General features: G+C 66.3%; 181 protein-coding genes and 2 tRNA genes. 117 read left to right on the top strand and 66 right to left on the bottom strand.

Going from position 1 to position 196904, the window contains the following annotated elements; genetic code table 11:
* Nucleotides 1–126 precede the first annotated feature (126 nt).
* The 3 genes from MLE27_RS06835 to MLE27_RS06825 all read right to left on the bottom strand — a co-directional run bounded on the left by MLE27_RS06835 (nucleotide 127) and on the right by MLE27_RS06825 (nucleotide 3401).
* Nucleotides 127–1572, bottom strand: a complete 1446-nt coding sequence (locus MLE27_RS06835; RefSeq protein WP_243311312.1) for a cytochrome-c peroxidase — start codon at nucleotides 1570–1572, stop codon at nucleotides 127–129.
* Between the two features lie 121 nt (nucleotides 1573–1693).
* Entirely contained in the window at nucleotides 1694–2137 is a 444-nt protein-coding gene (locus tag MLE27_RS06830) for a hypothetical protein (RefSeq protein ID WP_243311311.1), read from the bottom strand.
* A gap of 322 nt (nucleotides 2138–2459) precedes the next feature.
* Entirely contained in the window at nucleotides 2460–3401 is a 942-nt protein-coding gene (locus tag MLE27_RS06825; RefSeq protein ID WP_243311310.1) for a LysR family transcriptional regulator, read from the bottom strand.
* 138 nt (nucleotides 3402–3539) lie between these two features.
* On the opposite strand from MLE27_RS06825, the gene MLE27_RS06820 reads away from it, so the two are divergent.
* The 5 genes from MLE27_RS06820 to MLE27_RS06800 all read left to right on the top strand — a co-directional run bounded on the left by MLE27_RS06820 (nucleotide 3540) and on the right by MLE27_RS06800 (nucleotide 7512).
* Nucleotides 3540–4094 carry an NADPH-dependent FMN reductase gene (locus MLE27_RS06820; protein WP_243311309.1) on the top strand — a complete coding sequence of 185 codons (555 nt, stop codon included), beginning with the start codon at nucleotides 3540–3542 and terminating at the stop codon, nucleotides 4092–4094.
* Between the two features lie 55 nt (nucleotides 4095–4149).
* A complete protein-coding gene (mbfA, locus tag MLE27_RS06815) occupies nucleotides 4150–5106 on the top strand; it encodes an iron exporter MbfA (protein ID WP_243311308.1) in 957 nt (318 codons plus the stop codon).
* A gap of 51 nt (nucleotides 5107–5157) precedes the next feature.
* Nucleotides 5158–5757: a YceI family protein gene (locus MLE27_RS06810; RefSeq protein WP_243311307.1), complete on the top strand. Its 600-nt coding sequence runs from the start codon at nucleotides 5158–5160 to the stop codon at nucleotides 5755–5757.
* A 109-nt stretch (nucleotides 5758–5866) separates the two neighbouring features.
* Entirely contained in the window at nucleotides 5867–6964 is a 1098-nt protein-coding gene (locus MLE27_RS06805) for an acetamidase/formamidase family protein (RefSeq protein WP_243311306.1), read from the top strand.
* A 122-nt stretch (nucleotides 6965–7086) separates the two neighbouring features.
* Nucleotides 7087–7512, top strand: a complete 426-nt coding sequence (locus MLE27_RS06800; protein WP_243311305.1) for a hypothetical protein — start codon at nucleotides 7087–7089, stop codon at nucleotides 7510–7512.
* Nucleotides 7513–7734: 222 nt separating this feature from the next.
* On the opposite strand, the gene MLE27_RS06795 is transcribed toward MLE27_RS06800, so the two are convergent.
* From MLE27_RS06795 to MLE27_RS06785, 3 genes are all read right to left on the bottom strand, one after another.
* Nucleotides 7735–8727 carry a hypothetical protein gene (locus MLE27_RS06795; RefSeq protein ID WP_243311304.1) on the bottom strand — a complete coding sequence of 331 codons (993 nt, stop codon included), beginning with the start codon at nucleotides 8725–8727 and terminating at the stop codon, nucleotides 7735–7737.
* Nucleotides 8728–8910: 183 nt separating this feature from the next.
* Complete coding sequence (locus MLE27_RS06790) at nucleotides 8911–9897, bottom strand: HAD family hydrolase (protein ID WP_243311303.1); 987 nt, start codon at nucleotides 9895–9897, stop codon at nucleotides 8911–8913.
* 175 nt (nucleotides 9898–10072) lie between these two features.
* The gene (locus MLE27_RS06785; RefSeq protein ID WP_243311302.1) at nucleotides 10073–11707 is read right to left on the bottom strand and encodes an arylsulfatase; all 1635 of its coding nucleotides are present in this window, start codon (nucleotides 11705–11707) and stop codon (nucleotides 10073–10075) included.
* A 353-nt stretch (nucleotides 11708–12060) separates the two neighbouring features.
* Here MLE27_RS06785 and MLE27_RS06780 point away from each other — a divergent pair, with 353 nt between their 5' ends.
* The 4 genes from MLE27_RS06780 (at nucleotide 12061) to MLE27_RS06765 (ending at nucleotide 18766) form a co-directional block, all read left to right on the top strand.
* Nucleotides 12061–12897 (top strand): DUF350 domain-containing protein, encoded by an 837-nt coding sequence (locus MLE27_RS06780; RefSeq protein ID WP_243311301.1) that lies wholly within the window; start codon nucleotides 12061–12063, stop codon nucleotides 12895–12897.
* Between the two features lie 10 nt (nucleotides 12898–12907).
* Nucleotides 12908–13237 (top strand): hypothetical protein, encoded by a 330-nt coding sequence (locus MLE27_RS06775; RefSeq protein WP_243311300.1) that lies wholly within the window; start codon nucleotides 12908–12910, stop codon nucleotides 13235–13237.
* A gap of 2 nt (nucleotides 13238–13239) precedes the next feature.
* Nucleotides 13240–14382, top strand: a complete 1143-nt coding sequence (locus tag MLE27_RS06770) for a glutathionylspermidine synthase family protein (RefSeq protein WP_243311299.1) — start codon at nucleotides 13240–13242, stop codon at nucleotides 14380–14382.
* A 235-nt stretch (nucleotides 14383–14617) separates the two neighbouring features.
* Nucleotides 14618–18766, top strand: coding sequence for a chemotaxis protein CheB (locus MLE27_RS06765; protein WP_243311298.1), 4149 nt, complete (start codon nucleotides 14618–14620; stop codon nucleotides 18764–18766).
* 106 nt (nucleotides 18767–18872) lie between these two features.
* Here the strand turns inward: MLE27_RS06765 and MLE27_RS06760 are convergent, their stop codons facing one another.
* Nucleotides 18873–21629 carry a fibronectin type III domain-containing protein gene (locus tag MLE27_RS06760; RefSeq protein WP_243311297.1) on the bottom strand — a complete coding sequence of 919 codons (2757 nt, stop codon included), beginning with the start codon at nucleotides 21627–21629 and terminating at the stop codon, nucleotides 18873–18875.
* 455 nt (nucleotides 21630–22084) lie between these two features.
* Here MLE27_RS06760 and MLE27_RS06755 point away from each other — a divergent pair, with 455 nt between their 5' ends.
* Nucleotides 22085–22585: a DinB family protein gene (locus MLE27_RS06755; RefSeq protein ID WP_243311296.1), complete on the top strand. Its 501-nt coding sequence runs from the start codon at nucleotides 22085–22087 to the stop codon at nucleotides 22583–22585.
* A gap of 27 nt (nucleotides 22586–22612) precedes the next feature.
* Nucleotides 22613–23026: a VOC family protein gene (locus MLE27_RS06750; RefSeq protein WP_243311295.1), complete on the top strand. Its 414-nt coding sequence runs from the start codon at nucleotides 22613–22615 to the stop codon at nucleotides 23024–23026.
* Nucleotides 23027–23224: 198 nt separating this feature from the next.
* On the opposite strand, the gene MLE27_RS06745 is transcribed toward MLE27_RS06750, so the two are convergent.
* Nucleotides 23225–23569 (bottom strand): hypothetical protein, encoded by a 345-nt coding sequence (locus MLE27_RS06745; protein WP_243311294.1) that lies wholly within the window; start codon nucleotides 23567–23569, stop codon nucleotides 23225–23227.
* A gap of 90 nt (nucleotides 23570–23659) precedes the next feature.
* On the opposite strand from MLE27_RS06745, the gene MLE27_RS06740 reads away from it, so the two are divergent.
* Entirely contained in the window at nucleotides 23660–24472 is an 813-nt protein-coding gene (locus tag MLE27_RS06740; protein ID WP_243311293.1) for a helix-turn-helix domain-containing protein, read from the top strand.
* A 191-nt stretch (nucleotides 24473–24663) separates the two neighbouring features.
* Here MLE27_RS06740 and MLE27_RS06735 read toward each other — a convergent pair whose 3' ends face one another.
* Nucleotides 24664–25479, bottom strand: coding sequence for a nitroreductase family protein (locus tag MLE27_RS06735; protein WP_243311292.1), 816 nt, complete (start codon nucleotides 25477–25479; stop codon nucleotides 24664–24666).
* 141 nt (nucleotides 25480–25620) lie between these two features.
* On the opposite strand from MLE27_RS06735, the gene MLE27_RS06730 reads away from it, so the two are divergent.
* A complete protein-coding gene (locus MLE27_RS06730) occupies nucleotides 25621–26292 on the top strand; it encodes a metallophosphoesterase (RefSeq protein WP_243311291.1) in 672 nt (223 codons plus the stop codon).
* Nucleotides 26293–26419: 127 nt separating this feature from the next.
* Here MLE27_RS06730 and MLE27_RS06725 read toward each other — a convergent pair whose 3' ends face one another.
* Genes MLE27_RS06725 through MLE27_RS06695 form a run of 7 tightly spaced genes read right to left on the bottom strand, consistent with a single transcriptional unit; the run spans nucleotide 26420 to nucleotide 36557 of the window.
* Nucleotides 26420–28990, bottom strand: a complete 2571-nt coding sequence (locus tag MLE27_RS06725; RefSeq protein ID WP_243311290.1) for a PEP/pyruvate-binding domain-containing protein — start codon at nucleotides 28988–28990, stop codon at nucleotides 26420–26422.
* On the bottom strand, nucleotides 28990–31383 hold the full coding sequence (locus MLE27_RS06720; RefSeq protein WP_243311289.1) for a PEP-utilizing enzyme: 2394 nt from the start codon (nucleotides 31381–31383) through the stop codon (nucleotides 28990–28992). The genes MLE27_RS06725 and MLE27_RS06720 overlap by 1 nt, the downstream gene beginning before the upstream one ends.
* Before the next feature lie 26 nt (nucleotides 31384–31409).
* Nucleotides 31410–31838 (bottom strand): response regulator, encoded by a 429-nt coding sequence (locus tag MLE27_RS06715; RefSeq protein WP_243311288.1) that lies wholly within the window; start codon nucleotides 31836–31838, stop codon nucleotides 31410–31412.
* Nucleotides 31835–34411: a PEP/pyruvate-binding domain-containing protein gene (locus tag MLE27_RS06710; RefSeq protein WP_243311287.1), complete on the bottom strand. Its 2577-nt coding sequence runs from the start codon at nucleotides 34409–34411 to the stop codon at nucleotides 31835–31837. Before MLE27_RS06710 ends, MLE27_RS06715 begins: the two co-directional genes overlap by 4 nt.
* Before the next feature lie 6 nt (nucleotides 34412–34417).
* Nucleotides 34418–35167: a TIGR02186 family protein gene (locus MLE27_RS06705; protein ID WP_243311286.1), complete on the bottom strand. Its 750-nt coding sequence runs from the start codon at nucleotides 35165–35167 to the stop codon at nucleotides 34418–34420.
* Between the two features lie 2 nt (nucleotides 35168–35169).
* Nucleotides 35170–36111, bottom strand: coding sequence for a sulfite exporter TauE/SafE family protein (locus MLE27_RS06700; protein ID WP_243311285.1), 942 nt, complete (start codon nucleotides 36109–36111; stop codon nucleotides 35170–35172).
* Nucleotides 36108–36557 (bottom strand): universal stress protein, encoded by a 450-nt coding sequence (locus MLE27_RS06695; protein WP_243311284.1) that lies wholly within the window; start codon nucleotides 36555–36557, stop codon nucleotides 36108–36110. Before MLE27_RS06695 ends, MLE27_RS06700 begins: the two co-directional genes overlap by 4 nt.
* Before the next feature lie 205 nt (nucleotides 36558–36762).
* Here MLE27_RS06695 and MLE27_RS06690 point away from each other — a divergent pair, with 205 nt between their 5' ends.
* From MLE27_RS06690 to MLE27_RS06680, 3 genes are all read left to right on the top strand, one after another.
* Complete coding sequence (locus MLE27_RS06690) at nucleotides 36763–38223, top strand: sensor histidine kinase (protein ID WP_243311283.1); 1461 nt, start codon at nucleotides 36763–36765, stop codon at nucleotides 38221–38223.
* On the top strand, nucleotides 38220–39563 hold the full coding sequence (locus tag MLE27_RS06685; RefSeq protein WP_243311282.1) for a sigma-54-dependent transcriptional regulator: 1344 nt from the start codon (nucleotides 38220–38222) through the stop codon (nucleotides 39561–39563). Before MLE27_RS06690 ends, MLE27_RS06685 begins: the two co-directional genes overlap by 4 nt.
* Before the next feature lie 162 nt (nucleotides 39564–39725).
* Nucleotides 39726–40604: a sigma 54-interacting transcriptional regulator gene (locus MLE27_RS06680; protein ID WP_243311281.1), complete on the top strand. Its 879-nt coding sequence runs from the start codon at nucleotides 39726–39728 to the stop codon at nucleotides 40602–40604.
* 91 nt (nucleotides 40605–40695) lie between these two features.
* On the opposite strand, the gene MLE27_RS06675 is transcribed toward MLE27_RS06680, so the two are convergent.
* Both MLE27_RS06675 and MLE27_RS06670 read right to left on the bottom strand, forming a co-directional pair.
* A complete protein-coding gene (locus MLE27_RS06675) occupies nucleotides 40696–41403 on the bottom strand; it encodes a DUF599 domain-containing protein (RefSeq protein ID WP_243311280.1) in 708 nt (235 codons plus the stop codon).
* 53 nt (nucleotides 41404–41456) lie between these two features.
* Nucleotides 41457–42908, bottom strand: coding sequence for a GSCFA domain-containing protein (locus MLE27_RS06670; RefSeq protein ID WP_243311279.1), 1452 nt, complete (start codon nucleotides 42906–42908; stop codon nucleotides 41457–41459).
* Between the two features lie 100 nt (nucleotides 42909–43008).
* Here MLE27_RS06670 and MLE27_RS06665 point away from each other — a divergent pair, with 100 nt between their 5' ends.
* Complete coding sequence (locus MLE27_RS06665) at nucleotides 43009–43470, top strand: Hsp20/alpha crystallin family protein (protein ID WP_243311278.1); 462 nt, start codon at nucleotides 43009–43011, stop codon at nucleotides 43468–43470.
* Nucleotides 43471–43574: 104 nt separating this feature from the next.
* On the opposite strand, the gene MLE27_RS06660 is transcribed toward MLE27_RS06665, so the two are convergent.
* Entirely contained in the window at nucleotides 43575–44756 is a 1182-nt protein-coding gene (locus MLE27_RS06660; RefSeq protein ID WP_243311277.1) for a GGDEF domain-containing protein, read from the bottom strand.
* Between the two features lie 214 nt (nucleotides 44757–44970).
* Here MLE27_RS06660 and MLE27_RS06655 point away from each other — a divergent pair, with 214 nt between their 5' ends.
* Nucleotides 44971–45225, top strand: a complete 255-nt coding sequence (locus tag MLE27_RS06655; protein ID WP_243311276.1) for a hypothetical protein — start codon at nucleotides 44971–44973, stop codon at nucleotides 45223–45225.
* 40 nt (nucleotides 45226–45265) lie between these two features.
* On the opposite strand, the gene MLE27_RS06650 is transcribed toward MLE27_RS06655, so the two are convergent.
* Nucleotides 45266–46162, bottom strand: coding sequence for a DMT family transporter (locus MLE27_RS06650; protein ID WP_243311275.1), 897 nt, complete (start codon nucleotides 46160–46162; stop codon nucleotides 45266–45268).
* A gap of 177 nt (nucleotides 46163–46339) precedes the next feature.
* On the opposite strand from MLE27_RS06650, the gene MLE27_RS06645 reads away from it, so the two are divergent.
* The 4 genes from MLE27_RS06645 to MLE27_RS06630 are packed head-to-tail and all read left to right on the top strand — an operon-like array spanning nucleotide 46340 to nucleotide 49942.
* Nucleotides 46340–47500: an ABC transporter permease gene (locus MLE27_RS06645; protein ID WP_243311274.1), complete on the top strand. Its 1161-nt coding sequence runs from the start codon at nucleotides 46340–46342 to the stop codon at nucleotides 47498–47500.
* 3 nt (nucleotides 47501–47503) lie between these two features.
* Nucleotides 47504–48271 carry an ABC transporter ATP-binding protein gene (locus tag MLE27_RS06640; RefSeq protein ID WP_243311273.1) on the top strand — a complete coding sequence of 256 codons (768 nt, stop codon included), beginning with the start codon at nucleotides 47504–47506 and terminating at the stop codon, nucleotides 48269–48271.
* A gap of 33 nt (nucleotides 48272–48304) precedes the next feature.
* The gene (locus MLE27_RS06635) at nucleotides 48305–49306 is read left to right on the top strand and encodes an MlaD family protein (protein ID WP_243311272.1); all 1002 of its coding nucleotides are present in this window, start codon (nucleotides 48305–48307) and stop codon (nucleotides 49304–49306) included.
* Between the two features lie 6 nt (nucleotides 49307–49312).
* Nucleotides 49313–49942 (top strand): PqiC family protein, encoded by a 630-nt coding sequence (locus MLE27_RS06630; protein ID WP_243311271.1) that lies wholly within the window; start codon nucleotides 49313–49315, stop codon nucleotides 49940–49942.
* A 441-nt stretch (nucleotides 49943–50383) separates the two neighbouring features.
* On the opposite strand, the gene MLE27_RS06625 is transcribed toward MLE27_RS06630, so the two are convergent.
* Nucleotides 50384–50860, bottom strand: a complete 477-nt coding sequence (locus tag MLE27_RS06625) for a chemotaxis protein CheW (protein ID WP_243311270.1) — start codon at nucleotides 50858–50860, stop codon at nucleotides 50384–50386.
* Between the two features lie 12 nt (nucleotides 50861–50872).
* Nucleotides 50873–52681, bottom strand: coding sequence for a methyl-accepting chemotaxis protein (locus MLE27_RS06620; RefSeq protein WP_243311269.1), 1809 nt, complete (start codon nucleotides 52679–52681; stop codon nucleotides 50873–50875).
* 246 nt (nucleotides 52682–52927) lie between these two features.
* On the opposite strand from MLE27_RS06620, the gene MLE27_RS06615 reads away from it, so the two are divergent.
* The 9 genes from MLE27_RS06615 to MLE27_RS06575 all read left to right on the top strand — a co-directional run bounded on the left by MLE27_RS06615 (nucleotide 52928) and on the right by MLE27_RS06575 (nucleotide 61923).
* Entirely contained in the window at nucleotides 52928–53797 is an 870-nt protein-coding gene (locus MLE27_RS06615) for a radical SAM protein (RefSeq protein WP_243311268.1), read from the top strand.
* 109 nt (nucleotides 53798–53906) lie between these two features.
* Entirely contained in the window at nucleotides 53907–54737 is an 831-nt protein-coding gene (locus MLE27_RS06610; RefSeq protein WP_243311267.1) for a DUF2092 domain-containing protein, read from the top strand.
* A 10-nt stretch (nucleotides 54738–54747) separates the two neighbouring features.
* On the top strand, nucleotides 54748–55323 hold the full coding sequence (locus MLE27_RS06605) for a hypothetical protein (RefSeq protein ID WP_243311266.1): 576 nt from the start codon (nucleotides 54748–54750) through the stop codon (nucleotides 55321–55323).
* 147 nt (nucleotides 55324–55470) lie between these two features.
* Nucleotides 55471–57483: a SpoIIE family protein phosphatase gene (locus MLE27_RS06600; protein WP_243311265.1), complete on the top strand. Its 2013-nt coding sequence runs from the start codon at nucleotides 55471–55473 to the stop codon at nucleotides 57481–57483.
* 50 nt (nucleotides 57484–57533) lie between these two features.
* Nucleotides 57534–58064, top strand: coding sequence for a SiaB family protein kinase (locus MLE27_RS06595; protein WP_243311264.1), 531 nt, complete (start codon nucleotides 57534–57536; stop codon nucleotides 58062–58064).
* 25 nt (nucleotides 58065–58089) lie between these two features.
* Nucleotides 58090–58464: a DUF1987 domain-containing protein gene (locus MLE27_RS06590; RefSeq protein WP_243311263.1), complete on the top strand. Its 375-nt coding sequence runs from the start codon at nucleotides 58090–58092 to the stop codon at nucleotides 58462–58464.
* Nucleotides 58465–58469: 5 nt separating this feature from the next.
* A complete protein-coding gene (locus tag MLE27_RS06585; RefSeq protein ID WP_243311262.1) occupies nucleotides 58470–59675 on the top strand; it encodes a diguanylate cyclase in 1206 nt (401 codons plus the stop codon).
* Nucleotides 59676–59863: 188 nt separating this feature from the next.
* Nucleotides 59864–61294 (top strand): PilZ domain-containing protein, encoded by a 1431-nt coding sequence (locus MLE27_RS06580; protein ID WP_243311261.1) that lies wholly within the window; start codon nucleotides 59864–59866, stop codon nucleotides 61292–61294.
* A 50-nt stretch (nucleotides 61295–61344) separates the two neighbouring features.
* Entirely contained in the window at nucleotides 61345–61923 is a 579-nt protein-coding gene (locus MLE27_RS06575; protein ID WP_243311260.1) for a lytic transglycosylase domain-containing protein, read from the top strand.
* 82 nt (nucleotides 61924–62005) lie between these two features.
* On the opposite strand, the gene MLE27_RS06570 is transcribed toward MLE27_RS06575, so the two are convergent.
* From MLE27_RS06570 to fba, 4 genes are all read right to left on the bottom strand, one after another.
* Nucleotides 62006–62947: a hypothetical protein gene (locus MLE27_RS06570; RefSeq protein ID WP_243311259.1), complete on the bottom strand. Its 942-nt coding sequence runs from the start codon at nucleotides 62945–62947 to the stop codon at nucleotides 62006–62008.
* Between the two features lie 20 nt (nucleotides 62948–62967).
* Nucleotides 62968–63351 carry a response regulator gene (locus MLE27_RS06565; RefSeq protein WP_243311258.1) on the bottom strand — a complete coding sequence of 128 codons (384 nt, stop codon included), beginning with the start codon at nucleotides 63349–63351 and terminating at the stop codon, nucleotides 62968–62970.
* Nucleotides 63352–63470: 119 nt separating this feature from the next.
* On the bottom strand, nucleotides 63471–64460 hold the full coding sequence (gene gap / locus MLE27_RS06560) for a type I glyceraldehyde-3-phosphate dehydrogenase (RefSeq protein WP_243311257.1): 990 nt from the start codon (nucleotides 64458–64460) through the stop codon (nucleotides 63471–63473).
* Between the two features lie 92 nt (nucleotides 64461–64552).
* Nucleotides 64553–65476, bottom strand: coding sequence for a class II fructose-1,6-bisphosphate aldolase (gene fba, locus MLE27_RS06555; RefSeq protein ID WP_243311256.1), 924 nt, complete (start codon nucleotides 65474–65476; stop codon nucleotides 64553–64555).
* Nucleotides 65477–65775: 299 nt separating this feature from the next.
* Here fba and MLE27_RS06550 point away from each other — a divergent pair, with 299 nt between their 5' ends.
* On the top strand, nucleotides 65776–66354 hold the full coding sequence (locus MLE27_RS06550; protein WP_243311255.1) for a rubrerythrin family protein: 579 nt from the start codon (nucleotides 65776–65778) through the stop codon (nucleotides 66352–66354).
* Between the two features lie 7 nt (nucleotides 66355–66361).
* Here the strand turns inward: MLE27_RS06550 and MLE27_RS06545 are convergent, their stop codons facing one another.
* The 3 genes from MLE27_RS06545 to MLE27_RS06535 are packed head-to-tail and all read right to left on the bottom strand — an operon-like array spanning nucleotide 66362 to nucleotide 70699.
* Nucleotides 66362–68683 (bottom strand): PAS domain-containing hybrid sensor histidine kinase/response regulator, encoded by a 2322-nt coding sequence (locus MLE27_RS06545; protein WP_243311254.1) that lies wholly within the window; start codon nucleotides 68681–68683, stop codon nucleotides 66362–66364.
* Nucleotides 68680–69708 carry a sensor domain-containing diguanylate cyclase gene (locus MLE27_RS06540; protein ID WP_243311253.1) on the bottom strand — a complete coding sequence of 343 codons (1029 nt, stop codon included), beginning with the start codon at nucleotides 69706–69708 and terminating at the stop codon, nucleotides 68680–68682. The genes MLE27_RS06545 and MLE27_RS06540 overlap by 4 nt, the downstream gene beginning before the upstream one ends.
* 37 nt (nucleotides 69709–69745) lie before the next feature.
* Nucleotides 69746–70699, bottom strand: a complete 954-nt coding sequence (locus MLE27_RS06535; protein ID WP_243311252.1) for a magnesium transporter CorA family protein — start codon at nucleotides 70697–70699, stop codon at nucleotides 69746–69748.
* Between the two features lie 191 nt (nucleotides 70700–70890).
* Here MLE27_RS06535 and MLE27_RS06530 point away from each other — a divergent pair, with 191 nt between their 5' ends.
* The 11 genes from MLE27_RS06530 to MLE27_RS06480 all read left to right on the top strand — a co-directional run bounded on the left by MLE27_RS06530 (nucleotide 70891) and on the right by MLE27_RS06480 (nucleotide 84101).
* A complete protein-coding gene (locus tag MLE27_RS06530; RefSeq protein ID WP_243311251.1) occupies nucleotides 70891–71211 on the top strand; it encodes a carboxymuconolactone decarboxylase family protein in 321 nt (106 codons plus the stop codon).
* 18 nt (nucleotides 71212–71229) lie between these two features.
* Nucleotides 71230–72084 (top strand): AraC family transcriptional regulator, encoded by an 855-nt coding sequence (locus MLE27_RS06525; RefSeq protein WP_243311250.1) that lies wholly within the window; start codon nucleotides 71230–71232, stop codon nucleotides 72082–72084.
* Nucleotides 72085–72353: 269 nt separating this feature from the next.
* Complete coding sequence (locus MLE27_RS06520) at nucleotides 72354–73250, top strand: DMT family transporter (protein ID WP_243311249.1); 897 nt, start codon at nucleotides 72354–72356, stop codon at nucleotides 73248–73250.
* Nucleotides 73251–73320: 70 nt separating this feature from the next.
* Nucleotides 73321–74760 (top strand): UTP--glucose-1-phosphate uridylyltransferase, encoded by a 1440-nt coding sequence (locus tag MLE27_RS06515; protein WP_243311248.1) that lies wholly within the window; start codon nucleotides 73321–73323, stop codon nucleotides 74758–74760.
* A 3-nt stretch (nucleotides 74761–74763) separates the two neighbouring features.
* Nucleotides 74764–75450 (top strand): response regulator transcription factor, encoded by a 687-nt coding sequence (locus MLE27_RS06510; protein WP_243311247.1) that lies wholly within the window; start codon nucleotides 74764–74766, stop codon nucleotides 75448–75450.
* Nucleotides 75428–76810, top strand: a complete 1383-nt coding sequence (locus MLE27_RS06505; protein WP_243311246.1) for a sensor histidine kinase — start codon at nucleotides 75428–75430, stop codon at nucleotides 76808–76810. Before MLE27_RS06510 ends, MLE27_RS06505 begins: the two co-directional genes overlap by 23 nt.
* A gap of 242 nt (nucleotides 76811–77052) precedes the next feature.
* Nucleotides 77053–78441 carry a DegQ family serine endoprotease gene (locus MLE27_RS06500; RefSeq protein WP_243311245.1) on the top strand — a complete coding sequence of 463 codons (1389 nt, stop codon included), beginning with the start codon at nucleotides 77053–77055 and terminating at the stop codon, nucleotides 78439–78441.
* Between the two features lie 232 nt (nucleotides 78442–78673).
* A complete protein-coding gene (locus MLE27_RS06495) occupies nucleotides 78674–79366 on the top strand; it encodes a 4Fe-4S dicluster domain-containing protein (protein WP_243311244.1) in 693 nt (230 codons plus the stop codon).
* Entirely contained in the window at nucleotides 79363–80427 is a 1065-nt protein-coding gene (gene nrfD, locus MLE27_RS06490; protein WP_243311243.1) for an NrfD/PsrC family molybdoenzyme membrane anchor subunit, read from the top strand. The genes MLE27_RS06495 and nrfD overlap by 4 nt, the downstream gene beginning before the upstream one ends.
* On the top strand, nucleotides 80424–83480 hold the full coding sequence (locus tag MLE27_RS06485) for a molybdopterin dinucleotide binding domain-containing protein (RefSeq protein WP_243311242.1): 3057 nt from the start codon (nucleotides 80424–80426) through the stop codon (nucleotides 83478–83480). Before nrfD ends, MLE27_RS06485 begins: the two co-directional genes overlap by 4 nt.
* A 15-nt stretch (nucleotides 83481–83495) precedes the next feature.
* Nucleotides 83496–84101: a molecular chaperone TorD family protein gene (locus MLE27_RS06480; protein WP_243311241.1), complete on the top strand. Its 606-nt coding sequence runs from the start codon at nucleotides 83496–83498 to the stop codon at nucleotides 84099–84101.
* Between the two features lie 125 nt (nucleotides 84102–84226).
* On the opposite strand, the gene MLE27_RS06475 is transcribed toward MLE27_RS06480, so the two are convergent.
* The gene (locus tag MLE27_RS06475; protein ID WP_243311240.1) at nucleotides 84227–85081 is read right to left on the bottom strand and encodes a fumarylacetoacetate hydrolase family protein; all 855 of its coding nucleotides are present in this window, start codon (nucleotides 85079–85081) and stop codon (nucleotides 84227–84229) included.
* Nucleotides 85082–85173: 92 nt separating this feature from the next.
* Here MLE27_RS06475 and MLE27_RS06470 point away from each other — a divergent pair, with 92 nt between their 5' ends.
* Both MLE27_RS06470 and chrA read left to right on the top strand, forming a co-directional pair.
* Nucleotides 85174–85533, top strand: coding sequence for a PadR family transcriptional regulator (locus MLE27_RS06470; protein WP_243311239.1), 360 nt, complete (start codon nucleotides 85174–85176; stop codon nucleotides 85531–85533).
* Nucleotides 85530–86735 carry a chromate efflux transporter gene (chrA, locus tag MLE27_RS06465; RefSeq protein WP_243311238.1) on the top strand — a complete coding sequence of 402 codons (1206 nt, stop codon included), beginning with the start codon at nucleotides 85530–85532 and terminating at the stop codon, nucleotides 86733–86735. Before MLE27_RS06470 ends, chrA begins: the two co-directional genes overlap by 4 nt.
* A 253-nt stretch (nucleotides 86736–86988) precedes the next feature.
* On the opposite strand, the gene MLE27_RS06460 is transcribed toward chrA, so the two are convergent.
* The 3 genes from MLE27_RS06460 to surE all read right to left on the bottom strand — a co-directional run bounded on the left by MLE27_RS06460 (nucleotide 86989) and on the right by surE (nucleotide 88755).
* Nucleotides 86989–87414: a hypothetical protein gene (locus MLE27_RS06460; protein WP_243311237.1), complete on the bottom strand. Its 426-nt coding sequence runs from the start codon at nucleotides 87412–87414 to the stop codon at nucleotides 86989–86991.
* Nucleotides 87415–87499: 85 nt separating this feature from the next.
* Entirely contained in the window at nucleotides 87500–87922 is a 423-nt protein-coding gene (locus MLE27_RS06455) for a response regulator (RefSeq protein WP_243311236.1), read from the bottom strand.
* Nucleotides 87923–88002: 80 nt separating this feature from the next.
* Nucleotides 88003–88755: a 5'/3'-nucleotidase SurE gene (gene surE / locus MLE27_RS06450; RefSeq protein WP_243311314.1), complete on the bottom strand. Its 753-nt coding sequence runs from the start codon at nucleotides 88753–88755 to the stop codon at nucleotides 88003–88005.
* 114 nt (nucleotides 88756–88869) lie between these two features.
* On the opposite strand from surE, the gene MLE27_RS06445 reads away from it, so the two are divergent.
* The 7 genes from MLE27_RS06445 (at nucleotide 88870) to MLE27_RS06415 (ending at nucleotide 93704) form a co-directional block, all read left to right on the top strand.
* Entirely contained in the window at nucleotides 88870–89901 is a 1032-nt protein-coding gene (locus MLE27_RS06445) for a 3'-5' exoribonuclease YhaM family protein (protein WP_243311235.1), read from the top strand.
* The gene (gene tmk, locus MLE27_RS06440; RefSeq protein WP_243311234.1) at nucleotides 89877–90509 is read left to right on the top strand and encodes a dTMP kinase; all 633 of its coding nucleotides are present in this window, start codon (nucleotides 89877–89879) and stop codon (nucleotides 90507–90509) included. Before MLE27_RS06445 ends, tmk begins: the two co-directional genes overlap by 25 nt.
* Before the next feature lie 77 nt (nucleotides 90510–90586).
* Entirely contained in the window at nucleotides 90587–91396 is an 810-nt protein-coding gene (locus MLE27_RS06435) for a transporter substrate-binding domain-containing protein (RefSeq protein ID WP_243311233.1), read from the top strand.
* Nucleotides 91397–91453: 57 nt separating this feature from the next.
* A complete protein-coding gene (locus MLE27_RS06430) occupies nucleotides 91454–92254 on the top strand; it encodes an amino acid ABC transporter permease (RefSeq protein ID WP_243311232.1) in 801 nt (266 codons plus the stop codon).
* Nucleotides 92251–92502 (top strand): glutaredoxin family protein, encoded by a 252-nt coding sequence (locus tag MLE27_RS06425; protein ID WP_243311231.1) that lies wholly within the window; start codon nucleotides 92251–92253, stop codon nucleotides 92500–92502. Before MLE27_RS06430 ends, MLE27_RS06425 begins: the two co-directional genes overlap by 4 nt.
* Nucleotides 92503–92850, top strand: a complete 348-nt coding sequence (locus MLE27_RS06420) for a ferredoxin-thioredoxin reductase catalytic domain-containing protein (protein WP_243311230.1) — start codon at nucleotides 92503–92505, stop codon at nucleotides 92848–92850.
* A gap of 203 nt (nucleotides 92851–93053) precedes the next feature.
* On the top strand, nucleotides 93054–93704 hold the full coding sequence (locus MLE27_RS06415) for a response regulator (RefSeq protein WP_243311229.1): 651 nt from the start codon (nucleotides 93054–93056) through the stop codon (nucleotides 93702–93704).
* Nucleotides 93705–93962: 258 nt separating this feature from the next.
* Here MLE27_RS06415 and MLE27_RS06410 read toward each other — a convergent pair whose 3' ends face one another.
* The 6 genes from MLE27_RS06410 to MLE27_RS17915 all read right to left on the bottom strand — a co-directional run bounded on the left by MLE27_RS06410 (nucleotide 93963) and on the right by MLE27_RS17915 (nucleotide 99883).
* The gene (locus MLE27_RS06410) at nucleotides 93963–94244 is read right to left on the bottom strand and encodes an Hpt domain-containing protein (protein ID WP_243311228.1); all 282 of its coding nucleotides are present in this window, start codon (nucleotides 94242–94244) and stop codon (nucleotides 93963–93965) included.
* A complete protein-coding gene (locus MLE27_RS06405; RefSeq protein WP_243311227.1) occupies nucleotides 94241–95683 on the bottom strand; it encodes a sigma-54-dependent transcriptional regulator in 1443 nt (480 codons plus the stop codon). The genes MLE27_RS06410 and MLE27_RS06405 overlap by 4 nt, the downstream gene beginning before the upstream one ends.
* 115 nt (nucleotides 95684–95798) lie before the next feature.
* Nucleotides 95799–97556: a two-component system sensor histidine kinase NtrB gene (locus tag MLE27_RS18125; RefSeq protein ID WP_243311226.1), complete on the bottom strand. Its 1758-nt coding sequence runs from the start codon at nucleotides 97554–97556 to the stop codon at nucleotides 95799–95801.
* Nucleotides 97557–97560: 4 nt separating this feature from the next.
* Nucleotides 97561–98757, bottom strand: a complete 1197-nt coding sequence (locus tag MLE27_RS06395) for a hypothetical protein (protein WP_243311225.1) — start codon at nucleotides 98755–98757, stop codon at nucleotides 97561–97563.
* Between the two features lie 164 nt (nucleotides 98758–98921).
* On the bottom strand, nucleotides 98922–99476 hold the full coding sequence (locus MLE27_RS06390; RefSeq protein ID WP_243311224.1) for a periplasmic heavy metal sensor: 555 nt from the start codon (nucleotides 99474–99476) through the stop codon (nucleotides 98922–98924).
* Nucleotides 99477–99574: 98 nt separating this feature from the next.
* Complete coding sequence (locus tag MLE27_RS17915; protein ID WP_279355708.1) at nucleotides 99575–99883, bottom strand: hypothetical protein; 309 nt, start codon at nucleotides 99881–99883, stop codon at nucleotides 99575–99577.
* A 242-nt stretch (nucleotides 99884–100125) separates the two neighbouring features.
* Between MLE27_RS17915 and MLE27_RS06380 the strand changes: the two genes are divergently transcribed.
* The 4 genes from MLE27_RS06380 to MLE27_RS06365 all read left to right on the top strand — a co-directional run bounded on the left by MLE27_RS06380 (nucleotide 100126) and on the right by MLE27_RS06365 (nucleotide 104446).
* On the top strand, nucleotides 100126–101103 hold the full coding sequence (locus MLE27_RS06380; RefSeq protein ID WP_243311223.1) for a GDP-mannose 4,6-dehydratase: 978 nt from the start codon (nucleotides 100126–100128) through the stop codon (nucleotides 101101–101103).
* Complete coding sequence (gene gmd, locus MLE27_RS06375) at nucleotides 101100–102191, top strand: GDP-mannose 4,6-dehydratase (RefSeq protein WP_243311222.1); 1092 nt, start codon at nucleotides 101100–101102, stop codon at nucleotides 102189–102191. The genes MLE27_RS06380 and gmd overlap by 4 nt, the downstream gene beginning before the upstream one ends.
* A gap of 194 nt (nucleotides 102192–102385) precedes the next feature.
* Complete coding sequence (locus MLE27_RS06370; protein WP_243311221.1) at nucleotides 102386–103432, top strand: Lcl C-terminal domain-containing protein; 1047 nt, start codon at nucleotides 102386–102388, stop codon at nucleotides 103430–103432.
* A 249-nt stretch (nucleotides 103433–103681) separates the two neighbouring features.
* Nucleotides 103682–104446: a glycerophosphodiester phosphodiesterase family protein gene (locus MLE27_RS06365; RefSeq protein WP_243311220.1), complete on the top strand. Its 765-nt coding sequence runs from the start codon at nucleotides 103682–103684 to the stop codon at nucleotides 104444–104446.
* Between the two features lie 99 nt (nucleotides 104447–104545).
* On the opposite strand, the gene MLE27_RS06360 is transcribed toward MLE27_RS06365, so the two are convergent.
* From MLE27_RS06360 to MLE27_RS06350, 3 genes are all read right to left on the bottom strand, one after another.
* A complete protein-coding gene (locus MLE27_RS06360; RefSeq protein ID WP_243311219.1) occupies nucleotides 104546–105091 on the bottom strand; it encodes a GIY-YIG nuclease family protein in 546 nt (181 codons plus the stop codon).
* 150 nt (nucleotides 105092–105241) lie between these two features.
* Nucleotides 105242–106624: a glutamate--tRNA ligase gene (gene gltX, locus MLE27_RS06355; RefSeq protein WP_243311218.1), complete on the bottom strand. Its 1383-nt coding sequence runs from the start codon at nucleotides 106622–106624 to the stop codon at nucleotides 105242–105244.
* 139 nt (nucleotides 106625–106763) lie between these two features.
* Complete coding sequence (locus MLE27_RS06350; protein ID WP_243311217.1) at nucleotides 106764–107246, bottom strand: hypothetical protein; 483 nt, start codon at nucleotides 107244–107246, stop codon at nucleotides 106764–106766.
* 391 nt (nucleotides 107247–107637) lie between these two features.
* On the opposite strand from MLE27_RS06350, the gene MLE27_RS06345 reads away from it, so the two are divergent.
* The 3 genes from MLE27_RS06345 to MLE27_RS06335 are packed head-to-tail and all read left to right on the top strand — an operon-like array spanning nucleotide 107638 to nucleotide 109945.
* Entirely contained in the window at nucleotides 107638–108042 is a 405-nt protein-coding gene (locus MLE27_RS06345) for a DUF2318 domain-containing protein (protein WP_243311216.1), read from the top strand.
* Nucleotides 108043–108055: 13 nt separating this feature from the next.
* Nucleotides 108056–109216, top strand: a complete 1161-nt coding sequence (locus tag MLE27_RS06340; protein ID WP_243311215.1) for an ABC transporter permease — start codon at nucleotides 108056–108058, stop codon at nucleotides 109214–109216.
* Between the two features lie 9 nt (nucleotides 109217–109225).
* Nucleotides 109226–109945, top strand: coding sequence for an ABC transporter ATP-binding protein (locus MLE27_RS06335; RefSeq protein WP_243311214.1), 720 nt, complete (start codon nucleotides 109226–109228; stop codon nucleotides 109943–109945).
* Nucleotides 109946–110034: 89 nt separating this feature from the next.
* Here MLE27_RS06335 and MLE27_RS06330 read toward each other — a convergent pair whose 3' ends face one another.
* Nucleotides 110035–111201 carry a glycosyltransferase gene (locus MLE27_RS06330; protein ID WP_243311213.1) on the bottom strand — a complete coding sequence of 389 codons (1167 nt, stop codon included), beginning with the start codon at nucleotides 111199–111201 and terminating at the stop codon, nucleotides 110035–110037.
* Nucleotides 111202–111415: 214 nt separating this feature from the next.
* Here MLE27_RS06330 and MLE27_RS06325 point away from each other — a divergent pair, with 214 nt between their 5' ends.
* Nucleotides 111416–111841 carry a phage regulatory CII family protein gene (locus MLE27_RS06325; RefSeq protein WP_243311212.1) on the top strand — a complete coding sequence of 142 codons (426 nt, stop codon included), beginning with the start codon at nucleotides 111416–111418 and terminating at the stop codon, nucleotides 111839–111841.
* Between the two features lie 189 nt (nucleotides 111842–112030).
* On the opposite strand, the gene rpmB is transcribed toward MLE27_RS06325, so the two are convergent.
* Nucleotides 112031–112243 (bottom strand): 50S ribosomal protein L28, encoded by a 213-nt coding sequence (rpmB, locus tag MLE27_RS06320; protein ID WP_243311211.1) that lies wholly within the window; start codon nucleotides 112241–112243, stop codon nucleotides 112031–112033.
* Nucleotides 112244–112388: 145 nt separating this feature from the next.
* On the opposite strand from rpmB, the gene MLE27_RS06315 reads away from it, so the two are divergent.
* From MLE27_RS06315 to MLE27_RS06240, 16 genes are all read left to right on the top strand, one after another.
* Nucleotides 112389–112919, top strand: a complete 531-nt coding sequence (locus tag MLE27_RS06315; protein ID WP_243311210.1) for a YceD family protein — start codon at nucleotides 112389–112391, stop codon at nucleotides 112917–112919.
* A gap of 30 nt (nucleotides 112920–112949) precedes the next feature.
* The gene (gene rpmF, locus MLE27_RS06310) at nucleotides 112950–113135 is read left to right on the top strand and encodes a 50S ribosomal protein L32 (RefSeq protein WP_243311209.1); all 186 of its coding nucleotides are present in this window, start codon (nucleotides 112950–112952) and stop codon (nucleotides 113133–113135) included.
* Complete coding sequence (gene plsX / locus MLE27_RS06305) at nucleotides 113119–114171, top strand: phosphate acyltransferase PlsX (RefSeq protein WP_243311207.1); 1053 nt, start codon at nucleotides 113119–113121, stop codon at nucleotides 114169–114171. The genes rpmF and plsX overlap by 17 nt, the downstream gene beginning before the upstream one ends.
* A gap of 18 nt (nucleotides 114172–114189) precedes the next feature.
* Nucleotides 114190–115185 carry a beta-ketoacyl-ACP synthase III gene (locus tag MLE27_RS06300; protein ID WP_243311205.1) on the top strand — a complete coding sequence of 332 codons (996 nt, stop codon included), beginning with the start codon at nucleotides 114190–114192 and terminating at the stop codon, nucleotides 115183–115185.
* Between the two features lie 81 nt (nucleotides 115186–115266).
* Nucleotides 115267–116013 (top strand): 3-oxoacyl-[acyl-carrier-protein] reductase, encoded by a 747-nt coding sequence (fabG, locus tag MLE27_RS06295; protein WP_243311203.1) that lies wholly within the window; start codon nucleotides 115267–115269, stop codon nucleotides 116011–116013.
* Nucleotides 116014–116051: 38 nt separating this feature from the next.
* Nucleotides 116052–116285: an acyl carrier protein gene (acpP, locus tag MLE27_RS06290; RefSeq protein WP_243311200.1), complete on the top strand. Its 234-nt coding sequence runs from the start codon at nucleotides 116052–116054 to the stop codon at nucleotides 116283–116285.
* 60 nt (nucleotides 116286–116345) lie between these two features.
* Nucleotides 116346–117590 (top strand): beta-ketoacyl-ACP synthase II, encoded by a 1245-nt coding sequence (gene fabF / locus MLE27_RS06285; protein ID WP_243311199.1) that lies wholly within the window; start codon nucleotides 116346–116348, stop codon nucleotides 117588–117590.
* Nucleotides 117591–117889: 299 nt separating this feature from the next.
* The gene (gene glyA / locus MLE27_RS06280) at nucleotides 117890–119128 is read left to right on the top strand and encodes a serine hydroxymethyltransferase (protein WP_243311198.1); all 1239 of its coding nucleotides are present in this window, start codon (nucleotides 117890–117892) and stop codon (nucleotides 119126–119128) included.
* Between the two features lie 97 nt (nucleotides 119129–119225).
* Nucleotides 119226–119705, top strand: a complete 480-nt coding sequence (locus MLE27_RS06275; RefSeq protein ID WP_279355707.1) for a deoxycytidylate deaminase — start codon at nucleotides 119226–119228, stop codon at nucleotides 119703–119705.
* 10 nt (nucleotides 119706–119715) lie between these two features.
* Nucleotides 119716–120816 carry a bifunctional diaminohydroxyphosphoribosylaminopyrimidine deaminase/5-amino-6-(5-phosphoribosylamino)uracil reductase RibD gene (ribD, locus tag MLE27_RS06270; protein WP_243311196.1) on the top strand — a complete coding sequence of 367 codons (1101 nt, stop codon included), beginning with the start codon at nucleotides 119716–119718 and terminating at the stop codon, nucleotides 120814–120816.
* A 73-nt stretch (nucleotides 120817–120889) separates the two neighbouring features.
* The gene (locus MLE27_RS06265) at nucleotides 120890–122218 is read left to right on the top strand and encodes a DUF945 family protein (RefSeq protein ID WP_243311195.1); all 1329 of its coding nucleotides are present in this window, start codon (nucleotides 120890–120892) and stop codon (nucleotides 122216–122218) included.
* A gap of 281 nt (nucleotides 122219–122499) precedes the next feature.
* Nucleotides 122500–122575, top strand: a tRNA-Thr gene (locus MLE27_RS06260).
* 1049 nt (nucleotides 122576–123624) lie between these two features.
* On the top strand, nucleotides 123625–124710 hold the full coding sequence (locus MLE27_RS06255; RefSeq protein ID WP_341482510.1) for a radical SAM protein: 1086 nt from the start codon (nucleotides 123625–123627) through the stop codon (nucleotides 124708–124710).
* Nucleotides 124707–125627, top strand: a complete 921-nt coding sequence (locus MLE27_RS06250) for an aspartate/ornithine carbamoyltransferase family protein (protein WP_243311186.1) — start codon at nucleotides 124707–124709, stop codon at nucleotides 125625–125627. Before MLE27_RS06255 ends, MLE27_RS06250 begins: the two co-directional genes overlap by 4 nt.
* A 15-nt stretch (nucleotides 125628–125642) precedes the next feature.
* Nucleotides 125643–127865, top strand: coding sequence for a TIR domain-containing protein (locus tag MLE27_RS06245; RefSeq protein WP_243311184.1), 2223 nt, complete (start codon nucleotides 125643–125645; stop codon nucleotides 127863–127865).
* Entirely contained in the window at nucleotides 127858–130014 is a 2157-nt protein-coding gene (locus MLE27_RS06240; protein WP_243311181.1) for an nSTAND1 domain-containing NTPase, read from the top strand. Before MLE27_RS06245 ends, MLE27_RS06240 begins: the two co-directional genes overlap by 8 nt.
* On the opposite strand, the gene MLE27_RS06235 is transcribed toward MLE27_RS06240, so the two are convergent.
* The 3 genes from MLE27_RS06235 to MLE27_RS06225 form a co-directional block, all read right to left on the bottom strand.
* Nucleotides 130011–131315 (bottom strand): ATP-grasp domain-containing protein, encoded by a 1305-nt coding sequence (locus MLE27_RS06235; RefSeq protein WP_243311180.1) that lies wholly within the window; start codon nucleotides 131313–131315, stop codon nucleotides 130011–130013. The genes MLE27_RS06240 and MLE27_RS06235 overlap by 4 nt on opposite strands.
* Nucleotides 131316–131350: 35 nt before the next feature.
* Entirely contained in the window at nucleotides 131351–132526 is a 1176-nt protein-coding gene (locus MLE27_RS06230) for a hypothetical protein (RefSeq protein ID WP_243311178.1), read from the bottom strand.
* Nucleotides 132527–132594: 68 nt separating this feature from the next.
* Nucleotides 132595–133167: a nitroreductase family protein gene (locus MLE27_RS06225; protein WP_243311177.1), complete on the bottom strand. Its 573-nt coding sequence runs from the start codon at nucleotides 133165–133167 to the stop codon at nucleotides 132595–132597.
* A gap of 660 nt (nucleotides 133168–133827) precedes the next feature.
* Here MLE27_RS06225 and MLE27_RS06220 point away from each other — a divergent pair.
* The 5 genes from MLE27_RS06220 to MLE27_RS06200 all read left to right on the top strand — a co-directional run bounded on the left by MLE27_RS06220 (nucleotide 133828) and on the right by MLE27_RS06200 (nucleotide 142199).
* Entirely contained in the window at nucleotides 133828–134268 is a 441-nt protein-coding gene (locus tag MLE27_RS06220; RefSeq protein WP_243311176.1) for a toll/interleukin-1 receptor domain-containing protein, read from the top strand.
* A gap of 64 nt (nucleotides 134269–134332) precedes the next feature.
* A complete protein-coding gene (locus MLE27_RS06215) occupies nucleotides 134333–135055 on the top strand; it encodes a hypothetical protein (RefSeq protein ID WP_243311175.1) in 723 nt (240 codons plus the stop codon).
* 64 nt (nucleotides 135056–135119) lie between these two features.
* The gene (locus MLE27_RS06210) at nucleotides 135120–136823 is read left to right on the top strand and encodes a hypothetical protein (RefSeq protein WP_243311171.1); all 1704 of its coding nucleotides are present in this window, start codon (nucleotides 135120–135122) and stop codon (nucleotides 136821–136823) included.
* Between the two features lie 41 nt (nucleotides 136824–136864).
* Nucleotides 136865–139459 carry an AAA family ATPase gene (locus MLE27_RS06205; RefSeq protein ID WP_243311170.1) on the top strand — a complete coding sequence of 865 codons (2595 nt, stop codon included), beginning with the start codon at nucleotides 136865–136867 and terminating at the stop codon, nucleotides 139457–139459.
* 190 nt (nucleotides 139460–139649) lie between these two features.
* Nucleotides 139650–142199, top strand: coding sequence for a RyR domain-containing protein (locus tag MLE27_RS06200; RefSeq protein WP_243311169.1), 2550 nt, complete (start codon nucleotides 139650–139652; stop codon nucleotides 142197–142199).
* A gap of 219 nt (nucleotides 142200–142418) precedes the next feature.
* Here MLE27_RS06200 and MLE27_RS06195 read toward each other — a convergent pair whose 3' ends face one another.
* The 4 genes from MLE27_RS06195 to MLE27_RS06180 form a co-directional block, all read right to left on the bottom strand.
* Nucleotides 142419–143870, bottom strand: a complete 1452-nt coding sequence (locus MLE27_RS06195; RefSeq protein WP_243311168.1) for an outer membrane homotrimeric porin — start codon at nucleotides 143868–143870, stop codon at nucleotides 142419–142421.
* Between the two features lie 675 nt (nucleotides 143871–144545).
* On the bottom strand, nucleotides 144546–144782 hold the full coding sequence (locus MLE27_RS06190) for a hypothetical protein (RefSeq protein ID WP_243311167.1): 237 nt from the start codon (nucleotides 144780–144782) through the stop codon (nucleotides 144546–144548).
* A gap of 142 nt (nucleotides 144783–144924) precedes the next feature.
* Nucleotides 144925–145329, bottom strand: coding sequence for a Ros/MucR family transcriptional regulator (locus tag MLE27_RS06185; RefSeq protein WP_243311166.1), 405 nt, complete (start codon nucleotides 145327–145329; stop codon nucleotides 144925–144927).
* A 129-nt stretch (nucleotides 145330–145458) separates the two neighbouring features.
* Nucleotides 145459–146154: an EAL domain-containing protein gene (locus MLE27_RS06180; protein ID WP_243311165.1), complete on the bottom strand. Its 696-nt coding sequence runs from the start codon at nucleotides 146152–146154 to the stop codon at nucleotides 145459–145461.
* A 193-nt stretch (nucleotides 146155–146347) separates the two neighbouring features.
* Between MLE27_RS06180 and MLE27_RS06175 the strand changes: the two genes are divergently transcribed.
* The 10 genes from MLE27_RS06175 (at nucleotide 146348) to MLE27_RS06130 (ending at nucleotide 156276) form a co-directional block, all read left to right on the top strand.
* Nucleotides 146348–147664, top strand: a complete 1317-nt coding sequence (locus MLE27_RS06175; protein WP_243311164.1) for a MiaB/RimO family radical SAM methylthiotransferase — start codon at nucleotides 146348–146350, stop codon at nucleotides 147662–147664.
* An 86-nt stretch (nucleotides 147665–147750) separates the two neighbouring features.
* Nucleotides 147751–148632: a YicC/YloC family endoribonuclease gene (locus MLE27_RS06170; protein WP_243311163.1), complete on the top strand. Its 882-nt coding sequence runs from the start codon at nucleotides 147751–147753 to the stop codon at nucleotides 148630–148632.
* 7 nt (nucleotides 148633–148639) lie between these two features.
* Complete coding sequence (locus MLE27_RS06165) at nucleotides 148640–148897, top strand: DUF370 domain-containing protein (RefSeq protein ID WP_243311162.1); 258 nt, start codon at nucleotides 148640–148642, stop codon at nucleotides 148895–148897.
* Complete coding sequence (gene gmk / locus MLE27_RS06160; RefSeq protein WP_243311160.1) at nucleotides 148890–149528, top strand: guanylate kinase; 639 nt, start codon at nucleotides 148890–148892, stop codon at nucleotides 149526–149528. The genes MLE27_RS06165 and gmk overlap by 8 nt, the downstream gene beginning before the upstream one ends.
* Nucleotides 149529–149619: 91 nt before the next feature.
* Complete coding sequence (locus MLE27_RS06155; protein WP_243311158.1) at nucleotides 149620–150459, top strand: tetratricopeptide repeat protein; 840 nt, start codon at nucleotides 149620–149622, stop codon at nucleotides 150457–150459.
* 13 nt (nucleotides 150460–150472) lie between these two features.
* Entirely contained in the window at nucleotides 150473–151336 is an 864-nt protein-coding gene (locus tag MLE27_RS06150) for an HDOD domain-containing protein (RefSeq protein ID WP_243311157.1), read from the top strand.
* Nucleotides 151337–151433: 97 nt separating this feature from the next.
* Complete coding sequence (recJ, locus tag MLE27_RS06145) at nucleotides 151434–153122, top strand: single-stranded-DNA-specific exonuclease RecJ (RefSeq protein WP_243311313.1); 1689 nt, start codon at nucleotides 151434–151436, stop codon at nucleotides 153120–153122.
* A 314-nt stretch (nucleotides 153123–153436) separates the two neighbouring features.
* Nucleotides 153437–154153 (top strand): DUF6125 family protein, encoded by a 717-nt coding sequence (locus MLE27_RS06140; protein WP_243311155.1) that lies wholly within the window; start codon nucleotides 153437–153439, stop codon nucleotides 154151–154153.
* A gap of 13 nt (nucleotides 154154–154166) precedes the next feature.
* The gene (locus MLE27_RS06135; RefSeq protein ID WP_243311153.1) at nucleotides 154167–155771 is read left to right on the top strand and encodes a sigma 54-interacting transcriptional regulator; all 1605 of its coding nucleotides are present in this window, start codon (nucleotides 154167–154169) and stop codon (nucleotides 155769–155771) included.
* A 169-nt stretch (nucleotides 155772–155940) separates the two neighbouring features.
* Nucleotides 155941–156276 carry a hypothetical protein gene (locus MLE27_RS06130; protein WP_243311152.1) on the top strand — a complete coding sequence of 112 codons (336 nt, stop codon included), beginning with the start codon at nucleotides 155941–155943 and terminating at the stop codon, nucleotides 156274–156276.
* A gap of 208 nt (nucleotides 156277–156484) precedes the next feature.
* Here MLE27_RS06130 and MLE27_RS06125 read toward each other — a convergent pair whose 3' ends face one another.
* Nucleotides 156485–158101, bottom strand: coding sequence for an FAD-dependent oxidoreductase (locus MLE27_RS06125; RefSeq protein ID WP_243311150.1), 1617 nt, complete (start codon nucleotides 158099–158101; stop codon nucleotides 156485–156487).
* A gap of 156 nt (nucleotides 158102–158257) precedes the next feature.
* On the opposite strand from MLE27_RS06125, the gene MLE27_RS06120 reads away from it, so the two are divergent.
* The 8 genes from MLE27_RS06120 to rpoD all read left to right on the top strand — a co-directional run bounded on the left by MLE27_RS06120 (nucleotide 158258) and on the right by rpoD (nucleotide 167967).
* The gene (locus MLE27_RS06120; RefSeq protein WP_243311148.1) at nucleotides 158258–159571 is read left to right on the top strand and encodes an O-acetylhomoserine aminocarboxypropyltransferase/cysteine synthase family protein; all 1314 of its coding nucleotides are present in this window, start codon (nucleotides 158258–158260) and stop codon (nucleotides 159569–159571) included.
* Nucleotides 159568–160368, top strand: a complete 801-nt coding sequence (gene rsmA / locus MLE27_RS06115; protein WP_243311146.1) for a 16S rRNA (adenine(1518)-N(6)/adenine(1519)-N(6))-dimethyltransferase RsmA — start codon at nucleotides 159568–159570, stop codon at nucleotides 160366–160368. The genes MLE27_RS06120 and rsmA overlap by 4 nt, the downstream gene beginning before the upstream one ends.
* Before the next feature lie 236 nt (nucleotides 160369–160604).
* Nucleotides 160605–160877, top strand: a complete 273-nt coding sequence (locus MLE27_RS06110; protein WP_243311144.1) for an HU family DNA-binding protein — start codon at nucleotides 160605–160607, stop codon at nucleotides 160875–160877.
* 323 nt (nucleotides 160878–161200) lie between these two features.
* The gene (rpsU, locus tag MLE27_RS06105) at nucleotides 161201–161401 is read left to right on the top strand and encodes a 30S ribosomal protein S21 (RefSeq protein ID WP_173081155.1); all 201 of its coding nucleotides are present in this window, start codon (nucleotides 161201–161203) and stop codon (nucleotides 161399–161401) included.
* 2 nt (nucleotides 161402–161403) lie between these two features.
* Nucleotides 161404–161850, top strand: a complete 447-nt coding sequence (locus MLE27_RS06100) for a GatB/YqeY domain-containing protein (RefSeq protein ID WP_243311140.1) — start codon at nucleotides 161404–161406, stop codon at nucleotides 161848–161850.
* Nucleotides 161851–162063: 213 nt separating this feature from the next.
* Nucleotides 162064–164412, top strand: a complete 2349-nt coding sequence (locus tag MLE27_RS06095) for an endonuclease MutS2 (protein WP_243311136.1) — start codon at nucleotides 162064–162066, stop codon at nucleotides 164410–164412.
* Between the two features lie 70 nt (nucleotides 164413–164482).
* Nucleotides 164483–166201, top strand: coding sequence for a DNA primase (gene dnaG / locus MLE27_RS06090; protein WP_243311135.1), 1719 nt, complete (start codon nucleotides 164483–164485; stop codon nucleotides 166199–166201).
* On the top strand, nucleotides 166198–167967 hold the full coding sequence (gene rpoD / locus MLE27_RS06085; protein WP_243311134.1) for an RNA polymerase sigma factor RpoD: 1770 nt from the start codon (nucleotides 166198–166200) through the stop codon (nucleotides 167965–167967). Before dnaG ends, rpoD begins: the two co-directional genes overlap by 4 nt.
* 566 nt (nucleotides 167968–168533) lie before the next feature.
* Here the strand turns inward: rpoD and MLE27_RS06080 are convergent.
* Both MLE27_RS06080 and MLE27_RS06075 read right to left on the bottom strand, forming a co-directional pair.
* Nucleotides 168534–168716 carry a hypothetical protein gene (locus MLE27_RS06080; protein ID WP_243311133.1) on the bottom strand — a complete coding sequence of 61 codons (183 nt, stop codon included), beginning with the start codon at nucleotides 168714–168716 and terminating at the stop codon, nucleotides 168534–168536.
* The gene (locus MLE27_RS06075) at nucleotides 168713–169207 is read right to left on the bottom strand and encodes a nucleotidyl transferase AbiEii/AbiGii toxin family protein (protein WP_243311132.1); all 495 of its coding nucleotides are present in this window, start codon (nucleotides 169205–169207) and stop codon (nucleotides 168713–168715) included. The genes MLE27_RS06080 and MLE27_RS06075 overlap by 4 nt, the downstream gene beginning before the upstream one ends.
* Before the next feature lie 170 nt (nucleotides 169208–169377).
* Between MLE27_RS06075 and MLE27_RS06070 the strand changes: the two genes are divergently transcribed.
* Both MLE27_RS06070 and MLE27_RS06065 read left to right on the top strand, forming a co-directional pair.
* Nucleotides 169378–169653, top strand: coding sequence for an EF-hand domain-containing protein (locus MLE27_RS06070; protein ID WP_243311131.1), 276 nt, complete (start codon nucleotides 169378–169380; stop codon nucleotides 169651–169653).
* A 159-nt stretch (nucleotides 169654–169812) separates the two neighbouring features.
* Nucleotides 169813–170166, top strand: coding sequence for an EF-hand domain-containing protein (locus MLE27_RS06065; protein WP_243311130.1), 354 nt, complete (start codon nucleotides 169813–169815; stop codon nucleotides 170164–170166).
* A gap of 239 nt (nucleotides 170167–170405) precedes the next feature.
* Here the strand turns inward: MLE27_RS06065 and MLE27_RS06060 are convergent, their stop codons facing one another.
* The gene (locus tag MLE27_RS06060) at nucleotides 170406–171386 is read right to left on the bottom strand and encodes a 4Fe-4S binding protein (RefSeq protein WP_243311129.1); all 981 of its coding nucleotides are present in this window, start codon (nucleotides 171384–171386) and stop codon (nucleotides 170406–170408) included.
* A 695-nt stretch (nucleotides 171387–172081) separates the two neighbouring features.
* Here MLE27_RS06060 and MLE27_RS06055 point away from each other — a divergent pair.
* The 7 genes from MLE27_RS06055 (at nucleotide 172082) to secD (ending at nucleotide 179567) form a co-directional block, all read left to right on the top strand.
* Nucleotides 172082–173605 carry a glutamate synthase-related protein gene (locus MLE27_RS06055; protein WP_243311127.1) on the top strand — a complete coding sequence of 508 codons (1524 nt, stop codon included), beginning with the start codon at nucleotides 172082–172084 and terminating at the stop codon, nucleotides 173603–173605.
* Nucleotides 173606–173608: 3 nt separating this feature from the next.
* Nucleotides 173609–174061: a 4Fe-4S dicluster domain-containing protein gene (locus MLE27_RS06050; RefSeq protein ID WP_243311126.1), complete on the top strand. Its 453-nt coding sequence runs from the start codon at nucleotides 173609–173611 to the stop codon at nucleotides 174059–174061.
* Between the two features lie 13 nt (nucleotides 174062–174074).
* A complete protein-coding gene (locus MLE27_RS06045; RefSeq protein WP_243311123.1) occupies nucleotides 174075–175364 on the top strand; it encodes an NAD(P)/FAD-dependent oxidoreductase in 1290 nt (429 codons plus the stop codon).
* Between the two features lie 15 nt (nucleotides 175365–175379).
* Nucleotides 175380–176477 carry a class II glutamine amidotransferase gene (locus MLE27_RS06040; RefSeq protein ID WP_243311122.1) on the top strand — a complete coding sequence of 366 codons (1098 nt, stop codon included), beginning with the start codon at nucleotides 175380–175382 and terminating at the stop codon, nucleotides 176475–176477.
* Nucleotides 176478–176696: 219 nt separating this feature from the next.
* Nucleotides 176697–177437 carry a GltB/FmdC/FwdC-like GXGXG domain-containing protein gene (locus MLE27_RS06035; RefSeq protein ID WP_243311120.1) on the top strand — a complete coding sequence of 247 codons (741 nt, stop codon included), beginning with the start codon at nucleotides 176697–176699 and terminating at the stop codon, nucleotides 177435–177437.
* 36 nt (nucleotides 177438–177473) lie between these two features.
* Entirely contained in the window at nucleotides 177474–177887 is a 414-nt protein-coding gene (yajC, locus tag MLE27_RS06030) for a preprotein translocase subunit YajC (protein ID WP_243311111.1), read from the top strand.
* 78 nt (nucleotides 177888–177965) lie between these two features.
* The gene (secD, locus tag MLE27_RS06025; protein ID WP_243311109.1) at nucleotides 177966–179567 is read left to right on the top strand and encodes a protein translocase subunit SecD; all 1602 of its coding nucleotides are present in this window, start codon (nucleotides 177966–177968) and stop codon (nucleotides 179565–179567) included.
* Nucleotides 179568–179665: 98 nt separating this feature from the next.
* On the opposite strand, the gene nadB is transcribed toward secD, so the two are convergent.
* The 9 genes from nadB to MLE27_RS05980 all read right to left on the bottom strand — a co-directional run bounded on the left by nadB (nucleotide 179666) and on the right by MLE27_RS05980 (nucleotide 189313).
* Nucleotides 179666–181246 carry an L-aspartate oxidase gene (gene nadB / locus MLE27_RS06020; protein ID WP_243311107.1) on the bottom strand — a complete coding sequence of 527 codons (1581 nt, stop codon included), beginning with the start codon at nucleotides 181244–181246 and terminating at the stop codon, nucleotides 179666–179668.
* 10 nt (nucleotides 181247–181256) lie between these two features.
* A complete protein-coding gene (locus MLE27_RS06015; protein ID WP_243311105.1) occupies nucleotides 181257–181736 on the bottom strand; it encodes an aminoacyl-tRNA deacylase in 480 nt (159 codons plus the stop codon).
* 10 nt (nucleotides 181737–181746) lie between these two features.
* Nucleotides 181747–182802, bottom strand: a complete 1056-nt coding sequence (nadA, locus tag MLE27_RS06010) for a quinolinate synthase NadA (RefSeq protein ID WP_243311103.1) — start codon at nucleotides 182800–182802, stop codon at nucleotides 181747–181749.
* Nucleotides 182799–183683, bottom strand: coding sequence for a carboxylating nicotinate-nucleotide diphosphorylase (nadC, locus tag MLE27_RS06005; RefSeq protein WP_243311102.1), 885 nt, complete (start codon nucleotides 183681–183683; stop codon nucleotides 182799–182801). Before nadC ends, nadA begins: the two co-directional genes overlap by 4 nt.
* A gap of 104 nt (nucleotides 183684–183787) precedes the next feature.
* Nucleotides 183788–184084, bottom strand: a complete 297-nt coding sequence (locus MLE27_RS06000) for a YciI family protein (RefSeq protein WP_243311100.1) — start codon at nucleotides 184082–184084, stop codon at nucleotides 183788–183790.
* An 89-nt stretch (nucleotides 184085–184173) separates the two neighbouring features.
* On the bottom strand, nucleotides 184174–185376 hold the full coding sequence (locus MLE27_RS05995) for a replication-associated recombination protein A (RefSeq protein ID WP_243311097.1): 1203 nt from the start codon (nucleotides 185374–185376) through the stop codon (nucleotides 184174–184176).
* A 9-nt stretch (nucleotides 185377–185385) separates the two neighbouring features.
* Complete coding sequence (locus MLE27_RS05990) at nucleotides 185386–186156, bottom strand: 16S rRNA (uracil(1498)-N(3))-methyltransferase (RefSeq protein WP_243311095.1); 771 nt, start codon at nucleotides 186154–186156, stop codon at nucleotides 185386–185388.
* Between the two features lie 316 nt (nucleotides 186157–186472).
* The gene (gene gcvT, locus MLE27_RS05985) at nucleotides 186473–187561 is read right to left on the bottom strand and encodes a glycine cleavage system aminomethyltransferase GcvT (RefSeq protein ID WP_243311093.1); all 1089 of its coding nucleotides are present in this window, start codon (nucleotides 187559–187561) and stop codon (nucleotides 186473–186475) included.
* Between the two features lie 15 nt (nucleotides 187562–187576).
* A complete protein-coding gene (locus tag MLE27_RS05980) occupies nucleotides 187577–189313 on the bottom strand; it encodes a hypothetical protein (RefSeq protein WP_243311091.1) in 1737 nt (578 codons plus the stop codon).
* A 220-nt stretch (nucleotides 189314–189533) separates the two neighbouring features.
* Between MLE27_RS05980 and MLE27_RS05975 the strand changes: the two genes are divergently transcribed.
* From MLE27_RS05975 to MLE27_RS05960, 4 genes are all read left to right on the top strand, one after another.
* Nucleotides 189534–189740 (top strand): DUF6485 family protein, encoded by a 207-nt coding sequence (locus MLE27_RS05975; protein ID WP_243311089.1) that lies wholly within the window; start codon nucleotides 189534–189536, stop codon nucleotides 189738–189740.
* 1 nt (nucleotide 189741) lies between these two features.
* Nucleotides 189742–190707, top strand: coding sequence for a GAF domain-containing protein (locus tag MLE27_RS05970; RefSeq protein WP_243311087.1), 966 nt, complete (start codon nucleotides 189742–189744; stop codon nucleotides 190705–190707).
* A 71-nt stretch (nucleotides 190708–190778) separates the two neighbouring features.
* Complete coding sequence (gene mreB / locus MLE27_RS05965) at nucleotides 190779–191804, top strand: rod shape-determining protein (RefSeq protein WP_243311086.1); 1026 nt, start codon at nucleotides 190779–190781, stop codon at nucleotides 191802–191804.
* Nucleotide 191805: 1 nt separating this feature from the next.
* The gene (locus MLE27_RS05960; RefSeq protein ID WP_243311084.1) at nucleotides 191806–192600 is read left to right on the top strand and encodes an inositol monophosphatase family protein; all 795 of its coding nucleotides are present in this window, start codon (nucleotides 191806–191808) and stop codon (nucleotides 192598–192600) included.
* 147 nt (nucleotides 192601–192747) lie between these two features.
* Here the strand turns inward: MLE27_RS05960 and MLE27_RS05955 are convergent, their stop codons facing one another.
* Nucleotides 192748–193293, bottom strand: a complete 546-nt coding sequence (locus MLE27_RS05955) for an NUDIX domain-containing protein (RefSeq protein ID WP_243311083.1) — start codon at nucleotides 193291–193293, stop codon at nucleotides 192748–192750.
* Between the two features lie 113 nt (nucleotides 193294–193406).
* Between MLE27_RS05955 and rimI the strand changes: the two genes are divergently transcribed.
* The 5 genes from rimI to MLE27_RS05930 all read left to right on the top strand — a co-directional run bounded on the left by rimI (nucleotide 193407) and on the right by MLE27_RS05930 (nucleotide 196437).
* On the top strand, nucleotides 193407–193916 hold the full coding sequence (gene rimI, locus MLE27_RS05950) for a ribosomal protein S18-alanine N-acetyltransferase (RefSeq protein ID WP_243311080.1): 510 nt from the start codon (nucleotides 193407–193409) through the stop codon (nucleotides 193914–193916).
* Nucleotides 193917–193978: 62 nt separating this feature from the next.
* Nucleotides 193979–195181: a phosphoglycerate kinase gene (locus tag MLE27_RS05945; protein WP_243311079.1), complete on the top strand. Its 1203-nt coding sequence runs from the start codon at nucleotides 193979–193981 to the stop codon at nucleotides 195179–195181.
* Nucleotides 195178–195933, top strand: a complete 756-nt coding sequence (gene tpiA / locus MLE27_RS05940; protein WP_243311078.1) for a triose-phosphate isomerase — start codon at nucleotides 195178–195180, stop codon at nucleotides 195931–195933. The genes MLE27_RS05945 and tpiA overlap by 4 nt, the downstream gene beginning before the upstream one ends.
* 49 nt (nucleotides 195934–195982) lie before the next feature.
* Nucleotides 195983–196339, top strand: coding sequence for a preprotein translocase subunit SecG (secG, locus tag MLE27_RS05935; RefSeq protein ID WP_243311077.1), 357 nt, complete (start codon nucleotides 195983–195985; stop codon nucleotides 196337–196339).
* Between the two features lie 11 nt (nucleotides 196340–196350).
* Nucleotides 196351–196437, top strand: a tRNA-Leu gene (locus MLE27_RS05930).
* Nucleotides 196438–196678: 241 nt separating this feature from the next.
* Here MLE27_RS05930 and MLE27_RS05925 read toward each other — a convergent pair.
* A partial coding sequence (locus tag MLE27_RS05925) for an integrase core domain-containing protein (RefSeq protein ID WP_243311076.1) occupies nucleotides 196679–196904 on the bottom strand: 226 nt, incomplete at its 5' end.

Below are 196904 nucleotides of genomic sequence, written 5' to 3'. Positions count from 1 at the left end.
TCGGCTTGCTTCAGGATGCTCAGGATCTGACTGTCGGAGTAGCGGGACGTCTTCATGTAAAATCTCCTCGCCTGGGTTTACGAGAAAATTCTACTTTTCAGAACAACCTTTTATTGGGGGGATTACCTAGGGCCCGGTCAGTTCGACGTTGCGCAAAGTCGGAGTCTTGAAGGATCCGGTGACAATCGCGTTGGCCTGGAGCACCCCAGATTGGTAGGTGAAAGACAGAGGCCCGCCGAAGGGAGTGGTGCCCGCGCGCCCGATATCACCGGGCGAGGGGCGCACTCCGATATAGTGGAAGCCCACGTCCCGGGTTCCCACACGGCCGCTGGCCGTCGTGTCCACCACTGTCGGCAGCACGGGGTTGAGCCCCTGGCCCGACACGAAGGAGACCGTATGGTCGGAGAATTCGGCGCCTGCATGGCAATTGCTGCAGCGCGAGCCGCCGGAGGTGAAGACGCCAAGCCCCTTCTCCTCCTGAGAGGTGAGGGTGGCCAAGCCGAGCTGGGCCAGGTCGTACTTGGACTGGTCCGAGATCAAGGTCCGCTCGTAGGCCTGAACAGCCAGCCCCCAGAACAGGGAGAAGTTGGCCTCCATCTGCGTGTGGCCGTCCACCAACTGAGTTGAATTCCAGTATTTGTCGACGAAGGCGTCCTTGATCATCTGCTTGTAGGACACGCTGTTTTTGACGCCGCGAGCTGGCGAAGCCGAAATGCTCCCGAGCACGGAGTCAGAAGGATGGACATGTTGTTTTGCCAATGGCCGCACTGCAAGCAATTTGCGCCCCAGATCGGGGAATGTGCGTCCGTTGAAAGACATTTCGACGCTGTTGTTGGGCGGCCCGACCGACTGGGATGCGAGGCTTGAATTCTGAAGTGCGACGGTTTCAGGCACCAGGGAACCGTTGTTGTTGACCATGACGTGCGCGTTGGTATCCGCAGCGCCAAAGGGATTCACGCCGTTGAAGGTGTTGGAGGCGCGGCCATCCCAAAAGTTGTAGAAGTAGTACACTGCGTTGATCGTAGAGGGGGCATTGCGCCCCGTCACCTGACGGACAAACTTTCCATTGACCTGGAATACCGGCTCTGATTGCAGAATGCCCCGATCCTTTGACCGGGTTCTATCGCCATTCGTGCTTTTGAACTCGTAGTTCACCAATCCCTGTGCGCCGGCGATATCGTCGCTGTCGCTGACCACTGTCGCTGCGTTATCCGGATTTGACACCTTGTGGAACGGAAAGTCGGAAGGGGAGAGGCTGCCGTTGGCGCCTTTGACAGTGAAATTGCCATCGCCGCCAGGGTTCAAGGTATTTCCTGAGCGAACGTCGGCACCGCCCTGGAAATGGCATGATGCGCAAGCCTGGACTCCATCGCTGCCGACCTGCATATCCCAGAAGAGGGCCTTTCCCAGCCGGATGGCGGCGTCCTGATCCTTAATGTAGTTGCCGATGCCAGGTATCGCAGGAACCGGTATGCTCGAAAGAGGGGGCGGGTCCGCCGCAAAGGCTGTTGCCACAAATACTGCCAGGGTCATGGCTGACACCACCACTCTTACACCGTGAACCATTTTCATCACGCACTCCTTGAAATATACACACTTCACCACTGTTTCGTTGAAGAGGCACCGTCGCGATACATCCCTATTGCGCAATTGTGGCAATCGCCTTGCCACATTGACACTGCACAAATAGAGATCAACTTGCCTCAGGAGGATCGCGGGATTTTGCGAATAAAATATACTGGGCGTGGACTATGGGGCTTGTAATCGGCTGGCGAGTTGCCCTTGTGTCATAAGCTGCAAGCGAGGTTATCCCGCACTGGATGGCTGCAAGATGCTGGGCTTCAATGCATAGCGGGCATTTTTTGGTTGCCTTTGAACCTCCTGCCGGAGCCCATATCGCATTGCATGCTTTCGGCGCGGTTTCCCCCCGCTCCTTTTTCACGCTGCATGCTGGTTTAGACGGCGCAGGTGCCTTCTTGGCGCAGCGAGCATCTTGAGAAAGCTGATGATTGCCAGCCTGGCGGCCTGCCAAGGCCTCAGCCCTGCGCTGCTCCAACTGACCAGCCACGTGGCGCTGATAGGCCACCGGGAAGGCCAGAACCACTAGGGCGGCGATCAGGCTGCAATACTTTTTCATCTTACCCCGTCGGCTAGCATTGGGCGATGAAAATAGTAAAGATTAGCAGAAAGTTTTCAGTACTTGACTATTAGCGTGCCGAAAAACATCTCGAAGCAACCGAAATTCCTAGACTCGCGCAGGGGGAGGCGATGGGATGGGTCTTGCCCTCTCCGTCTTCCAGGAGCGGATGCGGGCCTTTCGCAGCAGGCTGAGAGATGAACGCCCGGCTGCATCGGTTCGGGGGGCCTGTGTCCACACCTCGCCGCCCCGGCAACGCAATGGCAGCGGGCCCGGCTTTTGGCCGGGCCCGCATTGTTTCAAGGTAAAGGAGGCTCGGGCTTCAGGCCCGCCCGTCTTCCTGCGGTTCGCTCCTTCCGGGGACTTCGGACGCCATCCGGGCCTCCCTCATGCCTTGCAGCGCGGAGATCACGGCGCGCACCGCGTCGCTGGTGTCGAAGCGCCTCCAGACCACGCTGAAGCGCTCCGCATCCACCGCGTCCGCGAGTTGCCGGAAGACGACCCCGGGGTGCGGCAGGCTGTCCACCTCGCTTGGCACGATGCCGACTCCGACACCGGCGCCGACCATCCCGAGCAGGGACATCAGGCCGCCCGCTTGCGTGACGATCTTCGGGGCGAACCCCGCCCTCAGACAGGCCCTCTGCATCATTTGATTTCTTCCCGGGAAGTCGTCCTCGCTCAAGCCGATGAAATCGTCCTGCCGGAACTCGGCCAGCCTCACCCGTTCCTGGTCGGCCAGCCTGTGCCCGGACGGCAGGATGAGCCTTTGGGGGAGTTCCCGCAGCACCATGGTTTCGAACTCGTCCATCACGGTCCCGCAGGGGGTCCCCACCAGGGCGAGGTCGATGCGGCTTTTGCGCAGGCTCCTGATCTGCTCGCCGGGCGGCATTCCGTGGATCTGCACCTGCAGCCAGGGGCATTGCTCCTTCAAGCGTCGCAGCATGGGAGCCGTGAACGAGTCGAGCGAAGCCGGGATGAAGCCGATGTTCACCGTGGTTTCCGCATTGCTCTCGTGGGCGGTGGCCTGAAGGGCCTCGTCGTAAAGTATGAGAATCTTGCGGGCGTAGGGCAGCAGCAGCTCTCCCGAAGCGGTGAGGGCGAGGCCGCGCCGCTCCCTGTGGAAGAGCTTCGTCCCCAGCTGCGACTCCATATCCCGAATGAGGCGGCTGACGGCGGGCTGGGTCACGAAGAGCCTCCGGGCGGCCCGGCTGATGCTCTGCTCCTCCGCGGCAACCAGGAACGCGCGCATATGTCTGAATTCCATTGCAAACTGCTATAACCCAAAGTAATGGCACACAACAAAAAAATGATGCTCCCATAACCGCATCGTTGCAGTATGCGCCTAAGCTTCACCGTGAGACGGCCACACACACCCATACAACCAGGACCACAGGTTTTCCCCATGAGCACACTGCGTTTTCTCGGCATTTGCGGCAGCCTGCGCCGTCAATCCCGCAACAGCGGCTTGCTCCGCGCCGCCATGTCCATGGCCTCGGCGGATGTGCGCTTCTCCCGGGCCGACATATCCCAGGTGCCCTTCTACAACGCCGACGTGGCCGCGGTGGCGACGCCCCCCAGCGTCGCGGCCGTGTTCGGGCAGATGGCCGAGGCCGACGCCCTGGTGCTGGCCTGCCCCGAATACAACTACTCCCTGGCTCCGGCGCTGAAGAACATCCTGGACTGGGCCTCCAGGGAGCCCGGCAACCCCTTGCTTGCGGGCAAGCCGGTGGCCATCCTGGGCGCGGGCGGCGGCATGGGCTCGGCCAGATCCCAGTACCACCTGCGCCAGGTCTGCGTGTACCTGGACATGCACCCGCTCAACAAACCGGAGGTCTTCTCCAACGCCTTCAGCCCGAGTTTCAATGAGGACGGCGATCTCGTGGACGAACACATCGCTGGTCTAGTAAAGGAACTCATGACCGCGCTGGAGGCCTGGACCCGCCGGCTCAAGGCCTGAGGGCCCGACCGGACAGGCGCTGGGCGCAACCAGGTCCGGAATGAAGGTGAGCACCATGAAGGATTTTTCCAAGCTCGGAGCGAGGGAAATACTGGCCCTGGCCATTTCCCTGGAAGAAGAGGACGAGCGCGTCTACGCGGACTTCGCCGACGGCCTGCGGGAGGAGTATCCCGCCACCGCCGCCGTGCTGGAGGGCATGGGCCACGAGGAAACGACCCACCGCCAGCGCCTGACCGACCTGTACAACCGCAAGTTCGGTGCGCACATCCCGCTCATCCGCCGCCAGGACGTGCGGGGGTTCGTGGCCCGCAAGCCGCTGTGGCTGACCAGGCCGCTCGGCGTGGAGGCAGTGAGGCGCTACGCCGCGGCCATGGAGCTCGAAACCAAGGAATTCTACGAAAAGGCGGCGCGCCTGTCCGGGGACGCTGATGTGCGCCGCCTGCTCGACGACCTGGCCCAGGCCGAACGGGGGCACGAGTCCACGGCGCAGCGCCTGGCCGCCAAGGAGCTGACTCCGGGCGCGGTGGAGCAGGAATCCGCCACGCAGAAGCGCCTCTACGCCCTGCAGATCATCCAGCCGGGCCTGGCCGGGCTCATGGACGGCAGCGTCTCCACCCTGGCCCCGGTTTTCGCGGCCGCGGCCGCCACGCACGACAGCTGGCAGGCCTTTCTGGTGGGGCTGGCGGCCTCGCTGGGCGCGGGCATCAGCATGGGCTTCGCGGAGGCGCTCTCCGACGACGGCAGCCTGACCGGGCGCGGCCACCCCTGGATCCGGGGCGTGGTCTGCGGGCTCATGACCACCCTGGGCGGCATAGGCCACACCCTGCCCTTCCTGATCTCCAGCTATCAGGCCGCCCTGGCCGTGGCCCTGGCCGTGGTGGCGCTGGAGCTGGCGGCCATCACCTGGATACGGGCGCACTACATGGACACCCCCGTGCTCTCGGCGGCCATGCAGGTGGTGCTCGGGGGCGTCCTGGTGTTTCTGACCGGCATCCTCATCGGCAGTTCGTAACCCGGCACGTCCGGCCCCGATTCGTCATCAACCCGTTTTCCGGAGCATGTCATGAAAATTCGTTCCGCATTGTGTGCGATCTGCTTCCTGCTGTGCGCGCTTTCCCGGGCGGACGCCGCGCAACCCGCGCGGGAGTTCGCCTTCGACCCGGCCCATTGCGCCATCACCTTCAAGGTGCGCCACATCTTCGTGGAGATACCGGGCCGTTTCGCCGAATACGGCGGCACGGTGCGCTTCGACCCCAGGAATCTGGCCGGCAGCGTCTTCGACGTGACGGTCAAGGCCGCCAGCCTGGACACCTTCGTGGACAAGCGCAACGAACACCTGCGCGGCCCCGACTTCTTCGATGCGGCCAAGTTCCCCGACATCAGCTTCAAGAGTTCGAAGATCCGGCGCGTCTCGGAGCATGAGTTCAAGATGACGGGCACGCTGACCCTCAAGGGCGTCAGCAGGGAGATCACCCTGCCGCTCACCTACCACGGGATGAAGGCCAATCCCCTGGACCCCAAGCTGGAGGTTGCGGGCTTCTCGGCCAGGCTGAACATCTTCATGCCGGACTACTCCTTCTGCGACCCCAAATGGAGCGAAATGGGCGTGCTCGGCCAGAACGCACTGGTGGAGATCGGCTTCGAGCTGGCGAGCCCCAGGTAACGGGCCGCGTTTAGCACCACCGCGTCACCGGGGTCACCCGGGACGAAGACGTAGTCCTTGCGGCCCGTACCCGGCCCCAGGCGCACGCAGACCCGAAGCAGGAGAGGCCATGACGCATTCCACCCCGAAGAAACCCTACGGCCCGGGCGACACCGTCCACGTGCTCCCGTGCGACGAGCGCACCTCCACGGACGGCTACTGGGACAACTCCCGCCAGCCCGCGCTCACCGTCCGCTCCGGCGACATCGTGGAGGTGGAGACGGGCATCCACCTCTCCATGAAGCCCGGGGCCCCCCTGGCGGACTGGGCCGCAGCCTTCAGGCGGCTCATGGGCGACATCCCCGACGTCTACATCCTGGAGGACCCCGCCACCGGGGCCGAGCGCCTGCGCAAGGGCGCGGGCCATCACCACCTCACCGGCCCCATCCACGTGGAGGGCGCGCTGCCCGGCGACGTGCTGCAGGTGGAGATCCTGCATATCGAGCCCTACCCCTACGGGTTCAACCTGAACCCCCAGGCCTCCTTCCTGCCGCTGGGCCTGCTGCCCGACGATTTCCCCGAGGGCGGCATGCGCTGGTACGAACTGGACCCCGCCACCGGGACCTACGAGTTCCAGCCCGGCGTCACGGTGAAGGCCAGGCCCTTCCCCGGCTCCATCGGCGTGGAGATGGCCGCGCCCGGCAAGTGGAGCAACGTGCCGCCCGGCAGGCACGGCGGCAACATGGACAACAAGGAGCTGTGCGCCGGCACCGTGCTCTACCTGCCGGTGCAGGTGCCCGGCGCGGGACTGAAGACCGGCGACAGCCACCTGGCCCAGGGCAACGGCGAGGTGAACCTCAACGCGGTGGAGGGGGCCTTCAAGTGCATCTCCCTGCGGCTCACGGTCCGCAAGGACCTGGGCGCCATCGTGGACTGGCCCATGGCCTCCACCCCCGAGCATTGGGTGCTCATGGGCTTCCACACCAACCTGGAGGAGGCCGCGAAGATGGCGGTGCGCAGGAGCATCGGCTTCCTGAACGCCTACTACGGCATGGAAAAGGGCGAAGCCTACGCCTTCTGCAGCCAGGCGGTTGATTTCAACATCACCCAACTGGTGGACTACACCAAGGGCGTGCACGGCCTGATACCCAAGGCCTGCTTCACCGGCGGGCAGTTCGCGGGAAAGAACGGGCTCACTCTGGTTCCCGGCGGGCTCAAGGCAGGGTGACACCTTGCATCCGGGTCTTGCCTATGTGTAGAGTGATGGGAAATCACATTGTATCAGGAGGTTCCGAGGTCGCCACAGGCGGTGTATCGTCTTCCAATCCCTTTCTACCAGGAGAATGGTGTATGATGCTCAGAGCTGCTCTGGCGTGTATGCTCACCCTCGTTCTCACGACTTCCATTGCCTTTGCCGGCGCGAAAGCGCCTTCGCTCGTCGGCAAATGGGATGTCGAATCGACTGGCGGCATGATGCTCAACGGCGACAAGGAATCCAATGTAACCCACTGGACTCCCGGGCAGAAAGTTCTGAAGGGACAACTGGAGATCATCAGCCAGGATGGCCGGTTTATTCAAGGGGTGTACACTTCTGCGCGTGGTTCGGAAAAATTCATCGCGATGATCTCGCCCGACGGCAAGTACATGTACGCCTCCGACACGGATGGCTTCTTCGACTGCAAAATCGTCGGGAAAGACAGGCTTGAGATAGTCTACCGCCATGTAAAGCCTTCAGACAGCGTTGTCGCCACCAGCGTAGCCAAGCGGCAGAAATAATCGGCCTGCGACAGCCCGCCAGCATTTCGAAAACCGAAGGGGTTATCCGTTCTCCGGATAACCCCTTCATGTTGCGCCGCGACGCATGCCCCCCCCTTGGCTCAGGCCTCCTCACCGGGCGTTCGATGCATCCACCCTCCGGTTCAAATCCCCAGGTTGCCCCGGAGCGACAAGCCGCATGCACGGTTCATGCGCCCACGCGAACATCCCGGGCGGCCCCCCTTACGATTCCAGCGCGGCCCGCGGCACGTCCGCGATCAGGGCCACGCGGGTGCGGGTCTCCAGCGTGAACTCCGAGAACTCCACCACGTTGCCCACGGAGGCGTCGGCCAGGTCGTGGATGATGCCGTATTCGTCCAGCCGGAAAGCCGTGCTGCGGCCGGAGAGTATCTCCGCCGGGTTGCTCAGCGCCCCGGCCACCTCCCGCGAGTAGGCCTCGGGGTCCTGCAGGCGCTGGCGCAGCCCGGCCAGCTCGGCCTCGAACGAGGCCCGGAGCTCCCTGGCGGAGGCCAGCTTGGCGGCTTCGTCGCTCTTGTCCGAAAACATCCCGCCGATGGATTTCGTGTTGATCTCCAGAATCTTGATCTTGCAGCCCAGGGCCTTGGCCTGGTGCTCGCACTCGGCCCGGCGGGATTCCAGGTCCAGGAGCATCTCGCCGATCTTGGCGGCGTAGAGGTCCATGAGGGCGGCGACCACGGACTCCGAGAAGGCGTCATCGTCCTGGGCCACCAGCGGGCAGCGGTGGGACTCGAAGGTGAGGCCCCGTTGCAGCACGTCCCTCTGGATGACCTCCCCCTGTACCTCGCTGCCGAACTGCCCCCTGGTCACGGGCGTGGCCGTGAGCAGGATGCGGGCCGTCTCGCGGGAGGCCTCGCCGAAGAAGGAGCGCAGGCTGGCCTGATCCCTCACGAAGCCTTGCAGCTGCTCGGCCGAGGTGAACATGGCGTTGACCCGTGGCTCCTTGAAGAAGGCCTCGCGGGTCAGGAGCACCGGCTGGCCCAGGCTGCCCACCAGGCCGCGCATGTGCCCGATGGCGCGCAGGGCCGGGTCCATCAGCACGGCGGGCCGCGCCTCGGCGTGCTTGAGCTGCGGGACCGCCTCCGGCAGCAGCATGGTGGCGAGCCTGTGGGCCAGGGCCTCGTCGCCGACACCGGACGCGGCGCCAGGTGCGTAAGCAGGTGTGCGCCTGAACAATTTCAAGAGGGTCTGGAGCATGTATCCCCCGCCGGTTCCGTCAAGATGGTGGGGAAGATACCGCAACACGGGCGGCCGCGCCAACCATTTGCGCGACTTGGAAGGGTGCACGTTCCGGCTCGGCCGTCACGGATCCGGGGGAAAGGCGCGGAAGGCGGGGGCCCGGTCGCGATGCGGCGTCCGGCGCACAGGCCCCCTGCCGGATCATCTGGCCTTGGGGTAGATCACTTTCCAGTCCTGCTTCATGTCCACCACGGTCCAGCCTTTCTCCTTGGCCTCGGCCAGGGCGTTCTCGGTCCCCTTGTCGTAGGCGTATTCGCGCTTGGCGTCCGTGTGGTGCACCAGCAGGGCGAGGCGCGCGCCCGGCCCGGCCGTGGCCCATTCGAGCATCTGCTGGTCCCCGTCGGAGTTGCCGAACGCGGCCACGGGGCGGCGGCCGATGTGCAGGTTGATGCCCACGGGCTTGCCCGCCTTGTCGTCGATGAGGTCGATCTGCGGCAGCCTCACGAGCACCGGGCCGCCTGGGCGCATCTCGTATTTGGTCTTGATGCTGCTGCCCACCACCTGTTCCGGCGGCACGCCGTAGACCGCCTCGGTCCAGGGGCGCATGAACTCGATGCCGCCGCCCGAGACGATGAAGGTCTTGAAGCCGTTGGCGCGCATGTAGGCCAGCAGCTCGAGCATGGGCTGGTAGACCATCTGCGTGTAGAGCATTTTGGTCTGGGGGTGGCGGGCGGTGGCGATCCAGTCCTTCACGAGCGTCTCGAACTCGGCGGTGGTCATGCCCGCGTGGGTGGCCATGACGATGTCGACGAGGGCCTTGTCACCCTCTTTCATGGCGCCCTTCAGGTCGCCCTTGAGGATGGAGGCGAAGGGCTCCTGGGTTTTCCACTCCGGGTGCTCGGGGGCCAGCGCCTTCACGCGGTCAATGGCGAAGAACAACTGGAAATAGACCGGCTTTTCGGCCCAGAGGGTGCCGTCGTTGTCGAAAGCGGCGATGCGCTCCTCCACGGGGATGAACGACTTGGAGTTCTTGTCCGTCACGGCGGACACGAAGCCCATGATCGCGGACTTGGCCGGGCCGTCGTTCCAGGACGGCAGCGGGTCCGCCACCTGAGCGAACGCCAGCTGGGCCGAGGCCAGGGCGAACGCCAGCAGCATTGCGGGCAGGAGCGCGTGCTTGAATCTCATGGGGCCTCCGGGTGGATGGGGGTTGATGTGAACCGGACGCGGCGGGCCTCAGGGGCGCGGGGGCGGCGGGCCTGCCTCACCGGCCCAGTCTCGAAGCGGCCCCCGGCGAGTGCCGGGGGCCGCAACTGTTTCAGTGATCAGGCAGGTGCGGGCGGGCGGCCCGCCTGTTGCCCGCCTAGTTGCCGGAAGGCAACGGGAGTTTGATGCCGTTCTTCTTCAACTCCTCACGCGCCCACTCCAGGTTCTGGTACTTCGAGATGGTCAGCGGCCCGGTGTAGACCTCGCTCTGCAACTTGCGCGGCGGATACTGCACGTAGGTCTTCATCAGCTCGGTGACTTCCTGGTTGAAGGTCACCAGGGTCCAGGTCCTCTCCGTGTAGTTGTTCATGAAGATGTCGTAGCGTTCCTGCGGGTCCTGCCAGAGGTCGAAGATCTGGGGTGCGGTGGCCACGTATTTCTCGGGGCCCTTCCATCCGAGGTTGCTGTCCACGGCGAGGCCGCCGGTGGGCTGGCCGTCGTCTCCGCGCAGGTTGAACACGGCCTTGTAGTTGCCCGCGCGCACCGCGCCGGGGCTCAACTCGTTCTCGGTGAAGTAGAACCAGCTCTTGCGGGCGGACTTGCCGGTGCCGAAGAGCATGGGGGACATGTCGAAGCTGTCGAAGATGATGGGCTGGCCCTCGCGGTCCTTCTCGGGGAGCTTGAGCCCGGCCAGGGTGGCGAAGGTGGACATCAGGTCCAGGCCGCCCACGATGTCGTGGTTCCTGGTGTTGGCTTTGATCTTGCCGGGCATCCAGGCGATGGCCGGGACGCGGTTGCCGCCTTCGCGCACGGTGCCCTTGGTGCCCCTGAAGGGGGTGTAGCCCGCGTCTGGGTACACGTCCTGCCAGGCGCCGTTGTCGGTGGTGAAGAAGACGATGGTGTTCTTGTCCAGGCCGAGGGCGCGCAGCTTGTCCATGATGCGCCCGATCCTGGTGTCCAGTTCCACGACGGAGTCCGCGTACTTGCTCTTGGAGAGCGACTTGTGCTCGAACTCGGGGGCGGGAAGGTTGGGCTGGTGCACCTTCATGAAGTTCACGTTGATGAAGAAGGGCTTGCCGGACTTCTTGGCGTCGTCCAGGAACTCGATGGCGGCCTTCTCCACATAGGAGTCGAAGAAGGGGATGCCCACCACGCCTTTCTCAGGCGTGTTCACATACTGGCCGTTGATCTTGAAGTCTTCCTTGGGCTTTTCCCCGGCTTTGCCGGAGAGGGCGCCCTTGGTCACCTTCTGGAACATCGCCCGCATATCCGGCGCCATGTCCGGGAACCAGGTGGGGTCGGCGTACGTGTAGGCGTTCAGGTGGTACAGGCCCACGTAGCGCATTTCGTCGTAGCCCTGGGCGTTGGGCAGCGCGTAGTCGTCCTCGCCCAGGTGCCATTTGCCGGTGAAGTAGGTCTGATATCCGGCCTGCTTGAGCACGGAGGCCAGGGTCCATTCGGCTGCGGGCAGGCCGCCGCCCTGGCCCTGGAAGGCCACGGTGGTCATGCCGCTGCGGTTGGGGATGCGCCCGGTCTGCATGGCGGCGCGCCCCGGGGTGCAGCTCGGCTGGGCGTAGAACGAGAACATGGTCATGCCCTCGCTGGCCAGGCGGTCCAGGCTGGGGGTGGGCATGCCGCGCCCCTCGCCGCCGCCGAAGACGCCCAGGTCGCCGTAGCCCACGTCGTCGCCCACGATCAGCAGGATGTTGGGCTTGTCCGCAGCCAGGGCGGCCCCGGCCAGGAAAAGCAAGGCAGTCAGCGCAGCCGCCGCTCGTTTTATCAGGTTATTCATCCGCAAACGCCTCCTTGTCTCGTTGAGGTCCGCCCCCAGGGAGCGGGTACAGCCGCTGTTCGGCTCACGACCCGGGACAGCCCGGAACGCCACCTCGCCGCAAAGTCCAGGAAGGCTCAGCCTGGCCGGTCTTTTCGACCTAGCTCCAATGTTTATGCCCCACCCTGTTCCGATATACCATTAAAAAGTACATGCCCGACTCCCCCACCCCTGTTGAGGCGCAAGCTGGCAGGCTCCTCAGCGCACTTACGCTACGATGGGCGAAGCTGCCTTGCGGGCATTGCCGTGGCGGTTTCGATTGTTTAGCATGTCTCGCGATCCATCCCCGCAGCCGCAACCGGCAGGAGCGCCCCATGGTCCACGCCCTCGCCTCCCTCGTCTTCCTGGCCCTGGCCTTCGCCGTGCTCTGGCTGGCGCACCGGCTCTGCGCGGACCGCATCGCGCGCGCGGGGGACTCCTCCCTCGAGGAACAGGTCTGTTCCCGAAACAACGCCGCCGTGGCCCTGCGCTTCGCATCCTTCGCCCTGGCCTCGGCCCTGGGCCTGTGCGGCCCGCTCATGGCCCCCTCCACCGGGTTTTTCCGCGACGTGGCCGGGTTCGCCTTCACCGGGGCAGTGCTCCTGGCCCTGCTGGTGGCGGCCTTCGGCCTGCTGGACAAGCTCGCCCTGCCGAAGATCGACAACACCAGGGCCATTCTGGGCGGAAACCTGGCCGTGGGCCTAGTCGAGGCCGGGGGCGGGCTGGCCACGGGGCTCATCCTGCGGGCCGCCTTCACCGGGCAGGGGACGGTTTTCTCCGGCGTGGTGTTCTTCCTGCTCGGGCAGTTGACCCTGATCCTTTTCCTGAAGCTGCTGGAGCGCCTCTCCCCCTACGACGACCAGGCCGAGATAGCCCGGGGCAACGCCGCGCTGGGGCTGCACCTGGGCACCATGCTGGCGTGCCTCGGCATCATCCTGGCCTCGGCCGTGCTCGGCGACTTCACGCACTGGGGGGAGGATCTGGCGGCCTTCGCGCTGGCCGCCGTGCGCGGGGTGGCGCTGCTGCTGGCCTGCTCCTGGCTGGCGGACAAGGTCTTCCTGGCGGGCACGACCCTCGGCGAGGAGATCGTCCGCGACAGGAACCTGGCGGCGGTCATCGCCGAGGCGGGCGTGAAGCTGGGCATCGCCCTCATCATCGCGGCCACGGCGTAAGGCGCGCGCCATGAAACGCTCCCGCCATATCGCCATCGGCCTTGTGGTCTCGGTCAGCCTGACCCTCTCCGGGTGCTCTTTCGACGATGACGACGACGAAGGCGAGCAGGGCTACAGGTCCGGCAGCTACAGCAACGTCATCTACCACAGCTCCGGGCGGCCCTTCATCGTCGGGGAGGACCGCTCCATCAGGCCCATGCCCCCCGACCATCCCAACTACGGCGGCGCCGTGGCCGAAGGCCGGGCCATAGCCTCGGGCACCCAGGCCCACGCCGGGCGGGCCTACGTGACCAGGGGCGGGTTCGGCTCCACCGGCGGCCGGCTCTCCGCCTCGGCCTAGCCATGCGACGCATCCCCATCGAACCCAGGCCCGGCTGGCAGGCCACGGTGGAATGCCAGGGCTTCATCTTCCACACCCTGGACGACGTTCCCTACTGGGACGAGTCGGCCTACTACCTGTTCACCGCAGAGGAGGTGGACGCGGTGGAGCGCGCCGCCAACGACCTGCACGAGCGCTGCCTGGAGGCCGCGCAGCACATCATCGACACACGCCGCTGGGCCGACCTGGGCATCCCCGAATCCGCCGTGCCGCTCATCGAGGCCGCCTGGGAGGAGGAGCCCCCCTCCATCTACGGCCGCTTCGACTTCGCCTTCGACGGCACATCGCCCCCCAAACTGCTGGAGTACAACGCCGACACCCCCACCAGCCTGCTGGAGGCCTCGGTGATCCAGTGGTTCTGGCTCCAGGACGTTTTCCCCGGGCTGGACCAGTTCAACTCCATCCACGAGAAGCTCCTGGCCCGCTGGGCCGAACTCAAGCCCAAGCTGCGCGGCGAGATCCTGCACTTCGCCTCCACCAGGGACGTGGAGGACATCATCACCGCCAACTACCTGCGCGACACCGCCCAATCGGCGGGCCTCTCCACGGACTTCCTGCACGTGGACGAGATCGGCTGGAACTCCCTGGCCATGCGCTTCGTGGACATGGGCGGCAGGCACATCGAGAGCCTGTTCAAGCTCTACCCCTGGGAATGGCTCCTGCGGGAGGAGTTCGGGCAATACCTGGCCTACGCCTCCGAGCGGATGTGTTTTATCGAACCGGCCTGGAAGATGCTGCTCTCCAACAAGGCCATCCTGCCCATCCTCTGGGAGCTGTTCCCCGGCCACCCCAACCTGGTCCCGGCCTACCTCGACGGCCCGCGCGGGATGACCGGCTACGTAGTCAAGCCCAAGCTGGCCCGGGAAGGGGCCAACATGGCCCTGGTCAAGGGCGGAACGACCATCGAACGCACGGGCGGCGGCTACGACGAATCCGACGTGGTGTGGCAGGCCCTGTGCGAGCTGCCGGACTTCGGCGGGGCCAAGCCCGTGGTCGGGGCCTGGGTGGTGGGGGGCTGGGCCGCGGGCATGGGGATCAGGGAATCGGCGGGGCGCATCACCACCAACCTGAGCCGCTTCGTTCCCCACGCCTTCGAGCCCGCCTGAGCAGCGGCTTCTGCCCGCCCTGGCGCGAACCTGCTGCGCCCGCGCGCCAGGTTGTATCAATTCCACTATGCTTTTTATTATTATATCATTATACGGGGGCGAAGTTGAAGGGCGTGGGAATGGCGTACAACGCCCGCCCCTGGGTTGGCGGGTCTTTCCGCCTGGACGCGGCGGCGCTCGTTGCGGGGGTGCCGACGCAAGAATGAAACTTCATGCGTTCTATTGAGGCTTCAAGATGGAATCCGATCCCACCCGGCCGACCGAAATGACCGGCGCACCTGACGACACCCACCCCAACCCCGAAACGGCCGGCCCCCTGGGCGAGTGCTCCCAGGGCCCCGGCACCCACACCACACCCACCCACATCGTGGGCATAGGCGCATCCGCGGGCGGCCTGGAGGCCCTCGAATCCTTCTTCGACCACATGCCCCCCAACTGCGGGCTGGCCTTCGTGGTGGTGCAGCACCTCTCGCCCGACTTCATCAGCATGATGGACGAGATCCTGGCCAGGCACACCAAGCTCGACATCCGCATCGCCGAGAACGACATGCCGGTGGAACCGAACGTCATCTACCTGCTGCCCCCCAAGATGGTGATGGTCATCTCAGACGGCAGGCTGCTGCTCTCCGAGCGGGACCCCGGCCAGACCCTCAGCCTGCCCATCGACATCTTCTTCCGCTCCCTGGCCCACGACGCGGGGAACAAAGCCGTGGCCGTGGTGCTCTCCGGCTCAGGCAGCGACGGCTCCCACGGCATCCTGCACGTGCGCGAGGCGGGCGGCTACGTCATCGCCCAGGACGTGAAGACCGCCAAGTTCGACAGCATGCCCGGCAGCGCCATAGCCACCGGAGTGGTGCACCAGGTGCTCAACCCCGAGGCCATGCCCGGGGCGATCCTGGCCCACGCCAGGCAGACGCCCGCGAAGGAGATCCCCAAACCCCAGACCGTGGACGAGGGCGAATATTCCGAGGTCTTCCAACTGCTCAACAAGGGCTACGGCATCGACTTCGCCTATTACAAACCCGCCACGGTATCCCGGCGCATCCAGCGCCGGATGAGCATGGGCGGGTTCGAGCATGTGAAGCAATACGCCGAGCACCTGGAGAACGACCGGGAAGCCCTGAGCCTGATGTACAAGGATCTGCTCATCGGCGTGACCCAGTTCTTCCGCACGCCGGGCGCGTTCGATCATCTGGAGCAGGTGGTGATCCCCACCATCCTGGACAAAGCCGACCCCGACCTGGGCGTACGGGTCTGGGTGGCGGGCTGCGCCACCGGCGAGGAGGCCTACTCCGTGGCCATGCTCTTCCAGGAGCGGTCCGCGATGATGGAGAACCCGCCGAACGTGAAGATATTCGCCACCGACGTCCACAGGGAGTCGCTGGCCATCGCCTCCTCCGGCACCTACACGGAGGAGAGCATGAACAACGTCTCGCACTCGCGCCGCGAGAGGTTCTTCCGCACGGTCCACACGCACTACCAGGTCACCCAGGATCTGCGGCAGATGATCGTGTTCACCCAGCACGACGTGGTGAATTCCCCTCCGTTCACGAAGATCGACCTCATAGTCTGCCGCAACCTGCTCATCTACCTGCAGCCCGCCGTGCAGCGGAAAGTTCTCGCCATGTTCCATTTCGCCCTCAAGCCCAAGGGAACTCTCTTCCTGGGCCCCAGCGAAACCCTCGGCGACATGGAGGACGAATTCGACTCCGTGGACCGGCACTGGCGCATCTTCGCCAAACGCCGCGAGGCGCGCCTGACCAATTTCGCCCGCAGGCCGGACGGCCTGGCCCTCTCGGCACGCCAGATCGTCCTGCCGCAACTCCCCCGCCAGATGGGGGGCGATAAATGGCTCCTGGGCGTGTACGACCAACTGCTCGAGAAACGGATGCCCCCGGGGTTCCTGCTCAGCCAGCGCAACGAGATCATCCACACCTTCGGAAACGCCAGCCGCTTCCTGCAGCATCGCGGGCGCACCAGCCTGGACATACTCGACCTGGTGCAGGGCGACCTGCGCATCGCACTCTCCACCGCCATCCAGAAGGCCCTGCGGGACAAGGCGCCCGTGGCTTACGGCAGGGTGCAGGCCCTGGCGGGCGACGCGGAGGAGTCCGTCTCGCTGTTCGTGGAGCCCGTGACGGGCAAGCACGATGACGAGACGTATCTCCACGTGGTGCTTGAGCCCGTGAAGGCTGCCGAGAAGCTGCCCAAGGCGGCGGATTTCGACATCGACGAAGGCTCCAGGGAACATCTGGAGATGGTCGAAAACGAGCTCAGGTTCACCAAGGAGAACCTGCAGGCCACCATCGAGGAACTGGAGACGAGCAACGAGGAATTGCAGGCCTCCAACGAGGAGCTGGTGGCCTCCAACGAGGAGCTGCAGTCCACCAACGAGGAGCTGCACTCGGTCAACCAGGAGCTCTACACGGTCAACTCGGAGTACGAGAACAAGATCAACGAGCTCCTCCAGCTCAGCAGGGACATGGACAACCTGCTCAAGAGCACCGAGATCGGCACCATCTTCCTGGACAGGGAGCTCCAGATCCGCAAATTCACGCCCTCGGCCACGGTCTCCTTCAACCTCATGCCGCAGGACATCGGCCGCCCCATCCAGCACATCTCCTCCAACATCGTCGGCGACGACGAGATGCTGTTCAACGCCCGCAAGGTGCTCGAGAGCGGCGTGCCCTCCCAGAAGGAGGTCAGGACAGCCGACGGCGTCTGGCTGCTCAAGCGCATCCTGCCCTACCGCACCGAATCCGGCGGGGTGGACGGCGTGCTCATCACCTTCGTGGACATCACCAGGCTCAAGCACGTGGAGCAGGAGTACCGCAAGAGCGAGAGCAAATTCCGGGTCATCTTCGAGCAGTCCGTCATCGGCATGGCCTTTCTGGACAACGGCGGGCGCGTTCTCGACGCGAACAAGGCCCTGGGCGGGATGCTCGGCCAGGCCAGGAGCCTGGTTCTGGGCAAACGCCTGGATCAGCTCGCCTCCCCCGAGGACGCCGAGGAATGCCGGGAGTGCTTCATGCGCCTTGCCGCCGGGAAGGCCGACAGGGTCCATAAGGACATCCGGTTCGCCACGGCCAGAGGCGAGGCGATCTGGGGCAGGCTGACGATCTCCCTGCTCCACGACTCCGAGGACGCCAGCTTCTTCGCCGTCGGCATGATCGAAGACATATCCGACCGCAAACGCTTCGAAGCCGACATCGTCAACGCCAAGGACTGGGCCGAGGCCGCCAGCTCCGCCAAGACGGAATTCCTGGCCAACATGAGCCACGAGATCCGCACCCCCATCAGCGGCATCATGGGCATGACCGACCTGCTCCAGGCGTCCCTCACGCGCCCGGAAGAGGCCACCTACCTTTCCATGATCCGCGCCTCGGCCCAGTCACTGCTGGGCATCGTCAACGACGTCCTCGACCTCTCCAAGATCGAGGCCCAGAAGCTCGAGCTCAACGTCGCCGAGTTCGACCTCGACGAAATGCTGGAAACCGTGGTCAAGGGATTCTCCGTGCAGGCCAAGGAGAAAGGGATAGAACTCCGGCTGGACAAGGCGCCCGACATGCCCAAGTGCATTCTGGGCGATTCGCTGCGCATCGCCCAGATCATCAAGAACCTGCTCTCCAACGCGCTGAAGTTCACCGAAGAGGGGTCTGTCACCCTCAGGCTGGGCGTGGCCGACGCTTCAGGCGGGGCGGTGACGCTGGAAATCGCCGTCGAGGACACGGGCATCGGCATACATCCGAACCAGATGGAGAAGCTCTTCAAAAACTTCTCGCAAGCCGACAGCTCCTACTCCAAGCGCTTCGGCGGCACGGGCCTGGGCCTGGCCATATCGAAAAGGCTGGCCGAGATGATGCACGGGAGCATCACCGTGGCAAGCGAACCGGGCAAGGGCAGCGCGTTCACGTTCACGGCCTCGTTCCACACGGTGGAGGCGGCCAAGAAGAACGCTCCCGCCAACGGCTCGACGCTCCCGCAGGGCCTTATCGCACGCGGCCCCCTGGACGTCCTGGTGGCCGAGGACAACTCCGTGAACAGGATCTTCATCACCCGCGTGCTGGAGATGGCCGGGCACAGGCCCGCGGTCGCCTCCAACGGCGAGGAGGTGCTGGAGGCGCTGGGCAAGGCCCACTTCGACCTCGTGCTCATGGACATCCAGATGCCCGTGCTGGACGGCATCAAGACCACCGAACTCATCCGCAAACACCCCGACCCCGCGGTGCGGGACATCCCGATCATCGCGCTCACGGCCTATTCCATGGTCGGAGACAGGGAGCGCATCCTGGCCACGGGGGTGGACGACTACCTCGCCAAGCCCGTGGAGCTCGCCGACCTGGCCAAGGCCATCTCCCGGGTCATGTCCGCACGCAAGCAGTAGCCTTCCGGGTCGCCGCCCCACTCCGGCGGACACTGGCGGGGTCCGGCGTGATCCGGCGGAGCCCGGCCTGGTCCGGCGTGATCCGGCGTGGCCGGGGCGGCGCTCCCTATTGCAGCAACAGTTTGATCGCCCCCACCACCGTCGGCCCGGCTTTCACGGCGAACCCGCCGGGCACCGCCGGGCCAGCGGGACTCTCCCCGGCGGGGCTCACGGCGGTGATCTTCCAGACGTAGAGCCCCGGCCTCACCAGGGTCCTGGTCATGCTCGTATCCGTGACCGGGCTGCCCGTCAGCTTGGCGAACGCCCCCCCGTTGAAGGACTCGTACACATTGAAGCCCGTCACCCCGGGGATCGCGGGATCCCAGCGCAGAGCCCAGATTTTGCGCTTGGCGTCCTGCGGCAGGACCGAGAGGCCCAGGGGCGCGGGCGTGGTGAAGTTCTGCGCCGTCAGCACCGGGGACACCGCCGTTGACCCCGGAACCATGTCCGGCCCCAGCGGCGTCACCGTGCAGGAGTAGCCCCCGAGCACGCTCAGGGGTTCGTCGTGGAACGGCGGGGCGCGGAAGAAGGCCGGGGCCGCGCCGGAACGGTCAAGGCGGTAGGCCTGCGCCCCCTCCACAGGGGTGAAGTTCACCTGCACGCCCAGGCCGTCGGGGGTCACAGCCAGGTCCGTGATGTCGGGCGGGGGGGGGCCGGAGGCCGTGCCCAGCGAGCCGCGCACCGGTATGGACAGGGGGCTCTCCAGGCCGGAGGCCACCGTGGTCACCGCGAACCAGTCCTGCGCGGCCAGGCCCGGCTCGTTCTCCGCAAGCAGGTTCAGCACGGCGCTGCGCACCGGCGTGGAGGTTATCCTCTGGGTGATGGTCCCGGCGCTGGAGCCCTTGTAGACGTGATAGCCCTCCAGCCCGCGCTCGGAGCTGGGCAGCCAGGTGAGCATCATCCCGGTCTTGCCGGGGTAGGCCATGAGGGCCAGGGGCGCTTTGACGCTCCCCGAGGCCCAGAAGGTCGACGACTTGGACTCGGGGCCGCTCAAGCTGTCCCAGATGGAGGCCTCGATCGTGTTGTAGCCGTAGTTGAGCCTGGCCAGGTCCGGCACCTGATAGGTGGCCTGTGTGCTGCCCAGGGAGCTGAAGGACGGCACCATCACCCCATTGATGCGGCAGGTCAGGCTCTGGGAGTCGTAGGCGGACTGGTAGCCGCTGTAGGCGATGGTGATGAGCGGCGTGAGCGAGCCCACGTAGCCGTTGTTGGCCGGGTTGATGGTGAACTGGTGGTACTGCTCGTAGGGCGTCGGCGTGTAGTCCATCGGCAGCACTGGGCCGAAGGACGCGTTGTACGTCACCTGGGAGCGCGGGGGCAGCAGCCTGCTGACGTTGCCCGCGTCGGTGACGCGCAGCGTGCCCGTGACATTGGTGGCGGTCATGCCGCCATTGCTCAGGATGCTCACCACGGCGGCGTTGTTCCCGGTGAGGGCGTCCGGGGGGGTGAACCCGCTCGCGCCCGCCGCCTGGGCCGCCGAAGCCTGACCGGCAGTCTGGAGGGGCTGAGCGGCCCCCGGCTGCGGCGGGCTCTGGTAGCCCAGAACCTCCGCACCCTTCTCCAGGGTGTAGCCGATGGTCTTGCTGGCGCCTTTGCGCAGCAGCCAGCTGGAACCCGGAGCCACGGCGTTGACGCCCGCCTGGATGAGCTTGTCCCAGATGAACTCGCGGGCGTATTCCCTATGGTTGATGGCCAGATCCTGCGCGAAGTTGGTGAACTTGATGGTCCAGCACACCGATTTGGCCTGAAGCTCGTCCTCTCCCACGATGACGATTGTCTCGCCGGTCTTGTCCGGGTCGTAGCCGTCGGTCAGGGCAACCTCCCGCACCTGGCCGTCGGCGAACTCCACGCTCACGAAGGGCAGCACCACGCCCCAGGGGGCCACCACGGGCTGGAGCCTGAGCCAGTCGCCCTTGTCCACCCGCATGTTGGCCTGGACCGGGCTCCAGGCTCCGGAAAGCATGTCCTTGCGCTCCACCCCCATGTCCGACGCGCCCAGGATGTAGCCGAAGGCCAGCTCGATGGGGCCGCTCATCATGGGCTCGTCCCCGATGGCGAAGCCTATCCTGCCGGTGCGCTTGGGGCCCACGAACTCCGAGAGCGGGCAGGTTATCATGAAGTCGGCCTTGCCCCAGTCGTAGTAGGTGGAGGTGGTCGGCGAACTGGGGGTGACCTCGAACGGCTCCGTGACGACCAGGTCGAAGCTTTCGCCGCTCACAGGCAGACGCGTCAAGGCGTAGCCGCCCTGCCCGTTGGGCGTGAACTGCAGGTCGTAGGCCCCAAGGAAGCCCGGACCCGACCAGCCCCCCGAGACCCAGGTGTGGCGGAACTGGGCGACGTCCAGTTCCACGACCCCGCTGAAGTACACTGTGGGCAGCCCGCCGGGCGGCTGGAGCTCCGCGTAGATCGTCAATGGCCAATAGTTGCTGTAGCCCGAATCCTTTTGGTCCGCGGCGTAGAAGCTCTCGCTGGTGTATTTGGCGTTGACCGCGTCCGTGCCCACCTTGCTGAAGTTCAGGCCGATGCGCTGCGGATCGACGGTCAGGTTCACGGTGCCCGGGGCGGACCCTTTATAGATCGCCTTGACCGTGAGCCCCACAGTGCCCTGCGACTGGAACAGCGCGGTCTGCAGGGTCGTGCCCCCGTAGGTTTGAGTCCCGGTGCCCACGGCTGCCACCTTGGAATTGCCGCCCATGTCGGAGAGGGTGAACTCCAGGTCCCAGTCGGCGTCCAGGGTCAGGGTCAGGTTGGCGGCCGCCGCAGGGGCGGCGCACAGCAGCAGGGTCAGCAGGCATAGCGCGGCGAGGGTCGGGCGGGCGGGCATGGCGGTCTCCGTCGTCTGTCGGTTGCCGCAGGCGAAAGGACCATGCGGCCGGTAGGCAGGTGGCGGTGAAAGCCCGGAGAGCCGGGTACGGCGGAAGACGGCACGGACGGAACGGTTTGCTTCGCCTGCATCTCGCGGCCAGGGTGGGCCACGGAAAGATGGGCGCGAAGTACATCTTGCGTCATGCCACTATACAATACCCGCACAAGGCCCGCAACTGCGCAGTTTTCATCACTCAGAGACCATGTTTGCAGCCAACATATTTGCGAGCAACAGCAATCTCCAGTCGTTTTCACCGCTTGCGACCGTTTCTGCGGCGGCATCGTCATCGGCCGTCCGCCCTGCCCCGGTGTCCGGCGGCGGGCCTCACGCCATGCTTGTGCACCGGGCCGGAAAAGGCGTATGATGGAATGAAGTGCGCCTGGTGCGCCAACCGGCAAGGAGGATCGAAGTATATGGCCACGCCTGAAGAACTGGTCCGGGGCATGCGGGAGAACATGAACCAACTGGCCCAGGCCTGCGAAGGCCTGGACGAGGCCACGGCATCCAGGGCCCCGGCCGGGCGCTGGAGCCCCAAGCAGATACTCTCCCACCTGAGCGGGCCTGAGGGCATGGGCATGCTGCCCCTGCTCAAGGCCTTCCTTGAGGCGGACACCCCGAAAATCGACCTGGTGGTCGAGAACCCCTTCTACACCGACAAGCGGGACGCCATGTCCTTCACGGAGTTGCTTGAGGGCGTCCGGCGCGAATACGAGGCCGTGGCCGCCTTCACCCTGGCCCTCACGCCGGAGCAGCTGGCCCGCAAGGCGCACATCCCCGCCTTCAAGGATACGCCCCTGGGCGAGCGCCCCACCCTGGAGCAGATGATCTTCGGCCTGACGGACTTCCACGTCCGCTTCCACACCGACCACCTGCGCGAGGTGGTTGCGGCGCTGCGGGCTTCCGGCGACGCCTGAAACCCTCCAATCACGGGAGACCAACCCATGCGGATCGAACCCTATCTGTTCTTCGAGGGCCGCTGCGACGAGGCGCTGGCCTTCTACGCCGAGGCCGTCGGCGCCCAGGTGACCATGCTCATGCGCTACAGCGACAGCCCCGAACCGCCCGCCCCCGGCATGATCCCATCCGGCTCGGAGGACAAGGTGATGCACGCCAACGTGCGCGTGGGCGACACCGCCTTCATGGCCTCGGACGGCAACTGCCGGGGCGAGCCGGACTTCCGGGGCTTCTCGCTCTCGCTGACCGTCGCCGACGAGGCCGAGGCCAAGCGGGCTTTCGCCGCCCTTGGCGAAGGCGGCCAGGTGCTGATGCCCCTGGGCAAGACCTTCTTCTCGCCCTGCTTCGGCATGCTCACGGACCGCTTCGGCGTGGGCTGGATGGTCATCGTGCCTGCATAGAGCCCCTGCTCACAAAGCAAAGGCCCCGGCCCGCCTCGCGGCGCTCCGGGGCCTTGATTCCTGTACCGTTCGGCGGCCGCACCATGTTGCATGCAACGGCGTATGCCGCCCTATATGCATCCCTCCGCCCTGGGTCGCGGCTGCAGTTCTTTCGGGAAACGCCCCGCGACTACGCTGCCTGACGGTGATGGCGTCGAATCAACCTACCGGCCTGTTCACTCCCAGCAGCACCCTCGCCATGTCGCCCTGCTCCTTATACGAGGCAAAGACCAGGTATGGCGCGAGGAACAGCATCCCGCCGAAAAAGCCTGCCACTCCCAGCACGATCCCCCAACGGGAGAAACCATGCCGCCAGGCTGTCCATATACCAGATAGTGCGAGGAAACATGCGAAATCCAAGTTGAACTGCCCAGGCCAGGTCAATGCGGCCAACTCGCCGAAAAACACAGGAAACAGATTCCATCCGTGAGTCGACACAACCACACCAGTATAAATCAATATGCATACGGTGAAAAGAGCAAGTAACATCCTGAAGTTGTGCATTGACTATCCTTCCTGTTTACGCTTGTGCATGTGTCCGGAAGGAAGTACACGCGTAAGGTATATCAAGCAATTACCTCAGAGGTAATGATCATGAACAATCTTTATGCCATCGCAACCAACGATAAGGCTGCTGGCAGCATGATCCGTTTCTGGCGCTCGATACGAAAAGTGAGCCAGTTGGACCTGGCTTTGGATGTCGGGATTTCGGCAAGGCATTTGAGTTTCATTGAAACTGGAAAATCCAATCCGAGCCGAGCCATTATTCTCAAGATAGCGGGCGCCCTCAAGATGCCGCACAGACACTTGAATTCACTGTTGACAGCTTCAGGCCATGCTTCAGAATACGGGGATAAGCCTGTCGAGGAGAAGAATATGACCATGGTCCTCCATGCTTTGCGTCGCATGTTGGACAAGCATGATCCGTACCCTGCTTTCGTTGTCAACGCCACATACGACATTCTGATGACGAACCACGGGTACAATCGCCTAGTATCGCTTCTTGTTGGCGAATCTACAATGAGAAAGTACAAAAACATTTACAGACTCACGTTCTCAAGTGACGGCTTGTGCCGTCACATTAAAAACTGGAACGTGGCGCGAGACTTCATGCTTGATCGATTGCATGGCGAGGCGCTGTCCACCCACAACACGGCGTTGTTCTCGCTTTATGAGGAACTTGCAGAGGGTCAGAAAGAGATGAAGAACTGTTTGAGGGCAGTTGACAGTGATCTGCCCATTTTGAGCATAACATTTGAGCAGAACGACCTGAGAGCATCTTTCTTCACTATGCTGACAACCCTTGGAACCCCGCTCGACGCGACTACGCAGGAGTTGCGCATCGAGTCACTCTTTCCTGCCGACGAGCCGACGAAGGAATTATTCTCTGGGTACAGCGCATCATGACCGCGGCGGCAGGCACAGCACAGCCTCCCGCTGGGCTGGCAAGCCCGGCGACGTGAAATTCTCCGCGAACCGCTGCCGCCTCTCAGCAACCCCTTGTCGTGGCTGTTCGGCAGCAGCATCCGCGCCTCATGGCCGCCTTGTGCCGACAAAACCCGGAGGCATCAGGCTTTCGCCCTCCTTGGCCTCGGCACTCAATCCACGTAATTGATCCTGGCGGGGCCGCGCCTGGCCGGGCGGTGGTACTCCACGGCGGGTTTGCCGAAGAGCATGGCGTAGCCCAGCAGGTGATCCTCGGGCAGGCCCAGGTGCGCCACCAGGTGCGGGCACACGGAGAGGGCCATCATGAACAGGCCGTCCCAGAGGGTGCCCAGGCCGTGGGCGCTGGCCAGCAGCTCGAACTGGGCCAGGGCGATGTGCACGTCCTGCACGGGGCAGGGCGCGGCCTTGGGCGCGCTGGTGAGCAGCAGGTGCGGCGCGCCGCGCAGCACCACGTCGAGCCCCATGTCCCTCCAGGCGCGCACCACGAAGTTGAGGTATTTCCCGGCCAGCCCGCCGGGCAGCTCCCCGGCCTTCTCCAGCTTGTCCAGGCAGGCCATCATCTCCTTGCCCAGTACCCTCATGCGGCCCTTGTCGCGCACCACGGTGAAGAGCACATCCTGCGCGTTGACCCCGGTGGGGGCGTGGCAGGCGGTCTGCACCAGGCTGTCGATCAGCTCAGGCGGGAGGTTCTCGTCCTTGTAGCGCCGCACGGACCTGCGCCAGCGTATCAGGTTGTCCACCTCTTCCGGGGCGGGCAGGCTTTTGGCCTCGTCGGCCTCCTTGGGGTCGCAGCCCAGGATCGAAATGGCTCCCGTGGGGCAGACCATGTAGCAGTGGAGGCAGCGGTAGCAGCCCTCCTCATTGGTGATGGCGGGCAGGTCGTCCAGGGCGATGACGCCCGCGGGGCAGTCGGTCGCGCACTCCCCGCAGCGTATGCACAGGTCCCCGTCCACATGGAATTGCAGCATCGCGCCCTCCTGTTCTGGCGTTCCGGTTGGATGGCCGGGCATGCGGGCCGGGCCTGCCCGAACTGTAAACCCGGAGCGCGCCCGCGCACAAGGCCCGCCTTCATGGACAAGCCCGCCCCGGGGGGCTAGCATGGTCGGACAATGAACATGGAAACAGGCGGCGGAACGATCTTCGCGGTGGGCGACATCCACGGGCGGGCGGACAAGCTCGACGCCCTGCTGGGGCGTCTGCAGGGCTTGGCCCCCGAGGCCCGCTACGTCTTCCTGGGGGATTACATCGACCGCGGCGGGCAGACCCGCCGCGTGCTGGAGCGGCTGCTGGCCTTCAAGGCGAAGCGGCCGGACACGGTGTTCCTCATGGGCAACCACGAGGCCGCCCTGCTGCGCTACGCAACCAGCCAGGACCCGGAGGAGCTGCGCCTGCTGCGCGCCTCGGGCTTCCAGGCCACCCTGGACAGCTACGGGGCAGGCCCCGGATTCACGGGGCTCGATTTCATGCCCGGGAGCCACAGGGACTTCCTGCTCGGGCTGGAGCGCTGGCGAAGGGTCGGCGATTACGTCTTCTTCCATGCCCCCATGCCCCACGGCACGGACCCGGACCAGGCCGGCCCCGTGGCCCTGGAGGCCCTGCTGGGCAACCGCACCCCGGACCCCGAGGGCTGGGCCGCCTCCGGTGAAACCTTGGTCTTCGGGCACATGCCCCTGGAGACGCCCCTGGTGGCCCCGGGGCTCATCGGGCTGGACACCGGCGCTGGTTCAGGGCGCGTGCTCACCGCCCTGGAGCTTCCGGAGCTGCGCTTCCACCACGCCTGAAATACCGGGGCTCGCCGCCCGGCTCAACCGCCTCCGGGCGGGCGCTCGATGCGGCCCTGCTCTCGCTCCTCGCCGGGCTTCGCCACAGCGGTGAGCAGGCGAGCTCCACCCGTACCAAGCAGCGGGCTCACCGCTCCGCCGCTTCCGCCTCCAGCCCCTCCAGGGCGTAGTCCCCGCTCCGGAAGGCCCTGGCCACGCGCCCGGGCATCCCGTCGTCCACCATCACCGCGTCCAGGAGCCTGCTGAACCCCAGGAATCGGCCCAGCATCTCCATCTTGGCGCGCATGGTCTCCCGCGAGCCCTCGGTGAGCACCCCGGTGACCATGTCGCCCTGGCGGGTGGTGAAGAACTCCTCCGCCTGGAGCACCGTCTCCACGAACACGGCGCGCCTCTCGCGCTGCACCCGCGCCGTGCCCCCGCCCTTGAAGCGGAAGCGGATGGAGTTCTCGCGGGAGTTGGCCCCGCATACGGCGTCGATCATCACGAAGTGGTAGTCCACGCGGGCGTTGAGGTTCAAATAGTCCCGGGTGACCAGGGCGTAGTTGGGGTTGCCCACGGGGCGCTCGCCCCCGGGGTCCAGCAGCGCGCGGGACATGAGCCCCGTGACCCCCTGGATGGGCGGAGCCGCGCCCCAGCGCAGCCCCGGCGTGGCCATGCCCGCGCACAAGGCCTTGAGCGGCTCGCAGAGCACGCCCTCCAGCCCGATCTCGGTGGAGCGGCCCGGGGTCAGGCCGCCGCCCAGGTCGATCATCAGGAAGTCGAGCCCCTGGCCGTCGCGGATGCGCCGCACCAGGGCGAAAGCGCCCTCGGCGATGGCGTCGCCGGTCTCGAACAGGGCGATGACCGCCTTCTCGTGGATGAAGCGGACCATGTCGTGCAGGGACTTGCACTCCAGGATGGAGAAGGTGGGGCCGTAGGCGTCGGTGAGGTTGAGCCGCAGCACCAGCTCGCGCACGCCCGAGGAGGCCTGGGGGCTCCTGGCGGGCTCCCGGCGCGGCCTTGGGGGCGCATCGCGCCAGAGGCGTCCGTCCGTGGGCCAGACCGCGCCCGCGTCCGCGTCCGCCAGCACCCAGTCGCCGGGGGACAGGGCCGTGGTGGCGGAGCCGAGCCCGGTTATCATGGGCACGCCCAGCTCCCGCGAGAGGCAGGCTAGGTGGTCCAGGGGGTTGCCCATGTCCACCAGCAGGGCCGCCAGACCTGGCACCAGGGGCGCGGCGTCCACAAGGCTCTGGTGCAGGGCCAGCACCACCGGCCCTTCGAGCCGGGCCGCCTCGGCCAGCTCCCCCCTGGAGCGGGCCACGGCCACCCGTCCGGCCGCCTTGCCCGGCGATGCCCCGAGCCCGCCCTCAAGCAACGCGCCTGGCCGGGCCTCCTGCCGGGCGGAGACGCCCTGGCCGAGCCTGGCCGGGCGGGACTGAAGAATCCAGAGCGCGCCCTCGTGGTCCATGGCCCATTCGATGTCCCTGGGGCCGCCGCCCAGGGCCTCCATGCGCAGGGCCATGTCGCGCAGCAGGCCGATGCGCCCGAAATCGAGCACGGGCTCATGGCGCTGGCCTTCGGGAACCTCCTCCAGGACGAGGCCGCCCTCCTCGCGGGGCACCTCGCGCACGGTCTTGGCCGCGATCTCCGCGGGGGTGTTGGCCGCGTCCGGCGGCTCGGGGCCGCGCGAGGGGCGGTAGATGTCCGCCGGGGCGCGGCCCGAGACGGCCTGCGTGCCCAGGCCCGGCACGGCGGTGAGCAGCATGCGCCCGCCTTCGGCGTCCATGGGGTCCACGCTGAAGAGCACGCCCGAGGCCTTGGCGGGCACCATGCGCTGGCAGAGCACGGCCATGTCCACGGCCTGGAGCCCCACCCCGGCCCGGTGCCGGTAGGCCAAGGCCCTCGGCGAGTAGGCGCTGGCCAGCACGGCCTTGAAGGCATCCAGAAAGGCCGCCGGTGTCCGCACGTTGAGCACGCTGGCGTACTGCCCGGCGTAGGAGTGCTCGCCGCCGTCCTCGCCGGAGGCGCTGCTGCGCACGGAGATCGCCAGCGGCCCGCCCCCGGCCAGGTGCTCCCAGGCGGCCTCAAGCTGCGCTGCGAAATCGTCCGTGGGCTCGGAGGCGGCGATCATGCCCTGGGCCTGGGCAGCCAGGGCTTCCAGGTCCGCATCCGGCCGGGCGGCGTCCGCGGCCAGGGCGGCCAGCCGCTTGTCCAGCCGGGCCTGGCGCAGATACTCCCGGCAGGCCCGCCGGGTGATGACCAGGCCGCCCGGCACGGGCAGCCCGGCCCGAATGAGCGCCCCTAGTGGCTGGGCCTTGCCTCCGGCCTGCTCGCGCATGTCCGCGCCCACCTCGGCCAGGGGCAGCCAGACCGCGCCCCGCGCGCTGCGGCCGCGCTCCAGGGCCTCGTCCAGGCTGGCGCGCAAAGCTTCCAGGCGGGAATACAGCCCGGCGTAGGCGTTGCCCGTGAGGCGGTTGAGCCCGTCGGCCAGTTCCAGCACGATCTCGCACAGGTCCGCCGCCCTGGCCTCCATGACCGAGCGTTCGTTCTCCAGCAGGAGGCGGTCCACGTCGGCCATGGCCTCCAGGGCGCGCTCGTTGTCGGCCAGCAGGATGCGGAACATGTGGTAGCGGGCCTTGACCGAGCGCAGGGCCTCGCCCTTGCGCCGCTCCCTGCGCTTGCGCCAGCCTTCGGCCAGGCGGGAGAACAGCCCGGCCATCAGCCCGCCTCCGTGAGCCCGGAGGCTTCCAGGAACCGGCGGGTGAATTCGGCCACGTGGGCCTCGGAGGTCAGCTCCACGTCCAGTTGCCGGGTGTAGGCCGTGAGCGCGCCCAGGAAGCGCAGCGTGTCCAGGGCGTCGGCGGATTCCATGAGCTTCTTCTTGCCCACCACCAGGTCCCCCTTGCGCGTGGCCCTGAAGCCCAGGCGCTCCAGCACACCCAGGATCAGGTCCGCCCGCCTGGCCCGACGGTCGCCGTCGGCGAAGCCCCCGGCGAAGCGGAAATACACGAAGTTGTGCTCAGGCCGGGGCGACACCAGGGCGTCCACCACGCTGAAGTGGTAGCCCAGGCGCAGGGTGATGTTGGCGTAGTCCCTGGAGGCCACGGCCAGGTTGAGCCCCGCGCTGCCCGCCGGGGCCGACAAGGCCTGGGAGGTGCGCCCCATGCCCGAGATGATGTCCCCCAGGGAGAGGCTGGCCGGGGCCTGGCGGCGGGCGTCCTTGAGCAGCAGGCCCTCCAGGAAGGCGCGCAGGGGCAGGCTGGCCACGTCCGCCAGCCGGACGCCCCCCCTGCCCTCGTCCAGGCCGCCGCCCACGTCCACCACGCTCAGGGGGAAGGGTGATTCGTCCTCAAGGCGGCGGGCCGCGCCCATGCCCTCGCGCTGCCCGGCGTCGATGTGCAGCAGCAGGTCCACGGCCTTCTCGTGGGCGAAATGGATGATGTCGTGGCAGGTGCGGCAGTGCGCGGCGTCGAAGTCGGCGGCCTGGGGGTCCACCAGGTTCAGGGGCCGGATGTGGCGCAGGAGCCTTCGCAGCACCAGGTATTCCGGCTCGGCCCCGGAGGCCTGCCCCTGCAGGGCGCTCTGGCGCAGCAGGGCCTCGGCCACGCCGCGATAGACCGCGCCCTGGTCCGCGTCCACGGTGACCAGCGCACCGGGCTCCAGCTCCGTGGCCCCCTTGAGCCCGAACAGCGCCGGGACGCGGTTCTCACGCGCCACGGTGGCCAGGTGGCTGGCCGGGGTGCCCACCTCGGCCAGGAGCGCGCCCAGCCTGGGCACGATGCGCGACAGCGCCGGGGTGGCGCTGCGGGCCGCGCCCACCGCCCCCAGGGGCACCGAATCAGGAAGGGTCTCGTCGCCGATGAGCACCACCGGACCGGCGCCCACGCCGCCGCAGGCGATTTGCCCGCCGTCCAGGAGCACGTCGGCCTCCGTGGGAAATTCGAGTTCCTCGCCCGCCTCCCCTTCGGCCCCCTCACCCTCCGCCCAGTCCGGGAAGGCCGTGGAGGCGGGCTCAAGCCCGGTGAGGCGCAGCTCGCCGCCGGGAGTCAGGGCCCAGTCCAGCACGCAGGGGCCGCCCAGGGCGCGCTCGGCGGCCAGGCCCAGCTCCGCCAGCAGGGCTCCCTGCGCCGGGAGCAGCCAGGCCGAGCCGCGCAGCCGCCTGCCCACGGCCGGGGCCAGAGCTTTTCCGCCCGGCAGGGGGCGGTCAAGGGATTTGGGGGCGATGCGGGTGCGCAGGGGCTCGTGCGGGGCCGAGCGGGAGAGCCAGGCCCTGTCCCTTTCAGATGGTTCTCCGGGCGGATGGGCCACCAGGAGCATGGAGGGCGGGAGGTTGGGGTCGAAGGCCAGGGTCTGCAATGTTCCAAGCACTTCGGCCCTGGCTTCGGGGCGCAGGCACACGGCCAGGGACTGTCCGGGGGAGCCATCCTCGATGCGGGAGGCGAACTCCAGCACGGCGGCAGCGGCGGAGGCGGCGTTTTCCGCCCGGGCGGAGCCCACCACCTTGCCCGCCCGGTCCGGCCCGGCCTCCAGCAGGGTCAGCTCCAGGGGGGCGGGGCCGCCCAGGCGCGTGAACAACTCCGAGACGCCCGAGGCCACCTCGGCCAGCACGGCCTCGCGCTCCAGGGGGTCCGGCCCGGCCAGGGCGGCCATCCCGGCAGTGGTCACGGCCAGGCCGTCGGGCGCGGGCAGGCCCATGCGCCCGCCCAGCACGGCCAGGCCCACGTTGCCCAGGCCCACCAGGGGCTCCATCTCCCAGTCGATGGCGGGAAAGGGCAGCACGCGGCTGGCGGCCTGGGGCCCCATGCCGCCGGAGAGCACGTCCTCCAGAGTGTCCTTGATCTCGAGGTAGGCGTCGTAGAGCTCCACCTGGCCCTCATCCGCCATGCCGTTGAGGTGGTAGGCCACGCGGTGGGTCAGGGAGCAGACGTCGCGCACGGCGGTCTCCAGGAAGGCCTTGTCGAACACGTATTCGCCGCCTAGGGCGCGGTCCATCTGGGCCATGCGCTCGAGCACCGCCGTGTTGCACTCCAGGATGCGCTTGAAGGTGCGCAGCAGGAAGCGCGCGGAGCCTGGCTCCATCGCCGCGCCGTGACTGCCTTCCGTCTTGCCCATGCTCCTCCCCCGCCCCTCGGAAACCGCTACCTGCCTTCCCCCAGCCCCTTTTCCTTCTCGATGCGCTTCACGCCGTCGAGGATCTCGGCCAGCTTGAAGGGCTTGGCCACGAAGTCGAACACGCCCTTGCGGAAGGATTCGCGCGCGGTCTCCATGGTGGCGAACCCGGTGATGACGATGACGCCCGTCTCCGGGTGCAGGGCCTTGACCTTGCCCAGGAAGGCCAGGCCGTCCAGGCCCTCCATCTTGAGGTCGGTGATGACCACGTCGAAGTTGCGGCGGGTGACGCACTCCAGGGCCTCGGCCGGGTTGGTGAAGGCCTCCACCTCGTAGCCCGCCTTCTGGAAGAAGGGCTTGAGGCGCTTGCAGACGATGGGCTCGTCGTCGAGCACGAGGATGCTCGTCCTGCGCCTGGGGCTGGCTTCCGGCGCGTGCGTATCGGTGTCGTCGGTCATTCTTTGGCCTCCCTCAGTGCGGCGAGTCTTTGCAGGAATTCATCGGCCCGCATCCGGCAGGCCTCGTCCGAGTCCATCAGGGCGTCGAGCTGGCGCGTATAGCCTATCAGTGCGCCAAGCATGAACATCTTGTCCAGCATGGCCCGGGTGGGGTGCTTCTTGACCCGCCCGGTGACCATGTCGCCCTTGGTCTCCACCTTGAAGTCGAACTGCTCCAGGATGGCGCTCACCAGCCTGGCCCGGCGGGAGCGGCGGGTCAGGTCCGTGACGCCGCCCATGAAGCGGAAGAAGACGGCGTTGTCGTTGATGGAGCCGCCCAGGTAGGCGTCCACCACGGTGAAGTGGTAGCCCAGGCGCAGGTGCAGGTTCAGGTACTCCCTGGAGACCACGGCCAGGTTGCGGCCCATCTTGGCCGGGTGGGACTGGTCCGCCGAGAAGGTCCTGGTCACGCTGGACATGAAGGAGCCGATGTCCACGGGCACAGGCCTGGTCTCCCACATGCCCTGGGCGTTCATGCCCTCCATCAGGGCGCGCAGGGGACGGCAGCGCAGCTGCTCCTCGCCCACCTCGTCGCCCGCGCCGGGCTCCAGGCCGCCCTCCACGTCGATGACGGTCAGGCCCAGGGGCAGCTTTGTGGCCAGCCTGCGGGGCGCGCCCTCGGTGATCTCCTGGTGGGTCTCCGCCAGGGAGATGAGCTTGTCCACGGCGCGCTGGTGCACGTAGCGGGCGATGTCGTGGAAGGTCTTGGCGGCCTCGGGCCTGAAGGACTCGGCATTGGGGTCCAGCAGGGTCAGGGGGCTGATGTGGCGCAGCACGCGCTTCAAGGTCCGGTACTCCCAGGACTCCTCGAACACGTCCTCCTTGGAGAGCTCGTAGCGGCACAGGGCCTCCACCGCGCCCTCGTAGACCACCTTGTGGTCGGCATCCAGGGTGATCTCGCGGCCCTGCTCCAGAACGCGGGTGGCGTTGCCCGCGCCCACCAGGGTGGGCACGCGCAGCTCCCGGGCGATGGTGGCCATGTGCCCGGTGGCCGAGCCCACGTCCGTGATGATGCCCCGGCAGCGGGGCATGATCCGGGCGAAGCGCGGGGAGGAGTGGCGGGCCACCAGGATGGCCCCGTAGGGGAAGCCGTCCAGGTTTTCCTCCGGCCCCACCAGCTGCACCCTGCCCGAGGACACCCCGCCCATGGCGGTGATGCCCTTGCCGGAGAAGACCACCGGGGCGTCCTTGGCGGCCTCGGAAACGTCATCCTCCAGGGAGCAGGTGCGCGGGCGGATGGAGAGGGGCCTGGCCTGGAGCACCACCAGCCCGCCCTCGCGGGTGAAGGCCCACTCCACGTCCAGGGGACGGCGGAAGAAGCGCTCCAGGGTCATGGCCGCCTCGGCCAGCTGGAACAGGCGGGCGCCGTCAAGGCAGGCGGCGTTGCGCAGCTCCTCGGGCACGGGTTCGGTGCGGGTGCCCCCGGCCGGGTCCAGCACCAGGCGGGTGGTCTTGGCGCTCAACTCCACGGAGACGGGCTCGTGCGGGGGGTCGCGCCGCAGGAAATAGGTGTCGGTCTCGGCGGTGCCGTCCACGATGGGCTTGCCCAGGCCCCAGGCCGCGCTGACCACCATGGGCTGGCCGTGCTCCTCCAGGGGGGCGTAGGTGTAGAGGCCGCCGCTGGTCTCGGCGTCCACCATGCGCACCACGCCCACGGCCATGGCGGGCTCCTCGCAGTTCTGGCCCAAGCCCTGGCCGTGATGGAGGCGGTAGCGCAGGGCCTGCTCGCAGAACAGGCTGGCCAGCACCCGGCGGTAGGCCTCCAGGATGTTCTCCGGGGCCACGCCCAGCACCGTCTCGTACATGCCCGCGAAGCTCGATTCGCTGTCCTCGCCCCAGGCGCTGGAGCGCACCGCCAGCAGGGCGCGTCCGCCGCCGGAGAGCTTGCGCGCGGCCTGCTCCACCGCGCGGGAGAGGCCCTTGGGCAAGGGCATGGCCAGGATGGCCTGGCGCAGCTCTCGCGAGTCCTGCTCCAGCCTGCCGTCCTTGGCCTCGCAGAGGCGCTGGCTGGCTTCGGCGGCGCGCTTGCGCAGCCCCGCGTGCTCCATGGCCTCGAAGTAGGCCCCGGCGGTGATGACGAAGCCCTCGGGCACGGTGAAGCCCAGGATGTTGCCGATGTCCCCCAGGCTGGACATCTTGTTGCCGCCCTCGTCGGCCAGGTCGTGGGTGAGCTCCGAGAGGGGGAGGATGTGGTCCGTGCGAGAGAGAGCCCGGCGGCCGGCCAGCTCTTCGCGGATCTGGTGCTGTACGCGCTCGAAGGCCGTGAACAGGGCCACGTTCTTGCGCTGGCACAGCAGGCTCAGGTCCGAGACGAGCTTGAACACCTGGTCGCCGAGCTTCTCGCAGGAGTCGAGGATGTACTGCCGGTCGAAGACGTAGTCCCCCCCCAGCTTGTCGCCCATGTCTCCGATGAGCTCAAGTATGGCGTTGTTGCGCTCCAGGATGCTCTTGAACTTCTTGAAGAGCACCGTGAAGGGCACGGGCGGCTTTTTGCGCCACCCGGAGAGGAGTTCCTTGATGCCGGGCAGGTCCATGGGTTGCTAGTGCGCCCCCTTGCTCTGGAAGACCAGCCCGATGGCCAGGCCGCCCAGGATGGCGATGATCGAAGCCAGGATGCCGTACCACGCGCCGTGGTTGAAGGCCAGGTCGGCCAGCAGGGCGGGCGCTCCCACCAGGCGGGCGTCCACGGTCTTGGCGGCCTGGGCCTGGATGGTGCCGTCGCGCAGCGCGAAGACCTCCACGGAGTAGCTGCCCGGGGAGAGGCGGGAGGGCACTGCAAGGGTGGCGCTGAAGGCCTGCAGGCCGTCGCGCTTCTCGCCCAGCTTCACCCCGCCGCTGGACTGGCGGAAGAGGCCTTCCTTCTCCTTGAGGGTGACCAGCTCGGGCAGCAGGGAGGCCTTGTCCGCCGTGGCGGGCTCCACGGTGACGGCGTCGGCCAGGCCAGTGAGGCCCAGGCGCGCGCCGTCGAGGCCCAGATCCTTCAGGGGGGCGCTGGCGTCGATCAGGCAGACCTTGGGCACGTTGCCGAAGTGCAGGGTGTTCATGTTCATCCACAGAAGGCCCATGGCCTTGCCCTTCTCCTTCATGCGCAGGTCCTCGGGGGCGCCGGTGAAGCGCAGCACCACCTGCGTGCCCTCGGGCACGCGGCCCTCCACCTGGATGGACGTGCCCTTGTACAGGGTGCCGATCTCGATGCCGGCGGGTTCGGCGGTGAAGTCGATCCCCGCGGCGCGGGAGGCGGCGGGCAGGCACATAAGCAGCGTCAGGATGAGAAATACGGCGCGTTTCATGGCTAATGCCCTCCCACATAGGCCAGCAGAACGTCCGGCCTGGCGATGAGTTCGTAGAGGATCTTGAACATGACCACGAGCACCAGCGAGGCCAGCAGGATCTTGAGCTGGTCGCCGTGCAGCTTCTTGCCGATCTTGGCGCCCACCTGGGCCCCCAGGGAGGAGCCCACCAGCAGGATCAGGGCCAGCACGAAGTCCACCGTGTGGTTGGAGATGGACTGCATCACCGTGACGTTGATGCAGGTGAACAGGATCTGGAACAGGCTGGTGCCCACCACCACGTGCATGGGCATGCGCAGCAGGTAGACCATCACCGGCACCATGATGAAGCCGCCGCCCACGCCCATGATGGCCGAGAGCACGCCCACCAGGCCGCCCAGGAACAGGGGCAGCAGGGGGGACATGCGCACGCCCGAGCGCTTGAACTCCATCTGCCAGGGCAGGCTGGCCGCGAACCTGGCGAACGCGCTGGACTTGACGTGCTTTTCGGGCTCGTTCTTGGCCGGGGCCTTGGCCTTGCGCATGGACTGCAGGCTCTCAATGAACATGTAGCCGCCCACCAGGCCCAGCATGAGCACGTACGTGACGTTGATGAGGAAGTCCGCGTTGCCCATGGCGCGCAGCACCTTGATGATCTCCACGCCCACGGTGCCGCCGAGCACGCCGCCGATCAGCAGCAGGAGGCCCATCTTCACGTCCACGTTGCCCAGGCGCAGGTGCGCCAGCGTCCCGGAGGTGGAGGCCCCCACGATCTGGTTGGAGTCGGAGGCGGCGGCCACCGTGGGCGGAATGCCCATCATGATGAGCAGCGGCGTCATCAGGAAGCCGCCGCCCACGCCGAAGATGCCCGAGAGCAGGCCAACGGCTCCGCCCAGGCCGAACACGGCCGCGATGTTCACGCTGTTGCCCGCGATGGGCAGGTAAAGTTCCATTGGTATGCTCATGCCCCATCCTTCTGTGATTCGTGGTGTCTCTTGGGCGAGACCAGCTCCACGCGGCAGTCCACTCCGTTGAGTATCTTGCCCAGCAGCTCCGCCTCGCGTTCCCCGCCTTCCCCGTCCCCTCCGGCGGCGGCCGCCACCAGCAGGGTCGTCTTGAGTTGTCCCGCCGCGTCGATGAGCTCCCGCTCGTATCGCCCCTCGGTCACGAACAGGTCGACAGTGGCCCCAGCCGCCTTGGCGGACTCGATCTCGGAATCCACCCTGCGCCGCACCGCCCTGCCCTCCGGGGTGTCCTTCCCGGCGGCCGCTTTGGGCCCCGCGCCGCCATCCGGCGGGAACACGACCAGCACGGACACCCTGGCCTGGATGCGCGGGGCCAGGCACAAGGCCCGCACCAGCGCCTCCCAGGAGGGACGTGTCGAATCGATGCCAACGAGGATTCGTTCCATAGTGTTTCCGCATCCTCCCCAAAGCAAGGTTGGGGCCAGAACGGAAGAAACGCTCAACGCGCCGTAATGGATGGATTTATCTGCCGAGGTTCTGACCGTGCGCGCCACCCTGGTTCCAAAATGAAACGGGAAATGCCGGTTGTGCTTGTATCAAATTGGAACATGGCCTAGGGTGGAGCCATCCGGCGGGCTGTGGAGGCGGATCATGGACCAGGTGCAGCGGCTCAAGGTCTTTTTCAATTCCATCAAGGGCAAGATCCTCACCCTTTTCCTGGTGACGTTCTGCGTGGCCTGCGGCCTGACCGCGCTCAACGTCTGGACCCTGGCCGCCGTGAGCGAGCGCCTGCACCTGAGCGAGCGCTACGACGACCTGTTCAACTCCATCCTGGAAGCCCGCCGTTTCGAGAAGAACCTGCTCATCTACGGCGGGGCCGAGAGCCTGCGCGAAGGCTTGCAGTATCTGGACAAGGCCGAGGCAGCCGTGGCCGACCTGGGGGACGACCTGGAGGCGGTGGCCGGGCCGGGCCGCCTGCCCGCGTTCCGCAACGCCCTGCGCCTCTACAGGGAGGAGTTCACCGCCCTGGAGCGCGCCGGCGACCCCGCGCGCGAGAGCGTGCGCGGCACGGGCAAGCTCCTGGTGGACATGGCCGAGGAGCTCATCCGCACCAAGCGCGACCGCATCAACAAGACCATCTTCCGGGTATCGCTCCTGCCGTTCGCCTACCTGGGCGTGTTCCTGGTGTTCATGGCCATCCTCATCAAGGTCATCGCGGAGAGCCTGCTCAAGCCCCTGGGCCTGATCGGCCAGATCACCGCGCGGGTGGCCAAGGGCGACTTCAGCCCCGTGGACGGCGGGGGCGGGCACATCGTGGAGGTCTCGGGCCTGCTGGAGGCGCTCAACCGCATGGCCATGGAGCTCACCGCCAACCAGGAGGACCTGCTCCAGGCCCGCAAGATCGCCGCCCTGGGCACGCTCACCGCGGGCATCGCCCACGAGATCAACAACCCGCTCAACAACATCGTGCTCTCCGCCGAGACCCTGCTGGAGACCAACGGCGAGGCCCTGGACGACGACGGCCGCGAGGCCGCGCAGGACATCCTGGCCCAGGCCGAGCGCGCGGGCGAGATCGTGCGCAACCTGCTGGACTTCTCCCGCACGGAGAAGGCCAAGTTCAGCCCCCTGGCCCCTGAGGTGGTGGTCAAGAGCTCGCTGGCCCTGCTCAAGAACCAGATCATGATCTCCGGGCTGACCATGAACGTGGACGTGCCCCCCGGCCTGGACAAGGTGGCCGGGAGCCTGCGCCACCTGCAGCAGGTCTTCCTGAACCTGCTGCTCAACGCCGTGCACGCCACCCCGGCGGGCGGGCGCATCGACGTCTCAGGGCGCGACGCCAGCGACTTCGTCTGCTTCATCGTGCGCGACACGGGCAAGGGCATCAGCCAGGAGGACATGCAGCACATCTTCGAGCCCTTCTTCACCACCAAGGAGGTGGGCAAGGGCACCGGCCTGGGCCTGGCCGTGACCTACTCCATCGTCAAGCGCCACGGCGGGCGCATCGAGGTGGAGAGCGAGCCCGGCGAGGGCACGGCCTTCTACGTGTACCTGCCCAAGGCCCCCAAGCCCGCCGCCGGGATCGAGGAAGGGGACGAGGAGGCCGCGAGATGAGCTGCAGGATCGCCGTGATCGACGACGAGGCCGTGGCCCGCAAACGCCTGGGCGACGCCCTGACCCGCGACGGCCACGAGGTGGAGGGCTTCGCGGACGCCGAAACCTTCCTGGCGCGCGCCGCCGAGGCCCCCTTCGACCTGGCCCTTTTGGACATGGTGCTGCCCGGCCTCTCCGGCCTGGAGGCCCTTGCCCGGGTGAAGGCCTCCGGCGCGGACACGGAAATCATCCTGGTCACAGGGCACGGCGGGCTGGATACGGCCATCGAGGCCATCAAGCTGGGGGCCTTCCACTACGTGCCCAAGCCCGTGAAGCTGGCCGAGGTGCGCAGCCTGGTGGGCCGCGCCTGCGAGAAGGCGGCCCTTGGCCGCGAAAACAGGGAGCTGCGCCGGGCCCTGCGCGAGGAGACCGGCCTCGAATCCATGATCGGGGCCAGCGCCTCCATGCGGGAGGTCTTCGAGCTCATCCGCAAGATCGCGCCCGTGGGCTGCAACGTGCTGGTGCAGGGGGCCAGCGGCACGGGCAAGGCCCTGGTGGCCCGGGCCATCCACCGTCTTTCTCCACGCAAGGACCAGCCCTTCGTCTCCTTCAACTGCGGCGGCTTCACGGAGGAGCTCATCTCAAGCGAGCTCTTCGGCTACGAGAAGGGAGCCTTCACCGGGGCCATGGCCACGCGCATCGGCCTGCTTGAGTCCGCCGGGGGCGGCACCGTGTTCCTGGACGAAATCGGCGAGATGCCCATGAGCATGCAGGTCAAGCTGCTGCACGTCATCCAGGAGCGGCGCATCCTGCGGGTGGGCGGCACCCGGCCCATCGACCTGGACATCCGCGTCATCGCCGCCACCAACCGCGACCTCAAGCAGGAGGTGGCAAAAGGCCTCTTCCGGGAGGACCTCTACTACCGCCTCAACGTGGTGGGCATCACCCTGCCCCGCCTGGCCGAGCGCCGGGAGGACATCCCCCTGCTGACCCGGCACTTCCTGGACAAGTACGGCCTGCTCTTCCACAAGAACGTACGCGACATCCGGCCCCAGGCCCTGCAGATCCTCATGAACTACGACTTCCCCGGCAACGTGCGGGAGCTTGAGAACATCGTGGAGCGGGCCGTGGCCCTGTGCGAGGGGGAGGCGGTCACCGTGGCCGACCTGCCGCAGGACCTGCGCCAGATGGACTTCGACTCCGTGGAGGGCGAGCGCATGCAGAGCCTGGAGGAGATGGAGCGCCGCCACATCGCGCGGGTGCTGGAGCGCACCGGGCGCAACAAGGGCCTGGCCGCCCAGATACTGGACATCCCGCGCACCACGCTCTGGCGCAAGCTCAAGCAGTTCAAGCTGGATTGAGGGCCAGTCCGGGTTGTTCCAAATTGGAACATTCCTTGTGGAGCCTCCGGCGACGCCCCGGCAGTGGTTGGAAAATTATCTCAATATCGCGGCATGTTGCATGCTCGCGCCCGGCGTCGTTCTCCGGCCAGGCCGTGGCATGCATCTTGATATCCTCCCGCCATGAGCGAGAACACCCCCACTCCCGGCCCATCTGCAACGGACCATGACGACTCCGGCGACACCCACCCCCTGAGCGGCCTGCCCGACTGGTTCACCAAGCGGGAGGTCATCCCCCTGGACGATCAGCTCGCCCTGGTGGTCTGCCACAAGGACATGCGCCGCATCGTCGCGCTCTGCCGCGAGGTGGCGGCCTCGGGCCAGCCCGTGCTGCTCACCGGGGAGACCGGCGTGGGCAAGAGCCTGCTGGCCCGCTTCATCCACGTGGAGCGCGACCCCTACGCCCCCTTCGCGACCATGACCACGGCCGGGCTGGAGGCGGCGGCGCTCATGCCCGCCATCTTCGGCGACAGGCACGCCCCGCAGCCCAAGCCGCCGCTCGTCGCGGAGGCCGCCGGGGGCACCCTGGTGCTGGAGGAAATGGGGGATCTGCCCCGCGCCGTGCAGCGCGCCGTGATGCGGGCCTGGGATCAAATGGAAGGACGCGCCCCCGCCGGGGAGGAATACCCGGCCCTGCCCGCCCAGTGGATCTGCACCACCAACCAGCCCCTGCGCGCCCTCGAAGCGCCGGGGGCCATGGAGCCGGGCTTCCTGGAGCGCTTCAGGCGCGTGCACGTGCCGCCCCTGCGCGAGCGCAAGCAGGACATTCCGGCCATCGTGGCCTATTTCTCGCGCCTGAAAGCCTCGCGCGAGGCCTCGCTGGAGAGCCTGGAGGCCCTGTCCCGGCGGCTCAAGCGCCACACATTCCCGGGCAACGTGCGGGAGCTGGAGTCCCTCGTCTCGCTTGAGGCCGGCGGCCTGGACTGGCAGTGGCGCATCGACGGCCCCAACCGGGGTTTCTTCCTGGGCGCGGGCGCGCCCTCGGCCAAGCGCAGGCGCTGAACCGGCCCGCGGCCTCGCGCCCGACCCGCCAAAGTGGCGTCCGCGAACACGTGCCTACGCGCAGGGCGCGCAACTCATCGGAATCGCGCCCCTAGAGCTTGCAGCTCATCTGCTCGTAGGCCGTGATGTAGTCGCAGTAGAGCTTGGGCGTCCTGTCCAGGAAAAAGACCACGCAGATCATCAGCATGGTGCTGCCCAGCAGGAACAGCGGCCCGAAGATCCAGAAGATCAGCGGCACCAGGTAGTAGAAAGCCAGCATCCCGTTGTGGAAATGCCGGGCCGCGCGGTTGAGCTGCATGGCCACGAAGGTCAGCGACGTGCTGTAGTTGCCGTCCGCGCAGGGCACGTTGATCATGAAGCCCACGTGGTTGTAGAGCCGGATGGAGGAGGAGAAGCTGAAGAAGGCGATGAACAGGTTGATGAGCAGCACCAGCAGCTTGAGCGCCAGGGTGTTCTTCTGGGTGGAGCCCAGGATGTTCAGGGCGTGCCAGGTCTGGCCCAGGTTGTCGGCCTGGCCCGTGAGGCTGAGCACCCCCACCGAGAGCAGGATGGCCGTGGAGGCCAGGAAGGTTCCCGCCATGGTGGCGTTGCGCAGGGTCTGCACGGCCAGGATGTCGTTCTTCTCCTCCATGATCTGCACCACCCAGGCCCGCCGGGCCAGGTTGGTCGCGCCCTGGATGGTGTAGATGGGGTCGGTCTTGAGCTTCCACCAGATGAACACGTTGTAGCACGTGAACATCAGGATGGAGAGGCCCAGGCACAGCAGGTCCAGCACATGGGGGGATAGTCCTTCGATCATCTCGTCACCCTTCCTCGGCTTTGATGCGGCCCCGGCTGCCCCCGGGAGGGGCCTCAGAATATCCTGGCGGCCAGCCCCAGCGCGTCGGCCGCCTCCACGATCTCCCCTCGCTTGAAGGAGGCCACCACCAGGATGTCCGGCTCGGCCTCGCGCAGCGCCCCCGGCTCCCGCACGGTGAGCCCGTCCACCGCGCTCCCGGCCTTGGCGGGGTCGGCGTCGGCCAGCACGAAGCGGACCTCGCCGCCCAGCGCCCGCACCAGGGGCGAGACGTATTTCGCGTAATACCCCGAAACGCCCCACACCGCCACGGTCCCCGCTCCCCGGAAGAAGGCCCGGGCCGCCCTCAGGGCCGTGTCATGGCAGCCCAGGTCCACTGCCAGGGTGTGCAGGTGGCGCACATAGCCCGCGTTGTAGTCCCTCCAGGTGGCGCCCAGTTCCTCCAGCCCGTCCACGAAGTCCCTGCGCAGGCATTTGAGCACGTAGCCGGGCTTGCTCTCCCGCAGGTGGCGCATGGAGGCCGCGAACACGTGCAGCCTGTCCAGCAGGGTGATCTGCCGCAGGCACTCCGGCGAGAAGTAGGACTGGAAGAAACGCTTGGCCACGTACCGGGGCGTGAGCGGCCAGGTGACGGAGGCCGAGCCCTTGCCCGTGAAGCTCTCCTGCGCGCGCAGCTCGTCGATGACGATCTCGTAGGCCGGGAAGTAGTAAAGGGGCCGGCCCGGATTGGCCTTGAGCAGCATGTCCACCGCCACGCGCAGCGTGGCCTTGGAGACGCAGTTCTCCACGTAGGGCGAATCCGTGAAGCGGGCCATGCAGGAGTCGTCCCGGGTGTCGAAGTCGAACTGGGGGTGGAACATGTAGCGCTGCGGCGAGATGGTGAAGAACATCGCCGGGAGCGAGCCGCCCCTGAGTTCTCTGACGCGCTCCACCAGGGCCTGGAGGTGGCCAAGCTCCTCGTCGACGCTGTGGCGGGTCACGTCGTAGAGTTCGGCGGGCATGCCCGAGACCCTGTTCACGCACTGGCCCGTGGCCTTGAGCCGCACCACGTTGGCGATGCCCAGGGTCACGATCATGTGGGTGCACTTGCGGATGTTGGCAAGCAGCTGGGCGTCCAGCCAGGCCAGGCGCTCCTCCAGGGCGGCCTTGTCCCCGTGGAAGCGGTCCAGGAAGTGGTAGCCCAGCGGGCGCAGGCCCCCCAGCTCGTCCTCGTAGGCGTGGAGTTCATCGTCAGCGAGGCCCCGGTGCCCCCCGGCCAGCCTGTCCAGCATGTGGAGTATGCTCTCCGCGCTGAAATGCTTGCAGGTCTCGGTGCGGAAGTAGCTGTTCACGCCGTAGAGGCGGAACACGTCCTCCACATGGGCCGCGAAGCAGGAGCCCAGGTTGCAGAACACGGCGGAAGGGGAGTCCACGAGGCCGCAGCCGGGAACGTCGATGGTGAAGGACCGGCTGACCTGGGGATTCCCCAGCGGCCCGTATGCGTTGTAGATTTCAAATTCTTCGGACATGGGCCACCTTTCGGGATCCAAGACTGTTGACTGCGCTGGGGGAGATGCTAAATAGAGTACAGTCTTCCGTAATATCCCCATACATTACAGGAGGTAGCATATGTTCAAGGATTTCCTGCCCAGCCTGCGCAGACAGTCCCTGGCCACCAAGCGTCCCACCAGCATCGCCGACCTCATGGAGGACTTCTGGCGAGAGCCCTTCGCCCCCTTCCCGGCCGCGCCCTTCCTCAAGGAAGCGCGCTATCCCGTCGTGGACATCAGCGAGACGGACTCCGAAATCCAGGTCAAGGCGGAACTGCCGGGCCTCGAGGCCAAGGATGTCAACGTCACCCTGCAGAACGACGTGCTGACCATCCAGGGCGAGAAGAAGTTCGAGGACGAGGAGAAGAAGGACAACTACCACCGCATCGAACGCAGCTACGGCAGCTTCCTCCGCTCTATCCCCCTGCCGTCAGCCGTCAAGGACGACGGGGTCAAGGCCAGGTTCGACAAGGGCGTGCTCACCGTGACCCTGCCCAAGAAGGAACCCTCCAAGTCCACCTCGGTCGCCATCGAGTCCTGACCGGGGCGTCCTCACTGCATGACCGGGCCGCCTCCACGGAGGCGGCCCCTCGCCGCCGCGCGTCCGGCGCCCGGGGATGGAACCCAGCCCCCTCCGGCCCGGCCTCAGGCGGCCTGCCCCGGCTCGCCGTCCCTGTAATATTCCACCCGGTCGCGCCCCAGCTGCTTGGCCTTGACCAGGGCCTTCTCCCCGCAGGCCAGGAAGGCCTCGGCCGTGGCGCCCGGTTCCGGCACCTCTGAGCACACCCCCACGCTCACGGTGAAGCCGGGCACGCCGGGCGCCTCCTTGGCGAATTCGGCCAGGGCCGCGCGCACGCGCTCGGCGGCGCGCGCCGCGTCCTCCTCGCTGGCGTCGGGCAGCACGGCCCCGAAGCCCCCGCCGCCTGTGCGGCCCAGGATGTCGTAGGGCCTAAGCGTCTTGCGCAGGGTCTGCGCCAGGGAGGAGAGCACCATGTCGCCCTTGCGGTAGCCGAGGGAGTCGTTGACGGCGGTGAAACGGTCAACGTCGAACAGGAGGATGGCCAGCTTGCTCTTGCGCCGGGTGGCCAGGTTCAGGGCGCGCTGGGTCTCCTCCAGGAAGAAGTTGCGGGTGAAGGCTCCGGTGAGGGCGTCGAAGGTGACGTTGTGCTCGGCCTGGGTATCGGCCCGGTCCTGGAAGAGCAGCGTGATGCCCACCGTTCCGGTGAGGAAGAGCAGGAAGCGCAGGCCGCGCCAGGCCGTCGGGGCCGGCACGCCAAGCATCTCCCCGGTTTCCCAGGGGGTTGTCAGGTTCAGCCAGGCGCGCAGGGAGAAGGCCGCGATGATGAGCAGGTAAACGAACCCCAGGCCCACGTCGTACTGCGTGGTCCTGCTGCTGAAATACAGGGCAAACAGCCCAGGCAGCAGCGCCAGCGCCGTGAAGCCGGAGGCGTAGCCCGCGGCCAGGGGCTGGGTGTCCGGCAGCAGAAAGACGCAGAAGGCCGCCGCCGCGCCCAGCCCGGCGAGCCCCGTGGCCGCCGGGAACCTGATTCCCTTGACCGCCATGATGGCCAGGCTCTCGAAGGCCAGGCCGCCCAGGCAAAGGGAGTTGGCCGCGACCTCTCCGGGAGCCCCCACGCTGCGCCCGGCGGAGGCCAGCATGAGGAAACCCGCCCCTTGCAGGGCCTTGGCGAGCATGAAGCTCATGGCGGCCTGGTCCGTGTACTTGCCCCGGCGCGACAGCCAGAGCAGGAAACCCGCGATCAGGTTGCCCAGGCCCAGAAGGGTCAGCGCCGTCTTGAGGTCCAATACGAAATTGGCGGGATCCATACTCCCTCCCGGGATCGGGTGTTCGCGCCCCGGCCGCTCAGGCGGCCGGGGCCGTATGTTCGAGCTTTAGCACCGGGCGGGGTCCTGAACAAGAGCGGGGCCGCAGGTTCTTCAACAATCGAATGTCACGGAAAAGAATCAATTGGTGCCGCGGTTGGCCCCGCGGCGAGGCGGGAGTATGGGGGGCTCGTCCGGTCCGTCCGGGAGGTTCACCATGGTTCTGATACTTATTCTCGCTGCCTGCTTCCTGCTGCTCTACATCGTCGAGGTCCACCTCGGCGGCGCGCTGCCCCACCCCTGCGCCCCGGAAGGCCCCATGATCAGCGACGCCTTCTTCGGCCAGGCCCTGCCTCTGGCCGCCGCGGGCATCGGCCTGCCCATGAGCTTCCAGCACCACTGGGCCATCCTGCTCGTGATCGGGGCGGCCGTGCTCTACATCCATCGCAAGCGTCGCGCCCGCCGCTCCTGACCCGCCCCGCCTTTCCAATCCGCTCCGGCGGGCCGGGGGTTCAGGCTTCCCGCCCGCCTCCGCTCTGGCTGAGCGCCACCCCCGCCACCACGATCCCCGAGGCCAGGTATTCGCCCAGGGAGAGCCTCTCCCCCAGGAACAGCCAGGCCATGACCAAGGTTATCACCGGTATCAGATTGATGTAGGCCGAGGCCCGGCTCACCGGGATGCGGCTCACCCCGTAGTTGTAACAGCCGTAGGCACCCAGGGTCACGGCCAGCCCCAGGTAGACCGTGGCCAGCACGGGGGCCGCACCGACCTCCGGCCCGGGCCGCCCCGAGGGCAGCAGCAGCGTGGGCGCGAAGAAGACCATGCCCACCACGGCCTGCATGGAGGTCAAAAACCAGGGGTTGTAGCGGTCCAGCAGGCGCTTGAGCACTATGAAGTAGCCCGAGGCGCAACAGATGGCCAGGAATTCCAGGAAGTTGCCCAGGACGGGGTGCGGGGCGTGCTCGCTGGGGCTGCCGCAGAGGGTCAGGGCCACCACCCCGGCGACGGCCAGGCCGAACCCGGCCAGCCCGCGCCCGTGCAGGCGCTCCTTGAGGATGAGCCGCGCCGCCACCGCCGCGATGAGCGGCAGCGTGGCCATGACCATGCCCGCCTGCGAGGCCGAGGTGTTCAGCAGGGCTATGGCCTCGAACACGAAGTAGAGGCAGGGCTCGAACCCGGCCATGAGCAGGATCAGCCTCCAGTCGCCCTCGTGGTAGCGCACGTTGCGGAAGCGCGTGTAGAAGCAGGCCAGGAAGGCCGTGGCCACGGCCATGCGCGCGAACATGACGAAGAACGGCGGCAGCCCCGCGAAGGCGATCTTGAGCGCGATGAAGGAGCTGCCCCACAGGATCATGGCCAGCGTCAGCGAGGCGGCGGGAAGCCAGCGCTCCCGGGCGGTGCGGTCCATCCAAGCCCTCCCTTCCCGGCGCGTCCGCGCGCTCCGGAAGGGCATGCCTATGCCAAGCGCCCCTTTCCGTAAAGACCGCCGTCATTTCAGGCTCAAACAACTCCCAAATGGGGATGCGCCGTTGATCTTTGGAGCCTCTTTTGCCAGAGTGCCGCTGATTTGCCAGGAACCAAACACATGCAGCGACCAGACACCAACAGCCCCGCCCCCTCCTGCCGGGTGAGCGCCGCCTCCGGGGCGCTGCTGGCCACCCTCTCCGGGCCGTGGCTCATCACCTCGCCCGCCCCAGCGCCCGACGCCTCGCCGGCGGCCCTGCTGCGCGCCCTGGAGGCCACGCCGCGCCCCGCGCGCCTGGCCTTCGAGTCCTCCGGAGTCACCGGGTGGGACAGCTCGCTCCTGAGCGCCCTGCGCGCCGTGCTGGCCAAGGCGGCCGCCACCGGAGTCCAGGCCGACCTCTCCGGCCTGCCCGAGGGCGTAGCCGCCCTGTTGGACCTGGCGGCCAAGGTGCCCGAGCGCAAGGGCGCGGCCCGCCACTCCGTCAGCGAGCCCTTCCTGGAGCGCGTTGGCGGCCTGGCTCTCTCCGTGCGAGACGGCTTCGAGGGCCTGACCGAATTTCTGGGCGACGTCACCCTGGCCTGCCTGAACCTGGCCCGCGGCCGGGCCGTGTTCCAGCGCTCGGAGCTGCTTTCCCTCATCAAGCAGAGCGGGCTGGACGCGCTGCCCATCGTCTCGCTCATCAGCCTGCTGGTGGGGCTGATCCTGGCCTTCGTGGGCGCCATCCAGCTGCGCCAGTTCGGGGCGCAGATCTACGTCTCCACCATCGTGGGCATCGCCATGGTCCGGGTCATGGGCGCCATCATGACCGGCATCATCATGGCGGGCCGCACCGGCGCGGCCTTCGCAGCCGAACTGGGCACCATGCAGGTCAACGAGGAGATCGATGCCCTGCGCACCTTCGGCTTCTCCCCCACGGAGTTCCTGGTGCTGCCGCGCATGCTGGCCCTGGTGCTGATGATGCCCCTGCTGTGCGTCTACGCCGACCTCATGGGCGTGCTGGGCGGGTTCATCGTGGGCGTCGTCATGCTGGACATCAACCCCATGCAGTACCTCACCACCACCTGGCAGTCCGTGCCGCTGGTCAACTTCTGGATCGGGCTCACCCACAGCACCGTGTTCGGCGTGCTCATCGCCCTGGCCGGGTGCTACCGGGGCATGCGCTGCGGGCGCAGCGCCCTGGCCGTGGGCCAGGCCACCACCTCGGCGGTGGTCACCAGCATCATGAGCATCATCATCGCCACGGCCGTGCTGACCGTGCTCTGCGAAATACTGGGATTCTAGGCCATGCAAGCAGACGCCGGCACCACCGAACCGCGCATCCAGGTCAGCAACCTGACCGTCGCCTACGGCGACTTCGTCATCATGCGCGACCTCAACTTCACCGTGAAGCAGGGCGACATCTTCATCATCATGGGCGGCAGCGGCTGCGGCAAGAGCACGCTCCTGCGCGTGCTGGTGGGCCTCAAGGAGCCCGCCCAGGGCACCGTGACCTACCGCCAGGGCAGCCTGTGGGACGTGGACGACGAGAAACGCTCCGCCATCCTGCGCCGCACCGGCGTGCTCTTCCAGAGCGGGGCTCTGTTCAGCTCCATGACCCTGGCGGAGAACATCTCCCTGCCGTTGCAGCAGTACACCTCCCTGCCCGCCAAGGACATCCGCGAGCTGGCCTCGCTCAAGCTGGCCCTGGTGGGGCTCTCCGGCTTCGAGGACTTCTACCCCTCCGAAATCAGCGGCGGCATGTGCAAGCGCGCGGGCCTGGCCCGGGCCATGGCCCTGGACCCGGACATCCTCTTCTTCGACGAGCCCTCCGCCGGGCTGGACCCGGTGAGCGCGCACCTGCTGGACGAACTGATCCTGGAGCTGCGCGACAGCCTCAAGGCCACCTTCGTGGTGGTCACCCACGAGCTGGCCAGCATCTTCGACATCGGCAGCAACTCGGTCTACCTGGACGTGGAGACCCGCACCATGACGGCCAGCGGCAACCCCACGACCCTGCTGGAAACCACCACCGACCCCCTGCTGAGGCGCTTCCTCACCAGGGGCAAGGAATAGACGCCCGGCCCACGGCCAAAAGGAAGCGTCCGCGTGAGCACCAAAGTCAACAAGAGCATGATCGGCCTGTTCGTGCTGGGAGCCCTGATCCTGGCGGTGCTGGCCGTGGCCGCCTTCGGCTCGGGCATGTTTCTGACCAAGAAGCACAAGTTCGTGCTCTATTTCGACAACTCCGTGAGCGGGCTCTCCATCGGCTCCCCGGTGCTGTTCCGGGGCGTGCCCGTGGGCACGGTCACCAGCATCGGGGTGCAGGCCAATGCGGAATCCCTGCACTTCACCATCCCCGTGAACATCGAGCTCGAAAGCGGCAAGATCAGTTTCCGCAGCGCTCCCAAGAACGCGACCCTGCTCACCGTCACGGGCGAGAACATCACCCAGCTCCTGGACCGGCTCATCAAGATCGGGCTGCGCGCCCAGTTGGTCACCCAGAGCTTCGTCACCGGGCAGTTGGCCGTATCCCTGGACTTCATGCCCGACACCCCGGCGAACCTCAAAGGCAAGGAGGGAGACGCGGAGATACCCACCGTGCCCTCGGCCTTCGAGCAGTTCTCCAACACGCTGCGCTCCCTGCCGCTCACCGAGCTGGTGGACAAGATCCTGGCCGCCGTGTCCGGCGTGGAGAAGCTGGTGAACTCCCCCCAGACCGAGAAGATCCCGGCCAACGTGAACATGGCCCTGAGCCAGACCTCCGAGGTCATGACCGACCTCAAGGCCCGCATCGACCCCTTGGCCAAGAACCTGGATGCGGCCATCCAGCACTTCTCCAGCCTGGCCCTGAACCTGGACCGCCGCGCCGACTCCCTGGCCAGCGCCGCGGACAAGACCATCGAAAACTTCAACGCCACCCTCAAGGAGGCCCGCACCGCCACCGCGAGCATCCAGAAGGTCATCAACCAGGATTCGCCCACCGTCACGGACCTCAACCGGGCCCTGAACGAGATGGCCGCCGCGGCCAAGTCCATCCGCGCCCTGGCAGACACCCTCGAACGCCACCCCGAAGCGCTCTTGCAAGGCAAGGGCGGCCCCAGGAGATAACCCGCCATGACCGCACCGCATCGCATCGCCCTGCCCCTGCTCCTCCTGCTGGCCGCCGCCCTGCTGGCGGGCTGCGGCAAGAGCGCGCCCACGCACTTCTATTCGCTGAACTCCGGCCAGGCGGCCCCAACGCAGGAAGGCGCGCCCGCCCAGGAGGCCAAGCCCGCCAAAGCGCCCTGCTTCTCGCTGGGCGTCGGCCCCGTGGACTTCCCCGCCTACCTGGACCGCGCCCAGATGGTGGTGCGCCAGGGCGGCAACCAGATGCAGGTGGCCGACTTCGAGCAATGGGTGGAGCCCTTGCAGGAGAACTTCAAGCGCGTGCTGCTGGAGAACCTGGAGGGCTCGCTCTGCGCCAGCCCCCTGGTGCTGCACCCCTGGCCCGTGGGCGTGCGCCCGGACTACCAGGTGGCCCTGCAGGTGCTGCGCTTCGACGGCGCGCCCGCGCATACGGCCGTGCTGCGGGCCAGCTGGTCCATCCTGGATTCCCAGGGCGAGCTGCTGGTCTGGAAGTCCTCCACCCTGCAGGAATCCGTGGCCGGGCCGGGCTACGACGCCCTGGCCGCCGCGCAGAGCAGGCTCGTCGCCCGGCTCTCGCAGGAGATCGCCCAGGCCTTCGGCGGGCTCAAGAAGAAGTAGCCCGAGGCTGAACGTCAGAGCCTGCCGGATGTAAAGATGCCTCCGGCGGGCAAAGGGCCTTCGGCCCTCTGCACTCCCATACCGCTTCGCATTTGGAGCGGACTATTTTTCCACACCGTCACGCTCGTACTGAGCGTCCCCGCCCTGAATGCGAAGCCGAAAGGGATTCAAAAGGGAGGAACTCCCTTTTGCCGCCGGAGGCTTCTTCTCCCCTTGCTCTTGCCGGATGTGAAGATGCCTCCGGCGGGCAAAGGGACTTCGTCCCTCTGCACTCCCTTTCCGCTTCGCGTCCATGGCGGTCCCACCTTCCACGACACCGCACACGAACGGACTGTCTCCGCCTTCGGCCTGCGCGGCGGAGACGAGCCACTGAGCATGAACGCAAAAGGCCGGGGAGCAAATCGCTCCCCGGCCTTTTGATGCCGTTGGAAACCGGGACCGCTAGACGGTGCCCAGCGCCCCCTGCTCCTCGGAGGAGAGCAGCTTGTCCAGGTCGATGAGGATGAGCAGCCGGTCTTCCAGCTTGCCCACGCCGCTGATGTATTCCGACTCGATGCCGGACATGATGGACGGCGGCGGCTCCACCGTGCTGGCGGGTATGCGCAGCACCTCGGAGACCGAGTCCACCACGAAGCCAACGATCATCTGGTTGATCTCGATGACGATGATGCGGGTCTGGCTGTCGTGCCCGCGCGAGGCCATGCCGAAACGCTTGCGCAGGTCGATGATCGGGATCACCTTGCCCCGCAGGTTGATGACTCCCTCGACGAATTCGGGCGCCCGGGGCACCTTGGTGATCTCCATGATGCGGATGATCTCCTGCACCTTCAGGATGTCCACCCCGAATTCTTCCTGGGAGATGTTGAAGGTGACCAGCTGCAGGAGCGTGCCGTCGTTCCTTTGGTGTTCTTCAGCCATCGATTCCCCCTTCTAGTGAGTACGTCCGGGCAATGCCTTCGGCTTGCCGGCGGGCAGGGCCCCGCCCGCGCCGCCGCTTTCTGACTTCATATCCTCGATGAGGCCGCGCAGCACGCCGGCCTGGTTGGCCAGCTCAGACACCGCCATGGCCGACTGGCGCATGGCGTCCGACGTTTCGGAGGAGATGCGGCTCACATCCTCGATGGAGCGGTTGATCTCCTCGCTGGCGGCGGACTGCTGCTCCGAAGCGGTGGCGATGGAGCGGACCTGGTCCGTCGCGGCCTCCACCAGCTTCACGATCTCGGCCAGGGCCTCGCCGGATTCTCCGGCCAGGGTGGTGGCCTCATTGATGGTTTTCACCGTGGTTTCCACGTTGCCGATGTTCTTCTGCGTGCCCTGCTGGATGCCGTGGATGGCCTCGCCCACTTCCTTGGTGGCGGTCATGGTCTTTTCGGCCAGCTTGCGCACCTCGTCGGCCACAACCGCGAACCCGCGCCCGGCCTCGCCCGCGCGGGCGGCCTCGATGGCGGCGTTCAGGGCCAGCAGGTTGGTCTGGTCGGCGATGTCGGAGATCACGTTCATGACCTGGCCGATGCCTTCCGCCTGCTTGCCCAGCAGGGACATGTCTTCCTTCATGCCCAGGGCCTGGTTCTGCACCTGGCCGATGCCGTCCACCACCCGGCTGACCACCTTGGACCCCGACTCGGCGCGGTCCTTGGCCTTCTCGGTGGTTTCGGCGGCCTTGGAGGCGTTGCGGGCCACCTCCATCACGGTGGCGTTCATCTCCTCCATGGCCGTGGCGGTCTCGCCGATGCGCTGGGCCTGATCCTGCGCGCCGTGGCTGGACTGCTCCACCTGGGCGGAAAGCTCCTCGGAAGCGCTGGAGACGATCTCCACCACGCCCTCCAGCTTCACCGCCGCCTGGAGCATGCCCTCGGCCTTGGCCCGTTCGGCCAGGGCCTTGGCCTCCTGGGCCTCGGCCGTGGCCACGCGGGCCGCTTCCGCCTCGCGCGCGGCCTGCGCGCTCTTCTCTTCGGCTTCGCCGATCTTCTGCTTAAGGGTGCCGACCATGCCGCGCAGAACTTCGTACACTCCGCCCTGCACCTTCGCATCCTTGAAACGGACGTCCAGGTCGCCGCCTGCGATCTTGGAGGCCACCTCGTAGAGGTAGCCCGGGTCCTCCCCGAGCTGGCGCATCACGCCCCGGATGAGCACGAAGGCGATCACCAGCGTGGCCAACGCGGCCGCCGCAAACAGGGTGATGGAGACCATCAGGCCCCTTTCATAATTGCTGCGGGCCAGTTCAGCCTCGGTGGCCGCCCCCTTGTCGTTCAGGTCGATAAGCTTCTGCATCTGGTCGATGCAGGCACGATAGGGCTTGGCGGCATCCACAGCCAGGGTTTTCTTGGCCTGGGTGTCGTTGCCCGCGGCCTCCTCATCCATGAATTTTTTGTGGAGCGTCAGATATTCGAGCCATTGGCTCCTGAATTCCGTGTAGATGGCCTTTTCTTCCGGGGAGGATATCAGGGGCTCGTACGTTGCGACATTCTTATCGAACGACTTGCTTATGTCGCCCAAGCGTTTGATGGCGGCATCGCGCTCGCCGGATTCCGCAACGAACAAAGCGTACTCGAACCTGCGGATGTCCTGCACGTCCCGCGTGATCGCTCCGACCACCTTGACGCTGGGCAGCCAGTTCGTCGCGATTTCATGAGAGTTGGCGTTGATGCTGCGCATGGCCATGATGCCCGCCACGCTGGTTACGGCCATCAAGGCCAACACCGCCGAGAACGACAGAATGAGCTTGGTCGATAGCTTCATGATCCCCCCGGTTGAACGACATGCGATTGAGCGAAGCGAACCCCTCAAGTCCCAACCCGGCATCCACGATCACGATACAGAGCCCCGGCGCTACGTCACTCCTATGGCAGCGATATGTTATCCCATACCAAATATGCTTGCAACACGAAAGAATTCTCATGGTTACGCCCCGGAAGCAGCTTTCCCTGGCGAAGGCCGCCGTCGGGATGTAGGGTGACGCCGGGGCGACGCCCCGATGAGGAGCCCATGCACTACGAAGGCAACGTCATCCGCCCGCCCAGCGAGGCGGACAGCATCCTGCTCCAGGCCACGGTGGGCTGCACCCACAACAAGTGCGCCTTCTGCGGGGCCTATCCGCGCGAGCGCTTCCGCATCAAGGACGAGGCCCAGGTCTTCGAGGACATCGACTTCGCCGCCAGGCACATGACCCGCCAGCGCCGCCTGTTCCTCTTGAGCGGCGACGCCCTGACCATGCCCCAGGCCCGGCTGGAGCGCATCCTCACGCGGGTGCGAGAGCGCCTGCCCTGGGTGGCGCGGGTCTCGAGCTATGCCAACGCCAGGGGTCTGAAGAACAAGACGTCCGGTGATCTCGAACGGTTACGGGAGCGTGGGCTGGCCGCGGTGTACATGGGCCTGGAATCCGGCGACGACGAGGTGCTGGCCCGCATGAACAAGAAGGCCACCCTGGAGGACATGCTGCGAGAGGCCCGGAAAGTGCGCCAGGCGGGGCTCAAGCTCTGCGTCACCGTGCTGGCGGGCCTGGGCGGGGCCGAGGGCTGGCGCCGCCACGCGCGGCTCACCGGCCGCGCCCTGACCCTCATGGAGCCGGATCAGGCCGCCTCCCTGAGCGTGATCCCCGTGCCGGGCACCCCCCTCTGGGAGGACGTGCGGGCCGGGCGCTTCACCCTGCCGGACGGGCCGGGCATGGTCCGCGAGCTGCGCGAGCTGCTGGCCCATGCCGACATGCGTCGCGGGCTCTTTCTGGCCGACCACGCCTCCAACCATGTGCCGCTCAAGCTGCGCATGCCGCGCGACAAACAGCACGGACTGGACCTGCTGGACGCGGCCCTGGACGGCTCACTCCCCCTGAAGCCGGAACGCGCCCGCCGGCTCTGAAATTTCCAACCCGTTCAGCCCTATTTCGTATTGGCACTGAAGCCCCCGATGGGCTATTCGTGAGCCATATACCTGTCGTTCTCGAAGAATCCCCATCAAGGAGGCCCGCATGTCTTTCCCCGCCCGCATACGCATGGGTATCGCCGCCCTGGCCTTGGCGGCGCTGCTCCCCGGCCTGGCCGCGGCCGCCGGCACGGCCGACCAGGGCAAGCCCAAAGACGTACAATCCCGCCTGGAACCTCAGGCACTGGACGTCCTTGAGAAGAGCTGCAAGGCCCTGTCCGCGCTCAAGGAGTTCTCCTTCCACGCCGACGTGGCCCTGGACAAGGTCTACGAAGACGGCTCCAAGGTGCAGTATTCCCGCGTCATGCAGATCAGCGTTCGCCGCCCCGACGCCTTCCGCGTCGTAACTTCCGGCGACGACATCAAGGCCGCCTCCTTCTTCGACGGCAAGACCTTCACCGTGCTGCAGCCCGAAAAGAAGATCTGGAGCCAGATCCCCGCCGAAATGACCATCGACGCCGTGCTGGACCGCCTGGCCGACGTCTACGGGCTGGAGTCGCCCCTTGGGGATTTGATCGTCAGCCAGCCCTGCGCGCGCCTGAAGATGACCGCGGCCATCCACGTGGGCAAGGCCGTGGTGAACCACGTCGTCTGCGACCACCTCTTCTTCCAGGCCCCCGGCGCGGACTGGCAGCTCTGGGTGCCGGAGAACGGCCCCGCCCTGCCAGCCAAGATGCTCATTACCGACAAGACCCTGCCCAATGACCCGCAGTTCCAGGCCACGTTCAGCGCCTGGAAGGAGAAGCCCATCCCGGCGAAGACCTTCGCCTTCACCGCCCCTGAGGGAACCACGCGCGACGACGCCCTGTTCACCCCGGCAGCGTCCAAACCCGCCGGCAAGGCCAAGAGCAGGGCCGCCGCGAAGGCCGTCAACTAGGAGGCACCAGATGAGACGCACTCTTCTTCGAAGCGCTGCCCGGACCTGCACGCTGGGCCTGTGCGGGTGGCTGGCGGCCGGGATGCTGCTGCTTGGCGACTGGAGCCAGCCCTTGGAGGCCATGGCCAGAGGGGCCGTCGGCCCGCGTGGCGGCGCGGCGGCCGTGGGCCCGCGTGGCGGCGCGGCGGCCGTGGGCCCGCGCGGCGGCGCTGCGGTCAGGGGGCCATACGGCGGGGCCGCCGCCCGTGGCCCGTACGGCGGCGCGGCGGTCAGGGGGCCTTACGGCGGCGGCGCGGCAGTGGGTCCGCGCGGCAACGCCGTCGCCGTGCCCAGGGGCCGCGTGGTCCCGCCGCCGGTGCCCGTGCCCGTTCCCGTTCCCGGCCCCGGCTACTACGGCGGCTATTACGGGCCGAGCGGCGGAGCCGTGGCCGCGGGCATGGCCATGGGCGCCATGCTCACGGTGCTTCCCGCCACGGCCATCGCCATCAGCTCCTCCGGCAGGACCGTCTACAAGGTGGACAGGGAATGCTACCGGGAAATGCAGGACGGCGGCCGCACCGTCTACGAGCAGATACCCTGCCCCTAAAGATCATCGCTCATCCCGCCGGGGGCGCGGCGCGCCCCCGGCGGGGCCAACTGCGGCTGGATTCTTGCGGCGCATGGTGCTAGGCTGACAGCGCGGTTACGGCAGCTCTGACCGTCTGCAGCAGGTCACCTCATCACCGTCGTCCACATGATCCATTCGACACGCCGTTTTTCGCTCAAGGCGAAGTTCAACCTCGCGGTGGCCCTGGTCTATCTGCTGGCCGCGGCCGGGTCGCTGGTGGCCTTCGCCTTCGTCACGCACAGCATCCTGGGCGAATTCGCCCAGCGCATCGCCGTGAAGCAGGCCCTGCTCGAGCGCAACAAGGTCATGACCATCATCGACCGGGAGGAGGCCCTGGCCCGCACCCTGGCAGGCGACCCCCTGGTGCGCCGCTGGGCCGCCGACGAGGCCGACCCCGCCCTTCGCCAGGCCGCCCTGGAGCAACTCGAGAACTACCGCCGCCAGTTCCGCGACAGGAGCGTGTTTCTGGCGCTCAAGTCCTCCGCCCGGTACTACATCGCCGAACGCGACCAGAAGGGCGAGGTGCAGACCCGCATCCTGCGGCGCGACCACCCCGCCGACGCCTGGTTCTTCGAAACGCTCTCCAAGGTGGACTCCTTCGCCCTGAACCTGGACCACAACCCCTCCTTCAACGTCACCAAGGTCTGGTTCAACGTGGTGGTGCGCGGCGCAGGCGGCGAGAAGATCGGCGTGGGCGGCGGCGGCATCGACCTGGGCGACTTCCTGCGCGAGGCCGTGGGCGCGAGTGACGAGGCGGTCTCCATCGCCATCGTGGACCGGGCCGGGGTGCTCCAGGCCTGGGGCGACCCCGACGTGGTGAAGCGCAACGCCATGGAGCGCGACGACTCCAAGAAGACCACCCTGTATTCCATGCTTCGCAATTCGCAGGACCAGCAGCGCATGCGCCAGGCCCTCCAGGCCCTGGACGGGTCGCCGCAGGGCGTGGAGTCCTTCCCGGTGCATCTCGAGGGCGGAGAAACCCTGGCCGCCGTCACCGCCCTGCCGGGCATCGGCTGGTACACCGTGGCCCTGGTGAACGTCTCGGGCGTGGTGAGCTCCCGGGTGTTCATGCCCGTGCTGGCCCTGCTGGTGCTCTCGCTGCTGGCGGTGATCGTCATGGTGGGCTGGCTGCTGGGCCGCATCGTCATCGGCCCTCTGGCCCGGCTCAACAGGGCCTCGCTGGAGGTGGCCCAGGGGCGCTACGACGTCACCCTGCCCGTGGACCGCAACGACGAGATCGGACAGCTGACCCAGAGCTTCAACGCCATGACCGCCAAGGTTCTGGACTACACTCAGAACCTGGAGCAGATGGTCCTGGGCCGCACGGCCGAGCTTTCCGAGGCCAACGACCACCTGCGGGAGTCGCGCCAGCGCATCATGGAGAGCCTGCGCTACGCCCGCACCATCCAGCAGTCCATCCTGCCCAGGCCCGCCCTGATGGACCGCGCCTTCGCCAGCCACATGAGCCTCTACCTCCCCCGCGACATCGTGGGCGGCGACCTCATCTACCTGCGCCGGTTCGAGGGCCTGAGCGTGGCCGCGCTCATGGACTGCACGGGCCACGGCGTGCCCGGCGCGTTCATGACCATGACCGCGCACTCCGTGCTCAACCACGTGCTCGACACCCTGGACAGCCGCGACCCGGCCCGGATACTGAGCAGGTTCGACGGGGTCCTGCGCGAGACCCTGGGCCTGCACGAAACCGGCGAGGGCTCGCTGGACTGCGGGCTGGACATGGCCCTGTGCGTGATCCACCGCGACGGAACGGGCGGAGGCCGCGTGCTCTTCGCCGGGGCGGGGCTCCCGCTCTACAGGCTGCGCGGGGGAGTGCTGACGGAGATCAAAGGGGACAGGCGGCGCTTGGGCTACCGGGGCGAATTCAAGGAATACGCCTATACCACCCACGAATTTTCGGACTGCGCCGGGGATGTCTACTACGCCGTCACCGACGGCTTCCTGGATGAAGGCGGCGGGGATAAAGGCTACTGCTTCGGCCCCGAGCGCTTCCGGGAGATGATCCTGGCCCATGCGGGCGCGCCCCTCAAGCGTCAGGCCGAGGCTTTCGAGCACGCCCTGGCCCTGTACCGGGGCGCAAGGAAGCAGCGCGACGACATCGCCATGCTCGGGTTCAGCATCTGAACCCCGGCAACGAACGGACCGCCCCCGGAGCGGTTCCAACCGGAGGAAACATGGACCTGTTCGCCATCAGGGAAGAGCTTTCCAAATCAGGCGTGATGATCTGCTTCACGGGCCCGTTCTCCCACAGCATCATCGACGAGATAGGCCAGGCCGTGCGCAACCACCTGAGCGCGGAGAACATCGCCAAGGCCGCCGTCATGGACGTGTTCGCCGCCTACATAGAGCTGGCCCAGAACGTGAAAAACTATTGCGCCACGCGCACGCTGCCCACCGGGGACCAGGGTTCCTCCATCATCACCATCGCCAGGAAGAACGGCCGCTACCAGGTCTCCTCGGGCAATGTGGTCCTGCGGGAGGACATCCCGCCCCTGCTGGCCAACATCGACTCCATCAACGCCCTGGACCCGGCCGGGCTCAAGGCCCGCTACAAGGAGCAGATGCGCAAGGACCGCCAGCCCGGCGCGCTCGGGGCCGGCCTGGGCCTGCTGGACATAGCCCGCAGAAGCCCGGAAAAGCTCAGCTACAGCGTGCGCGACCTGGACGGGAAGTACGCATTCTTCAGCCTCGCCGCCACGGTGTAGCCGCGGCGACGGTCAAGGAGCCCCCATGCAACCGCTCGACATCGCAATGACCTCCACCTCCCCGGAGATCGCCTACGACGCGCAGACAAGCACGCTGCGCATCTCGGGAGAGTCCTACCCCGAGAACTCCTTCGAGTTCTACGACCCCGTGATGCGCTGGCTGCGGGAGGCCGTCGCCGCCCTGGACTCCCTGCGCCTGGACATCCACGTGAGCTACATGAACTCGAGCAGCACCAAGTGCATGCTCGACCTGCTCGACATCCTGGAGGAGGCCTCGGCCAAGGGCTTCGCCGCCAGTGTGCTCTGGCGCTACGACAGCGAGAACCCCCGAGCCCTGGACCTGGCCGAGGAATTCCAGGAAGAGGTCACCTTCGAGTTCAACCTCGTGCCCCAGGAGTAGTACCCATGAGCCCCAAGAGAGCCACCCCCGCGCAGGACGACCCCCTCCTCGACCGTTGCGGGGAGTTCCTGCTGGACCCGCCGGGGCCGGATGCGCTGCAGTCGGAGTACGCCATCCTGGCCGACGGATACCGCACGCTCTCCCGCAGGCTCTACAAGACGCTGCTCATCAGCGACGGCTACCAGCGCCAGGTCAAGGAGCTGGCCGTGAAGCTGGAGCGCGCCATGACCAAGATCAACCAGCTGCGCGAGGTGGCCCTGCCCCTGTGCGTCTACTGCCGCAGGGTGCGCCCCCAGTCGGAGGACTACTGGCAGAAGCTGGAAACTTTCCTCAGCCGCAACGCGGACATCATGTTCTCCCAGGGCATCTGCCCGGACTGCCTCAAGTCCACCTACGCCCGCATGGGCGCCGCCGAGGCGAGCCCGCTTCCCAATGCCGAGGCCCCCCCCCAGCCCCCGTCGAAGCCCAGAACGCGCAACCGCCCCTCCATCGTCACAGACGACCAGTACGTGCGCGAGGCCAGGGAGCTGGCCGCCAGGGTGGAGGCCAAAGCCCCGGAATTCGAGGAGGACCTGGAGCGCCTGGTGCACCGCTACTCCAAGCTGGCGCGCCGCTTCGCCAAGACCGTGACCATCTCCGACTCCTACCAGTCCCAGTTGCGCGACCTCAACATGCGCCTGGAGCTGCTGGCCCGCACCGACCTGCTCACCGGCCTGGCCAACCGCTGGGAGATGACCCACCGCATGGAGGCCGAGCACAACCGGATGCAGCGCCATAACAGCGAGCTCACGCTCATCCTGGGCGACGTGGACCATTTCAAGCAGGTCAACGACACCCACGGCCACCAGTGCGGCGACGCAGTGCTGCGCAACGTGGCCGCCCTGATGCAGTCCCACCTGCGCGCCGAGGACCTGTGCGCCCGCTGGGGCGGCGAGGAGTTCATGATACTGCTGCCCGAGACCGGAGCCGAGGCCGCCCACAACGTGGCCCGGAAACTGGGCGAGCTGGTGCGCGACACACCCACCCGCTGGAACGGAGGCACCATCACGGTGACCATGAGCTTCGGCATCGCCTCGGTCCTCCCCGGGTCGGACCTGGACAAGGCCATCTCCGCCGCCGACAACGCCCTCTACGAGGCCAAGGCCCAGGGCCGCGACAGGACCGTGACCGCCACCCAGCGGGAACAGGCCCCCGGCGAGGGGCCCCGCTGACCGCACAGCCCTGCGGATTCTCTGGCGGAATTCGTGTTTTCCGACTTTCCAGAGGGAGTTTCGCAGGATAATGTCGTGACCAGGCAGGCTTGGGGCTCTCCTGCCCGATGCAGGCCGCGGCATCCCGCCGCACCCGGCTCCGCAAGGCGCACGGCCGCCAACGCTCAGCGTTCCGCGTGAGACCGAGCATGTACTGGGAAAATTCGGACGACGGAGACAGGTATTGCGGCTCTGCCGCCGCGGTGGCCTGCCCCGACAGCCTCGGCCTGGCCAGCCTGCTGCTGGAGCCCGGCCACCCCATGACCATCCGCTGCGCCGGGTCCGAGCGGGCCGAGCGCGCCAAGGTGCTCGGGCTCAAGCGCGGAGAGTTCATCGTGGTCCGGCCTCCCGCCGCTTCCCAGGCGGCCCGGTCCGCGCGCCCCGGATCGGGCGTTGACGTGCTCCTGGAGAAGGACGGCACGGTCTACGCCTTCCATTCCGAAGTCCTCGCCGCACTGAGCCACCCCGTCCACGTTCTCTTTCTGGGTTACCCGCAGGAGGTGCGCTCCCGCGCGCTGCGCCGCCACGTGCGCCACAAATGCCTGCTGCCTGCCACCGCCGTGGGCGAGGGCTTCACCTGCGAGGGGCACCTGAGCGACTTCAGCGTGGGCGGCTGCCGCATCGTGACCTCCAGCCATCCCCGCAACGGAGGCCCCCCCCTGCACCACGGCGCCCCCCTGGAGATCCGCCTGCCGGTGAGCGGCTTGCGCATGGAGACCTTCACCGGAGAGCTGCGCTCCGTGCAGCAGGACGGGGCAGCCGTGGCCCTGTGCATGTCCTTCCATGAGGGGCGCAGCTCCGAGTTGGCGGAACGTTTCGTGTGCGAGCTCATCATGGTGGAGAACCTGCGCCGGGAGGACTCCCTGGCGGCTGCCCTGAACTCGCCCCCGCCCACAAGCAGGGCGCACGCCCCGCTGGAATCCGAGGCCCTGCGCGACGCCACGGCCCACGTCAGCGACGGGGCGGACGTGAGCCTCACCGTGGCCCAGCCCCTGGAGCTCCAGTTCACGGGCAACCACCTCTACGACGCCTCCAGCGTGGTGGCGGTGGACGTCCCGGAGTGCATCATCGCGGAGATGCCGCTCACCGCCCTGGGCTGCTGCCCCAAGCCGGGCATGGGCCTGCGCGGCCGGTTCGAGAAGCAGGGCTCCTACTTCGGGTTCCGCACCTGCGTGCTCAAGTTCATCACCAAGCCGCGCCCCCTGGTGTTCTTCGCCTGCCCCAAGAAGATCGAAGTGCTCAAACGCAGGCTGCACCCGCGCGTGCACTGCATGATGCCCGCCGCCCTGGAGGGCGAGATGATGCGCGTGAGCGGCTACGTCACGGACATCAGCATGGGCGGCTGCCGCGTGCTTGCCAACCTGGACGGGCAGGAGGGCGTCGTCAACGTGATGAGCGGGGACACGGTGCACCTCACCCTGCCGCTGGACGGGCTGCGCGTCGAGAGCCTGAAAGCCAGGATCAAGAACTTCACAATGAAGGAGAACCGGGTCTCCCTTGGCCTGGTGTTCCAGGCGGGCAAGCACCAGTTGCCCCTGCTGGCTTCATTCATGACCCGCATGGAGGCGGCGGGCGTCTGACGACGCCCCCCCGGCTGGACATTCCCCGCGCGCTTTGGCACAGCCTGGCCATGCGCACCAACACACGCCCCCTCCCCGCCGTCGCGGCCGCCCTGCTTTGCCTGGTCCTCGCCCTTCCCTGCCTCGCGGCCGAGAAGGAGCATGAACCCGGCGAGTTCGATTTCCGCATTCCCAAAGGAATCGCCGACTCGCAGGTGAAACTCTGGATCAAGCAGGCCGCCGCCAAGTACGGGATCGACCGCGCCCTGCTGCAGGCGCTGGTGGAGGTGGAGTCCGGCGGCGACGCCCAGGCCGTATCGCCCAAGGGCGCGCAGGGCATGACCCAGATCATGCCCGGCACCGCGCAGGACCTGGGTCTCAAGGACGCCTTCGACCCGGCGGCCAACATCGACGCGGGCTGCCGCTACCTGAAGGAGCAGATCAAGGCTTTCGGGGACGTGAGGCTGGCCCTGGCCGCGTACAACGCCGGGCCGGAGGCCGTGCGCAGGAGCGCGGGGATACCGCCCATACCGGAGACGCAGAAGTACGTGGCTTCGGTCTCCAACCGCTACATCGTGCTCAAGACGGGCAAAAATCTTTTCTCATTTTCCGCCAGCGCCCAGGACCTGGGCGAGAAGCCGAAGAAATAACTCCGCCCCCAGCGCGAAGCCGGAAGGGATTCCAAAGGGAGGAACTCCCTTTGGCCGCCGGAGGCATCTCTCTCTCTTCCCTTCAGCCCTTCCCCGCCGCGGGCGCGACATCCTCCCGGATGGGCACCACCCGGGCCAGCACCGCGATGACCACCAGCGAGAAGCTCAGACGGGCCACCATGGTGCCCCAGGGGCTCGCGCCGATGAGGGTGAGCAGCAGCGTATCCTCGATGAGGGCGTGGGAGAGGCTCATGAGCGAGACCGAGGCGAAGATGTCCCGCTTGGAGAGCTTGCCGGACTGGGCCTCGTGGATGATGAGGCCGCCGCCGTAGGCCAGGCCCATGGTCATGCCGATCACCGTGACAGTGGCCGCCTTGCGCCCGATGCCCATGAGCCGCAGGAAGGGCTCCAGCGCTGCCTCGAACAGGCGCGTGGCCCCCACGGCGTTCAGCGCGCGCATGAGCGCCATGAGCGCAAGGATGACCAGGAAGATCCAGCCGAGGTTCTTGAGCTCGCCCAAGGCCCACCCGGCCAGGGAGGCGTCCTGCGGCTGGGGCGCGAGCAGGATGCGCGCGGGCTGGGCCAGGTAGCCCCCGCCCTCCAGGATGGCGTGCAATATCCACGCGCACCCGAGCGCGCCGAACACGCGCAGCAGGTTCTGGCCGAAGAAGCTCACGCCGCAGCGTTTGGTGACCTGGCCTTCGACCAGCAGGTTGTGGGCGATGAGCATGAGCACGCCCAGCACCGTGACCTGGGCCTGGCTGAGCGGCCCCATGGAGGGGGCCAGCGCGTAGAACACCACCAGCCCGGAATAGATGCTGGAGAGCATGGCCGTGGCCCAGGCCAGGCCCAGCCCGGCGGGCAGGCCCACCAGCTCCATCAGGGGCTCCACCGGGGCGGCGATGTAGTCCACCGCGCCCATGGTCTGCAGCACCTTGACCAGGATGATGATGGGCACCATGACCTTGAACAGGTCCAGGCTGACGCGGACCGCGTCGCGGACCACGGCGACAAGGGGATTCATTGGCGAAAGGCTCCGCGGGGCTAGCTGTGGGGGCGGCCCAGGGCCTTGAGCAGCTTGCGCTTGAGCTCGGAACCGTCCACAGGCTTGAGGATCCAGTCCGTGGCGGGATAGGCCCCGCACTGGCCGAGCACGCGCTTGTCCGGCACGCCGGTGACCATGATGAACGGCACCTTGGCGAAACGGTCGTCGCCGCGCATGCCGGCCAGCAACTCCAGGCCGTTCATGCCGGGCATGAGCCAATCGGCCACCACCACGTCCGCGCCGGCCGATTCCAGCAGCTCCCAGGCCTCCTGGCCGCCCGAGGCCTGCAGCACCCGCCCGAGCCCCAGGGGCTCCAGCAGGGAACAGATGAGCTCGCGCATGACGGGCGTATCCTCGGCCACCAGCACGGTCGCCTTGGACAACCTCGTGGCGGTGTCTGACGTCTCAATCTTCCGGTTAACCACCCGTCGCACCCCGCAATCGATACGGCCTGAAAACGGAACGGCCGGAGGCCCTGGCCCCCGGCCGCGCAATCCTTGTGTTAGCCCTTGGAGACGACCAGCTTGATGAGGCGCACGAACTGGTTGGTGAACCCGGCCTCGTTGTCGTACCAGATGACCACCTTGACCATGGTCTGGTCCATGACGGCGGTCAGGGGGCCGTCCACCACGCCGCCGTGGGTGTCGCCCAGGTAGTCCACGGAGACCAGGGGCTCGTCGGTGTAGCCCATGGCGTCGCTGGCCTTGGCCTTGAGCAGCGCGTTGACCTCGTCGCGGGTGACGGCCTTGGAGACTTCGCAGGTGAAGTCAACGATGGAGCCGTCGGGGGTCGGGACGCGGATGGAGTAGCCGTCCAGTTTGCCCGCCAGCTCCGGCAGCACCATGGTGGTGGCGCGGGCCGCGCCGGTGGTGGTGGGGATCATGGAGACGCAGGCGGCGCGGGCGCGGCGGGGATCCTTGTGGGAGCCGTCCAGGATGCGCTGGCTCATGGTGTAGGCGTGGATGGTGGTCATCAGGCCGTGCTTGATGCCGTAGGCGTCGTTGATGACCTTGACCACCGGGGCCAGGCAGTTGGTGGTGCAGGACGCCGAGGAGACGATGGCGTGGGCGGCCGGATCGTAGATGTGCTCGTTGACGCCCATGACCACGGTGCAGTCCGGGTTCTTGGCGGGCGCGGAGATGAGCACCTTCTTGGCGCCGCAGGCCAGGTGATGGGCGGCCTTGTCGCGCTCGGTGAACTTGCCCGTGGTCTCGGCAACGTAGTCGATGCCCAGCTCGCCCCACTTCCACTCGCCGGAGTTGCAGCGCGTCACCAGGATCTTCTTGCCGCAGACGGTGATGCCGTCCTCCCAGGTGCCCACTTCACCGTGGAAGGTGCGGTGCACGGAGTCGTACTTGAGGAGGCGGGCCAGGTCGGCGTTGGAGGCGCGGGCGTTGATGACCGCGATCTCGATGTCCTTGTCGTCGGCCAGGAGACGGGTGAGATACCGCCCGATGCGTCCGAATCCGTTCACGCCAATCTTGATCGCCATTGTCTTCTCCTTGCGGGCCGGGATGCTCGCGGCCGCGTATGATGTTGCTGCATGCCCCCTCGGGGGCAGTCATGATTTCCGGGGAGCCTGCGCTAGGCCTTGCCCGAGCAGCCCAGGACGTTCCTGATCTTGTGGGCCACCATGTCGCGCACGGCGTCGCGGGCGGGGCCGAGGTACTGCCTGGGGTCGAAGTGCTCGGGGTTCTCGTCGAAGTATTTGCGGATCACGGCGGTCATGGCCAGCCGGATGTCGGTGTCGATGTTGATCTTGCACACCGGGCCGGAGGCGGCGCGGCGCAGCATCTCCTCCGGGACGCCCTTGGCGCTGCCCACCTTGCCGCCGTGCTCGTTGGCCATCTTCACGAACTCCTGGGGCACCGAGGAGGAGCCGTGCAACACCAGGGGGTAGCCGGGCATGAGCTTGCCGATCTTCTCCAGGCGCTCGAAGTCCAGCTTGGCCTCGCCCTTGAACTTGTAGGCCCCGTGGCTGGTGCCGATGGCGATGGCCAGGGAGTCGCAGCCGGTGCGCTCGACGAACTCGACGGCCTGATCGGGATCGGTGTAGACGCTGTGCTCGGAGCTGACCTCGTCCTCCACGCCGGCCAGGCGGCCCAACTCGGCCTCCACGTACACGCCCTGGGCGTGCGCGCATTCCGCGACCTGCTTGGTGAGGGCGATGTTCTCCTCGAAGCTCAGGTGGGAGCCGTCGATCATCACGGAGGTGAAACCCGCGTCCATGACCTTCTTGCAGATGTCGAAGTTCTGGCCGTGGTCCAGGTGGAGCACCACGGGCAGGTCGGTGTCCTGCATGGCGGCTTCCATGAGTTTCATGATGTAGTTCTCGCCCGCGTACTTGCGCGCCCCGGCCGAGACCTGGAGGATGAGCGGGGAGCGTTCCTGGTTGCCTGCGGAGATGATGCCCTGGACGATCTCCATGTTGTTGACGTTGAACGCGCCGACGGCATAGCCGCCGGCATAGGCTTTCTCGAACATCTCTTTGGGCGATACCAATGGCATGACGCTCTCCTCCTTGCGGGACGCGGGCGGTTGTGTCGTGGGGTGTGCGGGCCCGGCGCGAAGCGCCGCGACAGCCTCGCGAGCCTAGCCCCGGAGCGGCTTTTTTGTCAATGAAAAGCGGACGTTCGCGCCCCGGGAACGCAGCAGCCACGCGGCTCGCGGGCCACCCTGGGGCGGTAGGTGCTTGATAAGTATTCCAACTTGTCCCCCGGCCGGAGGAATGCGTGGACGCGGGGCCGCCGGCCGTATTACACCCGGCGGAACCGGCATCGAAAAACCGCAGCCCTGGAGCAGGAAACATGACCGCACCGGAAGACAGCCAGACCCGCAGCAACCTGCTGGCCACATTCGCCGGGGAGTGCCAGGCGGCCACCCGCTACGCCTACTACGCCAAGCAGGCGGGCAAGGAAGGGCAGGACCTGATCCGGTCCGTGTTCCTGGAGATATCCGAGCAGGAGCGCGTGCACGCCAAGCGCTTCCTGTCGCATCTCGGGGGCGCCGGCGGCGAGGCGGTGGTGCATGTGAACGGCGCCGCGCTGGGCTCCGTCCTGGAGAACCTGCGCGGGACCATCACGGAGGAGGCGGCCGTCTCCCGCCTGGTCTACCCCGGCTACGCCAGGACGGCCCGGGAGGAGGGCCTCACGGAGATCGCCCTGCTCTACGAGAACATCGCCAAGGCCGAGGCCAGGCACGCGGCGCGCCTGAGCGCCCTGTTCGACCGCCTCTCCGCCGGGACGCTCCATTCCCGCACCGAACCCACGTTATGGTACTGCCGCCACTGCGGCTGGACGACGCAGGGCCTCGAAGCGCCCGAGCGCTGCCCCGCCTGCGCCCACCACAGGGGGCATTTCCAGGCGGCCCCGCCTTTGGACGGCTAGCCCCCGCTCAACAGGGGGGAGCGACCCCGTCATCACCGGGCCGGGCCAGCGCCCGGGCCAGTTCATGCCGGGAAACCGGCTTGGCCAGCACCGCGTCGGCCACGGCCGCGCCGCGCCCGTCCTCGGCCTGGTCGGTCAGCAGCACCAGCCGGACCTCGGCCCGCACCCGGCGGCAGGCGGCCAGGAACTCCCAACCGGACATGCCGTGCAGGTTCTCGCCCGCCAGCACCGCCTCGAAGTGCGCGGGCACCCGGCCGAACACGCTCAGGGCCCTGGCCGCGTCGCGTATGGTGGTGACCTTGTAGCCCAATTCCCGCAGGGTCATGGCCAGGGCCTGGCGCGAGAAGGCCTGGGCGTCCACCACCAGGGCCCGGGGCGCCGCGGACCCCAGCGGAGCACCGCGCGCGCACCCTGTGGAGGGCGCGCCCTCCTCCGGCTGCTGAGCCAGGGGCAGATAGACCTTGAACAGGCTGCCGCGCCCGAGTTCGCTCTCCGCCCGCACCGCACCGCCCAGGGAGCGCACGATGCCGTGGACCGTGGCCAGGCCCATGCCCGTGCCTTCGCCCGGGCGCTTGGTGGTGAAGAAGGGGACGAAGATCTTCTCCAGCAGGGAGGCGTCCATGCCGTGGCCCGAGTCCCTCACGGTCAGCAGGGCGTACTCCCCGGGCGCGAGGGCGGTGTCGCCGGTGGGGTCGCCCCCGTGGGCCTCGTGCCGGGCCAGGGCCACCGACAGGGTGCCCCCGCGCTCCCGCATGGCGTGCAGGGCGTTGTCCATCAGGTTGGCGAGCACCTGGTGCACGAGGCTCGGGTCGGCCATGACGGCCAACGGCTCCGGCCCCTCGTCGAAGGAGGCCTCCACCCCGGCGGGCAGCGTGGGGCGTATCAGCTCCATGGTCTCGCGCACCAGCGGGGCCAAGGCCACGCGGATGGAGCGCAGGCTGCCCCGGCGGCTGAAGGCCAAGATCTGCTTGATGAGCTGCCTGGCCCTGACCCCGGCCTTGATGATGTCCTCCAGGGGCTTGCGCAGGATGTCCCCCGGTTCGAGCAGTTGCATGCCCACCTCGGCGTTGAGCAGGATGGGCGTGAGGATGTTGTTGAAGTCGTGTGCTATGCCCCCGGCCAGGGTGCCCACGGCCTCCAGCTTCTGGGCCCGGCGCAGGCGCTTCTCCAGCCTCTCCTGGTAGCTCACGTCGCGCAGGTGCAGCACGGCGTTGCTCACCTGGCCCGCGGCGTCGCGGATGGGGCTGAAGGTCGTCTCCGCGGTGAAGCAGTGCCCGCCGGGGCGCAGCTGGCTGATGATGCCCGTCCACTCGCGGCCTTCGGCCAGCGCGGCGGCGATCTGCTTCCCGGGCAGGGGCGGCCGCGCGGCCATGAACATCCCGAACAGGGGGCGGCCCAGGGTTTCGCCGCGCCCCAGGCCGGTGACGGCCAAGAAGGCCGGGTTGGCGTACTCCACGGACCATTTCGCCCCGGTGATGGCGATGCCCTCCACGGCCTGCTCCACGGCGGCCACAAGCAGCATCCTTTCGGCCTCGGCCTGCCTGCGGGCCGTGACGTCCTCGGCCACGCCCTCGTAGCGCAGCACGCGCCCGCCGTCGCCGCGCTGGGCCCATACGTGCAGCGAGACCCAGATGGGGCTGCCGTCTTCCCGCCGGAGGCGGACCTCCCTGCGGCTCCCCCTCGCCGCGGCCCCGGCCAGGAAGCCGCCGAAATCCTCGCCGTCCTCGAGGGGAGGATCGAGCATCACGCATGTCCGGCCCGCCGCGTCGCTGGGGCCCGGATAGCCGAGCATCCTGGCGAAGGCCGGGTTGACCCACTGGAAGGAGCCCTCGGGCGAGGCCTGGAAGATGCCCTCCATCACGCTCTCGGAAATGCTTCGGAACCGGGCCTCGGAGTCGCGCAGGGCCTGCTCCGCCTGGGTGCGGTCCGAGATGTCGCCCACCACCGCGAAGAGCACCTCGCCCTGGTCCGTCCGGATGCGCGAGACCCGCAGGTCCACGTCGCGGACCTCGCCGCCCGCCAGCCTGTGCTTGCAGACCGCCACCCGCCCGCCCGCGAACCTGCACACGCTCCTGGTGGCCTCGAGGCAGGCGGCCCCGTTCGTGCAGAAGCTGGCCAGGGTGATCCCGCCCAATGCGGCCGGGTCCCACCCGTAGAAGTCCAGGGCGGCCTGGTTGGCGTCCAGGACCTCCATGGTCTCCGGGTCCAGCAGGAACATGGCGGAGACGTGGCCCCGGAACATGGCCTCGAACATGCCCTCCCCCGCGCCTGCGCCGGCGGGCCGGGCGGGAGCGGACTGGCGGATGGCGGCGTCGGGGGCGTGCTTCATGCGTCGTCAGCCCCCGGATGGTTCAGGCGCGTCAGGCTGGAGGCGAAGGCGAAGCTGCCGCGCTGGTGGTTCTTGACGTGATACATGGCTTCGTCGGCCCCGCGGATCAGGGTGAAAGGGTCCGCCCCGTCATCGGGGTACAGGCTCACGCCCACGCTGGCTCCCGGCCCGGCGGCCCCGCCCAGGCTGCGGTAGGGCTTGGAGAGCGCGGCCACCAGTTTGCGGGCCACCTCGGCCGCGCCCGCCCCGCCGCGTTGCCGCCCCAGGAGCACCACGAACTCGTCCCCGCCCACGCGGGCCACCGTGTCCGTGGAGCGCACCGAACCCTGCATCCGGGCGGCCGCCTCCTTGAGCACCTCGTCGCCCATGGCGTGGCCCAGGGTGTCGTTGATGGGCTTGAAGTTGTCCAGGTCCACGAAGAGCACGGCCACCTTGTCGCCCTCGCGCCTGGCGGCGTCGATGAGCTCGGCCAGCCTGTCGAGCATGAGGTGGCGGTTGGGGAGCATGGTCAGCGGATCGTGCCGGGCGTCGTGCATGGCCTTGGCCTCCACGCCCTTGGAGGCCGTCACGTCCTGGATGATGCCGTCGTAGAAGGCCACGCGGCCGAAGGCGTCGCGGCGCACCACCGGGGTGTTGCGCACCCAGAGCAGCGTGCCGTCCTTGCGCAGGATGCGGTGCTCCAGGGGCATGGCGTCCTCGCCGCGCAGGATCCTGTCCGCCTGCTCCAGCACCGCGGCGCGATCCTCCTCGCTGACCATGTTCAGCCAGAGCAGCGGGTCGCGCTCGAAGTCTTCGGGGTCGTAGCCGGTCAGGCGGGAGCAGCCCGCCCCGTGGGTGGTGCCCACGGCGCGCCCGTGCTCCACCTTCACGGTGTAGACGTAGTCCGTCACGGACTCCAGCAGCTTGCGGTAGCGCTCCTCGGAATCGCGCACCATGGCCCAGGCGCGCTCCAGCCCGTCCACGCGCAGGCGGAGCTCGGCGATCTCCTCCAGCAACTGCTCTTTCGTCTTGCCGGCGCTCTTCATGATGCCTCCGGCCCCGGCTCGGGGCCCGCCCGGGACGCTACAGCAATCTTCTGAAACGCAGGAACAGGATGACCCCGCTCGTGATGATGATGGACACCACCCCCACCACCCCGAAGGCGTGCTCCGCCTCCTGCAGGGGCAGGGGGATGTTCATGCCGTACATGCTGGTGATGAGCGTGGGGACCATGAGGATGACCGTCAGCGAGGTCAGGATCTTCATGATCTGGTTGACGTTGTTGGAGATGACCGAAGAATAGACATTGGCCGTGGAGTCCAGGACTTCCGAAAAGATCTTGGACATGTAGATGCCCTGGCGGATGTCGATGAGGGCGTCGTCGAAGATGTCCAGGTCGTCCTCGGAGAACATGAGCTTGTAGCTGTTGCACACGGCCAGGCCCTTGCGCGCGATCCTGTCGATGATGAGGTCGTTGTTCTTCAGGGCCGCGTGAAAGTACGTCACGGCCTTGCGCAGGTTCAGCAGGAACTTGAGGTCATCGTTGGAGGGCGATTCCGCCAGGTCGCGCTCCACCTCCTGGATCTTGGCCGAGATCTCCTTGAGGTGGTGCATGTAGAGCATGGTCACGTGCTTGACGATGTTGCAGAGGCAGCGCTCCTGCTTGAAGCCGTCCGGCGCGCTCCTGCTGATACTCAGGATGTGGGTGAGAGACTCGTCCTCGATCTGGCAGACCGTGACCACGTTCGCGCGCGTGAAGAGGATGCCCATGGGCACGGTGGAGTAGCGCCGCTGGTCCCCGTTCTGCTCGATGTGCGGCGTGCGGATGACCACCAGGGTGGCGTCGTCGTCCACCTCGATGCGCGGGCGCTCGTGCATGTCGAGGGCGTGGCGGAGGAGCTTCTCGTCCACGGCGGCCATGCGCGCGGCCCGCGATATGTCTTCCGAACGGGGCTCGATGAGGTCGATCCAGCAGCCCTCGCAGGCTCCGTCCGGGTCGTCCAGGATGGTGCATCCTGGTCCGTAGATTGTGATCATCCTTCCTCCGGGGGGCAGGCGGCCCCGGCGCGTCCGCCGGCGACCGGTATCGCCCCGCGTTGCATATCCCCGAGCGCGCGTGACGGTCAACCATGAGACGCCCGGAGTCGCGCCCAACCCCCTCCCGCCGTGGACTTTTTGCCATCCCCATGTCACGGAAAGGTCACGAAACCACTCAGCGGGAGAAATCGATGAAGGACGAACTCAAGCCCAAGCACTACGAGATCATTCGCGCCAAGCACCCGGCATACATCGAGGCCGTGGAGAACCTGGGCAAGGCCGTGCACGGCTGCGGCCCCCTGGACAGCAAGACCCTCCTGCTGATCCAGCTGGGGGCGGCCGCCGCCAGCCACTCCGAGGGCTCCGTGCTCTCCCACGCCCGCCGCGCCTTGAAGGCCGGGGCCAGCCTGGACGAGATCTACCACGCCCTCATCGGCCTGACCTCCACCATCGGCTTCCCCACCGTGGCCGCCGCCATGAGCTGGGTGCGCAAGGCCCTGGACGAGGACTAGGCCCGCCAGCCCCCGCCCATGCGCAAGACCCCGCCCTGCGCCTCGGTGTTCCGGCGCGACCCGGAGCTCGGTTTCCTGGAGTGGCGCAGCTCGCTCATCCAGGGCGCGCCCTTCGGCGTGCACACGCACGACACGGTCTCCGTGGCCGTGGTGCGCGGGGGGAGCTACGCCCTGAGCTGCCGGGGCGAGACGCGTGAGGCCGGGCCCGGCTCCGCCGTGTTCTTCCCGGCGGAGGAGCCGCACTCCTGCAATCCCCTGCCGGGCGAGGCCATGGACTACCGCAAGTACTACCTGGCCCCGGCCTGGTTCGAGGCCCTGCGCCTGGAACTGGCCGGGGAGCCCGCCGCGCCCCCCGAAGGGTGCATTGCGGATGACGGGGCCGCGCGCCCGGCCGTGGTCTGCGACCCGGCCACGGCCGGGGCCTTCGCGCCCCTGGCCCGCGCCCTGGAGGGGGACGCCCCCGCCGGGGAGAAGCTCGCCCTGCTGCGCGTGGCGCTTCGCAGGCTGCTGCGCGCGCCCGCCTACTTTCTGGGAGAGGGGGAGCCCGCGGCGGAGCGCGAGGCCGTGAGCGCGGTGGTGCGGGCCATATCCCGCGATCCGGCGGAGACCATCCGCCTGGAGGAGCTGGCCGAGGCCTCCGGCCTGACCCCAAGCCATTTGCTGCGGGTGTTCAGGCGCTCGCGCGGGCTGACCCCGCACGCCTACCAGACCCAATTGCGCGTGAACCTGGCCAAACGGATGCTGGCCGAGGGCGCGCCCATTGCGCAAGTGGCCCTGGAGGCCGGATTCGTGGACCAGAGCCACCTGAACAGGGTGTTCAGGCGCTACATGGGGGCCACGCCGAGGCAGTATTTGTTGGGGGCGAGGCCGTAAGGGAATGCCTCCGGCGGCCAGAGAGGGCGCTGCCCTCTCTGGACTCTCCCGCCAAAGGGAGTTCCTCCCTTTGGAATCCCGTATGAGCAGAGTGCACGGTTCGCCGCCAGCGTGAGCGCGAAGCCGAAAGGGAGTGCAGAGGGCCGAAGGCCCTTTGCCCGCCGGAGGCATTCTTCGATCCCCTCCAGCGCAATTTCATCCAAGAATCCTCCCCCATCTCCGGGCTACAGCCCCCCGCGTCCACCAAATCCCGCATCCCGGAGTATCCCATGCCGCGCGCCTCCTACGCCCCCTACGCCGCCCTGGCGGCCTCGGTCCTCTTCTGGGGCCTTTCCTTCACGGCCACCAAGATCGCCCTGGAGGGCCTTTCCCCCTCCTCCATCCTGTTCCTGCGCTTCGGCCTGGCCTGCCTGCTGCTTCTTCCCCCCGCCCTGCGCGCCGGGGCGCTGCGCCTGCCCCTGCGCGTGCACCTGCAGGTGCTGGCCGTGTCCGTGGTCTTCCCGGGCTGCTATTTCGCCCTGGAGACCTGGGCCCTGCGCCTGACCTCGGCCACCAACGCCTCGCTCATCGCGGCGGCCATCCCCATGATGGTCCTGGCCCTCTCCTGCGCCGTGGAGCGCAGAATCCCCAGCCTGCGCAGCATGGCGGGCGTGGCCGCCTCCCTGGCCGGGGTGGCCATGCTGGTGGGCGTGGGCGCCGGTCCGGGCGGCCCCGTGAACACGGGCGACGCCCTGATGCTCGGTGCCGTGGCTTCCGCAGCCGTGTACATGGTGGCCACCGGGCGGCTCTGCGCCAACGTGGCCCCGCTGGGCTTCACGGCCCTGCAGATGGCCTGGGGCGCGCTCTTCTTCCTGCCCATGTTCCTGGCGGACCCGCCCACCCCCGAGCCCGTGCCCCTGGCCAGCCTGCTGGCCGTGGGGGCGCTTGGCCTGTTCGCCACGGTGGGGGCCTTCCTGGCATACAACTACGCCCTGTCGCGGGTGGACGCCCCCACGGCCTCGCTGTGCATCAACGCCGTGCCCGTGGTGGCGGTGTTCGGGGCGCACCTGGCCCTGGGCGAATCCGTGAGCATGGGGCAGGCCGTGGGCGGGGCGGTGATCCTGGCGTCGGTGTACGCCTCCACCCGGCCCGCTCGAAACACGGAGGAATCCGCCCAGCCCGCTTGACGCGTCCAACCATTTCACGCATGTGTGGGAGTGGTACGCAATTACACTCTCAGCACCCGCGAGGACGCGCATGATCCTTGATTGCATGAAAACGGCCGACCCGGCGATGATCGAGATGTTCCGCCCCTTCGGCCTGAAGATGGAGGAGCAGGGCATCCCCCCCATCGTCATAAACGTCTTCAAATGCTACTACGCCCGGCTGCTCTACGGCGCGCAGGGCAAGCTCCCCGAGGAGGAGCTGCTCCCGCTCACGGACGCCGAGGTCCCGCAGTACGAGGCCCTGGCCGAGTACGCCGACACCGGCCGCGACTCCATGGGCCACACAGTGGTCATCAAGCTCAACGGCGGCCTGGGCACCTCCATGGGCCTGGAGAAGGCCAAGAGCCTGATCCAGGTGAAGGACTCCATGACCTTCCTGGACCTGATCCTGGCCCAGATGCGCGCCCTGCGGGTGAAGTACGGCAAGCCCATCCCCCTGCTGTTCATGAACAGCTTCAAGACCCACCTGGACACCATGCTCAAGGTGGAGGGCTTCGACAACGGCACCACCAGCCTGCCCCTGGCCTTCCTGCAGCACCGCTACCCCAAGATACTGCACAAGGACCTCTCCCCCGCCACCTGGCCCGGCAACCCCGAGCTGGAGTGGAACCCGCCCGGCCACGGCGACCTCTACACCGCGCTGGTGACCTCCAAGATCCTGCGCAAGCTCCTGGACCGGGGCTTCCACTACGCCTTCATCTCCAACTCGGACAACCTGGGCGCGGTGATGGACGAGCGCATCCTGGGCTACATGGTCAGCCAGGGCTCCCCCTTCCTGATGGAGGTGGCCGGGCGCACCGCCTCGGACCGCAAGGGCGGCCACCTGGCCCGCCAGCGCTCCAACGGCCGCCTGGTTCTGCGCGAGATCGCCCAGTGCCCCGACAAGGACGTGGACGCCTTCCAGGACATCACCAAGCACCGCTTCTTCAACACCAACTCCCTCTGGATCGACCTGCGCGCCATGGAGAAGGTGTTCGTGGCCAACGGCATGATGCCGCTGGACCTGATACTCAATCCCAAGACCCTGGACCCGCGCGACCACAAGTCCCCCGAGGTGATCCAGATCGAGACGGCCATGGGCTCGGCCGTGTCGGCCTTCGAGTCGGCCCAGGCCATCAAGGTGCCGCGCACCCGCTTCGCCCCGGTGAAGACCACGGCGGACCTGCTGGTGGTCATGTCCGACTGCTACGAGGTCAGCCCGGAGAAGACCGTGGTGCCCGCCAGCGCGCACAAGGGCCCCATGCCCGTGGTGCATCTGGACGGCCACTTCTACAAGCGCATCGACGATTTCAGCGCCCGCTTCCCGCACGGGGCGCCTTCGCTCAAGGAATGTTCCTGCCTGACCGTCAAGGGGGACGTCGTATTCGGTAAAAACGTCACCGTCAGCGGTACCGCCACGGTGATCAACGCCTCGGGCGCCCAGGTGCACATCCCGGACGGAACGGCGCTCACGGGGGAAGTGAGGTTCTAGGCCATGCGCGTTCTTCTGGTGGAAGACGACCCGCAGGCGGCCTCCTATCTGGTGAAGGGCCTCAAGGAGCAGGGCCTCACCGTGGACCACGTGGCCGACGGGCGCGAAGGCCTGATCCGGGCCACGGCGGGCGGCTATGACGTGATCGTGCTGGACAGGATGCTGCCCAACCTGGACGGGCTCTCCATCCTCAAGGCCATCCGCGCCGCCGGGGACACCACCCCCGTGCTGGTGCTCTCGGCCCTCTCCGACGTGGACGCCCGCGTGGAGGGCCTGCGCGCCGGAGGCGACGACTACCTGACCAAGCCCTTCGCCTTCGCGGAGCTCATGGCCCGCGTCGAGTCGCTGGGCAGGCGCGGGCGCGCGGAGAAGATGCTCACCGTGCTCCAGGTGGCCGACCTGGAGCTGGACCTCACCGCCCGCACCGTGAAGCGCGCGGGCAAGCCCATCGACTTGAAGCCCAAGGAGTTCTCCCTGCTGGAGTACTTCATGCGCCACGCCGGGCAGGTGGTCACGCGGACCATGCTGCTGGAGCGCGTCTGGGACTACGCCTTCGACCCCCAGACCAACGTCATCGACGTGCACGTCTCCCGGCTGCGCAGCAAGGTCGACAAGGATTTCGACAAGCCCCTTATCCACACCGTGAGGGGGGCGGGATACATCCTGCGTGATCCGTCTGAAGCTGCTTAAGTCGTTCAGCTTCCGCCTGGCCATGTGGTACGTGGGCATCTTCGCCCTGACTGCCACCGTGGTCTTCGGATTCATCTACTGGGCGGCGGTGACCTTCATGATCCGCCAGACCGACGAAATCATCGAAAGCGAGACCTGGGGGCTGGTGGAGCAGTACGACGAGCGCGGCCTGGCCGCGCTCTCCATGCAGATCTCCAGCCGCCAGCGCAGCGGCTCCTCCCAGGCCAACATCTACCTCCTGGTTGACCGCGAGTTCCACTACCTGGCGGGCAACATGCGCCTGTGGCCCAAATCCATCGAGCCGCGCGGCTTCCCCGAGTGGCACACCATCTCCGTGACCGCCGAGGACGTGGCCCACCCCCTTGAAGCGCGGGTGTTCGTGGTCACGCTCATGGGCAAGGTGCACATGCTGGTGGGGCGCGAGCTCTCCGACGTGCTGCGCGCCCAGGCCGTCATGGCGCGGGCCATGGCCATCGGCCTGTTGTGCACGGTGCTCATGGGCCTGGTCTGGGGCCAGATGATGAGCAACAAGCTGCTGCGCCGACTCGACGACGTCAACCGCGCCAGCCGCAAGATCATGGGCGGCACCTTCACTCAGCGCATCCCGCTCACGGGCACCGGCGACGAGTTCGACAGCCTGGCCAAGAACCTCAACGACATGCTGGACCGCATCGGCGAGCTGGTGGTGGCCGTGCGCCAGGTGGGCGACAACATCGCCCACGACCTGCGCAGCCCCCTGACCCGCCTGCGCTCCCGCCTGGAGCTGGCCCTCCTGGAGGACCCGGACCCAGCGGCCCAGCGCCAGGCCATCGAGGACGCCATCGACCAGGCCGAGGCCATCATCGCCACCTTCAACGCCCTGCTGACCATCGCCCGGGCCGAGGCGGCCGCCGCGCGCGACGCCTTCGAACAGCTGGACCTGGCCATGCTCGTGCAGGACGCGGCCGAGCTGTACGAGCCCCTGGCCGAGGACAAGTCCATCACCCTGACCCTCAACCTGGAGACGGGCGCACAGGTGCTGGGCAACCGCCACCTGCTCTCCCAGGCCATGGCCAACCTGCTGGACAACGCCGTGAAGTACACCCCGGAGGGCGGGGCAATCCGGGTGGAGGTGGCCTCCGGCGAGGGCGAATCCGTGCTCACGGTGTCGGACAGCGGCCCCGGCGTGCCCGAAACCGAGCGCGGCAACGTGCTCTCCCGCTTCTACCGGCTGGACCAGAGCCGCAACACCCCCGGCTCCGGCCTCGGGCTCTCGCTGGTGGCGGCCGTGGCCCGGCTGCACGGCGGCAGGCTGGAGCTTGGCGACAACGCCCCGGGCCTCAGGGTCAGCCTCTCCATCCCCGCCCTGCAACCGGCATGAACATCCGGTCATGACGGGTTGAAGACAAAACCCGAGAACCGGGTTACCAAAGCCGGTGAAGAGTGGCGAAGCCGCCCCGCCCCATGACTCCGCCACACTGAGCACCGCCGGCGATGCCCCCTGCCGGACCAGCCGGCGGATCAAGGATGAACACCCGTTCATTCTTGGGAAATATTTCTGTCATTCACGGGCTTTAATTGCTCCCATCACGGGCGCTTACAGCCCAACACCAGGAGAAGACCATGTTAAGGACGAAGCTCATCCGTATCGCTCTCACCAGCTCCCTTCTCGTCCTGTTCACCGTTGGCCAGGCTCTGGCCGAACTGCCCAAGCTGGCCGACCTGGCCGAAAAGGCCGGACCGGCCGTGGTGAACATCTTCACCGAGACCATTCCCAAACAGCAGCCGCGCATGCAGCGCAACGTCCCCCGTGGGACGCCCTTCGACGACTTCTTCGACCAGTTCGACCAGTACTTCAACCGCGACCAGCAGCCGCAGCGCAGCCGCTCGCTCGGTTCCGGCTTCCTGATCTCGGCCGACGGCTACATCCTGACCAACAACCACGTGGTGGAGAAGGCAGACCGCATCAACGTGAAGCTCCAGAAGGGTGAGAAGACCATCGCCGCCAAGGTCATCGGCACCGACCCCGAGACCGACCTGGCGCTCATCAAGATCGAGAACGGCTCCGGCCTGCCCTTCCTCAAGCTGGGCGACTCCGCCAAGATGCGCGTGGGCGACTGGGTCATGGCCATCGGCAACCCCTTCGGCCTGTCCCACACGGTCACGGCGGGCATCATCTCGGCCAAGGGCCGCGTGATCGGCGCCGGGCCTTATGACGACTTCATCCAGACCGACGCCTCCATCAACCCGGGCAACTCCGGCGGCCCGCTCATCAACCTGGACGGCGACGTCATCGGCATCAACACGGCCATCGTCTCCTCGGGCCAGGGCATCGGCTTCGCCATCCCCTCCAACATCGCCAAGGAAGTGGTGGCCCAGCTCAAGAGCAAGGGCAAGGTGCGCCGCGGCATGATGGGCGTGACCATCCAGTCCATCGACGAGAACACCGCCAAGGCCCTGGGCCTGCCCTCCACCCACGGCGCGCTGGTCAGCCAGGTGAGCCCGGGCAGCCCGGCCGAGAAGGCGGGCATCCTCTCCGGCGACGTCATCACCGAAGTCAACGGCCAGGCCGTCACCGACTCCCACGAGCTCACCGCGCGCATCGGCACCATGGCCCCCGGCGACACCGTGACCGCCACCCTGCTGCGCAAGGGCCAGACCAAGTCCGTGAAGGTCACCCTCACCGAGCGCGACGCCAAGAAGCTCGGCAAGGCCGAAGAGCAGGACCAGGGCGACGAGTCCGGGACGCTCGGCATGTCCCTCTCCAACGTGGACCCGCGCAACGGCCGCCCCGTGGACGGGCTGCTGGTGGTCAACGTGGCCCCGGGCTCCCCGGCCGCCGAGGTGGGCATCCGCCGCGGCGACGTGCTGGTGGAGGTGAACCAGCGCCCCGTGGGCAGCGCGGCCGAACTGGCCGCCATCGTGAACAAGGAAGGCAAGGCCAACGGCGCGGTGCTGGTGCTCGTCAAGCGCCAGGGACAGCCGGTGTTCCGCTCCATCCCGGTGCAATAGCGCCCAGTTTGAATTGATCCCCCTCCAGCGGCTCCGGGCCCAGCCCCCCGGAGCCGCCCCTCCTCACACCCGCATCTGCCCCCCCTTCTTGGGGGGGGCTGGTGTTTTTGGGGGCTGGCCAGGCTTGCGAACCGGCGCGTTTGCAATCCCCCTGGCCATCTGCTAGTTTCACGAGATGGCTTTCAGCACAAAATAACAAACAAATTCGAACCATTACCTGACGGAGCACCCCATGGAGCGCCGGGACTTCCTGGAGTTTTTCTCGTTTGGCGGCAAGAAGCGCGAGGCCGCGCCGCCCCCGCCGCCGCCCCAACGCTGGGTCATGGTCGTTGATCTGCGCCGCTGCGTGGGCTGCCAGGCCTGCACCGTGGCCTGCGCCATGGAGAACCGCACCCCCCTGGGCGAATTCCGCACTTCGGTGAACGATTTCGAGACCCTGGAACAGGGCAGGCCGCGCAAGATCCTGCTGCCCGCGCTCTGCAACCACTGCGACAACCCGCCCTGCGTGCCCGCCTGCCCGGCCAAGGCCACCTTCCGCCGCGCCGACGGGCTGGTGCTGGTGGACCCGCAGCGCTGCGTGGGCTGCGGCTACTGCGTGCTGAACTGCCCCTACTCGGCCCGCTTCCTCAACCGCCAGACGCGCTCGGCGGACAAGTGCTCCCTGTGCGCGCACCGCCTGGACGCCGGGCTGCTGCCCGCCTGCGTGGAGACCTGCATCGGCAAGGCCCGCACCGTGGGCGACGCGAACGACCCCGCCAGCGCGGTGGCCAGGCTCCTGGCGGAGCACAAGGCCGTGACGCTCGAACCCAAGGCCGGGGCCAAGCCCCAGGTGTTCTACATCGGCCTGCCCGAGGGCATGGCCCTGCCCCAGGCCGACCCGGCCGCCGCACGCGAGCGCCGCGTGACCGAGGAGACCTTCCGATGAGCACGCTGATCGAACTCACCGCCTTCAGGCACCAGCCCGTGTGGGAGATGCAGGCCGCCCTGTACCTGCTGATGATCCAGGCCGGGGCCTGGGCCATGCTGTCGGGTCTGGCGGCGCAGGCCACGGGGGCGGAGCGCCAGCGCGGGCTCGGGGCCTGGGGCCTGCTGGCCGCCACGGGCCTGGGCCTTTCCGCCCCGCTGAACCTCATCGCGGAGATGCTCGGCCCCCACAAGTTTTACACCCTGATCCCGCGCTTCAACCTGAGCTCCCCGCTCTCCTGGGGCGTGGCGGCCATCAGCCTGTTCGTGCTGGCCGGGGCATTGGGCTGCGTGGGGCTGAGGCGCCCCCTGCCCGTGCCGAGAAAGGCCGTTGCGGGCCTTGGCCTGCTGGCCGCGCTTAGCGTGCTGGCCTACACCTGGTTCGAGATCGCCCGGGCCGCCGGGGTGCCCCTCTGGGCCGACCCCTACGCCTCGGCGGTGCTGCTCGCCTCCGCCCTGCCCTGCGGCCTCGGCCTGGCCCTCTGGCTGGACATGGCCCACGGCGGCGCGGCGGCGCAATCCCTGATGGCGCGGCTGGTGGCCGCCCTGGGCGCGCTGGGCGCAGGCGGCACGCTGGCCGTGTGGGGGCTGCTGGGGTCCTGGCCCGGAACTCCGGGATGGCCCTGGGGCTCGGCCCTGCTGGCGGGCTCGGCCCTGGCCCTGCTGCTGGCCGGGGCGCTCTTCCTGGACAGGCCCAAATCCCTCTCCGGGTCGCTGCTATGGGCCTGCCTGCTGGCGCTGGCCGGTGGCCTGGGCGCGCGCCTGGGCATCCTGCTGCTGGGGCAGTCCGCCGCGCTGGGCCGCGCCCAGGGCGAGCCGCACATGCTGGGGCACGCGGACATCCTGGGCGTGCTGGCCACGCCCGCGCTGTTCGTGGCGCTGATGTTCATCGCCTCCATCATCATGGGCCGCCCGGCCAAGAAAGAACCCGCCGCGCCTGAAGTGTCCGCCGCTTCGGCCGCACCTCCGGCCCAGCCCGAAGCCCCCGCCGACGCCCAAACCGCCCACGGAGACCCCGCATGAGCATCGACCGCCGCACCGTCCTCAAAGGCCTTGGCGCGGGGGCCGCGCTCACCGTGTTCGCCTCGGGCTACAAGCCCACGCTCAAGGCCATCATTGATCCTCCGAAGCAGACCGTAGCGTCCGGGCCATCGCTGGCCCCCGAGGCCACGGTGGACAAGGCCACCGGCGAGGTGACCTTCAACCGCCAGCAATATCTTGCGGGCAGCATCTGCCTGGGCTGCACCTCCATCTGCGGGGTGCGCGTGCGCGTGGACAACGAAAGCGGGAGCGTGCTGCGCGTCTCCGGCAACCCCTACCACCCCCTGGCCGCCCAGCCCCCCGCGCCCTACGAGGCCTCCCTGGCCGACACCGTGCGCGCCCTCTCCGGCCACCAGGGCTCGGGGCTCGCGCGGCGGGCCACGGCCTGCGGCCGGGGCAACGCCGTGCTGGACAAGCTCAAAGACCCCTACCGCGTGCTCACCCCGCTCAAGCGCGTGGGGCCGCGCGGCTCCGGCAAGTGGGAGCCCATCAGCCTGGAGCGCCTGGTGGAGGAGATATCCACGGGGGGCGACCTCTTCGGGGAGGGGCAGGTGGAGGGCCTGGCCGCCCTGCTGGACGGCAAGCCCATCGACCCGGCCTCCCCGGAGCTGGGCACCCGCGCCAACCAGCTGGCCTGCATCTTCGGCTACGCCAACGGGCGCATGCAGTTCTTCCAGCGCTTCGCCGCCGGGGCCTTCGGCACCATCAACATCGCCAACCACCAGGGCAACTGCGGGCTGACCATGCGCGCGGGCTACGCGGCCATGCTGGGCGACTTCCAGGAATACCCGCACCTCAAGCCCGACTACGCCAACTGCACCTTCTACCTCTCCGTGGGCTCGGCCCCGGCCAACGCGGGCAACCCCTTCATGTACCAGGCCGCGCACGCCGCGCGCGCCCGCGCCGAGGGCGGCCCGAGGCTGGTGGTGGTGGACCCGGTGCTCACCAACTCCGACAACGCCTGCTGCGGCGCGAAGACCGAATGGGTGCCCGTGCGCCCGGGCACGGACGGCGCGCTGGTGATGGGCATGATCCGCCGCATCCTGGAGACGCGCGGCTACCAGGCCGGGCACCTGGCCTGCGCCGGGCCGCTGGCCGCCAAGAACGCCGGCGAGGCCGCCTGGACCAACGCCGCGCACCTGGTGGTGGCCGATCCCGCCGCCAAGGACTTCGGGCAGTTCCTGCGCGCCCGGGAACTGAGCCCCGAGGCGGCCGAGAACGCCCTGCTGGCCCGCGACGTGGCCACGGGCGACCTTGTGGCCCACGACCAGGCCCAAGGCCCCTGCTCCATCTTCTTCAGCGGCTCCGTGACCACCCCGGCCCGCACCGTGGCGGTGAAGACCGCGCTGCAACTGCTCCTCGAGGAAGCCCAGTCCAAGACGCTGGCCGAATACTCCAAGGCCTGCGGCGTGCCCCAGGCGGACATCGTGCGCCTGGCCGACGAGTTCGCCTCCAACGGACGCACCGCCGTGGCCGACTGCCACGGCGGCACCATGCACGCGGGCGGGTTCTACACCGCCTACGCCGTGGCCCTGCTCAACGCCCTGGCGGGCAACCTGAACCGCAAGGGCGGCACGGGCATCGGCGGCGGCAAGTTCAAGGATTTCGGCCCCGGCCCGCGCTACAACCTGGCCGACTTCCCGAAAAAGGCGAAACCGGGGGGTGTGCGCCTCTCCCGCCAGGGGTTCCCCTACGAGAAGACCAGCGAGTTCAAGCGGCTGGTGGAATCAGGGGCCAAGCCCTACCCGGCCAGGGCACCCTGGTACCCGTTCTCCAACTCCGTGCAGTCGGAGTACCTGCCCTCGGCGCTGAGCGCCTACCCCTACCCGCTCAAGGCCATGCTCTTCTGGGCCAGCAACCCGGTGTACGGGCAGGCAGGGCTCATGAACACCAGCGCCGAGCAGCTCAAGGACCCCAAGCGCATCCCCCTGATGGTCTGCGTGGACGCCTTCATGACCGAGACGGCCGCCCTGTGCGACTACGTGCTGCCCGACGTGGCCCTGTACGAGGGCTTCGGCTGCGCCACGCCCTGGGCCGGGCCGCTGTCCAAGGTCTCCAGCGTGGCCTGGCCCTGCGTGGATTCCCCCGTGGCCCGCACGCCCGAGGGCGACCCCGTGTGCATGGAGAGCTTCCTGATCGCCCTGGCCAAGCGCCTGGGCCTGCCCGGCTTCGGGCCGGAGGCCGTCGCCGACGCCCAGGGCGGCAAGCACCCCCTGGAGCGCCCCGAGGACTGGTACCACCGCGCCGTGGCCAACATGGCCTTCGACGCCAAGCCCGTGGCCGACGCCACCCAGGAGGACATGGAAGCCAGCGGCGTGTCCAAGCTGGCCGAGAGCCTGGCCCGCGTGCTCACCCCGGAGGAGGCGGCCAAGGCCGCCAGCGTGTACTGCCGGGGCGGGCGCTTCGAGCCCGTGGAGAAGGGCTGGCAGGGCGAGCTGCTGGCCGCCCGTTGGGAAAAGCCCGTGCAGATCTGGAACGAGAACGTGGCCCGCGCCATCAACTCCATGACCGGCAAGCGCCTCAAGGGCACGGCCGCCTGGATCGAACCGGCCTTCTGCGAGGGCACCCCGGTGCGCGCCGTGTATCCCGAGGAGAAGTGGCCCTTCCTCGTCGTCTCCACCAAGTCCCAGCTGATGTCCGCCGGAGCCGTGGGCTCCAAGCGGCTGCACGCCATCCGCCCCGAGAGCGAGGTGGCCGTGTGCGAGGCCGACGCCGCCCGCCTGGGCCTGCGCACGGGCGACAAGGTGCGCCTGGAGACCCCGGACGGCTCCGTGGAGGCGCGCCTCACCGTGCGCCTGGGCGTGATGGAGGGCGTGGTGGCCGTTGAGCACGGCTACGGGCACTGGGCGCTGGGAGCCAAGGAAATGAGCTTCGGGGCCAAGACCCTGCCCGCCAGCCCCCTGCGCGGCGCGGGCGCGGCCTCCAACCTGCTGGGCCTCAAGGACCCCTTCCGCAAGGGCTTCTCCACCCTCGGCGACATCGCGGTGGGGGCCAACGCCCGCAACGCCCTGCCCGCGCGCATCGTGAAGCTGTAGGGGCCGAGGTTCGGGATGGGGGACTTCGCCGGGCTGGCCTGGCTGTTCGACGCGGGCGCGGCCCTGCTGCTCAATCGCCCTGACCCGGCGCTGCTGGAGGCCGCGGCGGTCGTCCTGCCGGAGCTTCCCGCGCAGCAGGGAGCGACCCTGGCTGTGGGTGAAGTTGCGGCCGAGGCTGTGGCCGAGGCGGTTGCCCTGTCAGTTGAGGACTGGAGCGACCTGTTCTTCTCGCCCCGCTCCGGGCGCTACCTGCCGCCCCTGGAGTCCGTCTTTCGGGAGGGCCGCCTGAGCGGGGAGGCCGCCTGGAACGCCCGGCAGGCCTACGAGGCCGCCGGGTTCGAACCCGCCCAGCTGGACATGGACCCGCTCTGGCGGGCCATCCCCCACCCCGACCACCTTGGCTTCGAGCTGGCCTTCGTCAGCGCCCTGCTGCGCTGCGCCGATGAAGATGCGGCGGGCGCGGCAGCCCTGCATGCCACGGCCCGGGCCTTCCACGCCGAACGCATCGCCCCCTGGGCCGGGGCCTACGGGCTCAAGCTGGCCGAGGCGGCCCGCTCCCCCCTGTACAAGGCCGCCGGAGCCTTGCTTCAGGAGCTGGCCGCGCCGCTGGCGGCCCGTTGAAGAACCTCGCTGGCGATTCGCCGCATAAGCCCTCGCACCCGCCAGCCACGCTCCGGCCTCGACCTTTTCCCGCCCTTGCCAGCGGGTCTTTGAACAGGCGCGCTATCGGCTCCCGAAGCGAGCGGCTACACCGCGTCGGCCACGCCGTTCCTGAGCACGCCCACGCCCTCCACCTCCACCTCGCAGACGTCCCCCGGTGCCATGAACACCTTGGGGTCGCGCGCGAAGCCGATGCCCGCCGGGGTTCCGGTGACGATCACGTCGCCCGGCTCCAGGGTGGCCACCTCGCTGATGATCGACACCAGGGAGGCCACGTCGAACATCATGTCGTCGATGGAGGCCTTCTGCATCACCGTGCCGTTGAGCCGGGTCTGGATGCCCAGGCCCGCGCAGCCCGGCGGCAGCTCCTCCGGCGTGACCAGCCACGGTCCGAACGGGCCGGTGCCGTCGAAGTTCTTGCCCACGGTCCACTGCGGGGTGCGGAACTGGTAGTCCCTGATTGAGGCGTCGTTGAACAACGAATACCCGGCCACGTGCTCCAGGGCCTGGTCCTTGGGGATGGCGTGTCCCTTGCGGCCGATGACCACGGCCAGCTCGCCCTCGTAGTCCAGCTGGGTGGAGACGGCCGGGCGCACGATAGGCTCGCCGTGGCCCACCAGGGTGGTGGTGAAACGCAGGAACAAGGTGGGATAATCCGGCACGTCGTAGCCGGTCTCCTTGGAGTGGTCGCGGTAGTTGAGCCCCACGCAGACGATCTTGCCGGGCCGCCGCACCGGCGGCAGCCAGCGCACCCCGGCCATATCCACTTGCGGGGCATTTTCCAGCACCGCCCCCGCCGCCCGCAGGTCGGCCCCGGCGGCCAGCAGCTCCTCCAGGCTCCCGGGGTAGCTCCCGTCGCCCTCGAAGAGCGCCCGCATTTCCCCATCCTTGCACAGTGCCAGCCCCGTGCGGCCTTCCCGGCTGATCATGGCCAGACGCATGACGTATCCTCCTTGCGGCCCGCGCCGCATTCTGTTTTTGACATCATACTGTTTATAGCACTATACTGTTAAAAACAGTATGTGAGACTCCCATGGAAAAACGCAAGCAATACAGGCACCTCAACGCCTTCGTGCTCCTGGCCCTGGCCGAGGCCCCCAGCCACGGGGCCGCCGTGCACGACGCTCTGCTGCACAAGCTCCCGGTGTTCAAGGCCGACACCGGAGCCGTGTACCGCGCCCTGCAGAAGCTGGAGCGTGACGGCGAGATCGCCTCCGGCTGGGACACGGGCCAGTCCGGCCCGCCGCGCAAGATCTACCGCCTGACCCCGCTGGGCTGGGAGCGGCTGGACTTCTGGAAGAACGACATCGAGACGCGCATGCGCATCCTGTCGGTGTTCCTGGAGTCCCACGGCAGACTCGTGCCGCCGCCCGGCGACGGGGTGACGCCGTGAACGCCCGCGCCGAAAGCGCCGCGAAAGCGCCGCAGGCCGCGGCCCACAGCGCCCCTCCCGGCACCTGGCGGATCTTCCGGGCCTTCCTGCGCCTGGGGCTCACCGCCTTCGGCGGCCCGGCGATAATCGCCATTATCAGGGACATGGCCGTCACGCGCAACAACTGGCTTGCGGAGCGCACCTTCCGCGAGGGGCTCACCCTGTGCCAATCCTTGCCCGGCGCCACGGCCATGCAGATGGGGGCCTACGTTGGGCTCAAGGCTGGCGGGCTGCGCGGGGCCGTGGCCGCATACGTGGGGCTGGGGCTCCCGGCCTTCCTCATGATGCTCGGCCTGGCCGCCACCTACGGGGCCACGCGCTCGCTGGAGAGCTTCCAGGCCCTGTTCCAGGGGCTGCAGATCGTGGTCATGGCCATCCTGGCCGTGGCCTGCGCCGGGTTCGGGCGCGCACTGCTGGGCACGCCCCGGCACTGGCTGCTGGCCGGGCTGGCCTGCGCTCTGCTGGCTTACGGGGTGAACCCCTTCGGCATCATCGTGGCCTCGGCCCTGGCCGGGATGATCGTCTTCCGCAATTCTCCCGTGGCGGCCTCTCCTCAAGCCTGCGACACGCCCGCGCCCTCCCACGTCAAGCCCATGCTGGCCTATTGCGCGGCGCTGCTGGCCGGGCTCGGCCTGCTCTCCTTTCTGGACGGCAAGCTGTTCAGCCTCACGGAGCTGATGCTGCGCATCAACGTGGTGGCCTTCAACGGCGGGTTCTCCTCACTGCCGCTGATGCTGCACGAGATCGTGGACGTGCGCGGCTGGATGGACGCCAAGACCTTCATGGACGGCATCGCCCTGGGCCAGGTGACGCCGGGGCCCATCAGCATCACCTCCACCTTCCTGGGCTACATGCTGTTCGGGCTGCCAGGGGCGGTGGCGGCCACGGTGGCCATGTTCTCGCCCTCCTTCGTGCTGCTGATGCTGGCCGACCCCTATCACGAGCGGCTCAAGGCCTCGGTGCGCTTCCAGCGGGCCAGCATGGGGGTCAACTGCTGCTTCGTGGGGCTTCTGGCCTACACGGCGGGCATGTTCGCCCTGGCCACGCACTGGAGCCCGGTCCACGTTCTGCTGGGCGCGGCCGCCGTGGCGGCCCTGGCCCTGAAGGTGGACATGCTCGTGGTGGTGATCGGCGGGGGGATCGCGGCGCTGCTGCTGTTCTAGGCGGAGACGGGTGGGGGGCGCCTCCGGCGGCCAAGGGGACTTCGTCCCCTTGGAACCCCTAATCGTTTATTGAAAATATTGTGTTTATAGCCTTCCGGGCGGCCCTGCCGGGAGGCAACACGGTCCACGGCGTCGATGCGGAAAATCGCTCCCGCCGGACGATGCGCAGCTATGTGGAAGTCGGGAAGGGCGAAGCCCCTTTCGCGGGAGTGGTCCGGGGAGGGCGGCGCCCTCCCCGTTCTTCGTCAATCGCCTAGTTGTTGGTGCCGCAGCCGGAGTACCAGCTCTTGCAGCTGGCCTGGCAGGACTCCACGTCGTAGCGGGACTTGTTCAGCGGGTTGCTGGTGCAGCCGCTCAGGCACTTCTGGTACTGCTGCTGGCAGTATTCGGGCGTCTCCTTCCCGTTGGCCCCTTTGATGGGCCCCTTGCCGTCCATCACGGGCGGGGGCGTCACCGGGCGCAGGGTGCCGTCGTCCTCGGTAAGCTTGAGCTTGGCGGCGCAGACCATGTTGCAGTCCGGGCATTCGTAGTTGCAGGTGACGCTCGGGTCGCCCGAGGTATCCCTGGTGGTGCAGACCACCGTGCCGTCGGGCCGCACGCACTGGTAGACCTTGCCGTTCTGGGCCTGGGCGACGCCCGCCACGCCGGCCAGCAACACGAGCAGGAGAAGTATTCTCATCGAATTGACTCCTTGGGATGGATTAAAGGCCGATGCGCCCTCTGTAGCGCGCCCCAGCCGTCATCGCAAGCGGATGCGGAAAATTTCAGGACTCTGCGGGGGAATCCGGCTGGGCGACCTTGAGCTCGCGCAGGGCGGCCAACAGTGATTCGCCCTCCAAGGGCTTTATCAGGTAGGCGTCCGCGCCGCAGGCGTAGAGCGCGTCGATGCGGGTGTCGGGCTCGTCCACGGCGGAGAGCATGATGATCTTGGGGCGTTCTTCCAGGGGCAGGCGCAGCTTGTTGAACAGGCCCACGATTTCGCGCACGGTGGTCAGCCCGTCCAGGCCGGGCATCTTCACGTCCATGAGGATCAGGTCGTAGGGCTTGCCCTTGTCCAGGGCGGTGCGGACGCATTCCAGGGCGTCCAGGCCGGAACTGGCGATGCGCACCTTGCCCAGGGGCATGAGCAACTGGGTCAGGTGGAACTGGGTGACCTCGTCGTCGTCCACGGCGAGAATGTGCAGCATGGCGGCGTCCGGTATTGGTTTACGCGATACCTGTCATTTTTCCACACAGCGCGCAATGAAAAAACCGGCGCGGAATCTAACTAGAAGGCCAACCCCCGCAACAGCTCCATGGACGCGTGGTCGGTAAAGTCGAAACGCAGGGGGGTGAGGGTGATGTAGCCCTCCGTCAGAAGAGCCCTGTCCTTCTCCGGGGAGACTTTGTCCTTCGGGATCACGCCCGTGAGCCAGTAGTACTTCCTGCCGCGCGGGTCCTCGCGCTCTTCGTACCAGTCGTGGTAGGCGGCGCGCGTCTGCGGGCAGACCTTGAGGCCCTTGACGCGCTCCATGGGCAGGTGCGGAAAGTTCAGGTTGAGCACGCAGTTGCGGGGCAGCGCGGCCCAGTCCACCCTGGCGGCGAGCGCGGCGGCGTAGTCGGCCTGCCCGGCCAGGTCGCGGGGGTCGAAGTTGTCGTAGGAGACGGCCAGGGCCGGGAAGCCCATGAGCGCGCCCTCGGTGGCGGCGGAGACCGTGCCCGAATAGAGGATGTCCACGCCCACGTTGGCCCCGGCGTTGATGCCGGAGACGACGAGGTCCGGCACGGAGTCCATGAGCGTGGTCAGCCCGAGCTTCACGCAGTCCGCCGGGGTGCCGGAGACGCCCTGCCCATAGAAGCCGGCCTCGTCGAATATCTTCACGCGCAGCGGGGCCGCCAGGGTGACCGCATGCCCCACGGCGCTCATCTCGGTCACGGGGGCCACCACATGCACCTCGTGCCCGGCGCGCTTGAAGGCGTGGTACAGGGAGCGCAGGCCCGTGGCCTGGATGCCGTCGTCGTTGGTGAGCAGGATCTTCATGGATTCGGAGCCTTCGGGCGGTTCGCAGGGCGGCACTTGCCCCGCCTCTTGAAATCTGTAACTCTTTGCGCCGCTTGAATCCACATTAGATGACACCCGAGGGGCTGGCAAGCCGTGAGCGAAAAACGCATCTTCGTCCGTGACCTGGCGGTGGGCGCCCAGGTGAACGAGTGTTTCCTGCTGGCCCAGGCCTCCAAGGGGCAGGCCCGCAACGGCCCGTTCTGGACCCTCAAGCTCCAGGACGCCACCGGCACCATCGAGGCCAAGCTCTGGTCGCCAGCGGCCGGGGCCTTCGAGGAAATTTCCGCCGGGCAGTTCGTGCTGGCCTCCGGCGTGGTCAACACCTTCCGGGACCAGCCCCAGCTCAACCTTGACGGCCTGGAGCTGCTCGGCCCATCCCCCGAAGGGGTGGACCACGGCCTGTTCCTGCCCCAGAGCGCCGAGAAGCCCGAATGCCTGCTCGCCGCGCTGGAGGAGCTTTTGGCCGCCAACATCGGCCACGCCCCCTGGCGGCGCTTCTGCCGCAAGGTGCTGGGCGACCCGGAAATCCGCGAGAAGCTCCTGGCCGCGCCCGGGGCCAAGGCCATGCACCACGCCTACCGGGGCGGCCTGCTGGAGCACACGCTCAGCGTCTGCCGGGTGGCCCTCTCGCTCTGCCAGCTCTATCCCGCCCTGGACCGCGACACCCTGCTGGCCTCGGCCGCCTTCCACGACCTGGGAAAGGCCTGGGAGCTCACCGCCGGGCTCACCCGCGACTATACCGACGAGGGCCAGATGCTCGGGCACATCATGCTGGGCATGTCCGTGCTGGAGCCCTTCCTGCGCAAGGCCAAGGACCTGGAGCCCGGCCTGGTGCTGCACTTCCGGCACATGCTGGTCAGCCACCACGGAGAACTGGAGTACGGCTCCCCGCGCGCGCCCATGACGCCCGAGGCCATGATCCTGCACTTCGCGGACAACATCGACGCCAAGGTGCAGCAGTTCAGCCAGGTGGTGGAGGACCCCGAGAAGACCGGCGTGGTGGGCTACGTGCGCGGGCTGGACCGCTACGTGTTCAACCCCGTGCGCGTGCGTCCCGAGACCCCGCCCGCCAAAAAGCCCCAGGAAAAAGGACCGGCCCAGTGTTCGTTACTTTCGAAGGCGTAGAAGGCTCGGGCAAGTCCACCCAGATCGGGCTCACCCGGCAGTGGCTCACGTCGCTCGGCCGCGAGGTCCTGGTGACGCGCCAGCCCGGGGGCTGCGCCCTGGGCCTGGAGCTGCGCCGCATCCTGCTGGACGCCCGCAACACCCACCTGGACAGCACCGCGGAGCTGTTCATGTACCTGGCCGACCGCGCCCAGCACGTGGCCGAGGTGATCCGCCCGGCCCTGGACGCCGGGCGCGACGTGCTCTGCGACCGCTACCACGACTCCACCGTGGCCTATCAGGGCTTCGGGCGCGGCCTGGACGTGGAGCGCCTGCTGGCGCTTGGGCAGTTGGCCACGGGCGGGTTGGCCCCGCAGGCCACCATCCTGCTGGACCTGCCCCCCGAAACCGGGCTGACCCGGGCCAGGGGCCGCAACCATGCCGCAGGGGCGAGCCAGAGCGAGGGCCGCTTCGAGGCCCTGGAGCTGGACTTCCACCAGCGGGTGCGCGAGGGGTTTCTGGAGCTGGCCCGGCGCGAGCCCTGGCGCTTCGCAGTGGTGGACGCGGCCGGGAGCCCGGAAGACGTGTTCGCCAGGGTCCGCGCGGCGCTCGAAGCGCATCTGCCCTGAAGAATTAAAAAACTCTTTCCTCGCATGGGCCTTTCAGGCTAGGTACTGCCTACCATCCCTACCCGGAGGAATCCACGATGCGCAAAATACTGCTCCTTATCGCCATGGCTCTGCTGGCCGCCCAAGCCGTCCTGCCCGGGACCGGCGCGGCCCAGACCCCCTTCGACATCAGCAAGAAGAGCCAGCTGGCCGAGATCGTGGCCAAGGGCAAGCTCGTCGTGGGCATGGAGCTCAAGTTCTGGCCCTTCGAATACACCGACGAAAAGGGCCAGCCCGTGGGCCTCGACGTGGACGTGGCCCGCCAGATCGCCAAGGACATGGGCGTGGAGCTCGAAATCAAGGACATGGAGTGGACCGGGCTCATCCCCGCGCTGCAGTCCGGCAAGATCGACCTCATCATCTCCGGCATCACCGGGACGCTGGAGCGCGCCAAGTCCATCACCTTCACGGACGCCTACTTCACCACCGGCCTGTGCGCCCTGCTCTCCAGCAAGCGCGCGGGCGACCTGACCAAGGCCGACCAGCTCAACGCCACCGGCCGCGTCATCGCCGTGAAGACCGGCACCACGGCCGACACCGTGGCCACCGCCCGCTTCCCCAAGGCCCAGATCAACCGCTACAAGGATGAAACCGCCTGCGTGCAGGAGGTGGTCAACGGCCGCGCCGACGCCTTCTTCTACGACCAGATCTCCGTGGCCAAGCATGCCCGCCAGAACCCTGAGAGCACCAAGGCCCTGCTCACGCCCTTCACCTACGAGCCGTACTGCATCGCCATGCGCAAGGGCGACTTCGACCTCTGGAACTGGCTGCAGATGTTCATCAGCGTGAACAAGGCCAACGGCCGCATGGAAGAAATCCGCAAAGCCCACCTGGGCGAGCTGTTCTAACAAAGCCTCACGCGCCCCGGCCGGCCGCCTGACCGCCCGGCCGGGGCCTTCCGCGCCATGACCCGCGATCTTGCAGCCATCCGCCCCTTGTACGTCCGCCTGATCCTTGTCGCCGTATTCACGGCGGCGCTGGCCGGGCTGCTCTCCACCATCGACTACTCCTGGAACTGGGGCGTGGTCTGGCAGTACCGCTCCGTGTACTGGCAGGGCTTCGTGAACACGGTGGCCGTCTCCTGCGGGGCCATCGTGCTGGGGCTGGCCATAGGGCTTCTGGGCGGGCTGGCCCGCGTGTCGGAGAACATCTGGCTGCGCGAGCTGGCCACCATCTACGTCTGGGTTTTCCGGGGCACCCCCCTGCTCACCCAGATCTACATCTTCTACTTCTGCCTGGCAGTGGTCATCCACGTGGACAGCCCCTTCCTGACGGGCATGGCCACCCTGGCCTTCTTCGCCGGGGCCTACATCACGGAGATGGTGCGCGCGGGCATCGAGTCCATCGGCCAGGGCCAGTGGGAGGCCGCGCGCTCCTCGGGGCTGAGCCACGGCCAGACCCTGCGCCACGTGATCTTCCCCCAGGCCATGCGCCGCATCATCGCCCCCGTGACCGGCCAGTTCGTGTCGCTCATCAAGGATTCGTCCCTGCTCTCGGTCATCGCCGTGCGGGAACTGACCAAGGGCGCGGAGATGGTCAACGCGGCCACCTACAAAACCTTCGAGGCCTACCTGCCCCTGGCCGCGTTCTACCTGCTGCTGACCTACCCCCTGAGCATCTTGACCTACCACCTGGAAAGACGGATAACCTACCAGTCCGCTCCACGAAAAGCATCGGCGGACAAACAGAAAGGAGCGGCCACATGAGCAAGGACGTAAAGGTTTTCGCCTTATCCACATGCATCCACTGCAAGCATTGCAAGGAATTCCTCGACGAGCGCGGCCAGGAGTACGAGTGCGTCTACGTGGACAAGCTCACCGGCGACGAGCGCAAGCAGGTCATCGACGAGATAAAGAAGGTCAACCCCTCCCTCTCCTTCCCCACCGTCATCGTGAACGGCAAGGTCATCGTCGGGTTTGACAAGGCCGAGATCGTCCAGGCCCTGGAGGAATGAATGGACGCCAAACAGCTCTTCAACATGCTCGGGCCCATCCAGGCCAAGAAAGGCTACCAGTTCAACCCGGACGCCTCCATGACCATGGACCTGATGGAGATGCTCCTGGTCAACAAGGAGCGCTACGGGCACATGGCCTGCCCCTGCCGCCTGGCCAGCGGCAACTACGAGATGGACAGGGACATCATCTGCCCCTGCGCCTACAGGGAGCCGGACGTGGCCGAGTACGGGTCCTGCTTCTGCGGGCTCTATGTCGACCAGCGCTGGATCGACGGCTCCATCCCCCACAAGGTGGTGCCGGAGCGCCGCCCGCCCGAGAAGGTGCTGGCCGGGCTCGGCCTGGAATGATCCCCCGCCCCCGGTACAGGCCTCCCGTCAGGCGGGAGGCGGCGCCGGGGTGGGGAAATACCGCATTCGGGGCGGAGAAGGCGGACCGCCTCGCTGAAACCATATTTATACAACCCTGCCGGTACGGTTTTTATTGACTCCCATGCGGACTTTGTTACGTTTTTAATAATCGCAATCGAGCAAAACCGGAACGGTTGGCATCCATGAAGCAGATCAGGCTGGTCATAGCCGAAGACATGGAGATAGTTCGCAAGGGTCTCAAGGCTCTGATCACTTCAAGCCCCGGTTTCGAGGTGGTCGGCGAGGCTGTCGACGGCCATGCGGCCGTGCAGCAGGCCCAGGCCGCCAACCCCGACGTCGTCCTCATGGACCTCTCCCTGCCGCGCATGGACGGGGTCGAAGCCATCACCGAGATCAAGCGCCGCTTCCCGCGCATGCGCATCCTGGCCCTGACCGCCCACGGCAAGGAATCCTATTTGACCACCGCCGTGCAGGCCGGGGTGGACGGCTACATGCTCAAGAACAGCCCCAGCGAGGAGCTGTTCGCGGCCATCAAGGCGGTCTCCCAGGGGCAGACCTACTTCTCGCGGGAGGTATCCTCCATGCTGGCCCAGGTCTGCCGCATGGGGAACAAGAACAACGCCCCGCTGGAGCGCCTCTCCAAACGGGAGCGGCAGGTGCTCAAGCTGGCGGCCAAGGGCATGACCAACAAGGACGTGGCCGACGCCATCTTCGTCAGCGTAAAGACCGTGGAAAAACACAAGACCAACCTGAAGAAGAAGCTCGGGCTGCGCAGCTCGCTGGAACTGGCCGCGTTCTGCGTGGAGAACGGGCTCACCGACGACGACGAATAAATCCCCGCGCCTGTCCCGGGGGAAACAGCCTCCGGCGGCCAAAGGACGAAGTCCTGCCTTCGGCCCTCAGTACTCCCCTTCCGCTTCGCATCCTTTCCCGCATGTTCCGGCTGGCTCGCGCGCTGCCCCAGAGGAAGATTCTCCCAGGAACTTGCTTCCGCCGTTCAGAAGTGTCAGCGAGCCTTGTCAGATTTCAGCACACGCCGCCTGGGAGTCCAGAGGGCGCAGCCCTTTGGCCGCCGGAGGCGCTCAATCCGATTACTCCAGCGATCCCAAAAGTGCCTCGAACGCCGCCAACTCGGCCCCGGCGTCCTCCCCGCGCAGCAGCGACTCCTCCGCCCGTTTGGCGGCCTCGGCCAGCTCCCGCAGTTGGAAGAACTGGCAGGGCCCCTTGAGCGAGTGCGCGGCCTCGCGCGCGGCCTCCCGCTCACCGGCGGCCACGGCTGCCCGCACCTGGGCCAGGGTCCGGCGGGAGGACGCCGCGAATTCCGGCAGCAGCGGCCGCAGCGGCTCGGGAACTGCCCCTGTGTCCACGCTCATCGCTTTGCCAGCCCGTACTTCTTGAGCTTGTATTGCAGGGTGCGCCTGCTGATGCCCAGGGCTTCTGCGGTGCGCTCCCGGTGGCCCTCGTTGGCCTCCAGCGCGCCCAGCAGGATGGCCCTCTCGGCCTCCTCGAAGCTGGCCGGGGCCTGCGCGCCTCCCGAAGGCGAAACCGTTTGCGATGAGATGGGGGGCGGCGCGATGCCGGGCCGGGGGGCGGCCGGTGCGGCGTGGGCCTGCGCGGCCTCCAGCAGGTGCGGGGGCAGGGTCTCGGGGGTGAGCATGTCGGAGCGGGTGAGGATCAGGGCGCGCTCCAGCACGTTCTCCAGCTCGCGCACGTTGCCCGGCCAGGCGTAGCGGCCCAGCAGATCCAGAAAGGCCGGGCTCACGCTGCGCACACTCTTGCGGTTGCGCTCGCCCAGCTTGGCCAGCAGGTGGGCCACCAGCTCGGGCAGATCCTCCAGGCGCTCGCGCAGGGGCGGGATGGAGATCTCCAGCACGGCCAGCCGGAAATAGAGGTCTTCACGGAAGGCACCCTTGGCCACCTCGGCGCGCAGGTCGCGGTTGGTGGCCGCCAGGATGCGCACGTCCGTGGGCACGGGCCGCACCGAGCCCAGAGGCTCCACCACGCGTTCCTGCAGGGCGCGCAGCAGCTTGGCCTGCACCGCCAGGGGCAGCTCGCCCACTTCGTCCAGGAAGATGGTGCCGCCGTGGGCCAGTTGGAAGCGGCCGGGCTTGTCCTTCACTGCCCCGGTGAACGCGCCCTTGGCGTAACCGAACAGCTCGCTCTCCAGCAGTTCGTCGGGCAGGGCCGCGCAGTTGACCTTGATGAGCGCGTTGTCGCGGCGCGGGCTCTGGGAGTGGATCAGCTCCGCCACCAGCTCCTTGCCGGTGCCGGATTCGCCCAGGATGAGCACCGTGGCCTCGGCGGGGCCGACCTGCCCGGCCAGCTCGCGCAGGTTGCGCATGCCCCGGCTGGAGCCGATGAGGCGCGCGGCCGCGTCCTTCTCGCCCACCTTGCGCCGCAGCTCGGTGTTCTCGCCCAGAAGGCGGCCGTACTCGTGGGCGCGCTCCAGCACGGCGCGCAGCTCCTCGTTGTCGGCGGGTTTGGTGAGATAGTCGTAGGCCCCGCGCTTCATGGCCTCCACGGCGGAGCCCACCGTGCCGTAGGCCGTGAGCATCACCACAGGCAGGCCCGGCGCGCAGGAGCCGATGGCCGCCAGGGCCTCCATGCCGTCCATGCCGGGCATGCGCATGTCCAGGAGGACCACGCCTGGGCGCTCCGTGGATGCTGCGCCGGCGCCGCCGGAGCCGCAGAGCAGCTCCAGGCCCTTCTCGGCGGAGGGGGCCTCCAGCACGCGCCAGCCCGCGTCCTCCATCACGGCCCGCACCATGAGGCGGTGGCCGGGTTCGTCGTCGATCACGAGGAGTGTTTTCATTTCGGGGAGGTGTTGAGGGTCAGCATGGGAGGCCTCCGGCGGCCAAAGGGCCGAGGCCCTTTGGAATCCCATAGTATTGCCGCGGGTTCACCGCGAATATCCAGTGCGGACAGGATCACCCGTTGCCCGGCGGCGCTGCGGAACGGAAGAACATGGTCACGCGGGTGCCGCGCCCGGGGTCCGACTCGATCTCCAGCTCGCCGCCGTGGTGGCGCACGATGCTCTGCACGATGGCCAGCCCCAGGCCGGAGCCGTCGCGCCGGGTGGTGAAGAAGGGCTCCAGGGCGCGGGCCCGCTCCTCCTCGCTCATGCCGTGGCCGTTGTCCTCAACGGAGACGGCCGTGCCGCCAGGGCGTGCCCGGCTGCGCACGGTCACGCTTCCGCCTCCGGCGGGCAGCGCGGCCAGCGCGTTGAGCACAAGGTTGATGAGGGCCTGCTTGAGCGCGTCGGGGTCCGCCAGGGCCTCGGGGGCCTCCAGGGCCGTGGCGAAGGTCGCGCTGCGGCGCTCAAGGTCGAAGCGCAGCAGGGATTCCAGCTCCCCGCACAGGGCGGCCAGCTCCACGGGCGCGGGCTCCATGGGCCGGGGCTTGGCCAGATAGAGCAGGTCCGTGACCACGCGCCCCAGGCGGTCGGCCTCCTGAACCATGGTCCTGGCGTAGGACTCCTCGGGCTCGCGGCCCTTGAGCTTGGAGGCGAACAACTGGGCGAACCCGCGCAGGGCCGAGAGCGGATTGCGGATCTCGTGGGCCACGCCCGCGGCCAGGCGGCCCACCGTGGCCAGTTGGCGGCTCTGCTCCAGGTCGTTCTCCAGGGAGCGCAGGTGGGTGCGGTCGCGAAGGATGACCAGGGTCTCGCCGTCCAGGGAGCGGCTGAGAATTTCCAGATGCCGCCCATCAAGGTCCTGCTGCCGCCATTCGCCCGCGGGCGCGCAGCCCTCGCCGGGCTCGCGCAGGCAGGCCGCCACTGGCAGGGAGTCGAAGCTGCGCCCGGCCAGGTCCTCCCCGAGGATGTTCTTGGCCGCCGGGTTGGCGGCGGTGACCATGCCCGAGGCGTCCACGGCCATGATGCCCTCGGGGATGGAGTCCAGCAGCTTGGAGTGGAAGCTCTCCAGGCGCACCAGCCTGCGCCCCTGGGTGCGCCTGCGCATGTAGGCCACCAGCAGCAGCCAGACCAGGGCCGCCGCGCCCAGCACGAAGCCGGTCTGGGCCACGGCCTGGCTGCGGAACTGCCGGTACTGCTGGTAGTGCTCGTCCAGGCTCATGCCAACCAGGAAATACACCGGGGACTGGCGACCCGGGCTCATGCCCTGGCCGGGGACCCTGCCGGGACCTTGACCTGGGCCGGGGCCTTGGCCGGAGCCTTGGCCGGAGCCGCGCCCGCCCGGGCAGAACTGGGCCATGCCCGGCCGCATGACGCTGGCATAGCCCAGCATGGTGGTGCCACCGGCGAAGGGCAGGCTGCCGAACCACTCGCCGGTGACGGCCAGGTCCTCCAGGGCCATGGGGTCCAGGGGGGGCTGGCCGTGCCCGTCCGACGCATCCGGCTGGGAAGAGAGCAGCAGCTGCCCCTGCGAGTCGTACACGCCCAGAAACAGCACGTCCCCCGAGGCCGTGACCTCATGGAAGGCCTCCTGCAGGCGTTGGCGGGCCTCCTCGGGCTGCATGCGCCCCAGCATGGGCATCACGCGGGTGAGGTTGGCCTCCACCCCGTGCAGGATGGCCCGCGCCGCGAAGAGCACGTGCTGGTCGATGAGCCTGCGCTGCTCCACCAGGTTGCGCCAGGTGAGCGCCGAGAGCGCCGCCCCCAGGATGACCAGGGCCAGGGCGGCCAGGGCCAGGAGGCTTACGGGCGAACGCTGGGAGGAGACGTCCACGGCCTTATTTCACCACCAGGTCCATCACCTGCTCGGGGGTGAGGTTGTTCTCGATGGCCAGCTCGCGGAAGGTCATGTCCGAGAAGGCCACGATGCCCCTGGCCTTGAGCCTGGCCTGGGCCTGCAGTGTGTCGATGCCGTTCTCGCGGCAGAAGGCGGCCAGGGTCATGCGCTCCAGGCCTTCGGGCACGGGGATGTTGCCCGGGGCCTGGGCCGCGGGCTGCTCGTGGCCCGGCTGCGCCACGCCCTGAGCGGGGCCGGGAGCCGGGGCAGGCGCCGGGGTTGCGGCAGGAGCCTGTGCCGGAGCGGGAGCAGGAGCCTGTGCCGGAGCGTGCTCGGCAGCCTTGGGCGGCACGCCGCGCAGGGCGTCGTAGACCTCAATGGGCAGCATCAGGTTGGTCTGGGCGATCTGGCGCAGGGTCATCTCCGGGGAGGCCTTGATGCCAGCCTTGGTGAGCTTCTCCACGGCGGCGGAAAGGTTCAGCCCGTACTGCTCGCACACGTCGGAGAGCTTGAGCCTGCCGAGACCCGGCGGGGGGTCGGCGGGCAATTGCGGGGCGGGGGGCGGCGTCTTGACCTCGGCGGTCTGCACCGGCGGGGGCGTGGGGGCCTTGGGCTCCCTGCCGCCGCGCAGGGTCTCGTACACGGCTGCCGGGGCCAGGCCGTTCTGGCGGGCGATCTCCTGCAGGGTGGCGTCCGGGGAGGAGAGCTTCACGTTGTGCAGGGCCAGGTTGGTCAGGGCCTTGGCCGGGTCCAGGCTGAGGCGCTTGGCCAGGTCCGTGGGCGTCATGGAGGCGGCCCCGGCGATGGGGGGCTCGCCGAAGCTCTTGGCGTGCCAGGCTTTCAGAGAGGCCGAAAGGTTCACCAGCGTGCCCCCCGGGGGCAGCATCAGCACGCTGGCCAGCACCACCACGAAGAAGGTCATCAGGGCCAAAACCCAGGAGGGGGCCGCGCTGCGCTCCTCTTCCTCCAGGGCCATCATCCTGCGGCCTCCGGCCAGCAGGCTGCCCAGCCCGCCCAGCACGGCCAGCAGGCCCATGGCGTAGTGCAGGGCCTCCCAGCGGGGGCGGGAAAGCCCCAGGAAGGTCCACTGCGACCAGAGGGCCACCTCGTTGGAGGGGCCGGCGAACAGAGCCAGGGACGAGGCGCACAGCCCCGCCAGGGAAAAGGCGAAAAGCAACCAGAAGAGACGGCGTATCATGAAGTTTGCTCCCTGCGATCAGGGCGGGCACCGGCCCGCCGCAAGCTCACAGATCTACACCCCGCCGCCGTCCTATGCAATCCGCCCCTCAAGGAGGAACCCCGCCGGTGGGGGCGGGGTTCCCTTGGTGAGGGCGCGCCCATGCGCGCAGTGGAGGCGGAGGACTAGTTGGTCTTGGGCTGGGTTTCAGGAGTCTCGGAAGTCTGGCAGCAGGGGGGCAGGTTGCCGCCCTTGGCAGCGCCCCTGCCGGGGCCGTAGCCCGCGCCGGGTCCGCCCATGGGGCAACCGCCGGGGCCGTAGCCGCCGCCGGGGCCGTAACCGTAGCCGTAGCCGCCGGGGCAGTCGCCGCGGCCGGAGCCGGGGCCGTCGGCCATGGGCAGGCTCACGCCGGTCTCCTTGAAGATGCGCTGCTGCAGGGCCACGCGCTCCTGGTAGATCATGGAGCTCAGGTTGCCGATCTCCTTGGCCAGGGCCTCGATCTTGGAGCTTTCGGGCTTGGCCTGGGCCAGCAGGGCGTTGAGCTCGCCCTGCTTGTTCCACTTGCGGCTTTCGAGCTCGGCGATCTTCTGGCGGCCCTCGCGGTAGATCTTGGCCACCTGCTCCTGCTTGTCCTGCGGGATGTCCAGCGACATGCCCCGATAGGCCAGCGCCGGGGAGAAGGACGCCGCAGCCAGCAGGGCGGCCATCGCCAGTGAAAGGGTCGTGGTGCGGATGCTCATCGCGGGAGGCTCCTTGTCGTTGCGCGCCGCCCCGGGGGGAGCGGCGCCGTTTCGTCCGGCCGGGCCGGACCTGTGTTCAGGCCTGTTCGGGTCTTACGCTATTGCGCGGCCTGGGCCGGGGCCTGAGGCTGCGCCGGGGCGGAAGTGTTCCAGGAGACGCCGCGCATCATGCGCCCGTAGCCTCGACCCGCGCCGGGGCCGTAGCCGGGGCCATTGCCGGGGCCGTAGCCCTGGCCGTAGGCAGGACAGTTGGCCGGGCCATAGCCCGCGCCGCTCATGGGCCCCCCCGAGGACCATCCCGGGCAGCCGTTGCCGTAACCGTTGCCGTAGCCCCTGGCCATGGCTGTTTCGGCCAAAGGCGCCAGGGCCAGCGCCGCCAGGGCGATGAAGAGTGCCGTTGTGCGCATGGGAACCTCCCGATTGCGGCATCCGCCGCGTTTGCCATGGGCAAAGCAGCAACCGTGCCAACCAACTGATTCAATGATTCCGGCGAGTTCTCCATGCCGCTCCGGGCGCCTGCACAGACATGTGCAAACGCTTGCACATGCCCGTGCACATCCGCGCGGCTTGCCTGATGGCCGCGCCATTGACAGGAAGGGAGCTTTGGCCCAAGAGGAGTCACCTTTTACACGCTTCCATCGGACCATCCATGAAATCAGCGCTCATCATCGGCATCACCGGCCAGGACGGGGCCTATCTGGCCAGGCTCCTCCTGGAGAAGGGCTACGCCGTGGCCGGCACCTCCCGCGATGCGCAGATGGCCCGCACGGCCAACCTGCGCCTCCTGGGCGTGGCGGACAAGGTCACGTTGCATTCGGCCTCGCCGTCGGACTTCCGGGGGCTCTGGCAGGTGATCGAGAAGGCCCGGCCCGACGAGATCTACAACCTGGCCGGGCAGAGCTCGGTGGGGCTCTCCTTCGACCAGCCGCTGGAGACGTTCGAATCGGTGGCCGTGGCCACACTCAACATCCTGGAGCTGCTGCGCCTGCTGGGCCGCCCGGTGCGCTTCTACAACGCCTGCTCCTCGGAGTGCTTCGGGCACACCCCCGAGCCCGCCAACGAAGAGACCCCTTTCAAGCCCCGCAGCCCCTACGCCGTGGCCAAGGCCGCCACGTGCTGGGCCGTGGCCAACTACCGCGAGGCCTACGGGCTCTTCGCCTGCTCGGGCATCCTTTTCAACCACGAGTCCCCGCTTCGGCCCACGCGCTTCGTGACCAGCAAGATCGTCTCCACGGCCTGCCGCATCGCGGCCGGGTCCGGCGAGCGCCTGAGCCTGGGCAACACCGACGTCGTGCGGGACTGGGGCTGGGCCGCCGAATACGTGGACGCCATGTGGCGCATGCTCCAGCACCCGGAGCCGGAAGATTTCGTCATCGCCACGGGCCGCAGCCACTCCCTGATGGAGTTCACCGCCCAGGCCTTCGCGGCCGTGGGCCTGAACCACGCCGACCACGTGGACACCCGGCCCGAGCTGCTGCGCCCGGCCGACATTCCCGTCAGCAAGGGCGACCCGTCCAAGGCCCGGGAGCTGCTGGGCTGGGCCGCCAGCAAGGACATGCCCCTCGTCGTGAAAGAAATGGTGCGGGCCGAGCAAGAGCGCCTGCGCCTTCAGGAGAAGTGTTCATGAGCAACAAAGTCGCCCTCATCACCGGCATCACCGGCCAGGACGGGGCCTACCTCGCGGAGCTCCTGCTGGAGAAGGGCTACACGGTCCACGGCATCAAGCGCCGCTCCTCCCTCTTCAACACGAACCGCATCGACCACATCTACCAGGACCCGCACGTGGACAACCGCAGGTTCATCCTGCACTACGGCGACCTGACCGACTCCACCAACATCATCAACGTCATCCAGAAGGTGCAGCCGGACGAGGTGTACAACCTGGCGGCGCAGTCGCACGTGGCCGTCTCCTTCGAGACGCCGGAATACACGGCCAACTGCGACGCCCTGGGCACCCTGCGCGTGCTGGAGGCCATCCGCATCCTGGGCTTGGCCAAGAAGACCCGCGTGTACCAGGCCTCCACCTCGGAGCTCTACGGCCTCGTGCAGGAGACCCCCCAGACCGAGAAGACCCCCTTCTACCCGCGCAGCCCCTACGCAGTGGCCAAGCTCTACGGCTACTGGATCACGGTGAACTACCGCGAAGCCTACGGAATGTACGCCTGCAACGGCATCCTCTTCAACCACGAGTCCCCGCTGCGCGGCGAGACCTTCGTGACCCGCAAGATCACCCGGGCCATGGCGCGCATCAAGCTGGGCCTGCAGGACTGCCTCTTCCTGGGCAACCTGGACGCCAGGCGCGACTGGGGCCACGCCCGCGACTACGTGAAGATGATGTGGCTCATGCTCCAGCAGGACAAACCCGAGGATTTCGTGATCGCCACCGGCGTGCAGCACAGCGTGCGCCAGTTCGTGCAGGCCGCCGCCGAGGAGCTGGGAATCCCGGTCCGTTTCGAGGGCCAGGGCGTCGACGAGAAGGGCTACCACGCCGAAACCGGGCAGTGCATCGTGGCCGTGGACCCGCGCTATTTCCGTCCCACCGAGGTGGAGACCCTGCTGGGCGACCCGTCCAACGCCCGCGAGAAGCTGGGCTGGGAGCCGCGCATCACCTTCAAGCAGATGGTGGCCGAGATGATACAGGCCGACCTGCGCGACGCCGAGCGCGACAGCCTCTGCAAGACCCAGGGCTTCAGGACGTACGACTTCCACGAATAGTGTTCATGAAGAGAAATTAATGTTCGTGAAAAAGCCCCGAAACTCTGGTTTCGGGGCTTTTTTGTTGTCCTTACAGACGGATGGCCGGCCGCACCCGGCCCGTGCGGAATCGAAATTTTGCATTTTATTATGATTTGCCTCCCGGGGGCAACAAGATTATATTTTTTGCCACGCAGCAACCTCTGGAGCCAAGTATGAGCAGTATCGCGCGGAATCAGAGCCAGCCTTGTTCGCCCCTCCACCTCCCATTCCTCCTGCTGACGGGCATACTGGCGACTTCCCTTTTCGTGTTCGCGTCCGTTCCCGCACGGGCCTACACCCTGCCAGACACCGGTCTGACCCAGTGCTTCGACACCTCTGAATCCGCAATCCCCTGCCCCGCGCGCGGCATGCCTTTCTACGGGCAGGACGGCAACTTCCGCGGGGCACAGCCCAGATACCTGGATAACGGCAACGGCACCGCCAAGGATCAAATCACCGGCCTGACCTGGCAGACCGCCGGAGCCAGCGGCGTTGACGGCAGAACCTGGGACGAGGCCGTGACGGCCTGCCAGAACCTGAGCCTGGGAAGCGTGTCGGGATGGCGGCTGCCGACGGAGCAGGAATTGCTGAGCATCGTGAACTACGGCCCATACAACTGGGCCACCACCCTGCCTGGCCCCGATCCCGACGGCGCACCCTATTGGTCCTCGACCTCGATGGCCGGAGCAACCGGCGAAGCCTGGACCGTCGACTATTCCTCCGGCACTCCAGACCACAAAGCCAAAACCGACGCCTATAGCGTACGTTGCGTGTCCGGCACGGCCCTGCCCGGACCCAACCTGACCGACAAGGGCAACGGAACGGTCAGCGACGCTTCCACGGGCTTAGTCTGGGAAAAGGCGGCCAGCGCCAGCGCCTCGGACTGGGAGACCGCCCTGAATTATTGCTCCACCCGTACCACCGGCGGCTTCAAGGACTGGCGGCTGCCGAACCAGAGGGAATTGCTGAGTCTCGCGAATTTCAGCCTCACCAACCCGACTCTGAACCCCGTTTTTGACACTGCCACTCCGATATGGAGCAGCACGTCAGGCGGATACAGCCCCACGGCCTGGCGCGGGGATTTCACCCAAGGCTCACAGCCGATATGGAGTATTTCCAAGGTCGAATGGAAGACCGCAACGCTCTACTCCCGCTGCGTGCGCGGCGGCCTCCCCTTGCCCGGCGTACCCGGGGTGCTGGTGATCCTGTTGAACCAGTAGGATCCGCACGATTCGACGAAACAAGGCCGGCGCGCGCGAGCGTGCCGGCCTTTTTTGCGGCCTCCGCCCCGCCGTATCGCCTTATGGCCAGGTTGCGCCAAAGACGCGAAGGGTCGCGCTCCGACATTGCCGTCACTTCGGCGTTGCCGTGAGGGCAGCCCTGTTGCATTCTCCCTGCCCTGGCCTGCGGAGCGCAGTTGGAACCGCCAGCACGGCCCCACTGCGCCGGACCTGAAAGGAACCCCATCCATGCCGGATTGGCTGAGAGACACCCCCATCGCCCACCGGGGCCTGCACGACAACGTGAGCGTGGCCGAGAACTCGCTCACGGCTTTCGAGCGCTGCGCCGGGTCCGGCATACCCATTGAACTGGACGTGCGCCTGACCGGGGACGGCCGGGTGGTGGCCTTCCACGACAAGGGGCTCACGCGGGCCTGCGGGGTGGACGGGTTGTTGCGCGAGCGCCCCTACGCGGAGATTTCCGGCTACGGGCTGTTCGGCACGGGCGACACCATCCCCCTGTTCTCCGAGGTTCTCGAGCTTGTGGCCGGGCGCTCGCCCCTGCTGGTGGAGATCAAGGGCGACGGCCCTCCGGGACAACTGGAGGGGCGCGTGGCCGCCCTGCTGGACGGCTACGGCTGCCCGTTCGCGGTGCAGGCCTTCAACCCGCTCTCGGTGCTGTGGTTCAGGCGGCACAGGCCGAACTTCCTGCGCGGGCAGTTGGTCTACGATTATGCGGACAAATCCGCGAAGCACCCGCTCAGGAGCTTCGCCTACCGCAACATGCTGCTCAACGCAGTGACTCAGCCGCACTTCGCGGCCGTGGACATCACCATGCTCGCGGGCTGGCGGCTCAACTGGCTCATGAAGGTTCGGGAGAGGATGCCGGTGCTGGTCTGGACGGCTCGAAGCCGGGAGCGAAGGAAATTCTGCGCGGAGCATGGGTTCAATGCGATCTATGAGGAGGTTCGCCCCGAGGGCGGAGCGACTGGGGTGGAAGAAGGGGAGGATTGAGGCGGTAGCCTGTGCCCTCATACAGACTGGCAACCTGTCACGACGCATACCATCACTGGCTTGTACAATCTCAGAATTCAAGATTGGGCTAAACGAACTTCACTTCGACTTTTTTGCACTTGGTTTATTAATCGCACCCTCCTCAGATTTTGGAACATTGGCCACTGCCCCGAGCGTTGTATAATGTTTGAAAGGACTTTTACTTTTAATGCTGTTTAAAGCTGGACGCAGAACATGTTGCATATAGCGCTCAATTTCTTTTATATTCAAATTTATGTCGCAACACAAGACGGTCAACGAGAACTCTCGAGCACTTTTCAAAGCACACTGTACTGAGACACCGTTCACAGCCACGTATTTATTCATGAGAGTTCCAAACATATTATGTTCACATCTAATATCAAAATGCGACGGTATCCTTTCCACAAAACATCTTCCCGTACATTTTCCGACATAGATAACATTGTCATTGGAATCAAAAAACATATAGACGCCGTTAGTCGACAGTCCATCGAAATAAGCCAGGTCGAGAACAGTGATGCTTTGCAATCTCTTTTTCCCGCACGTCGAAATAAATCTCTTTAACCCTTCTTCATCTACTTCTTCTAGCTCTTTAAAATCATAATAAAAAACATCATTAGACATATTCCCTCCTCATCAATTCTGACAAGCACCGTTGGTTGAGGATTATATATGTCCACATCGAATGTCGAAGAAAAAAGCCGGAGCAGCTTTCGCCGCTCCGGCCCTTCATTCTTACGTCTAGTAACGCTCCGGGCATCAGCCCCGAACGCGCTACCCCGCCACCCTCTTGAGCCGCTTCAGCACCCGCTCCTTGCCCATGGCCTCCACCATCTCGAACAGGCCGGGGCTGGCGGTTCTGCCGGTGAGGGCCACGCGCAGGGGCTGGGCGACCAGCTTGAACTTCAGTTCCTTGGCATCCAGATACGCCTTCACTGCGGCCTCCAGGGGCTCCTGCTGGAAGTCGTCCGCCGCCTCGAAGATCCTGGCGATCTCGGCCAGGTGGGGCTTGGTCTCCTCCGTGAGGAACTTGGCGGCTGCGGCTTCGTCCAGGGCGGGCTCGTCGGCCACGAACATCTCGGCCTGGTCGGCCATCTCCACCATGGTGCGGGAGCGCGGCTGCAACAGCGGGATGAACGCCTTCAAATATCCGGCATCCAGCCCCGCATGGCCCCTCTCGCCCAGGATCGCGGCCAGCAGCCCGGCCAGGCGGTCCAGGTCGGCCTCCTTGATGTAGTGCTGGTTGAGCCAGAGCAGCTTCTCGTTGTCGAACACCGAGGCGGACTTGCCCAGGCTGCCGATGGAGAAGTGCTGCAACAGCTCCTCGCGGCTGAAGATCTCCTGATCCCCGAAGGACCAGCCCAGGCGCACCAGGCAGTTGAGCATGGCCTCTGGCAGGATGCCCTGGGCCTCGTATTCGTAGACGGCGGTGGCGCCGTGACGCTTGGAGAGCTTCTTCTTGTCCGGCCCCAGGATCATGGGCACGTGCCCGAACTTGGGCAGGGGGAAGCCCAGGGCGTTGTAGATCATGATCTGCTTGGGGGTGTTGTTGATGTGGTCGTCGCCCCGGATCACGTGGGTGATGCCCATGGTGGCGTCGTCCACCACCACGGCCAGGTTGTAGGTGGGCGTGTTGTCGGAGCGGCGCAGGATCATGTCGTCCAGCTCGGCGTTGTCGAAGGCCACGGGGCCGTGCACCAGGTCGTCCATGATGGTGGTGCCCGCCAGGGGGGCCTTGAGGCGCACCACGCGCCCGGGGCCGGGCCCCAGGCCGCGCTCGCGGCAGCGGCCGTCGTACTTGGGCTTGGTGCCGCCCGCGCGGGCGGCCTCGCGCATGGCCTCCACCTCTTCGGGCGTGCAGGAGCACCAGTAGGCCGTGCCGTTCTCGATCATGGAGTCGATGAACTTGTTGTAAATGTCGAAGCGCTGGGTCTGGTAGATGGGCTCGTCGTCCCAATCCAGGCCGAGCCACTTCATGGAGGCCAGGATGCCCTCGGTGTAGGCGGCCTGGGAGCGGACGGTGTCGGTGTCCTCGATGCGCAGCACGAACCGGCCGCCAGCCTGGCGGGCCAGAAGCCAACTGAAAATGGCCGTGCGAGCGCCGCCGATGTGCAACTGGCCGGTGGGGCTGGGGGCGAAACGGGTGACGATGCTCATGGAGCCTCCAGATCGGGCGCGATGCGGGGAAAAGCCCAGCGCAAAGGCCCGTGATTGCCAAAATTTGGGTGGCTGGCTGGTAAGCCTTTCAGTGGGCGGATGTCAACGAAGGGAGCGGGCGGCAATAAGGCCGCCAGGCTCAGGAGGCGGGAGGGGCCGGGGCCTGACCCGGCATGAGCGCCATGGAGTTGATCGTGAAGAGCCTGTATCTCCAGCCGTCGTCACGCTTTACGAGCACGATCTGGATGGTCGCGGGGCCTGTCTCGAACTCAACCTTGGCCCTGTATTTTGCAGTAACGACCTTCCCGCTCCCGAGCATGAAGGAAACATTGGAGTCCCCCGTCACGTCCACGATCCGCCCGAATTGGCCAAGCCGCTTGAACCAGCTCAAGATCTTGGCCAGTTCCTCGGGAGAGGCGGCTTTCAGGAGCTCTGGGCTGGAGTGTTTCTTGAAGGTCTCCAGATCAAATGCGGAACAGAGCACCGGCACGGTCTCCATGACGTAGGCCTTGCTCTCCTGGTCCAGCCCCGGCCCCACCACTGCCATGTAGACGAAGAACGCGCCAACCAACACGATCGCCGCCAGGAACAACCCACCCAGGATCATCAACGCCTTTTTCATCGGAAAGCTCCTTCACGCGGCGATGGTTTGCAATCCAGCGGTGCGGCACGAACCGCACCTCCGGCAACTCGAAGAGCGGCAATTCCTTGCGCGCATCAATATCGCACCTGGGGCCGCCGCACAACGGCCAACTTATTTTCCGGGCGTCTCCCCCCCTGCGGGCTGCCACTTTGCACAAGGGCCATCCTTGTGCAGGTTATTGCACATGCGGACGCCGCCACCCAAATCACGTGCTGTGATTCCAAGCGGTTAACAACAGGCACAAATCCTGCTTAATCTTGTCCGTTTTGACTGTGAACAAGGAATGGTTATCCATTTGCTTCACCGACGTTCACAGGCCGGGCCACAGCAACCGGTCGTCGCGCAAATCCTTTACTGAGAGGTATCCTTCGTGAAACGCATCCTTCTTCCCCTGCTCCTGCTTCTGGCCCTGGCCCCCGCCGCCCGCGCCGCCGACGACACGGTCAGCATCCCGCTCTCCGACGTGAGCGACAGCGCCAAGTTCTACAAGCTCGACGTGGACGGCGTCACCGTGAAGTACTTCGTGATAAAGGCCCCGGACGGCACCGTGCGCTCCGCCCTGGACGCCTGCGACGTCTGCTTCCCCGAGAAGAAGGGCTACAAGCAGTCCGGCGACGTGATGGTCTGCGTCAACTGCGGGCAGAAGTTCCACGTGAGCCGCGTGGGCATGGTCAAGGGCGGCTGCAACCCGCACCCCCTGCCCAACAAGGTGGAGGGCGACAAGGTGGTGATCCAGAAGTCCGACCTGGCCCAGGGCGTCAAATACTTCAAATAGCGAAGGAGAGCCCGTGAACCTGCTCACCCTGCCCCTGCGCACCCTGCGCCGCAAGGCCATGCGCACCGCGCTGCTCACCGTGGTCTTCGCCGCGGGCATCTGCTCCGTGGTGGCGCTCAACTACGTGTCCAAAGCCGTGGGCGACTCCATGGAGAAGAAGCTCACCGCCTACGGGGCCAACATCCTGCTCCAGCCCAAAGTGGACACCCTGGCCGTGGGCTACGGCGGGTTCAGCCTGGGCAACGTCTCGGTGGACGTCAAAAGCCTCACCCGCGAGCAGGTGGACAAGGTCCGCACCATCGAGTTGCACGAGCGCATCGCGGCCGTGGCCCCCAAGTTCATCGCCCTGACCGAGGTCAAGGGGCAGCACGCGGCCATCATCGGCGTGGACTGGCCCGAGGAGCTCATGATCAAGAACTACTGGGGCTTCGAGGGCAAGACCCCCGAGGCTCCGGGCGAGGTGCTGGTTGGCTCCCGCGCGGCTGCGACCCTGGGCCTGAAAGTGGGCGACCGCTTCGGGGTTCAGGGGCGCGACTTCACCGTGTCCGGCCTGCTGACCCCCACCGGCTCCGAGGACGACAACGTGCTCTTCGCCGGCATCGAGGACCTTCAGGCCGCCATGGGCAAGCCCGGCCAGATCCACTTCGCCGAAGTGGCCGCGCTGTGCTCGGGCTGCCCCATCGACGAGATCGTGACCCAAATCCAGCAGAAGATCCCCGACGTGGACATCGTGGCCATGCAGAAGATCGTCAAGGCCCGCATGTACACCGTGCACTTCGTGCAGCACCTGGCGCTCATCGTCAGCGTGATCCTGCTGCTCACGGCCTGCTTCATGATCGCGCTGTCGCTCCTGGCCTCGGTCAACGAGCGCAAGCACGAGATCGGCGTGCTGCGCTCCCTGGGCTACTCCCGGGGGAGCGTGTTCTCCATCTTCTGCCTGGAGGCCCTGGCCATCGGCATGGGCGCGGGCGTCGCCGGGTTCCTGGGCGGGTTCGGCGTGAGCCACTCCGTGATGGACATGCTGGAGCTCGGCAAGGAGGCCACCATGCACATGGAATGGTGGCATCTGGGCGTGACCCTGGCGGGCGTGGCCGTGATCTCCTGCCTGTCTTCCGTGATTCCGGCCTGGAAGGCCGCCAACACCGACCCCAGCCAGGCGCTGGTGATGCTGTAGGAGGCTCTCATGCTTCAGGCCGTGAACGTATCCAAATCCTACGGCGACACCCTCGTGCTGGACGACGTGTCCGTCCAGGTGGGCAAGGGCGAGTTCGTGTGCGTGGTGGGCCGCTCGGGCTCGGGCAAGTCCTCGCTCTTGAACGTGCTCTCCACCCTGACCCGGCCGGACTCGGGCCACGTGCTCTACCAGGGCGAGAACGTCACCGCCATGGGCGAGGGCCGCATCAACCGCCTGCGCCACAAGGACTTCTCCATCATCTTCCAGCTGCACCACCTGCTGCCCTACCTCACGGCGCTGGAGAACGTGATGGTGCCCTTCATGAACACCCTGCGCCCCATCGGGCAGGAGATCCGCGACAAGGCCGCCGAGTGCCTGGAGCGCGTTGGCCTGGGCGGCAAGGGCAACCGGCTGCCCGGCAACCTCTCCGGCGGCGAGCAGCAGCGCGTGGCCATCGCCCGCGCCCTGGTCAAAAGCCCTGAGGTGCTCTTCGCGGACGAGCCCACCGGCAGCCTGGACAAGCGCAACGGCGACGGCATCGTGGAGCTCTTGCGCGACCTGCACACCGAGGGAGTCTCCCTGGTGATGGTCACGCACGACATGGGCTACGCCAGGCTGGCGCAGCGCACCGTGGTCATGGAGGACGGGCGCGTGGTTGACGGCGAGGAGGTGGAGTGCGTGACGCACCCCAAGGACGCTGTCGCGGGCGAGATCATCACCCAGGCCTGAACGAAACGGTTCGCCGGGCCGGACAAGAAATGGAAAACCCCGCCAGGGCATGCCCTGGCGGGGTTTCGCGTCCTTGGGAGGCGCGGTGCTCAGGCAAGCCCGGCGGCCTTGAGCAGCTCGACCAGAATCTTGTCGGAATCGAAGAACTCCTCGGCTATCTTCCTGGCAGCGGCGCGATGCCTCGGATAGTCGGCCAGCACGGATTCGATGGCGCCCTTGGCCTCCTCCGCACCCTCGTAGGCCAGCAGGCCCTCGCCCACGGGCAGGTAGGTGCCGAAGCCCGTGTCCTCCACGATCACGGGGCGGCCGGAGGCCAGGTAGCAGGCGGAACGGTCCGAGAACCAGCCCGACCTGAGCTGGATGTTCTGCTCCTTGGCCACGGTGAACTCCGCCGTGGAGCCCCGGATGTAATCCCGGTAGCCCTGGATGTCGCGCGAGACCACCAGGGCGTCCTTCACGTTCCAGCCGTGGTCGGCGAAGCGCTTGGCGTCCTCCTTCATGGAGCTCATGGTCAGGTCCAGCGTCACGCCGGGGAGGCGGGCGGGCAGGTCGATGATCCGCTCGTACTTCTCGCACTTGCGCCAGGAGAGCTTTTTGCCGTCGTGCACGATGTCGCGGCCCTGGGCGTCCCAGCTGCCGATGGTGGTGAAGCCCAGGCCGGGGCCGGGCCGCTCCCGCCATTGATCCAACACCACCGGGGCGCGGGTGGGCACGTACTCGATGCCGGAGAGGGGCACCCCGGTGGAGCCCGTGGGGATGTTGTGCCCGAAGGTGAAGACGAGGTCGTGCTGCCGGTAGTAGTCCCTGGTCCAGGGGTCGCTGGCGATCTTGGACTGGGTGAACACCGGGTCCGTGTCGATGACGGCGCGGACCTTGGCCTTCAGGAAATGCTCATGCAGGGGGATCACGCCGGAGACGTTCAGGAACAGGTCGGCCTGGGCGCAATAGCGCTCCACCTCTTCGCGTTCAAGGCCGAAGCAACGGCCCTCGAACATGGAGTTGTAGGCCCAGCGTCCGGCGAGCCCGGCGCCCTCGAAGGCCTCGGAGACCACGCCGCGCCCGTGGGTGGAGTCGGGCAGGGCGAACCCGCGCACGGGGTCGAAGGGCAGGGCCCATTCCGCCGTGTCCTCCACGAAGAGCACCTCGTGCCCCAGCCGGGAAAGCCCCTTGGCGTAATGCAGCATCATCCAGACCTGCCCGCCCATGGGGAAACCGACAGCATAGCCGCCGATGACGATCTTCAGCTTTTTGCCCATTCCTGCCATACTCCTGCCGTAGCCAGCTTTCCGCCGGGCGGGATTGACTTATTCCGCCCAGGTCGGCGACAATGGAAAACCCGGACCGGGTTTCGGGCGGCGAGCGCCCTGAATCCGCCGGCTCACGCCTCGCCCGGAACGGCTCTTCGCAAACGCGCCAAGGTTTGAAACGCAAGGCGGAATTACGCCATTATTTTGGGGTGAAACATTTCTCATGTCCAAAGAGATATACGAGGTAATCAAGGAGATGGTGGAGGCCGGACCGACCCCGGTCAAGGTGCTGGCCGCGGAGCTGGGCAAGCCCTATTCCACCCTGATGCGCGAACTCAACCCGGACGACCCGGGCGCCAAACTGGGCGTGGAGCTGCTCCTGCCGCTGATGCAGGCCTGCAACTCCGTCATGCCCTTGCGCTACCTGGCCTCGCGCATGGGGCAGCGCGTGGTCTCGCTGCGGGAGGTCACGCCGGAGAAGCCGTCCATGCTCGAGGGGATGCTCACCACCTACCCCGCCCTGGCGGAGTTTCACCAGGCCATCATGGAAGGCCAGCCCATGGAGAAGGTGGCCGAGTTGCGCGAGCACGTCATCCACCAGGTGCAGGTGGATTTCGTGGCCTATTCGAGGAAGATATCCGGGGATTGAGCCCGGCAAGCGGCCCGGCTCCGGCGGTAAGTACCAATCTGCCCGAAGAAAATCCCAGCTGAGCCCGGCTTGCGTCCCGGATCTGGCCGCCACTGCCCCCTGGCCCGGCTGAAGCAAACGCAAAAAGGCCGGTCCAGTTCGTGCTGGACCGGCCGCTGTTTTGCGGTAGAATGATCTGGAGGCTCGGACCTACTCGGCGGTCTGGCGCACCACGGGCTTGACCACGGCGCCGGAACGCAGGCAACGGGTGCACACGGTCATGGTGCAGACCTCGCCATTGGCCTTCTGGGCGCGCACCTGGCGCAGGTTCGGGATGAAGCGGCGCTTGGTCTTGTTGTTGGCATGGGAGACGTTGTTACCGGTCTGGGGCCGCTTGCCGCAATTTTCGCAAACCTTGGACATATCGCACCTCCGCGGGGCCGGGCCCCTGGAATATGAATTCCCGTTCAAAGGGAAGAGATGCTTACACGCACTTTTTTGCACTGGCAAGCTTTTTGTTGACAGAAGTGCGAGGCGCGATTACTCACCCTTGTTTCCCGGAGGAAGCATGGCCGAACATTGGCTGGACATAACGGATATCCCGGCCGAAGGGCGCGAGTTCTCCTTTGATGAGAAGGAGTTCTGGGCCGACAAGTGGGCCGAGTTCCAGATGGGCTACGAGGCCCTCACCCCCATGAGCGCCACCTTCACCGTGCAGCCGCAGCAACGCGGCGCATTGGTGCGGGGCCGCCTCAGCGGAGAGGTGTCCACCCCCTGCGACCGCTGCCTCAAGGATGTCTCGGTGAGCATCGACCAGCCCTTCGACCTGTTCGAACAGCTGGAGTCGCCCGACGAGGAATCCGTGGAGCCCGGCCTGCTGCGCGAGCACAAGGGCAGGCTTGAGCTTGACGCGGGGGCGATGCTCTGGGAAGAGTTCGTGTTGGCGCTGCCCACGAAGCCCCTGTGCTCCGAGGACTGCAAGGGCCTCTGCCCCACCTGCGGCAAGGACTTGAACGAGGGTCCCTGCGGCTGCGCCAAGTCAGAAGGCGATGAGCGCATGGCCGCCCTGCGCGGGCTGACCATCGCCAAAAAAGATTGATAAACCGACCGATCATAGAGGTTAACGGAAATGGCCGTCCCCAAGAAAAAAGTCTCCAAGTCCCGCAAGGGCATGCGCCGCTCCCACGACGCGCTGACCGCCCCCAACGTCATCCTGTGCTCCTGTGGCGCGCCGACCCTGCCTCACCGGGTCTGCCCGACCTGCGGCACCTACAAGGGCCGCCAGGTGCTCAAGCGGGATGAACCCCAGTCCTAACCGGCCCCGCATCGCCGTGGACGCAATGGGGGGCGATTTCGGCCCCCATGTCGTCGTTCCCGGCGCTGTCCAGATGGCCAAGGCCAAGCAGTACGACCTGCTGCTGGTCGGCGACGAGGCCCGCGTAACCGCCGAGCTGAACAAGCACGACACGCGGGGTCTTGCGGTGCGCGTGGTGCACGCCTCGCAGGTCGCCGAGATGCACGACAAGCCTTCCGAGGCCCTGCGCCGCAAGAAGGACTCGTCCATCCAGGTCTGCTGCAACCTCGTGCGCGCCGGCGAGGCCGACGGGCTCATCAGCGCCGGCAACACCGGCGTTGTGCTGGCCTGCAGCCTGTTCACGCTGGGCCGCCTCGAAGGCGTGGACCGCCCCGCCCTGGCCACCATCCTGCCCACGGAGCGCACCCCCTGCGTGCTCACCGACGCGGGCGCCAACGTGGACTGCAAACCCTTGAACCTCTTGCAGTTCGCCATCATGGCCGACGTGATGGCCCGCACTCTGTTGCGCTACCCCGACCCCAAGGTCGCCCTGCTCTCCAACGGAGAGGAAGAGGGCAAGGGCAACCAACTGGTCAAGGAGGCCTTCGAACTGCTCAAGCAGTCCTCGCTGTCCTTCGTGGGCAACGTCGAAGGGCGCGACCTCTTCTCCGGCGACGTGGACGTGGTCATCTGCGACGGGTTCGTGGGCAACGTGGTCATCAAGCAGGCCGAGGGCCTGGCCTCCTCCCTTGGGCGGCTGCTCAAGGGCGAGCTGCGCCGGGGCTTCTTCGCCAAGATCGGCACCACGCTGGCCCTCTCGGCGCTCAAGCGCTTTTCGCGCCTGATGGACTACGCCGAATACGGCGGCGCGCCGCTCCTGGGCCTCAAGGGCATCGTCATCGTCAGCCACGGCGCATCCAACGTGAAGGCCATCGGCAACGCCGTGGACATGGCCGGGGTGCTCATCCGCCGCGACGCCACCAGCCTCATGCGCGAAGGCCTGGCCGCCAACAAGGATTTCGCCCACTTCGTGAAACGACCGGCCAACGCCGAGTAACATAGAAGACTTCCCCACATGCACGGACGATTCACCATTGAAGGCTTCGGCCGCCACGTTCCCGAACGGGTGCTCACCAACGCGGACCTCGAGTCCATCGTGGAGACCAGCGACGACTGGATCACCACCCGCACCGGCATCAAGACCCGCCACATCGCCGCCCCGGGCGAGGCCGCCAGCGACCTGGCCGCCAAGGCCTGCTTCACCGCCCTGGCCGACGCCGGACGCCCCGTCGAGGATGTCACCCAGATCTTTTTCGCCACCTTCACGCCCGACTCCATCTGCCCTCCGGCCGCCTGCATCCTGGAGCACAAGCTGGGCATCTCGGGCCGCCCCGCCTCCGACGTGAGCGCGGCCTGCTCCGGCTTCCTTTTCGCCATGGACCACGCCGTGGGCACCCTGGCCCGCAAGCCCGACGCCACTGTGCTGCTCACCGCGTCGGAGGTCACCTCCTCGCGCACCAACTGGGCTGACCGCGCCACCTGCGTGCTCTTCGGCGACGGCGCCGGGGCCGTGGTGCTCTCCACCAGGGAGCCCAAGCCCGGCCAGGCCACCATCCGCGACATCATCCTGCACAGCGACGGCTCCATGTGGCCCCTGCTCACCGTGAAGGGCGGCGGCTCCGGCTGGCCGCTCAAGCTGGGCGAGACCGTGAAGGAAGATTTCTTCATCGAGATGAACGGCCCCGAGGTCTACAAGAACGCGGTGCGCTCCATGGGCCAGGTCTGCGAGGAGATCGTGGAGAAGAACGGCCTGAAAATGGACGACATCGACCTGTTCATCCCGCACCAGGCCAACCTGCGCATCATCGAGGCCGTGGGCAAGCGCCTGAAGTTCTTCGGGGACAGGGTCATGGTCACCGTTGACCGCTACGGCAACACCTCGGCCGCCTCCGTGGCCATCGCCCTGGCCGACGCCAAGCTCGAAGGGCGCATCAAGCCCGGGGCCAAGGTGCTGCTGACCACCTTCGGCGGCGGGTTCACCTTCGGCGCGGCCCTCCTGGAGTTCGTCTAGGCCCGGCCGACGCCAAATTGGCGTTTGAGTTATGCGTTTGTTTGGGTTAAGGGACAATCCTCAATTCATACCGGAACGATCATGAACAACCCACCCCGCCTCACCGCCCTCGTCACCGGAGGCTCGCGCGGCATCGGCGCGGCCGTGGCCAAGCAGTTGGCCAAGGACGGCTATTCCGTCATCTTCACCTATGTTTCCAAGCCCGACGAGGCCAACGCCGTGGCTGCCCACATCATGGCCGAAGGCGGCGAGGCCCAGGCCGTGCGCCTCGACGTCTCCGACAGGGCCGCCGTGCCCGCCTTCTTCAAGGAGCACATCGAGGGCAAGGTCGAACTGGAAGTGCTGGTGAACAACGCCGGCATCACCAAGGACGGCCTGCTGGTGCGCATGAAGGACGAGGACTGGGACCGCGTGATCGGCGTGAACCTCACCGGGGCCTTCACCTGCCTGCGCGAGGCCGCCAAGATCATGATGAAGCGCCGCAGCGGCCGCATCATCAACATGGTCTCCGTGGTGGCCCAGATGGGCAACGCGGGCCAGGCCAACTACGTGGCGGCCAAGGCCGGGCTCGTGGGCCTGACCAAGTCCGCCTCGGTGGAGCTGGCCCCGCGGGGCGTCACCGTGAACGCCGTGGCCCCCGGTTTCATCGAAACCGACATGACCGCCGTGCTGCCCGACGCGGCCAAGGCGGCATTCCTTGAACAAATTCCGCTCAAACGCCCGGGCACCGCGGAGGACGTCGCCGCCGCGGTCTCTTACCTTGCCTCCCCGGGCGCGGCCTACGTCACCGGACAGGTGCTGGCCGTCAACGGCGGGCTTCATCGCTAACACAGTACAACCACTCGCTCTTAAGTAAGGAGAAAACCATGTCCGTCGCTGAAAAAGTCAAAGAAATCATTGTGGACCAGCTGGGTGTGTCCGCTGACGAAGTCCTTCCCGAAGCCAAGTTCGTTGACGACCTGGGCGCCGACTCCCTGGACCTCACCGAGCTGATCATGGCCATGGAAGAGGAGTTCGGCGTCGAGATCGCCGACGAGGACGCTCAGAAGATCGTCAAAGTCCAGGACGCCATCTCCTACGTCGAAGCCAAAAAAGGCTAAACCGGTCCGGCGGCCGGCCGACATCTCCGGCCGCCTCATCTTTCCAAGGTGCCAATCACAATGAAGCTGCATAGAGTCGTCGTCACCGGTCTGGCCGCCGTCACGCCCATCGGCAACGATCTGGAAGCCAGCTGGCGGAACCTCCTGAACGGCGTTTCGGGCGCTGCCCCTGTCACCCGTTTCGACACCACGGGCTATGACACCACCTTCGCCTGCGAGGTCAAAGAGTTCGATCCGTCCAAGCACATCCCGGCCAAGCAGGCCAGGAGGATGGACCTCTTCACCCAGTACGCCGTGTGCGCCTCGCTGATGGCGGTGGAGCACTCGGGGCTCAAGATCACCCCCGAACTCGCCGAGCAGGTGGGCGTGCTCATCGGGTGCGGCCTGGGCGGCCTGCACACCATCGAGCTGCAGCACCAGAAGCTGCTGGCCGACGGCCCCGGGCGCGTCTCGCCCTTCTTCATCCCCGTGCTGATCGCCAACATGGCCGCCGGCCAGGCCGCGATCTTCACCGGAGCCAAGGGCCCCAACGTCTGCACGACCACGGCCTGCGCCTCCGGCGCGCACGGCGTGGGCTACGCCTACACCGACATCATGCTCGGCCGGGCCAAGGCCATGATCTGCGGCGGCGCGGAATCCACCATCGCCCCCCTGGGCATGAGCGGGTTCAACGCGCTCAAGGCGCTCTCCACCCGCAACGACGAGCCCACCAAGGCCTCCCGCCCCTTCGAGAAGAACCGCACCGGGTTCGTCATGGGCGAGGGTTCGGGCATCCTCGTGCTGGAGGAGCTGGAGCACGCCAAGGCGCGCGGCGCGAAGATCCTGGCCGAGGTCGTGGGCTTCGGCGCCTCCGGCGACGCCTTCCACATGACCGCCCCGCCCGAGACCGGCGAAGGCGCGGCCCTGGCCATGAAGGCCGCCCTGCGCGAGTCCGGCCTGGCCCCCGAGGCGGTGGACAGCATCAACGCCCACGGCACCTCCACGCAGCTCAACGACATGTGCGAGACCCGAGCCATCAAGAGCGTCTTCGGCGAGCACGCCTACAAGCTCTCTGTGACGGCCAACAAGTCCATGATCGGCCACTGCCTCGGCGCGGCAGGGGCCATCGAAAGCGTGTTCTCGGTGATGTCCATCATGGAAGGCGTGGTCCCGCCCACCATGAACTACGAAACCCCCGACCCCGAGTGCGACCTGGACTACACCCCGCTGACCCCCAAGAAGCGCGACGTGTCCGTGGTCATGAACAACTCCTTCGGGTTCGGCGGCACCAACGCGAGCCTGATCTTCAAGAAGTACGCCGAGTAGGCGCGCCGCTGAGTGAGCACATAACCGGGGAGGCGAAAGCCTCCCCGGCTTTTTTATTTGCGGGTCAAGGGGGCCACGCCCCCTTGCGGGGTGCGGGCAGCGCCCCGCTCTTCTTCCGTGTCTTCCGGCATTTCCCGCAAGAGGCTCTCCAGCGATATTTCCTTTGACGGCGCGCCCGGAAACGGCGAAGTTGCCTTTTTCACGCGCTGGAACGCCCGGGCGCGCCTTGATCCGCCCCGCCTCGTCCTCCTGCGCAGCTTGCCGCCAATCCGCTTAACCGACCACAGGAGCGCATCCCCATGGACGAAATACTCATCCGCGACCCCGAGCTGGCCGCCGCCATAGTCAACGAGATCGACCGCCAGGTCAGCGGCCTGGAGCTGATCGCCTCGGAGAACTTCGTCTCCGCCGCCGTCCGCCAGGCCCAGGGCTCGGTCATGACCCACAAGTACGCCGAAGGCTACCCGCACAAACGCTACTACGGCGGCTGCGAGTTCGTGGACGTCGCCGAGGATCTGGCCCGCGACCGCGTGAAGCAGATCTTCGGCTGCGACTACGCCAACGTGCAGCCCCACTCCGGCTCCCAGGCCAACATGGCCGTATACTTCTCCGTGCTCAAGCCCGGCGACACCATCCTGGGCATGGACCTCTCCCACGGCGGCCACCTGACCCACGGCAGCCCCGTGAACTTCTCCGGCCGCTTCTTCAACGTGGTGTTCTACGGCGTGAAGAAGGAGACCGGCACCATCGACTACGAGGCCCTGGAGGCCCTGGCCCGCGAGCACAAGCCCAAGATGATCGTGGCCGGCGCAAGCGCCTACCCCCGCATCATCGACTTCGACCGCTTCCGGGCTATCGCCGACGAAGTGGGCGCGTACCTCATGGTGGACATGGCCCACATCGCGGGCCTGGTGGCCACCGGGGAGCACCCCTCGCCCATCGGCAAGGCGCACTTCACCACCTCCACCACCCACAAGACCCTGCGCGGCCCCCGCGGCGGCCTGATCCTGGCCGGCGAGGAAGAGGCCAAGAAGATCGACTCCCAGATCTTCCCCGGCATCCAGGGCGGCCCGCTCATGCACGTGATCGCGGCCAAGGCCGTGGCTTTCGGAGAGGCCCTGCGCCCCGAGTTCAAGACCTACCAGGCCCAGGTGGTCAAGAACGCCCAGGTGATGGCCAAGGGCCTGGTCGCCCTGGGCTACGACCTGGTCTCCGGCGGCACGGACAACCACCTCATGCTCGTGGACCTCACCAGCAAGGACGTCACCGGCAAGGACGCCCAGATCGCCCTGGACGCGGCTGGCATCACCGCCAACAAGAACACCGTGCCCTTCGAGACCCGCTCCCCCTTCGTGACCTCCGGCGTGCGCCTGGGCACCCCCTCGCTGACCACGCGCGGCATGAAGGAAGCCGAGATGGAGAAGGTCGTCGCCTGGATCGACGCCGCCATCAAGGGACGCGAGAACGCCACCACCCTGGCCGCCATCAAGGCCGAGGTGAACGCCTTCGCCAGGCAGTACCCCCTGTTCGCCTGGTAGAAACCAGGCTCGGATTGAGCACAAGGGCCGCCCGGATCGCTCCGGGCGGCCCTTTTTCTTGACATACCGGGCCGCCCCGGCAATCTACTTGCCCATCATGGAACACATTCATCCCAAAGACTCCCGCCTCCCCTGGCCCGAGTACTTCATGCGCATCGCCTTCCTGGTGGCCGAGCGCTCCACCTGCCTGCGCCGCAAGGTGGGCGCTGTGGCCGTGAAGGACAAGCGCATCCTGGCCACGGGCTACAACGGCGCCCCGGCGGGCACGGCCCACTGCCTGGACATCGGCTGCCTGCGCGAGCAGCTCGGCATCCCCTCGGGCCAGCGCCACGAGCTGTGCCGGGGCCTGCACGCCGAGCAGAACGTCATCATCCAGGCCGCGGTGCACGGCGTCTCCATCTCCGGGTCCGTGCTCTACTGCACCACGCAGCCCTGCATCATCTGCACGAAGATGCTCATCAACTGCGGCATCAGCCATATTCACTACGCCGAGGGCTATCCCGACGACCTCTCCCGTGATATGCTTGGCGAAGCTGGAGTGAAATTTGATACCCTGCCCCGACCCGACCAGGCCTGATGAGGCCTTCATGAGCCGCGCCCTGGAGCTCGCCGCCCAGGGCAAAGGCTCCACCGCGCCCAACCCCTGCGTGGGCGCGGTGCTCGTCTCCGGCGGCGCCGTCGCGGCCGAAGGCTGGCACCAGCGCTGCGGCGGCCCCCACGCCGAGGTGAACTGCCTGGCCGACGCCCGGGAGAAAGGCGTAAACCCGGCCGACTGCACCCTGTACGTCACCCTGGAGCCCTGCAACCACTACGGCAAGACGCCCCCCTGCACCGAGGCCGTGCTTGCGGCGGGCATCCGCAGGGTGGTTGTGGGCTGCACGGACCCCAACGCCACCGTGGCCGGAGGCGGCAACGCCCGCCTGCGCGAGAACGGCGTTGAGGTGGTCACCGGCGTGCTGGAGCGCCAATGCCGGGACATGATCGCGGATTTCGTGATCTGGCAGACCACGAAACGCACCTACAACGTGCTCAAGATGGCCGCCACCCTGGACGGGCGCATCGCCACCCGCACGGGGCACTCCTCCTGGGTCAGCGGCCCTGAATCGCGGGCCCTGGTGCAGGACATGCGCGCCCGAGCCGACGCCGTGGTCGTTGGCGGAGCCACCCTGCGCCACGACAACCCCAGGCTCACGGTGCGCCTGGAAGGCCGCGAGAACGGCCCCCAGCCCCTGGCCGTGGTGGTCACCTCGCTCCTGCCGGAGCACGACGCCCCGCTCTCCCTGCTGAAGGACCGGCCCGGGCAGACCATCTTCTGGACCGGCGCGGCCAGCGCCGCCTCCTGCCGGGCCGAGGCCCTGCGGGACAAGGGCGTGCGCGTCTGGGAGCTGCCCAGCCTGGGCGACAGGCTGCAACTGGCTCCCGGGTTTGAGCGCCTGCGCGCCGAGGCCGGTTGCCACGCCACGCTGTGCGAGGGCGGAGGGCAGCTGGCCCTTTCCCTGGCCAGGCAGGGGCTGATGGACGAGTTCCGGTATTTCCTTGCCCCGAAGATACTGGGCGACGCCTCGGGCGTGTCCGTATTCTCCGGGGCCTGCGTGGAGCGCATGGACCTGGCCCTGCCGTTGCGCCTGGGCGACGTGCGCCAGAGCGGGCAGGACCTGCTCATGACATATTTGCCCGCGGGCGGATGAACGCGGGCCGTTTGGCTGGCCCGCCGGGCGATGTGCCCGGCGACAACCTCAGGCACCCTCAGCGGAGATCGCCGTGAAGAAATCCTTCCTCGCCGTGCTGTTTGCAGCCACCGCCTACATGGCGGTCACCGTCTTCGTCGCATTCAACGCCGGCGGGACCATCGATGCGGCCCTTAAACAAGCCTTCGCCGAATCGCCCACACTCCGCTTCAGCCCGAAGGGGAGCAGCATCGGCATCTTCAGCAGCAGCTACACCTACAACCTGGGCTTCTCGACACAGCCCAACGGACCGGAAGCCCCGGCCCTGACCGTCACCTTCGACGTGGCCCACGGCCCCATCCCCTTCGCGGCCGGATCGTTCTCGCCCTGCGCCGCGGTGGTCAACACCCGGTTCTCCCTGGCGAAGAACACGCCTGAAGCCGCCCGCGCCGCCCTGGAGCAGGTTCCCGAACTCCTCAACACCAAACTCCGGGCCGAGGCCGGTTTCGGCGGCAGTCTGGACATCCTGCTGACCGTGCCCCCCCTCTTCCGGGACACCCCGCAGCGCCAGGAGTTCCAGGGCGCGAAAGTCTCCGTTCTGACGGATACCTGCTTCAGCAGTCACACCACCAAGGCGGACATCCCCCTGATAAGCCTGCAGGACGACAGCTACACCTTCCTGCTCAAGGGGCTGACCATCCGGTCTGACGCCGTCAAGCTGCGCCCCTACGTCTGGCACGGGGAAAGCACCCTGAAGCTGGCTGGCCTGGCCCTGAGCACCAAGGACACCACGCCCCCCAGGTCCTTCACCCTGGAGAACCTCGCCGTCCCCGGCAAAACGGTTCTCCATGGCCCGACGATCGATGCGAGCTTTTCCCTGAGCGGCGTGACGAGCGTCAATAATTCCGCGCCGCTGCCCTTGTTCTTCTCCACCACGCTCTACAACCTGGATCTGGACGGATTCTCGCAGCTCTACGGCCTGCTGCAGCGGGAATACGGCGGCGGAGGCGACGCCGTGAGGCCCTACGTGGACGAGGTGCGCAAGACCTACGACCTGCTGCTTGCCAGGAGCCCCCGCGTCGAAATCGAGATGAAGGCCCTGGCCGGCACCCCGAATGAGATCGCCTTCAAGGGCGAAGCGAGCGCTCCTGAGCTCAAGAGCGTGCCGCCCACCCCGCAGGAGGCGCTGGCCCAGCTCCGGGCCAAGGCCGACCTCTCCGCCCAGGAGCAGGGGCTGGTCATCCTGGTGGACACGTTCTCCAGCCCGGAGGAAAAGGAGAGCCAGGTCCAGCAGCAGCAGTTGCAGACCGCCCTGCAGCAGCTCACGGAGAAGGGCTTCCTCACCCGCGACGGTTCGAGCATCAAAGCCAGCGCCGTCTGGGACGGCAAGGCTCTGATGGTGAACGGCAAACTGGTGCAATAGGCTAGAAAAGACGCGGGCCCCGGGGATTGCCACCCGGGGCCCGCACTCCCCGCCCTGGATTGGCCCGCGCACAGGGGCGGGAGGAGCGGCGGCGGATGTGTCGCAGCGAGCGCTTCTCATCATTCGGCGAATCGAGGCCGCCAGCGGAGGCGGCCTTTTACGGTTTGCGAACGCTATGCGCAGTGCTTTCCGTCTTGACCTTTATTGGGCAGCCCTAACCAGCCCGAGGGAACCCCTTGACCGGCCCCTAGCCCACGTGTATCAAGGCTCCCTGCCAAATCGCCAGCGTAGCTCAGTTGGTAGAGCAGCTGATTCGTAATCAGCAGGTCAGGGGTTCGAGTCCCCTCGCTGGCTCCAGGAATTCAGGGGGTTACGATTGCATGTCGTAACCCCTTTGCCTTTATGTGGGGCTTTTAGCCTCCCCCCCAAGAGCTTCCTCGCATCGCACAATGATTCTGAGGAATCATGAAGGTAGGTCCGCGTAGTGGTCAACTTCGCGCGGCCTAACAGCACCTGAATCACGCTCAAGGCCCCCCTCCGGTGGCTGAGACACTGTGCGGCAGAGAGAATAATGCCATAAAATATGAAACACTACATCATACACCTCTGAATAGCGCCCCATGAACAACTTACGGACGTTGCAATGCCCAAGACGTAGCCCCTCACAATTGCAGAGCAGCACTAGTGCCAAAGCGCAAACTGCATTCTTTCTGGACAACTTACACACACTTTCATTGGCATTTTCCAAACAGTCTTGGACATTTGGACAAGACTATCGCATCACCACCCTTCGTCTTTCAGGTTCTTAGCGCAATAATTCATTCTTATAAGTCCATGGTCAACTCGCCGACAACGCCTTTGAGCGCAGCATTGTCAGACTTATGCCGTTGCGTGTGTTTGTCCACGATAGCAGTCTCGAGCACACGGTTGGCATTCTCGGGTAAACGGTCACACCGCGAGCAAAACGGCCCCTGGGAAATGCCGTGCTCGCGATTGGCAGCCCTCGAAGACCTTAAAGGACGATGAGAGCCTTCCTCCCCAAGGCCACGCCCGCCGTTTCATGGCCGATCTCCTCTTCGGAAGAGGCCACGAGAACCCACTTGGAGCAGCCGCCCATGAATCCGGGGGGGGGGACAAAAGCTTCAGACGCCCAGACCAGAATTATGAACGACTACCTCAGACTGTCGTGGGGATGTACTCCGTCGTCTGTGCCCGTCCTATGTCCCAATACAACATCATGCTCGCAACGGACAAATCATGACTCCGGCCAGGGACAACAAGGAACTCAAGCTGGCATCGCCGAAGGCCATTCTACTATCCTGTGTGCTCGAAATTAATGGAGGAAAAGCGTGCGGGAGACTTCATTGGGCTTGACATGACTACGTGATCGACCTCATGTACCACCAATGCTCACAATGCTGCATCGCATCAAGTTTCAGTTGCTTGCGCAAGGCATGGCCATCTCGGCTGCGGCCCGGACCGAATTGCTCTCCCAGGCCCCCGGAGGGGTCCTGACGCTGGCGGACTACGCCAGCACTTCGGGAATCCCGATCCGCCTTCCGGGCGACATCTACGTCAACGCCCCCATAGCCGACCACAACCCGAATTTTGTGAACGCCTCGCCGCACCTGCTGGACTGGACGGGGGAGGCCTTCGTGCTGCGGTCGCCGCAACATGAGTGGCCCGCCGAACCCATACCCGTACCGGCCTACGGCTCGCGGAACAACTCCGCCGGGGAGCCCTACAACCACTATGGATTGACCCACACGGACCGGGTGCGCATCTCGCCCATTTCCGGCTGCGCGAACAGGTGCACCTTCTGCGACCTGCCACGCCGCTACGAGTATCGCCTCAAGGATGCGGGCTTGCTCATCGAGACGATCCGTGTCGCCCTGGAAGACCCCCTGCTGCCGGCCAGACACGTGCTGATTTCCGGCGGAACGCCCAAGGACACGGACTTCGGCTATCTGCGCGACGTATACGAGCAGGTGCTGGCGGCCTTTCCCGGCGTCCCCGTGGATATCATGATGCTCCCCCTGGAGGGAGTCCTCGACCTGCGCGCGCTGCGCGCCCAAGGCCTCCACGGGCTCTCCATCAATCTGGAACTCTTCGATGATGGTTTGCGCAGGAAGATCGTGCCGGAAAAGCACGCCATCCCGATGAAGGCGTGGCTATCTTCCATCGGGAAGGGGGTTGAGCTCTTCGGGGCGGAGGTCCGATCCATGCTGATGGTGGGGCTGGAGCCCATGGAGAGCACCCTGGCCGGCGTGCAGGCCCTGGCCGAACGGGGATGCACCCCTGTGCTCAGCCCTTTCCGACCCGCTCCGGGCACGCCCCTGCAGGACCTGCATCCGCCCAGCGCCGAGTTCTTCGAGGAACTGTTCCTGCGCGCCACCGATATCTGCGAGGCGCGCGGCGTGCGGCTTGGCCCGCAATGCGCCCCCTGCCAGCACAACACGCTGACCTTTCCCCAGCAGGACGCCACGGCATGAGCGCATCCAGCATGCTCCGGCACTTCTTCTCCATCGCGGACCTGCGGAAGGAAGAGATTGAGGACATGCTGGACCGGGCCGCCCGGCTATGCTCCGTTGGCCCAATGGGAACGGAAATGGCGGGAAAGGTTGTCGGGCTCTGTTTCTTCCAGGAGTCCACCAGAACCCGCGTCGGTTTTGACGCGGCCGTGAAACGGCTGGGCGGGTCCACGGTCATTGTGACCGAAGCGCGTGAAGTGCAGCGCGCTCCGAGCCCCGAGTCTCTGGAGGACACCATCCGGGCCGTTTCCGGCTACTGCGACATGATCGTCATGCGCCATGCGGAGACCCCGGCCCTCCACGCGGCGATGCGCGCGTCAGTGGCGCCTGTCATCAACGCGGGTTGCGGGTGCGAACACCACCCGACGCAGGCCCTGCTTGACCTCTTCCACATCAAGAACCGCTTTGGACGGCTGGAGGGCCTGCGAATAGGCCTCGTCGGCGACCTGTGCACGTCGAGGGCCGCACGCTCGCTGCTTCAAACGATGCGCCACTGGCCACCGGCGGAGCTGCGGCTCATGGCTCCACCCGGGCGCGAGGCAACAGGCGAAGCGTTATTGCATGTTGCCAAATCTTCCGTGTCCGTCTATCCTGAACTTATTGCAGCAGATTTGGACGTGCTCTATGTCGCGGGCATGCCGAATCCGGAAAGCGAGCCCTGCTTCTCGCTGGAGCTCCGGAAGCGCTTCACCGTGTACCGGGAGACCCTCGAGGCCCTGCCGTCGCACGGCATCATCATGTGCCCGCTTCCCAGAATTGACGAGATCGCCGTAGACGTGGACCAGTCCCGCCACGCCACATACTTCGAACAGAGCGACAACGCTCTGTGGGCGCGGATGGCGGCTCTTTTGTTCCAATATGGTCGTTGCAAACAGTGAGGTCATAGAGCATCCATGGAAGAGAAATCTAAGGATAAACTTTCGGTGTGGATCAGCTGGTGCCATGATGACGAGCAGAAAAAGCATGTAAGAGGCTTAGAGTATGAACTGAAAAAAAATGCATCAGTAGACGTTGAAGTGATTTCTTCTTTGACATTTTCGAAAAGCAGATATGACACAGAAATAAAAGAAGGCATTGAAAAAGCTAAAGCACATGTTTTACTTATCACAAAAAGATTTTTAGATAGCGGCCCTATATTTGAAGAGTTGCAACACATATATATAAATGACGACAAAGATCGTGAAATCTTTCCATTGCTGGTGGAAAGCTGTGACTTACCAGAGGAAAAGGGAGGCTGCAGAGGACTTCTCCGGAAGATTTTAGGAAAAGAGAAGAGGCAATTGTACTCGCTTGGCGCCGCTAAGTCGCCGCAGTACAAAGTCGTTCAAGAGCCTCTCACATACGAAACAATGGCTCTGGTGATCCTGGAGCATTTCGGAATCAAGCGAAGGAGCGCGAATGACGGTCCTCTTTTTGAATATGAGGAAGCTATAGCCAAAGGGCTCTTCGTTCCTTACATCGGCCCGGATTGCTACGGTCTGCGCGACGAATGGGAGCCCCACCTTAAGACCCTCGGGGCTCGACTGGATATCATCCGAGAACGGCTTGAGGAGGTCAACCCAGAGAACCAAGAGGCCAACAGGGAATATCTGAAAGCCGTCGTCAGATCGCACACCCCAGACCTCGGCGACCAGACAGATCTTCATGGCGGTGCTGTATCGGAAGAAGAGGCGGCAGGGGATCTCTTTGAACTTCGTGTCGCCGTCGCATTGGCCGGGGCCGCCGCCTCGCGACTCCTAGGCAAATCGCTCAACCGCTGCAAGGGGATCATCGACGCCAAGGCCTACCGGGTCGTCATAACGGAGGCGGATGATCCGGACATTAAGTCACTGCGGACTGCTTTGCAGTCGGCCAAGGCGTTTGCGGCAAGCTGCGGCAAAACAAATAGCTTCTGTTCTTACCATGATCACAGCAAAGGGTGTATGGGGCCACGCCATATTGAGGCCAAGCTGGAATTGTTTCTGAACGCTGTCTTCAAGGGTAAGGAGACGGATGTAAACATGCACGAGGTACACCTCTCTCTGTCGCAGCTAGATTGGCTTAGCGATTTGCTGTGGCACTTGATGCGGTTCGACCTGCCGATATTCCCGAAGCCGGACGAGATCGACTTCTGTTTGGCCCTATGCCAAACCACGAAACACTTTGTGCGGATACCGTTTGGAACCACCGCTGCCATCCAAACTGCGGAGTGCAACGGCAAAGAGAGTCAAATAAAAGATTTAAATCTAACAATCGCACAATGTACGCAGCATATGCACCGCAAACTGTACCGCAAAATGAGCTCTGGGCCGACGCAATTCTACCGTGCCATGGCAAAGCTTCTTTGGAATTCATATTTACTATGCGCGGAGACACTTCGAGTTGACGACGACGGACCAGCTTACGAAGAATCGGCTGGCGACCGACCAGCTTACGAAGAATCGGTTAGTGCTGCGCAGAAACCATACCCGATTGTTGTCTCAATGAATATCGATGAAGAGCTAGAAAAATGCTTGCAGCACGTTACGTACTCTGTCCTTTACCCTGTGCAGGCAGTAAACGACACCAAAACATATTGGTTCTTGCGAGTGCACAAAGAAAACAGCGACAGATACTATTTATTCCCACTATCCAATACAGTCGAATCAGAAATCTACAAAGCATTAAGTGGCCCTTTGATCGTGAAGTACAGAGGGTCGCCATTCCACAATTCAAGGGCCAACGACATCTACGACATCGGCGCCCCGGATACCCCAACCGCATTGAAGTCGAGTGCTGAGAACCGTTTACTGCTTTCAAGTCTTGACTTTGTACAGGAGCTGTCCGATTCGGACCTTGGTGAGCCCCGGTGGCTGAAACAGCAGCTCGACAACGTAGATAGAGTCAAGTGTTTTCTTGGTTACCCGTTGGATGACATGGACGGAATACTGGGAATTCATCGTAACGTGTGGGTTGGAGAGGGAGACGGCAATAAGGAGCGGCTCAGCATCGGCTGCAGGCACCGGGACGGCCTGGACAGTGAATTGCTTACAGGGCTCCGTGTCAAGCCCCTTGCGATGGACCTGAACGACTTCGCGGCCGAAGTCGACAAGTTCCAAGAGTTCGTAGATCTTCCTAAAGGTAAAAAATATGCGTAACGACGAAAGCAACAACCCATTTGTCGGCCCGGTGCCTTGCTCCGAAGTCCATGCCAAGAATTTCTATGGTCGCACTGCCGAACTGCGGGACTTGATACAGAAAGTCAGAATCCAAGACCTGACGATCATCACGGCGGAAAGCGGGGCCGGCAAAACTTCACTCATCAACGCGGGTTTGATCCCCGCGCTTCGCTATTGGCGCGAAGGGGACATTGCGAGCATGGGCTTCGCTCTCTATGTCGGCACGTGGGGAAGCATTGCCCAACAGAGCGACACTGCGGGGGGCGGCCTCTCCATCGGCGATTCTGCGAACATCTTTCGGGAGGCTGTTACCACCGCACTTGAAGAACTCGGCAAACTTGTCCGTGAAAACTCAGACTTGGTCGGCATCAAGCAGTTAAAGAAAGATCTCGATGCGCTGGACCCGGTATTGAGTCTGTACAAGGACGAGACGCTACATACGGATCAGGCAACGTTATTGGGACAGTACATCGAGGATATCAAGACGGCACTGCCGGAGAACAAGCTCATACTGATCGTTGACCAGGCCGAGGAATTCATGGGCAGCGGCGTGAGCGCCGGGCGCGCATTCCTGACAGAAGCACTCTCCACGCTGGCCTCACTGATCAAAACCTCAGACGTCAAAGTCATCATTTCCCTTCGCGAGGAGTACATGAGCAAGCTTCGCCAGCTGGAGAACATGTACTTGCCGCTTGGCCCTCGTATTTTCCACCTTTATCCGCTGACTTGGGACAATGCGATAAAAGCGCTGGTCAACGTTGCCTCGTCGTCAGGCCGTTTCAAGATCGGCATCGCTGAGATGGACACAGTGCTCACATGGGCGAACTCATTTACCCATCACGATGGGATTGATAAAAACACAGCCACAGTTGAGATGCTCACGGCGCAGGCGTTTCTGACGGATATCTATGACCGTGCCTATGATTCACTGCAAAGCCAAGGATTAGCTGATGACGAATGTCAAATTGTGATAGATAAAGACCACCTCGACAAATATCTACATGCCTTGTACGAAGCGGAGCCCCGGCTCAATGGACAAGACAAAGACCTCTACATCGGCGCGCTGCTGCGTTGGATAGACAGGGCCTTTAATGGGCTCGGCGAAGACGGACCGCTTATCCGGCGTGTAGCCGCGAATATGGGCAGCGTGCTGGCCACCCCCAGGGGCTACAAGAGCCACATCACCCGAGGGAATCTCATATTCCATGCCATTCGCGAAGAACTGACCATGTGCTTAAAGGGCGGCAGCAAAAAGGGGAAAAAAGCAGAAAAGCAAGAAATAGCCAAAATGCTGGACAATATAAGAAGACTGCTCAAGGAGAACAAGCCCCTCACATCGGATGATGGTTACAACGATCTCACCATAAAACTTTGGGCAGCAGCGTGCACCGCTGTCGACCAACTTGCCGACAAGAACATCCTTAAGAACTGCGGCCAGGATGAGTTCCAATCGTCGATCTTGTCCTTGCAGCACGACGGCTATGCCTCGGCGTTGACGGAGTGGTGCACCGACCCGAGGCGTAGAGAAGATGATGTGCTGGTTCCAGACATCGGCGTTTACGGAAAGCAGATTATCAGAATGAACCACATCAGGAAACAGGATTTGGAACGGCTACGATGGGACGGATGCTTCGTCGACGGCTTAACGATCACCGATGTCCACTTCAGGAAGTGCTCCTTTGACGCCAGCTTCATTACAAAGTGCACGTTTAAGAACTGTATTTTTACAGACTGTAAGATCAACGGTGCCTTTATCCTGAAAGGCTCATTTAAACATGTAAAGTTCGATCACTGCGCCATGCTTGGAACAGTCATCAGAGGCACGAGATGGGATGACGTCGCTTTTATCGACTGCAATCTTTCGAGCGCCGTTATCCGTGGCGTACGCCTGAAGAACGCCCTGCACTTCAACAAAAGCAAAGCTCACTACGCGCAGCTCTACACGTTCAAGCCCGCTGGGGGGCAAGCAAACCAGCAGATCAGCGCACACAAGTTCGATATCTATGGCTCACTCTTCCAGGACTTCGACGAGAAGGACAGAGAGCGTTTTGATTGCCTGCACTGGACAGAGTTCACCAGGATTGCCCCCCCTCAAGAAAAGAAAAGCGCCCGCAAAACTGCGTTTTAGCAGTTGACGCCCTGCTTCAATGCGCCGATGGCTGCCGCGGCCTCATCCGTGAGCCGCGAGCCATCGGCCGTGATGGGTCCGGGGAAGACCGCGTCGAAGGTGATGCAGTCGTTAGGAATCGCCACACCGACATCCGGGAGCAGCCGGCATTCCACACCGTCGGGGACGTGGGGAGCCGCCGTAAGCCGGACGGTCTGCCCCGCGAGGTTGTGGGCCACCGCATGGGCAAGCGGCGGTTGCCCGGCGGCCAGGTCGCGCAGCCTCGGCTGCTCCTGTGCCGGCAGCCCCAAGAATGCGGCGAGGTTCTCCAGGAAGACGTCGGACCTGCCGAGTTCCCCATCCACCCGGGCCGAGAGCAGGGACGACCCCTGGAACCGCGGGTTCACCTCCGTCAGGTAGACCTCGCCCTTGTGCACGATGGCGTCCACCCCGAAGACACCCAGGTAGCCCTGGCTTCGCAGCCAGCGCGCCGTCAGGCGCGTCAAGTTCTCAAAGCTGTCCAATATGCTCGGCTCCAGCAAGCCCGCAGCCCCGAAATCGTTGCCGCAGTAGCCGAAGGTGCGGCTGGTCAGGGCGGGGATGCCGATGAGCTGCACGGACGGCCCATGCAGGGACGCGCTGCCGTCTGCAAACACGCAGGCGTTGATATTCAGGGAGATGCTGTCGGAGAGATACTCCGTCACGGCGAGGAACCCATCGCCGTGGGAGGGCCATTGGACCTCAAGCGCCCCAGGATTCGGCACAAAACGGACGCCGAGGCCGCCGTCGCTCCTGTTCGCCCTCAAGACGATGGGCTCCACCGCGACCCATTCCCTGATGATGTCGGCTTCTTCGTCGGCAAAAAATCGCCAGGGCAGCACGGGCACGCCGAAGGCCGCAAGCTGCGTTTCCATCCAGGCTTTGTGCTCGAAGCATGACTGGTGCCCGTGAAAGAGGCCGAGGTACTGCACCCGGTCCGACCTGGGGAACCAGGCCGAAGACAGGAAGGCGCAGGGCCGGTAAGCGAGAAGCGCGCTCGGCCCCTCAAATTCACGGAGCAGGGCCCGCCGCATCTCGCTCACAACGGGCCTGGTGTCGTGGTCGATGGTGTAGTCGTCCAGTTCGACCCGTTCGCTCGTCAGCGTCTCCAGGCAAGTCTCGCGCACGGTGCTGGCTTGCAGCGGGGCGATGAGCGAAACGATCACCTGAAAGTTCGGGATCTTGAGCAAGGGCTCCGCATCCGCGCCGCGCGTGCCAAAGTAGACAAGCTGCCTGCCCTGCAGGGCCGTAACGATCTGGGCCACTCTCTTCTGTGCGTCCATCACATGTTCTCCGTTCCAAGCCAGTCGCAGCGCCCTTACTCCAATCCGGGGGGGCCTTCTCGCTCCATTAATTGTTGCAGCTCTTCGCGCAGGGCCGCGCCGTGCCGCGCCCAGTAATCCTCCCCCAATATCGTCACCGCGGCCCGCTCGTAGCCTTGCAACAGCCTGTCGCCAAGGGGCTGGTCCACGTGCTTCGCCGCGTTCCATTGGTCGCGGCAGGGGCACTGCTGCCGCTGAAGCGCCTGCGCAAGTTCACCGCGAGAGCCGCCCGCAAGATACTGCTCCAACAGCTCCATCACTCGGGGGTAACAGTTCGGGCAGGTCATGGGGGCGACGATCCCCTCGTCCCATTCGGAATATTGGCCCCGGTCTACCCGGTGCCAGGCGAAGTTGACCCGGGGAAGCAGCTCCGCCGGCAAGGCGGCCAAGACATCGGCCAGCACCCACAGCGAAGGCTGCCGGTAAAGCCCCTGCCCATGCAGCCAGTAGGTCAGGGTATGCGGTTTGAGGTTCATCGGGAACAGCACGCATTCGTCCACCCCGTGGCCAAGGGCCCAGGTGACGGTCGCAACCGCGTCGGCTATGATCTCTTCCCCGCTGAGGAAGGGCGCCCCCAGGGCCACGTTCGCGATGCTCGACAGCCCCGGAGCCATTCGGATCGCCTCGATAGTCCTCAAAAATCCGTCAGGCGTCAGCGGCTTGTTGATGCAGCAGCGCAGCACCTGCCGCGAGGCAGACTCCAGCCCCATCTCCACCGTCCACCTGGGCCCGAGGATCTCGGAACAGTCGGCGATGCACTCCGGCGTAACCGTGTTGTGATGGGTCTCGATGATGACCGAGGCTTTGGGGCAGCGCGCCCGCAGCAGCGCCAGGATGCGCCGACGGGCGGGCGGGGCGATCTCCCAGGCGTCCAGGAAGCTCCCCGAGGCGCTCAAGACGATCATTTCCGGCTCGAAAGCGAGGCTGTCCAGCGCGGCCCCCATGGCCGCGACCATCTCGTCGGCTTGGGGCTCGGTGCTCGCCCAGTAATTGCAGATCGTGCAACCGCCGTTGAGTATGTCGTGACGACAGCCGCGGGTGCGCAGCCATATCTGGACAAAGCGCCGCTGGGCGTCGGCCACGACTATCCGGTGCCCGCAGGAGGCCGGTACCAGCGGACGGCCCTTGCGCAGGGCCAGCCCAAGGTGGGACAGCAGTTTAGCGATCGCCATGGGGAAGGATTTGCCGTCTCGGGCAGCGGGGCGGGCACTCCTGCGCTTGCCCGAGTCTCATGTGCGCATTACTCCGTTTGCCAGGTGACTATGTCCGCCAGGGCGCATCGCGGGGGGCGGGGCGGGTCGCCAACCGGATACCCCAAAGCGATGACGGCGACGAGTTCGTCTTCCGTCTGGAGCAGGCGCAGGACAGGATCGACATCGAGCAGATCGCATATCCAGAGCGTTCCGAGGCCCTTCTCCTGGGCCGCGAGCAGCATATTCTGGATGCTGGCCCCTATGCTCTGGACATCGATGACGCGTGCAAGCACGGGGTCCTTCTCCATGCTGTAGCGCGCGGTGGCACGGTTATACACCAGGACAAAAACTGGAGCCTCCTCCATGGCCCGGACGGTGGCCCGGACGCACACGCCGATCCGCCCTGCGGCCAACTCCTCTTCTACCAACACGCGGATACGGGCGAACAACGCGTCGCGGCTCTTCTGCGCCACCACAACGAAGCGCCAGGGCTGAGCGTTCTTAGGAGATGGGGCCTCAATCGCTGCCGCAAGCAGAGATTCGATCAACTTCTGCGGCACCGGGGTAGGCTGGAAGTTGCGGATGCTCCGCCGAGTTCGCATCGCCTTCATCAATTCCATCCGGCTTTCCGCCTCCTTCCGCATTAAATCCGTTCATTCTTTGTTTAGCCCGAATCGAATCTAAAAGAAAGAGGCGAGGCTCCGCCATCCTGCCCCCGGATTGATGAGCGGTTGTGCCAACAGGCTGTTACAATGGTTGCTCCCGCTCATGCCCATGGTCTTCAGCGCCGCGTCGGCTTTCATGTTCGCTGCCGGTTCCCTCGAAATACCCCACGAACGCATACGGAAATACCGGCCTGGAGGATTCGCAGGGCGCCACTTGCCAGAGCAAAAGGGGTCACACCGCTTCTCGGCGAAGCCGTCGAAACCGGATTCCCTCAGAATCCGCTGAAGACGGTCGCAAAAGGCCCGCCCACGAGACAGGGGAATCTCATCCCGGGCCAGACACATCGTCCTTTGCTGATCGCCTTGACGGCCACGTCCCATCGACTCTCCCCTGCATGCCGTTACGGGAGTTTCGGCCAGCACGCAGTGTTTTCCGACAGGCTGCTAACTTCTGGACAATTTGTAGGCCGCCCGATAATATTTCCTCAATAGCATTGCGGTTTCTAGTTGCGCGGGCTCGGGGATTGTTCGGCGCTTGAGCGGCAAGCAGTTTTAAGACCGTATTCCTGGCGTATTCTCCTCGCTTGCTGAACTCTTAGCTGTCGGAGATTGCCCTTGAATTCGCATTTCCCTGTGCGCAGACGTATTTTCATCAGTTATGGGCACGACGAGCACGCCGAATTGGCCCTGCGCCTGAAGCGCGATCTGACCGCAAGCGGGCACGAGGTCTGGATCGACTCCGAGGGCATCATTCCCGGCACTCCCGACTGGGAGCATTCCATCGAAAAAGGCATCGCCTGGCTGGCCGAAGCGCCGGAGCAGCACCTCAGCGGTCTTTCGTCCCCCTTGTTCAACCCGCCATCCCGACGACGCCGTTGCCCCCTCGCTGCTCCTGCCACGCCGCAAGCGCCTGCAGAGACGCCCAGTGCCGCGCTCCGGAACGTCCCGGCCAGCCTGGACAGCCCGTTTCGCGTCCGCAGGCCCAAGCGACTCCGGCGGCGCGCAGCTTTCGGCCCCCCCGTACGGCTTCTGATCGGGAGAATCCACCGGGGCTGAAACATCCAAACAGCTTGCAAAATCTGACGTGAGCTCATGCAAACCATGAAAGGCGGCACCAACGATGCCTGACACCACCCACTCCCCTGACCAGATCCAGTTCAGCACCGACAACTCGCCACTTCGTTTCCATCCCCTGAACGGCGAATCCGCGCAAACTATCATTGATGCGGTCTCTCCGCTCATAGCCCTGGCCGAGTTCAGCTCCGGCAAGACGGTCGTGCAGGCCGCCGAGCTGCCCTTTTACGAGGGCGTCAAGTTCTACGCCCTCTCGGACAACACCCTGCCGCCGCCCAACACCCGCTACGCCTTCCACAAGGACGGCCTGACCGTCCTCCACGACTGGACCAACGAGCCCATCTACAAGCTCAACGAGGAGCTCCCGCTGATCCTCACCGAGCAGACCATGATCCCCTACGTGCGCTTCTTCTTCCACTACGTGCGGGGCCAACTAGGCCGTTTCATCATCGTGGAAAACCTGGATGAAGTCCCCTGGCTGCCGGAGGCCACGGACGATGAAAAAGCGGCGGTGGAAGCCGAGTTGATGCCCGTGAGTTATCGGGGCATCGCCCCGGACGGCATGCACACCCTTGTGGCCACCGTGGTATTCAAGAACGCCCTGTTCCGGACCAACGTCAAGATCGCTCCGCAAGCCATGGATGTGACGAACCCAGAAACAGGGATCGAGGAAGGTTACACGTTCGGACAGATGATGCTCTGCAACGAGGAACTGCTTCTGGAGGAACTCGCCGTAGAGATTGCTCCGCCGCCCGGAGAATTCGGATAGAGGTTGATGCGACGCGCAACAGATGCTGGCTGAACATACCACGTAACCCTGGCAGGAGACCGCAATGCCATCGACAGAAGTTGTCTCTCCTCATCTTATCCCGCTGACAGTGGCGGTAACGGGCCACCGCGACATAGACCCCATTCACGAGGAACTCATCCACGAAAAGCTCGTCGGCAAGCTCAAGGAGTTCCGGGACCAATACCCCGACACCCCCGTGCGCTGCCTGAGCGGTCTGGCGGAAGGCGCCGACATGGTCTTCGCCAGGGCCGCGCTTTCCCTGGGGCTTGAGCTGGTTGCCGTCATCCCGGATTCAACCGAGGAGTTCATCAAGGATTTCCGCGAACCGGCTCACCCCGGCCGGAGCGCTGAGGCCCTGGCGTCCGAATTCAAGGACATACTCGGGCGTTGCAGCGACGTGGTCCACGTGCATGTGCCGGAGGCCATGAAACACACCGCGATGCGATACGCCCACGTGGGAATTTATCTCGCGCGGCACAGCCACATTCTGTTGGCGGTTTGGGACGGCAAGGAGTCGTCGAAAATCGGCGGCACACGTCATGTCATGAAGCTCTTCCAGGAGGGGATCAACGAGGAACACCTCGATGACATCGCCTGCAAGCTCAATCCTCCGGAACGAAGGCAGGTCCACGCGCTCTATGTGCCCCGCAACGGCATGCTTCCCAAGAACATCTTCGGTTGGGCGGACTGCTCGGGTTTAGCGAGCGAGGAGTCCGGACCCATGCTCAAGGCTTTGAACCGTTTCAACTATGAGGCGGCGAGGCTCCGGGTTGCCAAACCGAATCTGTTGGCCTTGTCCGCATCCTATCTGGATTTCAGCAAGGAAAGGATCGAGCTGAACAAAGGAGAGCAATCCATATTGGGAGCGTTTGTCGCCGCAGACGCCCTGGCGGGGGAGTATCAATTGAAAACGCTGCTATATATACGGTCCATTTTTATAGCAGCAATCCTGATGGTGATTTCATTTGCGACATACTCGAACAACATCATAACGTCTCCGCTTGCCCTAGGTGCGTACATTGCATTTTTCACAGCCGGCCTCATTGTCTACTGGCACAATCGCAAGAACAACTGCTATACTCAATATCTCGACTACAGAGGCCTCGCCGAGGGGCTGCGCGTGCTGCTGTTTTACAGGTTGGCGGCCGCACCTGTGAAAGCTTCCGACCAATACCTCCGAAAACAGCATAGCGAGATCACCTGGATTCGTGACGCCATCAGGACAATCGACCTGACGCAACACAGGAGCAAGCCGGAGATCGACATCGTCAGCAGGCGCTGGATTGCCGACCAACAGGGATACTTCGAGAGGGCGGCCCGGCGAGACATCAAAATCAAGAACAAAAACAACATGATCGCCCTGGTGTTGTTCATTTGCGGCCTGACCCTCGCGCTGGTGTGGCTTGTCATACAGCCCGCAACGTACATGGGGGAGGAAGCCGCGAAGTGGTTCATCACCTTCATCGGTTTGCTTCCGGCCATTGCGGCGACACTGGCTGGCTATACGTATCGTTTGGGCGTGGACCAGCAGACGAAGCAATACTCCAGAATGCACGACGTATTCAGCCGGGCTGCGAAGCTCGTATCCAGCATCCCGGACAAACCTGAGGAAACACGGCCGCCCCGACTGAGCGAGCGAGAGAGGAAATTCATTTCCATCGTCATGGAACTCGGACGCGAAGCATTGGCGGAGAATGCGGACTGGATCATTCTGCACCGTGACAGGCCGATGACATGGCCACAATAGCCTTTTGAGATACTCAATAATACACTGCCGGGGGCATCGCGTTGGAAACGTATGAGTTCACACTTCTGTCGTGCTTCATCCACAAGGGTTTGGTTGTCGGCGTAAAGGCCGTCTATAAAAAGATCGAACTTGAAAATGGCTCCGACAGCATGGTGGAGGCCGTCATCAAGGCGCGGCACGATGTGGCCGCCGAGGCGCAGAGCCAATCCATGCTGGAAGGGGAGCGCGTGCTCGCTTTCGATGGCCATGTTGCGGTCCTCTGCTCCCCGGAGGACTTTGTCGGCACAGCCGGACAATATCCGTCGCTGGCCGGGGGAAAGCTGGCGCGTTACTTCCCGCAAGAAAAAGAGGAAGACGCCCAGGCACCCCGGGTGCGCAAACCGAACTTCACCTATCGTTTCTTCGACGGGGGGGCGGCCGAGACGAAAGATCTCGTGGCCGCCTCGGTGCTTTTCAAGGATCATTTCGACGACGCCTATGAGCTGGAACGCCTCTTTCTGGACCGGCGTTGCCCAGCGGGCGCGGTCCTTCAATACCTTCAGGAGATGTCCGACGGCAGGCTCCAGCCGGTGGCCGTTTTTCCCGGGCTCATCAAGGGCTTCCTCGGGGAGGAGCAGGCCGAGCCAGCCCCGGTGCCCAAAAAACGGACAGTTCCGGACAATCCGCTCAGATTAGCCGTCAATGTTCTCTTCGAGCAGGCTTTGTTGCGCCAGGGGCACCTGGAAGACCAGCCCGGCAGCGACCACCAGCGCGGACTGGAGTGGCTGGTTGAACAGTTGGAGGTAAGAAGCGTCATAGCCATCGAGACGGAGATCCCCTTCATCGAGCGGCAACTCGTTCAAGGCGCCATGCAGCTCGGGCTCACCCTGCGCCCGGTATTTGCCGAACCGCTCAGCCCGACCGAGCAGGTATTGTCACTGGCCAAATCCACAAGCCCCTCCCTTGTCGTGTTGCCATTGAACGCCTACCCGAGCCTGTCCGACCCTGAAGCCGTGGCCGCGGAAATCCAAAGCGTGGAGCACGCGGCGATCATTACCTGCGGCAGCCTTCGCGCCCTTCCGGAGCCTTTGCGCCGGATAATCGAAGTGGTCGTGAGCTGCCCCAAGCCGGATGAGCCCCTTTTCCGCAAACTCTTCCAGGCTTTTTACGGCGTGCTGCCGCCTGAACAGCAGGATTCGCCACAGGACGCGTCGTGGATCCGGTACGTTCAGCCATCCGACCTGGCCAGGGTCGCGCGGCTTGAGGGAGACCCCCTGCGCGCTTACGTTTTGCTCGAGCACCGCATCCAGGACCGCTTGCAGCGGCTGACCCCGAAGCACGGCCCCTCCCTCTCCCAACTGCACGGGCTCGGCGAGGCCCGAATCCGCGCGGAGATGCTCATATCCGACATCCGGGCCGCGCTGGCCGGCGAAATCCCCTGGACCCAGGTGGATCGCGGCATGTTGCTCACGGGCCCTCCCGGGTGCGGCAAGACCACCCTCGCCAGGGCCATCGCCAAGGACTGCGGCATACACTTCGTGGAATGCTCGGCGGCCCGCTGGCAGATGTCGGGGTACCTGAACGACCACCTCGCCGCCATCTCGCGTGATTTTCAGGAGGCCAGGCGGTTCGAGCCCACCATCATGTTCATCGACGAGATCGACTCCATCGGCAGCCGTGACAAATTCACAGGCAGCAACGCGAGCTACGCCACCCAGGTGGTCAATGCCGTACTCGCGGAGCTTCAGGGCTTCTCGGACCGCGGCAAGGTGTTCGTGATCGCCGCCACCAACAGTCCCGACAATGTGGACCCGGCGCTGCGCCGCGCCGGAAGGCTCGACAGGGTGATCCAGGTCTCGCTGCCGACCATCGACGCCCTGGAAAAGATCTTCGGCTACTATTTGAACAAGAACGGCGTGCACCTCGGCGCCGGCAGCGACATCGCCCTGAAGCCGTTGGCCGAGGCGTCCTTCGGCCGTACGGGCGCCGATGTGAGCCTGGCCGTGCGCGGCGCCGTCCGGCGGGCGCGCATTGCCGGGCGCCCCGTCCGCCAGGAAGACCTGCTGGCGGAGCTCTACAACCGGCCGCTGGACAACAGCTTCATCCGCCCCCTGGATGGCGAGGGCCTGCGCCGGGTGGCGATCCACGAGGCCGGGCACGCATTCCTCCGCTTGAAATGCGGGGGCAACGCAGGCGGGATCGCCTACATCTCCATCGTGCCCAGGCCGGACGGTTCCCTGGGCTTCGTCTCGCTCAAGCCCAACCCGGACGTGGCCACGGCGGGCAAGGCCGACTACCTGGCCTACCTTTCCATCCTTCTGGGCGGCCGGGCGGCGGAAGAGGTCTTCTTCGGGGAGGACCGCGTGGGCGCCGGGGCCGGCGGGAGCGAACAGAGCGACCTGGCCAAGGCGACGGAGGTGGCCACGGACATGGTCTGCAAGCTCGGGCTGGGGACCATGATGCGCCTCAACTGGCGCAAAACCCCCACCAACGAGGACATCGCCGAGATCGAGGAGCTCATCGGCGAGGCCTACGACGACGCCAAAGGGATGATAGCCGCCGGCAAGGGCACCGTGGAGAGGATCGCGAACGCCCTGGTGGAGAAGCAGGAGATGTCCGGCGAGGAGCTCAAAGCGCTGGTGGGGAGCGGCCAGTAATGCCGACACCAGGGTTATAACGTTCTCTCTGCAAGCGACAAAGCCGGGCACGCCCTCCCGCCCGGAAAGAGAGACATCTTGGGCAGCGGCGCGGGGTGAAATGACCTTTTTGGTCGCAGCGCGGCAACAACGCACCCATCCGTTGGCGCGCGTCCGTATCGCAACCGCCGCTCCCTAGCGAGGAACACACATGACCGACAAGCACAGCCCGACCGTCAAGGACCACATGGAGCAGTTCTCGGAGCAACGCAGCCGCTACGGGCTGCTTGCGAGGATAGTCCGCAGCATCCTGGAAAAGGCCTGCTCCGGCATGTCCCTTGCCCCCATCTTCCAGGACAGGGTCAAATCCCCCTCCAGCTTCGCGGACAAGATCATCTGCAAGGGCTACTCCGCCCCCTTCACGCAGACCACGGACTTCTGCGGCGTCCGCGTCATTACGATCACCAGCGACCAGGTGAAGCAGGTCTGCGGGTTCATCCGCGACCGCTTCGAGATCGACGAGAACAACTCCGCTGACCAGGCCAAACGACTCAACGATGCGGAGTTCGGGTACCGCTCCGTCCATTTCATCGTATCCCTGCGCAAGAACAAGGACGGGGCTCCGGACATCCCCCAGCAGTGCCTGGACGACCTGGGGCAGTCAGAAAAGGATGCGCTCCAGGGAATCATGGGCCTGAAGGCCGAAATCCAGGTGCGCACGCTCATGCAGCACGCCTGGGCGAGCGTCGTCCACGACACGCTCTACAAGAGCGCGTTCAAGGTGCTCAAGAAGAAGTGGTCCAGGGATGCGGCCCGCATCGCGGCGCTCATCGAGGACGCGGACAAATGCTTCGTGCGCCTGCTGGAGGACATCGAGGACCACAAGTCGTCCGAGGACTCCTTGCGCGGCGTCGAGGACGTCGAAAAAGAGATCAAAAGACTCAGCGAAGTCCTGCCCTACTGCGACGACAAAGGGGCAGCCTCGTGCCGCATCGCGCGTCTCTCGATGCTCCTGGACCGCTTTGACGATGCGGAGTCCGTGCTCACGGGGCACTATGACCCGCTCGACGCGGAGATGGTCCGGACCCTCGCCGAAGTGCGGATCAAAAGCGGCGCCCCCCAGAAGCGGACAGAGGGGCTGAACGAACTGCGCGCATACCTCGCCCGGGAGGAAGGCAAAACGGACACGAAGGCCATGGTGCTGCTGGGCGGGGCGTTGGGCTGGGCGGACCTGCACGAATCCCTTTCGTGGTTCGAGAAGGCGTTCGGCTTGAATCCCACCGAACCCGCCATTCTGCGGGGCTACCTTGAACGCAGCATGGTCAAGGAGGAAAAGCCCGGCACGCTCACCCTGCTCTTCCCCGTCATCGACAAGGCCCTGGAAATCGCCCGGAGCCGGGCCGCCATGGAGACCGGGCTGCCCTGGACCCACCACGACATCGGCATGCTCGAACTCATGCGCGGGCGCCCCTATGCAAGCCTGGAGGCATTTGCCCAGGCGGTGACGTACGACGTCTCCATGCGGCGCAGCGATGCCTTGATCGACACCCTGGGTAGAATCGGGCAAGCCGTGGGCAAAGAGCTCCAGGGCGTGGAATGGGCACGGCAGTTCCTCATCCTCGCCAGGGCGAACCAGGCCAGCCAAACGATCGAGGACGACAAGGAACGGGCCGCCGCGGTGCGGAACTGCCTTGCGGCCTACGGATTGACCTGTCAGGCTGGCCTCGAAGGCCCGGTTTTCATTGTGGCCGGCGGGTGCGACCCCAGCGTCGAAGCCAAGATCGAAGGCTACCGTTCGGTCATCGAGAACGCCTTCGCCGGCGTATCGGGTACGGTCATCTGCGGCGGGACGACCGCGGGCGTCAGCGGCATCATGGGGGATCTCCTGGGCCGCGCGCAAGGTGTGCGCCTGGTCAGCTATCTGCCGGACCCCATGCCGCAAATGATCGAAGGCGTGCGCATCACCGTGCACGAGGGCTACCAGCAGGGGCTCCGCTTCGTGGCGGGCGGCGGCTTCTCCCCCCTGGGGCCGATTCAGGGATGGATGGACATTCTGGCCTCGGGGTTGCGCGCCCGGGACGTGAAGGTGCTCGGCGTCAACGGCGGCCTGATTTCGGCCGCCGAGTACGTGGTCGCCGCGGCATTGGGGGCAAAGGTCGGCCTCATCCAGGACAGCGGCCGCCAGGCCTTCCGCCTGCTGGACGACCCCTTCTGGTCCAAGCACAGATGCGTCATGCCCATGCCCAACGACAAAGAAACCATCAAGCTCTTCATCACCCCTCCGAAACCGCCCCGGGACCTTGCCCCGGCCGATGTCGATATTCTCGCGATCCAGGCCCACGAAGGATATCGCAGCCGCCGAGGCCGTGAACTCTCCCCTTCCGAACCGGCGCTCGCAAGCTGGGACAAACTGCTGCCGCATATCCAGGAATCCAACAGGCAGCAGGTGGGCCACATCGAAGCCAAGCTCGACCGCGCGGGGCTCAAGCTGCGCAAGGCGAAAGAAAGCGACATCGTGCTCTTCGACATGAACAAAGCCGGCGTTGTCGAAGACTTGGCCGAGTACGAGCACGCGCGCTGGAATTTGGAGCGTCTTATGGACGGCTGGACCCGGGGAGACCGCGACCCCGTAAAGAAGACCAGCCCCTACCTCGTCCCCTGGAACGAACTGCCCGACGACATCAAGAAGTACGACAGGGAGGCTGTGGAGGACATCCCGGCCAAGCTCGCGGAGCTTGGATACGAGGTCTACAGGCCCTGAGCGTACAGCCCGCGAATGCCTTTTCGACACCAGGGGGCAGCGTCGGCGATTACCGTCGGGGGGGGGGGGGGGCCCCGCGGGGGGGGGGGGGGGGCGGGGGGGGCCGGCCCCCCCCCCCCCCCCCCCCCCCCCCCCCCGCGGGCCGGGGCGCCGCCTGGCCCAAACCCAACGCGGCCGGGGCTTTCGCCCCGGCCGCAGGTCGCTCAGGTCAAGCAGCCACTAGAAGTGGTAGCGCAGACCGAGGGCCACCTTCCAGGCGTCGCCGTTCTGAGCCTGGTTCACGAAGCGGCGGCCCCAGACGGACTTCTCGAACTGGCCGTGAGCCCAGCCGGTCTCGCAGATGAGGGCCAGGTTCTCGTAGATGTTGTACTGGGTATCGAAGTTGATGCCCATGGAGTACTCGTTGGTGGTCAGGTCACGACCCATCATCACGTAGTTGCCAACGCCGGTCAGCAGGTTGGCGGTCTTCAGCGCGCGGGAGGAGTTGGTGCCGCGGGCGTAGGTGAAGGTCAGGCGGTGGGTCAGATCCTGCATGAAGCTGATCTTCTCCAGGGCGAACACGAAGCCCCAGCTGCCGATGGAGTTGGTGCCGATCTGGCCGAAGTTCAGCTCCTGGTTGGTGTCGAACAGGAAGGAGTTCGAGGGGCCCCAGTAGTTGACCACGGAGGGCATACGCTCGGAACCGTTGCGGGTGGAGCTGTCCTCACCGGTGGAGTACCAGAAGGTGAGCTGGGGGGTCAGGATGTCGAAGCCGGTGTACTCGGCGGCGACGTCGAAGAAGAAGCCGCCGCGCTTGTTGCCGGAGCTGCCCTGGGTGTTGCCTTCGCCGTAGATCACGTCGGCGTAGAACTTGAAGGGATCAAGAGCGGTCACCGCGAAGGAGGAACCGATCCACCAGTACACGGGCTGGGAGGCGCTGATGCGGCTCAGGCCGGAGTAGGTGGAGGCGGACAGCAGGTAGGTGGCCAGGGTCTCGTTGGTGTTGGGGCCACCGTTACCCATCCAGGTGCCGGCGTAGTTGGCGTTCTTGCCGGCGACGGTGAGCAGGCCCCAGGGGGTGGCGCTGAAGCCGTTGACGGAGATGGGCAGGCTCAGGAAGTAGCCGTCGAACTCGTCGGGCACCTGCTTGGTGGTGGGGTCGAAGTCCTTGTTGGTGTCAAGGAAGCGCATGAAGCCGCCGACGATCTTCAGGCTGTCCATGACGGGCACGGACACCAGGGCGGCGGCGGCGCGGGTGCCACCGAACACGGGGTTGGAGCCCAGCCAGTCGACGGACATGGGCAGGTCGACGTTCTGCAGGCCGATGGTGAACTGCACGTCGGTGTTGGGCCACTTGAACTGCATGAAGGCCTGGTAGACCTGGATGGACACGGCCGGGTTGTCCACGGTGAAGGTGCCGGAGCCCCAGGGGTTGTCGTTCACGCGGATGCCAAGGCGGAACTTGAGGTTCTCGTTGGCGATGAAGTCGGTGCGCAGGCGGAAGCGCTCCCAGATGGTGAAGGAGTCGTAGGTCTGGGTGCCGCGGGCGTTCCAGCCGGTGAAGTTGTACTGGGACCAGAAGTTGCCGTAGATGCGGGCGTCGCCGGTCATCTTGACTTCGGTGGCAGCCTGAGCGGCAACCGCGCCGAGGGCAAAGCTGACGAGCAGAGCCAGGGCCATAATGCGTTTCATTTTCCATCCTCCTCTTAGAAATAACATGAAGGGCCTCTGCCAAAGGGCACGTCCAGGTGGGAACTCGCCCTCCGGAAGCCGATGCCTCCGGGAATCCCCTCGTGCCCTGTTGCCGTTGGATGCGCGCGTTGCGGCTTGGGCAGCCAGCGCGCGTCGGTAAAAAAAACTGTACCCTACCACGGCCGAAACTTCTGTAGATTGAAACGTAACAGGAGGCAAGACAAAATAAATCACAAAATTGTCGTTTCGCTTAAAAAACCTCTCGATCATCCCTTCTTGAAATGTGCGGGGTTAGAGAAAATTCCGGTGACAGGAACGACGGCGTTCAAATCTTTCAACCGTCACCAAGTGGCGGCGTCGGCCGATCGGCGTCATTTTGTTGGCAATAGGAAGGGACGCTTGTTTTAATTGACCGGGATCGTTTGCGATATTTTTCAATGCACGGCATGTTCCCCGCTGGCGGCCATTCTGGCCAAGCCGGGCCGCGACACGAAGCCTCTTTCACTCCGGGGCGCTGACGCAGCTTCGGATTGCCCTGAACGTTACCAAACCGTAACGAAAGAAATGAAACTTTTTTCGGAGGGAGGGGCGATGGGAGCGCTCCGCGCGATCCGCCGCAACGCCACCCGGGCGCCGATATGGATAGGGAGGGCCGCCGGAGCGGGGATGCGGAGGCTAGTGCGTTGCCTGCGGCCTGCCCCGGAGCCGCAGTCGCACGAAGCGGGGCTCGCTCAGGGAGCCGCCGGGAGAGCAGTTGGGGCAACCATCATATAGAAGCAGGCAGTCCGCGCCGAGGGAGTCCGTCGGGATGCCCATCCAGAGCAGCACTTCGCACGGGTCGCGGAAGGTGACGGGTGATCTGCAGCGGCCGCATTCGGCATAGAGCAGGCTGGCATCGAAAAGCCTGTTCATGGTCCACCCTCGGTCAAGGATGAATATGTCAAACCCCGATGTGTCCTGAATGTCACCCGGCTGGGCGGGTGTCAATGCGTCGCAAAGCGAACGAGCCGGCTCCCCAGATGGAAGCCGGCTCGTTTTCTAGCGTACTGGCGAGTCAGCTGGCCTTCTTGCGGCGTTCCCAGAGGCGCATGTCCTGCATTTTCTTGCGGCGGGCGCGCTGGAGTTCCTTGCAGACCAGGGGCATGTCCTTGGGATAGCCCCACTTGGCGCGGTACTCGTCGGGAGTGAGGCCGAACTTGGCCAAGTGGCGCTTGGTGATGACCTTCATGGATTTGCCGGATTCCATGCAGAGGATGCTTTTTTCGCGGATGGCCTTTTTCGCCTCGAGCGGACGGCCGGAGGCGTCCTCCACGGGAGCGGAGGGGGTGAAGCCCTGCACAACTGCTTTAAGCCCAACCACCAGATTCTGGACCATCGTCACGATCTCCTGGGCGGTCATGATCCGAACCTTGGCCTGAGCCCTCACAATTTCAAGGGCTTCCTTAAGATAGTCGTCCATGCGGTCTCCTTCGTGATTATCGTACGTCATCCTGATTGAGTCCGTCAGGCTTCAGGAGGAGTAGCGAATATTGCGGAATTGTAAATACGTATTTTATTCGCCAGCGAGAGAAACCCAGGTTGAGGATGGTCAGGCCGGGTCATGGCTGCCCGCCCGCCGGGGGGGGCGGGCCAGGCTTGACGCGAACAAGGGGCCCTGGCCGATCTGGATGCCCATATCCCGCAGCATGGAAACCTGGAGCCTGCTGTGCACCCCGCGGGCGGCGGGGAGCATGAGCAGATTGGCCGCGTAGGCGCTGAAATCGAGCAGCGCGGCGCGGGCTTCCGAGTCGTCCTCGTGGAAGAGGGTGTCCAGGGGGTCCAGGCGCAACACGTCGGCGGGCAGACGCTCCACGAAGAGAGAGGGCATGGCGCCAAGGCAGCCCACATCGATGCCCAGGAGGAACCCGAGCCGCTTCAGGGCGATGAAGCCTTCAACACCGGTCATGCCCAAGTCGCGGCAATGCCCGTCGGGGAAGAACAGGCAGAGCTTGCCGGTCCTGATGTCCATGGCCTGGGCTTTGGCGGCCAGGCCGAGAATTTGGCGCGTGTCGGCAAGTGTTGCGGCGGGCAGGGGCAGGCAGATGAAGGCCACCTGGTCCAGGACGGGGCGAGCGCACTGCACAGCCATTTCCAGACGCTCCACAGGGCTGGGGGGTGTCGGATGCAGCGGATGGACTTCCGCGTCGACAGCCTTGAGCGACCCGTCGCCCAGATCCACGAGGGGGAGCAGGGTGACAGGGGCGTGGCTGGTTGAGTCTGCGGTTTTGTATGGTGTCAGGAACATGGTTGTTGCTCAGCAAGTTGCATGCCTGAATCAAATATACTGTGTTTTTGAGCTGATGTAAACAGCCATGCAACCTTTCTGGTTGTGTCGGTCCTGAAAGCAGGCGGGATGAGTCCCGAATAATGGACACGGTCCTGTTTTGAGGATTCGAGGGGTGCTTCACCACGGGAGAGGAATGGAGTAGTGGGCTGGGATGCGTTTTTTCATTCAGACCCTCGGCTGCAAGATCAATCAATACGAATCCCAGTCCTTGCGGGAGTCGTGGACCGCACGCGGCTGGAGCGAGGCGGATTCACCTGCGCTGGCGACCCTCGTGCTGGTGCACACCTGCGCCGTCACCTCGGGCGCGGTGGCCGACAGCAGGGGGGCGGTGCGGCGCATGGGGCGCGAGGCTCCCGAAGCCGCCATCCTGGTGGCCGGGTGCGCCGCCCAGGTGGAGCCGGAGATGTTCCGGCCGTTGCCGGGCGTCGCGGCGGTGGTGCCGCAGGCCGCGAAGCCGGGCCTGGCCCGCTGGCCCGAGCCGTGCGAGGCCGCGCCCTCCCGCGCGTGGCCGGAGTTTTCCATCGGCGGGTTCAAGCGCTCCAGGCCTGTGCTCAAAGTACAGGACGGCTGCTCGCACGGCTGCACCTACTGCATCGTTCCCCGGGCTCGCGGCGGGGCGCGCTCCCGCCCGTTCGGCCCGATCCAGCGGGAGGCCGAGGCCCTGTTCGCCGCCGGGCACCGCGAGGTGGTGCTCTCCGGCATCAACCTCGGGCAGTTCGCCACTGAGGGCGGCGGCGACTTCTGGGACATGCTCGCGGCCCTGGAGCGCGGCCTTGCGCCGCGCTGGGCCGGGCGGGCGCGGCTGCGCCTCTCCTCCCTGGACCCGGGGATGCTTGGCCCGAAAGCCCTGGACGTCCTCGCGGGCTCCTCCATGACCTGCCCGCACCTGCACCTCTCCATGCAGAGCGCTTCCGCGTCCGTGCTGGCGGCCATGGGCCGCGCCCATTACGGGGCCGAAGAGGTGCTGCGCTTCCTGGACGAGCTGCGCGGCGTCTGGCCGGTGGCGGCCCTGGGGGCGGACTTGCTCACCGGCTTCCCCGGGGAGGACGACGCGGCCTTCCGGCAGACCCTGGATTTCATGGCGCGCGCGGGATTGAGCTACGCCCACGTGTTCCCCTTCTCGCGCAGGCCGGGCACCGTGGCGGCCAAGGCCCCCGGCCAGTTGTCCCTGGACGTCAAGAAAGCGCGCGCCGCCGCCTTGCGGGCCGAGGCGGCGAGGCTGGAAGAGGCTTTTGCCGACCGGCTCGCGTCGCTCCCCAGGCTGGAGGTCGCCCTGGAGAAGGCCGACCCGCCCGGGGGGCTGTGCGAGTATTATGTGGAGTGCCGGGTGGAGAACATCCCCGAGGGCTTCGAACCGCCGGGCCTGCTGGCCGTGAGGCCGCTGGACGAGGGGGAAGGGGGCGCGCTGCGGGTGGAACCGCTCCGCGAACCCACAGAGCCCCTTTACGCGCCCGGCGAGTCGCGTTAGCTGTCTTGTTTCCCGGCGACCGCCGGATCCGTCACCACGATGCGCCACGGCACCCGCCGGGCGACCACGACTTCCGAGAGAGACACATGACCAAAAGCATGACCGGCTTCGGCCGCAGCATCACCGACAACTCCTTCGCCAACGTGGTCTGGGAGGCCCGCTCCGTCAACAGCCGCTACCTGGACCTCAAATGGCGGCTGCCGCTTTTCCTGCGCGCCCACGAGTCCGAGTTGGAGCGCGTGGTGCGCCGCTACGTGGAGCGCGGCCGCCTGGAGGTGGTCTGCAACTTCCAGGCGCACCGCGCCGAGGCGCTGGACTTCAGCCTGAACAAGCCCATGGCCATGGCCATGCTGCAGAGCGTGTCCGAGCTGGCCTCGGAGATGGGCCATGACTTCGCCCCCGACTACACCCGGCTGATGACCATCTCCTCCCTGTGGCAGGAAGGGCTCAAGGACGCCCCTGCCGAACTGATGGAGGCCCTGGTGGCGGGGCTCGAGAAGGCCCTGGAGGACCACGCCGCCTCCCGCCAGCACGAAGGCGAGCTGATGGCGGCGGACATCCTGCGCAGGCTGGACAAGCTGGCCGCCTGGCACGCCGAGATCAAGCTGCAGGCCCCCCGCGTGAAGGAGGAGAAGTTCCAGGCCCTGCGCACCCGGCTCAGCACTGTGCTGGAGAAGCTCGGGGTGGAGCCCTCCGAGGAGCGCGTGCTGCAGGAAGTGGCCGTCCTGGCCGACAAGCTGGACATCACCGAGGAGCTCACCCGCCTGGGCTGCCACCTGGACCAGATCCGCGCCCTGCTCGGGCAGGACGGCGACGTGGGCAAGCGGCTGGACTTCCTGCTGCAGGAGGCCTTCCGCGAGATCAACACCTGCGGCAACAAGGCCCAGAACATCGAAATCAGCCGCGTGGTGGTGGAGTTCAAGGCCGAGCTGGAGAAGTGCCGCGAACAGGTGCAGAACATAGAGTAGGCTCCCCGTGCAGAAAACAGGACTGCTCAACATCGGCTTCGGCAACTTCGTGGTCAGTTCCAGGGTGATCGCCATCGTGAACCCCGCGTCCTCCCCCATGCGCCGCCTGCGCGAGGACGCCAAGGACGCCCAGCGCCTGGTGGACGCCACCCAGGGCCGCAAGACCCGCTCCATCATCGTGACGGATTCCGGCCACGTGGTGCTCTCGGCCATCCAGGCCGAAACCATCTCGCAGCGCTTCAGCCAGGAGGAAGATGATGCCTGATCCCAGCTCCAGCGGCAGACAGGGCCTGGCCCTGATCGTGAGCGCGCCGTCGGGCGCTGGCAAGAGCACGCTCATCGGGCGCCTGCGGGCCGAGTTCCCCGGCGTGGGCTATTCCATCTCCTGCACCACCAGGGCTCCCCGGGGCACGGAGCGCGACGGGGTGGATTACCACTTCATCGACGCAGCCCTCTTCAAGGAGCGCATCGCCCAGGGCTACTTCGCGGAGTGGGCCGAGGTGCACGGCAACTACTACGGCACCCCCCGCCAGCAGGTGCTCGACCTGCTGGCGAAGGGCCGCGACGTGCTCTTCGACATCGACGTCCAGGGCGCCAAACAGCTGCGCGCCAACCTGAACCTGGGCTGCACGGTGTTCATCCTGCCGCCCACCCGCGAGGAGCTGACGCGCAGGCTCACCGGGCGCGGCACCGACACCCCCGAGGTGATCGCCAAACGCCTGTCCAACGCCTCCAGGGAGATAGCCCAGGCCCCCTGGTTCCAGTACCTGGTGGTCAACGACGACCTTGACGCCGCTTACGACGAGCTGCGGGCGGTTTACCTTGCGGCGCGTTGCGCGCCGGAGTTGCGTCCGGGCCTCGTGGAGGGGTTGCTCCGGGGCTGGGAGGAGGCGTAGCGGGAGCTTGCCTTGCTCTTGCGTTGCGGGTATTTAGGCGGACACACCCCGAACAGGGACAGCCGCCGCCCTGCGGCACCGGAGCCCAGCCATGAGCGATTCGGAGACGATGGAGAACGCCCCACACGCACAGAGCGGCGCGCCGCGCGGACGGGAGAAGATCAAAGGCATCTTCTCCACCCAGTCCATCCAGAAGGTGGGCACGGGCACCACCACCCGAAAGACCATCCAGAAGACGTACTGGTTCGTCAACGAGCAGCCTGACGGCACCCTGGAAATCCAGCCGCTGAACAAGAATTACATCCCGTCCGGCCCCAAGCGCGCCATCTCCATAGAAGACCTGCTGGCCAAGTTCGCACCGGAGCCCGAGTTCTACGTCTCCACCGTCTACCCCAAGATGCAGGAGCTCAACCGCACCATCCAGAAGGGCGAGCGCCACCGCGAAAAGGGCGAGAACTTCAGCGCCGAGCTGGAGTTCGACCAGGCCCTCACCGTGGACGAGGAGAACGTCCGGGCCAACTTCGGCCTGGGCCTGACCTATCTGGACAGGGGCGAATCCCACAAGGCCAACGACATCTTCGAGCGCCTGGTGCGCCTGGACGCCGCCTTCGAGGCCGAGCACAAGCACCTCTTCAACGATTTCGGCATCAGCCTGCGCAAGAACAGAATGCTGGATCAGGCCCTGGAATACTACTCCAAGGCCGAGGCCCTGGCCGAATCCGACGAGAACCTTTTCTACAACATCGCCCGCGCCCACCACGAGAAGGACAACGTGGAGCAGTGCCTGGCCTACCTGGCCAAGGCGCTGGACATCAATCCCCGGCTCAAGGAGGCGCGGCTGTTCGTGAAGTACCTGGTGGACCAGGGCAAGGCGTCCGCCGACGCCCCGGGGATAGCGCAGCTGCTCCCCGAAGATTCCGAAGCCACCTGAGCCGGGGGCGCGCATGAGCCACGAGATCGGACAGCGGTTCCTGCTGGACCTGCCGGGGATGCGGCACAACCTGCCCTATTCCCCCGCGCTGCTCACCACGCTCTACAGCCAGACGGGCCAGACCTCCGTGACGCCGCTGGACGAGATCGCCGAAACCCTCGGGCGCGACCAGGGCCTCACCGCCAAGGTGCTCACCGTGGCCAACTCGGCCTTCTACGGCCTCCAACAGGAGGTGAACACCGTGGCCAGGGCCATCGCCGTGCTGGGCCTGGCGGAGGTGCGCACCCTGGTGCTGGCCGTGGGGGTCAAGGCGCTGACCGACTCCAAGGATTTCCCCAGGGACTTCCCGGTCGGCCCCTACTGGGAGCACCAGCTGAGCGTGGCCATCGTGGCGCGCATGCTGGCCCCGCTCATGGGCGGGGGGGACCCCGACAACCTCTTCACCGCCGGCGTCCTGCACGACCTGGGCAAGCTGCTCACGGCCCTGCACCGCCCCGAGGACTGGCGCGCCATCTCCGCCCTGGCCGAGGGCGGCTCCATCTCCTACTCGGAGGCCGAGGACGAGTACTGGGGCATCGAGCACGGGGTGGTGGGCTCCATGGTCATGGGCGCCTGGAACCTCCCGGCCGACCTTACCGAGCCGGTCAACTGGCACCACGCGCCCATGCATTCCCCCTTGCACCGGCGCGACGCGCTGGTGCTGTGCGTGGCGGACGCCATGGCCCACGCCGCCGCCGAAACGGGGAGCCTTGTCACCTGCCCCTGGCGCGAGGTGCTTTGCAAATTCAACCTGAGCGACGCGGACCTGCTGGAGAGGGCCAAGGCCCTGCTCGTGAAGCACGACCCCGGCGTCTTCGCGGCCGGGCTGGCCGCCTAACACTGCGAGCCCTCAGGCCCCGAGCGTTCCAAAGCCGTTTCTAGGAGTCACGGTGCGTAAAATCTGGCGACCGCGCGCGAGCGAACCCGCGCCGCCCATGCTTGCGGAGTGGGCCTCGGCGCTCAGCATATCCCCCCGCATCGCGGAGCTGCTCTGGCATCGCGGGCAGCGCAGCAAGGAGGCCATGGACGTCTTCCTCTGCCCCGGCCTGCGCCACCTCATGCCGCCTTCCGCCATCCCGGGGCTCAGCGACGCCGCCGCAGCCCTGGCCGAAGGCCTGTCCCGGGGTAAGAAGCTGGCCGTCTGGGGCGACTACGACGTGGACGGCGTCACCTCCACGGCCCTCATGGTGGATTTCCTGCGCAGGCGCGGCGTCACTGCCGGGCACTACATTCCCGTGCGCCTGGAGGAGGGCTACGGCCTCTCCTGCGCGGGCCTGGAAAAGCTGGCCGCCTCCGGGGTGGGCATGGTGCTCACCGTGGACTGCGGCATCAGCGCCGTGGAGGAGGCCCGACGCGCCCGCGAGCTGGGGCTGGACCTCATCGTCACCGACCACCACCTGCCCGGCCCCGAGCTTCCCGAGGCCCGCGCCGTGGCCAACCCCAAGCTGGGCGACTGCCCCGGCTCCGACCTGGCCGGGGTGGGCGTGGCCTTCTTCCTGGCCTGCGCGCTCAACCGCCTGCTGCCGGGCGAGGCCCTGGACATGCGCCAGTTCCTGGACCTGGTGGCCACGGGCACCCTGGCCGACGTGGTCAGCCTCACCGGGCAGAACCGCATTCTGGTGAAGAACGGCCTGCTGCTGCTGCGCGAGGCCGCCCGGCCCGGCTTCTTCGCCCTCAAGGAGGCGGCGGGCTACTACGCCAAGGCCCCGCTGGAGGCCACCCAGGTCACCTTCGGGCTGGCCCCGCGCATCAACGCGGCGGGCAGGCTGGGCAAGGCCGACGAGGCCCTGGCCCTGCTTCTGGCCCCCGACATCGAAACCGCCAGGCCCCTGGCCGCCTCGCTGGACGCCATCAACACCCAGCGCCGCCAGGAGGAGACCGAGATATCAGCCCAGGCCATGGAGCAGGCCCAGGCCCAGGCCGGCGAGCCGGCCATGGTGCTCTACTCGCCGCAGTGGCACCAGGGCGTCATCGGCATCGTGGCCTCCCGCGTGGTGGAGAACCACTACCGCCCCGCGCTCGTCATCACGGAGGACCAGGGCAAGCTCAAAGGCTCGGGCCGCTCCATCCCGGAGGTGGATCTCTACGAGGCCCTTTCGGAGTGCAGTCACCTGCTGCTGGGCTTCGGCGGGCACCGGCAGGCCGCGGGCATGAGCCTGGCTCCCGAAAACCTGGACGCCCTGCGCGAGACCTTCCGGGCCGCCGTGCTCAAGCAGCTGGGGCCGGTGATGCCCACGCCCACCCTGCGTCTGGACGGCGAGATGCCTTTTTCCGAGGTGCACCAGGCCCTGCTCAAGGAGCTGGACCTGCTCGGCCCCTTCGGCTGCGGCAACCCTGAGCCGGTGTTCTGCTCCCCCCCGGTGGACGTGCGCAACCGGCGCGTGTTCGGGGCCAACCATGTGCTGCTGGAGGTCCGCGACCCGGGGGCCGGGGTGACGCTTCGGGCCAAGGCCTGGCGCATGGCGGAGGAGATCGGGCCGGAGGTGCAGGGCAAGCAGGTGCGCCTGGCCTTCACCCCCCGGCTGGACACCTACAACGGGCTCTGCAGCGTGGAGCTGCGCCTGAAGGATTGGGAAGGGGCCGAGGCCTCCGCCGGGTCGCGGCCGAGGGAAATGGCGCGCTAGCGCAGTCCGCCCGGACCTTGCCCGGTGTCCGCGCCCGCCCGGCATGCGCCGCGTCGGCGGCGGCAGCTGTTCGCCTGGGCGGTCCTGGAAGGGGCTCCTTGGAATTGCGGGGTTGGTTTGTCGAGTGGTGGAGGCCGGTGCCCTCCACCGGGCCGTAACAGAGCGTGTTCCTGCTCCTGGCGTTCCCTGCGGGGCGGTCTTCGGGGCAGCGGACTGCGTCCACGTCCGCGAGGTAGCAGATGTTTGATGAAGCGCCTTCCGCCCATGCCGCTCCCGAAGCAGCGGAGCAGCGGACTGAGTCCCCGTCCGCGAGTTTGCATCAGCTAGAAGCAGCGCCTCCGGTCGACGCCGCGCCCGGGGCCCCGGCCCGAATCCTCGAATCCATCCGCCTCATCGCCGCCCACTACGGGCTCTGGTTCGCCGAGGCCGTGCACCAGTTCGGGCTGGAGGGCGCGCTCCAGGCGGAACGCGCCGCCGGGGACGCCGCCGTGGGGCTGGCTTTGAGCAGGCTCGGCGGCGGGGCCAACCCCTTCGAGGGCTGGGCCCCCGAGAGCCTCCACCAGATGGAGGAGAGCCTCTCCAAGTTCTGGCTGGGCATGGACGGCGTCTGGTTCCAGGCCGTTGAGGGCCTCGCCGGCATGGACGGGGCCAAGCGGGTCAACGACACCTGCTGGGCCCGCTTCGCCCCCCTGGAGGCGGTGCGCATCAAGTCGCTGCTGGGCATCCCGCCGGGAGCCGACCCCCTGGACGCTCTGGAGGCCTGCCTGCGCCAGCGCTTCAACTCCCGCGTGAACTCGGTGCTGATGGAGCGGGAGCCGGGCGCGCTGGTCCTGCGCGTGACCAGCTGCCGCGTCCAGGCCGCCAGGCGGCGCAAGCACCTGCCGGACTACCCCTGCCGCTCGGCGGGCGTCACGGAATACGAGGGCTTCGCCCGGGCCGTGGACCCGCGCATCAGAACCCGCTGCCTGGCCTGCCCGCCGGACCCGTTGCCCGAGGGCGAGTACTGCTCCTGGCGTTTCAGCCTGGATTGATCCCGGAGCGACCATGATCGACAAGATGCTCTCATTCACGCGCGCCATCTTCCAGGAGATGGACCCCGAGGCGCTGCAGAAGCGCTTCCTGGAAGGGCTGCTGGCCACGCAGCGCGTGGAGCGCGGCTCGCTCTGGGTGCGGCGCGGGGAGCAGATCGTCTGCATCGAGGCCGCCGGGGACCAGAGCGAGGCCGTGCTGGGCGTGGCCATCCCGGCGGACAGGCCCAGCATCGTGGGCTGGGTCATCGCCAACGCGCGCATGACCACCTCCCGCCCCGGGGCCGACCCGCGCCACTACGCCGAGATGGAGCAAGGGCTGGCCGTGAAGAGCAGCCTGATCCTGTGCTTCCCGCTGATCCTCTCCAGCGGGGAGGTCTACGGCGCGGTGGAGCTCATCGACACTTCCGAGCGCGGGGCCAGGCTCAACCTGGACGAGGATTACCTGGAACTGCTCTCCTCCCTGGTGGCGGTGGGCTCGGTGGCCCTGGGCCAGGCCCTGGCCTTCGAGTCCAAGAGCAGGGAGTGCCACGGGCTCAAGCAGGCGCTGGACAGGTACCGGTCTCAGCCGCCCATAGTGGGGAGCTCCCCGGCGGTGCGCGAGGCCCTGGCCAAGACCGCCGCCTACGCCAGGACGGACTTTCCCGTGCTCATCACCGGCGAATCCGGCACAGGCAAGGAGCTCTTCGCCCAGGCCATCCACCAGGCCAGCGAGCGGCGCGCCAGGCCCTTCCTGGTGCAGAACTGCTCCTGCCTGCCGGACGGCCTGCTGGAGAGCGAGCTGTTCGGCTGCCGCAAGGGCGCGTTCACCGGGGCGGACCGCGACCGGGCGGGGCTGTTCGAGGCGGCCGACGGCGGCACCGTGTTCCTGGACGAGATCGGCGACATGCCCGCCCCCTTGCAGGCCAAGATCCTGCGGGTGCTTCAGAGCGGAGAGGTCAAGCCCCTGGGCGCGGCCACGGCCCGCACGGTGGACGTGCGCATCGTCTCGGCCACCAACCGCGACCTGGCCGCCGCCATGGCCGCCGGGGACTTCCGGGAAGACCTCTACTACCGCCTGAACGTCCTTCCCTTGCACCTGCCGCCCCTGCGCGAGCGCCCCGAGGACGTGCCCTCGCTGCTGGAGTACTTCCTCAAGCGCGACAGCCTGCGCCTGGGGCTGGGGGGGCGTCGAGTCGCGCCCGAAGCCCTGGCGGCGCTTTCGGCCTGGCCCTGGAGGGGCAACATCCGGGAGATGGAGAATCTGGTGAAGTACCTGCTCACCGTGGCCGAGGGGCCGGTGATCGCCCTTGCGGACCTGCCCGCCCAGTTCCATCCGGTTGACGGGCCGGTTGCCGGGCCGATTGCCGGGCCGATTGCCGGTCCGATTGGAGGTCCGTCTGGCGGCGGGGCAGTTTGCCCGGAAGGTTGCCAGACAGGCGGACCCTCCGGGCTGGAGCCCACCCCGGGCGAATCAGCCGCGCCCCTGGCCGGGCGCACCTGGGAAGAGCTGGAGCGCGCCTACGCCCTGGAACTGCTTAAGGCTACGCACTGGAACGTCTCCAGGGCGGCCAAGCGCGCCGGGCTCAACCGCTCCACCTTCGATTCCAGGCTCAAGAAGCTCGGCATCGCCAAGTCCTGACCGTTCCCCCCCCGATTCCCGCGACAATTCGTTTCGCGTTTAAATCCGTTGAATCAAGGCTCCGAAATGGTGTAACCGGAATGATGGCGTTCCGGACTGTGTTTCATCGCGGCCGGGCGACTCGGGGTTCCGGCCGCACGAAACAACAGCAACCAGACGGGAGACATCCATGAACGTATCGCACCGTGCATTCGCCGCCTTGTCGGCCCTGGCCGTGGCCGCCGCCCTGATTCTGGGGGGCGCGGGGGCCTCGCAGGCCTACGAGCGCAACACCACCGTCACCGGCTCCGGCGGCAAGGCCGTCACCAAACGGGTGACCGGCTCCAAGACGGCCGACGGCTACACCCGCTCCGCGACCACCACCGGCCCAAACGGCAAGAGTGTGGAGAAGGACTCCTCGGGCAGTTGGGATAGCTCCACCAAAACCTGGACCAAGGACAAATCCGTGACCGGTCCTGGCGGCCAGACAAAATCCTGGCGGAAGCAGACCACGGTCACCCAGTAACCGGCAAAACGAAACGCCCGCGCCCGGAGGCTCCCCCCGGGCGCGGGTTCGTGTCGTCAGGGAGAAACGCCGCCCATGGAAACCATGACGCAACGCATTTGCGCCGCCCTCGCGGTGGGCCTGTGCTGGGGGCTGCTGGCCATGATCCTCGTCGGGGACATGGTGCGCGCCAGGGAATAGGCCCTCCCGGGCGAAAATACCCTCCGCCTCAGCCGCGCGCCCTGGTCAGGTCGTCGAAGATGGTCAGGGCCGCCGTGCCGCCCTGGCCCACGGCGGTGACGATCTGGCGCACGCCGCCCGTCACGTCGCCCGCGGCGTAAACCTTGGGCACGCTGGTGCGCATCTGCCCGTCCACCTTGATGTCGCCCCCCTCGGTCAGTTCGCAGCCCAGCATCACGGCCACGTCCGTGTTGGGCGTCTCCCCGATGGCCACGAACACGCCGTCGGCCTCCATGTCCTTGGTTGCATCCGACCCGGCGCAGCGCAGCCTGGCCCCGGTCACCTTGGAATCCCCCAGGACCCTCTCCACAGTGCAGCCGAAGTGCACGGGCACGCCCTCGCGGGTCACGGAATCCACGAGGTGCTTCTCGGCCCGGAAGGTGTCGCGGCGGTGCACGATGGCCACGTCCACGGCGAGGTTCTTGAGGTAGAGCGCGTCCGTGAGGGCCGTGTTGCCCCCGCCCACCACCAGCACCTTGCGCCCTTTGTAGAGGTAGCCGTCGCAGGTGGCGCAGTAGCTCACACCGTGGCCGAAGAACTCCTCCTCGCCGGGAACGCCCAGCTTCTTCCAGGTGGCCCCGGTGGCCAGGAGCAGGGTTTTGGCCTCGATCTTGAGCGTGGAGGTCCGCGCGCTGAAACCTTCGGGCGTGGCGGTGAGCTCCTGGGGCTCCTCCTGGATGATCTCGCAGTACTGCCTGGCCTGGGCGGCCATGATCTCGATGAGCGCCAGCCCAGCCACGTTGACGTAGCCTGGGTAGTTCTCCACCACGGGCGTCAGCGACACCTGCCCGCCGAGCATGCCGCGTTCCAGGATCAGGGTGGAAAGCCCGGCCCTCCCGGCGTAGATGCCCGCCGTGAGTCCGGCCGGGCCGGCCCCCAGGATCAGGCAGTCCACGCGCAGCGTCTCGCCCGGAGCGTGGACGTGTGAGGTGACGGCCTGCTCCGAAGCCTGGAGCGTTATCAGCTCCTCCACGAAGCGGGCCTCGGGCTCCATGCCCAGCACCGAAAGCTTCTCGTTGAACACGGTCTGGGGCACGCTGCCCACGTTGTAGCGCAGGCCCAGCTCCGTGATCTGGCTGGTCTCGACGCACCAGGCTTCAATCAGGTCCGGGCGCTCCACGGCGCAGCGCATGGCGTTGACCACCTGGCCCGGGCAATAGGGGCAGGTGGGGGTGACGAACACCTTGGCGCTGCGGGGCTCCTCCAGCTTTGCCAGCCTGGCCTTGGATTCGTCCGTGAGGCCGGAACTGCGCCTGGAGGCCAGGAGCACCGCCTCCAGGAAACTGCGGCCTTCCTCCCCGATGGGCGCGCCCACGAAGCGCAGGCGGTACCGCTCGGGCTCCACCAGCAGGGTGGGGGAGTAGGTGACGCCATGGGCCTGGGCCGCCTCGTCGCCTAGAGCGTGGCGGTGCAGGGTGATCTTGTCCGAGAGGTGGACCACGTCGTCCAGAAAACGCAGCAGGAACTCGTTGTAGAGGTCGCTCACGCCTTTCTGGGTGAAGACGTGCAGGTTCACAGGCTCCTGCATCTCGCGGAAGATGGTGCCGAGCTGCTCCCGGCTCTTTTCCGGCAGGTACCAGGTGTGTTCTTGATGTTCTTCGGGCATGGGGTGCTTCCTGTCCGTCAGGGCGGAGATTATTTTATTGAGGATGTTCATGGCTATGGTTGGCAGATACCCTTTTACCAGCCCTTTGCTCAACCCTCTTTTCTTTTGCCCTGGGCGCGGGTAGACGCTGGGGCAGCATCTCCAAGGAGAAAAGCCATGAGCACAGACAAACCCGGCATCGAAACCCTGGCCCTGCACGCCGGGCAGTCCCCCGACTGCCAGACGCGCTCCAGGGCGGTGCCCATCTACCAGACCACGTCCTACACCTTCCGCGACACCGAGCATGCGGCCAACCTCTTCGGCCTCAAGGAGCCCGGCTACATATATTCAAGGATCATGAACCCCACCAACGAGGTGCTGGAGAACCGGCTGGCCGCCATGCACGGCGGATCGGCCGGGCTGTGCTTCGCCTCGGGCATGGCCGCCATCTTCGCCGCCGTGACCACCATCACCCAGGCGGGGCAGAACTTCGTCACCGGCTCCAACCTCTACGGCGGCACGGTGACGCTCTTCGCCCACACCCTGAAGCGGTTCGGCATCGAGGCCCGCTTCGTGGACACCTCCGACCCGGCCGCCGTGGCCCGGGCCATCGATTCCAACACCCGGCTGGTCTACACCGAATCCATCGGCAACCCGCGCTGCAACGTGGACGACATGGAGGCCCTGGCCGCCGTGGCCCACGAGCACGGCCTGCCCCTGGTGGTGGACAACACCGTGGCCCCGCCGCCCATTTTCAACCCCTTCGACTTCGGGGCCGACATCTGCGTCTATTCCCTGACCAAGATCATCGGCGGCCACGGCAACTCCATCGGCGGGGCCATCGTGGAGAAGGGCGGCTTCGACTGGGCCCAGGGCGGAAAATTCCCCGAGATCACCGAGCCGGACCCCACCTACCACGGCGTGAACTTCTTCAAGAGCTTCTGCGGGCTGGAGGAGGGCGCGCTCAAGTGCATGGCCTTCACCCTCAAGGCGCGCTGCGGCATGCTGCGCGACACCGGGGCCTGCCTCGCGCCGCTCAACGCCTTCCTGATCCTGCAAGGGGTGGAGACCCTGCCCCTGCGCGCCCGGGCCCACTGCGAGAACGCCCTGGCCGTGGCCAGGTTCTTAAGCGCCCACCCCGCGGTGAGCTTCGTGAACTACGCGGGCCTGCCCGGCCACAAGGACCACGAGCGCGCCGCGCGCTACTTCCCCCTGGGGCCCGGCGCGGTGTTCGGCTTCGGGGTCAAGGGCGGGCTGGCGGCCGGCGCGAAGTTCATCGATTCGGTGAAGCTCTGTTCGCACCTGGCCAACATCCTGGACGCCAAGACCCTGGTGATACATCCGGCCAGCACCACGCACTCCCAGCTCACCCCGCAGGAGCAGCTGGACGCGGGCGTCAGCCCGGACCTGGTGCGCATCTCCGTGGGCCTGGAGTCCGCCAAGGACATCATCGCCGACCTCGACCAGGCCCTCGCGGCGAGCCAGGCGTGAAGCACGAAGGATTCGCAAGGCCCAAGAAGAGCCTGGGGCAGAACTTCCTGGCGGACCCCAACGTGGCCCGCAAGATCGTGGCCGCGTTGGGCGTTCGACCGGGCGACACCGTGCTCGAGATCGGGCCGGGGCGCGGCGCGCTGACCGAGCACCTGCTGGAGAGCGGCGCGGCGCAGGTGCTGGCCCTGGAGAAGGACAGGGACCTGGCCCCGGCGCTCAAGGCCCGCTGGCCGGAGCTGGAGGTGGTCAACGCCGACGCCCTGCGCTTCGACTGGGAACGCCTGGACCGGCTGCCCGGCATCCGCGTGGTGGGCAACCTGCCCTACAACGTGGCCTCGCCCATCATGTGGGACCTGGCCAGCCAGGCAGCCCGCTTCGCCCGGGCCGTGTTCATGGTGCAGTGGGAAGTCGCCCAGCGCATCGCGGCCGTGCCGCGCAACCGCGACTACGGGGGGCTCTCCGTGTGGCTGCAGAGCCACGTGGAGGCGCATGTGCTCTTCAAGGTGGGGCCGGGTGTGTTCCACCCCAGGCCCAAGGTTGATTCGGCCGTGGTGGGCTTCACGCCCCTGCCTGCGGAACAGCGCCCGGCAAAGCCGCAAATGCTCTCGGCCTTCATCAAGCGCATATTCAGCCAGCGCCGCAAGCAGCTGGGCTCCATCCTGGGAAAAAGCCTGGGAGACCCCGCCCGGGCCTACCTGGAGGCCCAGGGCCTCTCGCCAGTTTGCCGCCCGGAGGAGCTCTCCCCGGGGCAGATCGCCGGGCTGATGGAGACCGTCGGAGTAGAGGATTTCCGATGACGGAGGTCAAAACTGCCCCGATTGGCGCAAATGTTGGGCAGGAGTAAGGAAAACAGGGCCTTCCCCCTGGACATCGCCTTGCTATTGCTATAAGGCTGACCAGTCTTCCGCCGGAACGCCAAGCCCCCGCAACCTGCGCCGGGCGCGGGTTTTGGCGGTTGCAAACCGAAAACCGCCCATGCTAGTCACGATACGTCTGCTGCGTATCGAAACAGAACCCGAGGAGGAGAGGACCGATGACGAAGGCTGATCTGGTAGTCAAAATCGCTGAGAAGGCCGGCATCACCAAGGCCAACGCCGAACGCGCCCTGAACGCCTTCCTGGAGGCCGTTGAGGCCACCCTGGTTGCCGATGGCAAGCTCACCCTGACTGGCTTTGGCACCTTCATGGTTGAAGAGCGCCAGGCCCGCACCGGCCGCAACCCCCGCACCGGCGCCGAGATCAAGATCCCCGCTTCCAAGGTGGTCAAGTTCCGCCCCGGCAAGCTGCTCAAAGACTCCGTGAAATAACTTTCGGGGGTGAAAGGGCATGCCGCCCCTTGAACGCGGCATGAACCTCTCCTTCGTGCCTCTCGTTATGAGCCGGTGAGCGTCTGCGGCAGGCAAGCCTGCTGGATGGTGGGACATCCGACGCAAGCCGGTTGCCGATCAGCCAGAGAGGGCGCGCGAATTCCAACCGCCCGGCAGAGATGCCGGGCGGTTTCGTTTTGCGGGCGCTACCCCGAAATAGTGCTTGCTCCTTTGTGGAAGCCGGGCTATTGGGCCTGGGTTACGCGTTGAGAAATTCCATGGGCGTCCGGCCAGCGGCCGGACCGAGAGAGGGGGTGATTTCTTTGCCCGGTGTTTACCTTGAAGAGTCCGACAACTTCGACATCTCCCTGCGTCGTTTCAAGAAGCAGGTCGAGAAGGCCGGCATCCTCTCCGAGCTGAAAAAGCGTCAGCATTACGAGAAGCCCAGCGTCATGCGCAAGAAGAAGAAGGCGGCAGCCCGCAAGCGCCTGCTCAAGAAGATGCGCAAGATCAACCAGATGTAGTGATGAATCTGCAAGAACAGATAGAGAAGGACTTTCTTTCGGCCTACAAGGCCAAGGAAGAGGTTCGGGTGGCCGTCTTGAGAATGCTCAAGACGGCCATCAAGAACCGCCAGGTGGAGCTTTTGCGCCCGCTCACCGACGAGGAGATCCTCGAAGTGATCGGGAGGCAGGTCAAGCAACGCCTGGAGTCCATCGAGCAGTTCCGCCAGGGCGGCCGCGCGGCCATGGCCGAGCGCGAGGAGGCCGAACTGGCCGTCCTCAAGGCCTACATGCCCACCCAGCTCACCCCCGAGGAGACGGCAGCCGCCGTCGACGCCGCCATCGCCGAGACCGGCGCTTCCGGCCCCAAGGAGATGGGCAAGGTGATGCAGGCGGTGATGGCCCGTTTCAAGGGCCGTATCGACGGCAAGGCCGTAAGCGAAATCGTCAAAGCCAGACTCAGCTCGTAGCCTCGCCTTCGCGAAGCGAGCCGAACCCTGTTCCAGAGGGCCGAGCATGTCCGTTGGCGAGTTGTTTCCCCATTTCCCCGCATCGCCGCCGCATTGCGCCCTTCTGGGCGTTTCGGCCTCCGCTGCATCCTCCCGGCCCGCGCGCCGCATGAACCTCCACCAGGAATCGGCCCGCCCCGGGCGGGGCCGCATCCGCTCAAGCGGCATCATCACATGGAACAGCGCACGCTGACCCAACTCGAATTTTCCAAGGTCCTCGGGCATCTGGCCCGCCTTGCCGTCTCCGAATCCGGGGGCAGGGCCTGCCTTGACGTGGCCCCGCTGGGCAACCCCGGCGAGCTGGCCGCCGCGCAGGAGCTCCTGCGCCAGGGCGCGGCCTGCGTGGCCGACACGGGCCTGCGCCTGCAGTCCTTCCCGCCGCTTGAGGGCGTGTTCCACTATCTATCCCAGGCCCACCGCACCCTGGACGCCGACGGCCTCTGGGCCGTGCGCGAGGTGCTCGACGCGGTGCAAGCCCTGCGCGAGCGCTTCGAGAATCAGCCCGCAAACCCCCGCTGGCCGCTGCTGGCCGAATCCGTGCTGGCCAGGCCCTGGCCCTCGCGGCTGCACCCGGCGCTGAAGCGCTGCCTGGCCAAGGACGGCGGCCTGCGCGACGAGGCTTCGCCCGAGCTGTTCTCCGTCCGGCAGGAGATCAGGCGCATCCACCAGCGCTGCACTTCCCAGGTGAAGGACTTCGTGGCCAAGGAGGGCCTCGCCCTGTTCCTGCAGGACGACTACATGACCATCTCCTCCGACCGCTACGTCCTGCCGCTCAAATCCAACTTCAAGGGCCGCATCCAGGGAATCATCCACGACTACTCCCAGACCGGCGAGACCTGCTACGTGGAGCCGCTCTTCCTGGTGGAGATCAACAACCGCCTCCAGGAGCTCAAGAACGAGGAGCGCGAGGAGGAGCAGAAAGTCCTCCAGTTCCTCACCGGGCTGGCCCGCGCCGAGGAGGACGCCCTGCGCGCCGCCTACGCCGTGGCCGTGGAGACCGACGTGCTCCTGGCCAAGGCCGCCCTGGGCTCGCTCATGGACGGCTGCGTGCCCGAGGTGGGAGGGGAGGGCTCCGTGGAGCTATTCGCCGCGCGCCACCCCTTGCTGGCCCTCACCGAGGCGGGGAAAGCAAAACCTCTGGACATCCTGCTCAAGCCGGACCAGCGCGCGCTCATCATCAGCGGCGCCAACGCCTCGGGCAAGACGGTCTGCCTGAAGACCCTGGGCCTGTGCGCGCTCATGGCCCTCTCCGGCCTGCCCCTGCCCGCGCGCGAGGGCAGCCGCCTGCCGTTCTGGAGCAAGGTCTACGTGTTCATGGGCGACGAGCAGAGCCTGGAAGACCATCTTTCGACCTTCACGGCCCAGATCAGCCACCTGAGTCGGGCCTGGGGCGCGCTGGGCGCGGACAGCCTGGTGCTGCTGGACGAGTTCGGCGCCGGCACCGACCCCTCCCAGGGAGCTGCGCTGGCTCAGGCCGTGGTGGACAAACTCATGGAGAAGGGATCCTTCGTGGCCGCGGCCACGCATTTCCCCGCGCTCAAGGCCTACGGCCTGACCAAGCCGGGCGTGCGCTCGGCCTCCATGCTCTTCGACCCCAAGACCAAGAAGCCCGTGTTCGTGCTGGCCTACGACCAGGTGGGCGCTTCCGTGGCCCTGGACGTGGCCCGGGAGTGCGGCCTGGCCGAAGACATACTGGACCAGGCCCAGAAATACCTGCTCATGGGCGGGGAGGACTCGGCCCGCCTGTTCGACCGGCTCAACGAGCTGGCCCTGACCCGCGAGCGCGAACTGGAAGATCTCTCCAAGGAGCGGCTCAAGCTGGAGCAGCGCCGCCGCACCCTGGCCGAGAGCTTCGAGAAGGAGCGCCGCAAGCTCCTGGACGAGCTGCGCACCCAGGCCCGCACCCTCATGAACGAGGCCCAGAAGGACAAGATCAGCCGCAAGCAGGCCCTCAAGGAGCTGGCGCAGACCCGAAAGTCCGTGGAAGGCCTGGGCCTGGAGCCAGCCGATGCCGCCCCCGCGCCCGCCTGGGCCTGGGAGGACGTGGCCGTGGGCGCATCCGTGAGCCTCAAGGGCTGGGACAAGGCCGGCATCGTGCGCGAGAAGGATGAGAAGCGCCGCGCCCTCAAGCTGGACATGGGCGGCGTGAGCCTTTGGGCTCCCTTCGAGGACGTTTCGCCCCCCAGCGGGATGGCGGCGGTCAAGGCCAAGGCGGCCTCCGGCGCCATGTCCGGCGCTGGCCCCGCCGTGGTCAAGGAGGCCCCTGGCGCGCCGTCCGGCCCCTTCCTCACGCTGGACCTGCGCGGCATGCGCGCCGACGAGGCCCTGGGCGAACTGGCCGCCTTCCTGGACAAGGCCATTCTGCGCGGGGTTCACGGGCTGGAGATCATCCACGGGCGCGGCACCGGGGCGCTGCGCCGCGAGGTGCACGGCATGCTCAAGGACTTTCCCTCCGTGGCCTCGTTCTCCCTCGCGCCGGAAGACAGGGGCGGCGACGGCATGACCCTGGTGGAGCTGAAATAATGTGGCAGGCGGGGACTTGCTCCCCGCGGAAACGGACTTACCTAGGGCACAACCGGAAACACCGAGGATCATGAAGAACGATCCCCGTGCCATACAGGCCGTCAAGTCCAGGCTGAACATAGCCGATATAGCCAGGCGTTACGTGGAGCTGCGAAACGTCGGCGGACGGCTTGTGGGCCCATGTCCCTTCCACAACGAAACCAAGGGTTCTTTCAACGTCCACCCCGACAAGGGCTTTTTCCACTGCTTCGGCTGCCAGGCCTCGGGGGACGTGATTGATTTTTACTGCCGCATCAACGGCCTGGATTTCCGGGAGGGCTTGGAGCAGCTGGCGCACGAGGCCGGAGTCCAACTGGCGGAGTTCAAGCCCGACCCCCAGGAGGAGGCCAGGCGCAGGCAGCGTCAGGCCGCGGCAGAAATGCACTCCCTGGCGCGGGACTTTTATCGGGATTGCCTGTATGGACCCCCTGGAGGCGCGGCGCGCGCTTACCTGGAACAGCGCGGCGTGAGCCCGGAAATGGCCGAGCGCTTCCAGCTGGGCTATGCGCCGGACGATTTTCACTCCCTGGAGCGGCTGTTTCGCCCCAAGGGCTACCGCTCGGCCGATGCCGTGGCCTCGGGCCTACTGATAGAGAACGAGGGCGGGCGCGTCTGGGACAGATTTCGGGGGCGGCTCATGTTCCCCATCCACGAGGTCTCCGGCAAGGTGGTGGCCTTCGGCGGGCGGGTGATGGGCGAGGGCGACCCCAAGTATTTGAACAGCTCCGATTCGGTGATCTACAAGAAGGGCGAGCACCTCTACGGCCTGTACCAGGCCAGGGCCAACCTGGCCCGCGCCGGGCGGGTGCTGCTCACCGAGGGCTACCTGGACGTCATCGCCCTGCATCAGCACGGCTTCACCGAGGCCGTGGGAGTGCTCGGCACGGCGCTCACGGCGCAGCAGGTCAAGCGGCTGACCGGGTTCACCCGGCAGGTGACGCTTGTTTTCGACGGCGACGCCGCGGGCGAGAAGGCCGCCCTGCGCAGCGCCCGGATGCTCCTGCTGCAAGGCGCGGAGTGCCGCGTGGCCCTGCTGCCCCACGGGGAGGACGCCGACAGCCTGCTCAAGAGCGGCGGGGCCGAGGCCTTCAAGGCCTGCCTGGACCAGGCCCGCGAAGGGCTGGATTTCTGCCTAGCCACCGTGCGCAGAGCGGCCTCCCCCAAGGACGCGGTGGACTGGGCTCTTGAATTTCTGGCCGAGCTGCCCTCCGACGGGCTGCGTGCGGCCATGCTCACCCGGCTGGCCCACGGCCTGGGCCTGGGCGAGCATGAACTGCGCGGGCTTCACGCCACGCGCCCAGCGGCCGGAAAGCGGCGGGAAGCACCCGACCAGCCGGCCAAGCCCATGAGCTCCGAGGCCAAAAAGGACGCTCAAGTATTGGAATTCGCCATCCGCAGCCCGGCCCACATCCCGGAGCTGGAACGGATGAACATCTTCGAGACCCTGGCCACGGACAGAGCCAGGGCCTTTTGGCGTCTTCTCTTCCGGTACGGCCAGTACGACGTGCTGCCCTACCTGGACGACAGGCAGAAGAGCTTCTGGGGACAATGCGCCAGCAAGCCGCCCCTCAGCGAGGAGGAGGCGCGCCACTGGTGGGAAGACATATCGGCACACAGCCAGCGGGTCAGGGTGGAGGAGCGCAAGCGCGGGCTCATCGAGTCCATGCGCGACGCCAGGGACAGGGGCGACTTCGAGGAAGAGAAGCGCCTGATGGCCGCCTTAAGTGATCTAGTGGGGAGGAATCAGTGAGCAATATCAAGGAAATCCAGCAGATAAAAACCCTTATCGCCAAAGGTAAGGAAAAAGGCTTCCTCACTTTCGAAGAGGTCAACAAGGCGCTGCCCACGGAGCTGACCGCCAATCCGGATCAGGTGGAGGAGGTCATTTCGATCTTCGACTCCATGGACATCGCCATCGTGGACTCCGAGAAGGAGATGCGCAAGATCGAGGTGATGCCCTCCGAAGGCGACGAAGCCCCGGAGCCGGAGCTCGAGCTCACCGAGAGCGAGGATGCGCTGGACTACTCCGCGCGCTCCACGGACCCGGTGCGCATGTACCTGCGGGAGATGGGCGCCGTGCCCCTGCTGGACCGCGACGGCGAAGTGACCATCGCCAAGAAGATCGAAAACGGCGAGATGGACGTGCTCTACGCCCTGGTCGAGGTTCCCGTGGCCCTGGAGGAGCTCATCCAGGTCGGCGAGGATCTCAAGATCGGGCGCATCAAGCTCAAGGACGTGGTCAAGACCATCGAGGAGGACGACCCCTCCGAAGACGAGATGAACCAGCGCTCCCGCGTCATCCTGCTGCTCGACGAGCTCAAGGCCATCTTCAAGAAGCGCCGCAAGATCTACACCAAGCTCGACTCCTGCGCCAGCCTGGAGCGCCGCGTGGCGGGCGTGCAGCGCGAGATCGTGGCCTTCAAGGACGAGGTGGTCAACCGCCTGCGCGACATCAAGCTGGAGAAGACCCTCATCGACCGGGTCATCGAGACCGTCGAGGACTACGTCCGCCAGATGCACAACTGCCAGCGCGACCTCTCGGCCTACCTGCTCTCCACCGGCAAGACCCAGGTGGAGATCCAGACCATCTTCAAGCAGATGGAGGCCCGCGAGATCAACCCCATGGTGGCCGCCGAGAGCCTCTCCATGACCGTGGACGAGGTCTTCTCCTTCAAGGAGATGATCCTGGCCAAGATGGAGATCCTCACCCGCCTGCAGGACAAGTGCTGCCACCACGTCTCCGACCTGGAGGAGGTGCTCTGGCGCATCAAGCGCGGCAACAACGCCGCCGCCCGCGCCAAGCAGGAGCTCATCCGCGCCAACCTGCGCCTGGTTGTCTCCATCGCCAAGAAGTACACCAACCGCGGCCTGCAGTTCCTGGACCTGATCCAGGAGGGCAACATCGGCCTGATGAAGGCCGTGGACAAGTTCGAGTACCAGCGGGGCTACAAGTTCTCCACCTACGCCACGTGGTGGATCAGGCAGGCCATCACCCGCGCCATCGCGGACCAGGCCCGCACCATCCGCATCCCCGTGCACATGATCGAGACCATCAACAAGCTCATCCGCACCTCGCGCTACCTGGTGCAGGAGCTCGGCCGCGACCCCACCCCCGAGGAGATCGCGGAGCGCATGGACTACCCGCTGGAGAAGGTGAAGAAGGTTCTCAAGATCGCAAAGGAGCCGATTTCGCTGGAGACGCCCATCGGCGACGAGGAAGATTCCAGCCTGGGCGATTTCATCGAGGACAAGAAGGCCCTGGCCCCCGCCGAGGAAGTGGTCAACACCAAGCTCACCGAGCAGATCGCCCGGGTGCTGTCGGATTTGACCCCCAGGGAGGAGCAGGTGCTCAGGAAACGCTTCGGCATCGGCGAGAAGAGCGACCACACCCTGGAAGAAGTGGGCAAGCTGTTCAACGTCACCCGCGAGCGTATCAGGCAGATCGAAGCCAAGGCGCTCAGGAAGCTGAGGCACCCGGTGAGGAGCCAGCACTTGAGGAGCTACTACGAGAGCTAGGAAGTAAGGGCTGGAGGGTTAGAAGCCTCCGGCGGCCAAAGGGAGTGCCTCCCTTTGGAATCCCATATTGAAAGCCCCGGGCGGTAACACCGCCCGGGGCTTTTGTTGGTTGGCTCAAATGGAGGGATCATTGATGTCACATCCAAACAAAGCAGGCACGTGAGAAAAACCTGCGAAAAGAGAACAATAAAATCTGTGGCAACCCTCCAACAGTCTGAATGCATGACCATTATTGCTGGATTCGCAAATGATGACTGGAGGTATCGGGGAGTTTGTGATGAATCCGGTGAAAATGTTTATGACTCGTTGCTTCGCGCTGAAACTTTCGTTTTCATGAAAAATACCTATATTTTTTGATCTTAAGTATAATGGCTCTACATCATTAATTAGAATCAGCTTGGTTTCTCTGGATACAGTGGAAGGTATGTCAGTGATAAAACTAGGCTGTCTAGGTTTAAAGTGATGCATACCTGCCTCAAACCACCATTCATCTGGAAATTCAACCTCAAGGTCGTGGTGAAAGCATTTCATGCTGTATCCAAGCGTTAGGTGTTTGGACCCAGTTGCTATCTCTCTCCCCTCCTAAACTGATCCTGCACCTCCCTCACTTCCTTGGGCAGCAGCATCCGCATCTTCAGCCCCGCGAACAACCATGCCGCGCGCCGCTCCAGCGGCCACTTCCCGTACTCCTTGACCATTTCCTCATCCGGTTCGTGGTAGAAGCCCACAAGGGGCTTTTCTTCTTTCACTCGTCGCCCTCCAACTTCCGTAGCGCTTCCACATCGCAGATATCCTGCCGCCTCGGGGAGCCGAGCTTCGTAGCGATCAGATCCTTCCGGGAGATGAGCGGCACCGTGGTCGAGCCGAACGGGACGTTCATCCCCCTGGCCGCAAGTTCTTCGAACGGCGCGGGCGTGTCGATCATGACGTCCACCTCGGCCATGGGCTGGCTGGGGTGCATGAAGGTGTAGGCCAGAAGGTTCTTGTCCCGCTTCCACTGTTCGCGGGTGGTTTCGTCGGCCAGACCGGCCGCCGGTACGGGCAGCCTCGGCACGTATCCGAGTCCTTCGAGCAGAGCGGTGAGCCGCTCCAGATTCTCCCGCTCGAACAAGACAATGAGGTCCACGTCGAAGGTCATGCGCGGCAGACCATGGAAATTCACGGCCACCCCGCCGGTGAGCAGGTAGCGGATTCCGGCCTCGTTCAAGGCCTTGAAGAGCCCTTCGTAGTCGAGTTGCATGGCCCCTGGATAACCCAAAGCGTAGCGGTACGCTACGTCTCCGGCCCGGTTTCCACGGGCATGCCACGCCAGGGCTGACAGGTCCGCGTGTAACCCCGGGCGCAATTCCGTAGACTCCCTATGCAACCGCCTGGCGTCAGCCGCGCGGCAACCATCAGGAGGACCACCCAATGCGCTTCAGCATGAAATTCATCGCTTTCGCTTTCCTGCTCTTGTCCAGCACCGCCGCCTTCGCCCAGACAGCCGACCGCCATCCCCTGTTCGACCGCATGGACGCCAACAAGGACGGCTATCTCACCAAGGACGAGGTGCAGAAGCAGTTCCCCAAGTTCACCGACGAGATGTTCCAGCAGGCCGACACCAACCACGACGGCAAGCTCACCGTGGCCGAGTGGCAGGCCTTCGCCCGCGCCAAGCGCGCCGAGCGCAAGGGTGGCTTGATGTAGCCACCGCGCTTGCCCGCACCGGGGCGGCCTGCTATTAAGGTGGCGTCGAGCCATGTTCGCCGGATGGCCCAGGCCGTCCGGCTTTTTTTCGCCGCGAGCGGCGTCACCTGGTACGTGTTCCGGGCCTCCAGATAAGAGGCCCGTGCTGGAGGAAGAGCAGTGAAGAGGATAGCAGCAATAGCGTTGTTGGCGATGGTGGCGGCCCTGGCCGCGCAGGGCGTCTGGGCTCAGATGCCGAACCAGCGCCCCGGCCCCGCCAAGGCGGCCCCGGGCCAGCAGCCCGACAAGGATCACCCCAAGCCGCAGCTGTTCCAGCGCATGGATGAGAACGGCGACGGCCAGCTCACTCTGGAGGAGGTCCGCAAGGCTTTCCCCGGCTTCTCCGAGGAGCAGTTCAAGCGCGCCGACACCAACGGCGACGGCAAGCTCAGCAAGGACGAGTGGCAGGCCCACGTGACGGGCATGCGTTCCGACCCCCAGAACAGGGCCGCGCCCACCGCGCCAGCGCAATAATCGCCTGCCGGGCGTGCGGCCCGGCGAATAGGCACGCCCACCGGCCCGGCGCAAAGCTACACGGGATTCAAAAGGGAGGAACTCCCTTTTGCCGCCGGAGGCCTCTCCAACCCGAACCTACCGCTATGTAAGGGAGATGCCTCCGGCGGCCAGAGAGGGCGCCGCCCTCTCTGGACTCTCCCGCGAGAGGGAGTTCCTCCCTCTCGACTCCCTTACGGCTTCGCGCGCTGAGGCGGGCCTCAGAGCGTTCTGAAGATCGCCCCGTAGATGGGCTTGGTCATCTCCAGCGGCAGGGCCGAGGCCCAGTGCCCCGTTGCCTCGGCGATCAGCCAGGCCGCCAGGATCACCCCCGCAGTCCCCAACCCCAGCCAGCGCCAGGAAATCGTTTTCCCCATCGCCCGCACTTCAAGCGCCCCTGGCTCGGGGCAGGCCCCTACGCACTGCGCGCAGCCGATGCACTCGGGCGCGCGCACGTCCGTCTTGCGCCGGATCAGGATGCCCGAGGGGCAGGCCCGCTCGCAGCGCCCGCATTTGGTGCACGGGCCGTCGTCGCGGCGGACGGCCGTGGGGCCGAACAGGGCCGCGAGACCGAGCAGCGCGCCGTACGGACAGAGCCAGCGGCACCAGACGTTGCGCGCCAGCAGGGTGCCCACGGCCAGGACGCCCAGCACGATCAGCGTGGTGGGCGAGGGCGCCAGGAAGAAACGCAGCATGGAGGCGTCCGCCGCGATGTTGTGCTCGCCCATGAGGTAGCCGCGCATGGCCATGAGCGGCATGGAGAGGAAGAAGTACAGGCAGGCCGCCAGCAGCACGAACTTGAGCTGGCGCGCGGCCAGGTCCAGCCATCGCGGCCCAGCGCCGCCGAAGCCCAGGCGCTTGCCCAGGCCGCTCAACAGGTCGGAGGCCAGGCCCACCGGACAGATGAAGGCGCAGAAGCCCTTGCGAAGGAGCAAGGAGGCGAGCAGAGCGGCCATCAGGATGGTCAGCCCGGCCGGGTGCACCGGGTCGAACAGGCCGGTGAACAGGTAGAACTTCAGAGCCATCACGGCGCTGATGGGCAGGAAGCCTTCGGCCACGGGCGGCCGGGCCACGAAGGCGCCGCTTTGCCCGGCGGCCCACATGCAGAAGAGGTAGAGCCGGACTCCGGCCAGCAGGCAGATGGCCGTGAACAGGTATTGGAGCAGCCGCCGCAGGAACAGGGGGGTAAGGCGTGAGGTCATAACGCTGGACGTCCTGTGATGTGACTTGCGCGGAGCGGGGCGGATGCGCCCGAGCCGCGCCGCAGCCTATGGCACCGAACCGCGGCGCTGTCGAGTCGGCACGCCGACACTTCGCATGGCTAGCGATGCAGCTTGTTGCGGAGCGCGAAGCCCTGCCGGGAAGATGCGAGGCGTTCATAAGAGCGCCATTGACAGTGCCCCCGCCAGACTTAAATCCAATCCTGACGGTAAAGTTCAGCGGGCATGGCGGAATCCGTCTGAAACTAGACCGCAAAGGTATGATATTTTGTTTCACCATACAAAAATGAAACAACTTCCGCCGTACCCCTAAGCGGAACGGCGTTTCCAGAATACGGCAAACCCTGACCGAATCCCGGTATATCTAGCTTCCCGGGCATGCCCTACAGGAGTGTAGCGTCTAGTATTTTCAAAACGCATGAGCATGCAAAAATGTACTTTTTTGCCCGCCAGGCCTCGATTTTAAAAAATGAGAGTTCTATCTAGCTGAAATGGTGGTGTTTATTTAACTTGACGAAACTGCCAATAATTTTCATTGTCCACTTCCCACTTTTTTCAGCCCCGGCCACCAGCCGGGGGCGTCTCAGAGGCCCGCAGCCGAGCAGGGGGAGCGGGCCGGGTAAGCCGAACCACCGGCCCCAATACCCCTCTAAAACGTTTCAGAAGAGGTGACCGACTTGGCCTTCGCTCCCATCAACAAGAACTACCACGACTTCTTCGTCGTCCGGGACAAGGACGCCTGCATCAACTGCCAGGTGTGCGTGCGCCAGTGCTCATACGGAGTGCACTACTGGGATGAAGCCAGGCAGTGCGTGCGCCACGACAACACCAAGTGCATCGGTTGCCACCGCTGCGAGGCGTATTGCCCGACCCAGGCGCTGCTCATCCAGGAGAAGCCCTCCAACTTCAAACCCAACGCCCTCTGGCGGCCCGTGTTCATCAAGAACGTCTACAAGCAGGCCGACTCCGGCGGCGTTCTCCTGGCGGGCATGGGCTCCCCGGTGGACATCCCCGTCTACTGGGACAAGCTCCTGCTCGACGCCAGCCAGGTGACCAACCCCTCCATCGACCCCCTGCGCGAGCCGATGGAGCTGCGCACCTACCTGGGCTCCAAGCCCACGCGCCTGGAATTCGAGACCACCCCCGAAGGCCCCAGGTTGAAGACCCCCACCAAGCCGAACATCAAGCTGAACATACCCATCATGTTCTCGGCCATGAGCTTCGGCTCCATCAACTTCAACCTGCACGTGGCCATGGCCCGCGCCGCCACGGAAGTGGGCACCTATTACAACACCGGTGAGGGCGGCCTGCACGAGAGCCTCTACAAGTACGGCCCCAACACCATCGTCCAGGTCGCGTCCGGCCGCTTCGGCGTGCACAGCGACTACCTGAACGCCGGCGCCGCCATCGAGATCAAGATCGGCCAGGGCGCCAAGCCCGGCATCGGCGGGCACCTGCCCGGCGAGAAGATCAACGCCATGGTCTCCGAGACGCGCATGGTGCCCCTGGGCTCCGACGCTATCTCCCCGGCCCCGCACCACGACATCTACTCCATCGAGGATCTGCATCAGCTCATCTACGCCCTCAAGGAAGCCAGCGACTACAAGAAGCCCGTCTCCGTGAAGATCGCGGCCGTGCACAACGTGGCCGCCATCGCCTCGGGCGTGGTGCGCGCTGGCGCGGACATCGTGGCCATCGACGGCATGCGCGGCGGCACGGGCGCGGCCCCGGCCATGATCCGCGACAACGTGGGCATCCCCATCGAGTTGGCCCTGGCCTCGGTCGACCAGCGCCTGCGCGACGAGGGCATCCGCAACGACGCCTCCGTGGTCGTGGCGGGCGGCACCCGCTGCTCCGCCGACGTCATCAAGGCCATCGCCCTGGGCGCGGACGCCGTGTACATCGCCACCGCCGCCCTGCTGGCCGTGGGCTGCACGCTGTGCGCCCGCTGCTACACCGGCAAGTGCCCCTGGGGCATCGCCACCAACGATCCCTACCTGGCCAAGCGCCAGAACCCCGATATCGCGGCCAAGAAGATGGCCAACCTGATGAAGGCCTGGGCCCACGAAATCGAGGAGATGCTCGGCGGCATGGGGCTCAACTCCATCGAGTCCCTGCGCGGCAACCGCGACAAACTGCGCGCCGTCGGCCTGAGCCAGAGCGAGATGGACATCCTGGGTGTGAAGCCCGCCGGGAGATAGGCCATGAAGAAGATATACCCCAACAAGGCGGTCTGCATCGGCTGCCACCTCTGCGAAGTGGCCTGCGTCACCGCGCACTCCAAGTCCAAGGACATCATCCTGGCCCACAACGTGGAGAAGGCCCAGGAAGGCCTGGCCCCCAGGCGCAACGTGGCCCAGGAGGGCCCGGTGTGCGTGGCCCTCTCCTGCCGCCACTGCGAGGAGCCCATGTGCGTGGCCGCCTGCATCTCCGGCGCGCTGACCAAAAACCCGGAGACCGGGCGCTGCGAGTACAACGAAGAGCAGTGCGTGGGCTGCTGGTCCTGCCTGATGGCCTGCCCGTTCGGCTCCATCCGCAGGCACCCGGTGAAGGAAAAGATCATCAAGTGCGACTTGTGCGCCGGGCGCGACATGCCCGCCTGCGTGGAAGCGTGCCCCAACGCCGGCCTCATCTACGAAGATCGCGGCAAGGACTAAGCGGAGAATTGCGATGAAATACGTGATTGTGGGCAACGGCGTGGCCAGCGTGGGCGCCATCGAGGGCATCCGCAGGGCTGATCCCGACGGGGAGATTCTGGTCATCTCCGAGGAGAGCACCCCCACCTACGGCCGCCCGCTCATCTCCTACCTGCTGGCGGGAAAGATCGGCCCCGAGCGCATGCCGCTTCGGCCCATCACCTTCTACGACAAGTTCAAGGTGAAGATGGCTCTCGGCTCCAAGGTGGTCTCCCTCGACGCCAAGGCCAAGACCGTCTCCACCGACGACGGCAACACCCATCCCTACGACAAGCTGCTGCTGGCCACCGGCGGCGTGCCCTTCGTGCCGCCCCTGCCGGGCAAGGACGGCTCCGGGGTCTACAGCTTCACCACCCTGGCCAACGCCGAGACCCTGGTCGACGTGGCCAAGAACTGCAAGACGGCCGTGGTCGTCGGCGGCGGCCTCATCGGCCTCAAGGCCGCCGAGGCCCTGCATGATCGCGGCGTGAAGGTCTCCATCGTGGAGCTGGCCCCCCGCGTGCTCTCCGCCGCCTTCGACGACAAGGCGGGCGGCCTGGTTGCCAAGCGCCTGGCCGAGGTGGGCATCGACGTGCACTGCGGCACCCAGGCCACCGAGATCAAGCGCGACGAGTCCGGCACCATCGTGGGCGTGCACCTCAAGGACGGCTCCTTCCTGCCCGCCCAGGCCGTGGTCATCGCCATCGGCGTGGTGCCCGCCGCCGCCCTGGCCAAGGACGCCGGAATCAAGGTGGACCGCGGCGTGGTCGTGGACGAGAGGCTGGCCTCCTCCGACCCGGCGGTGTTCGCCGCCGGCGACGTGGCCCAGGCCAAGGACCTCATCCTCGACGACAACCGCGTGGTGCCCATCTGGCCCAACGCCTTCAACCAGGGCTTCTACGCCGGCAAGAACATGGCCGGGGCGGACAGCCCCTACCTGGGCGGCCTGGCCATGAACTCCATCGCCTTCTACGGCCTGCCCACCGTGAGCGTGGGCATCGTCAACCCGGCCCCGGGCGAGGCTGGCATCGAGCTCTCCGAGACCCTGGACGAGGAGAACGCCACCTACCGCAAGCTCGTCTTCAAGGACGGCAAGCTCGTGGGTTACGTGCTGGTTGGCGACATCGATAACGCCGGGCTCTACACCGGTTTCATCCGGTTCAAGTTCCCCCTGGACGCCGACACCAAGGCCAAGCTCGTCTCGGGCTGCCCCTCCATCCTGCAGTGGCCGGAAGGCTTCTTTGACGAGAAGTTCAACCCGGTCGGCGCGCAAGAGATCGTTTAAGGAGACCACAAGCCAATGAAGGCTCCCTTCAGATATTACGACTTCCAGAAGGACATCTCGGGCTGCGGCGTCTTCGGCGTCATCAACACCAAGCGCGAGCTGATCCCCGGCGACATGCCCATCAAGGCCATGTGCACCATGCACGACCGCGGCAACGGCCTCGGCGGCGGCTTCGCGGCCTACGGCATCTACCCGGACATGGCCGACAAGTACGCCTTCCACATCATGTGCGACACCCAGGACGGGTTGGACAGGGCCGAGGAGATCATCAAGTCGTTCTTCACGGTGCACGAGTCCCAGCCGATTCCGACCAAGCGCACCCCGGTCATCAAGAACCCGCCCATCGTGTGGCGCTACTTCCTGACCCCCAAGCAGGGCGTGGACCGGCCCCAGTGGCGCTCCCTGGAGGAACAGGACTTCGTGGTCAACGTCATCATGGAGATCAACTCCAAGACGCCGGCCTTCGTGTTCTCCTCCGGCAGGAACATGGGCGCGTTCAAGGGCATCGGCTTCCCCGAGGACATCGCCGAGTTCTTCCGCCTGGACGAATACAGCGCCTACATCTGGACCGGGCACAACCGCTTCCCCACGAACACCCCGGGCCAGTGGCACGGCGCGCACCCCTTCACCCTGCTGGACTGGTCCGTGGTGCACAACGGCGAGATCAGCTCCTACGGCATCAACATGCGCTACCTCTGCGAGCACGACTACAAGTGCACGCTGATGACCGACACCGAAGTGGTGGCCTATGAGCTGGACATGCTGGTGCGCAAGCACGGCCTGTCGCTGCAGATGGCCAGCAAGGTCTTCGCCCCGCCGTTCTGGGACGAGATCGACCGCATGCCCGAGGCCGAGAAGAAGGTCTACGAGACCCTGCGCATGGTCTACGGCTCCGCGCTGCTCAACGGCCCCTTCGCCATCCTGGTTTCGGACGGCACCTGCCTGATGGGCCTCAACGACCGCATCAAGCTCCGTCCGCTGATCGTGGCCGAGCACGGCAACAACGTCTACATGTCCAGCGAGGAATCCTCCATCCGCGAGGTGGACCGCGTGCTGGACAACGTGTGGGCCCCCAAGGCGGGCGAGCCCGTCATCGTGAAGCTGGAAGAGTAGGCGGGATCAAGAGAAGAATCGGGGGAAACCTTTTGTGAACAAAAGGTTTCCCCCGAACCCCCTTCCAAAAAACTTCAATAGGCTTCGCGCCGCTCCCGGCTCAATTTGCCGGAGATCGCGAAGCAAATGATCGAGGGGGTCTGGGGGAAATCATTTCCCCCAGCGGGTCCAGGGCGGAGCCCTGGCCGCCGGAGGCCACCCGAGATGTGAGGACGCCACATGCTGCTCGACGCCGACAACATCTACTACCGTCAACTCAACAAGCAGATCCGCGAGCTTGTCGCCCAGGGCGAGACCGAGTTCGAGATCATCAACGTGCGCGGCCAGCGCTACATCGCCGACGGCCTCATCGGCGACCTCAAGTTCAAGGTGCACGGCGTGCCCGGCCAGGACATGGCCGCCTTCATGCGCGGGCCCACCATCCGCGTGGAGGGCAACGCCCAGGACGGCGTGGGCAACACCATGGACGACGGCCTGGTGGTCATCGACGGCATGGCCGGCGACGTGGTGGGCTACGCCATGCGCGGCGGCAAGGTGCTCATCAAGGGCGACGTGGGCTACCGCGTGGGCATCCACATGAAGGCCTACAAGGAGAAGTTCCCCGTTCTGGTCGTGGGCGGCAAGGCCGGCGACTTCCTGGGCGAGTACATGGCCGGGGGCGCCATCATCCTGCTGGGCATGTTCACCGGCAAGCCCGACGCGCCCATCTGCGGCCGCTCCCTGGGAACCGGCATGCACGGCGGCGTCATCTACGTGCGCGGCGAGGTCCCTGTGGAGCAGCTTGGCCCCCACCTCAAGACCGAGGCCGTGGACGAAGAGGACATGAAGCTCATCACCGCGAACCTCAAGCAGTTCTGCGATGAATTCGGGGTTGACTTAAACACCGTTTTGGCTGAACCCTTCCAACGCGTGAAACCGTTTTCCCACCGCCCGTACGGCAACCTCTACGTTGCCTGCTAAGGGGCCGGAAAGCGTAACCCATCACCGGAGGAATCAATGTTTCTGACCAGCGTGGCATACGCCATGGGCCAGCCGCCCGCAGCGGGCGCCGAAGGCCCCGGCGGGGGGCTCATGTCCTTCCTTCCGCTCGTCCTGATGTTCGTCATCTTCTACTTCCTGCTGATCCGTCCCCAGCAGAAGAAGCAGAAGGAAGCGCGCGAGATGCTCAAGAACCTCAAGCGCGGCGACAGGATCATGACCGGCGGCGGCATCTATGGCCGCATCGAGTCCCTCACCGACGAACTGGTGAACGTTGAAATTGCGTCGGGCGTCGTCATCACCGTCAACCGCAACTTCGTGTCCGGCCTGGCCGACATGAAGCCCGCCGCGGACAAGGGTGAGAAGAAGAACGACAAGAAAGCCGTCAAAGCTGAAGAAAAAAAGGAAGACAAGCAGGCTGAAACCAAATAAGCCTGTTCTGCCTCACTTTTCGACTATCTGCGAGGGGGAAACCGGGGGTTTCCCCTTTTCGCGCTGCAAGGAGCGTGCATGTCCAGCCTGTCCTGGCGCTTGATCGTGGTGACCTTGGCGACCGTATTCGGATTGGCCTTCACCCTGCCGTCCATCGAAGCGGTCCGTCAGTCCCCTCTGGGGTCCATTCTGCCCTCCAACCAGGTGAGCCTCGGCCTTGACCTCAAGGGCGGCATCCACCTGACCCTCGGCGTCGATGTCGACAAGGCCGTGGCCAACGCCCTGGCCCAGGGCGGCCAGGACATCAAGTCCTTCGCCCAGGAGAAGGAGATCGCCATCATCCGCCAGAACCTGGTGGACAACAAGCGCCTTGAGTTCGTGCTGGCCTCGCCGGACAAGAAGGCCGCCTTCGACGAGATGCTCAAGAAGCAGTTCGGCGGCATGACGGTGGAGCGCACCGACACCGTGGACGACGGCAAGATCAAGTACACCATGGGCTTCACTACGGAATACCGCAAGAACCTGGTCTCCCTCACCGTGGACCAGGCCGTGAAGACCATCCGCAACCGCATCGACCAGTTCGGCGTGGCCGAGCCCGACATCCGCAAGCAGGCCGGGGATCGCATCCAGATCCAGCTGCCCGGCCTCAAGGATCCGGACCGCGCCATCGCCCTGGTGGGCAAGACCGCGCATCTTGAATTCAAGATCGTGGACGACTCCGCCGACGTGGCCAAGGCCGAAAAAGGCCAGCTGCCCCCGGGCCGCGAGCTCATCATGGAGCGCATCACCAACCGTGACGGCACCCCGGTGGACCGCCCGCTGGTGGTCAAGTCCGAGGCGGTGCTCACCGGCGAGCACATCGCCGACGCCCGCGTCAACTTCGACCAGAACAACAACCAGCCCTACGTGAGCCTGAACTTCACCCCGCGCGGCGCCAAGATCTTCGAACGCGTCACCGGCGACAACCTGAAGAAGCGCATGGCCATCATCCTGGACGGCAAGGCCTACTCCGCCCCCGTCATCCAGGACCGCATCGCGGGCGGCCGCGCCACCATCACCGGCCGCTACACCGAGACCGAAGCCCGCGACCTGGCCGTGGTGCTGCGCGCCGGCGCCCTGCCCGCGCCCGTCAACGTGCTGGAGCAGCGCACGGTCGGCCCCTCCCTGGGCCAGGAATCCATCGACAACGGCGTGATGAGCATCAGCGTGGCCTGCGGGGCCATCGCCCTGTTCATGCTGGTATACTACAGCTTCTCCGGCGTGGTGGCCAACATCGCCCTGGTGCTCAACGTGTTCCTGATCACGTCCGGGCTGGCGCTCTTCGGCGCCACCCTGACCCTGCCGGGCATCGCGGGCATCATCCTGACCATGGCCATGTCCGTGGACGCCAACATCATCATCTTCGAGCGCATCCGAGAGGAGATACGCCTGGGCCTGCCGCCCAAGGCCTCCATCAAGGAGGGCTTCCAGCGCGGCGCCCTGACCATCCTGGACGCCAACGCCACCACGGCCATCGCGGCCATCGTGCTCTACGAGTTCGGCACCGGCCCCATCCGCGGCTTCGCAGTGACCCTGCTGTTGGGCATCGTGGCCTCCATGTTCACGGCCATCTTTGTCAGCCGCACGCTGATGGAGCTGTGGGTGAGCGGGCACAAGGCCGAGACCAAGCTGTCGATCTAGTGCGGCGAGCAGCCGGAGGGCGAAGCCCTTTGGAATAAGCGAATGAAAAAGGCGCGGTCCGCAGGGACCGCGCCTTTTTACGTCGATGGCGCGGGCGGCTAGTTCACCCGGTAATGGCAACCCAGGCTCCTGGTGTTGCGCATGGCCGACAGCGTGATGATGTAGGCCGCCTGGCAGCCGTGGAACAGGTCGATGATGGGCTTGGAGAGCGGGGTCTCCCGGTAGAAGTCGTGCAGGTGGACGTTGAGGTCCCGCAGATCCTCGAAGGCGCGCTTGAGGCGCGAGGCCGTGCGGTGGATGCCCACGTAGTTCCACATGGTGGACTTGATGGTGGACCAGTCCTGGTTGATGAGGGCCGGGTCCTCGTTGCGGTCGTTGCCGGGGCTGACCCAGTCCGGGATGGAGTCGCAGAGCTTGCGCGTGACCACCGGCTTGGAGCCGAAGCGCGAGCCGATGTACCCGCCCGCGCTCACGCCCCAGACCACGCACTCCAGGAGCGAGGTGGAGGCCATGCGGTTGGCCCCGTGCAGGCCCGTGCAGCTGCACTCGCCCACGGCGTAGAGCCGGTCCACGGTGGTGCGCCCGTGCACGTCCACCAGCACGCCGCCGCAGGAGTAATGCTCCGCGGGAACCACGGGAATGGGCTGTTTTGAGATGTCGATGCCGATCTCGGCGCACTTCTTGGCGATGCCGGGGAAGCGCCGGGCCACGTCCTTCACGTTGTTGGCCGCGTCCAGGTAGACGCAATCCTCGCCGGATTTCAGCAACTCGTCCATGATGGCCCTGGTCACGATGTCGCGCGGGGCCAGGTCCGCCCGGGTGTCGTAGTTGGCCATGAAGGCTTCGCCCTTGGCGTTGACCAGCCTGCCGCCTTCGCCGCGCATGGCCTCGGTGATGAGGAAGCGCCGCTCCGCTCGGTGGTAGAGCGAGGTGGGGTGGAACTGGATGTACTCCATGTTCATGAAGCGCGCGCCGCAGCGGTAGGCCATGGCCACGGCCGAGCCCACGCAGGCCTTGGTGTTGGTGGAGTGCAGGTAGACCTGCCCCACGCCGCCCGTGGCCAGCACGGTGTAGTCCGCCAGGATGGTCTCCACCACGTCGGACACCGCGTTGTAGACGTAGGCCCCCAGGCACTGGTTCACCAGGTGGTACTTGTACTCCAGCAGGGTGGCGTGGTGGTGCGAGGTGAGCACGTCCACGGCGGTGCGGTGGGTGAGCACCTTGATGTTGGGGTGCTTCTCCACGGCGGCCACCATGTGCTTCATGATGGAATAGCCCGTGGAGTCCGCGCAGTGCAGGATGCGCGGGATGCTGTGCCCGCCCTCCTTGGTGAGGTGGTACTGCCCGTCTTCGCGCAGTTCGAAGGGCACGCCCAGGCGGTCGATGAGCAGGTCCCGCACGATGGAGGGGCCTTTGCGGGCCAGGAAGCGCACGGCCAGCAGGTGGTTCACGTTCCAGCCGCAGTTCAGGATGTCCTGCTCGAGCAGGGCGGGGCTGTCGTCAGGCGAGGAGTAGACGATGCCGCCCTGAGCCAGGGAGGAGTTGCCGTCGGTGAGCTTGTCCCCGGCGCAGAGCAGGAGCACTTCGCGCCCCTGGTCGGCCAGGGTCAGGGCGGTGGCGCATCCGGCCGCGCCGGAGCCGATCACCAGCACCTGGGTCTTCATCCTGTAGTGGTACATGGCCCGTTCCTTATCGTCCCGCCTGAACCTCTGTGACGGGCAGAAGTTCCCGGAGGTGTTTCGGGTCCAGCGCGGCCAGGGCGCCGCGCTTCCCGGCGTTGATGTAGATGACGTCCAGGCCGAAGATGCTCTTTTCCGCGTACACGGGCAACTTCTTGCGCGTGCCGAATGGCGAGATGCCGCCCACCTGGTAGCCGGTGTGGCGCTGGGCGGCCTCCTGCGAGCAGGGGGTCACGGTCTTCACGCCCAGGCAGCGGGCCAGCTCCTTCAAGGAGACCTCGCGGTCGCCGTGCATGAGAACCAGGAAGGGGCGTTTGGCCTCGTCCTCGAAAACCAGGGTCTTGACGACGGCGTGCTCGGGCACGCCCAGCTCCTGTGCGGCGCGCTCGGTGCCGCCGTGGTCCACGTAGTCGTAGGGCCGCACCTTGAAGGGCACCTTGGCGGCGGCCAGCGCGCGCGTGGCCGGGGTGACGGGGGGCTTTGAACTCACTGAAAAATCCTCAGGCGTGGCGCGAAGCCGGGCCAGCGCACACCTCCAGCATGCGCGTGAGCGCCAGGCGGGCCGGGGGTATCAGGGCCTCGTCCACCTCCACGCGGGGGGCGGCGTCCAGGTTTTCGATCAAGGCGGCCAGGTTGGGCTCCGTGACCTTCTCCATGTTGGAGCAGGTGGAGTAGAGCAGGGGGCGCACGTCCTTGACGCCCTTGTACTGGTCGGCCAGGCGGTTCACCAGGTTCCACTCCGTGCCCACGTAGATCACCGAGCCTTCGGGCGCTTCGGCCACGTACTTGATGATGAAGGATGTGGAGCCGCAGGCGTCGGCCAGGGCCACGGTGTTGGGGTGGCACTCGGGGTGCACCACCACCTTGCAGCCCGGGGATTCCGCCCGCGCCTTGCGGATGGACTCGGGCTTGAAGCGTGAGTGGATCACGCACTGGCCGGGCCAGAGCAGCAGCTTGGCCTGGCGGGCCTTCTCCAGCATGATGGCCTTGCCGTGCTCGCGGATGTCCAGGATGTGGCGCTGCTCCTTGGGCAGGCCCACCCAGTCGGCGGAGTTGAGGCCCAGGCGCACGTCCGGCAGGAAGAGCGTGTGCGGCCCCTGCTCGAGCGCCCACTCCAGCATGACCTTGGCGTTGGCCGAGGTGCACACGGAGCCGCCGCGCTCGCCCACCAGGGCTTTCACCGCCGCCGAGGAGTTCACGTAGGTCAGCGGCGTCACGCGGAGCCCTCCGGCCGCCAGGATGTCCATCACGTCCCGGGCCAGCCAGGCCGGGGCCATGTCCGACATGACGCAGCGGGAGTTCATCTCCGGGATGAAGACCTTCTGCCCGGGCTTGGCCAGGATGGCGGCCGTCTCGGCCATGAAGAACACCCCGCAGAACACGATGTATTCGGCGTCCAGGTCCGGTATGCGCCGGGAGAGCTCCAGGGAGTCGCCCGTGTGGTCCGCGTGGCGGGCCACCGCGTCGGACATGTAGTGGTGGGCCAGGATGACCAGGCGCTTGCCCAGGCGCTGCCGGGCGGCCTCGATGATCTCGGAGTGGTTCGGGGCGGTCATGGTGTCTGCTCCAATGCGGCCAGCTGCATGCTGAAGTCCGCGTAGGGTGCGGAGTGGGTGATGCGGCCCACGGAGACGAAGTCCGCGCCCAGCGCGGCCAGCTCCGGCAGGCGGTCCAGGTCCACCCCGCCGCTGATTTCGGTTTCGATGCCCTGGGGAATCAGGGCCAGGGCCTCGCGCATCTGCTCCGGGGTCATGTTGTCGAGCATGATGCGCTCGGGGCGCTCGGCCACGGCCTGGAGCACTTCCTCAAGGCTGCGGCACTCCACCTCCAGCGGCGGGCGGCCCTGGGGGAAGGCCCGGCGCACGGCGGCCACCGCCTGGGGGATGCCCCCGGCGCGGTCGATGTGGTTGTCCTTGAGCATGAGCATCTCGGCCAGGTCGCGCCGGTGGTTCAGGCCGCCGCCCATGAGCACGGCGTACTTTTCGGGGTAGCGCAGGCCCGGCAGGGTCTTGCGGGTGTCCAGCAGGCGCGTGCGCGAGCCCGCCAGGGCCGCGACGTAGCGGGCCGTGAGGTTGGCGATGCCCGAGAGGTGGCAGAGAAAGTTGAGGATGACCCGCTCGGCCTTGAGCAGGCCGGCGGCGGGAGCGGTGATGACGGCGGCCACGGTCCCGGCGGGGATTCGCTGGCCGTCCTGTGCGCGGTAGTCGCGCCGGGCCGAATCCAGAATGCCCATGCGATCAAGCACGATGTCCGCGATGGGCATGCCAGCCACCAGGGTGTCCTCCTTGGCCACGATGCGCGCCGCGAGAAGGTCCGTGGGGGCGAACACGGCCTGGGCGGTCAGGTCCGGGCCGTCCTCCTCCAGGGCCAGGTCCACGGCCCGCAACAGGTACTCGCGGGCGGGGCCGGTGAAGTATGCGTGGAAGGTGGTGGTCATCCTGGGAGAACTAGCACGAATGGCTGCGATGATGAAGGGGAGTGAAAGTGTGCACAAGCGGAATACGCGACAACATGATCGGGTGCGTCAGTGCGGGAGGAGGGCTACCCCGGCATCACCGTGAGGAACGGCCGCAATTCGGGCTGCACCACGCCGGCCTGAACGGCCGGGTCCTCGTCGAAGAAGCGGCGGGCTTCCTCCTCGGACTCCGCGCGGAAGACCATGACGCCGTAGGCCCCGTCCGGGCAGACCCCCAGCAGCACCACGCGCCCCTGGGCGGCCAGGGCGTGGCAGTGCGCCCCGTGCGCCTCCATGACGGCCTGCTCCTCGGGGGTCATGGTCGCGATGAAGTTCTCCCGCTTGGCCTTGAAAAGCATCAGAAAAGTCTGCGTGTCCGCCATGAATCAGCGCCTCCGGCGCGGGATAGTTGCAACGTTCAGCCCCATCGGATGAGCCCCAAGCCCTTCGCCAGGAGGGCGGAATCCGCCGGTTATTTCCTCTTGAGCCCCTTGAGCCGCGCGGCCAGCTTGGGCTCCGCGCCCTGGTCCTTCTCCTGGTAGAAGCGCACGCCGGAGAGCTCCGGGGGCATGTATTCCTGCTCCACCCAGGCCCCGGGGTAGGCGTGGGGGTACTTGTAGCCCTCGCCGAAGCCCCATTGCCGCTGCAGCTTGGCCGAGGGGTTGCGCAGGTGCATGGGCACGGGCAGCGCGCCGTGGGCCTGCACCTCCTTGCGGGCGGCCAGGTAGGCCGCGTAGCTGGAATTGCTCTTGGGAGCCAGGGCCAGGTACACCGTGGTCTCGGCCATGGGGATGAAGCCCTCGGGCATGCCCACCATCTCCACGGCGTGCTGGCAGGCCACGGCCAGGGGCAGGGCCTGGGGGTCGGCCAGGCCCACGTCCTCCGAGGCGGAGAGGATCAGCCTGCGGGTGACGAAACGCGGGTCCTCCCCGGATTCGAGCATGCAGGCCAGGTAGTAGAGCGCGGCGTCCACGTCGGAGCCCCGGATGGATTTGATGAAGGCCGAGGCCAGCTCGTAGTGCTGGTCCGCGTCGCGGTCCCCGCGCATGACCTGCTCGGGCAGGTTCTGGCGCAGCTCGGCCGGGGCGCGCTTCTCCTGCGGCAACTGGGCCGCGTATTCCAGCAGGTTCAGGAAGGTGCGGGCGTCCCCGCCGGACATGGCGGCCAGCAGCTCCTGGCTTTCGCGGGGCAGGTCCTCCATGTGCAGGGCCGTGAGGCCGCGCTGGCCCACCTGGAGCATCTCCGAGTGGGAGAGGGCGCGCAGGCGCATGACGTGCAGCCGGGAGAGGAGCTGTTTGGTCACAGAGAAGGAGGGGTTCTCCGTGGTGGTTGCCAGCAGGGTGATGTCGCCGTGTTCGAGCAGGGGCAGGAAGAAGTCCTGCTGGGCCTTGGAGAAGCGGTGCAGTTCGTCGAGGATCAGGATCTCCTTGCCCTCGATCTTCTGGCGCAGGGTGGCCAGCCCGGCCTCCGGGGCGCTGACGCGCACGTAGGGCACGCCCTTGGCCTTGGCCAGCAACAGCGCAAGGGTGGACTTTCCACAGCCCGGCGGGCCGTAAAGCAGCAGGCTCGGCAGGCGGGCGGCCTTGAGCATGGTCTGGAGGCGGGTGATCACATGGCCCTGGCCCGTGAATTCCTCGAACGTCTCCGGGCGGATGGCGTGTGCGAGAGGCGGCATGGGGGCAGCCTACCTCCAGGCGGCGGTATTGTCACCCCCGCCGGTTTCGCCGCCCCCATCCTCGCTTGCAGCCCACCAGGCCAGGCCCAGGCACATGAGCGCCGCCGTCTCCCAGCGTAGCGGGCGCGGCCCCAGGGTCACGGCCTCGAAACCGGCCCCGGTGAACAGATCGGCCTCAGCCTGGGTCAGCCCGCCCTCGGGGCCGAGCACGAAGATGCTGTCGCCCTGCGCGGCCAGATCCTCGCGGGTCAGGCCCCGGCGAAGCTCGGGCGATTCCCAGAGCAGCCATCGTCTATTGAATCCGGCCGCGCGCGCTGCCAATCCTGCCGCCCCGCCAGGGACCATCTCGATCTCCGGCAGCCAGGGGTTGCCGCACTGCTTGGCCCCGGCCACGAGCTGGGCCTGCCAGGTCTCCTTGGGCTGGGAGGGCATTGCGCCCTGGGTGCGAGCGGCCTCCCAGAAGAGGATGCCAGCCGCGCCGAGCTCCACGGCCTTTTCGATCAGCCAGCCGCGCCGGCTGGATTTGTTCCAGCCCAGGGCCAGCCAGCAGCGCGAGGCCGAGGCGGGGGCCTCACGCTCGGAGAGCAGTTTCAGCGTGACGCCGCCTTTGACCGCCTCCACCTCGAACAGCCCTTCGCGGCCCCGGCCGTCGAAGCAGCGCACACGAGCGCCGGGGCCAAGGCGCAGCACTTTGGAGAGGTGTTTGGCCTCGTCGCCGGGCAGTCGGAAGGGCGGTTCCCAGCTTTCGGGAGGCAGGAAGAAGGTGTCCAGTCTGGGCATGGTGCGCCGGGTGGTTGTGTAGGTTCTGGTTGGCGGATTTTTGGGCGCGCCGGGTTTCCGCCTGGTCCCTTGCTGCGCCGGAAAGGCCGATATATTTGAAGAATATCAGCCTTTCGTCGCAGCAAGGGACCAGGCGGAAACAAAACGATTCACAGCGCCTATGCGGCGAAACCGGAATTCACGTTTCCGGCCCTCGGGAATGCCGTTCAGGCTCCGGCCATATTGTCGCGCTTCGCCGCGAAGCAGCCGCCGGGGTCCGGGGGGAGGCTCTCCCCCCGGCGGGGTTCGGGGCGGTGCCCCGTTGCTCTCGTAATTCCTATCCGTTCAATTTCTTCCTGGCGGTGCCGCCCTGGTAGAAGGGCAGGTCAACCTTCCTGGCGGGCAGCTCGACCTTGGCGGTCTTGACCACGAATTCGGCGGCGTCGGCGGCCTCGGCCTTCACGTAGGCCAGGGCGACGCTGTGGCCCAGGGAGGGCGAGAAGGAGCCGCTGGTCACCACGCCCACGACCTCGCCGCCGGGCAGGGCCACCACGTCGTGATGGCGGGCGCTGCGGCGGCCCTCGATGGAGAGCGCGATGAGCTTCTCGGGGGCGTCCAGGGCGCGGGGCTTGCCCACGTACTCCGCCGTGGAGGTCAGCATCCCCGCGTAACCGGCGGCCCCGGGGGTGTGCTTGGTGTCCAGGTCCTGCCCGTAGAGGGGGTAGCCCATCTCCAGGCGCAGGGTGTCGCGCGCGCCCAGCCCGGCGGGCAGCACGTCGGGGTCGGCGGCCAGGGCCTCCCAAAGGTCGCCCGCGCTGGAAGCGGGCAGGTAGAACTCGTAGCCCAGCTCGCCGGTGTAGCCGGTGCGGCTGACGATGATCTCCACCTCGCCGAAGGCCGTCTTAACGAAGCTGAAATAACCGAGCTTCTCCCACTCGCCGGGCAGCAGGCCCTTGAGCACCTCGAGGGACGCCGGGCCCTGCAGGTCGATCTTGGCGGTCTGCTCGGAGATGTTGGTGAACTCGAGCCCCGCGGGCAGGCGGGAGGCGATGGTGGCGAAGTCGGAATCGATGCAGGCCCCGTTGACCACCAGCATGAACTCGTCCTCGGCGATGCGGTAGACGATCAGGTCGTCCAGCACGCCGCCCTCGGGGTTCAGCAGGAAGCCGTAGCGGCACTTGCCCGGGGCCAGGGTGTCCAGGTTCTGGGTCACGGCCTTGGCCAGGGCGTCCTTGGCTCCGGGGCCCTTGAGCGAGAACTCGCCCATGTGGCAGATGTCGAAGATGCAGGCCTTGGAGCGGCAATGCTGGTGCTCGGCGATGATGCCGGAATACTGCACGGGCATTTCCCAGCCCGCGAAGGGGACCATCTTGGCTCCGTGGGCTTTGTGCCAGGCATTGAGCGGGGTGACGAACAGATTTTCCACGCTGGGCTCCGTCGGTTAGAGGGTAAGCATGTTCTGGGGCCTGGGCGGCTCGGTGCGCAGCTTGCGGATGCGCCCGAACTCGTCCACCAGGGAGACGAGGCGGCCGTACATCTTCTTGATCTGCAGCCCGTACTCCGAAAGGTCCTCGTCCTTGCGGTTGACGAAGTTCTTGTGGAGGTAGCGGTCCTGCAGGATGGTCTCGGCCATTTTGATGACCCGGTCCACCAGCTCGTCGAAATAGTTGACCATCTCGAACTTGAGGTCCGAGACGATGCCCGTGAAGGCCGTGAGCATGGCCAGGTAGGAGAGCTTCTGCCCCCGGTGCTGGCGCAGCAGCAGATCCTCCAGGATCTTCACTTTGCGGGCCTGCTGTATGTAGCTGTATTTGCTCCATACTTCCTGGTGAAGAGCGCGCATGGGCGTGAAGCGGTCGTAGTTGTCGGGCGAGAGCAGGTAGCCGTCGAGCACCTTGACCACGTTGGCGTAAAAATCTTCGGAGTAACTGATGATCCTGCGTTGGTGCTTGGTGAGCCAGCTGTGCAGGAACTTGAGGCGCTTCTCGTCAGTGTCCGTGCCCTGCACGATCTCGTGGCGCTTGAACACCACGCGGCCGTGGTATTCGCCGCGCACGATGTCGTTCAAACGCAGGAACATGGAGTAGGAATCCTTGATGATGTTGAGCCCGGAGGTGGCCACGCCCGTGAGCGGGTGGATGACCTCCTGGCGCACCACGGAGAGGGCGCGGTCCTGCCGGACGTTGTCGGGGTCGTACTTGTGCTGGTTGTAGACCACCCGCAGGATCACCACGCGCTTCTCCGGGTCCACGAAGTAGCCGCCGTCTCCCAGGAGCTTCACCGTGTCCTTGAAGTGCTCGTGCACGCTCACCAGGGCCAGCTTCTCCACCCGGGGGTAGTGCTTGGCGTCGGGGTGGGAGTACATGGTGGTGATGGTCCTGTCGGATTGGCCCAGCACGCGCACCATGAAATTTTCGCCCGAGCGGGAGAGGCGGCGGGCGAACATGGCCGCAGAGGTGCGCCGCTCCGAGACGATGGGGAAGCCGTAGAGCTCCATGAGGAACTGGTACACGAAGAGGCGGTTGGCCTCGTACTTGGCGTCGTCCCCGGCGCTGAACTTGCCGATGCGCAGCCCGAACTGCTTGAGCTCCGTGTCCAGGTAGGAGGGGAACGAGCTGTACACCCCGGCCAGGTGGAAGCGCCCCTTGGAGGTGTGCGAGAGCACGTGGGCGCGCTCCATGTTCAGCAGGGTGGGCAGGAGCTCCATGTAGCTGGAGAGGGAGGTGATGTCCGTGCCGGCGAACTGCTGGCGCAGCCTGTCCTGATCCTGCCGGGGGATGCGCATGGTCAGGGAGTTGAGGTTGGAGGCCGCCAGACGCTCGGCCACTGCCGCGCCTCTGCTCCCGGGGCCGTGGAGGTCGTCGGGGGAGTGCAGGATGTCGTACTGGAAGACCTCCTGGAAATAGGAGAGCTGCCTGGGCAGCACCACCATGGAGAAGCCCGGAAGCTCCTTGTATTCGAAGATGTCCACCTCGAAGGAGGGCAGCAGCTCGCGGTTCTCCACCAGGGGGTAGTTGGGCAGGGTGAAATAGGGCTGGAGCAGGGCGTACTTGGCGTGCGCCAGGTCGAGGAAGTCCTTGAGGGCCAGCAGGTCGCCGTCCTTGAGGGAGCGTGCGCGCGCGGCAAGGCCGCGTCCGCCCGGGAGCTTGCTGAAGGCGTTTTCCCAACTCAAGAACATGCGATCTCTCCGCCGCGCGGTTCTTCCGGTCAGGCGGGACGCCAGTGGCGACCGCTTGCGGCTTTCCAAACGCGGCTGTTTGCGCTACTCACCGAGAACGGACGCCGCCCGGATCACCCGGAGCGCCGTCCCATCCTAAAGTTTTTTATTAGAAGTGCATTTCCCTCGCTCTGTCAAGGTAGGAAAACCCTGCTCGCGAGGGCCAACGGAGCCCAAGATCATGAGCACAGGCTGCGAACGCCAGCAATCCGGCAATATGGCCGACTGTCCCTGCACCTACTCCAGCTGCCCCAGGCTCGGCAACTGCTGCCAGTGCGTGGCCCACCACCGCGCCAAGGACCAGCTCCCCGCCTGCTACTTCACCAAGGAGCAGGAAGCCACCTACAACCGCTCCATCGCTTATTTCATGGAATGCCGCCAAGGCTGACATGGCCCGCCTTGACGTTTTCTCGCGCGTGCTGCAGCTGGTCTGCAACGTGTTCGACAGTTATTCCGCAGTGCTCTTCCTGCCCGACCAGGGCGGGGAGGGCTGCCGCCTTGCCGCGTCCTTCAGCCTGGGCGACGGCGTGCGCCAGGGCATGACCCTGGCCCCGGGCCAGGGCCTGGTGGGCTGGATCGTCAGGGAGCGCAAGCCCCTGCTGGTGGGCAACTTCGACCAGAAGCGCGGCGTGCTGGGCTATTATTCCGGCAAGGGCGAGGCCGAGATCAGGGCCTTCCTGGGCGTTCCGCTGGAAGGTGTCACCGGCGCGCTCTGCCTCGATTCAAAGAAGGTGCACAGCTTCGGCGACAAGGACCAGAAGATCCTGGGCGAGTTCGCCCGGCTGGTCTCGGCCCTGTACCTGGAGCGCGACTCCCTGGCCGAGGGCCACGCCGAGGCCAGGATCTGCCAGTGCCTGCGCCAGCTCACCGACCTGCCACGCATGCACCCCAAGTGGCACGCCTATCTGGGCGAGCTGCTGGACCAGGTTTCGCGCGCCACTGGCTTCAGCCACTGCTTCCTGGCCGTGCGCGACGACCCCTCCTGCTGCTTCTCCGTGGAGGGCGTGAGCAAGGTGCTCTTCTCACCCAGCCAGCCCGCCCCGGCGGGCTTTCCCCTGGGCGGGGGCATGATCGGCTGGGTGTTCAAGAACGACGCGCCCGTCTATTCGCAGGAGGCCGACACAACGGCCCTGCGCCTGTTCGGGGCGCAGGCCAGCGCGCCGGTTTTCAAAACTGTCATCTGCCAGCCGGTGCGCTTTTCGCGCCGCACCCGCGCCGTGCTGGTGCTCGCCAGCCAGGAGACCGCCACCCTTGGCGATCTCCACAAGGACTTCGCCCGCGCCGTGGCCGACCAGCTGGCCATGTTCCTCGAAAACCTGCACCTCAAGGCCCGGCTCGCCCGCCACAAGGCATAGACTTTTTTCCTGCCTGCCCGTAGACAGAAGCAATTGTTCCGTAATTCAACCATCTCGCGAGCGGGCTGCACATGATATTCGACAGGCTCTTCCGTTTTCTGGGCAAGGACTTGGCCATGGACCTGGGCACGGCCAACACCCTGCTGTACTCCCCTTCCGAAGGCATCGTGCTCAACGAGCCCTCCGTGGTGGCCATCGAGTCGCGCACGGGCCAACTGGTGGCCGTGGGCAAGGAGGCCAAGGAGTTCCTGGGCCGCACCCCCGAGCGCATCCGCGCCATCCGCCCCATGAAGGACGGCGTCATCGCCGACTTCGAGATCACCAAGGAGATGATCGCCTTCTTCATCCGCAAGGTGATCTCCGGCTTCAGGCTGGCCAAGCCCAAGATCGTCATCTGCGTGCCCACCGGGATCACCCAGGTGGAGAAGCGCGCCGTGATCGAGAGCGCCCAGCAGGCCGGAGCCCGCGAAGTGCGCCTGGTGGAGGAGCCCATGGCCGCCGCCATCGGCGCGGGCCTGCCCATCGAGGAGCCCGTGGGCAACATGGTGGTGGATATCGGCGGCGGCACCACCGAGGTGGCCGTGATCTCCCTCTCCGCCGTGGCCTACGCCGAGAGCGTGCGCGTGGCCGGCGACGAGCTCAACGAGGCCATCCAGCGCTACATGCAGGACCAGTTCCAGCTGCTCATCGGCGAGAACATGGCCGAACAGATCAAGATCCGCGTGGGCAGCGCCTACGAGCTACCCGAGCCTCTCACCATGGAGGTCGCGGGCAAGAACATGGTTACAGGCACGCCCGGCATGGTGGAGGTCACGGATTCGCACATCCGCGAGGCCATCAAGGAGCCGGTGAGCGTCATCGTGGGCGCCGTGCGCAAGGCCCTGGAGAAGACCCCGCCCGAGCTCGTGGCGGACATCGCCTCCCGCGGGCTGCTGCTGGCCGGTGGCGGGTCGCTCTTGCGCGGGCTGGACAAGCTGATTTCAGACAGCACCCGCCTGCACGTCATGCTCGACGACGACCCCCTGACCACCGTGGTGCGCGGCACCGGCAAGACCATCGAGCACCGCGGCCACTACGACCAGGTGTTCATCAACTAGCATGGCGGATTTCGAGCTGACGCCCGGCCTGACCGAGGCGGCCCTGGAGGCCGTGCGCCAGGCCGGCGAGATCATCCTGCGCCAGTGGAGCAAGCCCAGCGAAATCCGGCGCAAAGGCCCCATCGACCTGGTCACGGAGACGGACGTGGCCGTTGAGGAAGCCCTCAAGCTGAGCCTCGCACGCATCCTGCCCGGCTCCACCTTCCTGGCCGAGGAGTCCGCCGAGAGCCTCGACCCCGGCGAACTCTGCTGGATCATCGACCCCGTGGACGGCACCACCAACTTCGCCCACCGCGTGCCCTTCGTGGCCACCTCCGTGGCCCTGTGGCAGGGCGGGCGCACGGTGCTGGGCATCGTCAACGTGCCCGCCATGAACGAGTGCTTCCACGCCGTTCTGGGCGGCGGGGCCTTCCTCAACGGCGAGCCTGTCCGGGTTTCCGGCGTGGAGCATCTGGAAGACTCGCTGATCGCCACCGGGTTCCCCTACACCGTCCGGGAGGACATCCGGCCCCTGATGGACAACCTGGAGAACATGCTCGTGAGCACCCAGGGCGTGCGCAGGCCCGGCGCGGCCTCCATCGACCTGGCCTACACGGCGGCCGGGCGCTTCGACGCCTTCTACGAGACCGGGCTGAAACCCTGGGACACCGCCGCCGGCTGGCTGCTGGTGACCGAAGCGGGCGGGCGCGTGAGCACGTTCGACGCCTCGCGCCCCTACTGGCTGCGCTCGCGCTCCATCCTGGCCTCCAACGGCCTGGTGCACGGGGCCGTGGCCGCGCTCCTGCGCGAGGACTAACAGCCTGCCCAAAATCCTCGCTGGCTGCGTTGCTTCGGAAAAGTCAAACCCTCACGTATGCCAAATACGCTTCGGCCTTGACTTTTCCTCGCGCCTTGCCAGCGAGTTTTTGGATCAGGCTGCGAAATCCGGCTTACGCAGGGGTTGTTAACTCTTCTGCGTTCCCACTTCCCGCTCCTTTTCTGGAAACAACACCCCCTCCTTCAAGGCGTAGACCACCCAGGGCGCGAACAGCTCGCGGTGTTCGTCCGCCAGCGCGGAAAGCTCCTCGCGGCTGACCAGCAGCAGCTCCTCGTCGTTCTCGTCGCAGCGCAGGGGGCAGCGGAACACGCTCAGGGCTTCGAAATCCGTGTCTTCGCCGGCCTTCAGGGAGGAGTGGGGGGTCAGCGCGCCCAGCCCCTGGGGGAAACGGCGCTCCGCCAGCCTGCGCGCCGCGTCCGAGGCGGCCTCGCCCGGGCGGATGTGCCCGCGCGCCGGGAGCTCCCAGCGGCCGGGGTAGAGCGGCTCGGTGAGGGCGCGCCGGGTGAGCGCCAGCCTGCCGCCCTGGTCGAACAGGAGCGCCAGCACGGCCCTGTGCGGCAAGGACTGGCGGTGCGCCTCCGTGGCGGAGAGCACGGCCAGGGGCTTGCCCTCCCGGTCCAGCACCTCGACCATCTCCGTTTCCGGGGATTGGTGTTTCCTGTCGGTTTCCATTATGTCCTTCGTGTGCGTTCCGGCGTGGCTTGGCGCGATCTTGCGCGCTGTGGATACGCCGGGAGCGCTTTCGATCAACGCGCCCTCATCCGGGCGAAAAACGGAGCCAGACCATGCCCGATACCGGCGGCCCGGGCGCGCCGCGCCCGAAGCCCGGCCCCAAGCCCAAAGTCCAGCGCTTCGGCAAGGCGGACATACCCGCTGTCGTCGAGCTGGAAAAGCAGTGTTTTTCCGTGCCCTGGTCCCGCAAGCAGTACGAGGCCGTGGTGGACAACCAGCGCTTCCACGTGTTCGGGCTCGTGGAGCAGGGGGCCGTCATCGCCTACATCACCTTCTTCGCGGACGACTGGGAGATGGAGGTCCTCAACATCGCGGTCCATCCCGAGCGCAGGCGCAGAGGATTGGGCCAGCATCTGCTGGGTCACGTCTTGCAACTTTGCCGTGGAATGGGCATAAACCGGGGGTATTTGGAAGTCCGGCGGTCCAACGTCGCCGCGCAGGGCCTGTATGCCGCCTTCGGCTTCGAGGAAGTGGGCGTCCGCAAGCGCTACTACCCCGACAACAAGGAGGACGCCCTGGTCATGCGGCTGGATATGGACCCGGAAACCTCTCCCGACTCATGATCCACGGGTCCGGCGCGGCCGGGCCCGGCCGACCCACGATTCCGCTGGAAAAGGAGCGCTCAATGCCCATGCGTTTTTTGGACGAGATGGATATCTCCGGCAAACGCCTGCTGATCCGGGTGGATTACAACGTCCCGCTCAAGGACGGCGTCATCACCGACGACACCCGTATCACCGCCAGCCTGCCCACCCTTGAGCTGGCCCTCTCCAAGGGCGCGTCGCTGGTGCTCTGCTCGCACCTGGGCAAGGCCAAGGGCGCGTTCGACCCCAAATTCTCCCTGGCTCCCGCGGCCAAGCGCCTGAGCGAGCTGCTGGGCCGCCCCGTGGCCTTCGCGCCGGACTGCGTGGGCCCAGAGGCCGAGAAGATGGCCGCCGCGCTGAAGCCCGGCGAGGTGCTCATGCTCGAGAACCTGCGCTTCCACACCGGGGAGGAGAAGGGCGACCCGGCCTTCGCCGCCGAGCTGGCAAAGCTGGGCGAGATTTACGTCAACGACGCCTTCGGCACGGCCCACCGCCCGCACGCCTCGGTCTCCGGGGTTCCGGCGGTCATGGCGGCCTGCTGCGGCGGCCTGCTGCTCAAGAAGGAGTGGGAGTTCCTGGGCAAGGCCCTGGAAGCCCCCACGCGGCCTTACGTGGCCGTCACGGGCGGGGCCAAGGTCTCCTCCAAGCTGGCGGTTCTCAAACACCTGCTGGGCAAGGTGGACAGCCTCATCATCGGCGGGGCCATGGCCAACACCTTCCTCAAGGCCCAGGGCCTTGGCGTGGGCAAGTCGTTGGTGGAAGACGACCTCCTGGACGAGGCCCGCAGCATCCTGGCCGCGGCGGTGGAGAAAAGCGTGCGCATCGCCCTGCCCGTGGATTTCGTGATCTCCATGGATGCGGGCAAGCCCCTGGGCGAGATGACTTCCGCCGGGGTCTGCGACGCCACGGCGGTGCCTGCCGAGGCCGTGGCCCTGGACGTCGGACCCAAAACCGGCGCGCTCTTCGCCGAGGTTCTTGCCCCGGCCAAGACCGTGGTCTGGAACGGCCCCATGGGCGCGTTCGAAAACCCGGCCTTCGCCGCCGGAACCATGGCCGTGGCCAAGGTGCTTGCCGGGCTCGACGCCGTGACCGTGATCGGCGGCGGAGACACGGACGCCGCCGTGCACGCCTCCGGCTTGGCCTCGAAAATGAGCTTCATCTCCACCGGAGGCGGCGCTTCCCTTGAATTCATGGAAGGCAAGGAGCTGCCCGCCTTCAAGGCCCTGAGGGAGTACGGAAAATGAAAAAGCTGATGGCTGCCAACTGGAAGATGTACAAGCTGCGCGAAGAGGCCAAGCTCACCGCCGAGGGCCTGGTCAAGGCCGTGAAAGACTCCCTGCCGCAGGACCGAGAGGTGCTGATCCTCCCGCCGTTCACGGCTCTGCGCTCCGTGCGCAAGGCCATCAAGAAGGCCCCTGGGTTCGCCCTGGGCGGCCAGAACTTCTTCCCCTCCATGCAGGGGGCCTTCACCGGGGAGATCGCCCCGGACATGCTCCTGGACATGGGCTGCACGTACGCCCTGGCGGGCCACTCCGAGCGCAGGCACATCATGGGCGAAGCCGACGAGTTCGTGGGCCAGAAGGTCACCTTCGGCCTGGAGCGCGGCCTGAGCATGATCCTGTGCGTGGGCGAGACCATCGACGAGCGCAAGGAGGGCCGCCTTGAGGAGGTCGTGCGCCGCCAGATGGATACGGGCCTGGCGGGCGTGCCCGCCGACGTGGCCCCCGAGCGCCTCACCGTGGCCTACGAGCCCGTGTGGGCCATCGGCACCGGCCTGACCGCAGGGCCAAAGGAGATTGTTGAGGCGCACGGACTGGTGCGCTCCATATTGCAGGACAAATTCGGGGCCAAAGCCCTGGAGATGCGCTTGCAGTACGGTGGATCGGTGAAGCCCGAGAACGCTTCGGAAATATTGTCTCTTGACAATGTTGACGGAGTATTGGTAGGAGGCTCCTCCCTGAGCGCGGAAAGCTTCTCGCGGATCGTGACTGCCTAGAAGCGCTTCGAACCCGGGGACACGCTCGAAAGCCGCATTGGAGATTACGTTGGAAACTCTTATCGCAACAGTACACGTCATCGCCTGCGTCCTGCTGGTCGTGCTGGTGTTGCTCCAGTCCGGCAAGGAAGGCATGGGCGTCATCTTCGGCGGCGGCAGCGGCTCCGTGTTCGGCAGCTCCGGCGCGGGCGGGCTCCTGGTGAAGCTCACCGCCGGCCTTGCGGCGCTGTTCCTCATCACCTCGCTGGCCTACAACGTGGCCACCGGCGTGGACAGGAAGCCCAGCGCCTCCTCCGTGATGGACACCGCCCCGGCCGAGCAGAAGGCCGCTCCGGCCGAGAACAAGAAGCCCGGGCAGCAGAACCTCTTCGAGGAGCAGAAGGCCCCGGCCGAACAGAAGCAGTAATTGTCGAGAATGCCGAAGTGGTGGAAATGGTAGACACACCATCTTGAGGGGGTGGCGGGCGAAAGCCCATAGGGGTTCGAGTCCCCTCTTCGGCACCATCCATATGTCCAGGGGCGGCCATACAAAGCCGCAAACCTTGGAAGTCATTGAGAGCCCGGGCGAGAAATCGTCCGGGTTCTTGCGTTTCAACTTCCCCATTCAGAACCGAGCCCAAGGCTCGTCTTCCACGTTTTACCCTGCGCGCCGCCACGGGTTTTCCCGCGATATTCGCGTGTGAGGCCTTCGTGGCCCGCGCCAGGCCGGTAATCCTCCCCTTTTTAGGCTGTCTGAAAAGTAGGGCTATGCAGCCGTTCTCAGTTTCTGCCTCGGAGTGATGCCGCCGATGCCCATGTTGGGCCGTTCGTTGTTGTAAGTCCAGAGCCACTTGGTGGCGTAGTCCCTGACCTCCTCGATATTTTCAAACAGGTGCTGTCCCAGCCAGTCATAGCGCACGGTGCGGTTGTAGCGTTCCACGTAGGCGTTTTGCTGCGGTTTGCCAGGCTGAATGTAGTCGATGCGTATTCTG

It is taken from the genome of Fundidesulfovibrio agrisoli (assembly GCF_022808715.1).
Lineage (GTDB): Bacteria > Desulfobacterota > Desulfovibrionia > Desulfovibrionales > Desulfovibrionaceae > Fundidesulfovibrio > Fundidesulfovibrio agrisoli.
Note: the sequence above shows the minus strand (reverse complement) of the source record. Positions and strands in the feature narration are given on the sequence as shown.

What these genes read in the sequence shown, in the direction of transcription:
- MLE27_RS06835 (WP_243311312.1), bottom strand. Translation starts at nt 1,572, where the DNA reads ATGAAAATGGTTCACGGTGTAAGAGTGGTGGTGTCAGCCATGACCCTG.
- MLE27_RS06830 (WP_243311311.1), bottom strand. Translation starts at nt 2,137, where the DNA reads ATGAAAAAGTATTGCAGCCTGATCGCCGCCCTAGTGGTTCTGGCCTTC.
- MLE27_RS06825 (WP_243311310.1), bottom strand. Translation starts at nt 3,401, where the DNA reads ATGGAATTCAGACATATGCGCGCGTTCCTGGTTGCCGCGGAGGAGCAG.
- MLE27_RS06820 (WP_243311309.1), top strand. Translation starts at nt 3,540, where the DNA reads ATGAGCACACTGCGTTTTCTCGGCATTTGCGGCAGCCTGCGCCGTCAA.
- mbfA (WP_243311308.1), top strand. Translation starts at nt 4,150, where the DNA reads ATGAAGGATTTTTCCAAGCTCGGAGCGAGGGAAATACTGGCCCTGGCC.
- MLE27_RS06810 (WP_243311307.1), top strand. Translation starts at nt 5,158, where the DNA reads ATGAAAATTCGTTCCGCATTGTGTGCGATCTGCTTCCTGCTGTGCGCG.
- MLE27_RS06805 (WP_243311306.1), top strand. Translation starts at nt 5,867, where the DNA reads ATGACGCATTCCACCCCGAAGAAACCCTACGGCCCGGGCGACACCGTC.
- MLE27_RS06800 (WP_243311305.1), top strand. Translation starts at nt 7,087, where the DNA reads ATGATGCTCAGAGCTGCTCTGGCGTGTATGCTCACCCTCGTTCTCACG.
- MLE27_RS06795 (WP_243311304.1), bottom strand. Translation starts at nt 8,727, where the DNA reads ATGCTCCAGACCCTCTTGAAATTGTTCAGGCGCACACCTGCTTACGCA.
- MLE27_RS06790 (WP_243311303.1), bottom strand. Translation starts at nt 9,897, where the DNA reads ATGAGATTCAAGCACGCGCTCCTGCCCGCAATGCTGCTGGCGTTCGCC.
- MLE27_RS06785 (WP_243311302.1), bottom strand. Translation starts at nt 11,707, where the DNA reads ATGAATAACCTGATAAAACGAGCGGCGGCTGCGCTGACTGCCTTGCTT.
- MLE27_RS06780 (WP_243311301.1), top strand. Translation starts at nt 12,061, where the DNA reads ATGGTCCACGCCCTCGCCTCCCTCGTCTTCCTGGCCCTGGCCTTCGCC.
- MLE27_RS06775 (WP_243311300.1), top strand. Translation starts at nt 12,908, where the DNA reads ATGAAACGCTCCCGCCATATCGCCATCGGCCTTGTGGTCTCGGTCAGC.
- MLE27_RS06770 (WP_243311299.1), top strand. Translation starts at nt 13,240, where the DNA reads ATGCGACGCATCCCCATCGAACCCAGGCCCGGCTGGCAGGCCACGGTG.
- MLE27_RS06765 (WP_243311298.1), top strand. Translation starts at nt 14,618, where the DNA reads ATGGAATCCGATCCCACCCGGCCGACCGAAATGACCGGCGCACCTGAC.
- MLE27_RS06760 (WP_243311297.1), bottom strand. Translation starts at nt 21,629, where the DNA reads ATGCCCGCCCGCCCGACCCTCGCCGCGCTATGCCTGCTGACCCTGCTG.
- MLE27_RS06755 (WP_243311296.1), top strand. Translation starts at nt 22,085, where the DNA reads ATGGCCACGCCTGAAGAACTGGTCCGGGGCATGCGGGAGAACATGAAC.
- MLE27_RS06750 (WP_243311295.1), top strand. Translation starts at nt 22,613, where the DNA reads ATGCGGATCGAACCCTATCTGTTCTTCGAGGGCCGCTGCGACGAGGCG.
- MLE27_RS06745 (WP_243311294.1), bottom strand. Translation starts at nt 23,569, where the DNA reads ATGCACAACTTCAGGATGTTACTTGCTCTTTTCACCGTATGCATATTG.
- MLE27_RS06740 (WP_243311293.1), top strand. Translation starts at nt 23,660, where the DNA reads ATGAACAATCTTTATGCCATCGCAACCAACGATAAGGCTGCTGGCAGC.
- MLE27_RS06735 (WP_243311292.1), bottom strand. Translation starts at nt 25,479, where the DNA reads ATGCTGCAATTCCATGTGGACGGGGACCTGTGCATACGCTGCGGGGAG.
- MLE27_RS06730 (WP_243311291.1), top strand. Translation starts at nt 25,621, where the DNA reads ATGAACATGGAAACAGGCGGCGGAACGATCTTCGCGGTGGGCGACATC.
- MLE27_RS06725 (WP_243311290.1), bottom strand. Translation starts at nt 28,990, where the DNA reads ATGGCCGGGCTGTTCTCCCGCCTGGCCGAAGGCTGGCGCAAGCGCAGG.
- MLE27_RS06720 (WP_243311289.1), bottom strand. Translation starts at nt 31,383, where the DNA reads ATGGGCAAGACGGAAGGCAGTCACGGCGCGGCGATGGAGCCAGGCTCC.
- MLE27_RS06715 (WP_243311288.1), bottom strand. Translation starts at nt 31,838, where the DNA reads ATGACCGACGACACCGATACGCACGCGCCGGAAGCCAGCCCCAGGCGC.
- MLE27_RS06710 (WP_243311287.1), bottom strand. Translation starts at nt 34,411, where the DNA reads ATGGACCTGCCCGGCATCAAGGAACTCCTCTCCGGGTGGCGCAAAAAG.
- MLE27_RS06705 (WP_243311286.1), bottom strand. Translation starts at nt 35,167, where the DNA reads ATGAAACGCGCCGTATTTCTCATCCTGACGCTGCTTATGTGCCTGCCC.
- MLE27_RS06700 (WP_243311285.1), bottom strand. Translation starts at nt 36,111, where the DNA reads ATGAGCATACCAATGGAACTTTACCTGCCCATCGCGGGCAACAGCGTG.
- MLE27_RS06695 (WP_243311284.1), bottom strand. Translation starts at nt 36,557, where the DNA reads ATGGAACGAATCCTCGTTGGCATCGATTCGACACGTCCCTCCTGGGAG.
- MLE27_RS06690 (WP_243311283.1), top strand. Translation starts at nt 36,763, where the DNA reads ATGGACCAGGTGCAGCGGCTCAAGGTCTTTTTCAATTCCATCAAGGGC.
- MLE27_RS06685 (WP_243311282.1), top strand. Translation starts at nt 38,220, where the DNA reads ATGAGCTGCAGGATCGCCGTGATCGACGACGAGGCCGTGGCCCGCAAA.
- MLE27_RS06680 (WP_243311281.1), top strand. Translation starts at nt 39,726, where the DNA reads ATGAGCGAGAACACCCCCACTCCCGGCCCATCTGCAACGGACCATGAC.
- MLE27_RS06675 (WP_243311280.1), bottom strand. Translation starts at nt 41,403, where the DNA reads ATGATCGAAGGACTATCCCCCCATGTGCTGGACCTGCTGTGCCTGGGC.
- MLE27_RS06670 (WP_243311279.1), bottom strand. Translation starts at nt 42,908, where the DNA reads ATGTCCGAAGAATTTGAAATCTACAACGCATACGGGCCGCTGGGGAAT.
- MLE27_RS06665 (WP_243311278.1), top strand. Translation starts at nt 43,009, where the DNA reads ATGTTCAAGGATTTCCTGCCCAGCCTGCGCAGACAGTCCCTGGCCACC.
- MLE27_RS06660 (WP_243311277.1), bottom strand. Translation starts at nt 44,756, where the DNA reads ATGGATCCCGCCAATTTCGTATTGGACCTCAAGACGGCGCTGACCCTT.
- MLE27_RS06655 (WP_243311276.1), top strand. Translation starts at nt 44,971, where the DNA reads ATGGTTCTGATACTTATTCTCGCTGCCTGCTTCCTGCTGCTCTACATC.
- MLE27_RS06650 (WP_243311275.1), bottom strand. Translation starts at nt 46,162, where the DNA reads ATGGACCGCACCGCCCGGGAGCGCTGGCTTCCCGCCGCCTCGCTGACG.
- MLE27_RS06645 (WP_243311274.1), top strand. Translation starts at nt 46,340, where the DNA reads ATGCAGCGACCAGACACCAACAGCCCCGCCCCCTCCTGCCGGGTGAGC.
- MLE27_RS06640 (WP_243311273.1), top strand. Translation starts at nt 47,504, where the DNA reads ATGCAAGCAGACGCCGGCACCACCGAACCGCGCATCCAGGTCAGCAAC.
- MLE27_RS06630 (WP_243311271.1), top strand. Translation starts at nt 49,313, where the DNA reads ATGACCGCACCGCATCGCATCGCCCTGCCCCTGCTCCTCCTGCTGGCC.
- MLE27_RS06625 (WP_243311270.1), bottom strand. Translation starts at nt 50,860, where the DNA reads ATGGCTGAAGAACACCAAAGGAACGACGGCACGCTCCTGCAGCTGGTC.
- MLE27_RS06620 (WP_243311269.1), bottom strand. Translation starts at nt 52,681, where the DNA reads ATGAAGCTATCGACCAAGCTCATTCTGTCGTTCTCGGCGGTGTTGGCC.
- MLE27_RS06615 (WP_243311268.1), top strand. Translation starts at nt 52,928, where the DNA reads ATGCACTACGAAGGCAACGTCATCCGCCCGCCCAGCGAGGCGGACAGC.
- MLE27_RS06610 (WP_243311267.1), top strand. Translation starts at nt 53,907, where the DNA reads ATGTCTTTCCCCGCCCGCATACGCATGGGTATCGCCGCCCTGGCCTTG.
- MLE27_RS06605 (WP_243311266.1), top strand. Translation starts at nt 54,748, where the DNA reads ATGAGACGCACTCTTCTTCGAAGCGCTGCCCGGACCTGCACGCTGGGC.
- MLE27_RS06600 (WP_243311265.1), top strand. Translation starts at nt 55,471, where the DNA reads ATGATCCATTCGACACGCCGTTTTTCGCTCAAGGCGAAGTTCAACCTC.
- MLE27_RS06595 (WP_243311264.1), top strand. Translation starts at nt 57,534, where the DNA reads ATGGACCTGTTCGCCATCAGGGAAGAGCTTTCCAAATCAGGCGTGATG.
- MLE27_RS06590 (WP_243311263.1), top strand. Translation starts at nt 58,090, where the DNA reads ATGCAACCGCTCGACATCGCAATGACCTCCACCTCCCCGGAGATCGCC.
- MLE27_RS06585 (WP_243311262.1), top strand. Translation starts at nt 58,470, where the DNA reads ATGAGCCCCAAGAGAGCCACCCCCGCGCAGGACGACCCCCTCCTCGAC.
- MLE27_RS06580 (WP_243311261.1), top strand. Translation starts at nt 59,864, where the DNA reads ATGTACTGGGAAAATTCGGACGACGGAGACAGGTATTGCGGCTCTGCC.
- MLE27_RS06575 (WP_243311260.1), top strand. Translation starts at nt 61,345, where the DNA reads ATGCGCACCAACACACGCCCCCTCCCCGCCGTCGCGGCCGCCCTGCTT.
- MLE27_RS06570 (WP_243311259.1), bottom strand. Translation starts at nt 62,947, where the DNA reads ATGAATCCCCTTGTCGCCGTGGTCCGCGACGCGGTCCGCGTCAGCCTG.
- gap (WP_243311257.1), bottom strand. Translation starts at nt 64,460, where the DNA reads ATGGCGATCAAGATTGGCGTGAACGGATTCGGACGCATCGGGCGGTAT.
- fba (WP_243311256.1), bottom strand. Translation starts at nt 65,476, where the DNA reads ATGCCATTGGTATCGCCCAAAGAGATGTTCGAGAAAGCCTATGCCGGC.
- MLE27_RS06550 (WP_243311255.1), top strand. Translation starts at nt 65,776, where the DNA reads ATGACCGCACCGGAAGACAGCCAGACCCGCAGCAACCTGCTGGCCACA.
- MLE27_RS06545 (WP_243311254.1), bottom strand. Translation starts at nt 68,683, where the DNA reads ATGAAGCACGCCCCCGACGCCGCCATCCGCCAGTCCGCTCCCGCCCGG.
- MLE27_RS06540 (WP_243311253.1), bottom strand. Translation starts at nt 69,708, where the DNA reads ATGAAGAGCGCCGGCAAGACGAAAGAGCAGTTGCTGGAGGAGATCGCC.
- MLE27_RS06535 (WP_243311252.1), bottom strand. Translation starts at nt 70,699, where the DNA reads ATGATCACAATCTACGGACCAGGATGCACCATCCTGGACGACCCGGAC.
- MLE27_RS06530 (WP_243311251.1), top strand. Translation starts at nt 70,891, where the DNA reads ATGAAGGACGAACTCAAGCCCAAGCACTACGAGATCATTCGCGCCAAG.
- MLE27_RS06525 (WP_243311250.1), top strand. Translation starts at nt 71,230, where the DNA reads ATGCGCAAGACCCCGCCCTGCGCCTCGGTGTTCCGGCGCGACCCGGAG.
- MLE27_RS06520 (WP_243311249.1), top strand. Translation starts at nt 72,354, where the DNA reads ATGCCGCGCGCCTCCTACGCCCCCTACGCCGCCCTGGCGGCCTCGGTC.
- MLE27_RS06515 (WP_243311248.1), top strand. Translation starts at nt 73,321, where the DNA reads ATGATCCTTGATTGCATGAAAACGGCCGACCCGGCGATGATCGAGATG.
- MLE27_RS06510 (WP_243311247.1), top strand. Translation starts at nt 74,764, where the DNA reads ATGCGCGTTCTTCTGGTGGAAGACGACCCGCAGGCGGCCTCCTATCTG.
- MLE27_RS06500 (WP_243311245.1), top strand. Translation starts at nt 77,053, where the DNA reads ATGTTAAGGACGAAGCTCATCCGTATCGCTCTCACCAGCTCCCTTCTC.
- MLE27_RS06495 (WP_243311244.1), top strand. Translation starts at nt 78,674, where the DNA reads ATGGAGCGCCGGGACTTCCTGGAGTTTTTCTCGTTTGGCGGCAAGAAG.
- nrfD (WP_243311243.1), top strand. Translation starts at nt 79,363, where the DNA reads ATGAGCACGCTGATCGAACTCACCGCCTTCAGGCACCAGCCCGTGTGG.
- MLE27_RS06485 (WP_243311242.1), top strand. Translation starts at nt 80,424, where the DNA reads ATGAGCATCGACCGCCGCACCGTCCTCAAAGGCCTTGGCGCGGGGGCC.
- MLE27_RS06480 (WP_243311241.1), top strand. Translation starts at nt 83,496, where the DNA reads ATGGGGGACTTCGCCGGGCTGGCCTGGCTGTTCGACGCGGGCGCGGCC.
- MLE27_RS06475 (WP_243311240.1), bottom strand. Translation starts at nt 85,081, where the DNA reads ATGCGTCTGGCCATGATCAGCCGGGAAGGCCGCACGGGGCTGGCACTG.
- MLE27_RS06470 (WP_243311239.1), top strand. Translation starts at nt 85,174, where the DNA reads ATGGAAAAACGCAAGCAATACAGGCACCTCAACGCCTTCGTGCTCCTG.
- MLE27_RS06460 (WP_243311237.1), bottom strand. Translation starts at nt 87,414, where the DNA reads ATGAGAATACTTCTCCTGCTCGTGTTGCTGGCCGGCGTGGCGGGCGTC.
- MLE27_RS06455 (WP_243311236.1), bottom strand. Translation starts at nt 87,922, where the DNA reads ATGCTGCACATTCTCGCCGTGGACGACGACGAGGTCACCCAGTTCCAC.
- surE (WP_243311314.1), bottom strand. Translation starts at nt 88,755, where the DNA reads ATGAAGATCCTGCTCACCAACGACGACGGCATCCAGGCCACGGGCCTG.
- MLE27_RS06435 (WP_243311233.1), top strand. Translation starts at nt 90,587, where the DNA reads ATGCGCAAAATACTGCTCCTTATCGCCATGGCTCTGCTGGCCGCCCAA.
- MLE27_RS06430 (WP_243311232.1), top strand. Translation starts at nt 91,454, where the DNA reads ATGACCCGCGATCTTGCAGCCATCCGCCCCTTGTACGTCCGCCTGATC.
- MLE27_RS06425 (WP_243311231.1), top strand. Translation starts at nt 92,251, where the DNA reads ATGAGCAAGGACGTAAAGGTTTTCGCCTTATCCACATGCATCCACTGC.
- MLE27_RS06420 (WP_243311230.1), top strand. Translation starts at nt 92,503, where the DNA reads ATGGACGCCAAACAGCTCTTCAACATGCTCGGGCCCATCCAGGCCAAG.
- MLE27_RS06415 (WP_243311229.1), top strand. Translation starts at nt 93,054, where the DNA reads ATGAAGCAGATCAGGCTGGTCATAGCCGAAGACATGGAGATAGTTCGC.
- MLE27_RS06410 (WP_243311228.1), bottom strand. Translation starts at nt 94,244, where the DNA reads ATGAGCGTGGACACAGGGGCAGTTCCCGAGCCGCTGCGGCCGCTGCTG.
- MLE27_RS06405 (WP_243311227.1), bottom strand. Translation starts at nt 95,683, where the DNA reads ATGAAAACACTCCTCGTGATCGACGACGAACCCGGCCACCGCCTCATG.
- MLE27_RS06395 (WP_243311225.1), bottom strand. Translation starts at nt 98,757, where the DNA reads ATGATACGCCGTCTCTTCTGGTTGCTTTTCGCCTTTTCCCTGGCGGGG.
- MLE27_RS06390 (WP_243311224.1), bottom strand. Translation starts at nt 99,476, where the DNA reads ATGAGCATCCGCACCACGACCCTTTCACTGGCGATGGCCGCCCTGCTG.
- MLE27_RS17915 (WP_279355708.1), bottom strand. Translation starts at nt 99,883, where the DNA reads ATGCGCACAACGGCACTCTTCATCGCCCTGGCGGCGCTGGCCCTGGCG.
- MLE27_RS06380 (WP_243311223.1), top strand. Translation starts at nt 100,126, where the DNA reads ATGAAATCAGCGCTCATCATCGGCATCACCGGCCAGGACGGGGCCTAT.
- gmd (WP_243311222.1), top strand. Translation starts at nt 101,100, where the DNA reads ATGAGCAACAAAGTCGCCCTCATCACCGGCATCACCGGCCAGGACGGG.
- MLE27_RS06370 (WP_243311221.1), top strand. Translation starts at nt 102,386, where the DNA reads ATGAGCAGTATCGCGCGGAATCAGAGCCAGCCTTGTTCGCCCCTCCAC.
- MLE27_RS06365 (WP_243311220.1), top strand. Translation starts at nt 103,682, where the DNA reads ATGCCGGATTGGCTGAGAGACACCCCCATCGCCCACCGGGGCCTGCAC.
- MLE27_RS06360 (WP_243311219.1), bottom strand. Translation starts at nt 105,091, where the DNA reads ATGTCTAATGATGTTTTTTATTATGATTTTAAAGAGCTAGAAGAAGTA.
- gltX (WP_243311218.1), bottom strand. Translation starts at nt 106,624, where the DNA reads ATGAGCATCGTCACCCGTTTCGCCCCCAGCCCCACCGGCCAGTTGCAC.
- MLE27_RS06350 (WP_243311217.1), bottom strand. Translation starts at nt 107,246, where the DNA reads ATGAAAAAGGCGTTGATGATCCTGGGTGGGTTGTTCCTGGCGGCGATC.
- MLE27_RS06335 (WP_243311214.1), top strand. Translation starts at nt 109,226, where the DNA reads ATGCTTCAGGCCGTGAACGTATCCAAATCCTACGGCGACACCCTCGTG.
- MLE27_RS06330 (WP_243311213.1), bottom strand. Translation starts at nt 111,201, where the DNA reads ATGGGCAAAAAGCTGAAGATCGTCATCGGCGGCTATGCTGTCGGTTTC.
- MLE27_RS06325 (WP_243311212.1), top strand. Translation starts at nt 111,416, where the DNA reads ATGTCCAAAGAGATATACGAGGTAATCAAGGAGATGGTGGAGGCCGGA.
- rpmB (WP_243311211.1), bottom strand. Translation starts at nt 112,243, where the DNA reads ATGTCCAAGGTTTGCGAAAATTGCGGCAAGCGGCCCCAGACCGGTAAC.
- MLE27_RS06315 (WP_243311210.1), top strand. Translation starts at nt 112,389, where the DNA reads ATGGCCGAACATTGGCTGGACATAACGGATATCCCGGCCGAAGGGCGC.
- rpmF (WP_243311209.1), top strand. Translation starts at nt 112,950, where the DNA reads ATGGCCGTCCCCAAGAAAAAAGTCTCCAAGTCCCGCAAGGGCATGCGC.
- plsX (WP_243311207.1), top strand. Translation starts at nt 113,119, where the DNA reads ATGAACCCCAGTCCTAACCGGCCCCGCATCGCCGTGGACGCAATGGGG.
- MLE27_RS06300 (WP_243311205.1), top strand. Translation starts at nt 114,190, where the DNA reads ATGCACGGACGATTCACCATTGAAGGCTTCGGCCGCCACGTTCCCGAA.
- fabG (WP_243311203.1), top strand. Translation starts at nt 115,267, where the DNA reads ATGAACAACCCACCCCGCCTCACCGCCCTCGTCACCGGAGGCTCGCGC.
- acpP (WP_243311200.1), top strand. Translation starts at nt 116,052, where the DNA reads ATGTCCGTCGCTGAAAAAGTCAAAGAAATCATTGTGGACCAGCTGGGT.
- fabF (WP_243311199.1), top strand. Translation starts at nt 116,346, where the DNA reads ATGAAGCTGCATAGAGTCGTCGTCACCGGTCTGGCCGCCGTCACGCCC.
- glyA (WP_243311198.1), top strand. Translation starts at nt 117,890, where the DNA reads ATGGACGAAATACTCATCCGCGACCCCGAGCTGGCCGCCGCCATAGTC.
- MLE27_RS06275 (WP_279355707.1), top strand. Translation starts at nt 119,226, where the DNA reads ATGGAACACATTCATCCCAAAGACTCCCGCCTCCCCTGGCCCGAGTAC.
- ribD (WP_243311196.1), top strand. Translation starts at nt 119,716, where the DNA reads ATGAGCCGCGCCCTGGAGCTCGCCGCCCAGGGCAAAGGCTCCACCGCG.
- MLE27_RS06255 (WP_341482510.1), top strand. Translation starts at nt 123,625, where the DNA reads ATGCTCACAATGCTGCATCGCATCAAGTTTCAGTTGCTTGCGCAAGGC.
- MLE27_RS06250 (WP_243311186.1), top strand. Translation starts at nt 124,707, where the DNA reads ATGAGCGCATCCAGCATGCTCCGGCACTTCTTCTCCATCGCGGACCTG.
- MLE27_RS06245 (WP_243311184.1), top strand. Translation starts at nt 125,643, where the DNA reads ATGGAAGAGAAATCTAAGGATAAACTTTCGGTGTGGATCAGCTGGTGC.
- MLE27_RS06240 (WP_243311181.1), top strand. Translation starts at nt 127,858, where the DNA reads ATGCGTAACGACGAAAGCAACAACCCATTTGTCGGCCCGGTGCCTTGC.
- MLE27_RS06235 (WP_243311180.1), bottom strand. Translation starts at nt 131,315, where the DNA reads ATGGACGCACAGAAGAGAGTGGCCCAGATCGTTACGGCCCTGCAGGGC.
- MLE27_RS06230 (WP_243311178.1), bottom strand. Translation starts at nt 132,526, where the DNA reads ATGGCGATCGCTAAACTGCTGTCCCACCTTGGGCTGGCCCTGCGCAAG.
- MLE27_RS06225 (WP_243311177.1), bottom strand. Translation starts at nt 133,167, where the DNA reads ATGGAATTGATGAAGGCGATGCGAACTCGGCGGAGCATCCGCAACTTC.
- MLE27_RS06215 (WP_243311175.1), top strand. Translation starts at nt 134,333, where the DNA reads ATGCCTGACACCACCCACTCCCCTGACCAGATCCAGTTCAGCACCGAC.
- MLE27_RS06210 (WP_243311171.1), top strand. Translation starts at nt 135,120, where the DNA reads ATGCCATCGACAGAAGTTGTCTCTCCTCATCTTATCCCGCTGACAGTG.
- MLE27_RS06200 (WP_243311169.1), top strand. Translation starts at nt 139,650, where the DNA reads ATGACCGACAAGCACAGCCCGACCGTCAAGGACCACATGGAGCAGTTC.
- MLE27_RS06195 (WP_243311168.1), bottom strand. Translation starts at nt 143,870, where the DNA reads ATGAAACGCATTATGGCCCTGGCTCTGCTCGTCAGCTTTGCCCTCGGC.
- MLE27_RS06190 (WP_243311167.1), bottom strand. Translation starts at nt 144,782, where the DNA reads ATGAACAGGCTTTTCGATGCCAGCCTGCTCTATGCCGAATGCGGCCGC.
- MLE27_RS06185 (WP_243311166.1), bottom strand. Translation starts at nt 145,329, where the DNA reads ATGGACGACTATCTTAAGGAAGCCCTTGAAATTGTGAGGGCTCAGGCC.
- MLE27_RS06180 (WP_243311165.1), bottom strand. Translation starts at nt 146,154, where the DNA reads ATGTTCCTGACACCATACAAAACCGCAGACTCAACCAGCCACGCCCCT.
- MLE27_RS06175 (WP_243311164.1), top strand. Translation starts at nt 146,348, where the DNA reads ATGCGTTTTTTCATTCAGACCCTCGGCTGCAAGATCAATCAATACGAA.
- MLE27_RS06170 (WP_243311163.1), top strand. Translation starts at nt 147,751, where the DNA reads ATGACCAAAAGCATGACCGGCTTCGGCCGCAGCATCACCGACAACTCC.
- gmk (WP_243311160.1), top strand. Translation starts at nt 148,890, where the DNA reads ATGCCTGATCCCAGCTCCAGCGGCAGACAGGGCCTGGCCCTGATCGTG.
- MLE27_RS06155 (WP_243311158.1), top strand. Translation starts at nt 149,620, where the DNA reads ATGAGCGATTCGGAGACGATGGAGAACGCCCCACACGCACAGAGCGGC.
- MLE27_RS06150 (WP_243311157.1), top strand. Translation starts at nt 150,473, where the DNA reads ATGAGCCACGAGATCGGACAGCGGTTCCTGCTGGACCTGCCGGGGATG.
- recJ (WP_243311313.1), top strand. Translation starts at nt 151,434, where the DNA reads ATGCTTGCGGAGTGGGCCTCGGCGCTCAGCATATCCCCCCGCATCGCG.
- MLE27_RS06135 (WP_243311153.1), top strand. Translation starts at nt 154,167, where the DNA reads ATGATCGACAAGATGCTCTCATTCACGCGCGCCATCTTCCAGGAGATG.
- MLE27_RS06130 (WP_243311152.1), top strand. Translation starts at nt 155,941, where the DNA reads ATGAACGTATCGCACCGTGCATTCGCCGCCTTGTCGGCCCTGGCCGTG.
- MLE27_RS06125 (WP_243311150.1), bottom strand. Translation starts at nt 158,101, where the DNA reads ATGCCCGAAGAACATCAAGAACACACCTGGTACCTGCCGGAAAAGAGC.
- MLE27_RS06120 (WP_243311148.1), top strand. Translation starts at nt 158,258, where the DNA reads ATGAGCACAGACAAACCCGGCATCGAAACCCTGGCCCTGCACGCCGGG.
- MLE27_RS06110 (WP_243311144.1), top strand. Translation starts at nt 160,605, where the DNA reads ATGACGAAGGCTGATCTGGTAGTCAAAATCGCTGAGAAGGCCGGCATC.
- MLE27_RS06100 (WP_243311140.1), top strand. Translation starts at nt 161,404, where the DNA reads ATGAATCTGCAAGAACAGATAGAGAAGGACTTTCTTTCGGCCTACAAG.
- MLE27_RS06095 (WP_243311136.1), top strand. Translation starts at nt 162,064, where the DNA reads ATGGAACAGCGCACGCTGACCCAACTCGAATTTTCCAAGGTCCTCGGG.
- dnaG (WP_243311135.1), top strand. Translation starts at nt 164,483, where the DNA reads ATGAAGAACGATCCCCGTGCCATACAGGCCGTCAAGTCCAGGCTGAAC.
- MLE27_RS06075 (WP_243311132.1), bottom strand. Translation starts at nt 169,207, where the DNA reads ATGCAACTCGACTACGAAGGGCTCTTCAAGGCCTTGAACGAGGCCGGA.
- MLE27_RS06070 (WP_243311131.1), top strand. Translation starts at nt 169,378, where the DNA reads ATGCGCTTCAGCATGAAATTCATCGCTTTCGCTTTCCTGCTCTTGTCC.
- MLE27_RS06060 (WP_243311129.1), bottom strand. Translation starts at nt 171,386, where the DNA reads ATGACCTCACGCCTTACCCCCCTGTTCCTGCGGCGGCTGCTCCAATAC.
- MLE27_RS06050 (WP_243311126.1), top strand. Translation starts at nt 173,609, where the DNA reads ATGAAGAAGATATACCCCAACAAGGCGGTCTGCATCGGCTGCCACCTC.
- MLE27_RS06045 (WP_243311123.1), top strand. Translation starts at nt 174,075, where the DNA reads ATGAAATACGTGATTGTGGGCAACGGCGTGGCCAGCGTGGGCGCCATC.
- MLE27_RS06040 (WP_243311122.1), top strand. Translation starts at nt 175,380, where the DNA reads ATGAAGGCTCCCTTCAGATATTACGACTTCCAGAAGGACATCTCGGGC.
- MLE27_RS06035 (WP_243311120.1), top strand. Translation starts at nt 176,697, where the DNA reads ATGCTGCTCGACGCCGACAACATCTACTACCGTCAACTCAACAAGCAG.
- yajC (WP_243311111.1), top strand. Translation starts at nt 177,474, where the DNA reads ATGTTTCTGACCAGCGTGGCATACGCCATGGGCCAGCCGCCCGCAGCG.
- secD (WP_243311109.1), top strand. Translation starts at nt 177,966, where the DNA reads ATGTCCAGCCTGTCCTGGCGCTTGATCGTGGTGACCTTGGCGACCGTA.
- nadB (WP_243311107.1), bottom strand. Translation starts at nt 181,246, where the DNA reads ATGTACCACTACAGGATGAAGACCCAGGTGCTGGTGATCGGCTCCGGC.
- nadA (WP_243311103.1), bottom strand. Translation starts at nt 182,802, where the DNA reads ATGACCGCCCCGAACCACTCCGAGATCATCGAGGCCGCCCGGCAGCGC.
- nadC (WP_243311102.1), bottom strand. Translation starts at nt 183,683, where the DNA reads ATGACCACCACCTTCCACGCATACTTCACCGGCCCCGCCCGCGAGTAC.
- MLE27_RS06000 (WP_243311100.1), bottom strand. Translation starts at nt 184,084, where the DNA reads ATGGCGGACACGCAGACTTTTCTGATGCTTTTCAAGGCCAAGCGGGAG.
- MLE27_RS05995 (WP_243311097.1), bottom strand. Translation starts at nt 185,376, where the DNA reads ATGCCGCCTCTCGCACACGCCATCCGCCCGGAGACGTTCGAGGAATTC.
- MLE27_RS05990 (WP_243311095.1), bottom strand. Translation starts at nt 186,156, where the DNA reads ATGCCCAGACTGGACACCTTCTTCCTGCCTCCCGAAAGCTGGGAACCG.
- MLE27_RS05980 (WP_243311091.1), bottom strand. Translation starts at nt 189,313, where the DNA reads ATGTTCTTGAGTTGGGAAAACGCCTTCAGCAAGCTCCCGGGCGGACGC.
- MLE27_RS05975 (WP_243311089.1), top strand. Translation starts at nt 189,534, where the DNA reads ATGAGCACAGGCTGCGAACGCCAGCAATCCGGCAATATGGCCGACTGT.
- MLE27_RS05970 (WP_243311087.1), top strand. Translation starts at nt 189,742, where the DNA reads ATGGCCCGCCTTGACGTTTTCTCGCGCGTGCTGCAGCTGGTCTGCAAC.
- mreB (WP_243311086.1), top strand. Translation starts at nt 190,779, where the DNA reads ATGATATTCGACAGGCTCTTCCGTTTTCTGGGCAAGGACTTGGCCATG.
- MLE27_RS05960 (WP_243311084.1), top strand. Translation starts at nt 191,806, where the DNA reads ATGGCGGATTTCGAGCTGACGCCCGGCCTGACCGAGGCGGCCCTGGAG.
- MLE27_RS05955 (WP_243311083.1), bottom strand. Translation starts at nt 193,293, where the DNA reads ATGGAAACCGACAGGAAACACCAATCCCCGGAAACGGAGATGGTCGAG.
- rimI (WP_243311080.1), top strand. Translation starts at nt 193,407, where the DNA reads ATGCCCGATACCGGCGGCCCGGGCGCGCCGCGCCCGAAGCCCGGCCCC.
- MLE27_RS05945 (WP_243311079.1), top strand. Translation starts at nt 193,979, where the DNA reads ATGCCCATGCGTTTTTTGGACGAGATGGATATCTCCGGCAAACGCCTG.
- tpiA (WP_243311078.1), top strand. Translation starts at nt 195,178, where the DNA reads ATGAAAAAGCTGATGGCTGCCAACTGGAAGATGTACAAGCTGCGCGAA.